Origin of the sequence: Zobellella denitrificans, assembly GCF_002407485.1 — a bacterium.
In the GTDB taxonomy this organism is placed as follows: domain Bacteria; phylum Pseudomonadota; class Gammaproteobacteria; order Enterobacterales; family Aeromonadaceae; genus Oceanimonas; species Oceanimonas denitrificans.
The window spans coordinates 2,436,841-2,663,733 of the sequence record NZ_CP012621.1 but is presented as its reverse complement, the minus strand read 5'-3'; the positions used below and the strand labels follow the sequence as shown (position 1 = coordinate 2,663,733).

At 62.4% G+C, this 226,893-nt stretch carries 219 protein-coding genes, 8 tRNA genes, 1 other RNA gene, 1 pseudogene and 1 riboswitch (1 of these 230 only partly in view); of the genes and pseudogenes, 116 read left to right on the top strand and 113 right to left on the bottom strand.

Features of this window, described 5'->3' with window-relative positions; all coding sequences use genetic code 11:
* Positions 1–155: 155 nt before the first annotated feature.
* The 5 genes from AN401_RS12635 (at position 156) to AN401_RS12615 (ending at position 3,549) form a co-directional block, all read left to right on the top strand.
* Positions 156–932: an NERD domain-containing protein gene (locus AN401_RS12635; protein WP_096779562.1), complete on the top strand. Its 777-nt coding sequence runs from the start codon at positions 156–158 to the stop codon at positions 930–932.
* A gap of 53 nt (positions 933–985) precedes the next feature.
* On the top strand, positions 986–1,327 hold the full coding sequence (locus tag AN401_RS12630; protein ID WP_096779561.1) for a hypothetical protein: 342 nt from the start codon (positions 986–988) through the stop codon (positions 1,325–1,327).
* A gap of 34 nt (positions 1,328–1,361) precedes the next feature.
* A complete protein-coding gene (locus tag AN401_RS12625; protein ID WP_094039961.1) occupies positions 1,362–2,396 on the top strand; it encodes an IS630 family transposase in 1,035 nt (344 codons plus the stop codon).
* Between the two features lie 49 nt (positions 2,397–2,445).
* Positions 2,446–3,030, top strand: coding sequence for a nuclease-related domain-containing protein (locus AN401_RS12620; RefSeq protein WP_096779560.1), 585 nt, complete (start codon positions 2,446–2,448; stop codon positions 3,028–3,030).
* 270 nt (positions 3,031–3,300) lie between these two features.
* Positions 3,301–3,549: a hypothetical protein gene (locus AN401_RS12615; RefSeq protein ID WP_096779559.1), complete on the top strand. Its 249-nt coding sequence runs from the start codon at positions 3,301–3,303 to the stop codon at positions 3,547–3,549.
* Positions 3,550–3,617: 68 nt separating this feature from the next.
* Here AN401_RS12615 and AN401_RS12610 read toward each other — a convergent pair whose 3' ends face one another.
* Complete coding sequence (locus AN401_RS12610) at positions 3,618–4,187, bottom strand: hypothetical protein (RefSeq protein ID WP_232513306.1); 570 nt, start codon at positions 4,185–4,187, stop codon at positions 3,618–3,620.
* 136 nt (positions 4,188–4,323) lie between these two features.
* Here AN401_RS12610 and AN401_RS12605 point away from each other — a divergent pair, with 136 nt between their 5' ends.
* Entirely contained in the window at positions 4,324–4,665 is a 342-nt protein-coding gene (locus AN401_RS12605) for a DUF4144 family protein (protein WP_094040453.1), read from the top strand.
* Between the two features lie 19 nt (positions 4,666–4,684).
* Entirely contained in the window at positions 4,685–5,080 is a 396-nt protein-coding gene (locus AN401_RS12600) for a septal ring lytic transglycosylase RlpA family protein (RefSeq protein WP_232513305.1), read from the top strand.
* Here the strand turns inward: AN401_RS12600 and AN401_RS12595 are convergent.
* Genes AN401_RS12595 through cobT form a run of 3 tightly spaced genes read right to left on the bottom strand, consistent with a single transcriptional unit; the run spans position 5,028 to position 7,424 of the window.
* Complete coding sequence (locus AN401_RS12595; RefSeq protein ID WP_232513304.1) at positions 5,028–5,603, bottom strand: histidine phosphatase family protein; 576 nt, start codon at positions 5,601–5,603, stop codon at positions 5,028–5,030. The two genes, AN401_RS12600 and AN401_RS12595, sit on opposite strands and share 53 nt — an antisense overlap.
* Positions 5,603–6,382 (bottom strand): adenosylcobinamide-GDP ribazoletransferase, encoded by a 780-nt coding sequence (cobS, locus tag AN401_RS12590; protein ID WP_094041452.1) that lies wholly within the window; start codon positions 6,380–6,382, stop codon positions 5,603–5,605. The genes AN401_RS12595 and cobS overlap by 1 nt, the downstream gene beginning before the upstream one ends.
* Positions 6,369–7,424, bottom strand: coding sequence for a nicotinate-nucleotide--dimethylbenzimidazole phosphoribosyltransferase (cobT, locus tag AN401_RS12585; protein WP_096779556.1), 1,056 nt, complete (start codon positions 7,422–7,424; stop codon positions 6,369–6,371). Before cobT ends, cobS begins: the two co-directional genes overlap by 14 nt.
* A 101-nt stretch (positions 7,425–7,525) precedes the next feature.
* On the opposite strand from cobT, the gene AN401_RS12580 reads away from it, so the two are divergent.
* Positions 7,526–8,554, top strand: a complete 1,029-nt coding sequence (locus tag AN401_RS12580) for a metal-dependent hydrolase (protein ID WP_096779555.1) — start codon at positions 7,526–7,528, stop codon at positions 8,552–8,554.
* Positions 8,555–8,615: 61 nt separating this feature from the next.
* On the opposite strand, the gene AN401_RS12575 is transcribed toward AN401_RS12580, so the two are convergent.
* From AN401_RS12575 to AN401_RS12560, 4 genes are all read right to left on the bottom strand, one after another.
* Positions 8,616–11,741 carry a transglycosylase domain-containing protein gene (locus AN401_RS12575; protein WP_096779554.1) on the bottom strand — a complete coding sequence of 1,042 codons (3,126 nt, stop codon included), beginning with the start codon at positions 11,739–11,741 and terminating at the stop codon, positions 8,616–8,618.
* Between the two features lie 200 nt (positions 11,742–11,941).
* A complete protein-coding gene (locus AN401_RS12570) occupies positions 11,942–13,720 on the bottom strand; it encodes an ABC transporter ATP-binding protein (protein ID WP_096779553.1) in 1,779 nt (592 codons plus the stop codon).
* On the bottom strand, positions 13,710–15,443 hold the full coding sequence (locus AN401_RS12565; RefSeq protein ID WP_096779552.1) for an ABC transporter transmembrane domain-containing protein: 1,734 nt from the start codon (positions 15,441–15,443) through the stop codon (positions 13,710–13,712). The genes AN401_RS12570 and AN401_RS12565 overlap by 11 nt, the downstream gene beginning before the upstream one ends.
* 38 nt (positions 15,444–15,481) lie before the next feature.
* Positions 15,482–16,240: a sulfite exporter TauE/SafE family protein gene (locus AN401_RS12560; RefSeq protein ID WP_096779551.1), complete on the bottom strand. Its 759-nt coding sequence runs from the start codon at positions 16,238–16,240 to the stop codon at positions 15,482–15,484.
* Between the two features lie 499 nt (positions 16,241–16,739).
* On the opposite strand from AN401_RS12560, the gene AN401_RS12555 reads away from it, so the two are divergent.
* Positions 16,740–17,306 (top strand): peptide-methionine (S)-S-oxide reductase, encoded by a 567-nt coding sequence (locus AN401_RS12555; protein WP_232513303.1) that lies wholly within the window; start codon positions 16,740–16,742, stop codon positions 17,304–17,306.
* Here AN401_RS12555 and mobB read toward each other — a convergent pair.
* Positions 17,257–17,802 (bottom strand): molybdopterin-guanine dinucleotide biosynthesis protein B, encoded by a 546-nt coding sequence (mobB, locus tag AN401_RS12550; RefSeq protein ID WP_096779550.1) that lies wholly within the window; start codon positions 17,800–17,802, stop codon positions 17,257–17,259. The two genes, AN401_RS12555 and mobB, sit on opposite strands and share 50 nt — an antisense overlap.
* A 154-nt stretch (positions 17,803–17,956) precedes the next feature.
* On the opposite strand from mobB, the gene tamA reads away from it, so the two are divergent.
* The 3 genes from tamA to AN401_RS12535 all read left to right on the top strand — a co-directional run bounded on the left by tamA (position 17,957) and on the right by AN401_RS12535 (position 25,537).
* Entirely contained in the window at positions 17,957–19,672 is a 1,716-nt protein-coding gene (gene tamA, locus AN401_RS12545; RefSeq protein WP_094040937.1) for an autotransporter assembly complex protein TamA, read from the top strand.
* On the top strand, positions 19,669–23,364 hold the full coding sequence (gene tamB, locus AN401_RS12540) for an autotransporter assembly complex protein TamB (protein WP_232513302.1): 3,696 nt from the start codon (positions 19,669–19,671) through the stop codon (positions 23,362–23,364). Before tamA ends, tamB begins: the two co-directional genes overlap by 4 nt.
* Before the next feature lie 358 nt (positions 23,365–23,722).
* A complete protein-coding gene (locus AN401_RS12535) occupies positions 23,723–25,537 on the top strand; it encodes a PglL family O-oligosaccharyltransferase (protein ID WP_096779549.1) in 1,815 nt (604 codons plus the stop codon).
* A gap of 211 nt (positions 25,538–25,748) precedes the next feature.
* Here the strand turns inward: AN401_RS12535 and AN401_RS12530 are convergent, their stop codons facing one another.
* A complete protein-coding gene (locus tag AN401_RS12530) occupies positions 25,749–27,734 on the bottom strand; it encodes a HAMP domain-containing methyl-accepting chemotaxis protein (RefSeq protein WP_096779548.1) in 1,986 nt (661 codons plus the stop codon).
* Positions 27,735–28,086: 352 nt separating this feature from the next.
* Here AN401_RS12530 and AN401_RS12525 point away from each other — a divergent pair, with 352 nt between their 5' ends.
* From AN401_RS12525 to AN401_RS12505, 5 genes are all read left to right on the top strand, one after another.
* Positions 28,087–29,028 (top strand): aminoimidazole riboside kinase, encoded by a 942-nt coding sequence (locus tag AN401_RS12525; RefSeq protein WP_198401735.1) that lies wholly within the window; start codon positions 28,087–28,089, stop codon positions 29,026–29,028.
* Between the two features lie 33 nt (positions 29,029–29,061).
* The gene (locus tag AN401_RS12520) at positions 29,062–30,165 is read left to right on the top strand and encodes a carbohydrate porin (RefSeq protein ID WP_157772266.1); all 1,104 of its coding nucleotides are present in this window, start codon (positions 29,062–29,064) and stop codon (positions 30,163–30,165) included.
* 57 nt (positions 30,166–30,222) lie between these two features.
* Positions 30,223–31,587, top strand: coding sequence for a sucrose-specific PTS transporter subunit IIBC (locus AN401_RS12515; protein WP_096779546.1), 1,365 nt, complete (start codon positions 30,223–30,225; stop codon positions 31,585–31,587).
* Between the two features lie 183 nt (positions 31,588–31,770).
* Positions 31,771–33,180 (top strand): glycoside hydrolase family 32 protein, encoded by a 1,410-nt coding sequence (locus AN401_RS12510; RefSeq protein ID WP_096779545.1) that lies wholly within the window; start codon positions 31,771–31,773, stop codon positions 33,178–33,180.
* Between the two features lie 28 nt (positions 33,181–33,208).
* On the top strand, positions 33,209–34,225 hold the full coding sequence (locus AN401_RS12505) for a substrate-binding domain-containing protein (protein WP_094040777.1): 1,017 nt from the start codon (positions 33,209–33,211) through the stop codon (positions 34,223–34,225).
* Here the strand turns inward: AN401_RS12505 and AN401_RS12500 are convergent.
* The 4 genes from AN401_RS12500 to AN401_RS12485 all read right to left on the bottom strand — a co-directional run bounded on the left by AN401_RS12500 (position 34,210) and on the right by AN401_RS12485 (position 36,837).
* The gene (locus tag AN401_RS12500; RefSeq protein ID WP_094040776.1) at positions 34,210–34,620 is read right to left on the bottom strand and encodes a hypothetical protein; all 411 of its coding nucleotides are present in this window, start codon (positions 34,618–34,620) and stop codon (positions 34,210–34,212) included. The two genes, AN401_RS12505 and AN401_RS12500, sit on opposite strands and share 16 nt — an antisense overlap.
* A gap of 165 nt (positions 34,621–34,785) precedes the next feature.
* A complete protein-coding gene (locus AN401_RS12495; RefSeq protein WP_094040775.1) occupies positions 34,786–34,998 on the bottom strand; it encodes a hypothetical protein in 213 nt (70 codons plus the stop codon).
* Between the two features lie 315 nt (positions 34,999–35,313).
* A tRNA-Pro gene (locus AN401_RS12490) sits at positions 35,314–35,390 on the bottom strand.
* A gap of 100 nt (positions 35,391–35,490) precedes the next feature.
* Positions 35,491–36,837, bottom strand: a complete 1,347-nt coding sequence (locus tag AN401_RS12485) for a dihydroorotase (protein WP_096779544.1) — start codon at positions 36,835–36,837, stop codon at positions 35,491–35,493.
* Positions 36,838–36,935: 98 nt separating this feature from the next.
* Between AN401_RS12485 and hinT the strand changes: the two genes are divergently transcribed.
* The 6 genes from hinT to alr all read left to right on the top strand — a co-directional run bounded on the left by hinT (position 36,936) and on the right by alr (position 43,013).
* Complete coding sequence (gene hinT, locus AN401_RS12480; protein WP_094040773.1) at positions 36,936–37,286, top strand: purine nucleoside phosphoramidase; 351 nt, start codon at positions 36,936–36,938, stop codon at positions 37,284–37,286.
* A 10-nt stretch (positions 37,287–37,296) separates the two neighbouring features.
* Positions 37,297–37,911, top strand: a complete 615-nt coding sequence (locus tag AN401_RS12475; RefSeq protein ID WP_094040772.1) for a penicillin-binding protein activator LpoB — start codon at positions 37,297–37,299, stop codon at positions 37,909–37,911.
* Complete coding sequence (locus tag AN401_RS12470; RefSeq protein ID WP_096779543.1) at positions 37,901–38,719, top strand: phosphotransferase; 819 nt, start codon at positions 37,901–37,903, stop codon at positions 38,717–38,719. The genes AN401_RS12475 and AN401_RS12470 overlap by 11 nt, the downstream gene beginning before the upstream one ends.
* A 2-nt stretch (positions 38,720–38,721) precedes the next feature.
* Positions 38,722–39,732, top strand: coding sequence for a beta-N-acetylhexosaminidase (nagZ, locus tag AN401_RS12465; protein ID WP_096779542.1), 1,011 nt, complete (start codon positions 38,722–38,724; stop codon positions 39,730–39,732).
* A gap of 152 nt (positions 39,733–39,884) precedes the next feature.
* Positions 39,885–41,177, top strand: a complete 1,293-nt coding sequence (locus AN401_RS12460) for an NAD(P)/FAD-dependent oxidoreductase (RefSeq protein ID WP_094040375.1) — start codon at positions 39,885–39,887, stop codon at positions 41,175–41,177.
* A gap of 603 nt (positions 41,178–41,780) precedes the next feature.
* Positions 41,781–43,013 carry an alanine racemase gene (alr, locus tag AN401_RS12455; protein WP_096779541.1) on the top strand — a complete coding sequence of 411 codons (1,233 nt, stop codon included), beginning with the start codon at positions 41,781–41,783 and terminating at the stop codon, positions 43,011–43,013.
* A gap of 253 nt (positions 43,014–43,266) precedes the next feature.
* On the opposite strand, the gene AN401_RS12450 is transcribed toward alr, so the two are convergent.
* From AN401_RS12450 to AN401_RS12420, 11 genes are all read right to left on the bottom strand, one after another.
* Positions 43,267–44,655, bottom strand: coding sequence for a DEAD/DEAH box helicase (locus AN401_RS12450; RefSeq protein WP_096779540.1), 1,389 nt, complete (start codon positions 44,653–44,655; stop codon positions 43,267–43,269).
* A 159-nt stretch (positions 44,656–44,814) separates the two neighbouring features.
* The gene (locus AN401_RS12445; RefSeq protein ID WP_096779539.1) at positions 44,815–45,126 is read right to left on the bottom strand and encodes a DUF6172 family protein; all 312 of its coding nucleotides are present in this window, start codon (positions 45,124–45,126) and stop codon (positions 44,815–44,817) included.
* Positions 45,127–45,454: 328 nt separating this feature from the next.
* Complete coding sequence (locus AN401_RS20395; RefSeq protein ID WP_096779538.1) at positions 45,455–45,898, bottom strand: DUF6884 domain-containing protein; 444 nt, start codon at positions 45,896–45,898, stop codon at positions 45,455–45,457.
* Complete coding sequence (locus tag AN401_RS12435) at positions 45,885–46,448, bottom strand: GIY-YIG nuclease family protein (protein WP_096779537.1); 564 nt, start codon at positions 46,446–46,448, stop codon at positions 45,885–45,887. Before AN401_RS12435 ends, AN401_RS20395 begins: the two co-directional genes overlap by 14 nt.
* Before the next feature lie 76 nt (positions 46,449–46,524).
* On the bottom strand, positions 46,525–47,565 hold the full coding sequence (locus AN401_RS19825; protein ID WP_157772262.1) for a hypothetical protein: 1,041 nt from the start codon (positions 47,563–47,565) through the stop codon (positions 46,525–46,527).
* Between the two features lie 84 nt (positions 47,566–47,649).
* Entirely contained in the window at positions 47,650–48,249 is a 600-nt protein-coding gene (locus AN401_RS19820; protein ID WP_157772260.1) for a hypothetical protein, read from the bottom strand.
* A gap of 1,024 nt (positions 48,250–49,273) precedes the next feature.
* Complete coding sequence (locus AN401_RS19815) at positions 49,274–50,710, bottom strand: hypothetical protein (protein ID WP_157772258.1); 1,437 nt, start codon at positions 50,708–50,710, stop codon at positions 49,274–49,276.
* Between the two features lie 145 nt (positions 50,711–50,855).
* On the bottom strand, positions 50,856–51,296 hold the full coding sequence (locus tag AN401_RS19810) for a hypothetical protein (RefSeq protein WP_157772256.1): 441 nt from the start codon (positions 51,294–51,296) through the stop codon (positions 50,856–50,858).
* Positions 51,297–51,950: 654 nt separating this feature from the next.
* A complete protein-coding gene (locus AN401_RS12430) occupies positions 51,951–53,411 on the bottom strand; it encodes an FAD-dependent oxidoreductase (RefSeq protein WP_096779536.1) in 1,461 nt (486 codons plus the stop codon).
* A 58-nt stretch (positions 53,412–53,469) separates the two neighbouring features.
* On the bottom strand, positions 53,470–56,910 hold the full coding sequence (mfd, locus tag AN401_RS12425; protein ID WP_096779535.1) for a transcription-repair coupling factor: 3,441 nt from the start codon (positions 56,908–56,910) through the stop codon (positions 53,470–53,472).
* Positions 56,907–57,503 (bottom strand): PilZ domain-containing protein, encoded by a 597-nt coding sequence (locus AN401_RS12420; protein ID WP_232513300.1) that lies wholly within the window; start codon positions 57,501–57,503, stop codon positions 56,907–56,909. Before AN401_RS12420 ends, mfd begins: the two co-directional genes overlap by 4 nt.
* A gap of 68 nt (positions 57,504–57,571) precedes the next feature.
* Between AN401_RS12420 and AN401_RS12415 the strand changes: the two genes are divergently transcribed.
* Genes AN401_RS12415 through lolE form a run of 3 tightly spaced genes read left to right on the top strand, consistent with a single transcriptional unit; the run spans position 57,572 to position 60,700 of the window.
* Positions 57,572–58,783 carry a lipoprotein-releasing ABC transporter permease subunit gene (locus AN401_RS12415; protein WP_094040362.1) on the top strand — a complete coding sequence of 404 codons (1,212 nt, stop codon included), beginning with the start codon at positions 57,572–57,574 and terminating at the stop codon, positions 58,781–58,783.
* Positions 58,776–59,459: a lipoprotein-releasing ABC transporter ATP-binding protein LolD gene (gene lolD / locus AN401_RS12410; protein WP_096779534.1), complete on the top strand. Its 684-nt coding sequence runs from the start codon at positions 58,776–58,778 to the stop codon at positions 59,457–59,459. The genes AN401_RS12415 and lolD overlap by 8 nt, the downstream gene beginning before the upstream one ends.
* The gene (gene lolE / locus AN401_RS12405) at positions 59,459–60,700 is read left to right on the top strand and encodes a lipoprotein-releasing ABC transporter permease subunit LolE (protein ID WP_096779533.1); all 1,242 of its coding nucleotides are present in this window, start codon (positions 59,459–59,461) and stop codon (positions 60,698–60,700) included. Before lolD ends, lolE begins: the two co-directional genes overlap by 1 nt.
* A 176-nt stretch (positions 60,701–60,876) precedes the next feature.
* On the opposite strand, the gene AN401_RS12400 is transcribed toward lolE, so the two are convergent.
* Together AN401_RS12400 and AN401_RS12395 are read right to left on the bottom strand one after the other, a co-directional pair.
* Positions 60,877–61,431 (bottom strand): DUF2062 domain-containing protein, encoded by a 555-nt coding sequence (locus tag AN401_RS12400; RefSeq protein ID WP_232513299.1) that lies wholly within the window; start codon positions 61,429–61,431, stop codon positions 60,877–60,879.
* Positions 61,380–61,892 carry a DUF2062 domain-containing protein gene (locus AN401_RS12395; protein WP_198401734.1) on the bottom strand — a complete coding sequence of 171 codons (513 nt, stop codon included), beginning with the start codon at positions 61,890–61,892 and terminating at the stop codon, positions 61,380–61,382. The genes AN401_RS12400 and AN401_RS12395 overlap by 52 nt, the downstream gene beginning before the upstream one ends.
* Positions 61,893–61,919: 27 nt before the next feature.
* Between AN401_RS12395 and AN401_RS12390 the strand changes: the two genes are divergently transcribed.
* From AN401_RS12390 to AN401_RS12360, 7 genes are all read left to right on the top strand, one after another.
* Positions 61,920–64,112 (top strand): DNA internalization-related competence protein ComEC/Rec2, encoded by a 2,193-nt coding sequence (locus tag AN401_RS12390; protein ID WP_096779532.1) that lies wholly within the window; start codon positions 61,920–61,922, stop codon positions 64,110–64,112.
* A gap of 27 nt (positions 64,113–64,139) precedes the next feature.
* The gene (msbA, locus tag AN401_RS12385) at positions 64,140–65,891 is read left to right on the top strand and encodes a lipid A ABC transporter ATP-binding protein/permease MsbA (protein WP_096779531.1); all 1,752 of its coding nucleotides are present in this window, start codon (positions 64,140–64,142) and stop codon (positions 65,889–65,891) included.
* On the top strand, positions 65,891–66,850 hold the full coding sequence (gene lpxK / locus AN401_RS12380; RefSeq protein ID WP_096779530.1) for a tetraacyldisaccharide 4'-kinase: 960 nt from the start codon (positions 65,891–65,893) through the stop codon (positions 66,848–66,850). The genes msbA and lpxK overlap by 1 nt, the downstream gene beginning before the upstream one ends.
* Positions 66,840–67,028 carry a Trm112 family protein gene (locus tag AN401_RS12375; RefSeq protein ID WP_094040296.1) on the top strand — a complete coding sequence of 63 codons (189 nt, stop codon included), beginning with the start codon at positions 66,840–66,842 and terminating at the stop codon, positions 67,026–67,028. The genes lpxK and AN401_RS12375 overlap by 11 nt, the downstream gene beginning before the upstream one ends.
* The gene (kdsB, locus tag AN401_RS12370) at positions 67,025–67,774 is read left to right on the top strand and encodes a 3-deoxy-manno-octulosonate cytidylyltransferase (RefSeq protein WP_096779529.1); all 750 of its coding nucleotides are present in this window, start codon (positions 67,025–67,027) and stop codon (positions 67,772–67,774) included. The genes AN401_RS12375 and kdsB overlap by 4 nt, the downstream gene beginning before the upstream one ends.
* Before the next feature lie 113 nt (positions 67,775–67,887).
* Positions 67,888–68,907: a class 1 fructose-bisphosphatase gene (gene fbp, locus AN401_RS12365; protein ID WP_094040294.1), complete on the top strand. Its 1,020-nt coding sequence runs from the start codon at positions 67,888–67,890 to the stop codon at positions 68,905–68,907.
* A gap of 158 nt (positions 68,908–69,065) precedes the next feature.
* Complete coding sequence (locus AN401_RS12360) at positions 69,066–69,602, top strand: Hsp20/alpha crystallin family protein (protein WP_094040293.1); 537 nt, start codon at positions 69,066–69,068, stop codon at positions 69,600–69,602.
* A gap of 62 nt (positions 69,603–69,664) precedes the next feature.
* Here AN401_RS12360 and AN401_RS12355 read toward each other — a convergent pair whose 3' ends face one another.
* Positions 69,665–70,951 carry a citrate synthase gene (locus tag AN401_RS12355; RefSeq protein WP_096779528.1) on the bottom strand — a complete coding sequence of 429 codons (1,287 nt, stop codon included), beginning with the start codon at positions 70,949–70,951 and terminating at the stop codon, positions 69,665–69,667.
* A 408-nt stretch (positions 70,952–71,359) separates the two neighbouring features.
* Here AN401_RS12355 and sdhC point away from each other — a divergent pair, with 408 nt between their 5' ends.
* The 8 genes from sdhC (at position 71,360) to sucD (ending at position 80,837) form a co-directional block, all read left to right on the top strand.
* Complete coding sequence (gene sdhC, locus AN401_RS12350; RefSeq protein WP_232513298.1) at positions 71,360–71,749, top strand: succinate dehydrogenase cytochrome b556 subunit; 390 nt, start codon at positions 71,360–71,362, stop codon at positions 71,747–71,749.
* Entirely contained in the window at positions 71,743–72,087 is a 345-nt protein-coding gene (gene sdhD, locus AN401_RS12345) for a succinate dehydrogenase, hydrophobic membrane anchor protein (RefSeq protein ID WP_094040290.1), read from the top strand. The genes sdhC and sdhD overlap by 7 nt, the downstream gene beginning before the upstream one ends.
* 1 nt (position 72,088) lies before the next feature.
* Positions 72,089–73,855 carry a succinate dehydrogenase flavoprotein subunit gene (gene sdhA / locus AN401_RS12340; RefSeq protein WP_094040289.1) on the top strand — a complete coding sequence of 589 codons (1,767 nt, stop codon included), beginning with the start codon at positions 72,089–72,091 and terminating at the stop codon, positions 73,853–73,855.
* A 14-nt stretch (positions 73,856–73,869) separates the two neighbouring features.
* Positions 73,870–74,586, top strand: a complete 717-nt coding sequence (locus tag AN401_RS12335; protein WP_094040288.1) for a succinate dehydrogenase iron-sulfur subunit — start codon at positions 73,870–73,872, stop codon at positions 74,584–74,586.
* Positions 74,587–74,681: 95 nt separating this feature from the next.
* A complete protein-coding gene (gene sucA / locus AN401_RS12330; RefSeq protein WP_094040287.1) occupies positions 74,682–77,495 on the top strand; it encodes a 2-oxoglutarate dehydrogenase E1 component in 2,814 nt (937 codons plus the stop codon).
* Positions 77,496–77,513: 18 nt separating this feature from the next.
* Positions 77,514–78,713: a 2-oxoglutarate dehydrogenase complex dihydrolipoyllysine-residue succinyltransferase gene (gene odhB / locus AN401_RS12325; protein ID WP_094040286.1), complete on the top strand. Its 1,200-nt coding sequence runs from the start codon at positions 77,514–77,516 to the stop codon at positions 78,711–78,713.
* A gap of 80 nt (positions 78,714–78,793) precedes the next feature.
* On the top strand, positions 78,794–79,960 hold the full coding sequence (sucC, locus tag AN401_RS12320; protein ID WP_094040285.1) for an ADP-forming succinate--CoA ligase subunit beta: 1,167 nt from the start codon (positions 78,794–78,796) through the stop codon (positions 79,958–79,960).
* Positions 79,961–79,964: 4 nt separating this feature from the next.
* The gene (gene sucD / locus AN401_RS12315) at positions 79,965–80,837 is read left to right on the top strand and encodes a succinate--CoA ligase subunit alpha (protein ID WP_096779527.1); all 873 of its coding nucleotides are present in this window, start codon (positions 79,965–79,967) and stop codon (positions 80,835–80,837) included.
* A gap of 311 nt (positions 80,838–81,148) precedes the next feature.
* On the opposite strand, the gene AN401_RS12310 is transcribed toward sucD, so the two are convergent.
* Entirely contained in the window at positions 81,149–81,619 is a 471-nt protein-coding gene (locus tag AN401_RS12310) for an aminoacyl-tRNA deacylase (protein ID WP_232513297.1), read from the bottom strand.
* Between the two features lie 231 nt (positions 81,620–81,850).
* Here AN401_RS12310 and AN401_RS12305 point away from each other — a divergent pair, with 231 nt between their 5' ends.
* Positions 81,851–83,515: a methyl-accepting chemotaxis protein gene (locus AN401_RS12305; RefSeq protein ID WP_096779526.1), complete on the top strand. Its 1,665-nt coding sequence runs from the start codon at positions 81,851–81,853 to the stop codon at positions 83,513–83,515.
* Between the two features lie 15 nt (positions 83,516–83,530).
* Here the strand turns inward: AN401_RS12305 and xseA are convergent, their stop codons facing one another.
* Positions 83,531–84,877: an exodeoxyribonuclease VII large subunit gene (gene xseA, locus AN401_RS12300; RefSeq protein ID WP_096779525.1), complete on the bottom strand. Its 1,347-nt coding sequence runs from the start codon at positions 84,875–84,877 to the stop codon at positions 83,531–83,533.
* A 157-nt stretch (positions 84,878–85,034) separates the two neighbouring features.
* On the opposite strand from xseA, the gene guaB reads away from it, so the two are divergent.
* The 3 genes from guaB (at position 85,035) to AN401_RS12285 (ending at position 89,673) form a co-directional block, all read left to right on the top strand.
* The gene (guaB, locus tag AN401_RS12295; protein ID WP_096779524.1) at positions 85,035–86,498 is read left to right on the top strand and encodes an IMP dehydrogenase; all 1,464 of its coding nucleotides are present in this window, start codon (positions 85,035–85,037) and stop codon (positions 86,496–86,498) included.
* Positions 86,499–86,588: 90 nt separating this feature from the next.
* Positions 86,589–88,166 carry a glutamine-hydrolyzing GMP synthase gene (gene guaA, locus AN401_RS12290; protein WP_096779523.1) on the top strand — a complete coding sequence of 526 codons (1,578 nt, stop codon included), beginning with the start codon at positions 86,589–86,591 and terminating at the stop codon, positions 88,164–88,166.
* Between the two features lie 307 nt (positions 88,167–88,473).
* Positions 88,474–89,673, top strand: coding sequence for a tyrosine-type recombinase/integrase (locus tag AN401_RS12285; RefSeq protein WP_096779522.1), 1,200 nt, complete (start codon positions 88,474–88,476; stop codon positions 89,671–89,673).
* A 214-nt stretch (positions 89,674–89,887) separates the two neighbouring features.
* Here the strand turns inward: AN401_RS12285 and AN401_RS12280 are convergent, their stop codons facing one another.
* The 3 genes from AN401_RS12280 to AN401_RS12270 form a co-directional block, all read right to left on the bottom strand.
* Complete coding sequence (locus AN401_RS12280; protein ID WP_096779521.1) at positions 89,888–90,955, bottom strand: UvrD-helicase domain-containing protein; 1,068 nt, start codon at positions 90,953–90,955, stop codon at positions 89,888–89,890.
* Entirely contained in the window at positions 90,948–92,552 is a 1,605-nt protein-coding gene (locus AN401_RS12275; protein WP_096779520.1) for an ATP-dependent nuclease, read from the bottom strand. The genes AN401_RS12280 and AN401_RS12275 overlap by 8 nt, the downstream gene beginning before the upstream one ends.
* A gap of 181 nt (positions 92,553–92,733) precedes the next feature.
* On the bottom strand, positions 92,734–93,732 hold the full coding sequence (locus tag AN401_RS12270; RefSeq protein ID WP_198401732.1) for a hypothetical protein: 999 nt from the start codon (positions 93,730–93,732) through the stop codon (positions 92,734–92,736).
* 32 nt (positions 93,733–93,764) lie between these two features.
* Here AN401_RS12270 and AN401_RS12265 point away from each other — a divergent pair, with 32 nt between their 5' ends.
* The 23 genes from AN401_RS12265 (at position 93,765) to AN401_RS12155 (ending at position 117,778) form a co-directional block, all read left to right on the top strand.
* Complete coding sequence (locus AN401_RS12265; RefSeq protein WP_456300616.1) at positions 93,765–94,031, top strand: helix-turn-helix transcriptional regulator; 267 nt, start codon at positions 93,765–93,767, stop codon at positions 94,029–94,031.
* Between the two features lie 4 nt (positions 94,032–94,035).
* Entirely contained in the window at positions 94,036–94,887 is an 852-nt protein-coding gene (locus AN401_RS12260) for a helicase RepA family protein (RefSeq protein ID WP_096779518.1), read from the top strand.
* Positions 94,874–95,629, top strand: coding sequence for an ABC transporter ATPase (locus AN401_RS12255; RefSeq protein WP_096779517.1), 756 nt, complete (start codon positions 94,874–94,876; stop codon positions 95,627–95,629). Before AN401_RS12260 ends, AN401_RS12255 begins: the two co-directional genes overlap by 14 nt.
* An 867-nt stretch (positions 95,630–96,496) precedes the next feature.
* Positions 96,497–96,871, top strand: coding sequence for a conjugal transfer transcriptional regulator TraJ (traJ, locus tag AN401_RS12250; protein ID WP_096779516.1), 375 nt, complete (start codon positions 96,497–96,499; stop codon positions 96,869–96,871).
* Entirely contained in the window at positions 96,868–98,646 is a 1,779-nt protein-coding gene (gene traI, locus AN401_RS12245) for a TraI/MobA(P) family conjugative relaxase (protein WP_096779515.1), read from the top strand. Before traJ ends, traI begins: the two co-directional genes overlap by 4 nt.
* 65 nt (positions 98,647–98,711) lie before the next feature.
* Positions 98,712–98,966 carry a FitA-like ribbon-helix-helix domain-containing protein gene (locus AN401_RS12240; RefSeq protein WP_096779514.1) on the top strand — a complete coding sequence of 85 codons (255 nt, stop codon included), beginning with the start codon at positions 98,712–98,714 and terminating at the stop codon, positions 98,964–98,966.
* Positions 98,963–99,382, top strand: a complete 420-nt coding sequence (locus tag AN401_RS12235; RefSeq protein WP_096779513.1) for a type II toxin-antitoxin system VapC family toxin — start codon at positions 98,963–98,965, stop codon at positions 99,380–99,382. The genes AN401_RS12240 and AN401_RS12235 overlap by 4 nt, the downstream gene beginning before the upstream one ends.
* A gap of 224 nt (positions 99,383–99,606) precedes the next feature.
* Entirely contained in the window at positions 99,607–100,377 is a 771-nt protein-coding gene (gene trbJ / locus AN401_RS12230; RefSeq protein WP_096779512.1) for a P-type conjugative transfer protein TrbJ, read from the top strand.
* Positions 100,378–100,388: 11 nt separating this feature from the next.
* Positions 100,389–100,619, top strand: a complete 231-nt coding sequence (gene trbK, locus AN401_RS12225) for an entry exclusion lipoprotein TrbK (protein WP_096779511.1) — start codon at positions 100,389–100,391, stop codon at positions 100,617–100,619.
* A gap of 14 nt (positions 100,620–100,633) precedes the next feature.
* Positions 100,634–102,034, top strand: a complete 1,401-nt coding sequence (gene trbL / locus AN401_RS12220) for a P-type conjugative transfer protein TrbL (RefSeq protein ID WP_096780364.1) — start codon at positions 100,634–100,636, stop codon at positions 102,032–102,034.
* Positions 102,035–102,036: 2 nt separating this feature from the next.
* Positions 102,037–102,291 (top strand): hypothetical protein, encoded by a 255-nt coding sequence (locus tag AN401_RS12215; protein WP_096779510.1) that lies wholly within the window; start codon positions 102,037–102,039, stop codon positions 102,289–102,291.
* Positions 102,292–102,356: 65 nt separating this feature from the next.
* Positions 102,357–102,584: a type I toxin-antitoxin system ptaRNA1 family toxin gene (locus tag AN401_RS12210; protein ID WP_096779509.1), complete on the top strand. Its 228-nt coding sequence runs from the start codon at positions 102,357–102,359 to the stop codon at positions 102,582–102,584.
* A gap of 179 nt (positions 102,585–102,763) precedes the next feature.
* Positions 102,764–103,333, top strand: coding sequence for a recombinase family protein (locus tag AN401_RS12205; protein WP_096779508.1), 570 nt, complete (start codon positions 102,764–102,766; stop codon positions 103,331–103,333).
* Positions 103,334–103,342: 9 nt separating this feature from the next.
* On the top strand, positions 103,343–105,505 hold the full coding sequence (locus tag AN401_RS12200; RefSeq protein ID WP_198401731.1) for a DEAD/DEAH box helicase: 2,163 nt from the start codon (positions 103,343–103,345) through the stop codon (positions 105,503–105,505).
* Positions 105,505–106,173: a DUF2290 domain-containing protein gene (locus AN401_RS12195; RefSeq protein WP_096779507.1), complete on the top strand. Its 669-nt coding sequence runs from the start codon at positions 105,505–105,507 to the stop codon at positions 106,171–106,173. Before AN401_RS12200 ends, AN401_RS12195 begins: the two co-directional genes overlap by 1 nt.
* A gap of 71 nt (positions 106,174–106,244) precedes the next feature.
* Positions 106,245–109,571 carry a VPA1262 family protein gene (locus AN401_RS12190; RefSeq protein WP_096780362.1) on the top strand — a complete coding sequence of 1,109 codons (3,327 nt, stop codon included), beginning with the start codon at positions 106,245–106,247 and terminating at the stop codon, positions 109,569–109,571.
* 400 nt (positions 109,572–109,971) lie between these two features.
* The gene (locus tag AN401_RS12185; RefSeq protein WP_096779506.1) at positions 109,972–110,970 is read left to right on the top strand and encodes a type IV toxin-antitoxin system AbiEi family antitoxin; all 999 of its coding nucleotides are present in this window, start codon (positions 109,972–109,974) and stop codon (positions 110,968–110,970) included.
* On the top strand, positions 110,924–111,757 hold the full coding sequence (locus tag AN401_RS12180) for a nucleotidyl transferase AbiEii/AbiGii toxin family protein (protein WP_096779505.1): 834 nt from the start codon (positions 110,924–110,926) through the stop codon (positions 111,755–111,757). Before AN401_RS12185 ends, AN401_RS12180 begins: the two co-directional genes overlap by 47 nt.
* A 394-nt stretch (positions 111,758–112,151) precedes the next feature.
* On the top strand, positions 112,152–115,970 hold the full coding sequence (locus AN401_RS12175; RefSeq protein WP_096779504.1) for an SIR2 family protein: 3,819 nt from the start codon (positions 112,152–112,154) through the stop codon (positions 115,968–115,970).
* A gap of 334 nt (positions 115,971–116,304) precedes the next feature.
* Complete coding sequence (locus AN401_RS12170; protein WP_096779514.1) at positions 116,305–116,559, top strand: FitA-like ribbon-helix-helix domain-containing protein; 255 nt, start codon at positions 116,305–116,307, stop codon at positions 116,557–116,559.
* Positions 116,556–116,975, top strand: a complete 420-nt coding sequence (locus tag AN401_RS12165) for a type II toxin-antitoxin system VapC family toxin (protein WP_096779503.1) — start codon at positions 116,556–116,558, stop codon at positions 116,973–116,975. Before AN401_RS12170 ends, AN401_RS12165 begins: the two co-directional genes overlap by 4 nt.
* A 124-nt stretch (positions 116,976–117,099) precedes the next feature.
* Positions 117,100–117,390, top strand: coding sequence for a nucleotidyltransferase domain-containing protein (locus tag AN401_RS12160; protein WP_096779502.1), 291 nt, complete (start codon positions 117,100–117,102; stop codon positions 117,388–117,390).
* Complete coding sequence (locus tag AN401_RS12155) at positions 117,380–117,778, top strand: HI0074 family nucleotidyltransferase substrate-binding subunit (RefSeq protein WP_096779501.1); 399 nt, start codon at positions 117,380–117,382, stop codon at positions 117,776–117,778. The genes AN401_RS12160 and AN401_RS12155 overlap by 11 nt, the downstream gene beginning before the upstream one ends.
* A gap of 130 nt (positions 117,779–117,908) precedes the next feature.
* Here AN401_RS12155 and AN401_RS12150 read toward each other — a convergent pair whose 3' ends face one another.
* A complete protein-coding gene (locus tag AN401_RS12150; protein ID WP_096779500.1) occupies positions 117,909–120,257 on the bottom strand; it encodes a fatty acid cis/trans isomerase in 2,349 nt (782 codons plus the stop codon).
* A 71-nt stretch (positions 120,258–120,328) separates the two neighbouring features.
* On the opposite strand from AN401_RS12150, the gene AN401_RS12145 reads away from it, so the two are divergent.
* Entirely contained in the window at positions 120,329–120,592 is a 264-nt protein-coding gene (locus tag AN401_RS12145) for a DUF1496 domain-containing protein (RefSeq protein ID WP_094038676.1), read from the top strand.
* On the opposite strand, the gene yfaE is transcribed toward AN401_RS12145, so the two are convergent.
* The 5 genes from yfaE to ubiG all read right to left on the bottom strand — a co-directional run bounded on the left by yfaE (position 120,589) and on the right by ubiG (position 126,108).
* Positions 120,589–120,861 carry a class I ribonucleotide reductase maintenance protein YfaE gene (gene yfaE / locus AN401_RS12140; protein WP_094038675.1) on the bottom strand — a complete coding sequence of 91 codons (273 nt, stop codon included), beginning with the start codon at positions 120,859–120,861 and terminating at the stop codon, positions 120,589–120,591. The genes AN401_RS12145 and yfaE overlap by 4 nt on opposite strands.
* Positions 120,858–121,991, bottom strand: a complete 1,134-nt coding sequence (gene nrdB / locus AN401_RS12135; protein ID WP_094038674.1) for a class Ia ribonucleoside-diphosphate reductase subunit beta — start codon at positions 121,989–121,991, stop codon at positions 120,858–120,860. The genes yfaE and nrdB overlap by 4 nt, the downstream gene beginning before the upstream one ends.
* A 120-nt stretch (positions 121,992–122,111) precedes the next feature.
* A complete protein-coding gene (nrdA, locus tag AN401_RS12130; protein WP_094038673.1) occupies positions 122,112–124,388 on the bottom strand; it encodes a class 1a ribonucleoside-diphosphate reductase subunit alpha in 2,277 nt (758 codons plus the stop codon).
* A 340-nt stretch (positions 124,389–124,728) separates the two neighbouring features.
* Complete coding sequence (locus tag AN401_RS12125) at positions 124,729–125,406, bottom strand: HAD-IA family hydrolase (RefSeq protein ID WP_094038672.1); 678 nt, start codon at positions 125,404–125,406, stop codon at positions 124,729–124,731.
* 3 nt (positions 125,407–125,409) lie between these two features.
* Positions 125,410–126,108 carry a bifunctional 2-polyprenyl-6-hydroxyphenol methylase/3-demethylubiquinol 3-O-methyltransferase UbiG gene (gene ubiG / locus AN401_RS12120; protein WP_094038671.1) on the bottom strand — a complete coding sequence of 233 codons (699 nt, stop codon included), beginning with the start codon at positions 126,106–126,108 and terminating at the stop codon, positions 125,410–125,412.
* Between the two features lie 153 nt (positions 126,109–126,261).
* Between ubiG and gyrA the strand changes: the two genes are divergently transcribed.
* The 4 genes from gyrA to aroA all read left to right on the top strand — a co-directional run bounded on the left by gyrA (position 126,262) and on the right by aroA (position 132,911).
* Complete coding sequence (gene gyrA / locus AN401_RS12115) at positions 126,262–128,910, top strand: DNA topoisomerase (ATP-hydrolyzing) subunit A (protein ID WP_096779499.1); 2,649 nt, start codon at positions 126,262–126,264, stop codon at positions 128,908–128,910.
* A gap of 182 nt (positions 128,911–129,092) precedes the next feature.
* Positions 129,093–130,181 carry a 3-phosphoserine/phosphohydroxythreonine transaminase gene (gene serC / locus AN401_RS12110; RefSeq protein ID WP_094038669.1) on the top strand — a complete coding sequence of 363 codons (1,089 nt, stop codon included), beginning with the start codon at positions 129,093–129,095 and terminating at the stop codon, positions 130,179–130,181.
* Between the two features lie 234 nt (positions 130,182–130,415).
* Positions 130,416–131,516, top strand: a complete 1,101-nt coding sequence (gene hisC, locus AN401_RS12105; protein ID WP_198401729.1) for a histidinol-phosphate transaminase — start codon at positions 130,416–130,418, stop codon at positions 131,514–131,516.
* Positions 131,517–131,624: 108 nt separating this feature from the next.
* Positions 131,625–132,911 (top strand): 3-phosphoshikimate 1-carboxyvinyltransferase, encoded by a 1,287-nt coding sequence (gene aroA, locus AN401_RS12100; protein WP_094038668.1) that lies wholly within the window; start codon positions 131,625–131,627, stop codon positions 132,909–132,911.
* A 104-nt stretch (positions 132,912–133,015) separates the two neighbouring features.
* Here aroA and AN401_RS12095 read toward each other — a convergent pair whose 3' ends face one another.
* A complete protein-coding gene (locus tag AN401_RS12095; protein WP_094038667.1) occupies positions 133,016–133,411 on the bottom strand; it encodes a MerR family transcriptional regulator in 396 nt (131 codons plus the stop codon).
* 140 nt (positions 133,412–133,551) lie between these two features.
* Here AN401_RS12095 and AN401_RS12090 point away from each other — a divergent pair, with 140 nt between their 5' ends.
* Complete coding sequence (locus AN401_RS12090) at positions 133,552–134,046, top strand: hypothetical protein (protein ID WP_094038666.1); 495 nt, start codon at positions 133,552–133,554, stop codon at positions 134,044–134,046.
* Here AN401_RS12090 and AN401_RS12085 read toward each other — a convergent pair.
* From AN401_RS12085 to AN401_RS12065, 5 genes are all read right to left on the bottom strand, one after another.
* On the bottom strand, positions 134,027–135,841 hold the full coding sequence (locus tag AN401_RS12085) for an EAL domain-containing protein (RefSeq protein WP_096779498.1): 1,815 nt from the start codon (positions 135,839–135,841) through the stop codon (positions 134,027–134,029). The genes AN401_RS12090 and AN401_RS12085 overlap by 20 nt on opposite strands.
* A gap of 110 nt (positions 135,842–135,951) precedes the next feature.
* A tRNA-Asn gene (locus tag AN401_RS12080) sits at positions 135,952–136,027 on the bottom strand.
* Positions 136,028–136,044: 17 nt separating this feature from the next.
* A tRNA-Asn gene (locus tag AN401_RS12075) sits at positions 136,045–136,120 on the bottom strand.
* Positions 136,121–136,136: 16 nt separating this feature from the next.
* Positions 136,137–136,212 (bottom strand) — tRNA-Asn (locus AN401_RS12070).
* Positions 136,213–136,228: 16 nt separating this feature from the next.
* A tRNA-Asn gene (locus AN401_RS12065) sits at positions 136,229–136,304 on the bottom strand.
* A 794-nt stretch (positions 136,305–137,098) separates the two neighbouring features.
* On the opposite strand from AN401_RS12065, the gene phbB reads away from it, so the two are divergent.
* The 5 genes from phbB to glnS all read left to right on the top strand — a co-directional run bounded on the left by phbB (position 137,099) and on the right by glnS (position 143,187).
* Positions 137,099–137,845 carry an acetoacetyl-CoA reductase gene (gene phbB / locus AN401_RS12060; protein ID WP_094038664.1) on the top strand — a complete coding sequence of 249 codons (747 nt, stop codon included), beginning with the start codon at positions 137,099–137,101 and terminating at the stop codon, positions 137,843–137,845.
* Positions 137,846–137,883: 38 nt separating this feature from the next.
* Positions 137,884–139,092, top strand: a complete 1,209-nt coding sequence (locus tag AN401_RS12055) for an acetyl-CoA C-acetyltransferase (RefSeq protein WP_094038663.1) — start codon at positions 137,884–137,886, stop codon at positions 139,090–139,092.
* Between the two features lie 53 nt (positions 139,093–139,145).
* On the top strand, positions 139,146–139,481 hold the full coding sequence (locus AN401_RS12050) for a phasin family protein (RefSeq protein WP_094038662.1): 336 nt from the start codon (positions 139,146–139,148) through the stop codon (positions 139,479–139,481).
* 127 nt (positions 139,482–139,608) lie between these two features.
* Positions 139,609–141,393: a class I poly(R)-hydroxyalkanoic acid synthase gene (gene phaC, locus AN401_RS12045; protein ID WP_096779497.1), complete on the top strand. Its 1,785-nt coding sequence runs from the start codon at positions 139,609–139,611 to the stop codon at positions 141,391–141,393.
* 132 nt (positions 141,394–141,525) lie between these two features.
* Positions 141,526–143,187 (top strand): glutamine--tRNA ligase, encoded by a 1,662-nt coding sequence (glnS, locus tag AN401_RS12040; RefSeq protein ID WP_096779496.1) that lies wholly within the window; start codon positions 141,526–141,528, stop codon positions 143,185–143,187.
* Between the two features lie 96 nt (positions 143,188–143,283).
* Here the strand turns inward: glnS and fur are convergent, their stop codons facing one another.
* The gene (gene fur / locus AN401_RS12035; protein WP_094038680.1) at positions 143,284–143,715 is read right to left on the bottom strand and encodes a ferric iron uptake transcriptional regulator; all 432 of its coding nucleotides are present in this window, start codon (positions 143,713–143,715) and stop codon (positions 143,284–143,286) included.
* A gap of 174 nt (positions 143,716–143,889) precedes the next feature.
* Here fur and AN401_RS12030 point away from each other — a divergent pair, with 174 nt between their 5' ends.
* From AN401_RS12030 to AN401_RS11985, 10 genes are all read left to right on the top strand, one after another.
* Positions 143,890–144,360, top strand: a complete 471-nt coding sequence (locus tag AN401_RS12030; RefSeq protein ID WP_096779495.1) for a DUF4442 domain-containing protein — start codon at positions 143,890–143,892, stop codon at positions 144,358–144,360.
* A 130-nt stretch (positions 144,361–144,490) separates the two neighbouring features.
* On the top strand, positions 144,491–144,733 hold the full coding sequence (locus AN401_RS12025; RefSeq protein WP_094038658.1) for an LPP leucine zipper domain-containing protein: 243 nt from the start codon (positions 144,491–144,493) through the stop codon (positions 144,731–144,733).
* A gap of 325 nt (positions 144,734–145,058) precedes the next feature.
* Positions 145,059–146,087 (top strand): GGDEF domain-containing protein, encoded by a 1,029-nt coding sequence (locus AN401_RS12020; protein WP_096779494.1) that lies wholly within the window; start codon positions 145,059–145,061, stop codon positions 146,085–146,087.
* A gap of 89 nt (positions 146,088–146,176) precedes the next feature.
* Positions 146,177–146,395 carry a Flp family type IVb pilin gene (locus AN401_RS12015; protein WP_096779493.1) on the top strand — a complete coding sequence of 73 codons (219 nt, stop codon included), beginning with the start codon at positions 146,177–146,179 and terminating at the stop codon, positions 146,393–146,395.
* Positions 146,396–146,420: 25 nt separating this feature from the next.
* The gene (locus AN401_RS12010; protein ID WP_096779492.1) at positions 146,421–146,834 is read left to right on the top strand and encodes a prepilin peptidase; all 414 of its coding nucleotides are present in this window, start codon (positions 146,421–146,423) and stop codon (positions 146,832–146,834) included.
* Positions 146,810–147,280 carry a TadE family protein gene (locus tag AN401_RS12005; protein WP_096779491.1) on the top strand — a complete coding sequence of 157 codons (471 nt, stop codon included), beginning with the start codon at positions 146,810–146,812 and terminating at the stop codon, positions 147,278–147,280. Before AN401_RS12010 ends, AN401_RS12005 begins: the two co-directional genes overlap by 25 nt.
* 43 nt (positions 147,281–147,323) lie before the next feature.
* Complete coding sequence (gene cpaB / locus AN401_RS12000) at positions 147,324–148,169, top strand: Flp pilus assembly protein CpaB (protein ID WP_096779490.1); 846 nt, start codon at positions 147,324–147,326, stop codon at positions 148,167–148,169.
* Positions 148,170–148,180: 11 nt separating this feature from the next.
* On the top strand, positions 148,181–149,338 hold the full coding sequence (locus AN401_RS11995) for a type II and III secretion system protein family protein (protein ID WP_096779489.1): 1,158 nt from the start codon (positions 148,181–148,183) through the stop codon (positions 149,336–149,338).
* Entirely contained in the window at positions 149,335–150,426 is a 1,092-nt protein-coding gene (locus AN401_RS11990; protein ID WP_096779488.1) for an AAA family ATPase, read from the top strand. The genes AN401_RS11995 and AN401_RS11990 overlap by 4 nt, the downstream gene beginning before the upstream one ends.
* Entirely contained in the window at positions 150,423–150,677 is a 255-nt protein-coding gene (locus AN401_RS11985) for a hypothetical protein (RefSeq protein ID WP_157772252.1), read from the top strand. The genes AN401_RS11990 and AN401_RS11985 overlap by 4 nt, the downstream gene beginning before the upstream one ends.
* Before the next feature lie 144 nt (positions 150,678–150,821).
* Here the strand turns inward: AN401_RS11985 and AN401_RS11980 are convergent, their stop codons facing one another.
* From AN401_RS11980 to AN401_RS11745, 49 genes are all read right to left on the bottom strand, one after another.
* Complete coding sequence (locus AN401_RS11980) at positions 150,822–151,493, bottom strand: DUF4376 domain-containing protein (protein ID WP_096779395.1); 672 nt, start codon at positions 151,491–151,493, stop codon at positions 150,822–150,824.
* A gap of 10 nt (positions 151,494–151,503) precedes the next feature.
* On the bottom strand, positions 151,504–152,379 hold the full coding sequence (locus tag AN401_RS11975) for a hypothetical protein (RefSeq protein ID WP_096779396.1): 876 nt from the start codon (positions 152,377–152,379) through the stop codon (positions 151,504–151,506).
* A 2-nt stretch (positions 152,380–152,381) separates the two neighbouring features.
* Positions 152,382–152,963 carry a YmfQ family protein gene (locus tag AN401_RS11970; RefSeq protein ID WP_096779397.1) on the bottom strand — a complete coding sequence of 194 codons (582 nt, stop codon included), beginning with the start codon at positions 152,961–152,963 and terminating at the stop codon, positions 152,382–152,384.
* Complete coding sequence (locus AN401_RS11965; RefSeq protein WP_096779398.1) at positions 152,954–154,036, bottom strand: baseplate J/gp47 family protein; 1,083 nt, start codon at positions 154,034–154,036, stop codon at positions 152,954–152,956. Before AN401_RS11965 ends, AN401_RS11970 begins: the two co-directional genes overlap by 10 nt.
* The gene (locus AN401_RS11960) at positions 154,037–154,471 is read right to left on the bottom strand and encodes a phage GP46 family protein (RefSeq protein ID WP_096779399.1); all 435 of its coding nucleotides are present in this window, start codon (positions 154,469–154,471) and stop codon (positions 154,037–154,039) included.
* A complete protein-coding gene (locus AN401_RS11955; RefSeq protein WP_096779400.1) occupies positions 154,468–155,022 on the bottom strand; it encodes a phage baseplate assembly protein V in 555 nt (184 codons plus the stop codon). Before AN401_RS11955 ends, AN401_RS11960 begins: the two co-directional genes overlap by 4 nt.
* Positions 155,019–156,092 (bottom strand): phage baseplate assembly protein, encoded by a 1,074-nt coding sequence (locus tag AN401_RS11950; protein WP_198401720.1) that lies wholly within the window; start codon positions 156,090–156,092, stop codon positions 155,019–155,021. Before AN401_RS11950 ends, AN401_RS11955 begins: the two co-directional genes overlap by 4 nt.
* On the bottom strand, positions 156,079–157,320 hold the full coding sequence (locus AN401_RS20325; RefSeq protein WP_096779401.1) for a DNA circularization protein: 1,242 nt from the start codon (positions 157,318–157,320) through the stop codon (positions 156,079–156,081). Before AN401_RS20325 ends, AN401_RS11950 begins: the two co-directional genes overlap by 14 nt.
* Complete coding sequence (locus tag AN401_RS11940; protein WP_096779402.1) at positions 157,317–159,050, bottom strand: tape measure protein; 1,734 nt, start codon at positions 159,048–159,050, stop codon at positions 157,317–157,319. The genes AN401_RS20325 and AN401_RS11940 overlap by 4 nt, the downstream gene beginning before the upstream one ends.
* A 102-nt stretch (positions 159,051–159,152) precedes the next feature.
* On the bottom strand, positions 159,153–159,518 hold the full coding sequence (locus AN401_RS11935) for a phage tail assembly protein (protein ID WP_096779403.1): 366 nt from the start codon (positions 159,516–159,518) through the stop codon (positions 159,153–159,155).
* Positions 159,519–159,866, bottom strand: coding sequence for a phage tail tube protein (locus tag AN401_RS11930; protein ID WP_096779404.1), 348 nt, complete (start codon positions 159,864–159,866; stop codon positions 159,519–159,521). It lies immediately after the preceding gene.
* 9 nt (positions 159,867–159,875) lie between these two features.
* Positions 159,876–161,351, bottom strand: coding sequence for a phage tail sheath subtilisin-like domain-containing protein (locus AN401_RS11925; RefSeq protein WP_096779486.1), 1,476 nt, complete (start codon positions 161,349–161,351; stop codon positions 159,876–159,878).
* Positions 161,351–161,545, bottom strand: a complete 195-nt coding sequence (locus tag AN401_RS11920; protein ID WP_096779405.1) for a DUF2635 domain-containing protein — start codon at positions 161,543–161,545, stop codon at positions 161,351–161,353. The genes AN401_RS11925 and AN401_RS11920 overlap by 1 nt, the downstream gene beginning before the upstream one ends.
* A complete protein-coding gene (locus AN401_RS11915; protein WP_096779485.1) occupies positions 161,538–162,065 on the bottom strand; it encodes a DUF1834 family protein in 528 nt (175 codons plus the stop codon). The genes AN401_RS11920 and AN401_RS11915 overlap by 8 nt, the downstream gene beginning before the upstream one ends.
* Complete coding sequence (locus AN401_RS11910) at positions 162,065–162,487, bottom strand: gp436 family protein (protein WP_096779484.1); 423 nt, start codon at positions 162,485–162,487, stop codon at positions 162,065–162,067. Before AN401_RS11910 ends, AN401_RS11915 begins: the two co-directional genes overlap by 1 nt.
* Positions 162,484–162,894: an HI1506-related protein gene (locus AN401_RS11905; RefSeq protein WP_096779483.1), complete on the bottom strand. Its 411-nt coding sequence runs from the start codon at positions 162,892–162,894 to the stop codon at positions 162,484–162,486. The genes AN401_RS11910 and AN401_RS11905 overlap by 4 nt, the downstream gene beginning before the upstream one ends.
* Before the next feature lie 64 nt (positions 162,895–162,958).
* A complete protein-coding gene (locus AN401_RS11900; RefSeq protein WP_096779482.1) occupies positions 162,959–163,852 on the bottom strand; it encodes a Mu-like prophage major head subunit gpT family protein in 894 nt (297 codons plus the stop codon).
* Positions 163,853–163,875: 23 nt separating this feature from the next.
* Positions 163,876–164,247 (bottom strand): hypothetical protein, encoded by a 372-nt coding sequence (locus tag AN401_RS11895; protein ID WP_096779481.1) that lies wholly within the window; start codon positions 164,245–164,247, stop codon positions 163,876–163,878.
* A complete protein-coding gene (locus AN401_RS11890) occupies positions 164,244–165,341 on the bottom strand; it encodes a phage protease (protein ID WP_096779480.1) in 1,098 nt (365 codons plus the stop codon). The genes AN401_RS11895 and AN401_RS11890 overlap by 4 nt, the downstream gene beginning before the upstream one ends.
* 97 nt (positions 165,342–165,438) lie before the next feature.
* Positions 165,439–165,804: a hypothetical protein gene (locus tag AN401_RS11885; protein ID WP_096779409.1), complete on the bottom strand. Its 366-nt coding sequence runs from the start codon at positions 165,802–165,804 to the stop codon at positions 165,439–165,441.
* 31 nt (positions 165,805–165,835) lie between these two features.
* Positions 165,836–166,852, bottom strand: coding sequence for a hypothetical protein (locus AN401_RS11880; RefSeq protein ID WP_157772250.1), 1,017 nt, complete (start codon positions 166,850–166,852; stop codon positions 165,836–165,838).
* Between the two features lie 155 nt (positions 166,853–167,007).
* Complete coding sequence (locus AN401_RS11875; RefSeq protein ID WP_096779478.1) at positions 167,008–167,475, bottom strand: phage virion morphogenesis protein; 468 nt, start codon at positions 167,473–167,475, stop codon at positions 167,008–167,010.
* A 146-nt stretch (positions 167,476–167,621) separates the two neighbouring features.
* Complete coding sequence (locus AN401_RS11870; RefSeq protein ID WP_096779477.1) at positions 167,622–168,929, bottom strand: phage minor head protein; 1,308 nt, start codon at positions 168,927–168,929, stop codon at positions 167,622–167,624.
* Positions 168,916–170,490 carry a DUF935 domain-containing protein gene (locus AN401_RS11865; RefSeq protein WP_096779476.1) on the bottom strand — a complete coding sequence of 525 codons (1,575 nt, stop codon included), beginning with the start codon at positions 170,488–170,490 and terminating at the stop codon, positions 168,916–168,918. Before AN401_RS11865 ends, AN401_RS11870 begins: the two co-directional genes overlap by 14 nt.
* Positions 170,490–171,914, bottom strand: a complete 1,425-nt coding sequence (locus tag AN401_RS11860; protein ID WP_096779475.1) for a phage terminase large subunit family protein — start codon at positions 171,912–171,914, stop codon at positions 170,490–170,492. Before AN401_RS11860 ends, AN401_RS11865 begins: the two co-directional genes overlap by 1 nt.
* On the bottom strand, positions 171,914–172,486 hold the full coding sequence (locus tag AN401_RS11855; protein ID WP_096779474.1) for a DUF3486 family protein: 573 nt from the start codon (positions 172,484–172,486) through the stop codon (positions 171,914–171,916). Before AN401_RS11855 ends, AN401_RS11860 begins: the two co-directional genes overlap by 1 nt.
* Before the next feature lie 3 nt (positions 172,487–172,489).
* Entirely contained in the window at positions 172,490–172,783 is a 294-nt protein-coding gene (locus AN401_RS11850) for a VpaChn25_0724 family phage protein (protein ID WP_096779473.1), read from the bottom strand.
* Positions 172,783–173,106 (bottom strand): DUF2730 family protein, encoded by a 324-nt coding sequence (locus tag AN401_RS11845; RefSeq protein ID WP_096779411.1) that lies wholly within the window; start codon positions 173,104–173,106, stop codon positions 172,783–172,785. Before AN401_RS11845 ends, AN401_RS11850 begins: the two co-directional genes overlap by 1 nt.
* Positions 173,084–173,326, bottom strand: coding sequence for a TraR/DksA C4-type zinc finger protein (locus AN401_RS11840; RefSeq protein WP_096779472.1), 243 nt, complete (start codon positions 173,324–173,326; stop codon positions 173,084–173,086). Before AN401_RS11840 ends, AN401_RS11845 begins: the two co-directional genes overlap by 23 nt.
* Complete coding sequence (locus AN401_RS11835) at positions 173,323–173,958, bottom strand: hypothetical protein (protein ID WP_096779471.1); 636 nt, start codon at positions 173,956–173,958, stop codon at positions 173,323–173,325. The genes AN401_RS11840 and AN401_RS11835 overlap by 4 nt, the downstream gene beginning before the upstream one ends.
* Position 173,959: 1 nt before the next feature.
* Positions 173,960–174,526 carry a glycoside hydrolase family 108 protein gene (locus AN401_RS11830; RefSeq protein ID WP_096779414.1) on the bottom strand — a complete coding sequence of 189 codons (567 nt, stop codon included), beginning with the start codon at positions 174,524–174,526 and terminating at the stop codon, positions 173,960–173,962.
* Between the two features lie 61 nt (positions 174,527–174,587).
* On the bottom strand, positions 174,588–175,025 hold the full coding sequence (locus AN401_RS11825) for a Mor transcription activator family protein (protein WP_096779470.1): 438 nt from the start codon (positions 175,023–175,025) through the stop codon (positions 174,588–174,590).
* A 93-nt stretch (positions 175,026–175,118) separates the two neighbouring features.
* Entirely contained in the window at positions 175,119–175,667 is a 549-nt protein-coding gene (locus AN401_RS11820; protein WP_096779469.1) for a gp16 family protein, read from the bottom strand.
* Positions 175,660–176,349, bottom strand: coding sequence for a DUF2786 domain-containing protein (locus AN401_RS11815; protein WP_157772242.1), 690 nt, complete (start codon positions 176,347–176,349; stop codon positions 175,660–175,662). The genes AN401_RS11820 and AN401_RS11815 overlap by 8 nt, the downstream gene beginning before the upstream one ends.
* Positions 176,342–176,815 carry a hypothetical protein gene (locus AN401_RS11810; protein ID WP_096779417.1) on the bottom strand — a complete coding sequence of 158 codons (474 nt, stop codon included), beginning with the start codon at positions 176,813–176,815 and terminating at the stop codon, positions 176,342–176,344. Before AN401_RS11810 ends, AN401_RS11815 begins: the two co-directional genes overlap by 8 nt.
* The gene (locus AN401_RS19805) at positions 176,802–176,972 is read right to left on the bottom strand and encodes a hypothetical protein (protein ID WP_157772244.1); all 171 of its coding nucleotides are present in this window, start codon (positions 176,970–176,972) and stop codon (positions 176,802–176,804) included. Before AN401_RS19805 ends, AN401_RS11810 begins: the two co-directional genes overlap by 14 nt.
* Positions 176,969–177,181 (bottom strand): hypothetical protein, encoded by a 213-nt coding sequence (locus tag AN401_RS11805; protein WP_096779418.1) that lies wholly within the window; start codon positions 177,179–177,181, stop codon positions 176,969–176,971. The genes AN401_RS19805 and AN401_RS11805 overlap by 4 nt, the downstream gene beginning before the upstream one ends.
* 51 nt (positions 177,182–177,232) lie before the next feature.
* Positions 177,233–177,297: hammerhead ribozyme type II (locus AN401_RS11800), an RNA gene on the bottom strand.
* The gene (locus tag AN401_RS11795) at positions 177,296–177,538 is read right to left on the bottom strand and encodes a hypothetical protein (RefSeq protein ID WP_096779419.1); all 243 of its coding nucleotides are present in this window, start codon (positions 177,536–177,538) and stop codon (positions 177,296–177,298) included. The genes AN401_RS11800 and AN401_RS11795 overlap by 2 nt, the downstream gene beginning before the upstream one ends.
* Positions 177,539–177,566: 28 nt before the next feature.
* Complete coding sequence (locus AN401_RS11790) at positions 177,567–177,770, bottom strand: ANR family transcriptional regulator (RefSeq protein WP_096779420.1); 204 nt, start codon at positions 177,768–177,770, stop codon at positions 177,567–177,569.
* Entirely contained in the window at positions 177,771–177,956 is a 186-nt protein-coding gene (locus AN401_RS11785; RefSeq protein ID WP_096779421.1) for a hypothetical protein, read from the bottom strand.
* A gap of 124 nt (positions 177,957–178,080) precedes the next feature.
* Complete coding sequence (locus tag AN401_RS11780; protein WP_096779422.1) at positions 178,081–178,701, bottom strand: DUF3164 family protein; 621 nt, start codon at positions 178,699–178,701, stop codon at positions 178,081–178,083.
* Positions 178,688–178,888, bottom strand: coding sequence for a hypothetical protein (locus AN401_RS11775; RefSeq protein ID WP_096779423.1), 201 nt, complete (start codon positions 178,886–178,888; stop codon positions 178,688–178,690). Before AN401_RS11775 ends, AN401_RS11780 begins: the two co-directional genes overlap by 14 nt.
* Positions 178,885–179,133 carry a hypothetical protein gene (locus AN401_RS11770; RefSeq protein ID WP_157772246.1) on the bottom strand — a complete coding sequence of 83 codons (249 nt, stop codon included), beginning with the start codon at positions 179,131–179,133 and terminating at the stop codon, positions 178,885–178,887. The genes AN401_RS11775 and AN401_RS11770 overlap by 4 nt, the downstream gene beginning before the upstream one ends.
* 2 nt (positions 179,134–179,135) lie before the next feature.
* Positions 179,136–179,648, bottom strand: coding sequence for a hypothetical protein (locus AN401_RS11765; RefSeq protein ID WP_096779425.1), 513 nt, complete (start codon positions 179,646–179,648; stop codon positions 179,136–179,138).
* Positions 179,645–180,169: a hypothetical protein gene (locus AN401_RS11760; protein WP_096779426.1), complete on the bottom strand. Its 525-nt coding sequence runs from the start codon at positions 180,167–180,169 to the stop codon at positions 179,645–179,647. The genes AN401_RS11765 and AN401_RS11760 overlap by 4 nt, the downstream gene beginning before the upstream one ends.
* A 14-nt stretch (positions 180,170–180,183) precedes the next feature.
* The gene (locus AN401_RS11755) at positions 180,184–180,888 is read right to left on the bottom strand and encodes an AAA family ATPase (protein WP_096779427.1); all 705 of its coding nucleotides are present in this window, start codon (positions 180,886–180,888) and stop codon (positions 180,184–180,186) included.
* Between the two features lie 69 nt (positions 180,889–180,957).
* Positions 180,958–183,177, bottom strand: a complete 2,220-nt coding sequence (locus AN401_RS11750; protein WP_096779428.1) for a DNA-binding protein — start codon at positions 183,175–183,177, stop codon at positions 180,958–180,960.
* Entirely contained in the window at positions 183,170–183,397 is a 228-nt protein-coding gene (locus AN401_RS11745) for a helix-turn-helix domain-containing protein (RefSeq protein ID WP_096779429.1), read from the bottom strand. The genes AN401_RS11750 and AN401_RS11745 overlap by 8 nt, the downstream gene beginning before the upstream one ends.
* Before the next feature lie 55 nt (positions 183,398–183,452).
* Here AN401_RS11745 and AN401_RS20365 point away from each other — a divergent pair.
* The 8 genes and pseudogenes from AN401_RS20365 to AN401_RS11710 all read left to right on the top strand — a co-directional run.
* Positions 183,453–183,803: pseudogene (locus AN401_RS20365) on the top strand (helix-turn-helix domain-containing protein); the annotation flags it as partial.
* A 12-nt stretch (positions 183,804–183,815) separates the two neighbouring features.
* Positions 183,816–184,340, top strand: a complete 525-nt coding sequence (locus tag AN401_RS11740) for a S24 family peptidase (protein ID WP_232513456.1) — start codon at positions 183,816–183,818, stop codon at positions 184,338–184,340.
* A 308-nt stretch (positions 184,341–184,648) separates the two neighbouring features.
* Positions 184,649–185,698 (top strand): CpaF family protein, encoded by a 1,050-nt coding sequence (locus AN401_RS11735; protein ID WP_269769021.1) that lies wholly within the window; start codon positions 184,649–184,651, stop codon positions 185,696–185,698.
* Positions 185,695–186,546, top strand: coding sequence for a type II secretion system F family protein (locus AN401_RS11730; RefSeq protein WP_096779467.1), 852 nt, complete (start codon positions 185,695–185,697; stop codon positions 186,544–186,546). The genes AN401_RS11735 and AN401_RS11730 overlap by 4 nt, the downstream gene beginning before the upstream one ends.
* A 9-nt stretch (positions 186,547–186,555) precedes the next feature.
* Positions 186,556–187,452 carry a type II secretion system F family protein gene (locus AN401_RS11725; RefSeq protein ID WP_096779466.1) on the top strand — a complete coding sequence of 299 codons (897 nt, stop codon included), beginning with the start codon at positions 186,556–186,558 and terminating at the stop codon, positions 187,450–187,452.
* 4 nt (positions 187,453–187,456) lie between these two features.
* Entirely contained in the window at positions 187,457–188,128 is a 672-nt protein-coding gene (locus AN401_RS11720; protein WP_096779465.1) for a tetratricopeptide repeat protein, read from the top strand.
* Between the two features lie 14 nt (positions 188,129–188,142).
* Positions 188,143–188,370 (top strand): DUF3613 domain-containing protein, encoded by a 228-nt coding sequence (locus AN401_RS11715; protein ID WP_157772248.1) that lies wholly within the window; start codon positions 188,143–188,145, stop codon positions 188,368–188,370.
* A 5-nt stretch (positions 188,371–188,375) separates the two neighbouring features.
* Positions 188,376–190,094 carry a pilus assembly protein TadG-related protein gene (locus AN401_RS11710; protein WP_096779463.1) on the top strand — a complete coding sequence of 573 codons (1,719 nt, stop codon included), beginning with the start codon at positions 188,376–188,378 and terminating at the stop codon, positions 190,092–190,094.
* 43 nt (positions 190,095–190,137) lie between these two features.
* Here the strand turns inward: AN401_RS11710 and AN401_RS11705 are convergent, their stop codons facing one another.
* From AN401_RS11705 to AN401_RS11685, 5 genes are all read right to left on the bottom strand, one after another.
* Entirely contained in the window at positions 190,138–191,037 is a 900-nt protein-coding gene (locus AN401_RS11705) for a L,D-transpeptidase family protein (protein ID WP_232513296.1), read from the bottom strand.
* Positions 191,038–191,152: 115 nt separating this feature from the next.
* Positions 191,153–191,680, bottom strand: a complete 528-nt coding sequence (gene fldA, locus AN401_RS11700; RefSeq protein WP_096779461.1) for a flavodoxin FldA — start codon at positions 191,678–191,680, stop codon at positions 191,153–191,155.
* A 44-nt stretch (positions 191,681–191,724) separates the two neighbouring features.
* Complete coding sequence (gene ybfE / locus AN401_RS11695) at positions 191,725–192,009, bottom strand: LexA regulated protein (protein ID WP_094038655.1); 285 nt, start codon at positions 192,007–192,009, stop codon at positions 191,725–191,727.
* Between the two features lie 3 nt (positions 192,010–192,012).
* Entirely contained in the window at positions 192,013–192,234 is a 222-nt protein-coding gene (locus AN401_RS11690) for a DUF2788 domain-containing protein (protein ID WP_094038679.1), read from the bottom strand.
* 56 nt (positions 192,235–192,290) lie between these two features.
* Positions 192,291–193,058, bottom strand: a complete 768-nt coding sequence (locus AN401_RS11685) for an alpha/beta fold hydrolase (protein WP_096779460.1) — start codon at positions 193,056–193,058, stop codon at positions 192,291–192,293.
* A 131-nt stretch (positions 193,059–193,189) separates the two neighbouring features.
* On the opposite strand from AN401_RS11685, the gene AN401_RS11680 reads away from it, so the two are divergent.
* The 4 genes from AN401_RS11680 (at position 193,190) to AN401_RS11665 (ending at position 197,735) form a co-directional block, all read left to right on the top strand.
* Complete coding sequence (locus tag AN401_RS11680) at positions 193,190–193,681, top strand: replication initiation negative regulator SeqA (protein WP_096779459.1); 492 nt, start codon at positions 193,190–193,192, stop codon at positions 193,679–193,681.
* Between the two features lie 22 nt (positions 193,682–193,703).
* A complete protein-coding gene (pgm, locus tag AN401_RS11675) occupies positions 193,704–195,347 on the top strand; it encodes a phosphoglucomutase (alpha-D-glucose-1,6-bisphosphate-dependent) (protein WP_096779458.1) in 1,644 nt (547 codons plus the stop codon).
* A 274-nt stretch (positions 195,348–195,621) separates the two neighbouring features.
* Positions 195,622–196,647, top strand: a complete 1,026-nt coding sequence (gene astE, locus AN401_RS11670) for a succinylglutamate desuccinylase (RefSeq protein ID WP_232513295.1) — start codon at positions 195,622–195,624, stop codon at positions 196,645–196,647.
* Between the two features lie 212 nt (positions 196,648–196,859).
* Entirely contained in the window at positions 196,860–197,735 is an 876-nt protein-coding gene (locus tag AN401_RS11665) for a hypothetical protein (RefSeq protein WP_096779457.1), read from the top strand.
* A 65-nt stretch (positions 197,736–197,800) separates the two neighbouring features.
* Here the strand turns inward: AN401_RS11665 and AN401_RS11660 are convergent, their stop codons facing one another.
* Together AN401_RS11660 and AN401_RS11655 are read right to left on the bottom strand one after the other, a co-directional pair.
* Complete coding sequence (locus AN401_RS11660) at positions 197,801–198,583, bottom strand: nucleoside-binding protein (RefSeq protein WP_096779456.1); 783 nt, start codon at positions 198,581–198,583, stop codon at positions 197,801–197,803.
* Positions 198,584–198,746: 163 nt separating this feature from the next.
* On the bottom strand, positions 198,747–199,298 hold the full coding sequence (locus tag AN401_RS11655; RefSeq protein WP_096779455.1) for an HPP family protein: 552 nt from the start codon (positions 199,296–199,298) through the stop codon (positions 198,747–198,749).
* Positions 199,299–199,437: 139 nt separating this feature from the next.
* On the opposite strand from AN401_RS11655, the gene AN401_RS11650 reads away from it, so the two are divergent.
* Together AN401_RS11650 and AN401_RS11645 are read left to right on the top strand one after the other, a co-directional pair.
* The gene (locus AN401_RS11650) at positions 199,438–199,644 is read left to right on the top strand and encodes a hypothetical protein (RefSeq protein ID WP_096779454.1); all 207 of its coding nucleotides are present in this window, start codon (positions 199,438–199,440) and stop codon (positions 199,642–199,644) included.
* Positions 199,645–199,695: 51 nt separating this feature from the next.
* Positions 199,696–199,786, top strand: a tRNA-Ser gene (locus AN401_RS11645).
* Positions 199,787–199,839: 53 nt separating this feature from the next.
* Here AN401_RS11645 and AN401_RS11640 read toward each other — a convergent pair.
* The 5 genes from AN401_RS11640 to AN401_RS11620 form a co-directional block, all read right to left on the bottom strand.
* The gene (locus AN401_RS11640; RefSeq protein WP_096779453.1) at positions 199,840–202,422 is read right to left on the bottom strand and encodes a TRAP transporter permease; all 2,583 of its coding nucleotides are present in this window, start codon (positions 202,420–202,422) and stop codon (positions 199,840–199,842) included.
* A gap of 129 nt (positions 202,423–202,551) precedes the next feature.
* Positions 202,552–203,529 carry a TAXI family TRAP transporter solute-binding subunit gene (locus AN401_RS11635; RefSeq protein WP_096779452.1) on the bottom strand — a complete coding sequence of 326 codons (978 nt, stop codon included), beginning with the start codon at positions 203,527–203,529 and terminating at the stop codon, positions 202,552–202,554.
* Positions 203,530–203,724: 195 nt separating this feature from the next.
* On the bottom strand, positions 203,725–204,861 hold the full coding sequence (locus AN401_RS11630) for a MalY/PatB family protein (RefSeq protein ID WP_094038645.1): 1,137 nt from the start codon (positions 204,859–204,861) through the stop codon (positions 203,725–203,727).
* Positions 204,862–204,922: 61 nt separating this feature from the next.
* Positions 204,923–205,822 (bottom strand): LysR family transcriptional regulator, encoded by a 900-nt coding sequence (locus AN401_RS11625; protein WP_094038644.1) that lies wholly within the window; start codon positions 205,820–205,822, stop codon positions 204,923–204,925.
* Between the two features lie 98 nt (positions 205,823–205,920).
* Positions 205,921–206,688, bottom strand: coding sequence for a YciK family oxidoreductase (locus AN401_RS11620; RefSeq protein WP_094038643.1), 768 nt, complete (start codon positions 206,686–206,688; stop codon positions 205,921–205,923).
* Positions 206,689–206,839: 151 nt separating this feature from the next.
* Between AN401_RS11620 and sohB the strand changes: the two genes are divergently transcribed.
* Entirely contained in the window at positions 206,840–207,859 is a 1,020-nt protein-coding gene (sohB, locus tag AN401_RS11615) for a protease SohB (RefSeq protein WP_176441997.1), read from the top strand.
* A 60-nt stretch (positions 207,860–207,919) separates the two neighbouring features.
* On the opposite strand, the gene astB is transcribed toward sohB, so the two are convergent.
* Complete coding sequence (gene astB, locus AN401_RS11610) at positions 207,920–209,254, bottom strand: N-succinylarginine dihydrolase (RefSeq protein ID WP_096779451.1); 1,335 nt, start codon at positions 209,252–209,254, stop codon at positions 207,920–207,922.
* A gap of 334 nt (positions 209,255–209,588) precedes the next feature.
* Here astB and topA point away from each other — a divergent pair, with 334 nt between their 5' ends.
* Positions 209,589–212,213, top strand: a complete 2,625-nt coding sequence (gene topA / locus AN401_RS11605) for a type I DNA topoisomerase (RefSeq protein ID WP_096779450.1) — start codon at positions 209,589–209,591, stop codon at positions 212,211–212,213.
* A gap of 221 nt (positions 212,214–212,434) precedes the next feature.
* Entirely contained in the window at positions 212,435–212,599 is a 165-nt protein-coding gene (locus AN401_RS20020) for a hypothetical protein (RefSeq protein WP_176441995.1), read from the top strand.
* A 12-nt stretch (positions 212,600–212,611) separates the two neighbouring features.
* Here the strand turns inward: AN401_RS20020 and AN401_RS11600 are convergent, their stop codons facing one another.
* The 3 genes from AN401_RS11600 to ggt all read right to left on the bottom strand — a co-directional run bounded on the left by AN401_RS11600 (position 212,612) and on the right by ggt (position 216,549).
* Positions 212,612–212,947, bottom strand: a complete 336-nt coding sequence (locus tag AN401_RS11600) for an MGMT family protein (RefSeq protein WP_094038639.1) — start codon at positions 212,945–212,947, stop codon at positions 212,612–212,614.
* Positions 212,948–212,949: 2 nt separating this feature from the next.
* Complete coding sequence (locus AN401_RS11595) at positions 212,950–214,503, bottom strand: methyl-accepting chemotaxis protein (protein WP_096779449.1); 1,554 nt, start codon at positions 214,501–214,503, stop codon at positions 212,950–212,952.
* A gap of 324 nt (positions 214,504–214,827) precedes the next feature.
* Positions 214,828–216,549 carry a gamma-glutamyltransferase gene (gene ggt / locus AN401_RS11590; RefSeq protein ID WP_096779448.1) on the bottom strand — a complete coding sequence of 574 codons (1,722 nt, stop codon included), beginning with the start codon at positions 216,547–216,549 and terminating at the stop codon, positions 214,828–214,830.
* Between the two features lie 211 nt (positions 216,550–216,760).
* Here ggt and AN401_RS11585 point away from each other — a divergent pair.
* Together AN401_RS11585 and AN401_RS11580 are read left to right on the top strand one after the other, a co-directional pair.
* Positions 216,761–216,836: transfer RNA gene (locus tag AN401_RS11585), tRNA-Gly, on the top strand.
* Between the two features lie 11 nt (positions 216,837–216,847).
* A tRNA-Cys gene (locus AN401_RS11580) sits at positions 216,848–216,921 on the top strand.
* Between the two features lie 37 nt (positions 216,922–216,958).
* Here the strand turns inward: AN401_RS11580 and AN401_RS11575 are convergent.
* Positions 216,959–217,762, bottom strand: a complete 804-nt coding sequence (locus AN401_RS11575) for a DUF1853 family protein (protein ID WP_096779447.1) — start codon at positions 217,760–217,762, stop codon at positions 216,959–216,961.
* A 51-nt stretch (positions 217,763–217,813) separates the two neighbouring features.
* Here AN401_RS11575 and AN401_RS11570 point away from each other — a divergent pair, with 51 nt between their 5' ends.
* From AN401_RS11570 to AN401_RS11560, 3 genes are all read left to right on the top strand, one after another.
* The gene (locus AN401_RS11570; RefSeq protein ID WP_094038635.1) at positions 217,814–218,572 is read left to right on the top strand and encodes a Nif3-like dinuclear metal center hexameric protein; all 759 of its coding nucleotides are present in this window, start codon (positions 217,814–217,816) and stop codon (positions 218,570–218,572) included.
* 226 nt (positions 218,573–218,798) lie between these two features.
* The gene (locus tag AN401_RS11565) at positions 218,799–220,175 is read left to right on the top strand and encodes a sigma-54-dependent transcriptional regulator (protein ID WP_094038634.1); all 1,377 of its coding nucleotides are present in this window, start codon (positions 218,799–218,801) and stop codon (positions 220,173–220,175) included.
* On the top strand, positions 220,172–220,543 hold the full coding sequence (locus tag AN401_RS11560) for an Hpt domain-containing protein (protein ID WP_094038633.1): 372 nt from the start codon (positions 220,172–220,174) through the stop codon (positions 220,541–220,543). Before AN401_RS11565 ends, AN401_RS11560 begins: the two co-directional genes overlap by 4 nt.
* Positions 220,544–220,736: 193 nt before the next feature.
* Here the strand turns inward: AN401_RS11560 and AN401_RS11555 are convergent, their stop codons facing one another.
* On the bottom strand, positions 220,737–221,390 hold the full coding sequence (locus AN401_RS11555) for a response regulator (RefSeq protein WP_094038632.1): 654 nt from the start codon (positions 221,388–221,390) through the stop codon (positions 220,737–220,739).
* 173 nt (positions 221,391–221,563) lie between these two features.
* Positions 221,564–221,704, top strand: a riboswitch (molybdenum cofactor riboswitch).
* On the opposite strand from AN401_RS11555, the gene moaA reads away from it, so the two are divergent.
* From moaA to napG, 5 genes are all read left to right on the top strand, one after another.
* The gene (gene moaA, locus AN401_RS11550; RefSeq protein WP_094038631.1) at positions 221,692–222,672 is read left to right on the top strand and encodes a GTP 3',8-cyclase MoaA; all 981 of its coding nucleotides are present in this window, start codon (positions 221,692–221,694) and stop codon (positions 222,670–222,672) included. It overlaps the preceding riboswitch by 13 nt.
* Before the next feature lie 224 nt (positions 222,673–222,896).
* Positions 222,897–223,397, top strand: a complete 501-nt coding sequence (gene napF, locus AN401_RS11545; RefSeq protein WP_094038630.1) for a ferredoxin-type protein NapF — start codon at positions 222,897–222,899, stop codon at positions 223,395–223,397.
* Positions 223,394–223,666 (top strand): chaperone NapD, encoded by a 273-nt coding sequence (locus AN401_RS11540; protein ID WP_096779446.1) that lies wholly within the window; start codon positions 223,394–223,396, stop codon positions 223,664–223,666. Before napF ends, AN401_RS11540 begins: the two co-directional genes overlap by 4 nt.
* Positions 223,663–226,152: a nitrate reductase catalytic subunit NapA gene (napA, locus tag AN401_RS11535; RefSeq protein ID WP_096779445.1), complete on the top strand. Its 2,490-nt coding sequence runs from the start codon at positions 223,663–223,665 to the stop codon at positions 226,150–226,152. The genes AN401_RS11540 and napA overlap by 4 nt, the downstream gene beginning before the upstream one ends.
* 16 nt (positions 226,153–226,168) lie before the next feature.
* On the top strand, positions 226,169–226,893 hold the 5' portion of the coding sequence (napG, locus tag AN401_RS11530) for a ferredoxin-type protein NapG (RefSeq protein ID WP_198401728.1). The gene runs 19 nt beyond the window's last position; only the first 725 of its 744 coding nucleotides appear in the window; the start codon lies at positions 226,169–226,171; its stop codon lies beyond the right edge, outside the window.

Here is a 226,893-nt window from a genome sequence, read left to right as displayed (position 1 = left end):
GGGAGTGGGGAGTGAGGAGTGAGGGGAACCTTGGGGCGCGGGCGGCCCGCCCGCTTTTCGCGCAGCGATGAGAACCGTCAGCCGTTCCTGTGCTGTAAACAAGGCTATCCTCTGACAGTGGGCCACTGATAACAATGACGGCAAACGGGGTTGAAATGGATATCTACAGGATGTTTGGCCAGGTTTTTGGCGCCGTGTGGTTTTTGATCCCGATGCTCATCGTGCTGGTGATTGTCAGGACCCCCTGGTTCAAGGGGGTCTTCGGAGAGTGGCAGGTCAACTTGCTGTTCCGGCTTTTCCTGCCCAAGGACAGATACCACTTGCTCAAGGATGTGACCCTGCCCACCGAGGACGGCACTACCCAGATAGATCAGATCCTGGTCTCCCGCTATGGGGTTTTTGTGATCGAAACCAAGAACATGAAAGGATGGATTTTCGGCTCCGCCGGGCAAAGGCAATGGACCCATAAGCTCTACAAAAAATCCTTCAAGTTCCAGAATCCGCTTCATCAAAACTACAAGCACCTGAAAACCCTGGAGTCGGCATTGGAGCTGAAGCCGGACGCCTTGTTCTCGGTGATCATCTTTATCGGAGACAGCCACTTTAAAACTCCAATGCCGGAGAACGTGACCTATGCCAGGGGCGGCATCCGTTTTATCCAGTCGAAAAACGAAGTGCTGCTCAGTGAAAAACAGGTGCGGGACATTGTTTGCTTTATCGAACAGAGGCGCTTGCAACCAGGCTTTGATACCACCCGCCGGCATGTGGTCCATATCAAGGAGTTGGAGGAGCGCAGGGCTGGGGAGAAGATTTGTCCCCAATGTGGCTCCGGCATGGAGCTGAGAGAAGGCAGAAAGGGCAAATACGCGGGCCGCCGGTTTTGGGGCTGTTCCTCCTATCCCCGCTGCCGGGCGGTGGAAAAGATAGACTGAATTATCGCCTAAACTTGGGGCTGCGTGATGTTTCCACGGAGGGAGTACGGCAGATGGAATTACTTTCACCGATCTACCTGGTTGGCTTGTTCCTGGCGTGCGCTTTTGTGCCTTTGCTGTTGCTGGTTGCGTTTATCCAGTACATCAAGAAAAAACAGGCCAGCCACAGTGTGACCCCGCTAACGTCCGATCTGCTGCGTCCCCCCGGTTTTTCACTGCAGCAACGGCTCGACGATATCCAGTGGGATCTGATGGAATGTTTGTCGATTATCCCATTGCTCATGACAGCCGGCCCCATGCTATTGCTGCTGCAGACACTGGCGAAAGGCCGCTATCCCAGCCTGGTGGAGGGCCTGCTTATGGCCGGCATACTGCTGCTATTTGTGGGTTATTAACCCGGCGGCAGTTTAGATCTGATATACTGTGCGAATGAAAACAGATGCACGCAAGCTCACCACCGAGCAACAAGAGCTGCTGAGGCAGCAGGCCATCCGACTTCGACTGGAAAATAAGACCTTCCGCGAGATCGGCCGATTACTGAATGTTCATCCGGATACCGTGGGCCGTTGGTTCAAGCGCTACGAGGCCGGCGGCAAAGCGGCTCTCGCCGTCCAGAAACGGGGTCCAAAAAACAAGCCCGGCCGCCTGAACGCCGTGCAACAGCAGAAGGTGATCGAGGCTATCCGCGACCATATGCCCGATCAGTACAAGCTGGGGTTTGCCCTGTGGACCCGGCGCTCCATTGCTGAACTGATCAAGCAATTTTGGGGCATCCACATTCCGGTTCGCACCATGGGGGACTACCTCAAGCGCTGGGGATTTACACCCCAGAAGCCCTTGAAAAAGGCATGGGAGCAGAGCCCGGCTCGTGTCGAAGCCTGGCTGAACGAGGAGTATCCACGTATCAAGGCCCGTGCCAAGACTGAAAAGGCCCAGATCTTCTGGGGCGACGAAACCGGCATCAAGAACACGGTCCAACATGGGCGCAGCTATGCCCCGGTTGGCAAGACGCCGGTACAAGCCCTGCCGGCCAAGCGGGTTTCCCTGAACATGGTGTCGGCCATCACCAACCAAGGTACGGTCCGCTTCATGCTGTATGAATCCACCATGACGGCAGACGTGTTGATCAAGTTCATGCGCGGGCTGATTGCCTCCACCCCGGGAAAAGTATTTCTGATCCTGGATAACCTGCGGGTTCATCATGCCAAAAAGGTCAAACGCTGGCTGGAAAAAGGGACGGTAAAGCGTTTTCTGGAGGTCTTTTTCCTGCCCGCCTACTCACCGGAACTGAATCCGGATGAGTATCTCAATGGTGACCTGAAAGGCATGGTGCACAGTGGGCCGGCGATTCGCAGTGTGGAAGAGCTCAAGAAGCGAACCCGCTCCTCTATGCGGAAGTTGCAGCGCAGGTCGGAGCGGGTGAAAAGTTACTTCCGATCGGAGCACATCGCTTATGCGGCATAATCGATGTATTTTGCCGCCGGGTTAATACTATGTTCGCAAGGCGGTCAGGCTGGTCAAAACACGAACTGCGCTCAGGCTGGGGCATGCCTGCGAACGTGCCGTGGGCCAGGAACTGGAGCAGCTTATCCGCCCCCTCGACCGGCCTTATCGGGTATTCCATGACATTCCTTTCGAGGGCTTCAATGTCGACCATCTGGTGGTCAACCCCAACGGCGTTTTTGTGGTTGAAACCAAGGGGCGCTCCAAGCCGCTCAACAAGGGTAACAAGCAATTCAAGGTTCGGATTGAAGGCGACGCCCTCCATTTTCCCCATCGTATCGAGCGGGAGCCGTTGCAGCAGACCCGACGCAACGTCCAGGCCGTGCGCAAGTGGCTGTGCGAAGCCACCGGCTTCGAGGTGCCGGTGGCGGGCGTGCTGGTACTGCCCGGCTGGTTTCTGGAGCGTAAACAGCGCATGGCTGACCCTTATGTGATGAACGCCACCGAACTGGCCAGGCAATTACCTACCCTGCATGCAGGCGTGCTGGAACTCGGCCAGGTACAGGCCATCGCCCATCAGGTGGCTCAAAGGGTGCGGGATGTGGACCGGGAGCGGGCGGACCGGGTCGTCTCCCGCCCGGTAGGAAGCCATTGAATAAAAGCAACTTCTGTCTTCCGCCGGGAGGGCTGCACACGGCATGCTTGTTTTCCGCAGAGGGCGGCCCGTCTGCATGGTGGTCTACCCCCTGTTTCCCGCTGCGCGGGAAGGCAGGCGGGCCGCCTGCGCTCCGGCGGGAAGGTGTAAATCCGCGCAAGGCGGTGTCTGCCGGCCAGTCAAGGCGGCGTGCGTGCGGTGCGGGGTGGATTCGGTCTGCTGGATACTGCACTACCCTTAATAGGCGATAAGTCACTGGAGGAAGTACGTATGCGTTCCTTGATTTCCACCCTGCTGGCCGGGGTATTGCTGCTGGCGAGCGGGGCCGCCCTGGCCCATGGCTGTCCGGGCGTGATGCGGGCGATCGATGCCAAGCTGGAGGAAATGCCCAGGTTGTCGGCGGAAGATGCGGCCAGGGTGGCCGAGCTCAGGGCCGAGGGCGAGGCCCGGCATAATGCGGGGGATCACGACGAGTCGATGCGCCTGTTGTCCGAGGCCAAGCAGATACTGGGTATCTAACGAGCAAAAGGGTAAAAAGCCCCGCGCGCCGGTGCTCGCGGGGCTTTTTTACGTTTTGTTCTGCCGGTTCAGGGAGTATGGCGCGGCATGGGGGCCATGATATGGACGTAGGGGGTGTCGCGCCACATCACCCAGGGGCCGCCGTTGTCGTGCTGGTGGGGCAGGGCATCGAGCATGGCGGCATCGGGTACCAGTATCATCAGGTGGGGGACCGCCTCGGTGATCCATTCGTTGTCGTCGGCGGGGCCGGCGGCGTAAGGGTCGGTGTTGCTTTCGGGGGTACCGCCCTGCAACATGTAGCCAAAACCCATCTTGTCTATTTTGGGCGGGGTCTTGGTCATCCAGGCGTGCAGCCAACCCATCCAGACGTCGTCCAGGCACATGGGGTCATTGCCCGGGCTGGCGGGCATGTCCGGCAGGCAAACCCAGCCGTTGCTGCCGGCCCTGAGTTCGGGCATGGGGTCGGCCATGTTGTCCGGCCAGTCGAGGATGGTGGCCGCGGCACTGACCGAGGGCGGGGCCGCGCTCATGGCGCTGGCGATTTTTTCTTCCGGGGTGGCACTCAGGGCCGGGCCGCACAGCACGAGCAGCAGCAGGCCCAGGCCTGTTCGGGAAAGAGTGGGAAAAGGGTTCATCATGGACTCCTTGGGGAGGTTGCTGTGGGGCCGGCCAAAATGGCCGGCGCTAAGGGTAGGCAACATCTTAGGTATAGTGGCCGGCAAGGGCCCTGGCAACCGCCGGTGGCGGGCCGGCAAACAGCGAGCGTGGTTGAAAATGACGGATCTTGAGCAATCCTCTCCCATCGCCTGGCCGGCGATCATCGAGTTTGCGGACGGCCACGGCTATGCCTGGGTGGAAAACGCGGACGACTGCGAGGCCCACCATCCCCACGCGGGGGACGGGCTGATCGACGGCGAGGGGCGGCTGCATCTTTTGTCGCAGCGGGACGACGGTAGTCTGTACTGGCAACGGCAACTGCGGTTAATATCCGTCCCTGCCCTGAACGAGAGCCTGCGCGCCCATGCCGCCCGGCTCGGTATCTGCTGTATCCCCAAGCTGAGGGTAACGACCCCCGCCGAGGCGGTGGCACTGGTGGCCTGGCTGGATCAGCAATAACGAACAACGAGGTAGAGTGGTGAAAGCAAGTTATCTGCGCTGGCTGTGGTGGCTGCCGGTGCTGTTGCTGGTGCAGGCCTGCAGCAGCGACCCCGAGCCGGTGCCCGAACCATTGGCGCCCAGCTATCAAATCGAAGGCAAGGCCTCCTTTTACGGCCAGCCCCACCATGGCCGTAAAACCGCCAACGGCGAGCGTTTCGACAAAAACGCCCTCACCGCCGCCCACAAGACGCTGCCCTTCGGCAGCCTGGTGCGGGTGACCAACCTCAACAACCAGCGTTCGGTGGTGGTGCGCATCAACGACCGGGGCCCCTATGCCCGGGGGCGGGTGATCGACCTGTCGGAGCAGGCGGCGCGCGAGCTCAACATGCTGCGGGCCGGGGTGGCGCCGGTGCGGCTGGAGCTGCTGGAATAAGGCTGAGGGCGTTGTAGGCCACGGGCCGGGGCCAGTCCCGCGCCTGTTGCGGCACGCCATGGCCGCCGGCCAGCAGGCGGGCGACGCCAATCCAGCCCGCGTGGCCCACCGCCAGCACCGGCCCGGCGGGCAGTTGTGCCAGCCAGGTTTCCACCCGGGCAAACAGGGCCGTCAGGCTCTCGCCGCCGCCGGGGGCATGGGCGGCGAAGTCCGCGCACCAGGCATCCATCTCGGCCAGTTCAATCTCCCGCCAGGGACGGCCGTCCCAGCGGCCGAAGTCCGCCTCCACCAGTCCCGGCTCCACCCGGCAATGCCAGCCCCGTCGCTCCAGTATCCTGCCCACCTCCCGCGCGCGGCGCAGGGGGCTGACCCGTATCTCCCGGGGTAGCCGGTGGCGCCGGGCAAAGCGCTGGATCCGCCCCGCCAGGCGGCGCAGCTTGCGCCTGTCCACGGCCAGATCGGTGCGCCCCAGGCAGAGGCCGGTCGCATCCAGGGGCTGGGGGTGGCGCCAGATATAGAGCATCACCAGGCCCAGGCGGCCAGGCCGGCATGGATGGCCAGCTCGCTCAGTTGCTGGGTGGCGCCCAGGCCGTCGCCGGTGTAGCCGCCCAGGCGCCGTTTCAGCAGCCGGCGCATGTGCTCGGTTACCGCCAGGGCGAGCAGCAGGGGCAGCAGCCAGTGCCAGGGCGTCAACTGCGGCAGCCACTGCCACGCCAGCAGCAGGGGCAGCGCCACCCACAGGGCGCCGAGCAGGCCCTGGGCCGGGGTGAGCTGCTGGGCCATGGGCTTGGCCTTGGCGTGCTCAAGGTCGCCGCCGTAGGGCAGCAGGGCGATAAGGCTGATGCACAGCAGCCGCGAACCGGCATGGCCCACCACCAGGGCGGCCAGGGCCAGGGGCAGCGGCATGGTCGCCAGCAGGGCGATTTTCAGCAGCAGCGCCAGCACCAGCCCCAGGGTGCCGTAGGTGCCCAGGCGGGAATCCTTCATAATCTCCAGCGCCCGCTCCCGGGTGTGGCTGCCGCCCAGGCCGTCGCAGGTATCGGCCAGGCCGTCTTCGTGGAAGGCGCCGGTCAGCCAGACGCCGAAGGCGGTGCTGGCCACCGCCGCTACCAGGGGGCCGAACAGCAGGCTGGCCGGCCAGAGCACGGCGGCGCACAGCAGCCCCACCAGCAGGCCCACGGCGGGAAAATAACGGCTGCTCTGGTGCAGCCAGTGGGGCTGGTAATCTTGCAGGGCCGGCACCGGCAGCCGGGTGAGGAACTGGGTGGCCACCAGCAGCAGGCGCAGTTCATGGTGCAGCATGGTTGTCTCCGCTCACGCCGGCCTCGCTGAAGCTGGCCATCTCGTTCACAAAGGCGCAGGCCGACTGCAGCAGCGGATAGGCCAGGGCGGCGCCGCTGCCTTCGCCCAGGCGCAGATCCAGGTCGAGCAGGGGGGCGGCGTCCAGCAGCCGCAGCAGGTGGCGGTGGCCGGGCTCGGCGGAGCGGTGGGCGAACACCGCGTACTGGCGTACCCCGGGGGCCAGGCGCTCGGCCACCAGCAGCGCCACGCCGGCGATAAAGCCGTCCAGCAGCAGGATGCGGCGCTGGCTGGCGGCCTGGATCAGGGCGCCGGCCATCATGGCGATTTCCAGTCCGCCGAGGGCGGCCAGGGCGTCCAGGGGCGCGCTGGCGTCGGCGTGGCGCGCCAGCACCCGCTGCAGTATCTGTGTCTTGCGGGCCAGTCCGGCCTCGTCCAGGCCGGTGCCGCGCCCGGTGCATTGCGCCAGGGGTAAGTCGCCCAGCCGGGCCAGCAGCAGGCTGGCGGCGGAGGTATTGCCGATGCCCATCTCCCCCGGGAGCAGCAGGTTGCCGGGCATGTCCGCCACCAGCGCCATGCCAAAGCGCAGCGCCCGGCGGCATTCGTCCGTGCTCATGGCGGGTTCGGCCAGGGCATCCCGGCTGCCGTGGCGGATTTTGCCGTCGATAAGAGCAGGGTGGGGCTCGAAGTGCGCATTGACGCCCGCGTCCACCACCTTGAGGGCAATGCCGTGCTGGCGGGCGAACACATTGATGGCGGCGCCGCCCCGCAGGAAGTTGTGCACCATCTGGGCGGTCACCTCGCCGGGATAGGCCGACACCCCGTGCCGGGCCAGGCCGTGATCGGCGGCAAACACCCGGATCTGGGGCGCCGTTATCACCGGGCTCAGGCTCTGCTGGATAAGCCCCAGCCGCAGGGCCAGGGCTTCCAGCCGGCCCAGGGCGCCGAGGGGCTTGGTCTTGTGATCGATTTTGTGCTGCAGCGCCCGTTGCAGTTCGGGGTTGGCGACGGCGGGAATGGCGGGCAGGATAAGGGTATCGGGCATGGGCGATGGGTTTGGGTTCTCATGGCACAGGCCCCGTATGCTACCAGAAAGCGGCGACAATCGGGTCGCCCCTTTCAATAACCGGATATAAAGGGAGAACGATGGATTCTGTTTCGCAACTGGCCCTGGGGGCCGCCGTCGGCGTGGCGGTAATGGGCCGCCGGGTGGGGGTAGGCAAGGCCGCCCTGGCGGGCGCCGCGTTCGGCACCCTGCCGGATTTGGATGTGTTCATCGACTACGGCGATCCGGTGAGCAACATGACCGAGCACAGGGGCAACAGCCATTCGCTGCTCTATCTCAGCCTGCTCTCGCCCCTGTTCGCCTGGCTGCTCTGCCGCCTGCCGGGGCAGCGGGTGCACTGGCGGGCCTGGACCCTGACCCTGTGGCTGGTGCTGGTGACCCATGTGCTGCTGGACACCATGACGGTATACGGCACCCAACTGCTGCGGCCCCTTACCGATTATCCTTTCGGCGTGGGCAGCATCTTTATCATCGACCCTTTTTATACCTTGCCGTTGCTGCTGGGACTGGCGGTGGCCCTGGTGCGGCGCGGTACCCGGGGCCTGGGCGCCAACCGGCTGGGGCTCTGGCTCAGCAGCCTCTATTTGGGCTGGAGCCTGGTGGCCCAGTGGCAGGTCGGCCTGGCGGTGGACCGGGCGCTGGCGGCGCAGGGGGTGGAGGTGGAGCGGCGGCTGGTCATTCCCACCGCCTTCAATACCCTGCTGTGGCGGGCCCTGGTGATCACCCCCGAAGGCTACCTGGAGGGGTTCTACTCCCTGCTGGACAAAGGGGCCGCGCCCGAGTTCACCGCCTACGAGCGGGGCATGGAACTTTACCCCGCGCTGGCCGGCAACCCCCATGTGGCGCGCATCGCCCGCTTCAGCAAGGGGTTTTTCAAGATGAGCGAACGGAACGGCCAGGTGTTTGTCACCGATCTGCGCATGGGCCAGGAGCCGCGCTACAGCTTCAACTTCGTGGTGGCGCAGCGTCATGCGGAAGGGCTGGCCCTGGTCCGGCCGGAGCAGTTCAGCGAGCGGCTGGAACTGTCCCGGGCCCTGGACTGGCTGTGGCGCCGGGCCCTGGGCGAGCCCCTGCCGCCGCCGGGGCAGTGGGCCAGTCAGGTGAGGTAAAGAGCGTGAGGCGTGAGGATGTACACTCCTCACTCCTCACTCCTCACCCCTCACTCCTCACTCACCCCTCACTCTTTATCATTCCCGCCTCCTTCGGCTCGGGGCTGGCGGCCAGCTGCTGCTGGCACTGGCTCCGGGCACCCGGCTGCAGGTAGGGGCGCAGTATCGGCTCCATGCCTTTCAGCACCTGTACCGGCAGGGCGGAGGTAAAGCGGAACTTGTCCGACTCCCGGCCCGGCACATAGGCGGTGAGGGTACCGAAGTGGTTGTCCCCCAGGAAGAACACAAAGGTGGCGGTGCGGTTGCGGGCCAGGGAGCTCAGCACCTGGCCGCCGCGGCCCACGGTTTCGATGCGGTTGTCGCCGGTGCCGGTCTTGCCGCCCAGCACCAGGGGAGTGCCGTCTTCAAGCCGGAAGCTGCCCTGCAGCCGGCGGGCGGTACCGCCGTCCACCACCTGGGAGAGCGCATTGCGCAGGGCCGCCGCCACTTCCTTGTCCATCACCCGCTGGCCCTGGCCGTGCAGGCGCCCCAGGCGGGCTTCGTAGGGGGTATGGGCGGCAAAGTGCAACTGGTCGATGCGCACCGTGGGCAGGCGTACGCCGTCGTTGAGGATGATGCCGATCAGCTCCGCCAGGGCGGCGGGTTTGTCGCCCGAGCTGCCGATGGCGGTGGCCAGCGACGGCACCAGGTGGTCGAAGGGAAAGCCCAGCCGCTGCCAGCGCAGATGGATGTCGGAAAAGGCCTCCACCTCCAGCATGATGCGCAGCCGGCTGTCGCGGGCGCTGCGGTGGCGGGTTTTGAACAGCCAGCCGTACACCTCCTGGCGCTCGTCCTTGCTGGCCTCGGCCGCGTTGGCGAAGGTCGCTTCGGGCGACTCCTGCAGATAGCTGAGCAGCCACAGCTCCAGCGGGTGCACCCGGGCGATATAGCCCTGATCCGGCAGGCTGTAGGCGCCGGGCCCGTAGCGGGTGTAGAGCTCGTCGAGGCGTTTTTCGGTCAGCCGCTCCTGGGGCAGCCGGGTCTGCAGGAAGGCGGCGAATTCCTCGGGGCTGGCCTCGGGCATCAGGTAGCGGTGCACCGCCGCCAGGCGCACCGCGGTCGGCCGCAGGCCGTCGAAAAAGGTGTCCAGCCGCTCTTCGGTGGTCTTGCCCTGGTACTTGCGCCAGAAGCGCAGCAGAAACACCTGGCCTTCCCGGTCGGCAAAGCGGCTCAGGTATTCCTGGCGGCGCGGATCCTTGTCGTCTTCAAGCAGTTGGGCGCGGTTCTCGCTCTGGTAGATGCTGTAGCGCACGATATCGCGCATCAGCCGTACAAAGGGCAGGTTGATCGACTCCCGCAGGGCCTCGATCAGGGTGGGGTTGCGGCCGTTGTCCTCCCGGCGGAAGTTGCCGAAGGTGTGCATGCCGCCGCCGGTAAAGAAGCGCTCGCCGGTACTGGCGGAGTAGCGGCGTTCCAGGGCGGCGTTGAGCATGGGGGGCAGGCTGCGATCGGGGGTGCGGATCAGGTAGTCGATGGCCCAGCGGCTGAGCAGATCCTGCCGGTCGGGGCTGAGCTGGCGCAGGCTCTCGACCGACTTGCTGCCGTAACGCTGGTGCAGCTCGGCGATGATCTCCAGGTAGGTGGTCAGCACCCGGAGTTTGGCGGTGGAGCCCAGCTCCAGCTTGCTGCCCTCGTTGATGTCGAAGGGCTGGTTGGTGTTGTCGGTTTGCACCCGCACGTCGAAGCTGTCGGCGCCGCGCTCGAACAGGGTGAAGCTGTAGCGCACGTCGGCGGTTTTTTCCGGCGACAGCAGGCGCTCGCCGAACAGGCCGATTTCCCGGGCGAATTCCGGATCCGCCAGCCGGTGCAGGTAGTCGCTCACCTTCTGCTGCAGCTCGGCGTTGAGGGTGGTGCTGGCGGAGAGATCCAGCCGGTCAAGCTCGTAGAGGGAAAGCCCCAGCAGGCTGGCCAGCCGTCCCCGGGTCACCTGCAGGGTCTTGTTGTTGTCGATAAAGACGGTGGCCGGATCTTCCCGGAAGTTGCGGAAGTTGAGCTTCTGGGCCAGGGCGGCGTCGCGCAGGGCCGGGTTGATAAGACCCGCCTGGGCCTGGATGCGCAGGTAGCTGTCGGTCAGGGTGTTGAGGTCGTCCCTGCCCCGGAACAGGTAATAGGAAGGCCGGCGCTGGGCGATCATCAGCGCCATCACCTGGCGCAGGGCCTGGCCCTGCTCGGCCAGGGGCGAGTCCTTGTTCTGGGTGGGATCCAGCAACTGGTTGACCCGTGCCAGTTCGGTGCCGAACCAGATCCACAGGCCGTCGCCCAGGCCGTGCACCTCGCCATGGCCGGGGGCGGCGGCCAGGGGCACCGAGTTGATGTAGTCCAGGGCCACCGCCTTGCGGGCTTCGAGGGTTTCGGGGCCCTGCTGGTAGGCGCGCACGCTGGCGGAGATCATCTGGCGCAGCTTTTCGCCGGCGGAGTGGGTCAGGCCGCCCGGAGAGTGGCGGTATTTTTCGATTTGGGTGGCCAGGGTGCTGCCGCCGGCCGAGTCGTCCTGTATCTCCAGTGCCCGGCCCAGCTGGGACATGGCCGCCTTGGCGAAGCGGGGCCAGTCCACCGCCGGGTTGGCCAGGGGCTGTTCGTTATTGAGCAGCTCCCGGTTTTCGATAAACAGCAGGCTGCTTACCACCAGCGGCGGTATCTGCTCGAAGCGCTCGTAGTGGCGCTGGGGATAGCGGTAGTCGTGGATGGACTCGGCCCGGCAGTCGTTGATAAAGAGTCCGGCCTGGGTCTTTTCCTGATAGGGGGTGAAAAAGCCGCGCTGGGTATATTCCAGCAGGGCCGGGGAAAACTGGGCCTGCTGCTCGATCACGAAGCGGTTTTGTTGCAGCCGGGCGAGCAGCTCCGGCAGCCGGGTGTAGCCCATGCGCTGATCGAAGGGGCCATGGCTGGGGTAGCGCACCGCCTGGGTGGCGCCGGGCTCGAGGGAATAGGTCAGGGTCTGGGCATAGCGGGAGATTTCCCGGGCCTGCAGCCAGGAAGTGCGCATCTCGTAGGCCACCAGCACCCCCGAGGCCGCCAGCAACAGCAGCACAAAAAACCACAGCACCCACCGCCAGCGTCGGGGGCCGGGTTTGGTTACCGGCACCGCGGCCGGCTCCTGTTCGGGTAATGGAACGGGAGGGTGTTCTGCATGCTGTATCGCGCCCATAAAGGTCCCCTAAGCGCCACTATCGGTATCAGGGCTTCTTATATAAAAAGCGTAGCTTGGCGGGGCTGCTTGGGGGCCGTGGGCGTAAAAATATTTGCAACCGCCCCGACCGCCCGGAACGCCTTTCCGGGCGGACTCTCCGCCTCGTCCGACGCCGGAGACAGCTTATCCCCGGGCGACAGTACTTGTCCACCGGGGCATCAGGCTTCCTGCTCCGCCAGCGCCACCTGCCGGGCCTGTTGCTGCAGCCGGTACATGGCCCGGTAGCGGCCCTGGGGCAGGGCCATCAGCTCGGCGTGGCTGCCGCTTTCCACCAGCTCGCCGTGGGCCATCACCAGGATGCGGTCGGCCTGGCTGACCGTGGACAACCGGTGTGCCACCACCACCATGGTCACCTTGCCGTGCAGGGCCTTCAGCGCCCGCTGCACCACCTGCTCGGTTTCGCTGTCCACGTTGGCGGTGGCCTCGTCCAGCAGCAGTATCCGGGGCGAGGCGGCCAGCGCCCGGGCGATCACCAGCTGCTGGCGCTGGCCGGTGGAAAGCCGTGTGCCGCGCTCCCCCAGGCGGGTGTCCAGGCCCTGCTCCAGGCCGCTTATCAGCTCCTGCAGGTGGGCCTGGCGGGCGGCCTCTTCCACCTGCCGGCGGGACAGGCCCCGGCCCATGTCGATGTTGTCGTAGAGGCTGCCGGCCAGGATAAAGGGCTCCTGGGGGATCAGGCCGATGCCCCGGCGCAGGGCGTCCCGGCTGTAGTCGGCCAGGGGGCGGCCGTCGAGGCGGATCTCGCCGCCGCCGGGGGGGTAGAAACTGAGCAGCAGGTTGAGCAGGGTGCTCTTGCCGCTGCCGGTGTGGCCCACCACCCCGATAAAGGCGCCGGCGGGAATGTCCAGGCTGAGTTGCCGGAACACCGGCTTGTCGGGCCGGTAGGCGAAGTCGACCCGCTCGAAGCGGACCGCGCCTTCGGGAATGTGGTCGGCCGCCCGGCCATAGTGCTGCACCGGCTGGTGCATCAGCTGGTAGACGCGATCCCCGGCCACCATGGCCTGCTGGTAGAGGTTGAAGCGCTGGGTGATCTCGGCCAGGGGTTCGGTGAAGCGGCCCATAAAGTTGAGAAAGGCGTACAGCACCCCCACCTCGGCCACGCCGTTGACCACCTGCCAGCCGAACACCTGCAGGATGCCGAGCAGGGCCAGCACGCTGAGCAGGTCGATGGCCGGGCGCAGCAGGGCGGCGCCGATCTTGATGGTGCGCATGCGGGCGGCGTAGTAGCGCTGGTTGAGCTGCTCGAAGCGCTCGGCGGCGGCCTGCTGGCGGCCGCAGGCCTGCAGCACCGCCATGCCGGCGATGGACTCGCTGATGTCGCTGTTGATCTCCGAGCGCAGCTGCCGGCTGTCGGCCACCGCCGCGCCGCTCAATTTCTGGTACAGGTAGATGACCCCCATCACCGCCGGGATCAGCAGCAGCGCCACCAGCATCAGCTGCACGTTGAGCAGCGCCATGGCGATGATGATGCCCACCAGCAGCACCAGGTTGGTCAGCACCACCGACAAAAACTGCACATAGAGATCCTTGATCGCCTCGGTGTCGTTGGTGACCCGGCTCACCAACCGGCCGGTCATGGCCCGGTCGAAGAAGGCCATGGGCAACTGCTGCACATGGGCGAACACCTTCTGGCGGATGTCCAGCACCGCCGCCAGCGCCATCTCGGTGAAGCGCAGGGTCTGCTGGTACCTGAGCCAGGCGGCGGCCACCTGGGCCAGCACATAGGTCGCCGCCAGCCCCGCCACCGGCCACAGCGGCAACCGGCCCGCCAGCAGGTAGTCGTCGATAAACACCTTGGCCAGCAGGGGGCCGGCCACGTCGGCGGCGGTGGCCAGCAGCAACAGCAGCAGGGCCTTCACCAGCAGGCGCTTGTCCCGGTAGACGTAATCCAGCAGCAGGCCGAAGGTGCCCTTGCCCTGGGGGAGATGATCAGGCTTCATCCAGCACTGCCTCCAGCTGTTGATAGGCCCACATCCGGCTGTACCAGCCGTCTTGTGCGATCAGTTGGCCGTGGCGGCCGGCTTGCTGCCGCCGGCCGTGGTTGAGCACCAGTATCTGGTCGGCGTGCTCCAGCGCCGACAGCCGGTGGCTGACGATGATGCAGCCCTGGTCCCGGCGGCCGCGCAACTGGTGCAGTATCTGCTGCTCGGTGTGCACGTCCACCGCCGACAGGGCGTCGTCCAGCACCAGTATCGGCGCCCGGCTGAGCAGGGCGCGGGCGATGGCCAGGCGCTGGCGCTGGCCGCCGGACAGGGTCATGCCGCGCTCGCCCACCTGGGTGTCGTAGCCCCGGGGCAGGGCGGCGATGTCGTCATGCACGCAGGCCTGGCGGGCGGCGTCCATCACCTCGTCCTGGCTCGCCTCGGGGCGGCCCAGGCGGATGTTGTCGGCGATGCTGGCGCTGAACAGGAAGGCGTCCTGGGGCACATAGGCGAACAGGCCGCGCAGGGCGTCGAGGCGGCAGTCGGCGATGGGGTGTCCGCCGATGCTGATCTGCCCCGGCTCGGTTTCCCAGTAGCGCATCAGCAGTTGCAGCAGGGTGCTCTTGCCGGCCCCGGTGGGGCCGGCCAGGCCCAGCACCCGGCCCGGGGCCAGCTCGAAGCTCAGTCCGCTCAGGGCCGCCTGGCGCTGTTCAGGATAGTGGAAGCCGAGCTCCCGCACCCGGATATGAGCGTCCTCCGGGCGGTGCTGGCCCCGGTCGGAGACGCTGTCGGGCACCGCCAGCAGCGCCTCGACCCGGGTCAGGGCGGCGCTGCCGCGCTCGACGATGTTGAGCAGCCAGCCGAAGGCGAACATGGGCCAGATCAGCTGGGCCAGATAAAGGGTGAAGCTGGTGAGCTGGCCCACGCTCAACTGCTCATGCCAGATAAGCCAGGCACCAAAGCCCAAGGTCAGCAGCAGGGCGGCGGACATGGACAGGAACACCACCGGCTCGTACAGGGCCTCGGCCCGGGCCACCTGGTAGTTGCGCTCGGCGGCCGCCTCGGCGATGGCGCCGAACTGGCGGCTTTCTATCTCTTCCCGGCCCATGGACTTGACCAGCCGCACCCCGGCGATGGCCTCCTGGGCCTTGTCGTTGAGCACCGAAAACTGCTCCAGCGCCGCCTTGAAGTGGTGGTGGATGCGGTTGGATATGCGGTAGAAGGCCAGCCCCATCAGCGGGAAAGGCAGCAGCGCCACCAGCGACAGCCGCCAGTCGATCACCCCGAAGATGATCACCAGCACCAGCAGCAGGGTGAGCAGGCCGTCGAAGCCGGACAGCACCCCTTCGCCGGCGGCCACCTCGATGGCGTCGATGTCGTTGGTGGCCCGGGCCATCAGATCGCCGGTGTTGTGCCGGCTGTAGAAGGCCTGGCCCTGGCGGGTGAGCAGTTCGAAGAAGCGGCGGCGCAGCAGGTTGCCGAGGCGATAGGAGGTGCCGAACAGGATCCAGCGCCAGCCCAGGCGCAGGCCGTAGATGGCGATCCCCAGCAGCAGGATGAGCACCAGCAGCCGGCCCTCGGCCTCGCCGGTGGGGGAGGCGATCAGGCTGTCCACCGCCTGGCCGATCAGGTAGGGGATGCTCATGTTCATCACCGCCACCGTGGCCAGCATCAGCAGCGCCAGGCTGTAGGTGCGCCAGTGGGCCTTGAAGAACCAGGCCAGTTGCCTGAACAGTTTCATGGTTGTTTCCCGCTCTTTATCCCGCTATCAGGAGCCGCTCAATACCACAGATCGAAGCCCAGTTTGCCGATAATGGCGACTATCATCACCAGGGTCAGCCATTTTATCCACTTTACCCCGTTGGCGCCGATGCTGAGCCGGGCGCCGAACCAGGCGCCGAGCATGCTGCCCACGGCCAGCACCAGGCCGTAGCCCCAGGCCACCTTGCCGCCGATCACGAAGATAAGCAGGGCGGGCACCATATAGACCAGCACGATCAGCACCTTGAGCCGGTTCACCTGCACCAGGTCGATGCGCAGCACCCGGTACAGCAGGGTGATAAACAGGATGCCCACCGCCACCTGGATAAAGCCGCCGTACAGGCCGATCACCGCCAGCGCCAGATAGACTTTGGGGCCGAGGTGGCCCTCGTCCAGGGGCCGGGTCGGCAGGTGGGCGGGGGCGGGCAGCAGCATCAGCACGGCGCAGCCCGCCATCACCAGGATCAGTATCCACTGGAACAGCCGCTCGTCCAGCCATACCGCCACCCAGGCCCCGAGCAGGGCGCCGGCCACCGCAGGCAGGCACAGCCGCAGGCCCAGGCGCAGATCCCGAAAGCCGGCCCTGTGGTACTGGCCCAGGGCGGTGAGGTTCTGCAGCACTATGCCCACCCGGTTGCTGCCGTTGGCGGTGGCGCCGTCCAGCCCCATGAACATCAGCAGCGGCAGCGTCAGCATGGAGCCGCCCGCCGACATCACGTTGATAAAGCCGGACAGTACGCCGGCGGCCAGCAACAGCAGGGCTTCGGTCGGGGTCATCGGATCCTCGTCGGGGGGCCATCCGTACCGGCGCCTGGCCCGCCTCGGGTGGGTGAAAATCAGTGGGACTCATTATGCCCCAAAGCGGCATATAGTTTAAAAAATCAAGCTGCCAGCATGTGCCACCCCTGCCACTCTCGCCGGCAGGAAAACACCGCCGTTTGCAAAGGTGCGCCTTGCTGGCGGGGCGCAGGCGGCCCGCCTGCCTTCGCGCGCAGCGCGAATCCTCGGGTTGGCCTACCACACCACAGGTTTAAAGAGGCTCAACGCAGAGCAGGCTGCGGGTTGGGCTGTGCCTTCTTCGCCCACCTCGGTGCCACCCTCATGCGGGCGGGCCGCCCGCGCCCCAAGAATCGCCACGGCCTAAGTTTTAAACTATATGGCGTTCTGGATTGGTACCGGAAAGGGCGGAAATGACAAGAGGGGCAAAAAATGCTTCCATCCGCTTTTTATCGATTAGCATAATTCCGCAGATTGGGGATTGAGATTGGGTAAGCGCGTGTCTGGAAAGATCCTGTTGATAGGGCTGCTGTTGCTGGCGCCCGGGGCCTGGGCGACCCAGGCGGTGTTCGCCGGTGGCAGTTTCTGGGTGATGGAGGCGCTGTTCGCCGGCCGGCCCGGGGTCGAGCGCATCGAAGCCGGCTGGATGCAGAGCGGCAGCCAGCACCAGCGCCGCCAGGTGGTGCGGGTGCACTACGACGACAACCTTGTCGGCTACGGCGAGCTGCTGACCCTCTACTGGGCGGCGGTCGACCTTTTCGACGACGAGGGCCAGTTCTGCGACAGGGGCCGCGAGTACAGCCCGGCGCTCTATGTACAGAGTTCGCTGCAGCAGAAATGGGCCCAGCAGAGCCGGGCCAAACTGGAGCTGGAAACGGGGCGGGAGCTCGGCGTGCGCATACTGCCGGTGGGCGCCTTCGCGCTGGCGCTGCCCCGGCACCAGGGGTACGCCGAGCGCAATCCCCTGCTCTATGGCGCCTACCGGCGGGCCTGCGGCTACCCGGCGGGGGAGCGGCTCAATCCCGAGGCGCTTGCAGGCGTCCTGCCGCCAGCCATTGCCCGATAAGGTCGGCGATGGCGGGCGGGTCGTTCAGATCCAGCAGCGGCACCGGGGCCTCCAGGCCGGGGTCGTCGGTGGCCACCGCCAGGATGTGGGGGTCGTGCCGGCACAGCAGCGGCTTGCCGTGGGCGGGCCTGTGCACCTCCAGCTTGGGAATGGGCGCCTCGCGGAATCCCTCCACCAGCACCAGGTCGAGCCGATCCAGGCTCAGCCGTGAAAGGGATTCATTTAGATCGGGCTCCTGTACCTTGGGGTTCTCATAGGTCAGAATACTACGATGAGGTCCGGCCAGCAGGCATTGGCTGGCGCCGGCGTGGCGCAGCTCGTAGCTGTCCTTGCCGGGGGTATCCTGCTCCACGTCGTGATGGGTGTGCTTGATAACACCGATGCGCAACCGGCGTTGGCGCAGCAGGGCGACCAGTTGGCGCAGCAGCGTGGTTTTGCCGCTGCCGCTGAAACCGGCCAGGCCCAGCAGGGCATAAGGGCTGTCGAGTCGGGACATAAGGGGCTTCGCAATGGAACTGACAAGGGCTTAAGTGTGCCATGGCCGCGGGCCCGGACCGAACGACAAGATCAATAAAAATCGACGTTGTGCCGTAAGTCGACGACTTGCGGCAGAAACTGTCAGATACAACACAGAGTGAACGGGTTGCGCTATGAGCAAAGCTGTGTGGGGAATACTGATCCTGATGCTGCTCGGCCAGCAGGCCCGGGCGGAGGAGATCAGTTTCCGCCTGTCGGGCCTGAGCGGCGAGCTGGCGGACAACACCCGGGTTTACCTGAACCAGTTGCCGGCCATCCAGGCCGAGCAGTTGCCCCGTTTCCGCAAGGACATAGTGACGGCGGTGGAAGACAGCCTGCAGGCGCTGGGGTATTACAGTCCGCAGATAGAGGTGGAGGCGGACCCGCGCAATCCGGCCCGGGTCAATGTGCGGGTGGAGGCGGGGGAGCCGGTGCGCATCCGCCGGCTGGAGGTGCTGCTGCAGGGTGACGCGGCCTCGGATCCCCTGTTCGAGGAGCGGGTCGGCAACCTGGGGCTGAACGAGGGCGACATCCTCAACCACGAAACCTATGAAAGCGCCAAGACCGGCCTGCTCAGCCTGGCGCTGACCCGCGGCTATTTCGATGCCCGCTACCGGCGCAGCCAGGTGCTGGTGCATCCCTGGGAAAACGCCGCCGACGTGATACTGTCGTTCGACTCCGGGCCCCGCTTCAAATTCGGCGAACTCAGGGTGGATACCGATCGCCCGGTGGAGCGGCTGCTCAGTCCCCTGGTCAATGTCCGGCCGGGCGATCCCTACCTCGCCAGCCGGGTGGCCGAACTCAGCCGCTCGCTCTCTTCCACCCGCTATTTCCGCCAGGTGGAAGTGCTGCCCCTGGTGGCCGAGGCGGACGAGGACAACCATATTCCGCTGTCGGTGGTGCTGCGCGCCAGGGCCGACAACGAGGTGGAGCTGGGCGTGGGTTTTTCCACCGACGAGGGCCCGCGCACCTCGGTCAGCTGGGACAAGCCCTGGATCAACAGCCTGGGCCACAGCGTCAACACCAGCCTCAAGCTGTCGGCGCCCAAGCAGGACATCAGCTTCGTCTACAAGATCCCCCGCGGCCATCCGCTCGACAACTACTACACCCTGCAAAGCGGCTACCAGCGCCTGGATCAGCGCGACACCCAGAGCGACCGCCTGGTGGCCTCGGTGCATCGCTGGGACAAAAACGCCTACGACTGGACCCGGGACGTCTTTATCCGCTCGGAATACGAGTCCTACACCCAGGGCGAGCAGAAGGACGACAGCTTCCTGCTGATCCCCGGGGTGTCCTACAGCCGGACCCGGGCGCGCGGTGGCCTGGACCCCTACTGGGGCGATTCCCAGCGCATCACCCTGGAGCTGTCCGAGCCCTGGTGGGGCTCCGATACCCGCTTTATCCGGGCCTGGGGCCGCAGCAAGTGGCTGCGCTCCCTGTCCGACAACCAGCGCGTCATCGCCCGGGCCGAGCAGGGCGCGGTCTGGGTGGACGAGGTCGAGGACCTGCCGCCGTCGCTGCGCTTCTTCACCGGTGGCGACCTCACGGTGCGGGGCTTCGGCTACGAGAGCATCAGCCCCCGCGACGAAAACGGCGATCGCACCGGCGCCAAGTACACCACGGCCCTGAGCCTGGAATACGACTACAAGGTGGCGGAAAAGTGGCGGCTGGCCACCTTCGTCGACACCGGTACCGCCACCAACGACTATAACGATGCCTGGAAGGTGGGCACCGGCGTGGGCGTGCGCTGGCTGACCCCGGTAGGCTCGGTGCGCCTCGACCTGGCCTTTGGCGTGTCGGAGGACGACACCCCCTGGCGGCTGCACTTTACCCTGGGGCCTGAATTATGATCTGGTTGAAACGAAGCCTGTTCGGCGCCATCGCCGCCATCGCCCTGCTGTTGATGCTGCTGGTCAGCCTGCTGTTCACCCATACCGGCAACCAGTGGCTGTGGGCGCTGGCCAAGCGCCAGGTGCCGGGGCTCGACGGCACCCTGGTGGCCGGCCAGCTGGGCACCGGCTGGCAGTTTTCCGAGCTGAGCTACCAGCAGGACTCCCTGGCCTTCTCGGCCCGGGCCGTCACCCTCGACTGGCAGCTCGGCAAGCTGCTCGATGGCCGCTTCTGGCTGCAACGGCTGGACGCGGCCGACATACTGGTGCGCATCACCGCCCTGCCCGAGGGGAGCGACGAGGAGGAGGCATCGGAGCCGCTGCTGGATCTGACGCCGCCGCTGCGCATCGATCTGGACGAGATCCGCGCCGATCGGGTGCGCATCGAGCTGCCCGGCCAGACCGTCGCCTGGGACAGCCTGCTGGTGGCGGCCCAGTGGGACGACGACGGCATGGTGATCACCGGCCCGGAAATGGCGGGGCTGACCCTGACCCTGCTGCCGGGCGAGGATGAAGTGGCGCCGGCACCGGTCGAGACCGACGCCGCCACCGCCGACCGATCGCCGCTGGCGCTGCCGGAAATCGTGCTGCCCTTTCCCCTCAAGCTCGAGCGGTTCAGCCTGACCGACAGCCGCCTGGTGCAGGGGGAGGAAGTACAGGCCCTGCACCGCCTGCAACTGGCGCTGGAAGGCGAGGGCAGCCGGCTCGATATCCACGGCCTGGAGCTGTCCCACGAGCTGGCGGATCTGCAGGCCGCCGGCCAGATCACCCTGAGCGGGGACTATCCCCTTGAACTCGGCCTTGCGGCCACCCTGCACGAACCCCTGCTGGAAGGGCAACTGGCGGGCCAGCGGCTGGAGCTCGAGCTGCGCCAGAGCCTGGCCGAGCTGTCCGCCGAGCTCAGCCTGGAAGGGGTGATCGCCGCCCGGGCCCGGCTGCAGGCCAAGCCCCTGGACCCGGCGCTGCCCTTCGAGCTTGCCCTGGACTGGCAGCGGCTGGGTTGGCCCCTGGCTGAGCCGGAATGGCGCCTGGAGCAGGGCCGGCTGACCCTGGATGGCCGCCTGGAGGATTACCGGCTGCGGCTGGCCGCCGAGGCGCAGGGCCCCGAGCTGCCGCCCATCGGTATCGAACTGGCGGGCGAGGGCAATCTGCAGGGCCTGGCGCTGGCGCCCCTGGCGCTGCGCCTGCCACAAGGCGGGGTAAGGGTGGAGGGACGACTCGGCTGGGAAGAGGGCATCGACTGGCAGGGCCGGCTGGTGCTTGAGGAGGTGGATCCGGGCAGTTTCGTGGCGGATCTGAACGGCCGCCTCAACGGCGAACTCGACACCCGCTTCACCCTGCGCGGGGAGCAATGGCAGCTGGACGCCAGCCCCGATATCCACGGCCAGCTGCGGGATTATCCGCTGTCGCTCGAGGGCCAACTCAGCCTCAACCAGGATCTGCAGGGTACCCTCGACCAACTGGTGCTGGCCAACGGCAACAACCGGCTGACGGTCAACGGCACCATCACCGAACGCTGGCAGCTCGACGCCGAGCTGCAGGCCCCGGCGCTGGCGGTGTATGCCCCCGGCCTGTTCGGTGACCTGGCCGGCGGTATCCGGGTGCGCGGCGAGCTGGCCGCCCCCGAGGTCCGGGCCAGCCTGCGGGGCGGCCGCGCCGGGTTCAACGAAACCCTGGCACAAGATCTGTCACTGGAGGTGGAGGCCCGGCTGGGGGAGGACATCGGCGGGGATCTGCGACTGACGGTGGCCAAGGTCAAGGCCGGCGAGCTTGAGTTCCAGGACCTGCGGCTCACCGCGGCGGGCAACGAGGCGGCCCATCGGCTGGAATTCGGCGTGGCCGGCGAGCCGCTCGCCGCCGAGCTGTCGCTCACCGGCAGCCTGGGTCCGCAGGGCTGGCAGGGCAGCCTGGCCCGGGCCTGGCTGGATACTCCGCTGGAACGCTGGGCCCTGCAGCAGGCGGTGGCGCTGTCCTGGCGCGAGCAGCGGCTGCGGGCCAGCGCCCACTGCTGGCGCTCCAACGGGGCCAGCCTCTGTTTCGATCCCCTGGTGGCCGGGGCCGACCAGGGCCAGGCCGGGGTCGATATCCGCGACTTCAACCTGGCAAGGCTGGCTCCCTTCCTGCCCGAGGATTTCGCCTGGGAGGCCATGCTCGGCGGCCGGGCGGATCTGCGCTGGCAGGGAAACGAGCCCCGCCTTAATGCCGACATCGCCACCACCCCCGGCACCTTCGTCAGCGGCGACACCCGGCTCGACTACCAGCGCCTGCAACTGCGGGCCGAGATGGCCGGCAACCGGCTGCAGTCGTCCCTGCTGTTTGACTCCGCGGCGCTGGGCAACCTCTCCCTCGACGCCAATGTGGCGGATCCGGGCGGGCGCCGGGCGCTGTCCGGCAATCTCGCCATCCGCGAACTCAAGCTCGACTGGCTGGCGCCGCTGCTGCCGGAGGTGGCCCGGCTGCAGGGCACCCTGGCCGGCCAGGCCCGGTTGGACGGCACCCTGGACGCCCCCCTGCTGTTCGGCGACATCAGCCTGAGCGGCGGCGAGGTGGACACCTATTCGGACATGGTGCAGGTGCGGGACTTCAGTACCCGCCTGAGCGTGAACGGCAACGCCGCCACGATCGATGGCCGGCTGCGGGTGGGCAATGGCCCCCTCAATATCAGCGGCGAGCTGAGCTGGCAGCAACTGCCGGTAAGCGGCGAAATCCGCCTGCAGGGTAGCGAGCTGGAAGCCGGCTACCCGGGCATGGGCCGGGTAAGGGTCAGCCCGGATCTGCAGATCAGCCTGGGCGAGCAGGCCAGGGTGCGCGGCAACATCGTCATTCCCTGGGCGCGGATCGAGGTGAAGGAGCTGCCGGAGAGCGCCGTGTCCAAGTCGGCCGACGTGGTCATAGTGCAGCCTTCCGGCATCATTCCCGACACGACCCCCAGCCTGCCCCTGGACATCCGCATCCAGGTGCGGCTGGCGGAAGACGTGCGGCTGTCGGCCTTCGGCCTCAATACCCGGCTGACGGGCCAGCTGCGCATCACCCAGCCGCCCGGGCGGCCCATGCGCGGCAACGGCGAAATCCGGCTGGTGGACGGCAACTTCCGCGCCTACGGCCAGAACCTGCTGATCCGCGAGGGCAGCATACTGTTCAGCGGGCCCCTGGATCAGCCCAACCTGTCGGTCGAGGCCATCCGCAACCCGGCCACCATGGCCGACAGCAGCATCATAGTGGGGGTCAGGGTGACGGGCAGCGCCACCCAACCCGACATCGCGGTGTTCTCCGAGCCGGAGATGCCCCAGGTGGAGCAGCTGTCCTGGCTGCTGCGCGGGCGGGGCATGGAAGGCAGCGAGAGCGACGGCAACATGCTGGTACAGTCCATGCTGCTCGGCGCCGGGGTGGGCCAGATCGGCGGCATCGTCACCGGTATCGGCGAGGCGCTCGGCTTTCAGGACGTGTCGGTGGATACCGCCGGCGCCGGCGACAGTACCGAGGTCAATATCAGCGCCTATGTGTTGCCGGGCCTGCAGATCGGCTACGGGGTAGGGGTGTTCTCCGCCATCGGCGAGCTGCGGCTGCGCTACGAGCTGCTGCCCAGGCTCTACCTGCAGGCCACCAGCGGCCTGAGCCAGGCCATCGACCTGTTCTACAAGTTCGAGTTTTAGAGCACCATGTAGTTTAAAAATCAGGCAGTCAGACTCTGCGTAGCTGCCGGTTTGTGCCGCTGTAGCCGTCACTGTAGGTGCCGCTTTAGCCGGCACAAGCCGGCGCCCAATGTTCACGCCCCACGCCGTTGGCCGGTTTGCGCCACGTAAACGGGCGCCTACAGGAGTGCGGGCGGGCCGCCCGCGCCCCAAGTGTCGCGGCCGGGTGTGAAACGAGAGGCGCCTCGGCCGGCGGGAGCGGGAAGTCGGAAGCGACGGAAATCTTCCGGCTTTCAGCTTCTGGCTTTCAGCTTCCGGCTTCCAACTGGTAAAGTAGGGGCTTGTTGATGGCTTCCGGCCCGTGAGTTTCCGCCCTATTATGATGTCTCAGCCCCTGCTGCAACAGGAACGCCTGGCCAAGATCATGCTGGCCTGCGCGGCCTGCTACGCCCTGTTCGGCATGCACCTCTACCTGCCCCATCTGTTCGGCATTGGTTTGCAGCTGCCCTTCAACGTGGCGGGCTGGTTCTTCATCGGGCTGATGACGGCCGTGGGCCTCTGGCACTGGCACCGTCGCCGCCTGCTCACCAGCCGTTTCTGGCTGGGGCTGGTGGCGGCCAGCGGCCTGCTGTGGCTGCCCTTCTTCTACCTGCACAACAACTCGGTGGCCGGCCACGCCCTGCCGCGCATGCTGGGGCTGACCGGCGGCCTGCTGTTCTACCTGGCCCTGCAGCAGTGTCGCTTCAACGCCCGCGGCCGGCGCTACCTGCTGTATTGCCTGCTGCTGGCGGTGAGCGTGGAGATCCTGCTGGGCATGGTGCAGTTCTTCCTGCTGGAGCCGGGCAACTGGTTCGGCTACAACACCGAGGTGCGCTCCCCCTATGGCATTTTCCAGCACCGCAACGTCATGGCCAGCTTCGTGGTCACCGGCATGGTGCTGGCGGTGTATCTGTGGCTGAACGAGGCCAAGTCGCCCTGGCGGCCCTTTTTGCTGAAGTCGGCCTGGTTTGCCGCCGTGCTGGGGGCGGGGGCGGTGCTGGTGGTGCTGCTGCAGTCCCGGGCCGGCCAGCTCGGCCTGCTGCTGGGGCTGGGACTGATGCTGCCGCTGGTATGGCAGACCCTGATCAAGACCCGCTCCAAGCGGCTGCTGGCCAGCCTGACCCTGATCCCGCTCGGCATACTGGCGGGGGTGTTCGGGCTGGAGGCCTTCGAGATGAGCAAGCGCAGCCTGAATATCTACACCCAGGCCGACGGCCGTTTCGACATCTATGCCCATGGCCTGCGTATGTGGCTGGACAAGCCCTGGTTCGGCCATGGCTACGGCGGCTTCGAGTCCGCCTTTTACCAGACCTACGCCCAGTGGCGGGAGCAGAACGGGGCCGATGCCCTGTTCACCGAGATGGGCCATCCCCACAACGAATTCCTGTTCTGGGCCATCGAAGGCGGCCTGGTGCCGCTGCTGGGGCTGGTGCTGATCACCGTTTTGGTGCTGCGGCTGCTGCACCGGGTGCCCTTCGCCCAGGCCCTGGCCTGGGTGGGCATACTGACGCCCATTTTCATCCACAGCCAGACCGAGTTTCCCTTCTACCACTCGCTGCCGCACTGGGTTATGGTGCTGGTGCTGATCTTCGTGATCGATGCGGAGTACGGCCAGCGCCGGCTGCTGGCGGCGCCCCCGGCCTGGAGCCGCTGGCCGGTGCGGGCCTGGAGCCTGGGCCTGATGCTGTTTATGGCCACCGGGCTGTACGCGGGCCAGCAGTTGACCCGCTACGCCCAGCACGAGGGGCGCGGCGAAGCGGAGCTGAAGGCGGTGGTCAATCCGCTGATCTGGTACGACAGGGTCGCCTTCTACCGCCATCACTGGCAACTGAAGAAGGCCTTGCTGGTCCGGGATGGCGAGCAACTGCTGGACTATGCCGGCTGGGCCCGCCGTTTCCTCACCCACACGCCCCGGGCGGGCATCTACTACAACGCCTACCTGGCGCTGACGGCGGCCCGGGCGTCGGAGCAGGCCGAGCAGCTGCTGGCCGAGGCCCGGCGCCTTTATCCCAACGTGCAGCTGTTGCGTCCTTCCAGCATCAAGCGGGCGCTGGAGCGGCTGGAGCAGGTGACACCCCAGATGTCTCCGGCCGAGCTGAACGACTTTATTCCCCTCTACGACAACCTGCGGCCGGCCATCGGCGGAGCCTACTAAAGCTGGAAGCTTGCTGGGGCGCGGGCGGCCCGCCCGCATAAAAGCGGCACCGAGGTGGGCGAAGGCACAGCCCAACCCGCGATGCCTGTCCTGCCGTGAGCCTTTTTAACCCCGTGGCGTGCCATGCCAACCCGAGGGTTCGCGCTGCGCGCGAAGGCAGGCGGGCCGCCTGCGCTCCTGAAAAGCTTCCCGCTTCCAGCTTCCTCCCCCGTCAGGCCAGCTTGAAGCGGGCGATCTGCTCCTGCAGCTCGCCGCCGAGGCGGGCCAGGCTGACGCTGGTGGCGGCGGTTTCCTCGGTGGCGGCGGCGGACTGCTCGGCCACGTCGCGGATATTGGACACGCTGCGGTTGATTTCCTCCGCCACCGAGGTCTGCTCTTCGGCGGCGGTGGCGATCTGCTGGCTCATCTGCTGGATGCTCGACACCGAGCCGTTGATCTCGTCCAGGGAACTGCCGGCCTGGCGGGCCGCCGCCACCGTGCTGTCGGCCAGCTGGCGGCTGGCGTCCATGGTGGTCACGGCGCCCTGGGCCCCTTGTTGCAGGGCACCGATCAGCCCCTCTATTTCCACGGTGGATTCCTGGGTGCGCCTGGCCAGGGCCCGCACCTCGTCCGCCACCACCGCGAAGCCCCGGCCGGCGTCGCCGGCCCGGGCCGCCTCGATGGCCGCGTTGAGCGCCAGCAGGTTGGTCTGCTCGGCGATGCCCTTGATCACGTCCAGCACCGTGCTGATGTTGCCGCTGTCGTGCTTCAGCCGCTCTATGGCTCCGGCCGATTCCTCGATTGACCGGGCCAGGCTTTCGATGCGGCCTATTGCCTGCTGCACCACCTGGGCTCCCTGCCGGGCCTGGCCGTCCGCTTCCTGGGCGGAGCCGGCGGCGGCCTCGGCGCTGCGGGCCACTTCCAGCACGGTGGCGGTCATCTGGTTCATGGCGGTGGCCACCTGCTCGGTGTCCATCTTCTGCTGGGTGACGCCGGCGCTGGTCTGCTCGGTGACGGCGGACATCTCCTCGGTGGCGGTGGCCAGTTGCTCGATGCCGGAAGTCAGCCGGGTGAGCAGGTCGCGCAGGTTCTCGGTCATGTGCTGCATGGCCTGCATCAGCTGGCCCAGTTCGTCCCGGCGATCGCTTCGGATATTGCGGGACAGATCGCCGGCGGCGATGGTGCGGGACAGCGCCACCACCTGGTGCAGCGGCGCCACTATGCTCTGGGTGATCAGCAGGGCGATCAGGATGCCGGCGGCAAAGGCAATGCCGGTGGACACCAGCATGATCAGCCGGGCTTCATCGCCGTTTTGCTGCAGTATGCCGACCTGCAGTTCCGCCGCTTTCGAGGCCGAAGCCATCATCTGGCGCGCATGCTCCGTCATCCCGTCTTCGGTGTCGAGCAACTGGCTATAGCCCTGCTGCAACCGCTCGAAGCTCTGCCGGTAGCGGCCCAGCTCGGCCAGGGCGGCGTCGACCAGGGCGGCGGCGGCATCGGCGCCGAGGCGTTCGCTCAGGTTACGGCTCTGGTAGTTGTTCTTGAGCACATTGGCCTTGGTCGCCAGATCCTGCAGTTGCTTGAACGCCTCGTCGGCATAGAGCGGGTTGCGGTTGCTGACGTAGTTCTTTTCCGCCTGGCGCACCATGAGTACCGCCTTGCTCAGCACATTGGCCTGGCCGGCCACATCCAGCATCCGCAGGCCGTTGGTCTCGCCGATGCTCCTGAGCTGGCGGATGGCTTCGCTGCTCAGCCTGAACTCCAGTTCCTCGAACCGCTCTATGGCCTGGCGGGCGCTGCTCTCCAGCTGCTGCTGGGCGTCGATCGCGCTCTGCTGGTGCTGGCGCAGGCTGGCCAGGCTGTCCCGATAATTGCCGAGGTACTGTTGCAGGCTGCCGATCTGGGCCGCTATCTCGGGATAGCGCAGTATCTTGCGGGTTTCCTCGCTCAGCTCGGCCGCTTGCTGGGTCAGGGCAAGTGCCTGCCCGATATATTGTTCGTCATGGCGCAGCAGGTAGTTCTTTTCATTCATCCGGGCGTCGACCACCAGGGTCTCGATTTCATCGACTTTCACCAGGCGTTCGATCAGGTGCTGGATAGTCTGCATCCGCCCGTAACTGAGCCAGGCGCTGAGCAGGGAGATCAGCAGTACCACCCCGAACCCGAAGATCAGCTTTTTACGTACGCTCATATCGACGATAAAACGTAAAGCATTCATGAAGATATCCTCAAACAGCGGGGGTGGTGGCAAGAGGGTGGCCCAAGGTCCGGCCGCGGCCGTGTCGCGAAACAGCAAAGATGGGGGCTTTATTCATCGGGCTTCCTTTCAGGGTGTTTTTTGCGTGAGATACGCCGGCAACGCCTGCACGTCACTCGAGTCGGTACTGACCCAGCAACCATATCGGCCTGTCCGGGCAAAAGCTTAGTTTTTTGTCTCTTAAAGCTTCATCTGGCACTTTTTGCCCCCGCTTTTTTTAGCTGGATCACAAAGCTGAAACGTTTTAGCTGGAAGTCGTTGTTTGGCTAAATCGGTTTAGCTATGGTGCATCCATCAAGCACGAGCGGAGAAAATGATGTCTGTGATTTATTGCCTGGGTGATGGTGTGATGGACTTGCTGCCGGCCGAAGGCGGCCAGTTGCTGCCCTGTGTGGGTGGAGCACCGGCCAACGTGGCCGTGGGCATCCGCCGGCTGGGCGGGGCCTCCGCCTTCGTCGGCCGTCTGGGCCAGGATCCCTTCGGCGACATGATCATCGACACCCTGGCACGGGAGGGCGTCGTCACCTCCTGGGTTCGGCAGGATGCGCGGCTGCCCACCAGCTCCACCCTGGTGGCGCTGGATGCCCGCGGCGAGCGCAGCTTCTTCTTCCTGGCCCAGCAGTCGGCGGACCAACTGCTGGCGCCGGCCGACCTGCCCGAGTTCAAGGCCGGCGACTGGCTGCACCTCTGCTCCCTGGCCCTGACCGCCGAGCCGGCGCGGGGCACCACCCTGATGGCGGTGCGCCGCATCCGCCAGGCCGGCGGCTTCGTCAGCTTCGATGCCAATATCCGCCTGAGCCGCTGGCCGGATGAGGCCAGCCTCAAGGCCTCGCTGGAACGCATTATTCCGGAAGTGGACCTGCTCAAGCTGTCCGGCGAAGAAGCCGAACTGCTCACCGGCCACGCCGATCCCAACCTGGCCATGACGGCCCTGGAAAACGAATACCGGTTGCCTTTTGTGCTTATTTCCCTGGGCGCAGAAGGTGTACTGGCCTCCCTCAAGGGGGAGCGACTGTGGCAGCCCGCCTTCGCGGTGGAAGCTGTCGACACCACGGGGGCGGGAGATGCCTTTATGGCCGGCCTGCTGGCGGGCCTGGCCACCTACCCCCAAGCCGATAAGGCGCAATTTGCCACCGTACTGACCCAGGCCCAGGCCTGTGGCGCCCAGTGTTGCCTACGACTGGGTGCCATGGCGGCCCTGCCGGATACGGCGGCGATGGAAGCCTTTATCGCCCACAACCTCACTCTCGTTTAATTGCAGGAGAAGAAAATGACAAGGAAAGCATTATTGTTGGGTTTACTGGTGGCAGGGACCGCGGCCACCGCCAATGCCGAAGTGACCTGGGAAGGCAACAAAGGCCGCCTGAGCCTGGGTGGCGATGTGGAATTCGACATCAACGTCGCCAACAAGCAGGAAGACAGCAACCTCTACCGCAACGACGGCCGTGACGACCGCTGGGATCAGACCGGCCGGCTGCTGCTCGACATCTCCGGGGAGCGGGTCGCCGACTCCGGTGCCTATGCCAAGTTCAAGGCCCAGCCCACCCTGGGCAGCAGCGGCGGTGTGGGCTCGGACGACGCCTGGTTTGCCTTCGGCCGCAGCGACGTGGGCGAGATGAAGATCGGCCGCTTCGAGGCGCTGGACTTGTTCCCCCTGGGCCAGGACGTGTTCGTGGAGCACTCCGGCGACACCTCCTCCGGCCTCTACACCGACGGCTCCGCCTACCTGTACATGGCCAAGGAAGCCCGCGGCCGCGCCGGCGACGCCGGTCACGTCATGGTCAGCCGCCAGCTGGGCGACGTTTACCTGGAGCTGGCCACCCTGTTCGGCGATCGCAGCGACCTGTTCAACGTGGTCGACGGCGCCCGCCGTTACCACGGCCATGAACTGACCAAGGAGAAGGACTCCATCGTGGTGCGGCCGGCGCTGCGCTGGCAGGCCGGCGACTTCAGCTGGGCGCTGGGCGCCGAGCACAACCTGGTGGAAGACGCCATCATCGACGCCGAAGGCCGCAAGGTGGCCCGCCGCACCGGTTACGGCACCACCTTCGGTTGGCAGTCCGGCCTGATCAAGGCCAACCTCAACGCCGCCTATCTGGATGCCCTGAACGAAGAGAACCTGACCCTGGGCGCCAACGTGCTGTTCGACAAGTTCGGCCTGGGCTATATCTACGGCCGCAACAAGATAGACGAGGCCGCCGCCGGCTACGAGTACCTCGAAGGCACCCAGAAGAGCAACACCGTCTATACCTCCTACCGGTTCGACAACGTGCTGGATCTGGACAACTTCGGCATCCTGCTCGGCGCCTACTGGTCCGACTTTGATGTGGAAGAGTCCACCGTCGCCACCGACCGCTACGGAGCCCGGGTGCGCTTTAAGTACGTGTTCTAATCTTTATGGGGACGGCGATCGTCCCCATCCTTGTTTTTGTAATGGGAACTTGCTGTTATGAATATTGAAGCCATTGCCAAAGGACTGCTGCCATTGCTGGGCGGCAAGGAAAACCTCGTCAGTGCCGCCCATTGCGCCACCCGGCTGCGGCTGGTGCTGAGCGACGACAGCCTGGTCGACAAGGGCGCCATCCAGGAGCTGGAGGGGGTGAAGGGCTGCTTCGCCAACGCCGGCCAGCTGCAGGTGATCTTTGGCACTGGCCTGGTCAACAAGGTGTACGCGGAGTTCACCAAGGTCGCCGGCCTGGGTGAAACCAGCAAGGCGGAGCTGGTGGACGCGGCCGCCGCCAAGCTCAATCCGGCCCAGCGCCTGGCCCGGACCCTGTCCAATATTTTCGTGCCCATCATCCCGGCCATCGTCTCCGCCGGTTTGCTGATGGGCCTGCTCGGCATGGTGCGCTCCTACGGCTGGGTGTCCCCCGAGAGCGCCCTGTTCATCATGCTCGACATGTTCAGCTCGGCCGCCTTTATCATACTGCCGGTGCTGATCGGCTTTACCGCCGCCCGCGAGTTCGGCGGCAACCCCTACCTGGGTGCCACCCTGGGCGGCATCCTCACCCATCCGGCCCTGACCAACGCCTGGACCGTGGCCGACGGCTTCAAGACCATGGAATTCATGGGGTTGGAAGTGGGCATGGTCGGCTACCAGGGCACCGTGTTTCCCATGCTGCTGGCGGTGTGGGTGATGAGCCAGGTGGAAAAACGCCTGCGCAAGGTGGTGCCCAACGCCCTGGATCTGATCGTCACCCCCTTCCTCACCCTGCTGATCGCCGGCTTCGTGGCCCTGCTGTTTGTGGGGCCCCTCGGCCGCGGCCTGGGTGACGGCATCTCGCTCGTGCTCAGCACCCTCTATGATCACGCCGGCTGGCTGGCGGGCCTGGTGTTCGGCGGCACCTATTCGGCCATCGTGATCACCGGCATCCACCACAGCTTCCACGCCATCGAAACCGGGCTGCTGACCAACCCGGCCATCGCCGTCAACTTCCTGCTGCCGATCTGGGCCATGTCCAACGTGGCTCAGGGCGGCGCCTGCCTGGCGGTGTATTTCAAGACCAAGGACGCCAAGCTCAAGGCCATCACGGTGCCGGCCGGTGCCTCCTGCCTGCTGGGCATCACCGAAGCGGCCATCTTCGGGGTCAACCTGCGCTACGGCAAGCCCTTCCTGGCCGGCCTGTTCGGCGGCGCCCTGGGCGGCGCCTACGTGGTGGCCTCCAAGGTGGGCATGACCGCTGTGGGCCTGACCGGCCTGCCGGGCCTGGCCATAGTGCAGCCCGCCTCGCTGCTGAACTACGGCATCGGCATGGTCATCGCCTTCGGCGCGGCCTTCACCGCCTCCACCCTGCTGAAGTACAAGCTGGACTGAGAAAATCGGGTGGCCGACAAGGTTTCGTGCCGGCTCTTCCCGTAGTCCGCAGGCGCCCGTTTACGTGGCGCAAGGCGATAAACGGCGGGGCCTGCGGGCCCGCCGTTGCGTTTCCCGGCAGCTAAAGCGCCGGCTACAGGAGCGAGGAGCGGGCTGGTCATCAAGTTGAGAGGAGATATGGCAATGACCGAACAGCAGTGGCTGAACAGGCTGAGCGAGGCCTTGCTCGGGGGGCTGAACCGGGCCGAGGGGGATCCCCATCGGCCCGGTTGGCATATCGCCGCCCCGGTGGGCCTGCTCAACGATCCCAACGGCTTTATCCAGTTCGACGGCCGCTACCGGCTGTTCTACCAGTGGAACCCGCTGGCCTGCGCCCACGGCGCCAAGGCCTGGGGCCAGCTGGTGTCGGACGACCTGGTGCACTGGCAACACCTGGGCCTGGCCCTGGCCCCCACCGAGGACTACGAGCGCAACGGCTGCTACTCCGGCTCGGCGGTGGACAACAACGGCGAGCTGACCCTGATCTACACCGGCAACGTCAAATACGACCGGGAACGGCGCACCGCCTTCCAGTGCCTGGCGGTGGAGCGGGAATTCGGTGAGTTCGAAAAGCTGGGCCCGGTGCTGGATCTGCCCGAGGGCTATAGTGGCCATGTGCGGGACCCCAAGGTATGGTGGCACGACGGGCGCTGGTGGATGGTGCTGGCGGCCCAGAGCGAAGACGGCCAGGGCAAGGTGCTGCTCTACCAGAGCCCAGATCTGCACCACTGGCAGCAAACCGGGGTGCTGGCCGGCAGCGGTGAGGGGAATATCGGCGAGTTCGGCTATATGTGGGAATGCCCGGATCTGTTCGAACTCGGCGGACGCCAGGTGTTGATTTGCTGCCCCCAGGGCCTGCCGGCCGAGGCCGAGCGCTACCAGAACCTGTACCAGTGCGGCTGGCTGGCCGGCGAGCTGGACTGGCACAGCGGCCGCCTGGCCCACGGTGATTTCCACGAGCTGGATCTGGGCTTCGAATTCTATGCCCCGCAGACCACCCTGGATGAACAGGGCCGGCGCCTGCTGATCGGCTGGCTCGGCCTGCCCGACGACAACGAGCCGGCCCAGCCGACCCGGGAATACGGCTGGATGAACCAGCTCAGTTGCCCGCGGGTGTTGAGTTGGCGCCAGGGCCACCTGTACCAGAATCCGGTGCCCGAGCTGGCCGCCCTGCGCGGCGAAGCGCTCCGCTGGCAGGGGCTGGCGGTGCAGGCGCCCCGGCTGCAGGGCGGCCGGGCCGAGCTGGAACTCGACGTCAGCGGCGAGGTGCGGCTCTACCTGGGCCAGGCGGCGGTGCTCACGCTGAACGCCGACGGCCTGGAGCTCCGGCGGCTGAACTGGCGCAGCGGCGAATGGGAAAGCCGGCGCTGGCGCGGACAGGTGTCGGATCTGCGGCTGCTGCTCGACAGCTCCAGCATCGAACTCTTTATCAACGGCGGGGAGGCGACGATGTCGGCCCGTTATTTCCCGGGGGCCAATCCCGAGATCCGCTGGGGCGGGGCGGGAGAAATCCGCTTTTGTTACTGGCCTCTGGGCTCGGCTTGGGTAGAATGACCGCAACAGCCGACATAACGATAAGCCCGTGGATAAAAAGAAACTGACCATCGCCCGGCTGGCGGAGCTGGCCGGCGTGTCCAAGGCCACCGCCAGCCTGGTGATGAACGGCAAGGCCGGCCAGTACCGCATTGCCGACGAAACCCGCGAACGGGTGATGGCGGTGGCCAGGCGCTACCAGTACCAGCCCAACCTCCATGCCCGCGCCCTGGGCTCCCGCCGCAGCCATACCCTGGGGCTGGTGATCCCCGATCTCACCAACTTCGGCTTTGCCAGCATCGCCAAGTCGCTGGAATCCCGTTGCCGGCAGGCCGGGCTGCAACTGCTGATCGCCTGTTCCGACGACGATCCCGAACTGGAGCAACAGGTGGTGGCGGGGCTGGTCCAGCGCCAGGTGGACGCCCTGATCGTGGCCTCCAGCGCCAGCGACGACGCCGTCTATCGCCAGTTGACCGAGCGGCTGCCGGTGATCCAGCTCGACCGCCATATCGGCCAGTCGACCCTGCCGCTGGTGATCTCCGACGCCTGCCGGGCCACGGCGGAGCTGGTGCAGTCCATGGCCCTGGGGCAGGAGGCGGTGTATTTCCTGGGCGGACAGCTGGCACTGTCGCCCAGCCGCCACCGCCTGGCGGGCTACGAGCTGGGTCTGCAGCGGGCCGGGATCGAAGCCAGGCCGGAGTGGATCTGGATGGCGGACTATCGCCCGGTGTCGGGGTATTGCATGATGGAGCAGTTGCACCGGGAGCTGGGCCGGCTGCCCGGGGCCCTGTTTACCGCTTCCTTTACCCTGCTCGAGGGGGTGCTGCGCTACCTCAACGAGCACCATCTGCTGGCCGAGCCCATCCGGCTCGGCACCTTCGACGATCACGAGCTGCTCGACTGCCTGCCGATAGCGGTGGATGCGGTGGCCCAGGACTGTGAGGCCCTGGCGGGGGCGGCCTTCGAACTGTGCAGCCTGCTGCTGCAGGGGGAAACCCCGGTCCAGGCCGCCCACGTGGTGCCGACCAGGGTTCACTGGCGCAGCCGCGCTCAGCGCGAGGCGTAATCGCCGCTACGGGACAGGGAGGCGACCAGCAGCCGGGCTTCGTCGACGGAGTGGAGCTGCTCGACCAGCACCTCGTCCTGCTGCCAGTCGACGCGGGTGCCGGTGGCGGCGTAGAGCTGCGCGTTCAGGCTGTCGGGGGTGATCCGCTCCTGCAGCTCGGCCTTGCCGCCCGGCAGGTAGATGGTGCCGTTGGAGAAATCGACCGCGAAGGCCACCACCCCGGGCACGATAAAGAACAGCAGGCCGATGCCGTTGGCGATGGCCACGACCGGATCGATGCGACCGCTGATCTGGCCCTTGCGTTCGGGATAGAAGATGGTGCCGCAGGCGGCCAGCTGGGTGGTGAGCACCCCGGCCAGGGCCAGCGCCAGCGACTTTTGTTTGAGCCCCGTCATACAGTTACCTCATGTGGTTAAACGCCGCCCCAGTTTATACGATAACGGTATTATCTGAATCCGTTTTTGAGGGGCTGTGACAGTGGCTGGCGCCGGTGCGGCCGGCCTGGAGGGGGAGGGCGGAAGGCGCTAACGTAAGGCATAAGGCCTTACGTTAGCGGATATTCAGGCCTTGAACAGCCGGTGGAAGGCCTCGGCGTGATCCTGGCTGGCCTGTTGCTTGTCGTCGAAGGCCCGGGTGACCTCATCCAGGGAGCAGGCTTCCTCCCTGAATTCCTGCACCTTGCGATCGTAATGGTCGCACGCCTCCTTCAGTTTCGCCCTTTTGTCCTGCAGTTCATCCCAGGCGTCTTTGGTCGCTTCGCTGTACTTGGCCATAGGGTACCTCCTGTGTGGTTGAGCCCCTAAAGTGTAGTACGGGGTGCCGGGGTTGGGGGCATTGCAAGGAACCCTTTGGGGCGCGGGCGCTCCGGGTGGGTGGGCTATTGCAAGGGGCCTTGGGGCGCGGGCGGCTCGCCCGCATGGGGTGTTGCGCCTGTGGTTTGGCGGTGGTGCCGGGCCCGGGGGTTCCCGCTTCGCGGGAATGCAGGCGGGCCGCCTGCGCTCCGGGTTGGGATGGTCCATTGAAAGTGGCCAGACAGAGAAGGCCGGAAAGCAAAAAGCCCACCTTGCGGTGGGCTTTTCAGGATGATTTGGTCGGCGTGAGAGGATTTGAACCTCCGACCCCTGACACCCCATGACAGTGCGCTACCAGGCTGCGCTACACGCCGAAATCGTCGTTGTGTCGACGGGGACGGATTCTAGGGAAGTGGCCGGGGGCTGTCAACACCCGTTCCGGCCACCGTGGTGCGTTTGCCTGCTATTTGCGCACTAGCGGGTAAATTGCATCCGCTGGCCGAAGGCCTGCTCGCTGACCTGGCCGTTCTGGTAGGCGATGTGGCCGTTGACCAGGGTGGTGTCGACCCGGCTCTTCAGGGTGGTGCCCTCGAGCGGCGACCAGCCGCAGTGGTAGAGCAGGTTGTCCTTGCTTACCGCCGTGCGGTCGTTGAGGTCGAACAGCACCAGATCGGCGAAATAGCCTTCGCGGATATAGCCTCTGTCCTTGATCTGATAGCGCTCGGCCACCGCGTGGGAGGTCTTGCGCACTATGGTCTCCAGGCTGAAGATGCCCTTGTGGTAGAACTCCATCAGCATCGGCAGGGCGTGCTGGCACAGGGGCAGGCCCGAGGGCGCGCCGAAGTAGGAGTTTTGCTTGTCGACCCAGGTGTGGGGCGCGTGGTCGGTGGCGATGATGTCGATGATGTCCTGGTTGACCGCGTCGATCAGTGCCTGCTGGTCGGCGGCGGTCTTGATCGCCGGGTTGCACTTGATCTGGGCGCCCAGGCGCTCGTAGTCGGCCTCGTTGTAGAACAGATGGTGCACGCACACTTCGGCGGTGATGTTCTTGTCCTTCAGCTCGGCCAGGGAGTGGCTGGCGGTGAAGTGGCTCATCTCCCGGGCGGTGGTGAGGTGCAGCACGTGCAGCTTGGACTGGTAGCGCTTGGCCAGGCTCACCGCCAGGGAAGAGGACAGGTAGCAGGCCTCGGCGCTGCGGATATGGCCGTGCTCGCTGAAGGGCACGGCGTCGCCGTACTTGGCGCGGGCCAGCTCTTCGTTGCGCTTGATGGTGGGCGAGTCTTCGCAGTGGGTGGCGATCAGTACCGGGCTGTCGCGGAAGATGCCGGCCAGGGCCGCTTCGCTGTCGACCAGCATATTGCCGGTGGAGGCACCCATGAACACCTTGACGCCGCAGGTCTGGTTGGGCTGCAGACGCTGGATTTGCTCCAGGTTGTCGTTGGTGCCGCCCAGGTAGAAGCTGTAGTTGCCGGCGGCCCGGCCCTCGGCCAGCTTGAACTTGGCCTCCAGCGCCTCCAGGGTGGTGGTTTGCGGGTTGACGTTGGGCATGTCCATAAAGCTGGTGGTGCCCCCGGCCACGGCAGCGCGGGATTCTGACGCTATGTTGCCCTTGTCGGGCATGCCGGGCTCGCGAAAGTGTACCTGATCGTCGATCATGCCCGGCAGCAGGTGCTTGCCGGCGGCGTCCAGCACCCGGACTCCGGCGGGAGCGGAAAGGCCGAAGCCAATCTGCTCGATGCGCTCGCCCGCGATCAGCACGTCCTGCACCTGGACACGGCCTTCGTTGACCAGGGTTGCGTTTTTAATCAATAGTTTATTCATTGTGACTTCATTCCTTTGGCAGCTAACAAGGCTATAATAGCGAATCTTGCCCGGGGCCGACAGGCGAAGCCCGGCGATTTACCTCAAGGAGACAGGCAATGGCAGAAGAGACCATTTTCAGCAAAATCATCCGCAAGGAAATTCCCGCCGAGATCCTGTACCAGGACGAACTGGTCACCGCCTTTCGCGATATCCATCCCAAGGCGCCGACCCATGTGCTGATCGTGCCCAACGTGCTGATCCCCACCGTCAACGAGGTGGAGCCCGAGCACGAGCTGGCCCTGGGCCGGCTGTTCACCGTGGCGCGCAAGCTGGCGGCCGATGCCGGCCTGGCCGAGGATGGCTATCGCCTGATCGTGAACTGCAACCGCCACGGCGGCCAGGAGGTTTACCACATTCACATGCACCTGCTGGGTGGCCGCCCCCTGGGCCCCATGCTGGCACGGTGAGGAGAGGCCGATGAAGTTGTTCCGTTCCGGCCTGGTGCTGGCGGCCGCCGTGCTTGGCGGCTGTACCCTGCCCAACCCCTATTCCTCCCAGCCGGCGCCGGTCACCCCGGCCACGCCGGGCACCCAGCCGGCCGCGCCCGTGGTGCAGCCGCCCCTGCGGCCGACTCCGCCGCCGGTGATAGAGCTGCCCGAGCCGCCGGTGGTCACTCCCTTGCCCGAGGCGCGCAGCGCCAACCTGGATCAACTGGCCGACGGCCTGGCCGCCCGGCTGCGCAACAGCGGCGTGCTCGGCGAGGTGAACGGCGTGGTGCTGCTGGACGAGATCCGCAACCTGGCCGGCAGCCCGGTGGACACCCGCGGCCTGACCGAGCGGCTGCGGGCCAACCTGGCCGGCAGCCTGCGCTTTGCCGACAGCGCCCGGGTCAGCAGCCTGCGTCAGCAACTGGCCTATCAGGATGGCCGGGCCGACATGGCCGCCCTGGTGCGCCTGGGCCGGCAAAGCGGCGCCGACTATGTGCTGTCCGGCAACCTGAACCGCAGCGGCACGGGCTTCAGCCTGCAGGGCCAACTGATGGAAATCGCCAGCGGCGAGGTGCTCTGGTCCGACAGCGTCAGTGGACGCTGAGCCACTGCTGGCCAGCCTGCCCGCCGACTGGCAGGGGCGGCTGACGCCCCTGGCGGGCGGGTTTACCAACCGCTGCTGGCGGCTGGACACCCCCGCTGGCGCCTACTGGCTGCGCCAGGGCTGTGCCGATCCGGCCGCCCTGGGCATAGACCGGCGGTTGGAGTTGTTCGCCCACCGCACGGCCGCCGCGGCCGGGCTGGCGCTGCCGGTGCGTTTCGCCCGGCCCGAACAGGGCCTGCTGATCCTGGACTGGCGGGACGAGCCGGACTGGCGGCAGCGCCCGCCGGACATGACCCGGCTGATGGCGCGGGTGGCGGCCCTGCACCGGCTGCCGGCGGCCCTGCCGGTGCTGGATTTGCGCGCGCGGCTGGGTCATTATCTACGGTTGTTGTCGCCGCTGCCGGCCGACATCGCCCGGGTGCTGCCCCTGTTCGAGCGCGCCGAGCTGAATCCGCCCTTTTCCCCGGTGTTCTGCCACCACGATCTCAACGCCGCCAACCTGCTGGGCGAACGCCCCTGGCTGCTGGACTGGGAATACGCCGCCCGGGGCGACGCCGCCTTTGAGCTGGCGGTGATCGCCGACAGCTTCGGGCTGGATAGACCGGGGCGGGCGGCCATGCTGGCCGCCTACCGGGCCGGGGGCGGCGAACTGAGCGAGGCCCGGCTGGCCGCCCGCCGGCCCTGGGTGTGGCTGCTCACGGCGCTGTGGGCAGCGGTGCAATACCGCCAGTGCGGCCAGGCCGGATACCTGGAACAACAGCAACAGGCAGTGCAGCGGCTCTGCCAATATCAACGTGAACGGGAGTGATGATGGGCCCTTTTATCCTCGACCTGAACGGCCACGAACTGGAGGCGGAAGAGCGCGAGCTGATTGAGCACCCCGCCGTGGGCGGGATCATCTTTTTCAGCCGGAATTATCATGACCGGGCCCAGCTGGGCGCCCTGGTCAAGGCCATCCGCAAGATCAAGCCGGGGCTGCTGCTCACCGTGGATCACGAAGGGGGGCGGGTACAGCGCTTTCGCGAGGGCTTTTTTCCGCTGCCGGCACCGGGCAAGCTCGCCGGGCTGGACCACCCCGAGCTGCCCTCCCTGCTGGAGGACGCCGGCTGGCTGATGGCCGCCGAGCTGCTGGCCCATGACATCGATCTCAGCTTTGCGCCCGTGCTCGATCTGGAGCGGGGCAGCGAGGTGATAGGGGATCGCAGTTTCGGCGCCGAACCCGAACAGGTGATAGCGAGGGCCGGCGCCTACATCGGCGGCATGAAGGCGGCGGGCATGGCGGCGGTGGCCAAGCACTTTCCCGGCCACGGCAGCGTGCGCGCCGACTCCCACAAGGAAAGCCCGGTGGACGAACGGGCGCTGGCCGAGATAGAAGCGGCCGATTTGGTGCCCTTCAGGGCCCTGATAAGCCAGGGCCTGGTGCAGGGCATGATGCCGGCCCACGTTATCTACCGCGCGGTGGACCCGGAGCCGGCGGGGTTTTCGTCGTTCTGGATCAAGGAGATGCTGCGCCGCCGGCTCGGCTTTACCGGCCTGGTGTTCAGCGACGATCTGACCATGGAAGGGGCGGCGGTGGCCGGCGGCTACGCCGAGCGGGCGCGGCGGGCACTGGCGGCGGGCTGCGATCTGCTGCTGGCCTGCAACCACCGGGCGGGGGCGGTGAGCATTATCGACAGCCTGCCCCACGATCTGGCGCGGGACCTGTCGCCCCTGCGCAAGCGGGACAACGCCGGCGCCGCCCACCTTTACGGCAGCCGGCGCTGGCGCGAGGCGAGCGAGCGGCTGCTGCGCATCTCCCGGGAGCAGGGCTGGACCGGCTGAGCCGATGTTGATTTGATGTGAAAATAAAGTTGTGCTCTCAAACACAGCTTTTAGAATGGCTCCACTCGGCGCGAGTGGAGCCAAGCAAGAATCTGCCGCTATGGGCCGGCCATAGCCGCAGGTTTTTACTTTACACATTGAAGAGGTCAAACATGACAAGGATTATCGTGGTCGGCGGCGGCGCCGGCGGCCTGGAGCTGGTGACCAAGCTGGGACGACAACTGGGGCGCAAGGGCAAGGCGGAGGTGATACTGGTGGATCGCAACCGGACCCACCTGTGGAAACCCCTGCTGCACGAAGTGGCCACCGGCGCCATGGACCCGGGCATCGACGGCCTGAGCTACCGCTCCCAGGCCCACAACCACGGCTTCAGCTTCCATCTGGGCACCCTCACCAATATCGACCGGGAAGCCAAAACCATCACCCTGGCGCCCCTGCGCGACGACCATGGTAATCCCATGGTGGGCGAGCGCTATCTCAAATACGACATCCTGGTGCTGGCCATCGGCTCCGTGTCCAACGACTTCGGCACCCAGGGCGTGCGCGAGCACTGCATCTTCCTCGACAGCCCGCAGCAGGCCGAGCGTTTCCACGACGAGCTGATGAACCGCTTTTTGCAGTACGCCGAGAGCGAGACCGTGGACGAAAAGGTCGACATCGCCATCGTCGGCGGCGGCGCCACCGGGGTGGAGCTGTCGGCCGAGCTGTACAACGCGGTGGAGCACCTGGCGGCCTACGGCTTTAAAAAGCTCAACCGCAACTGCCTGCGGCTGACCCTGGTGGAGGCGGGGCCGCGCATACTGCCGGCCCTGCCCGAGCGCATTTCCGCCATGGCGCACAAGGAGCTGCGCGAGCTGGGCGTGGACGTGCGCGTCAACACCATGATAGTGGAGGCCACCAACGAGGGGCTGAAAACCAAGGACGGCGAACTGATCCCCGCCAAGCTGATGGTGTGGGCGGCGGGCATCAAGGCGCCGGACTTTATGAAGGACATTGCCGGGCTGGAGACCAACCGCATCAACCAGCTGGCGGTGACCAGCACCCTGCAGACCACCCGCGACGAGAACATTTTCGTGATCGGTGACTGCGCCTTCTGCCTGCAGGACAACGGCAAGCCGGTACCGCCCCGGGCTCAGTCGGCCCACCAGATGGCCAGCCAGGCCTATGACAACATCATGGCCAAGCTCAGCAACAAGCCGCTCAGGCCCTATGTGTACAAGGACCACGGCTCGCTGGTAAACCTGAGCCGCTACTCTACCGTGGGATCCCTGATGGGCAACCTGATGCGCGGCTCCATGATGGTGGAAGGGCGCATCGCCCGCACCGTGTACATTTCCCTCTATCGCATGCACCAGGTGGCGCTGCACGGCTACACCCGCACCGGCCTGATGATGCTGGTGGGCCGCATCAACCGCTACCTGCGCCCGCGGCTCAAGCTGCACTGATTTTTTAAGCCGGAAGCCAGAAGCCGGAAGCTTGAGGCTGGAAGCCGGAAGGAGCCCCTCCTTCCGGCCTGTTCCCTTCTCCGTCATATAGCCGTTGCTGAGGATGCTGCTTGGTGTTGCTGTAGGTGCCGCCTGTAGGTGCCGCTGTAGGTGCCGCTTTAGCTGGCACAAGCCGGCACAATCCGGCACAAACCGGCTTGCACCACCTGAACGGTTGCCTGTGCTGTGCTTCCCGCTTCCCGCCATCCTGCATAAAAATATTTTGGTGATGATTTGCACACAGCTCCGATGGGTGCCGTTCCGGTGCCGAATATCGGCGTTATCCGCGACAATGGCGGCATCGTGACGGCATCATGAATAGCTTCACATGAAGACTGATCGCGGCTGCTGCATAATTAATATCACTGCTGGCATAACGAAAAGAATTAAGATCTGATTTTGTCTTTTATCTTGGTTTTTAATGTCAAATAAAAGTTAAATTGCACTATTAAGTTTTGATTCTTTCCTTGTATAGTGACCGGGCCATCTGCGGGCCGGAAGGGGTTTCCGGCCGGTGAACTTCACCAATGGAGCAGATGCCCGCCAACTCAAGGAGAGCATTCGATGAAAATGACCCCCACCGTACTGGCCGTGGCCCTCGCCGCCTGTTTGTCCACCCAGGTCCAGGCCGCGCCCATACTGCCGGTGACCGGTCTTGATACCAGCAGCCCGGTTTATCAGACCACCAACGCCTGGATTGAAATCGACCAGGCCGCCTTCGAACACAATATCCGTACCCTGCAAACCCTGCTGGACGGCAAGTCGCAGATTTGCGCCATCATGAAGGCCGACGCCTACGGCCACGGCATTGCCAACCTGATGCCCTCGGTGATCGCCGCCGGCATTCCCTGCATCGGCATCACCAGCAACGAGGAAGCACGGGTAGTGCGGGAAAGCGGTTATGAAGGCCGCATCATGCGGGTACGCAGCGCCACCCAGGCGGAAGTGCGCGACGGCCTGCAATACGACATGGAAGAGCTGTTCGGCGATATCGAGGCCGCCCGCCTGGCCGCCGAAGTGGCCAAGGCCGAGGGCAAGACCTTGCGTTACCACCTGGGCCTGAACGCCGGCGGCATGAGCCGCAACGGCCTGGAAGTGGCCACCGACGACGGCAAGAAAGAGGCCCGCGAGCTGCTGGCGCTGCCCAATCTCGAGCTGGTGGGCATTATGACCCACTTCGCCCACGAGGAAGTGGACGAGGTGAAGAAGGGACTGGCGCTGTTCCAGCAGCAGGCCCAGTGGCTGATTGAAGACGGCAAACTGGACAGGGCCAGGCTCACCCTGCACGCCGCCAACTCCTTCTCCACCCTGGAAGTACCGGAAAGCTGGCTGGACATGGTGCGCCCGGGCGGCATCATCTACGGCGACACCATCCCCAGCTACACCGAGTACCAGAAGGTGATGTCGTTCAAGACCCGGGTGGCCTCGGTGAACAACTACCCGGCGGGCAGCCAGGTGGGCTACGACGGCACCTACACCCTGGAACGGGACTCGCTGCTGGCCAACCTGCCCATGGGCTATTCCGACGGCTACCGCCGGGTATTCACCAACAACGCCCATGTGGTGGTGAACGGCCAGCGCGCCCCCGTGGTGGGCAAGGTGTCGATGAACACCACCATGATCGACGTGACCGACATTCCGGGTGTGAAGCCGGGTGACGAGGTGGTGCTGTTCGGCAAACAGGGCGAGGTGGAAGTGACCCAGGGCGAGCTGGAAGACGCCAACGACGCCCTGCTGGCGGATCTATACACCGTATGGGGCAACTCCAACCCCAAGATCCTCAAACGCGCGCAATAAAGCGGGAAGCTTGATGCTGGAAGCCGGAAGAAAAACCGCTTCCGGTTTTTTAGTTTGTCGCTTTTCCCGCCTTGCCGCCGTAGGCGCCGCTTTAGCCGGCGCAAGACAACGGACGAAGCGGCCCTTGCCGGCATGGCACCTCTTTGCAACCCTCCCGCGAACAGCCGCTACCACAGCACCAGCCTGGCACGGGAGAGGGGGAGCCGCTTGGATTTACATCAGCCTCGGCGGCTGTTGCCGGAGACGGCGCCGATTAACGGGCGTATTTCTCGGCGCGTTTGCCGCGCAGTACTTTTTTCTTTGGGCCGGTGCTTTTCGGGGTGCTCGGCTTTTTCAGGCGCACGGGCTTGGGCGCGGCCTGGTTGCCGGTGGCATCGGCCGGCTTGGCGCGGCGCGGCTTGCCCTTGGCATTGCCCGAGCCTTCCAGCTCAATCACCGTTTCGCTGGCCCGGTTTGAACGCCCGGACAACACCTTGCGCGAGATGCTTTTGAGCAGGGTGCCGCGGTTGCTCACTTCAAAGCCCGGCTTGACGATGCGTTTGATCTCGCCGCCAATCAGCTTTTGAATGCGCTCCAGGGTTTGCTCTTCTTCCCGGCTGACAAAGGAAATGGCGGTGCCGGCGGCCCCGGCGCGGCCGGTGCGGCCGATGCGGTGCACGTAATCCTCGGGCAGATAGGGCAGGTTGAAGTTCACCACATAGTCCAGGCCCTGGATATCCAGGCCACGGGCGGCCACTTCGGTGGCGATAAGCACCTGCAGCTTGGCGGACTTGAAATCGGCGATGGCGCGGCGCCTGGAGCCCTGGCTTTTGTCGCCATGGCACACGGCGGCCTCGATTTTGCGCTGCTTCAGGCCGGCCAGCAGCCGGTCGGCCTGCTCCTTGGTGCTGGTAAACACCAGCACCTGGAACCAGTTTTTCTCTTCCAGCAGCTGTTCAAACAGTTCTATTTTGCGGCTTTCTTCCACCGGATAGACCGCATGGCGGACGGTATCGGCCGTGCTGTTGACCCGGGTGACCCGGATTTGCTGATGATTGTGCAGGATCTTGTGGGACAGCTCGTTGACCGCCGGGGAGCTGGTGGCGGAAAACAGCAGGGTCTGGCGCTTGGGCGCGGTCAGCTGCATCAGTTTCAGCACATCGGTGATAAAGCCCATGTCCAGCATGCGGTCGGCTTCATCCAGCACCACAAATTCCACGTCGCTCAATGCCACGTTGCCCAGGGTGATGTGCTCCATCAGGCGGCCGGGGGTGCTGATCACCATGTCCACGCCCGCTTTCAGCTTGTTGGCCTGGCCACCCATCTTTACGCCGCCGTAAAGCGCGGTGACGCTCAGCGGCAGATGCCGCGCGTAGCCGCCGATGGCATCGGCCAGCTGCTCGGCCAGCTCGCGGGTGGGGGTGAGGATCAAGGCGCGCGGGCGGCGCTCGACCCTGGCTTTGGGGTTGTCCAGCATGCGCTGCAGTACGGGAACGGCAAAGGCGGCGGTTTTGCCGGTGCCGGTTTGGGCGGTGACCTGCAAATCCTTGCCGCGCCGAGCGGGCACTATGGCCTGGGCCTGTACGGGGGTCATAGCACTGTAGCCACATTCTACAAGAGCGCGCTGTAGATCCGGGGCCAGATCCAGAGATGAAAATTGCATAAGAGTTCCTCTGTAGAGTCGCTACAGTCAAAAAAACGAGGGCAGAATATACAGGATTTTGCGGGTGGAAGAGAGGATTGTTTGTGGTTTTGGCTAAATCTTGGCCGGTGGGCCGGGGCGCTGCCGGACCTGGCGGCAGGTCCGGCAGCGGGCAAGGGCTTAGCCTTGCTCGGCCTCGTCGGCGGCGACGCGCGGCTGATGGTTGCAGGCCCGGGCGAGGATCTCCACATAGAAGGAGGGTAATTCCTGCGCCACGGCGGCATCGATATGGGCGTTGATTTCAGAGGTGAAAATCTTTTCCGCCGCGGCTTCGGTGGCACCGAAGCGGCAATCGAAGGTCCAGTAATCCATGCCCGCCGGCAGTGCCTTGCGGCGCTCCCGGTTCAGGTATTTTCTGATGTCGTGCTTGATGGCGTCCACCAGACGAGCCGGCTTCAGCCTGGGGTGGGTCAGGGCGATGGTCTTTTTCATTCAAAATCCTAGGGGTGTGTACAAGAGTCAAGCCGAGTCGGCTTTTAAAGGCGGATTCTACATGGATGGGCAGAAGATAACTGCCCATTTCTGCGATTTTTTGTCCGTAAGGGGAGGCCAGCGGGGTCAGATGGGGATGTTGACAGGACTAAGCCAGGAGATGCCAATGGGATGCTAAAATGTAAGGCACACGCCAATTCTGAGCGCTCATCTGTTGCTTTTTTGAAGCCTAATGTATCCCTCACGACACATCCCCGGACTCTCGATAAGAACCGATGCGTTTTCAGGCTCTCGGTGGAGGGCATTGTTCGGTCCGTCCCCGCTCTCTCTACGCAGCTGAACCGGGTGTGTTCTGTTCTAGCCAATTCAATTGCTCACCGATCCGAAGCCCCTCCATGGGAATAGACACCAATACACCACGACTGAGTAGGTATCCTGACAAGAATTCGCGATACCGCTTACCAGCTAGGAACACTACTCGGGAGAGATTTGGAATAGTCTCATCAATTTGCTGAGAAGCCTGTTCGGCCCACTCGTGGCGCTCAGCGGCAGGCATCGTGTTGAGAGTCCGCTCGTATGGTTCGATTATCCGTTCCGGCGATACAAGACCGTATTTGGCCGAAAGCACAAACCACGGGAAACCTGAACTTTCGGCATACCGTCGTGCTTTAAAAAACCAAGGCGAGGTGTAAAGATCGCGGGCAGCGCTTGGCTTCTCGCGCTTGCGGCTAACGCAAGACACAAGGACAATGGTGGTGCTATTTGAGCACATGATACTTCTCCAAGGAATCCAAGAATCGGCGTTTATAAGCACTTCGGGTGGACTTCAAATACCGGATATACTGAATCAACTCAGGTCGTCTATTCCCTTGAATGTTGAGCGGGTAGTGGTACTCTCCGCAGAGTTCATGGTCCTCCATAGACTTCGCCTCATCTCGTGTTTCAGCCAATTGCCAGCCTACTGCGAGCTTGTCAAAATACTTGTTTATTTCCTCCTCTTCTCTGAAGTAATCAAAATTGTTCAGGGCGAGCAACGAAAAACGAAAGGTTGATAGAAAGCCCGACTGCAAGTGTTTGAGCGTCAAGCTCTGAGCAGCATGCCACTCTATACGCTGAGAGAGGTTTTTTGCCATTCCGTGATACAGGCATACTTTTCCATCTGAAGCACGCCGGAGGTGAAGTTGGTCCAAGTTGCACAACTCGGCAACACCGAGGGCTTTGATTTCTTGTTGTGGGAAGTACCACCAATAAACTCCTGATGATGAAGGGATACTATCCCAGTCCAACTCCCGAAGTTCAGAAACAGCCTTTGGTTCAGTCATCGTGCCTCCTTCCATCTGAACGTTCGACTTCAGCCGTCGGATGCTATCGCAACGTGTTTGAAGCCGATTGTTAGGGCTATATTGCATTACCCGTAAAAAAATAAAATATCAATGCCGCAGCCAACGACGCCGCCACTGCTCCCACCCATGAAAGAATAGAAGGTCCAAATCGTTGGATAAACGTTGGCTCTTCATCAGTTAGGTAAATGACAGTATTTGGAATAAATCTGCTATGCAACCAATATAAACCGCCGAGCAGAAACAGTACAACAAGTACAAAACTTGCTCTCTGCCATAATTCACCTATGGCGGGAATTAATACTAGCATAGCGAGAAATATAAACTGATTCAGAGTTAAGCCGAACTTCTTGTAATTGGTAACAAGGACCTTCTCATGGGTTTTGAGTATTCTCGAAATGGCTTCGGCCTTTCCTACCACCCATGATTCATTAACCCCTTGAACACGAATCTCATTTTTCCCAAACGAGCTCAACTCCAATGAAACGACTTTGTTTATTCCATAGGTATCTGGCTCTTGAATCATTAGTTTCAAGGATTTCAACTCTCGAAGCCCATCGTAATCGCTGGAGAAATCATCCCAATACTTAGTGACTTCGCTATCACGTGCACTGTACGTCACCACTGGCCAACCAATAACAAAATCGCGCTTGATCCTTTCAATGATCGCCTTGAGATCCTCCGCATAAAGACGAATAGCGCCAATGACTATGTGAGACGTATATAGTTGCTCCGGATTATGCGCAGAATTTTGAACTCTCTGATTTGGAGGAGGCACATCGTGCGAATAGGCTTCAAATGTCCCAGCTGTTCCAATTTCAGATTTCCATTCTCCTCTCAAGTTACCTTGTTCAGTTAGTATTGCTATTACATCGATTGGACCTGCATCTACTCCCTCAGGGACGTGTATTACTTCTCCATGCAAACGCAACTGTTCCTCAAAGGATCCGCTCAGACGATAAACAGTCAGTCCAAAGGCGCTATCCATAAATCGCAAAACACCACTAACCTCTCCGTCTGAAGCATTAAGTTCCATAAACAGGTTACCGGTATTGGTTCCATATACGCGGCCTGCCCAGAGTTTTACGATATTTGCCATGCGCTCCCCTTATCGCCCTAACGTCGAAAATCAGTCGCCGCGTTGGCGGTTTGATTGTTGTGTTAAAAGGGTAATCAGAAAATACTATAGTTTAATGAGTAAATAACTCAGTTGTTTAAACAATGTTGTTAGCCAGTAAGCTATAGTCGAAACGATTGATTTTAGCCATGTGTAGGCTGACACAATCCATTCTGATATACTAGGCCAATAGTTTTCCCAGAAAATATCGCTAAATATAAAAACGGCAAACAAAATCATGTAAAGCGCCATTTTTGTAAAGCTGTAAATCTCTTCAAGGTATACTCTCTGGGTTTTTTGAAGGTTGCGTATTTCAAAGAGTTTTTCGTCATAATCTTTGTTTCTGAAATTTCTGTCACTTACATGTTCTCTCTCTAGTGTTTCATTGTAAATGTCTTTCTCTATTTCATGTAAAGGTTTCATATTTAATAGCTTTCTAATTAAATCAAATAGCCAGTGCGCAAATTGAGCGAATGTAACCCCCAAAAATAAACCAAAAATCCATGCAGGTATAAATAAAAAATATTTCCATGGTGACTCAATTTTATACATATAAAGATCATGGATTATAGATATGGTTAATATTGGGATTATATAAATGGCCGAAGCGGTACACATAAATTCAACTGCCTTTTGAATTCGAGAGAAGCTGTCCAAGTATTTCATATTAGCACCTAGTAAGCTTGAGATCGGTATAGTATTGAATTTTGGCCCAATTGTGGATCGGTTTCCATTCTGATTGGTCTACATGAAATTAGCTAGAAAAAATGAATGGCGGGGTAGGCATTTTCTAAGCATTGACTAAATCGACGTGGATGCATTCGGAGCTACCGAATTACCACTCTAAAAGTAGAGGAAAAAAGAGACCTTATCCCATAACCTTCTCTGTTCCTTCTAATTATAATCTGTCAGGAACTTGCTTTACGGCAAGTCACCTTTCTTTTGTTTTAGTATAATGTTCCGTACACACTGGAAATAGTTTCTAGGTTCCGGGCTGATGTCGTAACGGTTGATTCCCCAGCAGTCAGCTTCACTGTCACTAATCCAAACGATCTCATTGCGTGGAATCTTCTCAATAAATGCCATAACAGCACCATACGCCGTTCCATGTTCAAATGCGTGGTTAGCGATACGCTCGTTGCACAGTTGTTCAATTTTTCTTGTGTTTAAGTTTAAGCAGCCGTGAAACCAAGAAATGCATCTGTAACTGCTACATGTTCACGGCCTGCAATGAATACGATTGCTACACATGCAGACACGCACCGGCCTTCAGGCGCCACGTATGTGTTCACATAGTGTCGATCCAACACTCGGGATAGATCAAAGGCAGCTTCGACACTCCAGCCGGGGCTATCCAGAATCAAGGAGTAATATCCAAATGAGTGCCTTGACTCCGGTGTTAGCACTGCTTCAAATCGCTCTGCATCCCCGGGAATGATCTCTCCCCTAGCCTTTATAGCTGGTTCGTCGCGTATCATTATAACCTCAAACGTCATCGCGGTTGCGTTCTGCGAGCCAAGAACTGTGCCGACACTGACGATCAATGCTACTAGGGATTTCCGTATATTATGCACGATAAGCTTTGGTCTACATTAAGGTATAATGAGCCACACAAGGGACCGGAACTGAATAGCAGCAGAGATCCATTATGCTTTCATGAGTGTAGTAATGTGTAGTAATTAGGATGTTTTTACTGCAACAGGATGTAAACTATGATTGATAGAAGTGCAATTATTGCTGTAAGCATGTATTTTTGATTTTTTGTTCTGGTTACATTGTTAATCTCCTGATTGAGGGGTTCGTTACTCTTATTTCTAGTGGGGGTAGTGAGTTTATCGCTATTTTCATCGATTTCCGGTAAGTATTTCTCTAGGGTTATTTTATCTATTAAGTTTAATTTCTCCCATTCCAATGAATAATTCATGAAGGTCTTCCATATATCGTTATTTACTGTGTAACTATAAAGGAAATTTAGATTTTCATTATGGCTGTAGGTGTTCTTCTCTGGTTTTTTTAGGGAGTTGTATTTAGCTAGTTTATAGATTCTGAGTTCTAAAGTCTGATTTGTTAAATCATCTTTACTGAGTGAGTTGAGTTTTTTCTTTATCCAATCTCTATCAAAAGAAGAAAGGTTAGAGAAATGATTTGATTTCTTCCTGGTATCTTCTATTGCTTCATAAAAGACAAGCTTTAATTTCGATTTTGTGAATGACAATTCATCCAGTAGTTCATCTAGTAACACTGTCTTTCTATCATCTTCTTTTTGTAATATTGCGTAGAAGTCATCATATGATAAAGTGAAGTTGTGTGAGGTTGCGGCCAAGCGTAAAGTGATTTCGTTGTGATTTTTAAAAACATACCTTCTTAATTTTTCTATTACCAGGTCCTCTCTTTCGAGAATCCTTTCTAATTGTTTGTCGCTTAGGTGTTTTATTAATTCCTCTGGTGAGTTTAAGGTTTCACTATTGCACTCTGGAAGATTATCTAGAAAAATAAATGAGATTTTTTCTGGTAAATATAAGGCGGATTTCCATAAGGCATCTAAGTCAAGGGTAAGATTCTTGTTTTTATGGCTAAACTGGTAATGAATTGAAAAGTTTGGAGATAGTATGTAGTCAATTAATATGTCATGTAGCTCATCTTCTTTTATATAACCCATTTTTATATACTTATTCAGTGCGGTGTCTATAAGGTTGGCTAGAGCTCGGCCCTCTCCTTTTGTATTTCTGATTATCGACAATCTTAGATCTTGCTGATAGTTGAAGAAGTATTGAGGTATTAAATCGTTTTTGTTGGGCTCCATGATGGAATTTTTAACTAGTGATTCTTTGTCAAAGTTTATCTTGCTTGAAATCATTGTTTTATCTGGCTCATTATGGAAGTGTATTTTTTTAAATCGTATCGCTATTAAATATCTAATGTAAGGGTTTTTGTCATCCAGTATTTTGTTGATTAATTTTAGTTCTAGATGAGGGGGTAGATTGATCTCGTTCAATGATTTTATTATCTTTACTTTTGTCTCTAAAGATAAATCGACCCATGCGAAAATAAGTTGCTCTACCCCAAGGCATGAGGGTGTTGTGAAGTCAGAAAAGTATGAAGGTAATTTTTGGTTGAATATCTTCATGGGGTGAACCTTTTAATTATGATGTTTTAATTATATGGCTGTAAATTAAGGTGGATAAAAATGCAATTGGTCACCTGAGTTATAATTAATTTTTAATTAACTTTTAATGGGTTGTTGAGGGAAATCTCTTGATGTAGGCTGAGCTTTATTTTGGTGTCATCGGATTTTGCGTTTTGAAATTCTCCTCACCCTTTTGTAAAATTTTAGTATAAGACTCTAAATGCCTTCTGATCGTGACCGTAGCAGGGATTGTCGGGTCTTCAAAGTAATAGAGAACCGCAGCAGTCTCTATGGAGTTGAGCGAGATGATTTGCCCAGCTTTTGGAGAAGATTCCTTTAACACGACGTTTCGATGTTGACGGAAAAATTCTACAGCCGGGTCGCCCTTTATACTTTCAAACCACTCTTTCCAAGAAGTATGTCGCTTGTAGTTATTTTGGAGATGATGTAATGTGGCCCGAGCGAAGATGATAGATGCTTCAATAAATGCCTCAAATTCGGCGCGTTGTTTTGGAGTGCATTGCTCTGCAAGAGACAAAAAGAATTCAGCTCGAGCGAGAGCAGTACGTGTATACGTAGCATTCATAGACAAATAAAATCCACACTAAAGCGAGATGAAGTGCCGGCATGTCGGCGGCTCATTTGCAAATCACAGTCATGGTTCTGGTCATATGTTGCGTTGATGTGGCTACCCCGTAATACGGGTTGTATAGAACGCTTGCTCTACCTTCGGGCTGCTCCTGTGCTCCTGCAATGTCGTAGCCTCTTGGGCACACTGAATTGGCTTTTTCGATGCATGAAGACATTGTCCCACCTGAGCAATCAACATAGTACGCCTGCCGGGGGCCGCCGGTATTTATAGGGGTCGCCGTTGCACACCCATTAATCAATGCCACACCCAAAAGTGCTGGAACTAAGAAGATGAATCTATCCATAACTACACCTGCAACTTCAGAGTTGAATCAATAATTTTAGTTGACCACTACATTTGGCACTTGGCCAAAAATAAATTCACAAGTTGATGTGGAATGTCGGTTTTAAGCCTGTCGGGCACACTTCAACGACTACGCTACCGCCCTTCTCTTGCAGGCGAGCGACCTCTCCTTGTCGCGGTGGTCAGGCCAGCGGCTTGACTACGGCTGAATTAATGTGATGCTTTGAATTATAGGAGGTGGAGCTTGCAGATAGGAAGGTTTGGCAGACGGAGTAGGGGGATGCCGGGCATAGGCCCGGCATGGACTCAGCCCAGCTTGTGGGCCAGCTCCCGGGGGTAGCCGCGCTGGCGGGCCAGGTGCACGGCGGTGGCTTCCACTTTGGCCGGATCCTGGTCGGCGGTGATGGCCAGGGTGGGGGAGAGCGCCGGGGGCCGGCTTGCCGCGGACTGGCCCAGCCAGCCCAGCTCCGCCAGCTTGCCGACGATGCGGTCGGCGGCGGTGAGCGCCGAGGAGGCTTTGACGATTTCCACCCGGGCGTAATGGCTGCCCTCGAAGGAGACGTCCGCCGCCCGCAGCTTGGGGTCAGAGCCCGGGATCTGCTGGGCGCCGAACAGCGGCTGGCCGGCGGGCTCGGCCCCGGCAAAGGCGGGCAGCAGCCGGGCCAGGTGGGCGATGGCGCCGCGGGTGCGGGCGTCCACGTCCTCGGCCTGCCAGCCCTGGTCGATCTGCCGGCGATAGTGCTCGGGCAGGCGGGGCTGGGCGCTGTCGGCGCCGCTGGCCACCAGGCCGTCCTTGAACAGGGTGATGGCGTCGGTCATGCCGTGCAGCTGGAACAGGCCGCCGGGGTAGGGGGTAAGCTGGGCCATGCCGTCCGGGGTGCCGCGCTCGCCGTGGAAGATCACCTCGGGCCACTGGCCCGGCACCGGCCAGCGGGCCAGGTAGGCGGCCTTGTATTCCACCAGCCGCTGGCGGCGGTAGCCGGCCATGTCGTCCACCAGGCCGGTGCGAAAGCCGCAGGCGTTGACCAAAAAGTCCACCTCGTCCTGCCGCTCGCCGGCCGGCCCCTGGCTGTTAATGCGCCAGCCGCCCTCGACGGGGGCCAGCTCGGTGGCTTTGGTGTTCAGCCGCAGCTCGCAGTGGGGCGAGGCGGTCAGCGCCAGGGTGGCGGTGGCGGCCATGCGGAACAGGCTCCAGCCGTATTCCTGCACCAGCACCAGGGGGAACTTGAGCCGGTCCGGATCCAGCCGTTGGGCCAGGGGCACCAGCCAGTCGTCCGGGCGCTGGGCCCGCTCAGGCAGGGGGCGGTGGGCCAACGCCTCGAATTGTTCCCGGTTGTAGCAGCGGTAGTAGTCTTCGGGCTCGCCCAGCACCCGGTTGGCCGGGTCTTGTGCCACCAGCCGGCGGTATTCCTCCGCCAGCAGGGCCAGGCGCGGCAGCAGGGCGTTCGGGTCGCCCGCGTCGGTCACCGGCACCGCCACTACTGTGGGGCGGCGGTTGATGCAGTGGGGGTAGGCGCGCACCGAGGCGATGGACTGGCGCAGCAGCGCCAGGCACTGGTCGTCACTGATTTCCCGGTAGAGGTTGCCGCCCGCGTGCAGGTGGCAGATGGGCGGGCCCTTTACCAGGCCGTCGCTCGCCTCCAGCAGCAGGCTGTCAATGCCCAGGTCGGCCAGGCGCAGCGCCACCGTGGCGCCGGCCACGCCGCCGCCCAAAATGCCGACCCGCAGCGGGCCGTGGGCGGTGGCGTTACAGCAGGGTGATGTCATTTGGTCTCTGTCATTCATCGCAGGCCGGCGCCGCCCCTCCCGGGCGGCGCGGGCGGGGTCAAATCCGGTGAGCCTCCAGCTCCTTCAGCATGTCGCCCACCAGGGCCAGCCGGGCCTTGGCGTCCTGGCTTGGAATGGCAAAGCGCAGCCTGGTCGGGCCTTCCATCTTGTAGATGCGCGGCTGGCTTTGCAGCAGGCCCACCAGGTAGCCGGGGTCGACTTTCGCATCCTGGCCAAAGGCGAGGGTGCCGCCCTGGGGGCCGGCGTCGATTTTCTCTATGCCGAGCCGGCTGGCCCTGAGCTTGAGCCCGGCCAGGGCCACCAGGTTCTTGCCCGGCTCCGGCAGCAGGCCGAAGCGGTCAATCAGCTCCACCTGCAGCTCGCGCAGGGCGGCGTCGTCCTCGGCGGCGGCGATGCGCTTGTACATGGACAGGCGCATGTTCACGTCCGGAATGTAGTCGTCCGGCAGCAGGGCGGGCAGGCGCAGCTCTATTTCGGTCTGGGCGCGCAGCAGCTGATCCAGGGCCGGCTCCTTGCCGGACTGCAGCGCCTTCACCGCCTGCTCCAGCATCTCCATATAAAGGCTGAAGCCGATGGCGGTGATCTGGCCGCTCTGCTCCTCGCCCAGCAGCTCGCCGGCGCCGCGGATCTCCAGGTCGTGGGTGGCCAGGGCAAAGCCCGCGCCCAAATCCTCCAGCGCGGCAATGGCCTCCAGCCGCTTCTTGGCGTCGGTGGTCATCCGCTTGGGATGGGGGGTGAGCAAATAGGCGTAGGCCTGGTGGTGGGAGCGGCCCACCCGGCCGCGCAACTGGTGCAACTGGGCCAGGCCCAGCTTGTCGGCGCGGTCCATGATGATGGTGTTGGCGCTCGGCACGTCGATGCCGGTTTCGATGATGGTGGAGCACAGCAGCAGGTTGAAGCGCTGGTGGTAAAAGTCGGACATCACCCGCTCCAGCTCGCGCTCGCGCATCTGGCCGTGGGCGATGCCGATGCGCGCCTCGGGCACCAGGGCGCGCAGGGCGTCGGCGCTGTTCTCTATGGTCTGCACCTCGTTGTGCAGGTAGTACACCTGGCCGCCGCGCTTAAGCTCCCGCAGCACGGCCTCGCGCACCAGGGCCGGATCGTGCTCGCGCACAAAGGTCTTCACCGCCAGCCGCTTGGCGGGCGGGGTGGCGATGATGGACAGATCGCGCATGCCGCCCATGGCCATGTTGAGGGTGCGGGGAATGGGGGTGGCGGTCAGGGTAAGGATGTCCACGTCGGCGCGCAGCGCCTTGATCTGATCCTTCTGCCGCACCCCGAAGCGGTGCTCCTCGTCCACGATAAGCAGGCCCAGATCCTTGAACTTCACCTCCTGGCTCAGCAGCTTGTGGGTGCCGATCACAATGTCGATGCTGCCGTCGGCCAGGCCGGTGAGCGCCTTGTCCTGCTCCTTGCCGGTCTTGAAGCGGCTGATCATCTCCACCCGCACCGGCCAGTTGGCGAAGCGGTCGCGGAAGTTGTCGTAGTGTTGCTGGGCCAGCAGGGTGGTGGGCACCAGCACCGCCACCTGCTTGCCGCCGTGCACCGCCACAAAGGCGGCGCGCATGGCCACCTCGGTCTTGCCAAAGCCCACGTCGCCGCACACCAGCCGGTCCATCGCCTTGGGCTGGGTCATGTCGGTCAGCACGGCGTTGATGGCCCTGAGCTGGTCGTCGGTTTCCTCGAAGGGGAAGGCGTCGCAGAACTGGCGGTAGGCGCTCTTGTCGTGGGTCACGGCCTGGCCCGGCTTGGCGGCCCGGCGGGCGTACACGTCGAGCAGCTCGGCGGCCACGTCGCGCACCTTTTCCGCCGCCTTGCGCTTGGCCTTGGCCCAGGCGTCGTTGCCCAGCTTGTTGAGGCTGGGATCGTCGGCGCCGCTGTAGCGGCCCACCAGGTGCAGGGCGGTCACCGGCACATAGAGCTTGTCGCCGCCGGCGTATTCCAGGGTGAGGTATTCGGACTTGAGCCCGCCCGCCTCCAGGGTCTGCAGCCCCGTGTAGCGGCCCACGCCGTGATCCAGGTGCACCACCGGCTGGCCGATGGACAGCTCCGCCAGGTTGCGGATAAGCGTATCCGGGCTCAGGGCCGTGGACTTTTCCCGCCGCCGGCGCTGGATCACCCGGCCGCCGAGCAGGTCGCCCTCGCACACCAGGGCGAAGTCATCATTCAGCACAAAACCCTGGGACAGGGGGCTTACCAGCAGGCCGAGGCGCTCGTCGCCGGCCGCAAAGCGGCCCAGGCTCTCTACCGGCCAGGGCTTGAGCGGGCTGCCCGCCAGCAACTCCAGCAGGGCCTCGCGCCGGCCAGCGCTTTCCACCGAGAACAGCACGCGGCCGGGGAATTGTTCGCAAAAGCCCAGCAGCCGGGCCAGGGGCTCGGTTTTCTGGTGCTCCACCTCCAGCGGCGGCAGGGGTGCCACCGGGGCGTTGGTCCGGTCGCCCTTTTCCAGCACCGGGGTCTGGCTCAGTTGCAGCCGGGGCCAGTGGTTGAGCCGGTGCAGCAGTTCGTCGGGCCTGAGGTAGAGCTCCTCGGGGGCGAGCAGCGGGCGCAGCGGGTCGTGGCGGCGGTCTTCGTAGCGCCCCGCCACCTCCTGCCAGAAGGTCTCGGCGGCCTCGAGCAGCTCGCCCAGGCCCAGCACCAGCAAGGGGTCGGGCAGGGAGTCGAACAGGGTCTGGGTCTGCTCGAAAAACAGCGGAAAGTAATATTCGATACCGGGCGGAAACTGGCCCTGGCTTACCCTGTGGTAGAGCGCCTCGGGTTCGTTGCGCAGGGCAAAGCGCTCCCGGTACTGGCCGCGAAAGCGCTCGATGGCGGCGGCGTCGGTGGGAAATTCCCGCGCCGGCAGCAACCGGATCTGCTCCACCTTGTCTTTGGAGCGTTGGGTGTCCGGATCGAAGGGGCGCAGGGTGTCGATTTCGTCGTCGAAAAAGTCGATGCGGTAGGGCTCTTCCGCCCCCATGGGAAAGAGATCCAGCAGGGCGCCGCGGGCGGCGAACTCGCCGTGCTCCAGCACCTGGTCCACCGCCCGGTAGCCGGCCTGCTCCAGCCGCCGGCGCAGGGCGTGCAGGTTGAGCCGGTCGCCGGTTTTCAGCAGCAGGCTGTTCTGCTCCAGCCAGGCCCGGGGCGGGGTGCGCAGCATCAGGGTGGTCACCGGCACGATCAGCAGGCCCCGCTTTAGGGCCGGCAGGCCGTACAGGGTTTCCAGCCGCTGGGAGAGGATGTCCTGGTGCGGCGAAAAACTGTCGTAGGGCAGGGTTTCCCAGTCCGGGAACAGGTGCACCGGCAGGGCCGGGTCGTCGGCCAGCAGGTGGCTCACTTCCTGCTCCAGGCGCAGGGCGGTGGGGGTGTCGGGCACCACCAGCAGCACCAGTTGGGCCTGCTGGCGCACCTGCCCGGCGATGGCGAGCGACAGGCTGCTGCCGATAAGCCCGCCCAGGCTGGCCCTGGGGCGGGGAGTGGGGCTGGGGATCTGTATCATGAGGCGGAGTGGTCGTCTTGTTGGGCGCGGCGCTCGGCGCGGGCCTTGAGTTGTTTGGCCTGCAGTTGCAGGCTGGCGCGGATCAGGGCGTCCCTGTCCTGCTCGCGGATGGCGATAAAGTCGCAGCGGTAGTGGCCGGGCTCGGCCTCGGCGCAGAGGGCGCCGTAGGCGTATACCGCCACCGACTGCTCCGGCAGAAACAGTTTGACCCTTACCCGGGCCCCGTCGGCCAGGGGCTGACGCGAGACGAAGCGAAAGCCGCCGCCGCCCAGGCTGGTGGTCTGGTAGCGCTGGTCCGGGCTGTCCTGGCCGGCGAGCACATAGCTCAGCACCAGGTCGATTTTGCGCGACTGCTGGTTGATCACCTCCACCAGCTCGGCGGCGTGCTCGTCCAGGTTGCGCAGCAGCCGGGCGTTGTTGGTGTCGATGCGGGTGACTTCGCTGACCAGCTTGAAGGGCGCGGGAATTTCAGCCTCCAGGGCGTCCTCGCCGGGCACGCTTTCGCCCTCGGCCAGGGGGATCAGATTGACCTGGGCCTGGTAGTCGACGCTGAAATAGGGGTCTGTCATGGTTTGCTGCTCTTGTTGCGCCATTCACGAACCTTTATTATTCCGCAACTCGCGGGTGACGTAAAACCCTTTGAAAAACGGATGATTAGACCATGTTTCAACCCCTGACGCTGATGTTGGGCCTGCGTTATGCCGGCGCCCGGGGGCGGCGCAGCTTCGCCTCCTTTGTTTCCGGCTTCTCCACCATCGGCATTCTGCTGGGGGTGGCCGCCCTGATCCTGGTGTCGGCGGTGATGAACGGTTTCGAGCAGCAACTCAAGGATCGCCTGCTCGGCGTCATCCCCCATGCGCTGGTCACCGGCGACCAGCGCCGCCTGGCCGAGCCTTCGCAGTACGCCGCCCTGTTCGACGGAGCCGCCGTGGTGGCGGCCAGCGCCCCCTTTATCAGCGCCGAGGCCATGGTGCAGGGGCCGGGCCACCTCACCGGGGTGGAGCTGTACGGCCTGGATCTTGCCAACGATCAGGACCGCCTGCTGCAGGGGCTGGACCCCCGCACCCGGGAATATTTCGAATACCTGCCCTACGGCCTGGTGATGGGCGTGGGCGTGGCCCGCAGCCTGGGGGTGGTGCCCGGCGACCAGGTGCGGGTGACCGTGACCGAAGGCAGCCGCTTTACCCCCCTCGGCCGGGTGCCGAGCCAGCGCATCTTCACCCTGGTGGGCACCTTCAGCACCGGCCAGGACGTGGACAACCAGGTGGTGCTGGCCCGGCTGGAGGACGCCGCCCGCCTGCTGCGCTACGGCGACGGCGAGGCCTCGGGCCTGCGCCTGTGGCTGACCGACCCCTTCGAGCTGGAGCGGCTGCCGGCGCTGCCGGCCGGGCTCAAATACGAGAGCTGGCAGCAGAGCCGGGGCGAGCTGTTCCAGGCGGTGGCCATGGAAAAGCGGCTGATGAGCCTGATGCTGGCGCTGATCATCCTGGTGGCGGCCTTCAACATCCTCTCCGCCATGGTGATGGTGGTGACCGACAAGGAGGCCGAAATCGCCATGCTGCAAACCCTGGGACTGAACCGGGAGCGGGTGATGGCGGTGTTCATGATCCAGGGCGGCTTCAGCGGCGTGCTGGGCAGCCTGCTCGGCTTTGCGCTGGGGCTTTTGCTCTGCCTCAACCTGGACGGGGTGCTGAACACCTTCGGCATCAACTTTTATTCCGCCGCCGGCGGCAGCCAGCTGCCGGTGCTGCTGCTGCCCGGCCAGCTGATCCTTATTCTTGTTTCCACCCTGTTGTTGTGCGTGCTGGCCAGCCTGTATCCGGCCTGGCGCGCGTCGCGCGTTCATCCTGCCGAGGCACTGCGTTATGAGTAACCCCCTGTTAGTGGTCGAATCCTTAAGCAAAACCCACCAGGACGGGGACCAGCCGGTGCATATCCTGAACGGCGTGAGCCTGACGCTCGAGGCCGGCCAGAGCCTGGCGGTGGTGGGCAGCTCGGGCTCGGGCAAGAGCACCCTGCTGCACCTGCTCGGCAGCCTGGATGCGCCGAGCAGCGGCCGGGTGCTGGTGGAAGGGCAGGATCTGCACCGGTTGCCGGCCCGGGCCCAGGCCCGCTTTCGCAACCAGAAGCTGGGTTTCGTGTACCAGTTCCACCACCTGCTGGGGGAGTTCAGCGCCCTGGAAAACGCCGCCATGCCGCTGCTGATCGCCGGCCGGCCGGTGGCCGAGGCGAAGGCGCGGGCCGAGGCCCTGCTGGGCCGGGTGGGCCTGGGCCACCGGCTGGAGCACAGGCCGTCGGCCCTGTCCGGCGGCGAGCGCCAGCGGGTGGCGATCGCCCGCGCCCTGGTCAACAATCCCCGCCTGGTGCTGGCGGACGAACCCACCGGCAACCTGGACGCCCACAGCGCCGCCGAGGTGTTCGCGCTCTTGGCCGAGCTGCAGAGCGAGCTGGGCACCGGCCTGGTGGTGGTGACCCACGATCTGGCCCTGGCCGCCCGGCTCGACCGCCAGGCCCGGCTGGTGGACGGCCACCTGGAGGAGCAAGGCTGATGTTCCGCCCCTTGAGTGTCTACCTGGGCTGGCGCTTCAGCCGGGCCAAGCGGCGCAACCGCTTTATCTCCTTTATTTCGGTGGCGTCCATCCTCGGCATCGCCATCGGTGTCGGCGCCCTGATCCTGGGGCTGTCGGCCATGAACGGTTTCCAGCGCGAGCTGGAAAACCGCATCCTGTCGGTGCTGCCCCACGGCCAGCTCTACGCCGCCGAGGATCCGTTGCCCCACTGGGGCGAGCTGGTCGCGCAGCTGGAGGCGGCGCCCGGCATCCTGGCGGCGGCGCCCTTCGTGCCGCTCGAGGGCCTGCTCAGCAAGGGCGCCAAGCTCAAGGCGGTGCAGTTGCAGGGGGTGCTGCCGGCGCTGGAAGGACGCATCTCGCGGCTGGAGCCCTATCTCGGCGGCGCCAGCCTGGCGCGGCTCGAGCCGGGCGAGCGGGGCATCATCCTGGGCAAGGCCATCGCCGAGCAACTGGAGCTGGCGGTGGGCGACAGCGTCTCGCTGCTGCTGCCCGCGCCCGGCGCCCAGGGCTTCGGCTCGCCCCGCCGCCACAGCTTCACCCTGGTGGGCATCCTCAGCCTGGGCGGCCAGCTCGACACCGTGCTCGGCTACACCCACCTGGCGGACGCCCAGGCCCTGCGCGAACTGGACGACGAGGTGATGGGCTTCCACCTGCGGGTGGACCAGGTGCTGGCCGCCGACCAGCTCACCCTGAACGCGGCCATGCCGCTGCCGGCGCCCTTCTACGTGAGCAGCTGGATGAACAGCCAGGGCAATATCTACCGGGACATCCAGCTGGTGCGCACCCTGATGATAGTGGTGCTGCTGCTGGTGATGGCGGTGGCCAGCTTCAATATCGTGTCCACCCTGGTGATGGCGGTCAACGAGAAGAAGGGCGACATCGCCATCCTCAAGACCATGGGCGCCGGCCCCTGGCAGATCCGCGGCGCCTTCGTGGTGCAGGGCATGCTCAACGGCGTGGCCGGGGTGGTGGTGGGCGGCCTGCTCGGCGCCCTGCTGGCGACCCGGCTGTCGGACATGGTGGCCGGCTATGAGCGCCTCACCGGGCACCGGCTGCTCAACCCCGAGGTGTACTTTATCGACTTTATCCCCACCGAGTTCCACTGGGCGGATCTGTGGCTGGTCACCGGCTCGGCCCTGGGGCTTATCTTCGTCGCCACCCTCTACCCCGCCTGGCGCGCCGGCCGGCTGCTGCCGAGGCAACTGCTGGGAGAAGCTTAATTTGGAGCGCAGGCGGCCCGCCTGCCTTCGCGCGTAGCGCGAACCCGTGGGGTGGGAGTAGTAGTTGGAGGGAAGCCCTCGGGCAAGAAGTGGTATGGCGGGTTGGGCCATGCTCTCCACGTCAGCGTGCGGCTTTTATGCGGGCGGGCCGCCCGCGCTCCATGTTGGGCAAGCCCTCACGGTTTCCTATTCACCTTCCGCAGCCACCAGGAGAACAGCACCTTGGCGCGCCAGCCCAGTTGCACCAGCAGCCAGCCGAGCAGGGCCGAGCCCAGGCCCAGCAGCAGGCAGCCGGTGAGCAGGGGCAGGGCGGCGGCGAGGGCTTCTTCTTCCAGCGGGCCGTCGAAGTCCAGCTCAGGGGTGCCCAGCAGGTGGGCGCCCAGGCGGTAGCCCAGGTAGAACATGGGGGCCAGGGTCACCGGGTTGTTGACCCAGACCATGGCGATGGCCAGCGGCATATAGCCCTTGAGCATCAGGGCCAGGGCGATGGCCACCAGGGTGTGCATGGGCAGGGGCAGCCAGGCGGCGAACAGGCCGGCGGCCACCGCCACGGCGGCGGAATGGCGGTTGCAGAACCAGTAGTCGGGCTCGAGCAGGCGCTCGCCGAACAGCCGCAGGGTCCGGTGCTGGCGCAGGGTGGCCTGGTCCGGCATCTTGCGGCGCAGCCACTGGCGCAGCATCAGCGGCTCCGCCGCCTGAGCTTCCAGCGTCGGGACACGGACCAGCGCCACATGGCGTGGATCACCATGTAGCCGGTGGCCGAACTGACCAGCCCCAGCACCAGGCAGCCCAGCAGGAAGGGAGGGGCTGCCGTGGTCATGGCGCTGCTGAGCCAGCTCAGGCTCATCTCGAAGTGCTGGTAGTGGTGGGGCTTGTTCAGCAGGAAGGAGCCCAGTCGGTAGGCGAAATAGAACATGGGCGGCATGGTCAGCGGGTTGGTAAGCCAGACCAGTACCACCGACAGCGGCAGGTTGACCCTGAAGCTCATGGCCAGCACCGCCGCCACCACCATCTGGAAGGGGATGGGCAGCCAGGCGCAGAACAGGCCCACCGCGAAGGCGCCCGCCGCCGAGTGGCGGTTCAGGTGCCAGAGGTTGTTGTCGTGCAGCCGGTGCCCGAGCATGCTCAGGTACTTGTGATTCTTGATGGTGCCCGGATCGGGCATCAGGCGTTTTAACGTCTTTTTTGGCATCTGCTCCGGGTCCGCAATACTTATCGGATGGACAAGCGGCTGTTCTTCTTCTGTGCCGGCGTGTCGAGCCTCCTGCTCTGGCCCTGGTTGCCGGCGTGGGACTGGTGGCTGCCGCTGGCCCTGCTGGGCGTATCGTGCTGGCGCAGCCGGCCGGCAACGGCCTGCTTCCTGTTCGGTATGATCTGGTCTCTGTGCTACAGCCACTGGCAACTGGGCTGGCTGCAGCATCCCGGCCTGTTCCAGCGCAGCCAGATAATGGCGGGTACGGTGGAGGCCGTTCAGCGCCGGGACAAGGGCGCGAGTCGGCTGATTGTCAGTCTGAAAAGTATTGATGGTCAAGTATTTTCCCCCCAACCCCGGGTGCTGCTGTCTTGGTACGGGGAGGGGCCGGCGCCGGCGGAGGGGGATTTCATCCGCTCGGTAAGCCGGCTGCAGCCGCCCCACGGGCTGCACAATCCGGGCGGCTTCGACAGCGCCCGCTGGTTGCTGGGGCAGGGCATCACCGCCCGGGGCTACCTGACCGGCAGCCTCCATCACCAGCCGGCACCGCCTTCCCGCCGGACGCGGTTGCTGGAGGCATTCCGGGATCTCAGCGCGGAACTGCCGAGCCAGCGCTGGCTGCTGGCCCTGAGTTTCGGCGATCGCAGCCAGTTGCAGGCGCAGGACTGGGAAACCCTGCGCGCCCTGGGCGTCAGCCACCTGTTCGCCATCTCCGGGCTGCATATCGGGCTGGTGGCGGGGCTGGGCCTGCTGCTCGGCCGGCTGGGGGGCGGTCGCCTGCCGGGTGCCTTGCTGGCGGCCGGCCTGGCCCTGGGCTACGCCTGGCTGGCCGGCTTTTCGCTGCCGACCCAGCGGGCGCTGCTGATGTTGCTGCTGTGGCTGGCGCTGACCGGCTGGGGCCGCTTCTGGAGCGGGCGGCGCATCCTGCTGGTGACCATGGCGCTGCTGCTGGCCGGCATGCCCTGGCTGGCGCTCAACCAGGGCTTCTGGCTGTCGGTACTGGCGGTGGCGGCCCTGCTGGCGAGCGCCGGCTGGCTGGGCGGGCGCAGCCTGTGGCGGCTGCAACTGGGGTTGACCCTGTTGCTGCTGCCGCTGGTCATGGTGCTGTTCGGCGGCCTGAGCTGGCTGTCGCTGCCGGTCAACCTGCTGCTGATCCCGCTGTTTTCCCTGTTGTTCATTCCGCTGTTGTTGCTGGCCTGCCTGGCGCTGGTGCCCTTACCGGGGTTGGCGCGGCCGGTGCTGGCGTTGCTGGATGGCCTGTTCGCGCCCCTGATGGCGTCGCTGCACTGGCTGGAGCAGGTGCTCTCGCCCTGGCTGGTATTGTCGGCCTTTGGCCAGGGCGCCCTGCTGCTGGTCCTGCTGGTGCTGCCGGCGGCGCTGTTGCCCGGGGGGCGCGGGGTGGCGGGCCTGGCGCTGTACCTGCTGCTGTTGCTGCCCTGGTCCCGGCCGGCCTGGGAGGTGCGGGTGCTGGACGTGGGCCAGGGCCTGTCGGTGCTGGTGACCCAGGGGCGGGAGGCGCTGTTGTACGACACCGGCAACCGTTTCCCCACCGGCTTCAATATGGCCGATGCGGTGATCCTGCCATTGTTGGGACACCTGGGGGTCGACCGCCTGGAATACCTGGTGGTGAGCCACGACGACAGCGATCACAGCGGCAACCGGGACTACCTGGCGTCCGTGCTGCCGGTCACCCACCGCCGCGGCGCCTGGCCCGACGGCCAGCATTGCCGGGCCGGGCAGAGCGAACAATGGGGCCGGCTGCGCCTTCGGGTGCTGTGGCCGCTGGCGCCGAGCGGCCACAGCAACAACGACTCCTGTGTGCTGCATATCGGCGACGGCCGGCTGTCGCTGCTGCTCACCGGCGACATCGAGGCGCCGGCCGAGCGGGCCCTGCTCGCCACCGGCCAGGCGCTGGGTGCCCAGTTGCTGTTGAGCCCGCACCACGGCAGCCGCAGCTCTTCCACCGAGGCCTTCAACCGGGCGGTGGCGCCGGACTGGGTGGTGCATACCGCCGGCTTTTACAACCGCTGGGGCTTTCCCTCGCCGGAGGTGGTGGCCCGCTTCGAGCGCCAGGGGGTGGCGCAGCTCACCACCGGCGAGCACGGCATGGTGCACCTGGCGGCGGACGGCCACCACTGGCGGCTGCTGAACCCCAGGCGCTCCGGTGCCTGGTATCATCGGCTCAATGCTTGGTTGCAGGAGGCGAAGCCGTTAGAATAGCGCCTTGTTTTTCAAGGCAGAGACCTTATGTCCCAAGATGCACACTCCTCCTCCTGGCCGGTGCTCAAGCGCCTGCTCGGCTATGTGAAGGAGCGCAAGCTCGGTCTGGTGGCCGCCATCATCGGCATGGCCGGCTACGCCGCCGTCGACACCACCTTCGTCTATTCCATCAAGCCGCTGATCGACGAGGGCCTGACCGGCCAGGATCCGAACGTGCTGAAATGGATGCCGCTGTTCGTGATCGGCATCGTCTTCCTGCGCGGGGTCTGTACCTTCCTGTCCGGCTACTGCATGGCCTGGGTCGGCAACCATGTGGTGATGACCCTGCAGCAGCAGGTGTTCAACAAGCTGATGGCCATGCCGGTGGCCTTTTTCGACCGGCACAACACCGGCAACCTGTTGTCCAAGGTGACCTACGACGCCTCCCAGGTGTCGTCCGCCGCCAGCTCCACCCTGGTGACCCTGGTGCGGGAAGGGGCCACCGTCATCGGCCTGCTGGGGCTGATGTTCTACCATTCCTGGCAGCTGTCGCTGATCTTCTTCCTGGTCGGGCCCGTGGTGGGGGTGATGATAGCGGTGATCAGCCGCCGTTTCCGCCGCATCAGCCGGGGCATGCAGGACGCCATGGGCAACATCACCAGCAGCACCGAGCAGATGCTCAAGGGCCACAAGGAAGTGCTGATGTTCAACGGCCAGCAGGTGGAGTCGGGGCGCTTTTTCGGCGTCAGCAACAAGGTGCGCCAGCAGAACATGAAGATGGTGGCGGCGGATTCTATCGGCACCCCATTGGTGCAGGTGATCGCCTCCACCGCCCTGGCTATACTGCTCTACGTGGCCACCTTCGAGGATATTCAGCAACAGCTGACGCCGGGCACCTTCACCGTGATCGTCACCTCCATGATGATGCTGATGCGCCCGCTCAAGAGCCTGACCCAGGTGAACGCCTCCTACCAGCGCGGCATCGCCGCCTGCCAGAGCCTGTTCGAGCTGCTCGACAGCGACGGCGAGCAGGACGAGGGCGACAGGCCGCTGGCCAGGGCCCGGGGCCGGATCGAGTTCGATCATGTCACCTTCCGCTACCCCACCAAGGACACCCCGGCGTTGAAGGACGTCAGCTTCAGCCTGGAGCCGGGCAAGACCATCGCCCTGGTGGGCCGTTCCGGCTCGGGCAAGAGCACCATCGCCAGCCTGCTGACCCGGTTCTACGACGTGGACCAGGGCGAGATCCGCCTGGACGGGGTCGATATCCGCGAGTACCGGCTGAGCGATCTGCGCCGCCAGTTCGCCCTGGTGTCCCAGCACGTGCACCTGTTCAACGACACCATCGCCAACAACATCGCCTATGCGGCCCAGGGCGAGTACAGCCGCGAGCAGATCATCGCCGCGGCCAAAATGGCCTACGCCGATGAATTCATCCAGAAACTGGATCAGGGCTACGACACCGTGATCGGCGAAAACGGCGCCAGCCTCTCCGGTGGCCAGCGCCAGCGCATCGCCATCGCCCGGGCCATGCTGCGCAACGCGCCGCTGCTGATCCTGGACGAGGCCACCTCGGCGCTGGATACCGAGTCTGAGCGCCATATCCAGGCGGCGCTGGAGGCATTGCGCAAGGACAGGACGGCCCTGGTGATCGCCCACCGCCTGTCCACCATCGAAAATGCCGACGAGATCCTGGTGATCGACGAGGGCCGGGTGGTGGAGCGGGGCACCCACGCCGAGTTGCTGGCACGCCAGGGCGCCTACGCCCAACTGCGCAGCATCCAGTACGGCGAGGCCTGATGCGGGCCTGGTACAAGGCGCCCACCTGGCTGTGGCTGCTGGCGCCGCTGAGCGCCCTGTTCGCCCTGGTGAGCGGCCTGCGCCGCTGGCTGTTCCGGCGCGGTTTCAAGGCCGTGTACCGGGCGCCGGTGCCGGTGATAGTAGTGGGCAACCTCACCGTGGGCGGCAACGGCAAGACGCCGCTGGTGGTCTGGCTGGTGGAGTGGCTGCGCGGCCAGGGCTACCGGCCCGGGGTGATCAGCCGGGGCTACGGCGGCAAGGCCGAGCGCTATCCCCTGGTGCTGGATAAGACCACTTCCGCCGCCGAGGCCGGCGACGAGCCGGTGCTTGTCCACCGGCGCACCGGCTGCCCGGTGGTGGTGGGGCCCAACCGGGGCGAGGCGGCCGCCCGGCTGGTGGCGCTGGGGGTGGACATCATCGTCAGCGACGACGGCCTGCAGCATTACGCCCTGGCCCGGGACATCGAGCTGGTGGTGGTGGACGGCAAGCGCCGTTTCGGCAACGGCCACCTGCTGCCCATGGGGCCCCTGCGCGAGGGACTGTGGCGGCTTGGCCGGGTGAGTGCCGTGATCAACAACGGCGGCCCGGCCCGGGCCGGGGAATTCCTGATGCAGCTGGCGCCGGGGCCGCTCCGGCCCCTGGCCGGGGCGCGGCCGCCCGCGCCCGGCGAGCGGGTCCATGCCCTGGCGGGCATCGGCCATCCGCCGCGCTTTTTCGCGACCCTGGAGCAACTGGGCTTTGTCCTTGACCGGCGCCAGGCCCTGGCCGACCATAAGAAGGTGACCCCGGAGCAGCTGGCGGCGCTGGCGTCGGCGCCGTTGCTGGTGACCGAGAAGGACGCGGTCAAGTGGCCAGGCGGACACGACAACGCCTGGTACCTTCCCGTCGATGCCCGGCTGCCCCCCGAATTTGAACAGATGCTGTTAACCCGACTGAAGGAGCAAGACCATGGCGATTGACGCCAAACTGGTGGAAATCATTGCCTGCCCGGTATGCAAGGGCAAGCTGCAGCTGGACCGGCAGCACAACGAGCTGATCTGCCGTTTCGACCGGCTGGCCTATCCGATCACCGAGAACATTCCGGTGCTGCTGGAAAACCGGGCCCGTAAACTCGACCTGGACGAACTGCCCGGATGAGCTTTATCGTCGTGATCCCCGCCCGCTTCAGCTCCACCCGGCTGCCGGGCAAACCCCTGGCCGATATCCACGGCAAGCCGATGATCCGCTGGGTGGTGGAGCAGGCGCAAAAGAGCGCCGCCGCCCGGGTGGTGGTGGCCACCGATGACGAGCGCATCCGCGCCGCCCTGGCGGATGCCGGGGTGGAGGTGTGCATGACCGGAAGCCACCACGAGTCCGGTACCGAGCGCCTGGCCGAGGTGGTGGAACTGTTGGGGCTGGCCCCGGACGAGATCCTGGTCAACGTGCAGGGGGACGAGCCGCTGCTGCCGCCCGAGCTGGTGGATCAGGTGGCCGGCCTGCTGGCGGGCAGCGACGCCCCCATGGCGACCCTGGCCACGCCTGTCGAGACGGTGGAACAGTGGCTGGATCCCAACGTGGTCAAGGTGGTGCAGAGCCAGGCGGGCAGGGCGCTCTATTTCAGCCGCGCGCCCATCCCCTGGGACCGGGACGGCATGGCGGCCGAGGCACCCGAGCTTGCCGGCTGCCTGCGCCATATCGGCATCTATGCCTACCGGGCCGGCTTTATCCGCCGTTATCTCGAGCTGACCGCCAGCCCCCTGGAGCAGCGGGAAAAACTCGAGCAGCTCAGGGTGCTGTGGCACGGCGAGGCCATCGCCCTGGCCGAAGCCCGGGTGGTGCCGCCGGCGGGGGTGGATACCCAGGCGGATCTGGACGAGGTCCGCCGCCGGCTGCGGGAGCGCTGACGCGATTAAGCCGCCCTCGCCCGAGAAAATTCACTGCAAGAAAAAAGATAACGGGGTACATTGCCCCGCAATAACGGCGTACCGCCGCCACAAGGAAACCTCTGAGGAAAGTTATGATTACCCTGGGTGAATACATCGTCAAGAAACAAGCTGAATACCCCAGCGCCACCGGCGAACTGTCGTCGCTGCTGTCTTCCATCCGCCGTGCCGCCAAGGTGGTCAACCGGGAGATCAACCGGGCCGGCCTGGCCGTTGACATCATCGGCGGCAGCAGCGGCAGCGAGAACGTGCAGGGCGAGGTGCAGCAGAAGCTGGATGTATACGCCAACGATATGTTCAAGGCGGCGCTGGAAGCCCGGGGCGAGGTGTGCGGTATCGCCTCCGAAGAGGAAGATCATTTCGTGGCCTTCGACAGCGAAAGCCATTCCAACGCCAAGTACGTGGTGCTGATGGACCCGCTCGACGGTTCTTCGAACATCGACGTAAACGTTTCCGTGGGCACCATCTTCTCCATCTACCGCCGCATCAGCAAGCCGGGCGAGCCGGTGACCATGGAGGACTTCCTGCAGCCGGGCATCAACCAGATCGCCGCCGGCTACGTGGTGTACGGCTCCTCCACCATGCTGGTGTACACCACCGGCCACGGCGTGCACGGCTTTACCTATGATCCCACCCTCGGCTCCTTCTGCCTGTCCCACGAGAATATCCGCATTCCCGAGGAAGGTACCATCTACTCCATCAACGAGGGCAACTACATCAAGTTCCCCGACGGGGTGAAGAAGTACCTCAAGTATTGCCAGGAGAAGGACGACGCCAGCAAGCGGCCCTATACCTCCCGCTACATCGGCTCCCTGGTGTCCGACTTCCACCGCAACATGCTCAAGGGCGGCATCTATATCTATCCGTCCGGCACCAGCGCCCCCAACGGCAAGCTGCGCCTGCTGTACGAGTGCAATCCCCTGGCCTTCCTGGCCGAGCAGGCGGGCGGCAAGGCGTCCGACGGTTTCCGCCGGATCATGGAGATCAAACCCACCTCCCTGCACCAGCGCACGCCCTACTTCGTCGGCTCCACCCGCATGGTGGAAAAGGCCGAGGAGTTCATGACCCAGTACTCGTCGCCCGCGGCCGAATAAGGGCCGAGCGGGCGCCACGGCGCCATCCCGTATGAAATCGAGGCCGGGCTTGATCCTGATCAAGCCCGGCCTTGTTGTCTGCCTTGAAAGCCGACGGCGAGGGATAATACTTGATCCTTGGAGTGGTCGAAAACAATCAATCCGAGGAGGTGAGTCTCATGGCTCTGAAAGATCTGTCCCCGTCCAGGCTGGCGCCCTGGAACTGGTTCCGCCACGAGCAGGACGAGGCCATGCCCATGGTGGACAAGGAGGACGTTCATCCCATGCTCCGGCTGCAGCAGGACATGGACCGGCTGTTCGAACGCAGCCTGCGCCGTTTTGGCGCCCCGGCACTGGACGACTGGCCCAGCTTCAGCCAGCTCAAGCCCAGCCTGGACATCAGCGAGCGGGAAGGCAACTACCTGATCAGCATGGAGGTCCCCGGGGTCAAGAAGGAAGACATCAGCCTGACCCTGGAAGGGAACCGATTGACCATCCGGGGCGAGAAGAAATACGAACATGAAGAAAAAACCGACAAGCTGCACCGGGTGGAGCGCAGCTACGGCCATTTCCAGCGGCTGCTCACCCTGCCGGACGATGCCAGGGCAGACGACATCAAGGCCGAGTTCAAGGACGGGGTGCTGAAGGTCAGCGTGCCTCGCCAGCAGCAGAGCGAAAGCAAGGCCAAGCAGATCGATATCGGCCCCTCGGCCTAGGGGAAGCCTCATAACAAAAAAGGCCGGCGTGACGCCGGCCTTTTGCTTGCCCGAAGAGGGGCTTATTTTTCGACCAGGGACTTGAAGTCGCGCTGGGCGGCGCCGGTGTACAGCTGGCGCGGACGGCCGATCTTCTGCTTGGGATCGGAGATCATCTCGTTCCAGTGGGACATCCAGCCCACGGTACGGGCCAGGGCGAAGATCACGGTAAACATGGAGGTCGGGATACCGATGGCCTTCAGGATGATGCCGGAGTAGAAGTCCACGTTCGGGTACAGCTTGCGCTCGACGAAGTAGGGGTCGGACAGCGCGATGCGCTCCAGCTCCATGGCCACGTCCAGCAGCGGATCCTGGATCTTGAGATCGTCCAGCACCTCGTGGCAGGTTTCGCGCATGACCTTGGCGCGCGGATCGAAGTTCTTGTACACCCGGTGGCCGAAGCCCATCAGGCGGAAGGGATCGTCCTTGTCCTTGGCCTTTTCGATGTATTCGGGGATGCGATCGACGGAGCCGATCTCTTCCAGCATCATCAGGCAGGCCTCGTTGGCGCCACCGTGGGCCGGTCCCCACAGGGAGGCGATGCCGGCGGCGATACAGGCGAAGGGATTGGCACCGCTGGAGCCCGCCAGGCGCACCGTGGAGGTGGAGGCGTTCTGCTCGTGATCCGCATGCAGGGTGAAGATGCGGTCCATGGCGCGCTCGACGATGGGGTTGACCTTGTAGTCCTCGCAGGGCACGGCGAACATCATCTGCAGGAAGTTGCCCGCATAGCTCAGGTCGTTGCGCGGATACACGAACGGCTGGCCGATGGAATACTTGTAGGCCATGGCGGCGATGGTCGGCATCTTGGCGATCAGGCGATGGGCCGCGATCTCACGATGCCGGGGATCGTTGATGTCCATGGGATCGTGGTAGAAGGCGGACAGGCCGGCGATAACGCCGCACACGATGGCCATGGGGTGGGCATCGCGGCGGTAGCCCTTGAAGAAGGACGACAGCTGCTCGTGCACCATGGTGTGGCGCATGATGTTGCGGTGGAATTCTTCGTACTGCTTGGCGGTAGGGGCCTCGCCGTAGAGCAGCATATAGCAGACTTCGAGGTAGGTGGCGTCTTGTGCCAGCTGGTCAATGGGGTAGCCGCGGTGCAGCAGTATCCCTTTGTCACCGTCGATGTAGGTGATTTCGGACCGGCAGGAAGCGGTGGCCATAAAACCGGGGTCGAAGGTGAAGTAACCGTGTGAACCCAGGGAACTGATATCGATCACATCGTAACCAGCAGTGCCTGACGCGATCGGAAGCTCGATGGGTTCCTTGCCGGGCAGATGCAGTGTGGCCTTTTGGTCAGCCATAGCACGTCTCCTTTGCTTTTATAATAGATCCACGGGTAAGAATATTTACGCAGATTAAACGATTTTTTAATCGCTTTCACCTCCCGTGGTGCGGCCATATTGAAGACAGAAGCGGGGGCGAATGTCAATTTTCGTCGGCGCGCCGCACAGCCCGTTAACCCCGTTGTGCGATCGAGTTTACATATTTGGCAATTGTTTCAGACGCTTCGTTGTAATTGCTCCCCCCCCTCCTTATACTGGCCGCCGAGGGTATAGAATGCAGTTGTGGCCATGCCGCAGATGCTGTCCAGGGGGTCCCGAGCGGTAGTTGGGCTAGGGTTGCCGCCATGCATTTTTTGTCATGACCTCATTTTCCTATACCCGGGCAACACCTGTTAAATACAATAACTAACGTGCTCAATGGAGCTAGTGGGCAAGACCGTGACTAAAAAACAGAGACCTGTAAACCTCGACCTACGGACTATTCGCCAACCTGTCACCGCTATCGCATCCATCCTCCACCGGGTTTCCGGTGTCATCACGCTGTTTGCACTCGCCATCCTGCTGTGGCTGCTCAGTTACTCGCTCTCTTCCGAGGCCGGGTTCCGCGCAGTCGTGGATATTCTCGACGGTTTCTTCGTCGGGTTCATCCTCTGGGGTGTGCTGACTGCACTGGCCTACCATATCGTGGGCGGCATCCGCCACCTGATTATGGACCTGGGCTACTGTGAGGAGCTGGAGTCGGGTGCGCTGAGCGCCAAAGTGGCGTTCGGTGTGACAATCGTATTGTCACTGCTGGCGGGAGTACTGGTATGGTAACCAATTCTGCAACCTTCGGCCGCAGCGGCGTGCATGACTTCATGCTGATCCGCGCCACGGCCATCATTCTGACCTTATACACCATCTATCTGGTGGGCTTTATCGCCTTCAACGACATCACCTATGAGGTCTGGACCGGCTTTTTCGCCAAGACCTTCACCAAGGTGTTCACCCTGCTGGCCCTGTTCAGCGTGCTGATGCACGGCTGGATCGGTGCCTGGCAAGTGCTGTCCGACTATGTCAAGCCGGCGCTGTGGCGCGGCCTGGCCCAGTTCGGGGTGGTGGTGTTGCTGCTGGTGTATCTGCTGACCGGTATCGTTGTTCTGTGGGGTGTATAAGGTGACTATTGCAATTCGCGAATTCGACGCCGTGGTAATCGGCGCCGGCGGCGCCGGCATGCGCGCCGCCTTACAAATAGCGGAATCCGGCAAGAGCTGCGCGCTCCTGTCCAAGGTATTCCCGACCCGTTCCCATACCGTGTCCGCCCAGGGCGGCATCACGGTGGCGCTGGGCAATGCCCACGACGACAACTGGGAATGGCACATGTACGACACCGTCAAGGGCTCCGACTACATCGGTGACCAGGACGCCATCGAGTTCATGTGCCAGACCGGCCCCGAGGCCATCCTCGAGCTGGAAAAAATGGGTCTGCCCTTCTCCCGTTTCGATAACGGCAAGGTGTACCAGCGCCCCTTCGGCGGCCAGTCCAAGGCCTTCGGCGGCGAACAGGCGGCCCGTACCGCGGCAGCGTCCGACCGCACCGGTCACGCCCTGCTGCACACCCTCTACCAGCAGAACGTCAAGCACCAGACCACCGTGTTCTCCGAGTGGTACGCCCTGGATCTGGTGAAGAACCAGGACGGCGACGTGGTGGGTTGTACCGCCATCGATATCGAAACCGGTGAGGTAGTCTACTTCAAGGCCAAGGCCACCATCCTGGCCACCGGTGGCGCCGGTCGTATCTTCCAGTCCACCACCAACGCCCACATCAACACCGGCGACGGTGTCGGCATGGCGCTGCGCGCCGGCGTGCCGGTGCAGGACATGGAAATGTGGCAGTTCCACCCCACCGGCATCGCCGGCGCCGGCGTGCTGGTGACCGAAGGTTGCCGGGGCGAGGGCGGTTACCTGCTGAACAAGGACGGCGAGCGCTTTATGGAGCGTTATGCCCCCAACGCCAAGGACCTGGCCGGTCGTGACGTGGTGGCCCGCTCCATGATGATCGAGATCCGCGAAGGCCGCGGTTGCGACGGCCCCTGGGGTCCGCACATCAAGCTGAAGCTGGATCACCTGGGCAAGGAAGTGCTGGAAAGCCGCCTGCCCGGCATCTGCGAACTGTCCCGTACCTTCGCCCACGTGGATCCGGTGAAAGAGCCGATCCCCGTAATCCCCACCTGTCACTACATGATGGGCGGTATCCCCACCAACGTGCACGGCCAGGCCCTGAAACAGGACGCCAACGGCAACGACGTGCCGGTGAAGGGCCTGTTCGCCGTGGGCGAGATCGCCTGCGTGTCGGTGCACGGTGCCAACCGCCTGGGCGGCAACTCCCTGCTCGACCTGGTGGTGTTCGGTCGTGCCGTGGGTCGTCACCTGACCGAGGCCCTGAACGAGCTGGGTGAGGTGCGTGGTGCGTCCGAGTCCGACCTCGAGGCCTCCCTGGCCCGTTACCACCGCTGGGAAAACACCCGCAGCGGCGAGGATCCGGTACAGATCAAGAAAGACCTGCAGCGCTGCATGCAGAACAACTTCTCCGTATTCCGGGAAGGCGATGCCATGGCAGAAGGCCTGGCCGAGCTCAAGGTGATCCGCGAGCGTCTGAAGTCCGCCCGTCTGGACGACACCAGCCGCGACTTCAACACTCAGCGCATCGAGTGCCTGGAGCTGGACAACCTGATGGAAACCGCCTACGCCACCGCCGTGGCCGCGAACTTCCGTACCGAAAGCCGTGGTGCTCACTCCCGCTTCGACTATCCGGAGCGTGACGATGAGAACTGGCTGTGTCATTCGCTGTACAGCCCGGAAACCGAGTCCATGACCAAACGCTCCGTGAATATGTCACCGAAGACCCGTGACGCATTCCCGCCGAAGGCGCGGACTTACTAAGGGGAGGGGATAACATGCAAATCACGATTTCTGTCTACCGCTACAATCCGGAAACCGACTCCGCTCCGCACATGAAGGACTATCGGCTGGAGGTCCCCCAGGGCTCCGACATGATGGTGCTGGATGCCCTGCTGCTGCTGAAAGAGCAGGATCCGTCCCTGGCCTTCCGTCGCTCCTGCCGTGAAGGCGTGTGCGGCTCCGACGGCCTGAACATGAACGGCAAGAACGGCCTGGCCTGTATCACCCCGCTGTCCGATCTGCTGGCCAAGGGCGACAAGGTGGTGATCCGCCCGCTGCCCGGCCTGCCGGTGGTGCGCGATCTGGTGGTCGACATGAGCCAGTTCTACACCCAGTGGGAGAAGGTCAAGCCCTTCCTCATCGCCGAAGACAAGCAGCCGCCCGCCCGCGAGCGCCTGCAGTCGCCGGAAGAACGTGCCAAGCTGGACGGACTGTACGAGTGCATCCTGTGCGCCTGCTGCTCCACCTCTTGCCCGTCCTTCTGGTGGAACCCGGACAAGTTCATCGGCCCGGCCGGTTTGCTGGCTGCCTATCGCTGGCTGGCCGACAGCCGCGACACCGCCACCGATGATCGCCTGTCCAACCTGGATGACGCTTTCAGCGTGTTCCGCTGCCACGGCATCATGAACTGCGTGAACGTGTGTCCCAAAGGCCTGAACCCCACCAAGGCCATCGGTCATATCAAGTCCATGCTGTTGAAACGGGCCGTGTAATAGTCCCGAACTGATAATCCGCCGCCCGCGAGGGCGGCTTTGACTCGACGACCAGAACGACAGTAGCCCTGTCGAGAAGTTACAAAGGGATAAAGATGCACAATGGCGTAATGCAAGCCTGGCTGGAATCTTCTCACCTGGCCGGTGCCAATGCGACCTATGTAGAAGACCTGTACGAGGCCTATCTTGCCGATCCTGAAGCCGTTCCCGACCAATGGAGGTCCGTGTTCGACGGCCTGCCTGCGCAAGACGGCAACGTTCCGGACCAACCCCACTCGCAAGTAAGAGATTATTTTCGCCGCCTCGCCAAAGACACCTCCCGTTATGCCACCCCGGTCAGTGACCCCCATACTGACGCCAAGCAAGTCAAAGTTCTGCAGCTGATCAACGCCTACCGTTTCCGGGGCCATCAGAACGCGAACCTGGACCCGCTCGGGCTGTGGAAGCGTGATGTGGTGGCGGAGCTGGATCCGGCCTACCACAACCTGACCGGCGCCGACCTGGACGCCACCTTCAACGTGGGCTCCTATGCCATCGGCAAGGAAACCATGAAGCTGAAGGACCTGGTGGCCGCCCTGAAGAAGACCTACTGCGGCTCCGTGGGTGCGGAATACATGCACATCACCAGCACCGAGGAGAAGCGCTGGATCCAGAGCCGTCTGGAGCCGGTTGTCGGTGCCCCCCAATACAGCAAGGAAGACAAGCTGCGCTTCCTCGACAGCCTGACCGCCGCCGAGGGCCTGGAAAAGTACCTGGGTGCCAAGTTCCCCGGCGCCAAGCGCTTCTCCCTGGAAGGTGGCGATGCGCTGATCCCCATGACCAAGGAGCTTATTCGCCGCTTCGGCGAGAAGGGCGGCCGGGAAGTGGTGATCGGCATGGCCCACCGGGGCCGCCTGAACATGCTGGTCAACGTGCTGGGCAAGCGCCCGCAGGACCTGTTCGATGCCTTCGCCGGCAAGTACGACACCCAGAGTTCCGGTGACGTCAAATACCACATGGGCTTCAGCTCCGACTTTGAAACCCCGGGCGGCGTGGTGCACCTGGCACTGGCGTTCAACCCCTCCCACCTGGAAATCGTCAACCCGGTGGTCATCGGCTCGGTGCGCGCACGCATGGACCGGCTGGAGAACCCGGACGGCCGTCAGGTGCTGCCGATCACCATCCACGGCGACTCGGCCTTCGCCGGCCAGGGCGTGGTGGCGGAAACCTTCAACATGTCCCTGACCCGCGGCTACGGCGTGGGCGGCACGGTGCGCATCGTGGTCAACAACCAGGTGGGCTTTACCACTTCCAACCCGCGCGACACCCGCTCCACCGAGTACTGCACCGACATCGCCAAGATGGTGCAGGCGCCGATCTTCCACGTCAATGCCGACGATCCGGAAGCCGTGGTGCAGGTAACCCAGCTGGCCCTGGACTTCCGCAACGAGTTCGGCCGCGACGTGGTGATCGACCTGGTGTGCTACCGCCGCCACGGCCACAACGAGGCGGACGAGCCGAGCGCGACCCAGCCGCTGATGTACCAGAAGATCAAGAAGCATCCGACTCCGCGCAAGATCTATGCAGACCGGCTGATCGAAGAGAACACCGTCTCTACCGAAGACGCCACCGCCATGATCAACGAGTACCGGGATGCCCTGGATCACGGCGAGTGCGTGGTCAAGGAATGGCGGCCGATGGAGAAGCATTCCGTCGACTGGTCACCCTACCTGGGCCACGAGTGGGACATGCCCTACGACTCCACCTATCCGCTGGACAAGCTGAAGGAACTGGGCGACCGGGTGACCAGCTACCCCGAGACCCACACCCTGCAGCGCCAGGTGGCCAAGATCTACGAAGACCGCAAGCTGATGGCCAAGGGCGAGAAGCTGGCGGACTGGGGCTTTGCCGAAGTGCTGGCCTACGCCACCCTGGTGGACAGCGGCTACGAAGTGCGCCTCACCGGCCAGGATTCCGGCCGTGGCACCTTCTTCCACCGCCATGCGGTACTGCACAACCAGAACGACGCCAGCACCTACACCCCGCTGTGCCACCTGTCCGACAGCCAGGGCCAGTTCCAGGTATACGACTCGGTGCTGAGCGAAGAGGCGGTGATGGCGTTCGAGTACGGCTATGCCACCGCCGAGCCGGAAGGCCTGACCGTCTGGGAAGCCCAGTTCGGTGACTTCGCCAACGGCGCCCAGGTGGTGATCGACCAGTTCCTGAGCTCCGGCGAGCAGAAATGGGGCCGGATGTGCGGCCTGACCCTGCTGCTGCCCCACGGCTACGAAGGCCAGGGCCCCGAGCACTCCAGCGCCCGCCTGGAGCGCTACCTGCAGCTGTGCGCCGAGCACAACATGCAGGTGTGCGTGCCCACCACCCCGGCCCAGGTGTTCCACATGCTGCGCCGCCAGGTGCTGCGCCCCATGCGCCGGCCGCTGGTGGTGATGACGCCCAAGTCGCTGCTGCGCCACCCGCTGGCGGTGTCCGAGCTGGACACCCTGGCGAGCGGCACCTTCCTGAATGCCATCGGGGAGATCGACGAGCTGGATCCCAAAGGCGTCAAGCGCGTTGTCCTGTGCTCCGGCAAGGTCTATTACGATCTGCTGGATGCCCGGCGCAAGAATGAACAAACGGATGTGGCCATTATCCGGATCGAGCAATTGTATCCGTTCCCTCAGGAAGAGGTTGCCGCGATTCTTGCCGACTACCAGCACGTGAAAGACTTCGTCTGGTGTCAGGAAGAGCCGCAAAACCAGGGGGCCTGGTATTGCAGCCAGCACCACTTCTGGGCTGCCATCCCGGCAGGTGCCAACCTGCGTTATGCCGGTCGCGCCGCCTCGGCATCTCCGGCCGTGGGTTACACCTCTGTTCACTTACAACAACAAAAAGCGTTGGTCGAAGACGCACTGACGTTGACTGAAGCATAACGCACAAAGGACATATTGATGACCATCGAAATCAAGGTTCCCGACCTACCAGAATCTGTCGCCGATGCCACCATTGCTACCTGGCACAAGCAGCCGGGTGACCGGGTTGAGCGCGACGAAGTGATCGTCGACATCGAAACCGACAAGGTGGTGCTGGAAGTACCGGCTCCCGAAGCGGGCGTACTGGAAGCCATCCTCGAAGACGCCGGCGCCACCGTGCTGGGTCAGCAGGTGATCGGCAAGCTCAAGCAGGGCGCCGTGGCCGGTGAAGAGACCAAGGACAAGCCGGCTGCCGCCAATGGCGAAGCCAAGGAAGAGGCCAAGGCCGACGCCGATGATGCCTTGAGCCCGGCGGTTCGCCGCCTGGTGGCCGAGCACAACATCGACGTGGCCAAGCTGGCTGGTTCCGGCAAGGGCGGTCGCATCACCAAGGAAGACGTGGAAGCCTTTATCAAGGGCGGCAACAAGCCGGCCGCGCCGGCCGCCGAGGTCAAGGCCCCGGTCATCCCCCTGGGCGAGCGCACCGAGAAGCGCGTGCCCATGACCCGTCTGCGCAAGCGCGTGGCCGAGCGCCTGCTGGAAGCCAAGAACACCACCGCCATGCTGACCACCTTCAACGAGGTCAACATGGGCCCCATCATGAGCCTGCGCAAGCAGTATCAGGAGGTGTTCGAGAAGCGCCACGGCATCCGTCTGGGCTTTATGTCCTTCTATGTGAAGGCGGTGGTGGAGTCGCTCAAGCGTTATCCGGAAGTGAACGCTTCCATCGACGGTGACGACATCGTCTACCACAACTACTTCGACGTCAGCATCGCCGTGTCCACCCCCCGTGGCCTGGTGACCCCGGTACTGCGCGACTGCGATCGCCTGAGCCTGGCCGACATCGAGAAGAGCATCAAGGATCTGGCCATCAAGGGCCGTGACGGCAAGCTGACCGTGGACGACATGACCGGCGGCAACTTCACCATCACCAACGGTGGCGTGTTCGGCTCCCTGATGTCCACCCCCATCATCAACCCGCCGCAGAGCGCCATCCTGGGCATGCACAAGATCCAGGAACGCCCCATGGCGGTGAACGGCAAGGTGGAAATCCAGCCGATGATGTACCTGGCACTGTCTTACGACCACCGCCTGATCGACGGCCGCGAGTCCGTGGGTTACCTGGTGTCCGTGAAGGAGCTGCTGGAAGATCCGACCCGTCTGCTGCTGGACGTGTAACGCGATAATAACAAGAGGTCGGGTTGCGGCCCGACCCGTTTTTATGCCCTGAACCCAAACACAACAACGGAAAACGCAACATGAATTTGCATGAATATCAGGCAAAACAGCTGTTTGCCGAATACGGTCTGCCCGTATCTGAAGGCTACGCATGTGACAACCCGCAAGAAGCGGTAGAGGCTGCCAGCAAGATCGGCGGCGACATGTGGGTAGTGAAGTGCCAGGTCCACGCCGGTGGCCGCGGCAAGGCGGGCGGCGTCAAGCTGGCCAAGACCAAGGAAGAAATCCGTGAGTTCGCCGAAAACTGGCTGGGCAAGAACCTGGTGACCTACCAGACCGACGCCAAGGGCCAGCCGGTAGCCAAGATCCTGGTCGAGTCCTGCACCGACATCGACAAGGAACTGTACCTGGGCGCCGTGGTCGACCGTGGCACCCGTCGCGTGGTGTTCATGGCCTCCACCGAAGGTGGCGTGGAAATCGAGAAGGTCGCCGAAGAGACCCCCGAACTGATCCACAAGGCCGCCATCGATCCGCTGGTGGGCCCGCAGCCCTACCAGGGCCGTGAACTGGCGTTCAAACTGGGCCTGAAAGGCGACCAGATCAAGCAGTTCACCAAGATCTTCATGGGCCTGGGCCAGATGTTCCTGGACTATGATTTCGCCCTGCTCGAGATCAACCCCCTGGTGATCACCACCGCCGGCAACCTGCACTGCCTGGACGGCAAGATCAACATCGACTCCAACGCCCTGTTCCGCCAGCCCAAGCTGCGCGAGATGCACGATCCGTCCCAGGACGACGCCCGTGAAGCCCATGCCGCCAAGTGGGAGCTGAACTACGTGGCCCTGGACGGCAACATCGGCTGCATGGTCAACGGTGCCGGCCTGGCCATGGGCACCATGGACATCGTCAACCTGCACGGCGGCTCTCCCGCCAACTTCCTGGACGTGGGCGGCGGCGCCACCAAGGAACGGGTGACCGAGGCATTCAAGATCATTCTCTCCGACAGCAACGTGAAAGCGGTACTGGTGAACATCTTCGGTGGCATCGTCCGTTGCGACATGATCGCCGAGGGCATCATCGGCGCGGTGAAGGAAGTGGGCGTCAAGGTCCCGGTGGTGGTACGCCTGGAAGGCAACAATGCCGAAGCCGGTGCCCAGAAGCTGGCCGAGTCCGGCCTCAACATCATCGCTGCCACCAGCCTGACCGATGCCGCGGTCCAGGTCGTTAACGCCGCACAGGGGAAATAAGAGAATGAGCATTCTGATCAACAAAGACACCAAGGTTATCTGTCAGGGCTTTACCGGTGGCCAGGGGACTTTCCACTCCGAGCAGGCCATCGCCTACGGCACCCAGATGGTCGGCGGCGTGTCCCCGGGCAAGGGCGGCACCACCCACCTGGGCCTGCCGGTGTTCAACACCGTGCGTGAAGCGGTCGAAGCCACCGGCGCCACCGCCACCGTGATCTATGTACCGGCGGCCTTCTGCAAGGACGCCATCCTGGAAGCCATCGACGCCGGCATCAAGCTGATCGTGACCATCACCGAGGGCATCCCCACCCTCGACATGCTGGACGTGAAAGTGAAGCTGGACGAAGCCGGCGTGCGCATGATCGGCCCCAACTGCCCGGGTGTGATCACCCCGGACGAGTGCAAGATCGGCATCATGCCCGGCCACATCCACAAGAAGGGCAAGGTGGGCATCGTGTCCCGCTCCGGCACCCTGACCTACGAAGCGGTCAAGCAGACCACCGACGAAGGCTTCGGCCAGTCCAGCTGCGTGGGCATCGGTGGCGACCCCATTCCGGGCTCCAACTTTATCGACATCCTGAAGCTGTTCCAGGAGGATCCGGAGACCGAGGCCATCGTGATGATCGGTGAAATCGGCGGTACCGCCGAGGAAGAAGCCGCCGCCTTCATCAAGGCCAACGTGACCAAGCCGGTGGTGTCCTACATCGCCGGTGTGACCGCTCCTCCCGGCAAGCGCATGGGCCACGCCGGCGCCATCATCTCCGGTGGCAAGGGCACCGCGGACGAGAAGTTCGCCGCCCTGCAGGACGCCGGAGTGAAAACCGTGCGCTCCCTGGCCGACATCGGCAAGGCACTGCGCGAAGTGACCGGCTGGTAAGACAAAGCTGGAAGCTTGAGCACCATATAGTTTAAACATCAGGCAGCCAGGTTCTGCGTAGTTGCCGGTTTGTGCCGCTGTGGCCGTCGCTGTAGGTGCCGCTTTAGCCGGCACAAACCGGCGCCCAATGTCCACGGCCCATGCCGTTGGCAGGCTTGCGCCACGTGAACGGGCGCCTACAGATGAAATATCGCACTGCTCATATTTTAAACTGAACGGTGCTCTAGAAGCCAACCGCATAAAAAAGGAGCCTGTAACGGCTCCTTTTTTCTTCCAGCTTTCGGCTTCAAGCGTCCAGCTTCCAGCTTCAGTCACATGCGTTCCGTTCTGCTCCAGGGATCCGGTTTCATGCTGAACTGGCCGTGTTGCCAGTGCCGTGCCAGGCGACGGAAGTCGTCCCCCGCTACGTGGATCAGATCCCGGTGGTCGCCGCTTTCCAGGTAGACATCCGCCATGCCGAGCAGGGCGTCGTCCACCAGGGTGTCGATGGCGTAGGGATCGCCCAGGGCGGGGATGGCGCCGGGATCGCAGTCGTTGAACCACTGCTCCAGGGTGCGCTCCGGGGCCAGCTGCACTTCACCATGAACCAGATAGTTCAGGCGCTGCAAGTCCACCTTGTCGGCGGCGGGGATCACCGCCATGATCGACTTGCCGTCGTCCCGCTCCAGGATCACCGCCTTGGCCATCTGGGCGAGGGGAACATGACCGGCGATGGCACTCTGTGCCGCCCCTTCGGAATAGGCGTGATGCACCATGTCGTAGGGGATCTGATGTCGGTCCAAGTACTCTTTCAATCTGAGTGACATACCCATAACTACCTCCTGAAGGCCATACCGTAGCCGGCCGCCTTCCTCTGCTGCATAACCAGTATAGACCCTCGGATAAAACTTGACTTTGTAATGCTTCATTTGAGGCTTTGATCCAGATCAAGCACGAGTGGGATTACCATTTTTTAACCGGCCAATTACCTTAGAATGACTTTCTTTTACGGACCCGAACGAGAGTCTCAAGGAATGCGTAACCTCTCATTGAACTGGAAGATTTTCCTGCCGCTGCTGGTGATTTTCGTGCTGGTATTCGTGCTGTGCTTTGCCGTGTCCACCCAGTTGCAGCGGGCCCTGGCCCTGCAGCTGGCCGAGGAAAAGATTGAAACCACCGCCAACCTCTATATGGATCAGCTCAATGTGCTGATGGTCAACGGCGCCATCCACCAGCGTCAGCTGGTGCAGACCAAGGTGCAGGAAGAGCTGGGTATCCAGCAGGCGAGGGTGATACGGGCACCGGCCGTGACCCAGCTGTTCGGGCCGGGCGCGCCGGATCAGGGCGTGGAGGACGAGCTGGACCGGCGGGCCATAGAGCAGGGCGAAACCGTGCTCGAACTGCACCTGGACGACAATATTCCCAACCTCACCCTGATCAAGCCCTACAAGGCCTACCAGGAGTACCGCGGCACCGCCTGCCTGCAGTGCCACCAGGTGCCGGAGGGCACCGTCATGGGGGCGGTGCGTATCAGTTACGATCTGAGCGACACCTTTGCCCGGATCCACGACAACAACCTGCGCCTGGGGGGCGTGCTGCTGCTGGTGTTCGGTGCCGCCTTCCTCCTGTTGTGGCGGGTGCAGAACCATTACCTCAAGCGGCCCATCCTCAATATCAGCGGGCGGTTGCAGCAACTGGCCAGGGAGCGGGATCTGGCGACCCGGCTGGTGCCCCTGGGCAAGGACGAGCTGGGCGGCCTGGTCGGGGCCATCAATGGCCTGCTTGGCAGTTTCCAGAAGAGCCTGCAAGAGGTACGCCAGGTGACCGGCCGCATCTACCAGGCGGCGGATCAGATCCAGCAGGGCGCCCAGAGTACCGACAGCTCGGTCAAGGCCCAGGACGGGGAAACGGCGCTGATCGCCACCGCCGTCAACGAGATGGAAGCCTCGGCCCGGGAGGTGAGGGAGAATGCCCGCCTGACTGCCGAGACCTCCGAGCAGAGCCATGCCTTCGCCCTGACCGCCAATGATCAGGCCCAGGTGGCCATCTCCGGTATCCAGGCCCTGCGCGGCGAGATCGGCCGTATCGATGAGGTGATCCGTACCCTGGACGGGCGCTGCGATCAGGTCGACAAGGTGCTGGACATGATCAAGGGGATTGCCGAGCAAACCAACCTGCTGGCGCTCAACGCGGCCATTGAAGCGGCCCGGGCGGGAGAGTCGGGCCGGGGCTTCGCGGTGGTGGCGGACGAGGTGCGCACCCTGTCGCTGCGTACCCAGCAGTCGGCGGAGGAGATCACCGGCATGATCCGCCTGCTGCAGAGCGAGGCCAAGGATGCGGTTTCCGCCATCGAGAAGGCGGAAGGGCAGACGGTGGACAGCGTGGAACGTACCCAGGCGGCGATGGACTCGCTGCAGGCCATCATCGGGCAGGTGGCTCGCATCAACGAGCTCAACGCCCAGGTGGCGGCCTCGGCGGACGAACAGAGCGCGGTCTGCTCCGAGGTGAGCCGCAATATCACCCGGGTGCGGGATTCGTCCGGCGATACCCTGGTGCAGGCTCATTCCGCCGCCACCGCCAGCTTGCAGCTGGTGGCCGAGTGCAGGGTGCTGGAGCAGATGATCGCCCACTACCGGCTGCAGGGGCGGGACGAGGGCGATGACGAGGCCTTGCCGGCAGGGGAGCCGGTGGCGGGTTAAGGGAAAAGGGGACGCTCAGGCGTCCCCTTTGACTTCCAGCACCCGGCTCAGCACCTCGCCCCGGGCCAGGCGGGTGCGCAGCTCGTCCCCGGGTGCGAGCCGGGACGCGTCGGTGACCAGCTGATCGTTGCAGAGGGTGATGCTGTAGCCCCGGGACAGGGTGGCCAGCGGACTCATGGCGTCGAGCCGGGAGGCGGCCAGCGCCAGCCGGTGCCGGTTTTGCTCCAGCCGGCGGTCCAGCAGGCCGGCGAGCCGCCGCTCCAGGTGGTGCAGCCGTTCCCGCCCGTCTTGCAGGCGGCGGGCCGGATGCTGGTACTGCAGCCTCAGGCGCAGGGCTTCCAGGCGTTGCCCGGCCTGCTCCAGCCGGCGCTGCCAGGCCCGCGACAGGCGTAACTGCAGCTGGTCCAGGCCCTGGGCCTGTTGCTGCAGGCGGCGTTCGGGATGCTGGCGGCCGAGGCGCTGCTCCAGTTGCCGCAGGCGCAGGCCCTGGCCCTGCAGGTAGCGGCGCTGGGCCGAGGCCAGCCGCTGGCCCCACTGGTGCCATTGCAGGATTTGCGCCTCGCCGTCCCGGCTGACCAGTTCGGCGGCGGCGGAGGGGGTGGGGGCACGCAAGTCGGCCACCAGATCGCTCAGGGAGATGTCCACCTCGTGGCCGATGGCGCTGACCACCGGCAGGGCGGAAGCGGCGATGGCCCGTACCAGCCGTTCGTCGTTGAAGCACCAGAGATCTTCCAGCGAGCCGCCGCCCCGGGCCAGGATCAGCAGATCCGTTTCCGCCCGGCGGTTGGCGGCGGCCAGGGCCGACAGCAACTGGGGCACCGCCGCCTCGCCCTGCACCTGGCTGGGGTAGAGGACCACCCGCAGGTGGGGTGCGCGCCGGGCCAGCACGGTGAGGATGTCGTGTAGGGCCGCGCCGGTGGGCGAGCTGATGATGCCGATGCGGGCCGGATGGGCGGGCAGGGGGCGCTTGCGCCCGGCGTCGAACAGGCCCTCGGCACTGAGCCGCTGCTTGAGCGCCTCGAACTGCTGCTTGAGCAGGCCCTCGCCGGCGGGTGCCATGGTCTGGGCCACCAACTGGTAGTCGCCCCTGGGCTCGTACAGGGTGACTTTGCCGAAGATCAGTACCTGATCGCCGTCTTTGGGCCGGAAGGTGACGCTGCGGTTGTTGCCGCGGAACATGGCGCAACGCAGCTGGGACTGGTTGTCCTTGAGCGAGAAGTACCAGTGGCCGGATCCCGGCGTGGCCAGGTTGGAGATTTCCCCGGTCAGCCAGACCGCGCCCATTTCGCCTTCCAGCAGCAAACGGGCCTGGCGGTTGAGGCGGCTGACCGTGTAGATGTCCGTTAACTTTTCCTGATACAAAATGGCCCCTGAGTAGTATTTTTATATAAAAATAAACGGCTTTGCCCGATATTTTGCGCTTAATTTGCCAAAATAACAAAAATCGCTTTACCGGAGGGGGGCGGATGCCTACAATTTGTCGGCAATATTTTTCCCCCAACCTATGGTGAATATTGCGATGCTTAGGATTGCCCAAGACGCCCTGACCTTTGACGATGTACTGCTGGTCCCAGCCCATTCCACCGTGCTGCCCAACACGGCCGATCTCCGCACCCGCCTGACCCGGGAAATCAATCTTAACATTCCTATCGTTTCCGCCGCCATGGACACGGTGACCGAGGCCGATCTGGCCATCGCCCTGGCCCAGGAAGGGGGCATCGGCTTTATTCACAAGAACATGTCTATCGAACAGCAGGCGGCGCAGGTGCGCAAGGTCAAGAAGTTCGAGAGCGGCGTGGTGTCCGATCCGGTCACCGTCCGTCCGGACATGACCATCGCCGACGTGCGGGAACTGACCCGCCAGAACGGATTTGCCGGTTACCCGGTAGTGACGGCCGAGGGGGAACTGGTCGGCATCATCACCGGGCGGGATGTCCGTTTCGTACAGGACATGAGCAAGAAGGTGCACGAGGTCATGACCGGCAAGGAGCGGCTGGTGACGGTGCAGGTGGGTGCTGCCCGGGAGCAGGTCGAGGCCCTGATGCAGGAGCATCGCATCGAGAAAGTACTGGTGGTGGCCGCCAATGGCCAGCTGACCGGCATGATCAGCGCCAAGGACTTCCAGAAGGCCGAGAGCAAGCCCAACGCCTGCAAGGACGACCAGGGCCGGCTGCGGGTGGGTGCGGCCGTGGGTGCCGCGCCGGGCAACGAAGAACGCATCGCCGCCCTGGTGGCCGCCGGCCTGGACGTGCTGCTGATCGACTCTTCCCACGGCCACTCCGAAGGGGTGCTGGAACGTATTCGTGAAACCCGCAAGGCCTATCCGAACCTGCCGATCATCGGCGGCAACGTGGCCACCGCCGCCGGCGCGCTCGCCCTGGCCGAGGCCGGCGCCAGCGCGGTCAAGGTCGGCATAGGCCCCGGCTCCATCTGTACTACCCGTATCGTGACCGGTTGCGGCGTACCCCAGATCACCGCCGTGGCCAACGCGGTCGAGGCCCTGAAGGGCACCGGCATTCCGGTGATCGCCGACGGTGGCATCCGTTTCTCCGGCGATATCGCCAAGGCCCTGGCCGCCGGCGCCCACTGTGTGATGATGGGCTCCATGTTCGCCGGCACCGAGGAATCCCCCGGTGAAATCGAGCTGTTCCAGGGCCGTTCCTTCAAGTCCTACCGGGGCATGGGTTCGCTCGGCGCCATGACCAAGGGCTCCAGCGACCGCTACTTCCAGACCGACAACGCCGCCGACAAGCTGGTGCCGGAAGGCATCGAAGGCCGGGTGCCCTACAAGGGCAAGCTCAAGGAAATCATCCACCAGCAGATGGGCGGCCTGCGCAGCGCCATGGGCCTGACCGGCAGCGCCACCATCGACGACCTGCGCACCAAGGCGGAATTTGTTAAGATATCCGGCGCCGGCATCCAGGAATCCCATGTCCACGATGTGACCATTACCAAGGAAGCCCCCAACTACCGGCTGGGCTGAACCCGAAAGCAACAAACGGGGGAGCAATCCCCCGTTTTTCTATTGCCGTCTGGCCCCCCACAGGCGGCCCTTGAAACTAGTAGGAAGACGATGACCAAGAATATTCATGATAACCGGATCCTGATTCTGGACTTCGGCTCCCAATACACCCAGCTCATCGCCCGCCGGGTGCGGGAGCTCGGGGTGTACTGCGAGCTGTGGGCCTGGGACGTGACCGAAGCTCAGATCCGCGACTTCAATCCGAACGGTATCATCTTGTCCGGGGGGCCCGAGTCCGTCACCGAGGCCGGCAGCCCGCGGGCGCCGGAGTATGTGTTCAACGCCGGGGTGCCGGTGTTCGGCATTTGCTACGGCATGCAGACCATGGCCGAACAGCTGGGCGGCGCCGTGGCCGGCTCCAGCGAGCGGGAGTTCGGCTATGCCCAGGTGCAGCGGGTGGCCGAGTGCGCCCTGTTCGCCAACATCGAAGACGCCATTGACGACCAGGGCAACGCCCTGCTCGACGTGTGGATGAGCCACGGCGACAAGGTGGTGGCCCTGCCCGAAGGCTTCACCAAGGTGGCCCAGACTGGCAACTGCCCCTTCGCCGCCATGGCCGACGAGCAGCGCCGTTTCTACGGCGTGCAGTTCCACCCCGAGGTGACCCACACCCGCCAGGGCGCGCGCATGCTGGAGCACTTCGTGCGCGGCATCTGCGGCTGCGAGGCGCTGTGGACCCCGGCCTCCATCATCGAGGACGCGGTGGCCCGCATCCGCGAGCAGGTGGGCGACGGCAAGGTGTTGCTGGGCCTGTCCGGCGGCGTGGACTCCTCCGTGACCGCCATGCTGCTGCACCGGGCCATAGGCCCGCGGCTGACCTGCGTGTTCGTGGACAACGGCCTGCTGCGCCTGAACGAGGCGGACCAGGTGCTGGAAATGTTCGGCGATCACTTCGGCCTCAATATCGTGCACGTCAACGCCGAGCAGCGCTTCCTGGCCGCCCTGGCCGGCGAAAACGATCCGGAAGCCAAGCGCAAGATCATCGGCCGGGTGTTTATCGAGGTGTTCGACGAGGAAGCGGGCAAGATCCAGGACGTGAAGTGGCTGGCCCAGGGCACCATCTATCCGGACGTGATCGAATCCGCCGGCTCCGCCACCGGCAAGGCGCACGTGATCAAGTCCCACCACAACGTGGGTGGCCTGCCGGAAGACATGGAGCTCAAGCTGGTCGAGCCGCTGAAGGAGCTGTTCAAGGACGAGGTGCGCAAGGTCGGCCTGGAACTGGGCCTGCCCTACGACATGCTCTACCGCCACCCCTTCCCGGGCCCGGGCCTGGGCGTGCGGGTGCTGGGCGAAGTGAAGAAGGAATACTGCGACCTGCTGCGCCGGGCCGACGCCATCTTCATCGAGGAGCTGCACAAGCATGACCTGTACAACAAGGTCAGCCAGGCCTTCACCGTCTTCCTGCCGGTGCGCTCGGTCGGCGTGATGGGCGACGCCCGCAAGTACGACTGGGTGGTGTCCCTGCGCGCGGTGGAAACCATCGATTTCATGACCGCCCACTGGGCGCACCTGCCCTACGACTTCCTGGGGCATGTGTCCAACCGGATCATCAACGAAATCGACGGCATCAGCCGCGTGGTGTACGACATCTCCGGCAAGCCGCCCGCCACCATCGAGTGGGAATGATCACGCGTTAGGTAACAGCTGGCACCAACCGGCATAAAATGACACTTAAGCCCATGTTTTAATGGGCTTTTTTGTCTCTGGTGTCTGCACTGTCTGGCAAGATTTGGCAGCCCCAAGCAGGTCTTGAGCGTGGTATTCAGGGTGGTATTATCAGCGGGTGATGCCATAAGCGAGAGCCGATACCATGCTGCGCTGCCTTGTGAACTCATGGTATCAAAAGTCAATAACTAGCTGTTTTTAAATAAATTAATGGCTATTTTGTGGGGTGTTTTCAGCATGGTATCAAAACCGACGAAGGACAAGACTCATGCTGACCGATACCAAGCTGCGTAACCTCAAGCCCAGGGAGAAGCTCTACAAGGTGAACGACCGGGATGGCCTCTATGTGGCCGTGACGCCGGCCGGCACCGTCTCGTTCCGTTACAACTATTCCATCCATGGTCGGCAGGAGACGATCACCTTCGGTCGTTATGGCGTGGGCGGCATTACCCTGGCGGAAGCCCGGGAGCGGCTGAATGAAGCCAAGCGCATGGTGGCCGATGGCAAGTCACCGGCCAAGGAGAAAGCCCGGAACAAGGCCCGGGTGAAAGACGCCGAAACCTTTGGTGCCTGGGCGGAAAAGTGGCTGCGGGGCTACCAGATGGCGGACTCTACCCGTGATATGCGCCGCTCGGTTTATGCCCGGGAACTGGAGAAGAAATTCGGTAATCAGAAGCTGACCGAGATCACCCATGAAGATTTGCGCATGCTGACCGATGCCATTGTGGAGCGAGGCGCCCCTGCGACGGCCGTTCATACCCGTGACATTGTGCTCCAGGTTTATCGCTGGGCCATCGAGCGAGGGCAGAAGGTAGAGAACCCGGCCGACCTGGTAAGGCCCACCAGCATTGCCAGGTTTGAGCCGCGAGACCGTACCCTGTCGCCGGAGGAAATCCGGCTCATGTATGAGTACATGGGGCGGATCGGTACATCGCCCTCCATCCGGGCGGCGGTCAAGCTGTTGCTGCTGACCATGGTGCGCAAAAGCGAGCTGACCAATGCCACCTGGAGCGAAATTAACTTCAGCGAGGCGCTGTGGACCATCCCCAAGGAGCGGATGAAGCGACGGAACCCCCACCTGGTGTTCCTATCCCGGCAGGCCCTGGATATTCTCATTGCCCTCAAGACCTTCTCGGGTGGCTCAGACTACGTTCTGCCGTCCCGTTACGACTCCGACTTGCCCATGAGCAGTGCCACCCTGAACAGGGTGATGGACCTGACCTATAAGCTGGCTCAGAAAGAAGGGCAGCCCCTGGCCAAGTTCGGCCCCCATGATCTGCGCCGCACCGCCAGTACCCTGTTGCACGAAGCGGGCTACAATACCGACTGGATCGAGAAATGCCTAGCCCACGAGCAGAAGGGGGTAAGGGCGGTGTACAACAAAGCCGAGTACCGCGAGCAGCGCACAGCCATGTTACAGGACTGGGCAGATATGATTGATGAGTGGACTGTCGGAAGTGCTTGCTAATCTTTTTTAGCTGAACGCATAGGTAACCTGTATACGCTAGTCAGACTCGATGTATCGAGTGTGTAGCTGTTTCTTTCAGCAGGTACTGTCATAACGCCAGATATTTTGCTTAGCGCACGTTGCGGACGCGGCCAACTGTAGCTTTCGGCCCAAAGCGGTCAGCGGCGACTGGCAGAATTGGCCATTAGCGGCACTGTAGTTGGCCTGGCCGGAGTCAGGGAGCCCAGTATTGCAGGTGAGACTTCCCTGGCAGGTCGAGCACGATTGCAAGGCTTTGCTTGGCGCGGGTGACTGCAACGTAAAACGCTGCAGCAGCTGTCGACTCCAAAGGTGTTCCGTTCTTGATGAAGTTTTCTATGTTTTTGGTAGGAGCAATCAGCACACGCTCAAAGGTGGCACCTTTAACCCCTTTGAAATTCTGGAATGGAAGATCCAGATGTTTGGCCGAGCTTATACTGTACCTTAAACATTGAGGGCTGAACTGGGCCATGTACTCATAGACATGCTCGGAACGCACCAGGTAAACACCGTCGTGCCCCGTCTCATCATTGTTTTCTGATGTGGTCCTCGGAAAGGCCCATCTCGCATCAAAAATGCTGTCCGAAAAGGCCGCAATTTCCTCCCTGCACCGATAAGTAATCGTTGCATAGGTGATGTTTAGGCAGCCTTCTGCCTCGCGCTCTAGAAACCATTCCAACGAAGCGGCGTAACCAAACTGCTTGTTCTTGCGCCCTCGAGGATTTGTGGAGAGAACGGCCTGACGCACATCACCAACCAACCGCACTTCAATATTGGAATGCAGTAGCAACTGTAAGATCTCCCAATCGTAGCTAGCAAGATCCTGAACCTCGTCGATTAGGATTTCGTCGTAGATGCATTCCAAGCGGTTTAGCAGCGCCGGTGTGGCCTCCATTAATTCAAAAGCCAGCCGGCCTAGCTCGCAGCTAAAGATTCTGTTGTCGGCAGTCATGAACCTGCTTTTGCCTCGCGCAAATCTGCCTGGACGCCCGTCAAAATCGAAGCCCCCGACTCGCTCACCAGGAAACTTGAAGCGCAGAAATGGCTTTGCAAAATGCCTGAGCAGAAACGTGTACCACCCCATGACCTCCACTCCAGTGGCATGGCCAGCCTGAGCAGTTAGCCTAGCCTTCACCTCCTGTTGGTTCGTTTGAGTGAACGTCAGTAGCGCAACCTTACGCTCTGAGGGCAATGCTTGGCAGTGATTCACTAGACTTTGGGTCTTACGACCGCCAGCCACCGCTAAAGTAAGGAAGTTAGACATGCTGGATGAACTCTGCAGCTGCGCTCATATACCCTGGCGGCGTCAAAGGCTTATCTGACTCGGCGATTCGTATCGCTCCTTCGGTCTTCTCGCGCGTCATCCAGGTATCCAAACAAGCCCTTGCAGCGATTCCTAGTACCTCTCTTAGATGCTCTTCTCCATTCGCTTTGACCAACTGAGGTTCAAGAGTTCGTCCATCAGCCACAGCGCCGATGAAAAGCTCCCGCTTTTTGCCGTCCAGCCACTGCTTAACGGTCTCTCTTAGCTCCTCGGGCTCGACTCCATCGTTGTCTCGCATGACCGCTACCGGCTTGTCGATAGCCTGGCATAGCTCCAAGCAACGCGCGAGAGCAAGCCCACGCATGCTGACGACATCAACCCCAGCCTCCATTGGACTATGTCCGAATCGATCTTTAAACACTCGCTCGAAGATTATTTCATCGGAAGGCCCTTCAACCAGCACCACCTTTCTTGCCAGAACCAACCGCAAGGTGTCGTATCCAGGCAGTCGCTGGAAATAACGGACAGTTTCTGGAGACAGGTCAGTAATTTTCGACACTTGGTTACGGTTCAGAAGATGTAAGGCATCCAGACCAAGTCGGTTCAACACGTAGGTACTGTGAGTCGAGATGAAGAGCTGCTGCTCATCCGAGGCCAGCGACTCAATACGGTCCAGCAAAATTCTCAGGCTGGTATGGGAGAGGTGATTTTCGGGCTCCTCGATCATCACAATCTTCACCTTAGCTGCATGCCGTTTCATAGCTAGAGAGATCTTTATCGCTGCCTGCTGGCCAAGCCCTGCCATTGCAAATGGCACACGATCTACGTGAGGAGTAATGGCGCTATCCCAGGATGTCCTGGATGTCTGATCCATAGCTAGAGCCATGGGCTCGGATTGCAGCGCAGCACCCAACTCCGCGATGCGAGCATTGATCGGTGCAAGCGCCCCCTCAGTCATCGATGCTTTGATCTTTCGGTAGTCCAGCGATATTGCCGCCTTCTCAGGGGGCTCTAGATGATCGCTCAGGATCTGCCGTAAATGGTAGTCCACACCGGTTGTGGACTTAACTGTGCGGGAATCAATTGTAGCAACAGACAGGACTCTCGGGCGCTTAATCAACTCACAGTCTGCAAACGAACGCCACTCGTACATATAGTACTCCACGGGCAATAGCTCGCTTGGGGCCTTCAACCATTCGTCCAACATGTCCTGGTATTCCTCATTCGGGAATATCCGTAGGAACACACCGGGACAGGCATTAGTAGGTACGTCGGTGTTAACCGCCCCACACAGCACCTGGAGTTCAGCATCATCACGCAGGTACAGCTCAATTAGAATTTCGGGGAAGGATGGTTTATCACCCGCATTTCGGGCGGCAACGAATTGATCAACCAACTCGGAGTTGAACCAGTGCGGGTTTAGCTCATCCAGCACGTTTCGGCCACCGATTCGCCCGTTAAGTGCCAGTGACACAGCCTCCATCAAGGTAGATTTGCCGGCGTCGTTATCACCTATCAGGATGTTCTTCTTCGGGTTTGGGTAGAGCGTGAAGTCCTTGTATATCCGATACCCACGAATACGGATTTTGGTGATCATAATCAACAGTCCTTTGATGATTTTATTGGAGCCTGACCAACCTAGGCTACAAGTTTTCGCCGTTCTCAGATAGGGGGAGTTAAGTACTCAAGCAACAGCTAAATATGCCCTGATTTCTTAGAGAACTCAAAGCCTCATCGTGATTTTAGCCGCTAAAATTCCTCTTCAGCCTCGGCGGACTTCATAATCGGAATTCCTTTCGAACTGTCGCCAACGCTTTAGACACAGCTTGGCGCGTCATAGGCTGTTGTTCGCTGTTTAGTATACGTTGCCCAATTTCAGACTGGTTGGATCCAGATTTCTGTAGTACCAGCATCTTTTTCTTGGTGTCCGACAACTTGGAATCTACCATCCAACGGGCAAGGTGACGCAACTCGGCTTTATCTGCTGGCTGCAAGGTTAGCCGCAGCATTAATTGGAAGAAATAGCTGTCGATCAGCTCATCGCCAGACATGGCGTGAGGTTTGGAACGATTGGCGCACTGATGAGTTAGCCTGGCGAGTTCGATATTAAATTGTGCCAGGGAACGTTTTGCTTGTCTGTATGCGGGGTTCCACTCGCCATTTACCAGCTTGGGGCGATGCTCGGTGCAGTACTGGTGGCTGAGTTCGAATTTCTTGTGGTCTTCGAGTTCGGCATCATTGATCTGCTCTTCCGCTACCGTCGTCATAAAGGCGGCGAACTCTGTCGGGTTGCCGCAGAACTCGCAAAAGCCATGTTTGCGTTGACCATTTAGGTTGACTCCCTTTTTGGAGACTGACTTCTTGGGGCGCTTGCACGCGCAGTCCCAAACCAAACCGACCAAGGATTCAAGAGTCGCAACAAAGCACTGGTCTCTCGTAGTCTGCCGATCTTCCGTCTTGATGAACTGGCGCAACAACTGACGTTGCATGCGAACCATGGCCTCAAGCCCCACCAGTCGAATGATGGCGCTGAGCCCCACTCCTGTGCCGGCACCAGGGACATAGCCTGTATAACTCACCGGAAGGGTCGCCATGTAGGCGGCCACAGCGGGATCGATCACTTCCTCTATTAGGCGCACTATGGGGTAGCGCCGTGAAGACACTGAGTATGGCTGCCAGCGTTCCTCAAACTGCCGGATGGCTGCTGAAACGGCCGGGTCACAGTTCTCCCAGACGACGATGTTTGGTTTATTTTTCATGTCAACCATTTTAGCCAACTAATAGCCTTAATCAAGTAGCATTGTTGGACATGATCAAGCCTTCACTGGTTGTTGGAGGTAAACACATGCAAACAATGGCACACAAGACACTCATCAATAGAAAAGCGCTCCTGGAGATGATCCCGCTTTCAGCACGGACAATCTACAACCTGGAGCAGCGAGGCGAATTTCCGCGCCGCATTGTGCTTACAAGCAGAAACGTCGCCTGGGATCTGTCGGAGGTCGAAGAATGGATTGAAGAGCGTAAATCTTCAGGAATCCAGGCTATGCGACCCGGCCAGACTATCGGAGGTTGACAGTATGGCCCTTGATCTTATGACGGCTTTTACTGAGCTGCCGCCGGCGATTGATTACGTTTTGCCGAATATGGTTGCGGGAACCGTGGGGGCTATTGTGTCGCCTGGCGGGGCGGGTAAGTCCATGCTGGCCTTGCAACTGGCGGCACAGATTGCCGGTGGTCCCGACCTGCTGGATATTGGCGAGTTTCCCTCCGGCGCCGTGGCTTACCTGCCAGCCGAAGATCCGACTGCGGCTATCCATCATCGGCTGCACGTCCTGGGAAGCTACCTCACGCCTCCACAGCAGCAGGCGGTGGCTGATGGACTGCTGGTTGAGCCATTGATTGGCAGGTGCCCCGACATTATGTCTTCGGCATGGTTTGATGGCCTCAGGCAGGTTGCAGAGGGTCGACGCCTGCTGATCTTGGATACACTGCGCCGTTTCCATATCGAGGAAGAGAATGCCAGCGGGCCCATGTCGCAGGTGATTGGCCGGATGGAGGCCATCGCCGCCGAAACGGGCTGCGCCATCGTATTTCTGCATCATTCCAGCAAGGGAGCGGCCATGATGGGCGCTGGCGACCAACAGCAAGCCAGCCGTGGCTCATCTGTGCTGGTCGATAACATCCGTTGGCAATCCTACCTCTCAGGCATGACGCCAGGGGAGGCCGAGGAATGGGGAGTGGATGACGGCCAGCGGGGTTACTTCGTCCGCTTTGGCGTAAGCAAAGCCAATTACGGCGCACCTTTTCCCGAACGTTGGTTGCGCCGACATGAAGGGGGCGTACTCAAGCCGGCCGTTCTGGAGCGGCAAAAGCGGCAGCAGTTTGTGAAGCCGAAAGCAGTGGCAGGGATTGGTGATGACAACTGGTAACAAGGTCGCTCCCACCAGCACGGCGTTACAGGCTCGTGTGATGATCTATCAACCCACTCAGCGTCCCCGAGAACGCAAGGGGCAATGGATGGACACCTGCTTTGGTCGCTGTCGAGTAACCGGCAGGCTCGGACAGCGCCATGCCGACCTTATGGAATCCATGCTGTATGTTGCCGAGCGGAAGCGGGATGTGTCGGATGGCGGAGTGGAGCTTCTGGTAGACCCTGCGAAGCTTCGCCGGACAATGTCCGATCATCAATACAGCCTTACCCAGATTGAGAAGCTGTTGGCTGAACTGCGGGCGGCGACCATCACTATAGAGACGCCGCAGTTTGATTTCCCAATTATCGGGGGCCTGATCGATCACGTAATACCATCACCGATGACTCGTCCCGACCCTCTGACCAGGGGAAAACGCAACCTGTGGCGTGTCCGGTTGGGAGTTGCCCTGGTCATGCTGCTGGAGCACGACTTATCCCTTCACTACCAGCCGGCGCCTATCACCAGGCTCAAGCATGGGATCAGTCAAGCGGTAGCTCGCCATGTGCTGACCCATAAGCATGATCCAGCTGGGGGCTGGCATATGGATACCCTGATCCGTGCCGTATGCGGTGATGATGTTGCTGGCCAGGCCGTGCGGGATGGGCGTAGACGACTGAAACATGATGCCGCTGGGCTTGCCGAGCTGGGGATAGAAATCACTGATGATAATAGGGTGAAGCGTGGCACAGCCGCCCGATAGCGTGGCGTACCCGCCCGAAGGCGTGGCACAACCGCCCGGAAGCGTGGTACAGCCGCCCGAATTTTTGCCGTTTTAGCAGGATCTTCAGGATATTTCAGGATATCCAGGCGGTATAACCGCCCGCTTGATGCGGGCGATTACACCTTTCTTGATAAAGCCCTTGTCGGGCTTTATCAATCGGCCTATGGCCGATGGTTGAACGCCAGGAGGGGAGGGTTGCCAGGTCCGAGTTGGCCTCCGGCTACAGTGCTGCCGGAGAAGACAAAGGAGCGCCGCAAAGGAATTGCTATGGCGTGGTTTATTGACACTTGAGGGGCGGGCCTCGGTTTTATTGACATTTGAGGGGCAGCCATCCGGCTTGATTGACACCTGGGGGCGCCGGTTACGGTTGTATTGCCACCTGGAGTCAGCATTTTGGTCTGGTTGACGGCTTGAGGCACGGCACTTTGGCGTTATTGACATTTGAGGGGCGGCCGGGCTGGTAGTGGGGAAAGCGGGTGGAAACCTGTGTATTCCAAGGTGTAAAGCGCAAGGTCAGCTGCCATGGGGCGAACACGATTAGAGCGCTGTTTTACCACTGTTGGCGCGCTGCATTATCGCTGCAAGCATCAGCTACTGCGCTGTTTAAGGCTGATTGTGTGCGATTCCACAGGATTACACGACGAGTGCACGGTAATAGCGATGCTTTGCACATGGCGTACGCGCAAGAATCAACGCCGAGGTGCGGGCAGGATGTGTGAAGTAGGCCCACCATGCAAGCATGGCGGAGCCTCTTCACTGGCCCTTATTCGCACCTGCGGTGCTCAACGTTCATCCTGCCCTGCGGGGCCGTCCAGCTCAGCTGGCAATCACGAAGAGGACGGTGACATGGAGACAAGCGAGAACAAGCCAACGAGAAAGGGCAGTAATCCGATCAAGGTCTATTGCCTGCCCGAGGAAAGGGCGGCCATCGAGACCAACGCCAGGAGGGCGGGTCATAGCGCCTCGACCTATCTGCGCTTGGTCGGCCAGGGCTACCAGGTTCGCGGTGTGACCGATGCCGAGCAGGTGCGCGAACTGGTCAGGGTGAATGGCGACCTGGGCCGCCTGGGTGGCCTGCTGAAACTCTGGCTGACGAATGACGCCAGGGTGGCCGGAGTCGGGGCCAATACCATCCTGGCGGTTCTGGGCCGCATCGAGGCGACGCAGGAGCAGATGAGCCTCCTCATGGAGTCCATACTTCGGCCGAAGGCCGAGTCATGATAGCCAAACACGTTGCCATGCGCTCACAGGGCAAATCCGACTTTGCCGGGTTGGTGAATTACATCACCGACAAACAGAGCAAGGAGCATCGGTTGGGGGCCGTTCGGCTGACCAATTGCGAGGCGCATTCGGTCCGGGACGCGATCAGCGAAGTGCTGGCGACCCAGTTTGCCAATACCAGGGCGAAGAGTGACAAAACCTATCACCTGATTGTCAGCTTCCGGGCTGGGGAGCAGGTTGAAGCCGAGACCCTGGCTGCCATCGAGGATCGTATTTGCGAGGGACTGGGCTTTGGCGAGCACCAGCGTATCAGTGCCGTTCACAACGACACCGACAACCTGCATATCCATATCGCCATCAACAAGATCCACCCGACGCGGAACACCATCCACGAGCCCTACTACCCACACCAGACGCTGGCCGAGCTGTGCGAAGCCATGGAGCGGGATTACGGGTTGCAGCGGGACAATCATATGCCGCGCCGGCGTGGTGCCGAGGCCCGGGCGGCCGACATGGAGCGCCACGCCGGCATTGAAAGCCTGATCGGCTGGATCAAGCGCGAGTGCCTGGACGAACTCAAGGCCGCGCAGTCCTGGGGTGAGCTGCACCGGGTGATGCGTTACAACGGCCTGGAACTCCGGGGGCGGGGCAATGGGTTGGTGGTGATGGCCGGCGATGACGTTATGGTCAAGGCGAGCACCCTGGGGCGGGATTTCTCCAAGCCGAAGCTGGAAGCCCGTTTTGGCCCGTTCGAGCCTGACCAGGCGCAACAGGCCAGGCCCCGCCGACAGTACCGCAAAGATCCGGTACGGCTGCGGGTGAACACCAGCGCGCTTTACGCCCGGTACAAGTCAGAGCAGGCGACAGCGGCGGCCAACAAAACGGCCGCCCTGGATAAAGCCCGGCGACAGAAAGACCGCCGGATTGAGCACGCCAAGATGAACGGCAGGGCGAGGCGGGCGGCCATCAAGCTTGCCGGCGGCGGCAAGCTGACCCAAAAGCTCCTGTATGCCCAGGCCAGCAGTGCCCTGAAAGCCGACATTGACGCCATCCATAAGCAGTACCGGGAAGAACGGCAGGCCATCCATGAGGCCCACGGAAAGCGCACTTGGGCCGATTGGCTCAAGCGGGAGGCCCTGCAGGGCGATGCCGAGGCCCTGGCCGCGCTGCGGGCCAGAGAGGCCGCTCAGGGCCTCAAGGGCAATACCCTCAAGGGAGAGGGGCGGGCAAAGCCCGGTCATGCGGCGGTGATCGACAACATCACCAAGAAGGGCACCATCATTTACCGGGCCGGCTCCAGTGCAGTGCGCGACGATGGTGACAGGCTCCAGGTATCCAGGGAATCCGACCAGACAGGTATCCAGAATGCGCTACGGCTGGCGATGGAGCGTTATGGCGACCGCATTACCGTGTATGGCTCGCCGGAGTTCAAGGCCCGAGTGATCCGGGCGGCCGTGGATGGGCAACTGCCTGTTAGGTTCGCGGATGCCGGTCTGGAACGCCGTCGCCAGGCCCTGGCCAACAGCCAGGGTACAACCGGGGTCCAGGAGCGGGCCAAACGGTCGGGAGTAACGCCAATCGGCCAGGAGTCGCCGCCGATGCGCCGTAACCGGCTGCAAACCCTGTCTCAACTCGATGCGCTGAGTCTTGGAAACAAGGCCGTCAGCACACCGACCCCGCCAGGGCCGAGCGAGCAGGAGCGCCGCAAGGCCAAGCTACGGGCGGAGCTGGACGCCAAGAAGGCGAGGCGGCAGAGCAAGGGGCGGGCGCGGTAAAATTTGTTCAATGCTTGCAGTGTGCTAAAATGCAGTCATGTAAAGCAAGTGCGGGGTTTGAAATCATGCCGTCTATCACTGTTAGAAATGTGCCGGATGAGGTGCATCGTGCCCTGAAGGTGCTGGCTGCTCAGCATGGGCGCAGCGCCGAAGCGGAAATCCGCGACATCCTGGAAAATGCCGTAAAGCCGAAAGGCCGGAAGAAACTGGGTTCTCTGCTGGCCGAAATCGGCCGTCGGGCCAAGTTGACCGATGAAGATCTTAAAACCATCGAGCAGGTGCGCGACAAGACCCCTGCCAAGCCGATGACGTTTGAATGATCGTACTGGATACCAATGTCGTTTCGGAGCCACTGCGTCAGGCCCCCGAAGCCCGGGTGATTGAATGGATTGACGCGCAGGCGCTCGAAACGCTTTACCTGTCGGCAATCACGGTGGCCGAACTGCGTTTCGGGATGGCATCGTTGCCTGCCGGCAAACGCCGTGACGGGTTGCAAGAGAGCCTGGAAAAGCAAATTCTGCCGCTGTTTGCCGGGCGGGTGCTGCCGTTCGATATGTCGGCATCGAAAGCCTACGCCGAGCTGATGGCGAAGGCACGGGCAGCCGGCCTGGCAATCGGCGCAGCCGACGGATATATCGCCGCGACGGCCGCCGCCAATGGCATGATCGTCGCCACGCGAGACGTCAGCCCGTTTGAAGCGGCGGGCGTAGACACTATTAACCCTTGGGAAGCCTAACCGTCCCCAAGGACAATGACACCGATGTTCAACAACAATGCGGCCGCGCGTTTTAACGGTGTCGCGCAGGTCGGACGCCGGGATAGTAAGTAACGAGCTATCTCTGTAGAGGTCCACATTCACCGCTGACGTTCAGCAGGGGTAGCGGTTTGCAGCCATATCCGGCGAGCCGCTACAGGTTGGTGGGTGCAACTTAGTTACGACAACACTAAGAGCACTCAATCATGCAAAAAGAACGTATTTTAGCGGCTAAAATGGCCGCGCTCGCCATCTCCCTGGCGTTGACCACGTCCGTGCCAGCACGGGCGGGCATTCCGGTTGTCGACGGCACCAACCTGTCGCAAAACATGATGTCAGCGATGGAGGCCGTTGCGCAGACGCTCAAGCAAATTGAGCAGTATCAAACCCAGCTCCAGCAGTACGAAAACCAACTGCAAAACACCATGGCTCCGGCCGCTTACATTTGGGATCAGGCCCAGACCACCATCAATGATCTGGTCCAGGCCACCAACACGCTCCAGCATTACCAGAACCAGCTTGGCAGCCTCGATGCCTACCTGGGCAAGTTCCAGGATGTGGCCTATTACCGCAGCTCGCCCTGTTTTAACGGCTCCGGTGGCTGCACATCGGCCGAAAAAGCCGCGATGGAAAAAAACCGCCGCCTGGCGTCCGAGTCCCAAAAAGCGGCCAACGACGCGCTGTTTCGCGGGCTTAACCAGCAGCAGCGCAACCTGCAATCCGACGCTCGTCAGCTTGAACGCCTGCAATTCGCCGCCCAGGGCGCAGACGGCCAGCTTGCCGCCATCGGCTACGCCAACCAACTCGCCAGCAACCAGGCCAACCAGCTCCTGCAGATCCGTAGCCTGCTGATTGCCCAGCAGAATGCAGAGGCAGCCCGGCTGGCGTCCGAAATGGATGCCTACGCCAGGGGCGAAGCACGGGAACAGCAGCTGCGCACCTGGACCTATCAACCCAGCTCAGCAGATCGCTACTAAGGGAGGCCGCCATGAAAAGAATCATTCCATTGGTGGCCCTGGTTGCCTTGTTCGGATGTGAGCAGGAAGTAGTACCGGAGGCGAGCGCGGCAACCTGTGCGCCGGCCGCATTTCAGCAGGCCATCCGCGAGCTGAGAAACGAGGCGAACCGGAAAGCCTTCACCCAGGCTTGCCGATCCTTCGAGAAAGCCCGGCAAATGCGGAGCTGGGAGTTTAAGCCCAGCTCCCCCGACCGGTATTGATGGGGGGCCACAGCATGAAACGAATAGCCTTTTGTGGCCTGGGAGTGTTGGCCGCCGTTGTCGTGTCGGAGCCTGTTCTGGCGCAGGAGCTGTCCAGCAGCAACATCATGGATGATGTGCTGGACCGTTTTCATGGTGCCGCCTCGACCTGGGGGCCCGCCATAGAAGCGGCCGCGAGCCGTCTCTTCTGGACCCTGGTGGTGATCTCGATGGTCTGGACCTTCGGCATGATGGCGTTGCGCAAGGCCGACATCGGCGAGTTCTTCGCGGAGCTGGTGCGATTCACCATCTTTACCGGGTTCTTCTGGTGGCTGCTGACGAACGCGAACCAAGGCATGAACATTGCCGGAACCATAGTCCAGTCATTGCAAACCCTGGGCGCGCAGGCCGGCGGCCTTTCCAACAGTAATCTCGGCCCGTCCAGCATCCTGGATCTTGGCTTTGAACTCTACGACCGGACGGTACAGGCCACGTCGGAGCTGAGCTGGCAACAGTTCGCCACTGCGCTGGTGATGGAGCTGATGGCCTTGGCGGTATTGCTGGTGCTGGCGATTATTTCCGTCAACCTGCTGTTGTTGCTGGCGGCCAGTTGGATAGTGCTGTACGCGGGCGTGTTCTTCCTGGGCTTTGGTGGTTCCCGTTGGACCTCGGACATGGCGATCAATTACTACAAGGCCATTCTCGGCATTGCGGCCCAGTTGATGGCCATGGTGCTGCTTGTCGCCATCGGTCGGGATTTCCTCGTTCATTATTACTCGCAGATCAGCGAGAACATGGCGTCCCAGGAGCTGGTGGTGATGCTGGTGGTGTCGGTGATCCTGCTGTTCCTGGTGAACAAGGTGCCGCCCATGATCTCCGGCCTGGTATCCGGCGGCAGCGTCGGTGCCATGGGCATTGGCTCTTTTGGGGCCGGTGCTGCAATGGGCGCAGCCATGACGGCGGCCGGCATGGCCATGGCAGGGGCCAAAATGGCCGGTGGCGCCATGCTGGGAGGGGTCGCAAATGCGGTAGGTGGCGCCTCGGCCCTTAAGGCGGCATTTGAAAAGGCGTCGGCTGCCGCCTCGGCATCCGGTGGCGAGATGCCAGGCTTCGGTGAAACTGGCCATGGCGGCGGTAACTGGGCGGGTGAAAGCTCAAACGGTGGCGATACGGGCACGGGAGACACCCCGTTCGCGCAAGCAGCAGGTTTTAGTGACAGTTCTACTGGCGGGATAAAGCGTGCAGCAAGCCTTGCTGCTGTGACAGCCGGGAATCTGGCTAAGGGGGCTGGTTCTATGGCTGCGGACAAGTTCAAGGATCGCGTGGCTGATACGGCCGGTGGCCGCTTGGCATCCTCGATCCGTTCCAGCTCGCCTTCATTTGAAGGTAACAGCTTGGGTGGCACAAACGACAGCAACAAGAAGCGGGAGGGCTGACGATGAAGCGCAGTTTTTTTGACGGGTTAGATGTTGTTGCTAGCCAAGACACGGCAGCCCATTTTGAGCCGGTAGGGGATCAGTCGGCAGAGCTGGATGCAGCCGCAGAGGTTGCCGCTTTCGTGGGCCGACCTGATCCTTTCCCTGATGTTGAAACTGGGAGAGAAGAAGCCCGAGTGATGGATAAATCCGCTGGAACGAGTACGGGCAGCACACCATTTGCTGAGGCTGCCGGCTTTCTCAGCTTAGGCCGATAAAAGTGCGCCGGCCGGCATCGCGGGCCGGCCGGTACTTCCTTAATCCACCAGATAGAGTGGGAATATTGGCAATACAACAATTTATAGACCCCTGCCAAGCTGTGTATCAAGCGGCTGCTGCTTTGGCGGCGCTGGAATATCTCGACCGGGAGTATGCCCAGCAACTCGGGTTGCTGGCTGAGGTAGTTGCCAATATGTTCATGGTGATGTTCTACCAGGCCGAAACCGTCCAGGCATCAAGGGGGAAGTTCCAAGAGACCATCGAGGCCGCGCGGCAGTCTTTGACACCCTGACAGTGCTGAATACCAAGAAGGGAAGAGCGGTAAGTTGGTCGCTCTTTTCTTTTTAGCGGCTAAAAGTGTTCATCAAATGATGGTTTTATGGACAATCTGAAGGGACTCGGTTTTTCATGGCTGATGAGGTTCAAAACCGTTAAGATATCCGTCAATTTTTCAATGTCCTGGTTCTGTCAATGAATCAACGCATAGGGTACGCTCGCGTTTCGACGGACGACCAGCACCTAGACCTGCAGCGCGACGCGCTCACGCAGGCCGAGTGCAACGTGATCTACGAAGAAGCGATCAGCGGTAAGAACGCGGTACGCCCAGAGCTTGAGCAATGCCTCAAGGCGCTACGATCCGGGGATACTCTTGTGGTATGGAGGTTGGATCGCCTTGGGCGCAGCCTGCCCGACCTAGTGAAGATCGTGGCCGAGTTGGAGCAGCGCGGCGTGCATTTTGAAAGCTTGACCGAGAAAGTCGAGACCGGCAGTGCGGCGGGGAAACTGCAATTCCACGTTTTCGCAGCCTTGGCAGAGTTCGAGCGCGCATTGATTCGGGAGCGGACGCAGGCCGGGCTTGCCGCCGCTCGCGCGCGTGGACGGGCCGGTGGCCGAAAGCCTAAGCTGGACGACCAGCAGATGCGGGAGATCAAGGCACTTTTGCGCGATCCTGACATGCGCGTTGCAGATGTAGCCCGCCGTTATGGCGTTTCCCGTACCACCCTTTACAAGTACGTTGGTATCGTTACGCCGCGTCAATGAGGATTGGATATGGTGAATGAAAGACTGAATATTACGCGTGGTGTAAATAAGAAGCCGGTTGCTACTGACGCCCTGGAGCAAAGTCTTGAAAGCTTGCGAGGCATACAGGGTGAGGTATTCACAGGCTATCCATTGATCGCCACGCCAGATGGCAAATATTCGATTGATGCTGCCTTGGTGAGCCCATCCAAGGGTATCGTGTTATTTGATTTGATCGAAGGGCCTGACGTTGGGGAATATGAAGAACGTCAGGATGATTTGGCAAACAAGATTGAAGCACGATTGAAGTTACACCGTGAACTGGTCAAGGGGCGCCAGTTGCTAGTGCCATTGTCGGTGATTTCATTTGCCCCAGGAATCAACAATGTCGCGGCTCTGGCGGTAGATAACTATCCTCTCGTCAATGAGCATGGTCTTGCCGCTGCTTTGAACGAACTGAATTGGACGGATGGAAGCGACGATCTCTACCGAATGACGTTGTCGGCTATCGAAAGCCTCAGCAGCATTAGGAAAAGTCGCTCCAAGCGTGAGGTTTACCGCGAAGATTCTCGGGGATCTAAACTCAAGCGTCTCGAGGATTCCATCGCGACGCTTGATCACCGCCAGAACAAAGCTGTCATTGAAACGGTGGATGGCGTTCAGCGTATTCGAGGACTGGCTGGTTCGGGAAAAACCATTGTGTTGGCTCTCAAGGCTGCTTATCTACACACGCAGTATCCTGATTGGCGCATCGCTGTAACTTTCCATACCCGCTCCCTCAAAGGGCAGTTCCGCCGTTTGATCAACAACTTTTGTATCGAGCAGAGTGGTGAAGAGCCAGATTGGACGAAGATTCGGGTCATCAATGCTTGGGGCGCTCCTGGCGGGGATGCGCGGGACGGTATCTATTATGAGTATTGCCGCGCTACAGGAACGGATTTTTTCGACTTCAGGAGCGCATCTAGCAGATTCGGAGGAAGTGAGCGAGCCTTCGACGGGGCTTGTCAGGCTGCGTTGGCAAATGCTTCGGATGCAGCGCACATCTACGACGTCATTCTTGCGGACGAAGCACAGGACTTTGCACCAAGTTTTCTAAGGCTTTGTTATTCCATGCTGAAGCCGCCAAAGCGATTGGTTTACGCCTACGACGAGCTTCAAAATCTCTCAGGAACTTCTCTTCCACCGCCGGAGGAAATTTTTGGAAACGACAAGACTGGGCGGCCACTCGTCACGTTTGGCGACGACCGCAGACGAGACGTGATCTTGCAGAAATGCTACCGAAACTCTCGCCCAGTGTTGGTGTCAGCTCACGGCCTTGGTTTTGGCATTTACCGAGACGCTCCGCAAGGTGCCCCGACAGGCTTGGTTCAGATGTTTGACTACCCAGCGCTATGGGAAGAGATCGGCTACAAGGTTAAGCATGGGCAGTTGGCGAAAGGCCAGCATACCGTCCTCGAGCGTACAACTGAAACTAGCCCAAAGTTTTTGGAAGAGCATTCGGATATTAGTGATCTCGTTCAGTTCATCAAGTTCGATGATGAAGAACAGCAGAACGCATGGCTAGTTCAACAGATACAGCACAATTTGACTGAGGATGAGCTTCGCCATGATGACATCATCGTTATTCACTCAGATCCTCGGACTGCCCGTGGTAGCACTGGCCCCATCCGTAAAAAACTTTTTGAGGCCGGAGTTCAGACCCATTTGGCTGGTGTCGATACGGATGCGGACGTATTCTTCCGAACTGATACTCCGTCAGTAACCTTCACTGGAATTTACCGTGCCAAGGGGAATGAGGCGGGCATGGTCTACGTCATCAACGCCCAGGATTGCAACGGTTCCGGTCCAGGTCTTGCCAGCCTGCGCAACCGTCTTTTCACAGCGATCACTCGAAGTAAAGCTTGGGTTCGCGTAATAGGTTATGGCCCTCAAATGCAGGAGTTGATCGACGAGTTTTCTGCTTTGACGAAACGTGACTTCGTTTTGGACTTCACCTATCCCGACGATGCCCTGTTGAGCAAGTTGCGCATTGTTCACCGTGATTTGTCTCCACAAGAGCGGCAGCGTCTTGAGCGAAGAAAGAGCCAGCTTGCCGATCTTTTGGGCGACCTGGAGAGTGGTGAGCTACATCCGGAAGACCTTGATGAAGTTACCCGGGAGAAGCTCAGAAGATTCCTTGGGGGCAATGAGTGATGGCACTAGCTCCGAAGAGTATTAAAGAAGATATTGATGGGTTGATTTCTGAATTGATAGGCAAAGGGGTTTGTGACGACTCAAATTTTTCTGCAATTCGATCATATGGCGGTGTGGTTGACGTTACTTATAGCGGTTCGGAGCATGTCTCCATTGCGTTGGGTGATATCGAATACGCTGAGGTTTACCATGAGCTGGCAGAGAAACGTTCATTCAATATGAAGCTGGTCGATGGCGCATTGCTTCAGATGATGTATCGCATCGAAGATGACGATCTGCTACAGCACAGGCTTGCCTTTTACCCGTCGCCAAGTCTGTTGCCATTTCAAGATGATCCGGATGCGTACATGCGTGATGAGCTGTTTATCGAGATTGTTCAACGCAGAATTGTTCCGTTCCCGTTGCGTTTTGATTTTGATGCGCGAGAAGGTGTTCACGTTGATATTGCCCATCCCAAAAGCCATCTTACGTTGGGCGATGTAAAGGGATGCCGTATTCCTGTCTCTGCACCATTGACGCCTCGGTGGTTTGTCGAATTTATTTTGCGAAATTTCTACCAGACAGAATCATATGATTTCGTCGGCGGCTTGCCTCGGCACAAAGTGAGATTTTCAGCGTCCATCACCGCAAATGAGACTGCTCTTATGCACATGGTCATTCCATACTAATGGAAGTGGGAAGGCACTCTGAGTGCATCAAAGCCGGCAGTGAGAACACGGGAAAAGGCCCGCAAGAATCGATGGCTCCTAAACTAGATGACCTGCTCACAGATGACCGACTGGCGAGGCTGTTCACGACGGATGGCCGCGACTGTGCGCTCCAATTGTGGGTTTTGCAGATCAAATGCGGTCAATCGACTGAAAATCGAGTGGTTTACGGTCGCCTTCTTCCTTACAGTCATTCCAGTAATAGCTGGTCCTTTAGCAATAACGACGATTTCCATGCCTTTGGGCAAGCAAAGGCGAAGGTTACTCGGCTTAATCTGTACGTCAAAAGCGACCGCTGCGCAGAGCTTATACGGCTATTGAGCGGTGGGCGGTCCATATCGGTGGCCAGCGAGGAGTTGGGGTTACGACTTCCGGATAAATTAAGAGTACAGTTCGGAGAGACTTCGCTCGGGACAGGCAATCAAATCTACCGTCCAGTTGCCTATCTGCTAAACCGTGATGCACACGATTGGCGATCGACCTCTAGCCCACATGGCGCAGCAGGGGCTTTTAGCGCTTCTATTGTCCAGGCCAACAAGAAGGCATTGTTTAATCTGGGTGAGGTCTACGAAACAGCCTTGACGGCAATGGTGATCAAACATCTCAATGCAGACACCGGGTTGGATTTCGGTGGGGCTGATATTACGAGATTTGGCGACCTCGAACTGTTGGTCTTTCCTACGCTTGATGATAGTGAGCAGAGCTTGCTGAGCGTGAGTTGGGTAGATTCTCCATGCGCCCTGGTTGCACGGTTAAATCCGGTACAGGTACCGCACTTCAGTGGTTTTCAATTTCGTCTGAGCATCGCAAATGACGGCCAAATCGTTTACTCGGGCTTGGCCACAGCTGTGCGCGATGAAGCGGGCGAGTTCGTGTGCGAGTTTGTACTAAGTGACCAACTTCGTGAGAGGACCGATAGCACTGAATTGGAAATTTTTGGATTCCATGGAGATCACTCCAGTGGAGGCTTGCTTTGCTGCCGCTGGCGGGTCGGATACGTCCGAGAATTAAATTTTCAAGGGCATCTAGTGAATCACGGAGGCAGTCAGGTCAAGTTCGATTGGCTAGAAAAGACGGTCCGACCGTCCGTATCGGCGCGGGCGAAGGCCGCCCTGACTATTAATCGCGGCGATCTGGGATTCGGCAATAGCATCGGGGGACGTAAGGTGGACCCGTGGGTGCCGGTCAACCGTGACCTCGTATCCCTTTTTGCGAGACTCCATCCTCCGAAGTCTGAGGGGCAGTTTTTATTGCGCTGGGGTAACGAAGATCCCGAGAGTCGATTGCAATTCATTGAATGGTTCAAGGCACTGCTGGCCAAGTACCAACAACACCAAATTGTCATCTTCGATCCTTACTTCGAAGATGCCGGTTTGGGTTTGGTTTTGCTCTGCGCGGCACAGAATGCGAACTACATCGTCTTCAGATCTTTACCCAAAAGACCATCCAAGGAAAAAGAAGCTGCTCCGAACGAATTTGAAGAGGCTATTTCGAGTGGGATTGATAACCTGCTGAAGAACTGCGAACACAACCGGCACCTATTAAGGCGCTTAAAGCTCCGCATCTATGGGTTGAAGGAAGGTCGGCTGCACGATCGTTATATCTTGATTATCGGGGCTGATAGTCTGCCAGTCGCAGGATTCAATCTGTCCAACTCATTTCAGAAAGCCGCTGAAAACTATCCATTGCTGATCACTCCGATCCCTGCGGACATTTTGTTCAAGGTTGAAAAATATATGTCTGAGCTAGTGGAGGAGGCCGAGAACACGAAGCCTAAAGACGAGATTGAAAATCCATCCATACGGGTTCTCTTCGATTCCATGGAATCACCAACGATGGGGAAGAACTACGAGCCACTAAACTTTCTTAATAATAACCATGCAGGCGACGTGCTGAGCGCGTGGGTCGGCGAGCAATCCTTACAAGGCTTGAGTGGTGATTCGTTGAAAGAGCGCATGAGGGTATTGGACCTACTCAAGGATGGGGCGCTCGCACTGTCAGAAACGACAGGCCTGCACAATTGTCTGCGCCAGAAAGCGGGTGACTTCACGGACTTTGTAGCTGCTTGGGAAGTAATCGGTGAGGTGCTCGCACATTCACACATAGAGGAATACCGTTTACGCGAACTCGAACCAGAACCAGAACGTGGTTTTCTGGAATTTCTGGCGAGGTTTCTTGAGGCGTCGTTCAGCCGTACTCACGACGAGTTTGGGAAGGAAGTGACGGTGATGGATGCCCGGTTTTTCCAGATGCCGGTCGAAAAGTTGCTGCACAGCTCTTATCATCCGCATCATTTGTTCCATGCGACAAAATACACAGTATTGACCTGGATGGAGTACTACACAATTAAGTTTTTGTGGTGGTATGCCCCAGATGCTCTGCTGTCGATCGCAGAGGCGCAGATTGCTAGCGTACCCATGGAGCCTCAGGGAACGAATACGGTGCGGCTATCCCTATTGAGTCAGATCTTCAGTGAGATTTCGCTGACGGTGCAATTCGGCGCCAACGCGGGGCAGCGGGACCGACTCGTTCAAAGCAGCAGCGGCCTGATGCAATGGATGGGGTTAAATGCGATTAAGACGCAGCTGGGAGAGCCGGGAGGCCTTGCTGCCGTGTTGCAGTTGATAGCAGCCTTTGGCTATCCAGAGCGGGTGCGCGCTCTGGGTTGGATGGTTCACCATGCGGCCATGGATTCGAATAAAGAGGAAATTTTTAAAGACTTGGTTGCGGCGCTGCATAAAGTGTTGCCAGGGACAATCACCGGGGAGGAGCTCCGGCACTTGGTCGACTCCATGCGAGGCCACATGGGACAATTAGCATGGGCTGAGCCGTGGTTGTTCCGAGATGTGGTCTTCCCGTTACTACAGAGTGAGCGCGTCTCTACTGAAGAGTCCTGTGACATATGGATGCGAGAGCTGGTTAGTATGTTGGAACCACGTTCAAACAACCAGTCTCGCTTGTTTGTTCGAGCTCGTGAAGGGCAGACGACTAACATTGCTTCGTTCCTTTTCGCTTACAGTAACCCTAAACAGCGGGAAGTTAGCCTGAAGATGATGGCTGATATCTTGAAGCGGCAACGGCGGATTTTACAACAGCCACTCGCTAGCACCTCGGGATGGACCACATGGAACGACGCACTCAGAGTGTCGCTGTGGATATTGGCTTTCGGCAGGTGGAGTGAATTCTATTTGCATGAACGTGGCGCGACCGATCAAAAATTGGAACAGCTATCACGGGATGCACGTGGGCTTACAATGATTAGGCCGATAGAGGAGTGGCAATCAGAGCGGGGAGGTAAGCAGGACGAACTCGTTGCGTTCCTAGATCAGGTGGAGGGGCTTTTGAACGCAGATGGTTAGCTGAAATAGGCTTCAAAATAAATTAGATTCAAAAGTCCAGAAAACATTTTATGGTATTTTAGATGGTATCATCTTTTGTTTTTGTCTTTTACTCTGTTTTATAAGGTTTTTTTGTAGCTATTTATAATAGAGTGGGAGTGAGGCCGGTTATCGGTGAATGACAAAAAGCCCCTGCAATGCAGGGGCTTTTTGTTATTGGGTGCATATAACCTATGATGCCGGCGCACCCGACATTTTCACACTCATGACACAGAAGTTCATTCTTTGAGCAGGGAGTTATCAAAACCTTTGGCGCTCGGACAGGTTCAGCTAAGAAGACACCAGCGGGGAGAACCAGTCACTTGCAGACGCAGGTGTTCATGTTTATAATTTGTTCATGATTCATGAACGGTGGTGGTGTGTGAACACTAACGCGACTCTGCTGATGCTGGCCCTGGATAGTCTGCCCTCGCACATCCAGGGCGAGTCTACCTTTGATCCAAAGCCGGATGGCCATCCTTACTCTGATGCCCAGGTCACCCTGACGGTACACGGCGAACGCTACCGGTTTAGCGCTGAAATAAAGCATATCCACCGTAAAGAGAGCCTCACAGCACTGCTGGGAGCTGCTCGTCCCGACACCCTGTTGGTGTGCAACAGACTGACTACTCATCTCGCCGATTTTTGCTCCAGCAACGCTATCAACTTCATTGATGAGGCCGGCAACGCCAGGGTGAGCTGTAACGGGCTGAATCTGTGGATTGAGGGGAGAAATAGCTCCGTAAGTCCTTCTGCAACTCAGCAGCAGGCAAAGCCGGGGCTGGGCTTTATGAAGCTGCTGTTTGCCTTATTGGCTCAAGAGGATGTGTTACGTCTACCGTTTCGAACCATTGCCGAGATGGCAAATATTTCGTTGGGCATGATCAGCAAGGGGTTTAAATACCTGGAGTCTGAAAAGCTTGTCAGTCTGGGCAGTACCCGGCGCATTCTGGATAAGGAAGCCCTTTATCACATCTGGATTGAACACTATCGCACCGTATTAAGACCAAAACTCGGTGGGATAAGACTGGTGGCTCCCGATGATTGGCGTGAAGTCCCCTTAACACCCAAGGATTGCTGGGGGGGAGAAGTGGCTGCCGATGAACTGACAGGCTATTTACAGTCTTATGAGTTACAGCTTTTTACCTTCGAGCCACTGCAGAAAAAGCTTGCTTTGCTCAAGGCAAAACCTGACCCTGCCGGCAGACTCTGGTTGGTTCCGGCATTCTGGGGGAAGGAGCTGGACATCAATATCAAAGCCAGGGCATTGCTGGCTGTTGCCGAGCTGCTTGCAAGCAGCGATAGCCGAAATAAAGAGGTTGCCGAACTCATCAATGAGCAATATCTACACCTTAAAACACTCCCTGAAACCTGGGTTTGAGCCTGTACTGACATTGATCACCCGCACAACCAGGCAAACCGGAGTACCATTTTTTGTTGCTGGAGCAACGGCGAGAGATCTCGTTCTGTATCATGTGTTTGGCCGGGATCCCGGTCGTCAGACCCGGGATATTGATACCGGTATTCTGGTGCCGGATTGGGACGCTTTCGCCAGAGTAAGGCAGGCTTTGCTGGATGCTGGTTTAACCGTAACCAATAGAGTCCATCGACTTAAAGATCCCGACAGTGGCTTGCCAATTGATATTATTCCATTTGGTGCCATAGCCGATGACGCAGGTGAAATACAGTGGCCACCAGAGCATGCTGTCACCATGTCGGTGGCTGGATTTCAGGAAGCGTACGATGCCGCCTTATCAGTAGAAGTAGGGCTGGGCGATACCATCAAAGTCGCGTCGCTGGCCGGGTTGACTCTGCTAAAGCTGATAGCCTGGCAGGAGCGGGGAAACGAAAGTAGCAAAGACGCGGCTGACTTTTTAACCATTCTGCTTGAGTACCAGCATGTTCAGGAGGATCGTCTGTGGGAGCCTTATGTCCCGGCAGAGCGCCTGGAGTATGATACCGAGAGACAAGGGGCTTTCCTGCTCGGGTACGATTTGAAAATGATCTTGTCTGAGCCAGCAACCAGCCCGGATACCGTCAGCCGGATTACCGCATTGGCGGCTGATATTGATGGACTGGTCGGGGCTCAGTTCAGAACTCAGAACCTCTGCGGTTACGAGAGGATAGAGCAGCTGCAACAGGACTTTTGGACGGGACTGGAGTTGTAAGAGCAGCCTCGAGTCAGCAAAAAATTAATAAAATTCTGTACGTGGTATTTTTCTTGGTATCGAAGGGATTGTGCTTATTAAAGTATTGATATTTAAAGGCTAAATCCCACTCTTGATAATAGAGTGGGAATAGACATCTGTTGCCAATATTGAAAAAAGACGCCCTTGTGGCGTCTTTTTTTTCTCAATAGATTGCGTTGCAAATTTTCTCGGGCTCTTGTGTCCCTTATCAAGGGGAGGCGGTTTATTTTCTAGGACCCGTATTGATACTATCTGTCAACCACACGACCACCCTGTCTTTCTCTACCTGATGTAGGTAAACACGCTTTCGAAAGGATGATTGTCTATGGTGTGCCTGATTGAAAATCCATGATGTTAAGAGGCGTTGCTGCATATGAGATTTTTTGCCGATGGTCCATCTATCCCGGATCTCCTCCTTGAGCGATGTGATGCTGGTCGAGTGGTATTTTTGTGTGGCGCAGGAGTCTCGATCCCGTCTGAAATGCCTGATTTTGTTGAGCTGACCCGATACGTTGTCGATTTCTTTGACCCTGCACCGAATTCCGAGATAGCTAAGGCTTTTAAACCATGGGTTGAAGCTAGTTCCGACATTCAGCCCGGCACTAAGACGCCGTTGGATCAAATTTTCAATCTGCTGCATCAGGAATATGGCAGAGAGGAAGTAAATGCGTTAGTCACTGAGCGACTGCAAGCGTCAAACGAAACTACAAAGCTCGGTGTTGCGCACGGGTTAATCAAACGGATCTCTGCACGTCAGCCCGGGGTACCTCAGGTCGTCACCACTAACTTTGATCGGCTATTTGAGCTGGGAGAGGGCGATCTTGTTACCCATGTTCCCCCGGCCTTCCCGGATCTTTCCTTGGGGGCATCGCTGGATGGTATCACCTATCTGCATGGGCGTTTGTCTGATATTGGTGCCGAGCAGCACGGCTATGTGTTGAGCAGTGCCGATTTTGGACGGGCATATCTATCGGAAGCCTGGGCCACCAACTTTATTCGCAGCCTACTCGAGCACTTTACTGTCGTGTTGGTGGGTTATCAGGCAGAAGATCCACCCGTTAAGTATCTGTTGCAGGGGCTGAATCATGACGGTCAGTTCGACCGCTCCAGACTCTATGCCTTTGATAAGGGGCGAGCGGAGGATATTGAGGTGAAATGGCGCGATAGAGGGGTGACTGCTATCGCCTATGAAGATTATTCTCATCTTTGGCAAACCTTGGCCGCATGGGCAGAGCGGGCCGACGATCCGCGTAAGTGGCGAGCGTCTGTTATCGCCATGAGCCAGCAGGACCCGAAAGAGCTGACTCCTCACGAGCGTGGCCAAGTGGCTCATGTTCTTCGCACAGTACAGGGTGCGAGATTGTTCTCGGAGGCTGAACCGAAACCTCATCCGGAATGGGTGTGTGTAATGGATGCAAATGTTCGGTCAACTAAGCCGGATCGAAGAGATGGCGATGATGAAGATAAAGAAGTCTTCGATCCCCGGGCTGCTTATGGACTCGATGATGATCTGATAGATATCTCTGACGATGACCGCAGACAGGGTGTCAGCAACGATAACCTTCTTGTCTGGCGCGATGAAGACGACAATCCGCATGATTTTCATCGGCTGGGCGGACGACAGGCCGAAGGTTCCGAGGCGACGCCGATAAGGCTTAGCCACCTCATCAACTGGGTCAGTAAGTCCATCGATAGCCCAGTGCTGGCATGGTGGTCCATTCGGCAGAACGGACTGCATCCGCGACTGCTGCAACAGCTCGAGTGGCAAATGGGACGTTCGAAGGCTCTCCACGAGCGCGCTCGTCATATCTGGCACCTGATCCTCGAACATCATAGAGACCCTCGCAATCGTCAGTGGAATGGCGACTGGTTCGACTTGAAGAAACGGATCAATGCAGAAGGGTGGACGGCCAGTGTTCTACGGGACTTCCGGAGGGTTACGACGCCGCGATTGGAGATCAAGCCACCGTTTGGCTTGAGGCAGTCCAGGCCGCCCTGTTTGCGTTGGAAGGAAATTCATCTCAGCGACCTCGGGCGGTGGGAAGTTGAGTTCCTTAAACGGCACGGTGAAGGCTTGGACGTCCCCGACGATCTATTGCCACGGGTAGTTGGCATCCTGGAGGAACAGCTTACCGTCGCCTCTGGACTATTGGGGGATATCGAGACTGTCTATTTCCAGACACCGACCTGCTATCCGAACCGTGAGGTCGATGGAAGAAAGCACATCACGGAAAGTGCGGAGGTCGTGACTTGGTTCGTCCAATTTTTTGACCGAATGGTTGCCAAGTGGCCAGAACTAGCGAAGGCACATGCAACGACCTGGTCTACGGCAGATCGGTTCTTCTTCCGTAAGCTCAAGCTGTATGCGTTCAGTAAAGCGGAAGCCTTTGAGGCCGACCATGTAGCCGAAGAAGTTTTGTCTTTGGATCAGGAGACATTCTGGGACATCGATGTGGTTCGAGAGCTTCTTTTCCTGCTGGTGGATCGGTGGGTAGAGTTCTCTCAGGAGAGCCGAAACCAACTTATCGACCGCATCTTGACGGGCCCCGATCAGTGTTCCCACTGGTCTGACGACGAGTTTCCTGGGCTGCGGGACGAGTTTGCCGCCAGATACATCCGATATCTCGAACTACAGGGTTGTGAACTGACGGCAGATCGCAGTGAACGGCTTGCCGAGTTGATCAGAAGCATTCCTGGATGGAGTGATGGCTGGGCGACCTCGACGGTGGTCGAATGGGGCTCTCACACGGGCTGGGTCGGTACGGATGAAAAACCAGATGCCATCTTGGAGCTTCCCGTCAATGAGGTGGTCTCCAGGGCAAAGGAAGACCTGAAGCGGGACTTTGACAGCTTCACCGAGAAGCGGCCCTTTACTGGTTTAGTGAAAGCCAATCCGCGAAAGGCGCTGTCTGCGTTGACGATTGCAGGAAAGGCTAACGACTACCCGGAGGCATTCTGGTCGGCCATGATCAATGAGCTTCCCGCAGACATATCGCCCAGGCTGAGACGAATATTCCTGAACCGAGTAGCGCGACTCCCACAGGCAGTTATCATCAAACTGCGCCATACCTTAGGCCGATGGCTCAAAGAGAACTTGGTCACGGTCCTTGAGTTTGATGATGGTCTCGGTTGGGCGCTCTACGATCACATCGCCGATGCCATCCTGAACGGTGGAGCAGATGCCGCGAAAAGCGGCCTTGGCGAAGTCCGCCGAGGTGGAAAAGTCATTCAACAGTCCCGGCGCACATTCGGCCATGCGATCAACGGCCTTGTTGGTATGTGTGCTGAGGCCCTTTTGCATGCGGTGCCAGGTGAAAAACAGGAGGCCGGGTCACTCATCCCAGATCACATCAAGTTACGCCTCGAGCGCCTCTTTGCGGCACCAGGTGAGGGCTCAGATCATGCTGTGTCAATAGCCTGCAGACAGCTGAACTGGCTTATGTTCGTCGATCCGTACTGGACTAAGGAACGCCTTATTCCAATGTTGGCTTTCGAGCATCCAGCTTCGGAACCAGCTTGGAACGGTTTTCTTCGTGGGGATGTGCCTTCGGCGCCCTTGGCCGAGTTCATCAAACCGCACCTACTCGGCCTCATTCCATGGCTCGAAAGATTTTCTTGGGAGGACGACTTTTCTGTGGTTGCTGCCCAATGGCTAGGTTTTATGAGGGTGTTTCACCGGAATGAGCCATGCGGTCTTTCACGAGGTGAAATGCGTTCGGCCTTACGAGCGATGTCTGACGATACTCGGAACCAGTTTATTTTCTGGTTGGGCCGGGTTGGACAGGAAAACGAAAACGGCTGGGTCAAATACGTCATTCCCTTAATCAACGAGGACTGGCCGAGAGAGCGCCGATACAGGACTTCTGCATCGATGAGGGCGTGGATCGGTCTGCTTGATGATACCGGCGATAGCTTCCCCGCTGTTTACGAAGTGGTGAAAAAATTCTTGGTGCCGGTGGAGACAAATGACCATCCTTTCGTCCGGTTCACCCGAGAGATCAATGATGAACAGCCGATTGCTGCCCTATTCCCTGAAACGACGCTGGATTTGATGAACAGAGCTACACCTCATGCCCTTACCCGTCCGCCGTATGAGTTACCGAAGGTACTAGCACTGATTGCGGAAACCGAGCCTGACTTGACATCAGACCCACGCTATTTACGCCTTATCGATCTTGTGGAACGCAACTAAATAACTGATCCTAATAGTGCTACATCGACCGGGTCCCGCACGCAGACACGCCGTAAACCCGTCCCTGGGGGCTCCGCCGCGCCATCCCTGGCGCGGAGGGTCTGCTTAGCGAAACCCAGTCGCTGCCGGTAGTGATCTACCATTCGGAACAGGTATTTAGAGCTCGATCTTCATGACCGGCAACGTCTTCTCGCTTCTGTGTACCTGAGCCGATTGGTTCAAGCGGGAGGCCCTACAGGGCGATGCCCAGGCACGGGCGGGCGCGGTAAAATTTGTTCAATGATTGCAGTGTGCTAAAATGCAGTCATGTAAAGCAAGTGCGGGGTTTGAAATCATGCCGTCTATCACTGTTAGAAATGTGCCGGATGAGGTGCATCGTGCCCTGAAGGTGCTGGCTGCCCAGCACGGGCGCAGCGCCGAAGCGGAAATCCGCGACATCCTGGAAAATGCCGTAAAGCCGAAAGGCCGGAAGAAACTGGGTTCTCTGCTGGCCGAGATTGGCCGACGGGCCAAGTTGACCGATGAAGATCTTAAAACCATCGAGCAGGTGCGCGACAAGACCCCTGCCAAGCCCATGACGTTCGAATGATCGTACTGGATACCAATGTCGTTTCGGAGCCACTGCGTCAGGCCCCCGAAGCCCAGGTGATTGACTGGATTGACGCGCAGGCGCTCGAAACGCTTTACCTGTCGGCTATCACGGTGGCCGAACTGCGTTTCGGGATGGCGTCGTTGCCTGCCGGCAAACGCCGTGACCGGTTGCAAGAGAGCCTGGAAAAGCAAATTCTGCCGCTGTTTGCCGGGCGGGTGCTGCCGTTCGATATGTCGGCATCGAAAGCCTATGGCGAACTGATGGCGAAGGCACGGACAGCCGGACTGGCAATCGGCGCAGCCGATGGTTATATCGCAGCGACGGCCGCCGCCAATGGCATGATCGTCGCCACGCGAGACGTCAGCCCGTTCGAAGCGGCGGGCGTAGACACCATTAACCCTTGGGAAGCCTAACCCTGGCCCTGTAAAGGACGTAGGAAGTGCTTGCCTGCCCCTGGGGTGTGCTAGTCTGAGCTGCCTGGGTGGGTGAAAGGTTGACGATGGCGCCTTGGTGACAAGGGGCTGGTGAGGGCGGACTGTGCCGTTTAAGCATTATCATTTTTTGGATGAACTGACGTCTCTACCCTATGTCGAGGCTATCTATCTGTTTGGCTCAAGAGCGCGGGGCGACCACAGGGAACGCTCCGATATTGATTTGGCCGTTGTTTGCCCAGAGGCGAGCGCGCAGGACTGGCTGAAGGTGTTGTCCATTATCGAGCAGGCCGATACCCTGCTGACCATCGATTGTGTCCGGCTGGATGCCGAGCCCGAGAACAGTCCGTTACGGGCGGCCATCGAGCGAGATAAAAAGGTACTGTATGAGCGTTGAACTGAACCTGGGGCTGTTGAGCAATGCCCTGGCTCGTTTGCAGGAATCTCTGGATTTTCCGGCCAGTCAGCCGCTGGTGGTGGACGCCAGTATTCAGCGTTTTGAGTTTTGTATCGAGTTGACCTGGAAAACGTTGAAAAAGGCCCTGACGGTGGAGGGGATTTCGGCCAACACACCGCGGGAATGCCTGCAACAGGCCTATGCCGCTCATTGGTTGGAAGATGAAGGAGAATGGCTCTCCATGCTCAAGGACCGGAATCTTACCTCGCACACCTACAAGGAAGAAGTGGCGTGGGATATCTATCAGCGACTGCCGGATCACCTGGCCGCCATGCAGGCGCTACATCGGCTGCTCAGCCAGCGTTTTGGCGGTAGCGCCGGCGAGTAGAGCTATTTAGCTTTGATGAGCGACTGGCTCTGTGTGTGGATGCCCGTTTGCGCAACCTTTACACCGTGGTTCAATGCCGGGGCACTGGACGCCTCACGCCTCCCGCCTCACGCTTCCCGCCTCACGGCCATCAAAGATTCAGATAGCGGTTCATATCCAGCAGGCCGGCTTCCAGGGGCGTGGTTTCCTGCTGGTAGCGGTGCATGTCGTGGAAATAGAACCAGAACTCGGGGTGGGTGCGGCGGATGCCGAAGTGGCGCGCCAGGGTATGGATGTCCTCGGCCCGGGCCATGGCCATCAGTGCCGCCACAAAGTCGTCCAGCTCTTCCAGTTTGACGTTGAAGATAAAGTTGGGGTAGCTGCCGACCACGCCGGGCAGTACCGTCAGGGTGTCGTTGCGGGGCCGCAGGCGCAGATCCTCCCCCAGGATAAAGGCCACGTTGGAGTGATCCCGGTTGTGCAGCAGGCTGTACACCAGGCGCCGCTCGCCGGCCTCGATGCGCAGCAGGCTGACTTCCGGCAGCCACTGGATGGCGGGCAGGGTGGCGGCGGTGATGCCGGTCAGGCGGCGCAGCAGGGCCTCGGCCTCCCGTTCGGCGGCGCTGTCCGCCTCGGCGCAGGCTTGCCGGTGGCAGCGGTTGAGCCGCTCCGGCGGGCCGGCGACCGGGGCCAGGGTGGTGAGCACCTGGCGGCCGAAGTCGGCCAGGGGGGCCTTGGTGTCCACCGCGATACGGCTGGGGGTGCTTTCGTCCACGTCCGCATAGGTGGTGAACAGCTTGATGCGGGCGCTGTTGTCATACCATTTGTGCAGCAGCGGGTTGCGTACCGGGGGCGGCAAAAAGCGCAGCAGGTTGGCCTCGGCGCCGTTGCGGATCAGATCGAAGTAGAGCCGGGTCTGGGCCTGGTGGGCCACGCTGCCGTAGACGTTGAAGTTGGCCACCAGGGCGTAGTAGGTGCGCTCCAGCAGCGGGTAGTCCATCACCCACAGGGTGGTGGGCAGGTCTCCCTGCCAGCCGCGCAGCACGCTGGCGCTGTCGTAGTGGCGGAAAATGGTGAGCAGGGCGTCCTGGTTGTGGCCGTCTCCGTCCCACAGGTGATCGAGTGACGGCCCCTGGGGATAGGTGCGGGCGTAGTCCTGCTGGCGGGCGGTCAGGTAGCGGTTGCGGGCGTCCCGGTGGGCTATCCAGTCCGGGCCCAGGCTCAGCAGATCCGAGGTCAGCCCGGGCAGGGCCAGCCAGGCCTTTACCCGGGCACGGTGGTTGGCATCGGTCACGAAGAGGTCGTGCTGCGGGTGCTGGAAGCTCACCCAGAACTGATCGCGGATCACGTCGGTGGCGATCGGCCCCCGGCACACCGGGCCGCGGATAAAGGTGCGCACGAAGTATTCGGCGTTGTCCAGCAGGTACTGGTAGCGGGCCCGGGCGGGGATGGCGGCGTAGGTGGTGAAGGGATTGGCAGCGGCCTCGGGGCCGTAGCCGGGCAGGGTGGTGACCGTCCAGTCCGGCGCGAAGAACAGTTGCTCCAGCCGGGCCATTTTGGCCTCGCTCAGGGGATAGGTGATATGGGTCTTGTGCACCCGGCTTTCCAGCCGGGGCCGCAGCCGGTAGAAGAAGTCACCCGCCACACCGTCGGTGGGGCGTACGGTCGGGATGATCGCGATGGGCTCCCCGGGCGGGGTGCGGGAGCGCACCAGCTCGAAGAACACCTGATCCTGGTCGCCCTCGAAATGCAGGTGGGCCAGAAACCAGTGCTCGTACAGGTAGCGGGCCACCAGCCGGTGGCGGTTGTCATCGCGGTTGAGCCAGTGCTCCCAGCGGCGGACTTCCCGCTCCAGGCCGGCGGACAGGGGCTGGGTTTGTTCGGGCACCCTTGCCCCCTGGGCCAGCCAGTCCACCAGCAACTGATACTCCTCGCCGCTCAGCCCGGTCACGGCAAAGGGCATGCCGGCCTGGGGATGCTTGGCGGCGAAGGCGTCGAACTCGTCGGCGTTCACGCACTGGTTGTTACGCTTGATGGAAATGTCCAGGCTGTCCGGCAGCCGTTCGTTGGCCGCCCAGGGGGCCTGATGGCCCAAGGCCAGCATCCGGGCCATCAGGGCGGGGGCCTCGGCCTGGCCGTCCAGCACGCTGAAGAAGCCGCGCTCCCGCCAGGCCGGTGTTCCTTCCGCATCCACATAAAGGCGGTTGGGCGGCGCGTCCTGGGTGCGGGTGCCGTCGTAGACCACCTGCTTGCTGGCGCCCCGCTGTACGCCCTCGTGGCTGGCGAGCTTGAGCTGGCAGGGGGCATCGTAGCAGGCGTGGCAGGCGATGCACTTGTGCTCGAAGATGGGCCTGATGTCCCGCTCGTAGTCCACCGGCCGGTCGCCGGGTGCCGGCAGCGACAGGGCCAGGGGCGGCGCCGAGGCCGGCTGGCGCAGCAGGAGGAAGAGGGTCGCGGCGAAGATCGGGACAAGCAACAGCAGCCAATGGGATTTTTTCATGTCGGGCCTTGTCGACGGGGTCTGGGACGGTGGTACCATGTGCCGGACCCGGGGTAAAGAGGAAGTTGACCATGATGATAAGAAAGCTGTGCTGGGGAGTGCTGCTGTTCAGTGCCGTGGCCGGGGCCAACCCCATCACGACCCGGCCGCCGGTGGAGCTGAATATTTCATCGGGGCTGGAGCCGGTGTGTTTCTACGCCGATCAGCGCTATTCGAAGGGATCCGTGATCACCGTGGGCGACCAGCTGTTTATCTGCGAGCGGGAAAAGTCCTTCGAGCAGAACGGCCGGCTGAGCTGGCACCCCTTTCCGCTGAAGGAAGAGGGCAGGCCCTAGGCCTGTTTTTTTATTTCCAGCAGGGGGATATCGAGGCTGACCGGCTCGGTCGGCCGGCAGCAGCAGGGCAGTATCTCCCCCTCGGCCAGGTAGGCGAGGGGGGCTTCATGGTAGGCCACCCGGCCGGCCAGCAGGGCGGTGCGACAGGAGCCGCAGTAGCCGCTGCGGCACTGGTATTCCACCGCGTGGCCGGTGCGCTCCAGCCCCTCGAGCAGGGTTTCCCCCGCCCGCAGTTCGAAGCTCAGTTCCCGGGTGCGGACTCGGCTCACAGCTCGAAGTCACCCAGATCGTCGTGGCTCACCTGGGAGTCAATCTGGCCTACCAGGTAGGAGCTCACCTCCACCTCCTGGGGCGCGACCTGGACGTTGTCGGACGACAGCCAGGCGTTGATCCAGGGGATAGGGTTCTGCTTGGCACCCTCAAAGGCGGGCGCCAGTCCCACCGCCTGCATGCGCAGGTTGGTGATGTATTCCACGTACTGGCACAGGATATCCTTGTTCAGGCCGATCATGGAGCCGTCCTTGAACAGGTATTCGGCCCATTCCTTCTCCTGGATGGCGGCGGCCTTGAACAGCTCGAAGCACTGCTGTTCGCAGTCGCGGGCCACCTGGGCCATCTCCGGATCGTCCTCGCCGGCGCGCAGGATATTGAGCATGTGCTGGGTGCCGGTCAGGTGCAGGGCCTCGTCCCGGGCGATCAGCTTGATGATCTTGGCGTTGCCTTCCATCAGCTCGCGCTCGGCAAAGGCGAAGGAGCAGGCGAAGCTCACGTAGAAGCGGATCGCCTCCAGGGCGTTGACGCACATCAGGCACAGGTAGAGCTTCTTCTTCAGCTCGTAGCGGTTGACGGTGACCTTGCGGCCCTTGATCTCGTGCTCGCCCTCACCGTAGAGGTGATAGAAGTTGGTGTACTCGATAAGCTCGTCGTAGTAGCCGGCGATGTCCCTGGCGCGCTTCTGGATATGTTCGTTCGCTACAATATCGTCGAACACCTTGGAGGGATCGTTGACGATATTGCGGATGATGTGGGTATAGGAGCGCGAGTGGATGGTCTCGGAGAAGGCCCAGGTCTCGATCCAGGTTTCCAGCTCGGGCAATGACACCAGTGGCAGCAGGGCCACGTTGGGGCTGCGGCCTTGGATGGAGTCGAGCAGGGTCTGGTACTTGAGGTTGCTGATAAAGATGTGCTTCTCGTGATCCGGCAGGGCCTGGTAGTCGATCCTGTCCTGGGACACGTCCACCTCTTCCGGACGCCAGAAGAAGGAGAGCTGCTTTTCGATCAGCTTCTCAAAAATTTCGTATTTCTGCTGGTCATAGCGGGCCACGTTCACCGGGTTGCCGAGGAACATGGGCTCTTTCATGTGATCGTTCTGAACTTGACTGAAAGTGGTGTAAGACATTTTTCTCGTTCCGCAAAGACAATGAGCGCAGTGCCGCTCAGCCCGCGTTGGCGGTAGTGAGCGACGCTGCGCACAGCGGCGAGGTGGCCCTCGCCGGGATTATTTGAGTGTGACGGTGCCTTAAATCTTGCAGGCACCGCCGGCGCAGCCGTCATCTTCCTGCATGTCGTTCTGGGCGTCTGCCGCACCGTCACGGGTGTTGTGGTAATACAGGGTCTTGAGCCCGAACTTGTAGGCGGTGAGCAGGTCTTTCAGCAACTGCTTCATCGGCACCCGGCCACCCTCGAAGCGGGCCGGATCGTAGTTGGTGTTGGCGGAAATGGCCTGATCCACGAACTTCTGCATCACCCCCACCAGCTGCAGGTAGCCGTCGTTGGAGGGCATCTGCCACAGCAGCTCGTACTGGCCCTTGAGGCGCTCGTACTCGGGCACCACCTGCTTGAGGATGCCGTCCTTGGAGGCCTTGACCGACACCAGGCCACGGGGCGGCTCTATGCCGTTGGTGGCGTTGGAGATCTGGCTCGAGGTCTCGGAGGGCATCAGCGCGGTCAGGGTGCTGTTGCGCAGGCCCACGGTTTTTATTTCCTCGCGCAGGCTTTCCCAGTCCAGGTGCAGCGGCTCGCTGCAGACGCCGTCCAGATCCTTCTTGTAGGTGTCGATGGGCAGTATGCCCTGGGCGTAGGTGGTTTCGTTGAAGGCCGGGCAGGCCCCGAACTCCCTGGCCAGTTGCACCGAGGCTTTCAGCAGGTAGTACTGGATGGCCTCGAAAGTCTTGTGGGTCAGGCCGATGGCGCTGCCGTCGGAATATCTGACGCCGTGCTTGGCCAGGTAGTAGGCGTAGTTGATCACGCCAATGCCCAGGGTCCGGCGGTTCATCGAGCCCTTGTGGGCGGCCAGCAGCGGGTAGTCCTGGTAGTCGAGCAGGGCGTCAAGGGCGCGTACCGCGAGCTCCGCCAGCTCTTCCAGGTCGTCCAGGCTGTCGATGGCGCCCAGGTTGAAGGCGGACAGGGTGCACAGGGCGATTTCGCCGTTCTCGTCGTTGATGTCCATCAGCGGCTTGGTGGGCAGGGCGATCTCCAGGCAGAGGTTGCTCTGGCGCACCGGGGCCACCGCCGGGTCGAAGGGGCTGTGGGTGTTGCAGTGATCTACGTTCTGGATATAGATGCGGCCGGTACCGGCGCGTTCCTGCATCATCAGCGAGAACAGCTCCAGCGCCTTGACGGTGCGCTTGCGGATGCTGTCGTCGGCTTCGTACTTGACGTACAGTTCCTCGAATTTCGCCTGATCCTCGAAGAAGGCGTCGTACAGGCCGGGCACGTCGGAGGGGCTGAACAGGGTGATGTCGCCGCCCTTGATCAGGCGCTGGTACATCAGCCGGTTGATCTGCACGCCGTAGTCCATGTGGCGGACCCGGTTCTCTTCCACGCCGCGGTTGTTCTTGAGCACCAGCAGGGATTCCACCTCCAGGTGCCACAGGGGGTAGAACAGGGTGGCGGCACCGCCGCGCACGCCGCCCTGGGAGCAGCATTTGACCGCGGTCTGGAAGTGCTTGTAGAAGGGGATGCAGCCGGTGTGGAAGGCCTCGCCGCCACGGATGGGGCTGCCGAGCGCCCGGATGCGGCCGGCGTTGATGCCGATGCCGGCGCGCTGGGACACATAACGCACGATGGCGCCGGAGGTGGCGTTGATGGAATCCAGGCTGTCGCCGCACTCGATCAGCACGCAGGAGCTGAACTGGCGGGTGGGAGTGCGCACGCCGGACATGATGGGCGTGGGCAGGGAGATCTTGAACTGGGACACCGCGTCATAGAAGCGGGTGATATAGTCCAGCCGGGTCGCCTTGGGGTACTTGGAGAACAGGCAGGCGGCCACCAGCATGTACAGGAACTGGGGGCTTTCGTAGATGGCGCCGGTGACCCGGTTCTGCACCAGGTACTTGCCTTCGAGCTGCTTGACCGCGGCGTAGGAGAAGTCCATGTCTCGCTCGTGGTGCAGGCGGGCGTTCAGGGTCTCGAATTCCTCGCGGCTGTAGTCGGCCAGGATGTGCTGGTCGTACTTGCCCATCTCGGTGAGCCTGACCACATGGTCGTAGAAGTGGGGCGGCTCGAACTGGCCGTAGGCCTTCTTGCGCAGGTGGAACATGGCCAGGCGGGCGGCCAGGTACTGGTAGTCCGGGCTCTGTTCGGAGATCAGATCGGCGGCGGCCTTGATGATGGTCTCGTGAATGTCTTCGGTGCGGATGCCGTCGTAGAACTGGATATGGGAGCGCAGCTCCACCTGGGAGACGGAGACATTGTCCAGGCCCTCGGCGGCCCAGGTGATGACCCTGTGGATCTTGTCCAGATCGATGGGCTCCTTGGCGCCGGAGCGTTTGGTGACCAGCAGATGTTTGTTCATAAGGCGGACCTTCTCCCAGTGGTGTTGTGTCTGCTCCGGCAAAACCCGTGCGGCCAGCCACCCTATATAGTGTGGTCGGCAACCGGAGGAAGCACAACATCTAGTTGTGATATTGAGGATGGGCACAATATAGTGGGTTACCCCCCGATTCTCAAGCCGGCGGCCACGCGCAAATCTTGTGGATAATCTGTGATCTTCGGGCTTGGGTTTGCACTCACTAACTTCTGCTCCGTTGGGAGTCTGGCGCTGGCCGGCGGCTGTCGTTTTTATGGTCGGGAAGAAACTTTTTTTGAAAAATTTGGCTTGCAAAAAAAGGCGTTTGGGGATCCCGCCGGAACTTTCAGCAGGTGGCGCCGAATGCGCCTTGCAGCCAGTGCTGCAGGGCCGGCACCGAGTCGAGCCGGTGGTCCGCCCGCCAGTCGTCCGGGTGTTCGCCGGCCGAGATATAGCCCCAGGCGGCGGCGATGGTCACCATGCCGGCGGCCCGGCCCGCTTCTATGTCGCGCCTGTGGTCGCCCACATAGACGCACTGGGCCGCCGCCACCGCCAGCCGTCCGGCGGCGTGGAGCAGGGGCGCCGGATGCGGTTTTTTCTGGGGCAGGGTGTCGGCGCTGACGGTGACGCCGCAGCCGGCGAACAGCGGCAGCCCGGCCAGCAGCGGCTCGGTCAGGGCGGCCGGCTTGTTGGTGACCACCCCCCAGGGAATGCGGCGTTGGTCGAGCCAGCCGAGCAGCTCCGCCACCCCGTCGTAGGGGCGGGTATGGCGGCAGAGGTTTTCGCCGTAAAAGGCCAGCATCCGCCGGCGCAACTGCTCCAGCCCGTGCTGCTCGATCAGCGCCGGGTGGATGCCGGCCTGGAGCAGGGCGTAGGCACCGTCCGAGGTGGTGCGGCTCAGCACCTCGGCGGAAAGCGGCGGCAGTCCCAGGGCGGTGATGACATGGTTGGCGGCCGCGCCCATGTCGCCCGCCGTGTCCAGCAGGGTACCGTCGAGATCGAACAACACCGCCTTAACCTGCATGGCTTACTCCGGCTTGATGGCGTGGACCATGTAGTTGACGTCCGCGTCCCGGCTCAGCTTGAAATCGCCGGTCAGGGGCCGGTAGACCACGCCGCTGATGTCCTTCACCACCAGGCCGGCCCGTTCGATATAAGTGCACAGCTCGGCGGGGGTGATGAACTTGCGATGATCGTGGGTGCCCTTCGGCACCATTTTCAGCAGGTGCTCGGCCACCCCTATCATCAGCAGCCAGGCCTTGGGGTTGCGGTTGATGGTGGAAAACACCAGGGTGGCGCCGGGTTTGGCCAGCTCGGCGCAGGCCTGCACCACCGAGGCGGGCTCGGGCACGTGCTCCAGCATTTCCATGCAGGTGACCAGGTCGAACTGTCCGGGCTGCTCTGCGGCCAGCTGCTCGGCGGTGCCCTGACGATAATTGACGCTCACCCCGGCTTCCAGGGCATGCAGGCGGGCCACCGCCAGCGGCTCGCGGCCCATGTCCACCCCGGTGACCTCGGCGCCTTCCCGGGCCATGCTCTCGCTCAGGATGCCGCCGCCGCAGCCGATGTCGATCACCTGCTTGCCGAACAGGCCGCCGGCCTTGTCGGCTATCCAGTCCAGGCGCAGGGGGTTGAGCCGGTGCAGGGGCTTGAAGTCGCCCTCCGGATCCCACCAGCGGGAGGCCATGGCCTCGAATTTGTCGATTTCCTGTTGATCTACGTTCATGGTCAAAGCCTTAAAGCCGGGCACACTGAGGAGGCCATTATAACCAAGCGGCCTGTCGCCGCCAGCTTCCCTGCTCCCGTCGGGCCGGAACTGTGCTAGAATGGCGCGTTTTTCAAAGCCATATAATCAATAAAATTGGGGACAAGGCTTGCTATGACCGATCTGGCCCGAGAAATCATGCCGATAAACATCGAGGAAGAGCTCAAGCGCTCCTACCTGGATTACGCCATGAGCGTGATCGTGGGACGGGCCCTTCCCGATGTGCGAGATGGTTTGAAGCCGGTGCATCGCCGTGTGCTGTTCGCCATGAACGAGCTCGGCAACGACTGGAACAAGCCCTACAAGAAATCAGCCCGCGTGGTGGGTGACGTAATAGGTAAATACCACCCCCACGGCGACAGCGCGGTATACGACACCATAGTGCGGATGGCGCAGGACTTTTCCATGCGCTACACCCTGGTCGACGGCCAGGGCAACTTCGGCTCGGTGGACGGCGATTCCGCCGCCGCCATGCGTTACACCGAAGTGCGCATGGACAAGATTGCCCACGAGCTGCTGGCGGATCTGGACAAGGAAACCGTCGACTGGGTGCCCAACTACGACGGCACCGAGATGATACCGGCGGTGATGCCGACCAAGGTGCCGAACCTGCTGGTCAACGGCTCTTCCGGCATCGCCGTGGGCATGGCCACCAATATCCCGCCCCACAACCTCAACGAGGTGGTGGACGGCTGCCTGGCGCTGATCGACGACGAGCACATCACGGTCGACCAGCTGATCGAGCTGATCCCGGGTCCGGATTTCCCCACCGGCGGCATCATCAACGGCAAGTCCGGCATTATCGACGCCTACCGCACTGGCCGTGGCAAGATCTATGTGCGCGCCCTGGCCGAGATCGAGACCGACGAGAAGAGCGGGCGCGAGACCATCATCGTCTCCGAGCTGCCCTACCAGGTGAACAAGGCGCGGCTGATTGAAAAAATCGCCGAGCTGGTCAAGGAAAAGCGCATCGAGGGCATCTCCGCCCTGCGTGACGAGTCCGACAAGGACGGCATGCGCATCGTGATCGAAATCCGCCGGGGCGAGGTGGGGGAGGTGATCCTCAACAACCTCTACGCCCAGACCCAGATGCAGACGGTGTTCGGCATCAACATGGTGGCGCTGGACAACAACCAGCCGCGCACCTTCAACCTGAAGGAAATGCTGGAGTGCTTTATCCAGCACCGGCGCGAAGTGGTCACCCGCCGTACCATCTTCGAACTGCGCAAGGCGCGGGATCGGGCCCACATCCTGGAAGGCCTGGCCATCGCCCTGGCCAACATCGATCCGGTGATCGAGCTTATCCGCCGCTCACCGACCCCGGCGGAGGCCAAGGCCGGGCTGCTGGCCCAGGGCTGGGCGCTCGGCAACGTGGCCGGCATGCTGGAGCGGGCCGGTGACGACGCCGCCCGCCCGGAATGGCTGGAGCCCGAATACGGCATCCGCGACGGTCACTATTACCTGACCGAGCAGCAGGCCCAGGCCATCCTGGATCTGCGCCTGCACCGCCTGACCGGCCTGGAACACGAGAAGATCCTGGAAGAATACAAGGCGCTGCTGGAGCAGATCGCCGAGCTGCTGCATATCCTCAACAGCACCGTCCGCCTGATGGAGGTGATCCGCGAAGAGCTGGAAGCGCTCAAGGAACAATTCGGCGATGCCCGCCGCACCGAGATCACCACCTCCAGCGCCGAGATCAATATCGAAGACCTGATCACCCAGGAAGACGTGGTGGTCACCCTGTCCCACCAGGGTTATGTGAAGTACCAGCCGTTGTCCGACTACGAGGCCCAGCGCCGGGGTGGGCGTGGCAAGTCGGCGACCAGCATCAAGGAAGAGGATTTCGTCGAGCGCCTGCTGGTGGCCAACACCCACGACACCATTTTGTGCTTCTCTACCGCCGGCAAGGTGTACTGGCTCAAGGTCTATCAGTTGCCCGAAGCCAGCCGCGCCGCCCGCGGCCGGCCCATCGTCAACCTGCTGCCGCTGGATCAGGGGGAGCGCATCACCGCCATACTGCCGGTCAAGGAATACGCCGACGACAAGTACGTGTTCTTCGCCACCGCCGACGGCACCGTCAAGAAGACCAGCCTGTCCGCCTTCAGCCGGCCGCTGGCCTCCGGCATCCGCGCCATCAACCTGAAGGACGGGGATGAGCTGATCGGAGTCGACATCACCGACGGCAGCAACGAGATCATGCTGTTCTCCGCCGCCGGCAAGGTGGTGCGTTTCGCCGAGGGCGGCGGTCGCGCCGAGTCCGAGGGGGCCGATGAGGGCGAGGAGCAGGCCGACGAGGCCGCCGCCGGTGGCTCCAAGGGCGTGCGTCCCATGGGACGCACCGCCTCCGGGGTACGCGGCATCCGCCTGGCCGAGGGGGATCGGGTGGTCTCCCTCATCGTGCCCCGCGGCGACGGTGCCATCCTTACCGCCACCGCCAATGGCTATGGCAAGCGTACCGGCCTCGACGAGTACCCCACCAAGAGCCGGGCTACCCAGGGCGTGGTCTCCATCAAGGTGAGCGAGCGCAACGGCGAGGTGGTGGGTGCCATCCAGGTGGATGAAAGCAATGAAATCATGCTGATCACCAACGGTGGCACCCTGGTGCGCACCCGGGTGTCCGAAGTCAGCTTGATCAGCCGCAACACCGCCGGTGTTCGCCTGATCCGCACCGGCGAGGACGAACAGGTGGTGGGCTTGCAGCGCATTGAGGAAACCGAGGACGACGAGCTGGCCGAAGGCCAGGACGGCGCGGCCGAGGAGTAAATGCACAGGGGGCCTTTGGCCCCCTTTTGTTCGGGTAAAAACCTGACCCGAAAATCATTTTGACTCGGTGGCTTGCCGCCGTGTAAAAGCTAGTAATAAAGCAGCGCAGGTCGGGGAGGGGATGCCCCCTTTCCGCCGGGCGCTGTCGCCACTTTGGTTCAAATGAGGGTAACCCAGGGAAAATGGAGAAGATGGTTTATAACTTCAGCGCAGGCCCGGCCATGCTGCCGGTAGAGGTAATGAAACAGGCCCAGGCCGAGTTCCGTGACTTTCACGGCCTGGGCGTGTCGGTGATGGAGCTGAGCCATCGTGGGGCCGACTATATGGCGGTGGCGGCCGAGGCCGAGCAGGACCTGCGGGATCTGATGCAGATCCCCGACAACTACAAGGTGCTGTTCCTGCAGGGCGGCGGCCGGGGCCAGTTTGCCGCCGTGCCGCTCAACCTGATGGGCATCAACGCCAAGGCCGACTACATCGTCACCGGCCAGTGGTCCAAATCCGCCGTGGCCGAAGCCGAGAAGGTGGGGGACGTGCGGGTACTGGAAGGGCTCAAGACCGCCGAAGACGGCCGCCAGGGCCTGGCCACCAGCTGGGCGCTGGACTCCACCGCCGCCTATGTGCACTACTGCCCGAATGAAACCATCGAAGGCATCGAGTACAACTTTATTCCCGATACCGGCGACGTGCCCCTGGTGGCGGACATGTCCTCCACCATCCTCTCCCGTCCCATCGACGTGACCAGGTTCGGCATCATCTATGCCGGCGCCCAGAAGAACATCGGCCCTTCCGGTCTGGCGGTGGTCATCGTGCGCGAGGACCTGCTTAGCCAGGCCTGCCCCCAGGTGCCGGGCATTCTGGACTACGCCGCCATGGCCAAGGCCGACTCCATGCTCAACACCCCGCCCACCTATGCCTGGTATCTGGCCGGCCTGGTGTTCAAGTGGCTGAAGGCGCAGGGCGGGCTGGAGGCCATGGGCGAGCGCAACAAGGCCAAGGCCGAGCTGCTGTACAACTACGTGGATGCCAGCGACTTCTACCGCAACGAGGTGCATCCCAGCGCTCGCTCCTGGATGAACATCCCCTTCCAGCTGAAGGACGACAGCCTGAACGACGCCTTCCTGAAGGGGGCCAAGGCCGAGGGTCTGCTGGCGCTCAAGGGGCACCGCATCGTGGGCGGCATGCGCGCCAGCCTGTACAACGCCATGCCCATCGAAGGGGTGCAGGCGCTGGTCGCCTATATGGACAAGTTTGCCAAGCAGCACGGAAGCTAAAGCTTGAAGCCATGATAAGTCACAAGTCTGTCTGATTTAACGTTAGATAAGAGGCAACAGGGCCACCTCCGCCGACACGCCGCAAGTACATCCATGTAGGCTCGCACATGCCATCCCTGGCATGTGACGGTCGGCGGAGGCCATCCCTGTTGCCTCTTTCAAGCCTCGATGCCGTCTGCTGGTGGTGCCAACAGGCGACACAGGGCAAATATAAAACGTTCAAAAGGAGTCACCGTGAGTATTGATTTTCTGGCCCTGGCCAACCCCGGGGTGGAGGGGCTGCACCCTTACCAGCCGGGCAAGCCGGTGGAAGAGCTGGAGCGCGAGCTCGGTATCAGCAACAGCGTGAAACTGGCCTCCAACGAAAACCCTCTGGGGCTGGGGCCCAAGGCCCGGGCCGCCATCGAACGCGCCCTGCCGGAGCTGGCCCGTTACCCGGACGCCAACGGTTTTGCGCTGAAGGCCAAGCTGGCAGACAAGCTCGGCGTCCACCGCGAGCAGCTGATCCTCGGCAACGGCTCCAACGAGCTGATTGACCTGGTGTTCCACACCTTCGTGTCGCCCGGGCAGCAGGTGGTGTATTCCCAGTACACCTTTATCGTCTACGCCCTGGCCACCCAGGCCCATGGTGCCGAGGCGGTGGTGGTGCCGGCCAGGGACTTCGGGCACGATCTCGAGGCCATGGCGGCGGCCATCACCCCGGCGACCCGGCTGGTGTGCATCACCAACCCCAACAACCCGACCGGCACCTTCGTCGGCGCGGCCGAGATCCAGGCCTTTATGGACAAGGTGCCGGCCCAGGTGCTGGTGGTGCTGGACGAGGCCTATACCGAGTATGTGGCGGAAGACGAGCGGATCCCGTCCATCGACTGGCTGGCCCGTTATCCCAACCTGATCGTGTCGCGCACCTTCTCCAAGGCCTATGGCCTGGCGGGGCTGCGGGTGGGCTACATGGTCTGCCATCCGGAGCTGGTGGCGGTGCTCAACCGGGTGCGCGAACCCTTCAATTGCAACAGCCTTGCCCTGGCGGCGGCGGAAGCGGCGCTGGACGACGAGGACTATCTCAACCAGGCGGTGGAACTGAACCGGCGGGAGATGGCGCGCTACGAGGCGTTCTTCCAGGAGCAGGGCCTGAAATACATTCCTTCCCGGGCCAACTTCATCACCCTGGATCTGCAGCGGGAAGCCGGGCCTGTGTATGAGGCGCTGCTGCGCGAAGGCGTCATCGTACGGCCCATCGCCGGCTACGGCCTGCCGACCTGCCTGCGCATCAGCATCGGTCTCGAGCACGAGAACCAGCGTTGCCTGGAAGCCCTGGCCAAGGTGCTGGGCTGAGGGAAGGCCGGTGCAAACCGGCCTTTTGTTTATCTTGCCCTGATGCACCAGCCCTGTTAACGTCTAGAAAGCTTCAGTTGTTGTTTACCCCGAATCTCCAGGAATCATATGGAAAGCCTCAAACTATCCCCTATCGCCCGGGTGGAGGGCACCGTCAACCTGCCCGGCTCCAAGTCCGTGTCCAACCGGGCCTTGCTGCTCGCGGCACTGGCCCAGGGCACCACCCGCCTGACCAACCTGCTCGACAGCGATGACATCCGTCACATGCTGGATGCCCTCAAGATCCTGGGGGTGCAGTACGAGCTGTCGGACGACAAGACCGAATGCGTGGTGCATGGTCTGGGCCGGGCGTTCAGCGTGAAGGAGCCGGTTTCCCTGTTCCTCGGTAATGCCGGCACCGCCATGCGCCCCCTGTGCGCCGCCCTGTGCCTGGGCACCGGCGAGTTCACCCTGACCGGCGAGCCGCGCATGTGGGAGCGGCCCATCGGCCACCTGGTGGATGCCCTGCGCGAAGCGGGCGCCGACATCAGCTACCTCAAGACTGACGGCTATCCGCCGGTGTTTATCAACGGCAAGGGCCTGTGGGGCGGCGATGTGCACATCGACGGCTCCGTTTCCAGCCAGTTCCTGACCGCCCTGCTGATGGCGGCCCCCATGGCCTCCGGCGATACCCGCATCCATATCAAGGGCGAGCTGGTGTCCAAGCCCTATATCGACATCACCCTGCACATCATGAAACAGTTCGGGGTGAGGGTGGAGCACGATAACTACCAGGTGTTCTATATCCAGGGCAACCAGGGCTATGTGTCGCCGGGGACCTTCCTGGTGGAAGGGGACGCCTCTTCCGCTTCCTACTTCCTGGCGGCGGGCGCCATCAAGGGCAAGGTTCGGGTGACCGGCATCGGCCGCCACAGCATCCAGGGCGATATCCGTTTCGCCGATGTGCTGGAGGCCATGGGGGCACGCATCACCTGGGGCGATGACTTTATCGAGGCCGAGCACGTGGCACCGCTCAAGGCGGTGGACATGGACATGAACCATATTCCCGACGCCGCCATGACCATCGCCACCACCGCCCTGTTTGCCGAGGGCACCACCCGTATCCGCAATATCTACAACTGGCGGGTGAAGGAAACCGACCGGCTGTTCGCCATGGCCACCGAGCTGCGCAAACTCGGGGTCGAGGTGGAGGAAGGGGAGGATTACCTGGTGGTGACGCCGGCCACCAAGCTGCAGGAAGCGGAGATCGCCACCTACAACGATCACCGCATCGCCATGTGCTTCTCGCTGGTGGCCCTGAGCGACACCCCCGTGGTGATCCTGGATCCCAAGTGCACCTCCAAGACCTTCCCGGACTATTTCGACAAGCTGGCCAGCATCAGCCAGGCCGAGTAAGCCGGTTTCTTGCCCCGCTGCGGCGGGGCTTTATCATTGCTTCCCGCTTCCCGCTTCCCGCTTCCCGCTTCCCGCTTCCCGCTTCCCGCTTCCCGCTTCCCGCTTTAGTGATGCTTCATCTTTTCCAGCGCTTCCCGTGCCTTGATGTCGGCGGCGTCCAGCTCCGCCAGCACCTTTTCGATGTCTTCCTGCTGTTGCTGCAGGCTGGCGCGCTTTTCTGCGATCATCGCTATCATGGAGTGCAGCTGGGGGCGTGAGCTGTGCTCGGCATCGTACAGCTCGAACAGCTCACGCATTTCCGCCAGGCTGAAGCCCAGGCGCCTGCCGCGCAGGGTAAGCGCCAGGCGGATCCTGTCTTTGTGGCTGTAGATGCGGGTGTTGCCCTTTCTCCTGGGATTGAGCAGGCCCAGCTCTTCGTAATGGCGCAGGGTGCGCGGGGTAATGTCGAATTCATCGGCCAACTCAGAAATGGTGTAGGTGACTTCCTTATTGGGCATCATCGATCACTCCTGCGCAATGTCGGTAAGGGCTGCGGACGAAGCCAGACCTTACACCCATACGCCCGGGCTGTGAAGTCCGGCTTTGACTCGCCCCCGAGATTGGGCCAAGATGAAGGCTTTGCCGCTATTTCGGAGAGGCTGTGTTTATCTTCAAGGTGCAAGACGGGCAGGGGGGGCGGGCCGAGATCCGCATCCAGGCGCTGGACTGGAGCGAGCAGGGCGAGGTGGTTTTTTCCTGCAACAGCGATGCCCTGGCCATACTGCTCCTGTCCGGCTGTCGCTCCGGCAAGGGGTTCTTTTCACTGCTGCCGGGTACCAAGCCGATGTACGTGGAGCAGTGGCTGGAGTACCTGCAGGAAGAAGGGAAGCTCGGGCAGGTCGAGGTGGAGATCAAAACTCCCCTGGATCCCGGTTACGGTGAGCTTTGCGGCCTGGACTCGGAGCAGATAAAGACCCTGCTCGAGCTGGTTTACCGGGTCGGCGGCTTCAACCGGTTGCAGATCATGCGCTACCTCAAGCATCGGCATAATCCGTCCACCATGTCGACCCGCTACAGCCCGGAGGAGATCACGCGCTACCGTCACCTGGGGGAGCTGATCAACTACCTGCTCCGGCTTAAATCGTCAGCCCCTTGAAGGTGGCGAGGTCGCCGGGTTTGGCGACCAGGTAGCCCTGGACGCCGTCGATGTACATGCTCTCCAGCACCCGTTTTTGCTCGGCGGTTTCCACCCCCTCGGCGATCACATGGCAACCCAGGCGCTGGGCCAGATCCACTATCATGCGCACGAACTGCTGGTTGGTGCTGTCCTCTTCCAGGTGTTTCACCAACTGGGCATCGAGCTTGATGTAATCGGGCTTGACCTCTTTCAGCAGGCGGAAGGAGCCGTAACCGTGGCCGAACTTGCTCACTGCCGAGCGGGCCCCGCAACGACGGATCATCTCCAGCAGCCGCTTGCCGGCTACCAGCTGGTGTTCCAGCACGTGCTCGTCCAGCTCGAACACCAGGCTGGAGGTGATGTTCATGTCGCGTAGCAAGACCCGCTCCAGCCAGATCAGGAAGGAGTTCTGCTGCAGGCTGGCGGGGGTCAGGTTGAGTGCCCAACGCTGGGCCGGTATGTCCTTTTGTATGATCTGGCGCAGGCTCATCTCGATGATCTTCTGCTCGAACTGCATCGACATATCCAGCCGCTGCACCATGGTGAATACCGTGGTGGTGGGATAATAGCCGCCGCTGCCGTTGGGAAAGTGAGAATAAATCTCGTTGTAGCCGGGCATGCCGGGCTTGCGGATCTGCACCGGCTGTACCAGCAACTGGATCCGGTCTTCTTCCAGCATGGCCTGCAAGCGCTGGCGCCACTGACTTTCACCCAGATCCTCGTCCTCCTGGTTTTGCAATACGATGCGCCAGCCGTTGGGCTCGCCGCCCTGGGCCAGGGCCAGGGCGTAGTCGGCACGGATCAGCACCTGCTCCGGCGACTGCCCCGGCAACAGCTGGGTAAAGCCCATGTAGGCGGCGCAATCCAGCTCGTGCAACCGCTGGTAATGGTTCAAATCCTGGTGCAGCTGGGTGCCCAGGCTGTCGGCCAGGTGCTCGCACTGCCCCTTGGCCAGCACGGCGATGTCGCTGCCATTGATGCGATAGGCCCGGGCACCCAGCACCGGCTGTATGGTCTTGCGGATCAGGCGGGCAATATCCTGCAGGTACTGATCACCGGCCTGGAAACCCAGGCGGCTATTGGTATCCTGCAGCGCGCTGGCCCTGACGATCATCAGGGTGGCGGTGGCGAGCTTGTTGTCATCGGTCAGCATCAGGGTCAGGTCGCGCCGGAAGGCATAGCGGTTGCCGAGCGCGGTCAGGCTGTCCTGGTGACTCTGCTGATGGGCTTCGCCGAGTTGCTGCTGCAGGCTCTCTATCTGCTCCCTGTAGCTCTGGTGCAGGCCGACGATACCCTGCTCCACCGGATCCCGACCGCCGAGCTGATTCAGCTCCGGGTCGAGCAGGAGGGCGCGCAGATGTTGCTCTTTTTCGAGGCTTTCCCGGGTCCAGCGCAGGTAAAGGCCGCCAAACACCAGCAAGGTGGTCAGGCCCAGGGGAAGGGAGAGCAGCAGCCATTGCTGGCTGGCGGGCCGGGTATCGAGACGGTAAAACACCGGGGTCTGAGCCACGACTCGGCGATGGTTGCCCGCGGCCTGGCCAAACCACCAGGCCTGGCTGTCGCTGGCGAGCGGTTGTCCTATCGACAGCTCGGCCAGGCCCGGCAACAGGCCGGGGGTATCCTCGGCCAGTAGCTGCACGAGGTGCTCATCGATTTGCCGCTCCTGGTGGGCGAGGGCGCGATAGCTGGCCCACCAGGGAAGCAGGAGGCTCAGAAGGATTAAGATGGCGCCTGCCAAGAGCAGCACCTGGCCGAAGGGGCGAGTTTCCCGCATAACCATTATCCTTGCAAAACGGGACAACAGGGTTAATAAAAGGGGGCATCGTTAGGAACTGATGGTCATCGGCTCATCATGGGCCAAGGGAGGGGAAATAACAAGGAAATTGGCTCCTCCTGCTGGACTCGAACCAGCGACATACGGATTAACAGTCCGCCGTTCTACCGACTGAACTAAGGAGGAACAAAAACTGATGAAACTGGCTCCTCCTGCTGGACTCGAACCAGCGACATACGGATTAACAGTCCGCCGTTCTACCGACTGAACTAAGGAGGAACAAAACTGGTTAAACTGGCTCCTCCTGCTGGACTCGAACCAGCGACATACGGATTAACAGTCCGCCGTTCTACCGACTGAACTAAGGAGGAACAAAACTGGTCTAACTGGCTCCCCCTGCTGGACTCGAACCAGCGACATACGGATTAACAGTCCGCCGTTCTACCGACTGAACTAAGGGGGAAACGCATTCTTGAATGCGAGGCGCATGTTAATGTCTGCCCCCAAGGCTGTCAACACTCAAAGCCGCGTTACCAACGAAATCAGGCTGTTTGCTCTAAGAATGTGCAATGGCCGTCGATTTATGCGGCAACCCTGTGGCGGGGAAGGGGCTGCGCAGGCGCGAAGGCCTGCGAGCGCGGCCTATCCTGCCGCCAATGGCAGGCGATGGACGTAGCCGGGGCGTGGATGATTACCTTGCTGCCTTGTGGTGCTTCGATGCCCCGATATGGTGTAAAAGTAAATACCGGTTGAAGAATAATGCACCAGAACAAGACAGGCGCAGAGTAATAACACTAGCGGTGTAAAGTGTCTGTTTCATTTTACGGTTCTGGTTTTATTTGAAAATGCACACCCGGATGTCGTTGATGATATTTCAGATATGAACCTGGGAGCTTGCGAGCGGGCTGCGAATGCGGCGAGAGGGTTTACATTGCTGGAGTAAAACGCCAAGGACACGTTATTTTTGGTTTTTTGAATTGCAGTCAGTGTGCTTCTTGGTTTTTTATTCTGTAATTTATCTATTGAATAGTATTGGCTTTTAAGTGAGGCTGTTTAATGAAAAAAACGACTAAAGTTAATTTATTTGTCATAAAAATAGGCTTATAGTGGTTTGGTCAAGACGCTCAAGCTTAAATAAAAAAGTTAAAGAGAGTACGAGGATTTTGGTATTGCTTCTGGCTTGAACAAGAGGAGCCTTACCTGTGATATCGGTGTATCGCCGAATTTGATATGGCTGTAAACAAAGGAGTGGATTTGATGACTGATAAAAAAGTTGCGCTGGTGACCGGAGCCGCCGGTGGAATAGGAACAGAAGTGTGCCGTTTGTTTTTGGAAAATGGATACAAGGTTGTGGCGACACACCGTCCAGGAAAAGAACAACAGGCCACCAACTGGTTGCAGGAAGAAAACCTGGCCGACAAGGACATCCAGTTGCTGGCACTGGATGTGAGCGATCACAACGGGGTCAGCGAAGTACTGGCCGAAACCCTGCGTAAGCTGGGACATATCGATGTCCTGGTCAACAACGCCGGCATCACCCGCGATGCCACCTTCAAGAAAATGACCTTCCAGCAGTGGCAGGAAGTGATGGACACCAACCTCAACAGCCTGTTCAGCGTTACCCAACCCATATTCAATCAAATGTGTGAGCAGGGCAGCGGTCGCATCATCAATATCTCTTCCGTCAATGGCCTCAAGGGGCAATACGGTCAGGTGAACTATTCCGCCGCCAAGGCGGGCATGATCGGTTTTACCAAGGCCCTGGCCGCGGAAGGTGCGCGCTTTGGTGTCTGCGTCAATGCCGTGGCGCCCGGTTATACCGCGACCCCCATGGTGACCGCCATTCGTGAAGACGTGCTGGATTCCATCAAGGCCACCATTCCCCTCAAGCGGTTGGCTACCACCGAAGAAGTGGCCGGAGCGGTATTGTACCTGGCCGGTGAATACGGCGGTTACATTACCGGTGAAACCCTGTCGGTCAACGGCGGTCTCTATATGAAGTAAGGCCCGCTGGCCTGTTATCAACGGAGTGAGCATTATTTATGTCTGAATCTGTATATATTGTTGCGGCCAAACGCACCCCCATCGGCAGTTTCTGCGGTGCCCTGAAAACCGTTCCTGCCGCAGAGCTGGCCGGCATTGCCATCAAAGGCGCACTGGCGCAGGCCGGCCTGTCGCCGGACAAGGTCAACGAAGTGATCGTCGGCAACGTGGTGAGTGCCGGCCAGGGCATGGGCGTGGGTCGCCAGGCGGCACTGGCCGCGGGCATTCCGGCCGGAGTGCCGGCTTACACCCTGAACATGGTGTGTGGCAGCGGCATGAAGACCCTGATGGACGCCTGTGCCCATATCAAGGCGGGCGATGCCGAAGTGGTGGTGGCCGCCGGCTGTGAAAACATGTCCCAGATCCCCTTCGTGGTGAAAGGCGATCTGCGGGGCGGCAACAAGATGGGCGACATGGCCCTGTCCGACCTGCTGATCAGCGACGGCCTGACCGATGTGTTCAACAAGTACCACATGGGCGTGACCGCCGAAAACGTGGTGGCCCAGGAAAAGATCAGCCGCGACGAGCAGGATGCCCTGGCCGTGGCCAGCCAGGCCAAGGCGGTGGCGGCGATTGAAGCCGGTCACTTCAAGGCCGAGATAGTGCCGGTGGAAGTGAAAAGCCGCAAGGAAACCCTCACCGTCGACACCGACGAGTATCCCAAGGCCGGCACCACCCTCGAGACCCTGGCCAAGCTGCGCCCGGCTTTCAAGCCTGATGGCTCGGTCACGGCGGGCAACGCCTCCGGCATCAACGACGGCGGCAGCGCCATTATCGTGGCCAGCAAGTCGGCCGTGGAGAAATACGGCCTGACTCCCTTGGCGGAAGTGGTCAGCTATGGCCAGGGCGGTATCGACCCCGAGATCATGGGGCTGGGCCCGGTGCCGGCTATCGACCAGGCGCTGTCCCGCGGCGGCCTCAAGCTCGAGCAGATGGAGCGCCTGGAGCTCAACGAAGCCTTCGCCGGCCAGGCGCTGGGCGTGGTCAGACAGCTTTCCGGCAAATACGACATCGCCGAGCAGGCGCTGCTGGAGAAGACCAACATGAACGGCGGCGCCATCGCCCTGGGTCATCCGCTGGGTGCTTCGGGCAACCGCATCCTGGTTACCCTGCTGTATGAGCTGCAGCGCAGCGGTTCCACCCTGGGGCTGGCGTCCCTGTGCGTGGGCGGTGGCATGGGCACCGCAGTAGTACTGAAACGGGTCTGAGGCAAGACGCCGCCCGAATAACAACGATTTACTTTCCCTTTAAGGAACTGGTTATGTACACCGATATTTTCAAAAGCTTTAACGATCAAACCGAAAAGGCCTTCGGCCCCCTGATGAAATACAACCAGCTGGTGGCCAAGAACTTCACCGATCTGACCAACCTCCAGCTTGAAGCCGCCCGCCAGTATGCCGATATCGGCCTGGCCCAGCTGCAGGCCAACAGCCAGGTCAAGGACGTGCAGAGCCTGGTCAGCTGTGGCGCCAAGCAACTGGAAACCATGACCCGCATCAGCCAGCAGATGATCGAAGACGGCAAGAAGCTGGCCGACCTGGCCCAGGAGTTCAAGGCCGGCCTCGATGCCCTGGCCGCAGACGCCCAGAAAAAATAACCGTCTGGGATGGCCTAGCCCGTCGGGGATATAGATACAGCCAGGGAAGGGGCTCTCAGGGCTCCTTCCCGTTGTCGTTGCCGTATTTCCCTGCTCTTGCGGGCGCTATCTCAATCAGGGAGGGACAATGCAGCAAGATATGTATAACGGTACCGATCCCATACGTCAGTTCTTTCAGTGGAATGAGACCATGTGGTCGGACATGCAACGTGCCAGCCTGGGAGACAACCCGGTGACCCAGGCGTTATCGGAAGTCAATGCCCAGGATCTGAAGACCTTTTATGACGCGGTCTCGACCAACCCGATGCGGCTGCTCGACCTGCAGATGCAGTGGTGGCAGGGCCAGCTGGCCATCTGCCAGAACAGCATGGTCAAGACGCTGGACAAGGATGCCGTCAGCCTGATCCAGGATCCGCCCGGCGAGCGGCGCTTTCAGCATAAATCCTGGCGGGAGGATCCCCACTTCGACTTTATGCGCCAGTCCTACCTGCATTTCGCCAAGTCCTTGGCCAATATGCTGGACGTGGTGGAAGGTCTGCCCGAGCCGGTGCGCCAGCGGCTGCACTTTTTCTTTCGCCAGACCATCAACGCCCTGTCGCCCACCAACTTTATCTGGAGCAACCCCGAACTGTTGCACCGGACCCTGGAGGAAAAGGGAGCCAACCTGGTCAAGGGCATCGAGTTGTTCCAGGAAGACCTGGCCGCCAGCGCCAACCTGCTCAAGATCCGCATGACCCGGCAGTCCGCCTTTACCCTGGGCCAGGATCTGGCCACCACCCCCGGCGAGGTGGTGTTCAGGAACGACATCTTCGAGCTAATCCAGTACCAGGCCAGCACCGAGACGGTGCACCAGACTCCGTTGCTGGTGGTGCCGCCCTTTATCAACAAGTTCTACATCCTGGATCTCAAGGAGCAGAACTCCCTGGTGCGCTGGCTCAGGGATCAGGGCCATACGGTCTTTATCATGTCCTGGCGCAATCCGGGCAAGGAGCAGGCCAGCATCGGCTTCCAGGATCTGATCCACTCCGGCACCATGGAAGCGATCCGGGTGATCGAGCAGATCACCGGCGAGAAGGAAGTGAACGCCATCGGCTACTGCATCGGTGGTACCCTGCTGGCTTCCACCATGGCCCTGTACGCGGCCCGGCGGATGAAGCCCAGGGTCAAGAGCGCGACCTTCCTGACCACCCTGCTGGACTTCACCCAGCCGGGAGAGGTGGGGGTCTTCATCAACGAGCCCGTGGTCGGCGCCATGGAGCAGATGAACGATGCCCAGGGTTTCTTCGATGGCCGGCAGATGGCGGTGACCTTCAGCCTGCTGCGGGAAAACAGCCTGTACTGGAACTATTACATCGACAACTACCTGAAAGGCGAAGAGCCGGCGGATTTCGATATCCTGTACTGGAACAGCGACAGCACCAACCTGAGCGCCACCTGCGCCAGTTTCCTGCTGCGGGAGCTGTACCTGAACAACCGGCTGAGCCGGGCCGGCGAGGTGAAGGTGGGCAACTTCGGCATCGACCTGTCCAAGGTGAAGACGCCCAGCTATTTCCTCTCCACCAAGGAAGATCATATCGCCCTGTGGGATGCGACTTTCATGGGGTCCAGACTGCTCGGCAGTGAGACCACCCTGGTGCTTGGCGAGTCAGGGCATGTGGCCGGTGTGGTCAACCCGCCGAACAAGAACAAGTACGGCTACTGGCTGAGCGATGCCCCTTTCGAGAGTGCAGAGCAATGGCTGGCGTCCGCCAGGCGGGAAGGCGGCTCCTGGTGGCCGCACTGGCAGCAGTGGGTGACGCCCTACCTGGGTGAGCAGCCGGTGCCGGCGCGGGCGGTGGGCAGTGCCGAGTGCCCGGGCCTGATGCCGGCGCCGGGCCGCTATGTGCAGCAGGCGCTGCCGATAGAAGACTGAGCCTCTCAAGCCGCCTGCGGGCGGCTTTATTGATGGTAAAGCCGGTTATTCCGGCTCTGGCTATTGAGCCCCGGGCGGAGATCATGGATCATGAGCGTTTGATTATGCTATCCCCACACTCGAGGTGCATGAATGAGTCAGGCGGACCATCGTCCCAGCAATTTTATTCGCCAAATCATCGATGAAGATTTGGCCAGCGGCAAACATCAGTCGGTACAGACCCGTTTCCCGCCAGAGCCGAATGGCTATTTGCACATCGGCCATGCCAAGTCCATTTGTCTCAACTTCGGGATCGCCCAGGACTACCAGGGACAGTGCAACCTGCGTTTCGACGACACCAACCCGGAGAAGGAAAGCGTCGAATACGTCGAGTCCATCAAGCGCGATGTGCACTGGCTCGGCTTCGAATGGAGTGGCGATGTCCGTTATTCCTCCGACTATTTCGACCGGCTGCACGGCTACGCGGTGGAGCTTATCGAGAAGGGCCTGGCCTATGTGGACGAGCTGGCGCCGGAGCAGATCCGCGAATACCGTGGCACCCTGACCACGCCGGGACGCAACAGTCCTTACCGGGACAGGCCGGTGGACGAAAACCTGGCCCTGTTCGCCCGCATGCGCAACGGCGAGTTCAAGGAAGGTGAAGCCTGTCTGCGCGCCAAGATAGACATGGCCTCGCCTTTTATGGTGATGCGCGATCCCGTCTTGTACCGGGTACGCTTTGCCCACCATCACCAGACCGGGGACAAGTGGTGCATCTATCCCATGTACGACTTTACCCATTGCATCTCCGATGCCATCGAAGGCATCACCCATTCGCTCTGTACCCTGGAGTTCCAGGACAACCGCCGCCTGTACGACTGGGTGCTCGACAACATCAGCATCGACTGCCATCCGCGCCAGTACGAGTTTTCCCGGCTCAACCTGGAATACACCGTGATGTCCAAGCGCAAGCTGAACCAGCTGGTGACCGACGGTCACGTGGAAGGCTGGGATGATCCGCGCATGCCCACCATCTCCGGTCTGCGCCGCCGCGGTTATACCCCGGCCTCCATCCGTGAATTCTGCCAGCGCATCGGTGTGACCAAACAGGACAACACCGTCGAGATGAGCATGCTGGAAGCCTGCATCCGCGACGATCTCAACGAGAACGCGCCGCGGGCCATGGCGGTGCTGCGTCCGCTACGGCTGGTGATCGAAAACCTAGCCGAGGATCACCTGGAAACCCTGAGTGCGCCCAATCACCCGAACAAGCCCGAGATGGGCAACCGGGAGCTGCCCTTCACGCGCGAGCTGTTCATCGACGAGGCGGATTTCCGGGAGGAGGCCAACAAGAAGTACAAGCGGCTGGTGCTGGGCAAGGAAGTGCGACTGCGCAACGCCTATGTGATCAAGGCCGAGCGGGTGGAGAAGGATGCCGATGGCCGCATCACCACCCTCTACTGCAGCTACGACCCCGATACCCTGGGCAAGGATCCGGCCGATGGCCGCAAGGTCAAGGGCGTGATCCACTGGGTCTCCGCCAGTCATGGCGTGCCCGCCGAGGTGCGGATCTACGATCGGCTGTTCAGCGTGCCCAACCCGGGAGCGGCGGAGTCCTTCGAGCAGGCGCTGAACCCGCATTCCCTGCTGGTGCTGAAGGACGCCGTGGTGGAACCCTCCCTGGCACGGGCCGAACCGGAAAAGGCACTCCAGTTCGAGCGGGAAGGCTACTTCTGCCGGGACAACAAGGCCGAGGGGCTGGTGTTCAACCTGACCGTCGCCCTGCGTGATTCCTGGGGCAAGGAAGAGGGCTGAGCCCGCAGGGGCCGTCACCGGCGGCCCCTTGTCATCCAATAAAAAGCCGCGACCCGGTCGCGGCTTTTTGGTGTCTGGCGGACGACCAGTGGGGCCTCAGTCGTCGTTGTGGTTGCACTGCTCGTTGGTGCAATGGCCGTATAAATACAGGCTGTGGTTGGTGAGCTTGATATTGTACTGACTGGCGATATCACGCTGGCGCTGCTCGATGATCTCGTCGTGGAACTCGATGACCTTGCCACAGTCCAGGCATACCAGATGGTCATGGTGCTCCTGGGTAGCCAGCTCGAACACCGACTTGCCGCCCTCGAAATGGTGACGGGTAACGATACCGGCATCGTCGAATTGGTTCAGAACCCGGTAGACGGTCGCCAGGCCGATTTCTTCCCCTTGGTCGATCAGCAGCTTATACAGATCTTCCGCACTGACATGCTGGGTTTCCGGTTGTTGCAGCAGCTCGAGTATCTTCACTCGCGGTAGCGTCACCTTGAGCCCTGCTTTTTTCAGTGCTTGATTGTTGTCAGCCATAAAAATAAAGGTTCGCATTTCGTTTGGGTATTGCTTTTATTGTGCTTCTTCCCGCCCCTGATGGCAACCTCAATCTGGCCTGCGGGCGAATGGCCAGGATCCCGGCGAGAGGGCTGACAAGGATGATGCGTCTTTGTTAGTATCGGCTTCAATGTTAACTGGTCTGATGAGTTTATGAGGCTGATATTTTCTCGCCCCTGGCTATTGCGCCGCCTGTTGAACGGCTGGCCCCCCTTCTGGGGGGCGGGGATCCGCATCGAGCGGCTCAGCACCGACTACAGCTACTGCCGGGTGGGGCTGGTGCTGCGCTGGTGGAACAAAAACGCCAACCGTACCCAGTATGGGGGTAGCCTGTTCTCGATGACGGATCCGGTCTATGCCATGATGCTGATGGCGGTGCTGGGGCAGGACTACCATGTATGGGACAGGGCGGCCAAGATCACTTTCCTCAAACCGGGTCGGGGGCGGGTCTACGCCGATGTCCATCTGAGTCGCGAACGAGTGGACGAGATCCTTCGTGCCACCGAGCAGGGTGAAAAATACTTCCCCCATTTCCGGATCAATATCCTGGACGAACGGGGAGAACTCATCGCCGAGGTGGAGCGGACCCTCTATGTGCGCAAAAAACGAGCAAACAAACGTTAAATCATGACGTTAAGCAAAAATTCCTAATGTCATGGTCTATAAAATAATTTGCGATAAGCAGGGAACTTCGTCCATACTTATGGCGCCTAATGTGGTCTTTTTGACTCCCAAAAAAAACAAGGAGCAGGTAATGCGTAATAAAATGATGTTAGTAGGTGGTGTTGTTAGTGCTCTGTTGCTGGCTGGCTGTAGCTCTACTACCGCTCTGGAAAGCAAGCTGGATAGCCTGGCCCAGGACGTACAGGCCGTACAACAAGGCCAGCAAATGAACTCTGCCAAGATCGACCGTCTGGCCGCCGACGTTGCCGAAGCTCGCGCTTCTGCCGACCGCGCCAACTCTCGTCTGGATCAGATGGGCCGTTACACCAAGTAACATTGGTTGCACGGAAAAAAGCCTGGCCACTGGTCAGGCTTTTTTGTTTCTGGCGCCGGGCCCGTCGTTCCAAAAGATAGGCTTGGCCATTTATCCGCTTGTTTTCCTGGTCGGTGGATAAATCTTCCCTCCCACACACAGCCAGGCAATGCTGGCGGTGTTTGTCGCATGATACCCATGGCAGTTTTCCCCGCGCATCGTTATTGTTATGTCTAGTATCGATCACAAATGAGTCTAAATAACGGTTCTGAATGGTCGGTGTAGCACCATTAGGATCGGTTAGTTAGGTGTGGTTTAAGCTCAGTGCCAAGAGGATCCTGGACAGATGGAGGTGCCGATGGAGTGGAGCCGGTCATTGCCCCTGTGGGGTGCCGGGATACTGTTTATGCTGCTGGTCTTGCCCTGGTGCCTGGTCTGGCATTACCGGCAGGCCTGGCGAGGCGCCCGGCAGCGACGGCGCTGGCAGGAGGAGCGGGCTTCCCTGGCCCTGGCCGGTGCCGGCCTGGGGGTGTGGGAGTGGCGGCCGGAAGCGCGGCAACTGTACTGGAGCCCGGCGGTGTTCGGTTTTTATGGGCTGGAGGCGAGGGCGGAGGTCACGCTGGAACAATGGCTGGCCTGTCTGGCGCCGGAGCAGGCGGCGGCATTGAACCGCTGGCTGGGGCAGTGCCGGCCGGACGCCTCCGGGACCGAGCTGACGCTGACACTGCCGCGGGGAGGACGGCTCCGGCTGACCGGAACCTGGCTCAATGAGCACCGCCAGTGGCGGCTGGTGGGGATGCAGCAGGATATTACCCATGCGGATACCGAACTCAGGCGCATGTCCCGCCAGGCATACCTGGACAGGCTGACCGGCCTGCCCAACCGCAACGCCCTGCTGGGCGAGCTGGAGCAGCGATGCCGTGAATCCCAGCCGGGCGTCCTGGTGTTCCTCGACCTGGACGGTTTCAAGGCGGTGAACGATCGGCATGGCCATGAGGTGGGTGATGCCCTGCTGCTGGCGGTGGCGGAGCGCCTCAGCCATACCCTGCGGTTATGCGATCGGATCTATCGCCTCGGGGGGGATGAGTTCGTGATCTGGCTGCAACTGGATACACCGGACGATATCCGGTCGGCGGAGCGGGTGGCCGGGCTCGTCATCCGCAGGCTCGGTACCCCTTTCCAGCTGGCACAGGTGCAGTGCCGCATCTCCTCCAGCCTGGGACTGGCGCGCTACCCGGCGGATGGCGACCAGCCCGGGGTCCTGCTGAACCTGGCGGATCAGGCCATGTACCAGGCCAAAAGGTCGGGCAAGGGCTGCTTTGTCTGGGCCGGGGAATCCGTGCGGGAGATCACGGCATCCCATCTCGGCACATAAAAATCACTTGGAGTTGACTTGAATCAAGGAAAAGTTAATCTAGACTCAAATTGAACAATAAATAGAGCACTCTTTCAGGGAGAAGAATTATGAGTGTTTTAATCCGGTTCTGGAGTTATCTCAAGTTTCAATCGCTTCGTTTTATCAAGGAGGATAAGGCGGCCAGCGGTATCGAATATGTCTTGATAGCGGTTATGGTGGCCGTGGCCATAGCAGCGGTTTCTCCTGATATACGCACCGAGGTCGGGCTCGTCATGCAGGATGTACTGTCGGCGATCAAAGGTGATGCGATAGCGAGTAGCGAGTGAACCCTAGCGAAACAGTGCCTTGACCATGTTTTTGGCGATTTTTCTGTTTCTCGTCTGGTTTGCTGTCGTTGATGTTCGAAAGGGGAAAGTCGCCAATTTACTTGTTTGTTATTTGTTATTGTTTGTTGTTGTTTTGGGTGCTTCCGGCGCGCTTCCTTTTTTTGATTTGATAGATAACCGTTATCGTTTCGTTTTATTGGTTGTTGCATTGCTTCTTGGCTTTTTGGGCAATGTGTTCGGCGCGGCCGATATTAAAATTATATTGATTTTGGCGCTGGTGATTCCCTTCGACCCCTTGTTGCATGCCCTGATGATCGCCTTTTCCACCCTGGCTATCTGGTGGCTGCTGTGGGACAGGCGACGCCGGGAATATCCATTTATCCCTTTTCTGACTCTGGGGTTTGGGTTATCGCTATGGATGCACGGGATCTTGCTCTAGCCAATACCGATATCAAAAGCAGCCGGGGGGCGGCGGGGATTGAAGCCATACTGATCCTCCCCGTCATCTTCATGCTGTTTTACGCCATCGCCACCTACGGCATGATTTTCTACACCCAGCACCTGCTCAACCATATTGCGGCGGAAGCCCTGCGGCGCGGGGTCTCCTACGTGAATGAACAATGCCTGGTGTCCGGTACCAGCGGTTGCGGCCAGGCCGAGCTGGCCGCACAGGTCCGCAGCAATACCGAAGCCCTGTTCCGGGATTTTCTGTCCAATCCCGAGCGGATTTTCGGCAGGGAGAGGGCGGCGGCCCTGACCGTGGACATCGACGAGGCCGAGTGCTGCCGGCTGACCCTGAGCTACAACTATCGCGATTATCCCTTTATTCCCCCCTTGCTGCCGGTGCCGGAGGTGATCCAGACCCATGCCAGACTGACCTTCTGAAAACAGCCTGCGGCGAGGCCGCACCCTGCAACAAGGAGTCGTTATGAAAGGAAAAGGTCTGTATCTGCTCGCCTTTGCCCTGCTCGGACTGGCACTGCTGCTCGGCGCCTACAGCCTGCGTCAGGGGCAAGTACCGCCAGAGCCGGAAAAGGTGGCCGCTTTGCCTCCCCCGCCCGAGCAGCACAGGGTATGGGTTTTCCGCGAGCCGGTGGAGGCGGGGGCCGTGCTGACGGCCGCCATGCTGGAGCAGCAGGGCCGCCCCGGGCCGGCGCCGGGGATGCCGGTCGAGCCCAGGGGGCTGCTGGGGCGGGTCCTGCTGGAGCCGGTGATGGCCGGGGTGGACCTGGATGAGAGCCTGCTGGTGGCGCCTCGCCCCTTGCTCGACGCCCTGCCGGCGGGCTACCGGGCCCTGGCGCTGAAGGTGGACGAGGTAACGGCGGTGGGGGGCCATCTCAACACCGGCGATCGGGTGGATGTTATCTATTACCTCAAGGCCAACCGGGAGAGCGGCCAGGAGTCCACCGCCCGCCGCCTGCTGGCCGATGTGGCCGTGCTGGCCTACGGGGCCGAGCTGATCGGCCAGGCCCAGGACAAACCCGAGCAACGCCAGGAAAGGGCCCGTTCCGTGGTGCTGGCGGTGCCGGAGCAACAGGTGGCCGCCTTGCTGCTGGCGGAAAGTACCGGCAGCCTGCGGCTGGCGGTGCTGGGCCGGCGGGAGGAGGTGCAGCCGAGCAAGGCGGCGGTGCCGGTCAGCCTGAAGGCGCTGGCCGGCGTAGAGCGGACCCCGTCGCCGGCCGCGCCGGCTCCCCGGCTGGCGAAACAGGCGCCGGGGCAGCGGGTCGAGGTGTTTTACGGGGAACAGAAAGCCGTGGTGACAACGGCGCGCTAGGGAGTCGGGCGATGAAATCGATAAGGGGATGGTTGCTGGCAGCCCTGCTGGCGGGGCAGGCCCAGGCCGGGGAATGGTTGTTGCGGGAAGGGGAGCAGCACCCCCTGGTCACGGCAGAACCCGTGGTCAGGGCGGCCATGGGCGACCCCGAGGTGGCCGGGGTGCAGGTGCTGTCAAGCCGGGAACTGCTGATCACCGCCAAGTCGGCGGGGCGTACCCGGCTGCTGGTGTGGCACCGGGGGCAGCAGGAGCCTGAACGCCATTCGGTGGTGGTCACGGCTGCCGGGGTGGCGAGCGGCATGCTGCAGGTGCAGGCCGACATCAAGGTGGTGGAAGTCAGCCGCAGCGCCCTGCGCGCGATAGGTACCGGCCTGTTCAAGCAGTCGGTGAGAGGCAACACGGTGATCAACGCCGGCTCCGGCATATTGTCCGGCTTCAGTCCCGGTAGCGACCCCGGGCTGGGCGAGGGAGTGCTGAACATCTTCGCCGGCAATGCCGCCCGGGGGTTGTGGGGGGCCATCACCGCCCTCAACCAGAGCGGTTATGCCTATACCCTGGCCGAACCGAGCCTGGTCACCCTGTCGGGGCAGACCGCCACTTTCCTGGCCGGGGGGGAGTTTCCCTTCCCCAGCACCAACCGGGACGGGGATGTCCGCATCGAGTTCAAGGAGTTCGGGGTGCGCCTGAACCTGACCCCGACCGTGATGGAGGATGAGCGCATCCTGCTCAAGGTGGCGCCGGAGGTCAGCGAGCTGGATTTCATCAATGGCGTATCGACCTCGGGCACCATGGTGCCGTCGCTGCGTATCCGCCGCACCGACACCACGGTACAGCTCGGTCATGGCGAGAGTTTCGTGATCAGCGGTCTGGTCAGCAGCAATACCCAGCGCAACGCCGAACGGCTGCCCTTGCTCGGCGATGTGCCGGTGCTGGGCGCCTTTTTCCGCTCGACCCGCTTCGACAGCAGTGACAAGGAGCTGCTGATGATAGTCACCCCCTACCTGGTCCGCCCCCTGGCCGCCGACGCCCGCCTGCCGGATCTGCCCGGCGAGCTGTACCGCCATTACCGTCCTTCCTTTTTCGAGATGCTGTTCCTGGATATGGATCCCGCCGAGGCGGCGGCCGGCCTTCCCCCGGGCATGGGGTTTGTACGGGGAGGTATTCGATGATGATCCTGGCCTATTGTCCCGAGCCGGCCGAAAGGGCCGGGCTGGCGGCGGCCCTGCCGGCGGGGGCCGAACTGTACTGGTGCTCCTCGGAGCAGGAGCTGGACGGCAGCCGGGAATGGCGACAGGCCCGGGTGCTGCTGCTGGTCGCCACCGCCTGGCCCGATGCGGCCCTCGAGCGACTGCTGACCGCTTTCCTGCCCAGGCCTGTGGTGTTGCTCGATATGACGGAAGAGGGACACTGGCGCTTGCTGCATCGCCATCGTCATCTTTACCGGGCCGATCGGCAGAGCCTGGGGTCGGTGATGAGCTGGCTGCTGCTGCCGGATCCGGTCAGCAGCGGCAAGGGGCTGGCGATACTGACCGAACGCAACGACTACGACGGCGCCATGCTGACCATAGCGGCGGCCTGGGCGCTTTCCGGTGAGGGGAAAAAACGGGTGCTGGTACTGGACTTCGCCCTGCCTCACTGCGATATCGCCGCCTACCTGGATATGGAGCCGCGCTTTTGCCTGAGCGAACTGGCCCGGCAGCGCCACCTGGTGGACGAGGCCTGGCTGGCGCCTGGTCCCGGAAAGGCGGGCGGTCTCGATCTCATCTGCCTGCCGAGCTACGGCGAGCTGGCCGCCATCAGCGTGCCGGCGCTCCACGATACCCTGGAGCGGCTGGCCCGGCATTACGATCACCTGGTGTTCAACCTCACCGGCCAGGGCAGATCCAGCCTGGTGACGCTGGTGGCCGGTCATTGCAGCCATCTCTGGCTGCTGGCGGACCAGAAGAACATCAGCATCAAGAGCGCTGCCTGCCTGGCCGATTACCTGCTGGAGCAGGGCGCGCGGCCGGCCGGCCTGGGACTGATGCTGGCGCCCTATTATCCCGGCCAGGTGCCCGATGCCGCCGCCGTGGCCGCCCGCCTGCCCATACCGCTGCTGGCCTGCCTGCCCGATACCCATGCGGCGGTGACGTCCATCAACTCGGGGCTGCTGCCGGACAGCGAGGCCCTGTCTCCGCTGCTGCAGGCGATGGCCGGCCAGCTGGGCCGGCATTCGCCGCCCTGGTGGCAGCGCTGGATGAAGAGGAGTGCCCTATGACGGAGAAGGGATTGCATCTTGCCGGCCGCCGGCTGGAGCTGGGGGGCGATGAAGGCCTGGTGGCGCTCAAGGCCCGGCTGCACCATTTTATCGTGGAGCGGCTGGAGGAAGACGGCCTGATGTTCGAAATGGAGCGGAGCGAACTCTCCCCCCTGGTGCACAAGTATGTCCAGGCCTATCTGCTGGAACACGACAACGGCCTGGACGGGCTGGTGTCGCCCGCCGCGATTTTTGAAAAAATGCGTCGCTGAAAGTGAAAGAATATCGGCGGGGTTTGGGTGTCGCGGGGAATGATAAATTTATCAAAATAAGCGTTACGGATGCTTGATTACACCAAAGCTGTTTAAGGCCGGTTTTGTGCCGGGCGCCTTAAACAGCTTTTGTTGTTTTGATGTTTACCAGCCGACGGGGTAGGCCTTGACCGCCTCGATATCGGCCAGGGCGTCGACCTCGGCTTTCATCTGCCGCTGGCGGGCGTGGATCAGCCCGCCCTGGTGCACGATGACGGCGTAGAGTTCGCGCAGTTGCGCCAGGGTCATGGGCTGATCGAGGTTGTCGGCGTCGGTCCAGTAGCCCAGTGGCATGGTATCGGCCAGCAGCACGGCCTCGATGCGCCGCCGGCTGATGGGATCGGCGTCCCACTGGGCGCCGAGGTGCTCGACCGTGGCGTGCTCCTGTTGGTCACGCCACTGGTTGATTTCGGTGTGTTTGGCCGCCCGGTGGCGGTGGATGGCCTCGGGATCGAGCTGCCAGCCGCTGTCGATCCAGATATCGTCCTCGCCCGGCTTCAACTCGGTGTCAGTGTCCGGTAGAGGCCCCAACTCGGTCACCTCCCGGCTTTCCCCTGTCAGCTTGCTGTAGACAGTCTTGCCTCTGTGGTCTTCGATGTAATCGGTGCCGCTGCCGTCGGGCAGGGCCAGCACCGCCTGGTCGGGCTGGGGCGGCAGCGGCTGGGCGGTGATGGCGTTGCGCGGGATATGCCAGACACCGCCCCGAAAAAGCGCAGCGTGGGGGCCGCTGATGATCTCGCGGGTGGAGGGGTCGTAAGTCCAATACTGGGTGGTCATGTTGCAGTCCTTAGATTTCGATGATCATGGCGCGGGCGATGGAGCGGGGGCGTACTCTCCCCCACATGTCCGGGCTAGCGCTGTTTGACGTCGTGGGGCTACCGACGTAGTAGATAGTTCTGACGCTGCCGTCGGGACTGTCGACGTGGCATTGGGACAGATTTCCGATCCCTTGCGCTGCTGGAGCTACTCCGTTATCTCCAGTGATGTGCGTCCCCTCCTGATAACTGTTTATTGCGCGACTCGGGTCTACCCCGCGCCCGTTATCCCACACCCGCAAAAATTCGCCACGGATGTCGCCGGTATTGATGTTTGCACCGGTGACCAAGTGCGGGTACTGACGGGCCAACCGCCAATAGACAGCGGTCGGCAGATCCTGGCCCATTTCCATCACCGCCCGCTCTGGCGCGGTTTCCGCCAGCCACCAGGACGGGCGACCAGGCACGTTGCCATAGGGTATCCACCACCACGGCGCACTGTCCAACAACCAGCCGTCGTGCCGATTAGCGGGGTCGTTCGGGTCTTTGCCGACGCAGGTCATATCCGGGCCGGCATACATCTCCCAAATGCGCAACTCACCGTCGACCAGGGTGGTGCAGGTTTCACCGGTGCTGTAGGTGCGGGTGGCACTGTAAGGCGCGAACTGGCCGGTGGCGCCGGCGATGGCCTGAATGGCGGTCGCCAACTGGTTCAGCTTGGTCTTGTCCGGCGCTACGCCGGCGGCGGTGAGCACCGACAGCAGCTCGGCCTGGATGATGTTGAACCACTCCGGGCCCGGGTAGGTTGGCGGCACGCCGGGGGCGCCGGCGGTAAACCAGCCGGGGCTGCCGGCGGCGGCCAGGGGTGGCATGGTGGCCACGGCCGAATTGTTATCCACCTGAAACATGCTTACTCCTCGTAAACGTAAATGAATTCCTTGTGGGCCGGCTTATAGCGGTCCAGCAGGCAGGGCAGTTCGCCTGCCTCGTACACCTGCAACGGCACCAGGCAGTGGTCCAGGCAGGTTGCCGGGCGCGATTCACTGGGGCCGATGTTCACGTACACCCGGTGGCGGTCTGCATCCGGGTACAGCGGATGCAGACAGTCGCGCAGGCAATGATGGGCCAGGTTCGCGCTCAGGCTAATGTCGTAGCCGTAACCCGCCGCCAGCGCCCGGTAATAGTTGGCATTGAGCGAGCCGGTCATGGTCAACTTGGCGGCCACCGCCGCCTGGCGGTCCCGCACCAGTTCGGTGCCCAAATCACACTCGGGCAGGCCGGCAAAGGCTTCCCACTCCTCCAGCAGCATAAAGGCCCGCTCGGGCACCAGTTCCGCCACCAGCCGGGCGGCATCAGCATCGACCCGGGCCAACCCCTCGTTCAGGCCCAGCAGCAGCAACCCCAGGGTGCCCTCTTCATCCCTGGACCAGGCCGCTCCCGGCGGCAACAACGCCAGGGCGGCACGCTGGTAGTCAACCGCCGTCATAGCCATGTGATAGTCCCCAGGGTGATGATCTCATCATGGGCGGCCAGCACATCGCCGGTCGGCCAAGTCAACGTGTGGTTGCGCTCGCCCCGAGCGTTGGCGATGGCGCCTCTGATCTGGGTCAGATAAAGCTGTCCGCCGGGCTCTGTATCCAGCACCAGCGCCTGCAGTGCCGCCGTCACCTCGGCACGCACCTCGGGGGTATCCGGCGTCAGGCCGATTTGCGGATTCATCGGTAACGCCTTGGGCGCAAACAACACAAGTTCGGCCTCAGCCGGCTTGCCCTGCCACTGGTTGGTCACCGGGTTCTGGTGGCCGTCAATGTGCGCCCCCACCCGGTCCAGATCGGCCTGGGTGGGCAGAATGTCGGCCTGGCCGTCGAGCACGCAGGTCAGGCCCACGGTGCCGCCGCCCTGATACAGGGGATAACACCAGGCGCGGGTAATGCCGGGCACTTCCCGCGCCCAACGTTCATAGTCATGTTTGGCACCACCATGGGGCGGGTATTGCACACGAAACAGCAGCCGTTCCACCAATTCCCCCAGGGGTTCAATATCGGTGCCGCCGGTCAGGCCGGCGGCATCCACGGTCAGGGTGCTGCGCACCCCGGGCACTGGCGACACCAGTTGCAACACCACGCCGGCCGGGGTATTGCCGGCCACGCCCGGTTCCACCGCCAGCAGCGGTACCGTTACCGGCTGTCCCGGCGACAGCAGGGTGGCCTCGGCAACCACAAACTGCCCCCCATCGGGCCGTTGTAGCGGCGTGCCTTCGGCCAGTTCGCCACCCTGGTCGGCCAGGGCCACTGCACTCCCTTCGGACACCTGCGCCTCTTTGCGCCACAGGCCCCAGAACCGGCAATGCTCAAGCAGGAACTCTTCATCCGAGAGGTGCGGCACCACCTGCCGCGCCACCCAGGCCAGGTGCTCATGCAGGGCCTTGGTATTACCCGCCTGAGCGGCGGCAATGGCATAGAGCACCTTTTCCTGGATACGAGCGTAGGAGCGCGGCAACCGGCTCTCGATATCAGCCTGGGTACGGGTCAGCAACTCGCTCAGCTTGGGGGCGGCATAGGCCATTTACAGGCTCCTTAAACGGGTGGTAAAGCTAAATGGCAGCGGGCTGCCATCGGGCAGGGTCAGACGGATGGTCAATCGCAAAACGCCCTCTACGGGGTTGCTGGCGACTACATCCACCGCCCGCACCAGTCCATCCTCCCGCAACCAGGCCAGTGCCTCGGCCGCATACTGCTCGGCTCTTTGCCGCACCTCGCGCATTTGCTTCTCCCGCCCCAACAGCCACAGGCGGGAGCCAATAGGGCGGGCCCGGTAGCTATCGGCCCACCAGCCGCGCCGCTCTTCTCCCTCGGCCAAGGGATCGGACAACAGCGCCCGGCGGTCGGTAAACAGGCTGATCACCACCGCCGTGGCCAGGCTGTCGTCGGTCAGCAAGTCGGCGCCCTGTTGTACTATGGCGCCACTGCCGTCCTGCCAGACCAGGGCAATATCCGTCATTGGGGGCCTCCCGAACTGCCATCACCAGGCTGCACCTGGTCATGGGTATGGTTTTTGCCACTCACGCCGTCCGACACATGATCGGCGGCGGCGCTAACGCCCAGTATCTCCACATCACCACCGAAGCGGGTTTGTGGCGTGTCAAAGAACACCTCCTGCTCGGCCTGCACCTCAAACCGGCGGCAGCTCAGTATCGCCACGCCCTCTTTGGTCAACCGCAGCATGTGCCCCTCATGGTGATACAGCACCGAGTCGCCCGCCTCCAGGCCGGTGGGCCTGTGGCCCTTGTGCTCCACCGCCAGCGCCACCAGGTGCTGCCGCTTGCCGCCCACCGCTACCACCACTGCCTCAGCGCCGGCCAGCGGCACCGAGCTGTGGCCATAATTCTGGAACCGCTCCACCCCGTCGGCGCCTTCGCCCGCCAGCAAAGAAAGCTGCAGGTTCTGCCGGGCAAAGGCGTCGTCCACCAGCCGCACCACGGCCCGGCTCACCATCAGCCGCAGCCGGCGCTGGAGCGGCCCCAACACCCTGTTCAACACCCGTTCACTCATAACCACAATTCCTCCTCGCGCTGGGCCACCCGTTCCGGCTGAGCCAGTACATCGAAGCCGGCGCGGGGCATCAGGGTCAAATCAGCCACCGTGCCCTCCTCATCATCCAGCCCCAACTCCACCGCCGTCACCAGCAAGGTGCTGTCCGGGTGACCGGCCTCCGGCGCCTGCACCCGCACCTGCACATTGGGCAGCCACAGACCCTGGCCGTGGCGCCAGCCCTGCACCCGGGCCCGCACCGGCTGGCCGTGGGCCATGGCCCGGCGCTGCTCAAAACGCACCCGCGCCTGACCTCCGCCACCGTCCAGATTGTCGTCCGCCAGCAGCACGGTCGGGCGGTAGCGGTCAATGGCCGGGTCGGTCAGGTCCACCCGCACCGCCGTGGTCTGCTCGGCATCCAGCTCCTCGCCCCACTCGCCGCCCCCAGCGGCGCTGTCACCAAGCAGACGCCACAGGCTGAAGCGGTCTTTCCAGCTATCCTTGGCTTCGATGCGCAACAGGTTGTCCCCCAACACCAGGGCCGTTTCCAGCACCTCGCTCCCCGCCTGGGTAAACAGCAACTCGCCAGTCGGCGTACTGGTCACCAGCACGCCCCGGTGCCTGGCCGCCCGGGCCAGGTTCTCATATACGGTTTCGCCCGGCTCCAATTGCCACTGGGCGAAGGCCTTGGCCGCCGCCGGATCCGACACCTCCCAGCGCACCGCCACGCCAAATGGCCGGCACAGATCGGCGGCAATGGCCGCCAGCGGCCGGCTCCGCCACTGGCCGCTGGCATGGATGGCGGCGCAGTCCACCAGATCGCCGGTCTTGTCGCGGCCGCTCAGGCGAATGGTACGGGCCTTGGCCTCGGTCAGGCGCTCAATCTCATCCACATAGCCGGTGATGACCGTCTCGCCGCCAATGGTCAACCGCATGGGGCGCCCGGCCCCCAGTTGGCCCGCCTGATCACCGGGGCGCAACGACACCCCCAGCGAAAACTGGCCGGCCATGGCCTCCAGCGAGCGGCTCAGCCGCACCGACTCCCAGCCACTGAAAATGCGCCCGCCCAAAAACAGCTCAACGGCCTCCACGGATCACCTCCAACACCACCCCGCTCGGCAAAAACGACGGATGACGCACCCCGTTACGGCGCACCAACTGCTGCCACAAGCGGGCGTCCCCCCCCTCCCGGTAGGCCAGCACCAGGGCCGGCATGGTCTGGGGCAACGTCAGGCTGGCCGCGCCCGGCAAGCGAGTACCCCGTTGCTGCAGGTCGGTTACCAACGCCAAGCGCAAGGCGCGCAGGCTCCGCCAACTGCGGATCCATCCCGCATCCGCACTGTCCATCGCCGCCGACTCCAGGGTGGCGGCCAACTCCCGCTCCAGCCGCTCCACATCCTGCCGGGCCTCCAGCACCAGAACCGCCTCAGACTCGGCCCGCCCCGGTCGCAATGCCTCCACCAAGGCATTGCTGGCCGCCTCGGCCTGGCCCGCCAGTGCCGCCTGGCGCACCAGCCGGTGCAGGGCCTGTCGGTTGTGCTCGGCCCGGGGCCGCACATGGTGCCCCCCACCGCCGCCCAGGCGCGCAAACAGGCTACGATATACCCCAAACAAATCAGCCGGTCGGGCCAGTGCCTTCAGCCCGTCCAACTGTCCCAGCAAGCCACCGGCCAAGTCGGCCGGTGCACGCACCAGGGCCAACACCGAATTTTTCAACCGGCCGCCCTGACGCAGCAGTTCCCCCACCCCGGCCACACCACCCAGGCTGCGGATGCCCTGGCTCAGACTATCCAGCACCTGAGTCACGTCATCCATGGCCAGCCCTTCCAGCGCGACGTCGCCCTCCACGTCAAAATCATCGGCAAAGTCGGCGGCCATGGCCTCATGGCTGGCCGCGCCCGCCTCGGCCACCACCTGGTTGCCATCGGTTTCCACCTTCGGTGCCGGCTGTGCCTCGGCCGGCAGCACGGTAATGGAAAAGGTCGCACTGCCCCCGGCGCGGCTAGACTGACGCAGCCGAAACTGATCCACCTGCACCTGCAACATGCCCCAATACGGGTGCTCCAGCTCGCCGGGCCCGGCGGCTTCCAATGCCTCCAGCAGGGCATCGCGCTGTTCCAGGTAATCCGGCCCCAGCACCACCGCCTCAAAGCTCCACTGGCGCATGGCCCGACCCAGATCTTCCGTCCTGCCGTCATCCTTGTGCGGATACTGGTGGCGCACCACCCGGCGCCCCCCTTCCAGGTCATCGCTCTGCAGCCAGAACGGCACCCCCCGAAAACGGCCCTGTCCCGCCCCCACTTTTTCATGCCAGCTCATCCGCGCCCCCGCAAATAGGTCATGCCCGTGTCCACGTTCACCTCCATCCCGCCACTGCCCTGGGCCCGCACCGGTCGCACCCGCATGCCCGGATCCGCCTCAATCTTCACCGTGACTTCACCTTCCTGTTTCTCCAGCGCCGCTCCGGCCCTGGCGCCCAGCCAGTCACCCACCAGGCCGCCCAGCACCGAGCCCACGGCGGTGCCGATGCCCGGCGCAATCACGGTGCCAATGGCCGCTCCCAAGGCACTGCCGCCCATGCCGCCCAGAATGCCGCCTTTGTCGGTTTTGCTGGCGTCGGAGGCCAGCACCGATCCCGTGGCCACCAACCCCACGGCCGCCCCGGGCAGGCCGCCAAAACGGCCAAGCCGGCCCAGCCAGCGCGCGCCCCTGGCCCCGGTGGTCATGCCATTGGTCACCGCCGGCACGGGCGGTCGAACGCCGCCCCGCCCCTTGCGTCCCCGTTTGCCGCCTCGGCCTTTCCGGCCAGTGCCACCGCCACCGCCCATGGCCACCGGCCAATTGGTCACCACTACCGGAATGGCGCTCGTTACCGCCCCCGTCGCCAGGGTCGCCGCCGGCCCCACGGCCGCCCCCTCTCCCGAGCGACGGCCCCGGGCCCAGCCCCAGGCCGAGCGGCCCGCCTGCACCGCACCCACCCCCTTGCTCACCCCCCAGGTAGCCATGCGCAGCGCCTTATTGCCCAGGTATACCGCCGCCAGGATCTTGGCCAAATTGGCATAGCCGCCGGCCATGTCGGCCACCGCACCCACGCCACTGCCCACCTGTTGCAGCACCTGCCACAGGCCCTGGCCCGCGTCCTTGGCGGCACGCAGACCCACCACCAGCTCTTCCGACACCGTTTTGGCCATCTCGTCCAGGTTGCCCGACTCCCGCAGCTCGGTCATGGCGGCCAACACCCCCGCCAGCTCGACCTTGAGCGCATCAAAGGCGCCGCCGTCCATCACCTGCTTCTGCAGCAGGGTCCACTGGTCCCCCAGGTTGGAAGTCAGGCCGTCCCAGGTCTCCATCTGCCGGGCGGCCGCCCCCGCCGACTGCTTGCCCATCTCGTCCAACAGGGCGCGGATGGCTCGCCGGCCCAGCCGGCCCTGAGTTGCCATCTCCTGCAGTTTGGCGGCGGTCAATCCCGTTGCCTGAGACAGCAGATCCCACACCGGCACCCCACGTTCAATCAGCTGATTGGCTTCCTCCGTTTGCAGCTTCTGTTTGGTCCAGGCCTGACCAATCGCCAGCACGATGCCTTCCAGCTCCTGCTGGCCGCCGGCCAGTTTGGCGGTCTGGTCGACAATGGCCTGCATGGAGCCATCCATCGGATCCAGGCCCATGGCTCTCATCTTCACGAAGGATTTCGTCACCTGCTCCACCGAGTAGGGGGTATCGGAGACGAAGTCGGTGATCCAGTCCATGGCCCGGGCGCCGTTCTCCGCGCCGCCGGTCAGCTCATTGAGCATGATCTGGTAGCGTTCGAAGGTCGCGGCCGTGGCCACAAAGGTGCGGTTAAAACCATAGGCCAGGCCCACCCCCGCCAGCGCCGCCCGGTTGCCGATCCGGTCGATGCCGTCCGACGCCCGGGTGGCCGAAGCTCCCAGGCTGCCCAGGGAGCGGCGGGAACTGCTGGCCATCTGCTGGATGGACTGACTATAGGCCTGGGCCCGGCGGGAGATATTGCCCGCCAGATCCACATAAATGCTGGCTTTCAGTTGGGTCATGACTTAAACACCCGTTGATAGCGCACAAGGCGGGAAAGCGTCTGGCGAAAGGCCCACTCGGGCCCGCCGCCACATTGCACCCCCAAGATCAGGGCGGCCTGCTCAATGGTCTCCCGGTGCGCCATCAGCTCGCCCCCGGTCGGCGATCTCCCGGGCAAGCAACGCATCGCGGGCCACCACCTGGGCGTTCAGCAATTCCAGGTCATCCGGGTGCAGACTCTTCAACTGACCCAACGACAACCCCTGCAGTTTGCCCACCCGTTTCACCTGGCGGCGCAACAACTCGGTACCCATACGCGCCGGGCTCGACACCAGCACCGGGCCGTTCGGCCCCAGCATCAGCTTCTCGCTGGCCTCCTCGGCCTCGATAATGTCGCCGGCGGTCAGCTCGCGCAGCTCCACCCGGTACTGCATTTCCGCATCAGCGTCCTTGCCGAACGGCAGGCCGTGCTTCAGTTCAAACTCCATTTACGCCTCCTTGCATTCCACCGCCGCCATTTTCATGTCCACTTCACCCTTGTCGGTCAGGGTGGGCGGCTCCGTGGTCCAGGCATTGGCCAGCATAAACACCTGGCCGGTGTCGGCCTCGAACTCCACGGTCGCATCCACCAGGTCGCGCAGCTCCAGCAGGTTCAGCTCCTGGCCATAGGCCAGCTTGCACTCCAGGGTGGCCTCCACCGGTTCTTCCTGATAGCCCAGCACCCGGGCGCCCTTGACCACGTTGCGGTTCACCCCGCCGGGGTTGAGGGTGCTGCCCTCCAGGGTTGGCCACTCACGGCCATTGGCCCGAATAAAGGCCCTGCCTTGATATTTCATGTCGGCTCCTTACAGCACGTATTGCACGGAATGGGCATATACCCGGAACTGGTTCACCAGGTTCTCGTGGCTGAGCACATCCAGGCGGTTGCGGTCATTGGCGTTGCGCTCCACCACCAGGGTGGATTTGAACGCCTCGAAGTCCTCCACCAGCCCCCGGGTTTCCAGCTCGGTAAACAACGCCAGCAGCTCGGTGCGGATGATTTTGGGGGTCACGATGGCCTGCCCCGGCCCCACCCGAATGCCGTCGTCCGCCAGCTTGTGGCGCGGAAACTTCTGGGTGATGCGGGTGCGCACCGCATAGCGGATATAGCTGAGGGTGGCGATGGTGTTCACATCCAGGTAGCTGGGGTCCGGGTCGCCGTAGGCATTCTCCCGATACAAGGTGATCAGTCGCTCCAGCCGAACCTGGCCGCCCGCATCCACGGTAAAGGTACTGATGCCGTCATACAGCAGCAGGTTGCGCTCGGGCAGATCCCAGCGGTCGGCGATGGCCGGCGGCAACAGGCCGATCAACGGCAGCGTCTGCAGCGGCCGCGCCGGGTCAATCCCCAGATGGTAGGCCGCCACCCCCGCCAGCACACTGGCCCATACCCAGGGGGCTTGGGGCGCCAGACCGGTACCGATGCAGCTGAACAAATGATCGTTACGGCTCAGGCCAAAGGTGCTGGCCTCGCCATGGGTACCGCGCACCGCCATAAAGGCCACGCCGTCAATCTGGCGCAGCGGCCCCCAGCGGCTCAGCAGCTCGTCGCGCAGGGCATCGAGTGAGGCGGTATCGGTGAACGGGTTCACCAGGTAATGCCACCATTCGTCGCCTAGGGCGGCCAGCGCCGGCGCCAAATCGGGGCTGCCGGCGCCACCGGCCATGGCCACCAGGGTCACCGCTACCCCCACCGGGGTGCGCTCGTCGGAGTAATAGTTCAGGCGCAGGTCAATGTCGTTGCCGGTCAGTCCCTTCCAGCGGGCGGTCAGCACCACCTCGCTGGTCTGTGCGCCGTCCACCGCCGCCGTGACCGGCAGCTCGGCCATGGCATTGATGGCCGCCGCCACCCTGGTGGCCAACACCTGGGCGGTATCCCCCACCGCCACGGCCACGGGCACCCGATGACCGGTCATCAGCAGGGCCAGTTGGCCCGCTTCCGCCGCCGTACCGGCCAGCTGAATGCGACCGGTGGCCGCCGCGCCGGTGGCGGGCTCGTCCACCGCCAGCGCCCATACCTCGCCATAACTGTTGGCCTGGCGCAGCGCCTGGCACTGGGCCGCCAGCATGCTGCCCCGGCCAAAAGCGGCCGCGCCCTGGTCGGTGCGGGTAATGCGCACCGGCACGCCGGCGGCCACCTCGCTGCCCGCCAGGCGCTGGCCCAGCACCAGGGTCTTTTGCATCAGGGTCGGGGTGCCGGTCACCGCCCCCGAGTTATCGAATTCCACATAGGCCAGCGGCACCCGCAGGTTGCCCGGGATCTCGTTAAATGACACCGCCATCAGTCGGTCTCCTTGCCGGTTCGCGCCCGGGGCGCCTTAGGTTTAACGTCAGTTTCAATCACATCGCCGTCACGCAGCCGCTTCAGCCAGTAGCTGCTGCGCGGCTTGCGTTCTCCTTCTGCCGCCAGCGGCGCCAGGGTCAGCGGGTCACGCACAAACCGGCCCGGGGCCGGCTTCACAAATACCTCAGCCATCATTGCTCTCCAGGGTGATATGGGCCTGCTGGTCCACGGTGGCGGCATCGCCCCGGGGCCAGGTCTGGTAATGGGTCTGGAACTCGTCAAGGGTGGTCAAATCAACCACCGAGGGCAGCGTCATGGTGGCCTGCCAGTACAGGCCGTATACCGCCACCCCGGCGCCGCTCTGGGTGTCGGACCAGAGGTTCTTGATGTCGCGCAGGGTGAAGCCGCAGCCGGCCACCCGCTGGCCATTGAAGCGGGCCACCAGCCGCTCCAGCAGTTGATAAATGCCCAGCTCCCGCTGGCCATTCAGCACCCGGGCGGTCACGAACATGGCCCACTGGGCATCCAGTTCGTCGGGGCGGCGGCCGGGCCGTCCCCCCAGAAACGCCAGGTACACCGACGGCGGGGTCTGTACCAGGCGGCGCACGGCGTCGTCGTCCCAATGGCCGGGGTGCGACTCCACCCGCTTCACCGTGGCGCCCAGGGTGTCGCGCACGGCAGCCAGCAGCTGCTGCTCGGCGTCGGCAATCATCAGATGAACCCCTTCGACCGCTGACGACCGAACACGCTGCCGGCCGACACCAGTTGGGCGCCATTGTCGCCCGCCGGCTGGGTGCCCTGCTCGGTCAGCCCCAGGCTGACCACACCCCGGGCCACCTGCTCCAGCCAGCGCACCGCGTCTTCATAGTCTTGCCGGGCCTGGTCGGTGGCTCGGCCCTGTTCCAGGTAATAGCGTGCCAGCACACAGCAGATACGGGTCAGCACCACCGGCACCGCCGCCAGCGGCAGCCGGTAGCGGGAGGCCAGGTAACCGTCGATGGTAGCCTGGGCATCGCTCAGGGCTTCGGCCAGCACCGCCTCGTTCAACTGGCCGCTGAAGTCGCGGCTGGTGAGGGTGGCCAGCTCGTCGGCGCCGTAACGAGCCTGCATCTCGGCCAGGTCGGCGTAACTCACTCGGCCTCCCCGGCCTTATGGGCCTGCCAGGCCGCGTCCCGCTCCGCCGCCGTCACCTTGTGCCCGGTCAGCCGGGCCAGGGCATCGAGCTGGGGCAGGCCATTCACGGTAAAGTGCGCCGGGTCGGCTGGATCCAGCGCCGCCAGGGCCTGGGCCAGGGTCAGGCGCTCACCCAGTGGGTCAGGCTCCACACCCCCGCCCGCGTCTGAATCGCCAGTTGCTTCTTCGAGGCCGGCCACCAGCAAATAGGGGTCGTTGGCCACCTGCTGCCACTGGGCCGGCGACAGCGCCGAACGCGCCACCACTTGTTCACCCGGGCGCCATGCACGGCCGCCACGGCGATAACCAGCCGGCGCCACACTGCGCACCACCACCGCCTGATCCTGTTCCAAATCCTTGTTATCCATGACATGAATCCACCTGTTATGCCTTCACCGGGGCCGCCAGGCGGCCCCACCTTATGCCGCCGGCTTAGTCGAGCCAGGGCACCACCATCACCTTCACCGCCTGATAGTTGGGGTTGGAGGCACCGTTGGCCTTGGTTTGCGTTTCAATCAGCGCCTTGGCCGCGGCCCGGTTGGACGGACCGACCACCAGCACACTGGGGTTGATGCCGAGCGGCCGGCCCTTATCCGACTTGTGCGCCATCATGCCCGCCACGGCGCCGTCGAAGTTGGCTTCGTCCAGGGCCGCCTTGGAGGCGAACGCCTGCTGCCAGAAGCCAAAGCCCACGTTTACCCGGGCGTCCACGCCATAGAGGTACTCGTCGGCCATGAACACATGGTCCGAGGTGCCGGCATCGGTCTTGGCCAGCAGCCGGTAGTCGCGGCGACGCTGGAAGATCAACGGCTTGAGCGGTCGGCGGGTGTCGAGCAAGAACCAGGGCTTGCCGGCCCCCTCTTGCAGGTTGGCCACGCTCTGCTCCTGGCCCTCCGGTCCCACCGGGTGATCGGTGTCGAAGAAGAACTGGCCGTCGTAGCACTTTTGAGCAAAGCCGTTGGCCAGCAACGCGAACACCATCTCGTCGGGATGGGTGGCGGCGGCATAGCCCATGTCGGCGAACTTGGGCATCAGCACGCCATAGGTGTCGTCTTCGATGTAATCGGCCGGAATGCCTTCGGTGGCCTCGAACTTCTTGTTCTTGATGCTGTAGTCGTGGGCCTTCATGCGGTTGATCTGGCGGTCGCCAATCCACTCGCGCAGGCGGGAAAACTCGCCCAGCCAGGCATAGTTCTCCTGGGCCGTGGTGCTGGGCACCAGGGTGGCAATCTCTTCCCACAGCGGGCGGTAACTTTCACGGCCCTGGTTAAAGTGCAGTTTTACCGCTGTATAAATCGCCGTTAAGGCATTGGCACTGATATCCATGAAACACTCCTGATAAACGGAACTTAAACGCCCAGTTCAACCCAGACGCCGTCGGCGTCCACCTGAACCAGCTTGCCGGCGGTGGCCCGGGTGCCGGTGTCATCCGATACCGACACCGTATTGGCATCGGCGAAATACACGGTGGCGCCCACATTGGCCACGGTAATGTCGCCGGCGTTGGCGAACTTGAACTCGCCCACCTCCACCTCGGCGGTCAGTTCCCCATCCAGTCCGGCGCCGTTGTCGGCGGGCAGGGTCACCATGCCCACGCAGCTGGCGGTGCCCAGCACATTGGTGAGGTAGCCGGCGGCCAGCACCACCGGCTCGCCGCTGAGTAGGGCGATGCCGGCCTTGACCGGATACGCCCGCTTGTTGCCTGTACGTTTGGCGATCATTGCGCTGCTCCTTTGGCGTTGATAAAGGCCTCTTCACTCAGGCCGGTGGCCTTGAGCACCGCCAGCTCTTCCTCGGTCAGCCGGGCCGGCCTGGTCTCGGGCTCTTTCTTGCCCTGGCTGCCACTGAGGGCCGCCAGAGGCTGGCGTTGGCTGAGCATGGCGCTAAGCGCGGCCACCCCCTGCTGACGGGCGAACTGGCCCAGGTAGTCTTCTTCACAGGCCAGCACCCGGCCTTCGGCCCGTGCCTGGCTGATCAACTGCTCGGCCTTGTCGGTGTCGCTGGCGGCCTTGAGCACCGCCAGTTCACCGGCCAGGGCGTCGTAGGTGGCCTTGGGCACATAGCGGCTGAGATCCACGCCCTTGTCCTGGGCAGAGAGCGCGGCCACTCTGCCCTCCAGTTCGGTGCTCTTTTGGGTCAGGGCGTCGAGGGCGGTCAACGCCGCCAGGCCCTGCTCCTCGGTGGGGGCGGTGTCGGCCGGCAGCTCGATACCGAGCTTGCCCAGCAGTTGGCACAGCAAATCGTTCATGGGGTTTTCCTCCGCAGGGGGTAATAAACGGGCGGCCAGGCTGGCCAGGGAAGCCATGCCCACCACGCCCGGATCATTGGTGATGGCGGCCATGCGCAGCTCCAGCGGCCGGCCGGTGTCGTCGTAGGGAAACACCGCCGACAGAAAGCGGTATTCGTGCCGCTCGATAAAGCCCTGAGCCCGCTCGGTCCAGCGTGGCTTGATGAACAGCCCCTGGTCCTCGCGCCACTGTATTTCGGCGCCGTTGAACCAGCCGGCCGCCGGGGCCGGCTTGCCGTTTTTGGCGGCATGCAGGGTCTGGTGCTCGTAGTCGATCAGCAGGTCCTGGCCCAGTGCCTGGGCGCGGGCAATCAGCCCGGCGGCGATGTCGCCGTCGAGCTGCCAATGGCCGCCGGGCACATCAAAGGGCCGGCCATCACGGGCCTTGAAACGCCCGGCCGGCAGCAACTGGTGCCAGCCGTCGTGGCTGTCGGCCAGCTCGGCGGTGAGAATGGCCAGGCGCTCGTGCTGACCGGCGGTCAGCACGGCCAAAGGCGCAGGGGGTGAGAAAGCGGATACGATGTTCATGCCGCCAGTATCGGCGGCGAGGGGAGTCAGGCGGGTTTATTAGGGCGCAAAGAAAAAGCCACCCTGGGGTGGCCTGTATAAAAAGCGAGTTCGCCGGTTACAACCACAGGTCGTCGTCTTCGTCGTCCTCGTCTTCTACTTCCGGAACGGGCTCTCCGTTCAACACCGGATCGTCAACCCGCACATACCATTTGTCCAGCAGGATAAACTCATCCAGGCAACGCCATGAATCGCTTACGCCAAAGGCATCGCAGATACGGCCACCTACTACCTTGTCTTTCTCAAAGGCACTGATGCGACCGAGCAGGATCTTATCTCTGTCCACCCGACCAACATACAGCGTCACTCCAACCCTGATATTGGACTGCGCCTGTGCCGCCGGCATAAACAGCAACTGCTCATATTCCTTGGCCTGAGCAATGCCCGCCCACAGCATGAAAATCAGTGTCAGTATTCTTGTCATCGGTGCATTCCTTGTTCTGGTTGAAAACAAACTACTGCTCTTCTATCTCGGCCAGCTCGGCCCGAATAACCAATGCTGACTTAATGTCACCTTTGAGCTGCCTGGCATTAATACGCAAGCGCACGGGCTGACGACGCCACTCCCCCTCCTGCAGTGCATCCAGGTAACGTCGTTCCAGGGTATTGTCCTGTACCTTGGCGATAAAAACGTCGCCGGAATCAAGACTTTTCACCTTCACCTTGAACTCCTCCGGATTCGACGAGTCCACGTTCAGAATGCGATAGTCACCATCCAGCCGGACCTCTTCCGACTTGTTCCGGGCGTTTTTAACCAGCTCCCCGGCCTCTTCACCGGTGACGTGGATTCCCTGAATGGTCACGTCCTGGGCCACGGCACTGCGCTTGACCAGCTCGGTGCGAGCGTCTTCGGCAATATCGGCTATAGACTGCAGCCGAGCATTGTTTTGGAACACGTCAGCCATGATCTGCATACGCTGGGTCTCCTGCTCTGAAGAAAACTTCAGATGCTCAATCAGCGCCTGCTGCTCCTCGCTTTTGGCCTCTTCCTGCCGAATTTTCACACGATGGTCCAGGTAATGTTTGTAGCTTGAGGTTCCTCCCCAAACGACGGCCACCCCCAGCACCATTGTCAGCAACATTTTGGGATCCATTTTGCCCACCAATTCCGAACTGAACTTCTCAAGGACCTGTTGCAGATCAATCTTAAAAATCGAGCTTCCCTGCTCTACACGAATAGCAATCTCAAGGCCTTCGCGTTCGTCATTTGACAATACCGACGCCTTGGGCGAATTATACTTTGCAATCGCATAGCTACGGTAAATGTTTGCCTGCAGGGCCAGAAACGCCCTCATCAATGGCGGTGTAATGGTGGAGTCGAACCCTTCCCCCCGCAGGTGCAAAGTGATGACCGGCCAGCCCTCAAAAACGATGTCTTGCGCCTGCAAATCAAGCCCTTCTGCCGTTAATTGCTCCAGCAGCTCAAAGGCCTGCTCTTCACTCTTAATAACCAGGGTACTTCCATTGGGCATAAACAGGGATCCGACCGAGGAACGAAGGCAGAATCGTACCCAGATAAACCCGACAGGTAAACCCAAACACATCTCGGCAAAGCTCCATACCCCGTTTAAAAACGCCGTGGCGCGTTTAAACCGGTTCGACCCAGGTCAGCGTACCGGTTACCCCCTCAACGAGCGTCCAGCGCGTTTGAGAGCGCCTTTTTGATAATGCGGGCAATGGCCCGCTCACCCTCGTTGCCAATGCCCAGGAAGGGCCGTGCCGGCACGGCCGCCGGGCCGGGGGCCATGCCCGCCTTGCCGCCGAACTGATGAATGGTGGCGTAGATCATGGCCGAGCCCGCCACGGCGTGGTTGTCGCCATACTCGGTGCTGAGCGAGCCCGCCAACAATCCCTTCATCTGCAGCAGGGGGCCGTCGTAGCCCTGGCGCTGCCGTCGCCGGCGGTGCGCCTGGCTCAATGCCGTCCAGGGCCGGCCGGTTTCCGGATCCGCCTCGTCGGCAAAGGCGTCCTCGGCCCGATCGGCCAGCACCCCGGCAATGGGCCGCATCAGATCCCGGCCCTGGCGCTGCAGCGCCTGCAGTTGGGCAAAGGCGCGGAACACCGCCTCGAACTCGTAACGTGTATCGACCCGCATGGGCCCTCCTTCTACACTGACTGTTCGCTATAATGACAGGGCGACGGGCGACCGCTGGAAATCAGACGGCGAGCCAGCGACCATAACCACCTTGCCGTGGGGACGTGATGGAGGACAGCCGGCCTCCCGCCCGCCGCTCTCTTCCCTCACCGCACCCGCTCAAAGCGCTTCTTGTCCAGGAACATTCTGGCATCACTCACCTTGAAGGCGTTCACCAGCACGTCCAGCCGTTCGGCCTGTTTCTTCAGCCGCCGTCCGGGGGTGACCGGCATCATCACAAAGGCCCCTTCCCCGGCGTATTTCACCAGCACCAGGTTGTCGTGCTTGTGGTCCCAGAACACCGCATCGGGGGCGCCGACCATGGCCGGCAGCCGGGCCAGTTCAGCCGGGCTCAGGGCAATGCCGCCCGCCTCGTGCTTGCCGCTGGCGGCGTGCAGCAGCTGCTTTTCCCCCATGGCCAGAATGCGGGCGGGCTCACCGCCCCGGGCCGCCACCGCCTGCACATCGCGCTCGCTCAAAAAGCCCAGCACCGCCACCCCGTGGCCGGGCCGGGCCTGCTTTACGACCCGCTGCAGCCAGTGGCCAAAGGCCTGGCGGCGGGCGGGGCTGTTGTTTAACTGCTGTATCAGCTGCTGCCGGAGGTCCCTGTCTTTTGTTTCTTCCAGCTTGCGGGCCACCGCCGGGTCGGTGCCAAAGGCCAGGCCGCCGGGGCTGTGGGACCAGCCCGGATCCGGGGTCATGCTGTGGTCGCCGTCGCGCCAGGTAACCACCTCGGTGAAATACTCCTCGCCGGTGCGCTTATCCACGCCCGTCTTGACCCTGTGGGTGGTGAGCTTGCCGGCGCTCGACTCCACCTTGAGCCCCCGCTCCTTCACCTGTTCGGCGCTCAGGGCCCGCACCCGGCAGCGGCACCCCCAGCCGTTGGGCGGATACAGGCTTTGCCAGATGGGGTCGTCGGCGCGGAACACCCGGCCATGCAGGGCCGCGTGGGACGGCCGGGTGCGGCTGTCGCGCACCGCCACATATTGCCAGTAGGGCCGGTCGTCGCTGTTGGCCAGTTGGCTGGCCTGGCGCCCGGCCTGATAGGCGGCGGTCAGGTTGGCCCGGTAAATGGTGCCCAGACGGTGCGGGCTGCCCAACTGCACCGCCTCGGCATTGCCGTCGCCATCCACCACCAGTTGCCGGCCCCACCAGCCCAGCTTTTTCAGCCGGGGGGTGAGGCTTTGCACAAACTCCCGCTCGGTCAGCCCCTGGGCCAGGGCGGTATCCAGCTCGCCACGGATGGTGGTGAGCACGTCCATGCGCACCGCCTTGGCCACGGTAAAGGCCCGGGCATGGGCCTCGGCCGCCGTCTCCTGCCAGTTCCAGCTTACCTGATAGCCCTTGGCCCGAAAGTAATCCACCGCCAGTCTGGGCTCCAGGCGGGCTGCATAACCCAGGTCAATGTCCGCCATTCAGCCGCCCCCAGGTGTCCGCCACAAACAGCGCCCGGCTCAGCAGCTCGGTGAGCGCCTCGTCGTTCAGGGTGGGATAGCGCCCGGCCAGTTCGGCCAGGGCCGCCTCGGGCCCCTGCTCCTGAATGGCCGCCACCAACGGCTCCAGCAGGGGCGCGGTCACCGCCTCCCATTGTGCCGGGGTAACGGCCCGCTCCAGGGCGTCCAGCGCCGGCTCGGGATCGGGCTCACCACGGGCGCTGAGCGCCGCTAGCGGCCGGGGCCCGGGCCCTGCCGTGAGCGCCGCCGTGGGCGCGGTCGCCATGGCCAGCACCGGCTCCTTGTCGTCGGCCTTGGGGATCTGCAGCTTGTCGTGGGCCCAGGCCAGCGGAATGCGCATGCCCATCTGCACCAGCCTGGGCAGGCTCTGGGCGTACTGCTCCAGGTCTTCCGGTTCGGCAATGTCGAACTCCAGCCGGGGGATGCGGCGCGGACTGCGGTAGCTCTTGCCGTTCAGGGCATAGAGCGGATAGACGATATCGCGGGTCAGGGTATTGGCCAGCTGCTTCAGGTCGGCGTCGCGCAGCTCCTGGCGTACCTCGTTGTGCACATTGCCCAGGGCGTTGGTGCTGGATTTGCCGTCCGCCTGGCTGGTGAGGGTGCCACCCAGGATCGCCTTGCTCTGGGTGCGTTCACACCAGTCCATCATCGCCATAAAGGGATCGCTGCCGCCCTCGGCCGCTTTCTGGAACTCGATGTCCATGCCCTTGGGAATAATGCCGCCGGCGTTATGGCCGATGCCCATCACCGCCCGCAGCAGGGTGAGTTTTTCCCGCTCGGTGGCGCCCTCGGGGTATTTGCCCAGGCGCAGCGGCAGGCCGTAAATTTCCAGAAACTCGGCCAGATCGCGCACGCTGTAGTTCTTGAACAAAAACGGCCAGGCCAGTACCCGCACCAGGCCACGCCGGGCCAGGTAACCGCTCTTGGCCCGCGCCTGGTGCTGCACCCAGCCAAAGGGGCGCAACGCCTCCCCCTCATAGCTGCCGTCGCGCAGGCGCAGCTCGTTGCGCCGTTCCGGGTGGGTCTGAAACCAGCTGGGGTCGCGCCAGTCGGCGCCATCGATATAATGTTCGCCCTCGGCGTAGTCCCAGCGCAGCTCCAGGCAGGCAAAGCCCTTGAGAATGGCGTCGGAGGCGTCGAAGATGGCGTCATCCAGCCAGGTGGCGGAGCGCAGCAGGGCTTCTATTTGCTCGGCGTCGTGCTGCTCTTGTGCGCTGGCCCCAGGCGGCGGCTTGATCCGCCACTCCACCCCCTGCAGCGCCAGCCGGCGTTTGCCCAGCTCACTCTGAATGTGGCCGTCTTTTTCTTCCATGTCTTCCGCCAACTCGCACTGGCGGATCAGGTCGCCCTGCTCGGCGGCACGCATCACCTCGGCCAGCCGAGGCGGAGTGAGGCCGCTGGAAGGGTGGCCGCCATAATGACGATGCAGCGCGGCGAGCTTGGCGTTGGACTCGGTTTGCTGCTCGTCCAGCTCGATATCGAACGGCTCGCCGTTGATATCCAGGATACGGGATTTAGCCATTACCAGGCTCCTCTTTCAAAACTGGGCAGGTCGGAGTCGTCGTCCTCGTCGGCGGTGCCGTGCCTGGAGGGCAGCGGTGTGTAGTCGATCTTGGTTCCGGGACTGCCAGCGGCATGTATGGCCAATCCAAGTGCCCAAAAGCGGTCGGCGTGACCGTCTGGCGAACGCTCGGCGGTAAACCTTACATTACCGGCCGCCGTGACCTGCTTCGTGACTTGCCGCAGGTCGGCACGAATGGCCGGATCGTGGGGAATGCGGATACGGCGGTCCTCCATCGCGGAGCGGATGGGGTAGGCCAGTTGCTCCTTAATCGGGCCCGTAAAATTGACGCCCTCTACCCGATAGCTGCCAAACCGGTCCTGGGCGTCATCCGCCCAGCCGGTACCAAGGCCAGTGGCATCGATACAGATGCGGTGACAGCGCTCGAACCAGGGCCACAGGATGGCTTCCTGCTCCGATTTGCGCATGTTTTGCAGGCACTCGACGTGCCGCGTGTACAGCACGTCACCCAGTTTCTCCAGTATCCACAGCACGGTAAGGTCTTTTTTACGGCCTATATCCACACCGGCAAACAGTGTGCCCCCTTCCTGCTGCTGCCAGTTGGCATCGGCGGGGTACTCGGCGGAAGCGATCAGGTCGTACTCCAGGAACGCCACATCGTCATCGGCCGGATTGCACATGTACTCCTGTTGGAACGACTCCTCGTCTGCACAGCCAGCGCGGACAAAATCAAAATACGCAGCCTCGTCCATCACCTGCCGTTCGTCATCGGCCGGCAGCATCTGTTGCAGCTTGAAAAGAAAGCCCTGCTCCAGGGCATCCTGCAGGGTTACCCGGTGCAAGCTGATGTTTTTGGGGTTGCCGTGCTCGCGCACTTCACGCACCAGCTCATTGAAAAAATTATGGCTGCCCCGGTGAGTAGAGATCACTTCCATGCTCCCGCCCCAGGTGATCCCCGGATAGGCGATGGACCAGAGTTTGCGCGGGTCGGGGTGCAGGGCGAACTCGTCGAGCACCCGGCCACCCCGTTTTCCCGCTTGGGCGTCAGGATTGGAACTCATGGAGTGAATACGCCGGCCACTGGCAAACTCCAGTACATAGGCGGATATTCTGCTGCTCTCATCTATCACGATTTGGCCCAGGTCTTTGGCGGCCATACTCATGATGCCCGCCCACATCTTGCAGTCCTCAATAAACAGCCGGGCCTGCAAATCGTCGCGGCTGCTGACCCACTGATCGCGTAGTGCGCCCTGGGCGGCGGTACGCTCGTCACAGGCATACGCGGTTGACCAGGACAACCCTATCTGGCGCGATTTTTCCATTAGCTTCAGACGACTGTCGTCCTTAATCCACGCCGACTGATACGGCAGAAAAATGCCATCAGGATTAACCGGTATACATTTGGCGTTGCCTTTGCGCTTCATCAAACTATCCCCAACGCTTCACGAATCGCCGCCTTGGTCTCTTCGGTTACGCCCCCCTGGTTGGGCATGGCTTCCAGCTTGGCGCGTTGTTCATCCAGCAGCTGTTGACGGATCTCCTTCTCCCGCCGGTGACTGCTCATGGCCGCCGCTTCCAGGCGCTGGGCGGCGAGCATGGCGTCTTTCACCATGCCGATGTCCACCTCTTCATTCGGGCTTTCGGCCTGGCGCATCATGGCCTTGAACAGCTGGGTGCGGCCGATTTCCAGGATCATGCGGCTGAGGTCGCCGGTAGGTTTGTCGCCCAGTTGCGAGACCAGGGCATTGGACACCTCCCGCAGTTCGCGCAGGTCCTTGCCAATGGATTCAATGCGGGTGGCGTAGCGGTTGAGCCCGGATCGGCTGAGCTGCATGTCTTCCGGCAGGTTGTGCTGTTCGATCAGGTCGTTGATGCCGTCGAGAATGTCCTGCTGGGTGAGCCGGCCGTCGCGCAACATGGCGTCCAGCTCCCGGCGAATGGGCTCGGGCAGCAGGTCCACCTTGGAACGCCGGCCCCGGGTGGGTTTGTCGGTCATGGCTCAGTCCCCCGCCCGGGGGCGCTTGATGCCGGGCACCCGAGCGCGGCCGGTGGCCACGTCTTCGCCCCGGCCGGTGAGGCTGGCCACGCGGGTGCCCATCACCTGCTCCAGGGTGATCAGGCCCTGCTCGGCCAGCCAGGCCAGTTGGGTACGGGTTTGATCGCGGCTGATGGGCACCGCACAGCGATTCACGCCGTCGCACAATATCGATTCGTTCAGGGCCTGACCTGCTTCCCACAACAGGCGCAGGATCACCAGCCGTTGATGCTCGGTCATCAGTTCAGCCATCGCCATTAGCTTTTCTCCTTTAATTCATTTTCCAGCAGCAAATCACTCAGCCGCTCCAGCCGGCTCAGCACCGGGCGGATTTCCTTGAGATCGCCGCGCAACTCGCTGACCTCCAGCCGCAGTGCCGCCAGTTCGTTGTGACCGGGCAAGTCCGATACCTTGGCTTCCAGATGGGCCAGTCGTTGCTGAACCGCCGTCATCTCACCATTCAGTGCCTGGGTTTCTTCCCGCTTGGCATAGGTTTTACCCAGCAGGCTCAACCCCACGGTGCCGACCAGGCTCAAGGCGGCCAGCACCGGGGGCCAGTTATTGGCGATAACGTCCCACACGAGTAGCCTCCTGCTTTTCTCGGATGTGCTGGCAGTCGACGCAGCGCACGGCATTGACCCGCGCCACCCGTTCGGGCGGGATGGCGATTCCACAGGCCAGGCAGTAGCGGCCGTGGGCATCCTGATCCGGGCGCTCCTGTGGCCGGTTACGGTGATTGGCCAACAGCCGTTCCCGCTCCTCGGCCTCCAACTGGCTGGCCCGGTCGAATATATCGCTCACCGGCTGACCCCCTTGGCGATAGCGCCCAGCACACCGGGCAGTTTCTGGCCGCTGCTTTTGGGATAGGGGGCGAAGCCGTCGAGGGTGCGCAAGCCGATATAGGCCCAGCAGGGGGCGGCCAGCAGACTCGCCACGGCGATCTCGGCTCCCTCCTCGGCCAGGCCGCCCAGGCGCGCCGCCTCCGCCGCCAGGCAATAGAGCGCGGTCAACCAGAACGAGCGCCGGGCCAGCAGCGGCCGGGTTTCGCGCACCAGCTCGTCGCTGGCCTGGTCACCGCCACGGATGGTGGCCTGGGTTTGCTCATGCTCGGCCTGCCGGTCCTGCAGCCGGGCCAGTTCCCGATCCACCTCCAGCCGCAGCGCCTCGCTCTCGGCCTGGGCATGGATGCGGGCCAGCTCTACCTGGTGCTCCGCCGGCAGCCCCTGGATGACGTTGGCCAGCGCCTTGGTTCGGTCGCCCGGGCTGATGCCCGCAACGTTGCCCACCTGTTCGGTGAGGGTGGCGATAGTGTCGGCGGTAGCCTGGGCCTTGCCGCCCAGCAGTTGGCCCACCGAGCGCAGCAGACCGGGGCCGTGTTCAGTGGCCAGCCGGGCAATGCCGGTGGCCGTGGCGATCAGGGATAGCGGTTCCATATCAGGCGGCCCTCCGCTCATGCTGGCCAACTACCTGCCAGCAGGCATCGGTCAACTCTCTTAAACGGTTGTGCCAGCCCTCGATAAACACACCCTGAGCGGGCTTGGTACGCAGAATGCGGGCATAGAGCCGGGCGCGGCGCAGATTGAGCCGGGCGATCAGCCACTCGGGGTCGGCGCCGGTAACGGCGGCGCGGGTTTTCGGGCCCACCAGGCCGTCGGGTTTAACCCCGGCCACTTCCTGCAGCAGCTTGATGGCCACCAGGTAGCCGTGCTGCACGGCGGCATCGAGTACCGCAAGCGACACGCCGTCTTGCCATTCATGGCAATGAGCCGACTTCCAATAGTCCCGGTGATAGAGAAACACCGCCCGCTCGCGGCTGAGGTTTTTAATGTCTTCATGCGGGTAGGCGCGTTTGGATATGCCGTGTTTCGTTTCGCCGCCCGGATCATTCGGGTGGATGATGTAACCGCCGTCGGGCCTGAAGCTGCCCTCGGCGGCAAGAATAAAGGTCACGCCGTGGCGAAACGCCTCGCCGTAGGCCGGATTGAATGCGAATACAGACATGACAGAGGCCACTTGGTGAACAGGTGGCCTCAGGGTAACGGGGGGAAAGACTCAGGCGGGTTTATTGCGCGTTAAAGGGGCCGAACAGGTCAGGTTGCTGCCGGGCCCGGTGCAGGGCGCGCTGCTGCCGCAAGATGGCGTAAAGATGGGGCTGACTGAGCCGGAATTTGCTGGACAACTCGTCCATGTTGCGGCCGTTGAATTCGGCCCAGATCATATCATCGCGCAGGGCGTCTTTCAGCTTGTCGCCGGTGGGCAGGTAGTAGACCCGCCCCCCCAGAAAGTGCGCCACCGCCCCGGCCTGCTTGCCGGCCATGCGCCGGGCCTGATCGGAGGCCAGCCCCTGGCGCTCCAGCTCGGCGGCCATCACGTCAATCAGCTCCGCCAGGCTCTTGGGCCATTTGCTGCCCAGCTCATCCTCCGGCAGTTGATCCATGCGGTCCAGCAGTTGCCCCAGTTGCTGGTGCTCGTCATTAAACAGCTTGCGTTGGTGCTCCATGGCACCTCCCCGTTCAGTCTCAAACATAACCTGATTATTTATCCAGCGGATCCCGAGTGCAACCCCCAAAAAAACCCGCCGAAGCGGGTTTTATCAGTTTGTGCGGCGCTGGCCTCCGCGCCTAAACGCCCAGTCAACACGGGTATAACTGGCGATATGGCCCCGTTCATTGAGCGGGGGCGGGTCACCCCGGTCGGCGATGGCCTGCACCATCTCCCGCTTGTGCCAGTTCTTCAGCGCCTCCAGCACCCGCCAGGCAAGATCGGGGGTCAACCAGCTGACATTGCCGACCCCCACCCCGTGGTTGATGACCACCGTAGTGCGCTGGCACCAGCGGTTAAGGGCGGTTTCGCTGTTGTCGCGCAGGAAGCCATCCTGGCCCATCTGTATCCACAGGCCACGTATTTTGTCGGCCTCGGCGGTGCGGGCATAGCCCGAACGGGGGCTGTATTTGCGTTTGGGCTTAAGGCGCTTGAACCCGGCCTTTTCACAGGCGGCCAGCACCTGCTCCAGCTCCTTGTCGTTCATGGCGCTGCAGCTGGCCTTGCCGGTGGCGCCCTCCAGCAGGGCACGGTAGGCGATCTCGTCCAATTTCAGCTCACGCTTGGCCACATGGATCAGCTGTATCAGGCGGTTACGCATCGGTCACCCCCAGCTTGCCGGTCTCGCGCCCGGTCATGCCGGGGTTGAGCTGTACCTGGCGGCCAGCCACAAAACCCTCACCCCGGGCATTGTCGCCCCCGCGCACGCTGCCGGCACTGCGGCCGGTGGTGGTGCCATTGGGCTTGATCACCTGCTCCTGGTAGCGCCGCATCAACACCTGCTCCCGCTCGCTCGGCACCAACTTGTCTACCGCCTGCCGCACCCCATAGCACCACCCTTCGCAGAACTGATCTGCCCGGGCGGTTTTGTTGGCCGGCTTCATCCGCTTGCTTAACCCGGCGATGTAGTCCTTGCGGGCCCGGGCCAGCTGGCGGCGCAGCACGTCGTGGCAATAACCGGCAATCTCCGCCCGCTCCGCCAGGCCGTAGAACCGTACCTGTCTGGTTGCGCTGAACAGCTCCCGGGTTATCACCGCTTCCACCCCGAACGCCTCCCGGATCAGGCTCACCAACATCAGCGACCAGCGCGGCGGCTTGTCCGAGTTGGTGGCCATGCGCACCAGGCTCTCGCCCAGGTCGGCCAGTTCCAGGGCATCGGCATCGATCTTGTGCTCGGCCATCAGCTTCTGCGCCTTGGCCAGGGCGTTGGCCGCCTCATGGGGGTTGCCCGACTGAGCCAGGGCCATCAGCTTTTTCAGCTTTTCCATCACACGCTTATTCACCGGCCACCTCCGCCATGTTTCGATACCCAATCCTCACCAGTTCCAGTCCCTCTACCCGCTTGAACTGGGCAATCATGCGCGTGGCCGAGCCCCAGGTGTCGGTCGGCATTTCCACTGCCGCATCCAGGTTGGGGAACAACCGCTTCACCTGGCGCTTGCCAAACCCCTTGGTCAGCCGCTCCTGTTCCTTACGGCTGTAAAGGGCCGAGCGCTTCACGCTCCAGAACAGCGGCACCAGCGCCACTTCCGGGTCACTGCAGGGGTGCTTCTCCGGCTCCCTGACCGCCAACAGCCAGGCACCTTTAATGGTACCGTTCAGGTAAACCCGGATAACCAGCTTGCGCTTATGATCCAGCCGGGCCTGACAGCTGATTCGGTGGCCCTGGTAAACAAACTCCACGCTGCCGCTGAAGCTGTCCCACAGCTCGGCCCGTACCGCTTCCCACTGCGCCTTAGTGATCGCCATCGTCGGCCTCCTGCGTTGCATCCAGTTCGATTAGCCCATGAGCATCCGGCAAAGGCTCTTGCCAGCGCGGGCAATGGGTGTTCAGCCATACGCGGGCTTGTTCGTCACTCATGCGCTGCTGTTTCAGATAGCCAAGCAGTTGCTGCTGGTGGTTCATGACGCCACCCCCATCTGATGCAGTTCGGCCACCAGGTCGAGCTTGAGGCGCAGGGCCTCGGTGGCCAGCTCCGGCCGGCCCGCCCCGTTAGCGGCGGGGCAAAAGTCGTCCAGCTTTTTGATGACCGATTGCTTGGCGTCCGGCGCCATGGCAATGGCCGCCTCCCCGAAGATCCGGGTGAGGTGCGTGTCTAAATTGTGTGTTTGCATGTGTTGTCTCCGCCTTGTTTGCGATAAACAGTGAACGGATGACAACCGGGGCCCTGGCTGCTCATCAGTGCCCGGCCACCACGCCGGACAGACGCCCCCACAGGGGCGTTTCGCTTAACCCACCTCGCCCTCTATCTTCCAGCGGCTGCGGCGGTTATCGGTAGCGCTGTGGGGGTATTCCTCCAGCAGCGTCACTGACCAGCGGCGGAACAGCTTGCCCGCCAGCGCTTCTACCGCTTGGGCCTGGCTGTGGGTGCAGCTGGCCTGCTGGCCGCACACCCGGTCGGTGCGAAAGCTGCCGCCGCTCTCCCTTACCGTGACCTCCAGCGCTTCCAGCCCGGCAGTGGTTTTTTCCATCGTCTCTTCCATCTTGCCCTCCCTTTCATCAGGCCACATGCTGGCGGTTGATGCCCCGCTCCACCCAGCGGCGGGCGTGGCGGCAAAAGTCGGCGCGCAGCTTGCACCACAGCAGGTTCTCCAGCTGGCAAGCCCATTGGTAGGCCTGCTCCCAGGCCTCGGCGGCCTGGTAGTAACACTGCTCCCTCTCCAGTTGCGCGGCCTGTTCGGCCAGCTTGCGATACGTGCTCATTCAGTCTTCCTCCGTGCCCAGGGGAGCCGGGGCCAGCCCGGCTATCCATTTAAGGGCGTCGAGCACGCCCTCCTCATAGGTGGCATCCGGGTAGTCGGTGCCGTTCAGGTCAATCCGCGTTTCGGCCTGGGTCAACTGGTCGGCAATGTCGCCCTCGGTCACCCTGGCCTGGAACAGCTCGTTCACCCCAGCCTCCCGCTGCACAGCAGCCACAGCCATACCAGGACTTCAAGACCGCATACCACCAGCAGACCCAGCGCCAAAAAGGCGGCAAAGTCCAAATGCTTCAGCGCTTGCTTCATATCGCACCTCACAACTTGGCCGGGTCCAGGGCGATCTGCAGGTAGCGGCCGTCGCCCTGGCGTTCGTACATGCGCACATAGGTGCTGGTGCCGTTCACCTGAATGGCGTCGGCAATGGCGTCCATGGCCTCTTTCCATTCCGGGTCGGCAATGTCCAGCTGCCGCAGGCTGAGCACTTGGTTTACATCGATGCGGCCCTGCTTGTTGACCCGGAAGGCGTGTTCAATCAGCGCCTTCAGCTCGCTGCGGGCACCGTCGCTCCAGCGGGCAATGCACTGGTCGATCAGCGCCTTGGCGGCCTGTATCCGTTCATCAAAAACCCGGTGCTCGCCCACCGCCCGCACCAGCTTGTAGCGACCGTCGAAGCTGGTCAGCGTCACGTTGCCCTTGGCGCCGCCGTACTCCACGCCGTATTCCTCGGCGGACAGGTCCACAAAGTCGGCAATCTCAGCCATGGCACCCAGCTTGAAGGCGGCCAACGCCTCCCGGTGCGCCTTGGCCTTGGTGATGATGCCCAGCACCAGGTCGTCGCGCAGTTTGTCGATGGGGGCGATCCGCTCCTCCGGCACCAGGTGGCCCATGGCGTTCTGGCGAAAACCGGCGGGAATGGTGGTATCAGTGTGTTGCATTGCTGTGCTCCTGCTGCTTTTCGTTGATATCGTTCAAGATGATGGCCATCAGCTCAGGGAGGTTTTTGGCCAGTCCCTGGGCCAATGCCCAGGCAAGGGTTTTCTGGTTTCCACCAGCCACCTGACAGGTGCCAGACAAGGCACCGTTGGCTTCGTTAATTTCTACGGTCAAAGTCACCTTGCTCATGCCGCCTCTCCTTCTGCCCAGGTCACAACACACCCACCCAGGCGAGCGGCCCATACCCGGCGGCGCAGGCCGTTTACGGTTTGGGTGATTTCCACCGCAGCTCCGGCCAGATCCGGGCAGGGCTGGTCGATTTCAATATAGGGCCGGCGCGGGGCGGCCTTTACCGCCCGGGCCATGACCCCGCGTTCCGCCAGCCAGCGCACGGCGCGGCGGGCCTGATTGTGCATTGCCACTGTTTGAGCCATGTTCAAGTCCTCTTGTATTTGCGTTGCCATAACAGGTCGTTTAAACGCTGGGCCACCTGGCGCAGCTCCCGGCGCAGCAGCTCCACGTGGCGGGCGTCGTCCCCCGCCGCCATGCGCTCGCAGTAGGCCAGTTGCTGCTCCAGCAGGTAGCGCCCTTCCTCCGCCGGCTGTACGTCAATCCGCTGGGTGGTGGCGGTGCTGGCAAGCCGGGAGTGCGGGCAGCCGGCCCGGCAGGCCCGATACAGCCGCACCCGCTGGGGGTTGCTGGCGGTAAAGGGCCGCTTCTGGTTCTCTTCGCATTCGTGCACCGGCAGCCGTCCCAGCACCGGGCATTGCACGCAGCGATCCAGGTACGCGCCCTCCACCTTGGTGCGCAGGGTGTCCAGGTTGCCGCCATAGGTGCCCTTGAGGGCCTGGTTCACCATGGCGGCGCTGACACCCAGCTCCTCCGCCACCTTGCGCTGGGATGACTGGCTCACCCGCTCCCTGAGTGCGTCCAACCATTGTTCGCTCATAATTCCTCCCGATAGGGGTACAGCTGCTGCCGCGACGGCACATAGACCCCGCCCGGCTTCACCTGCGGCGGCTCGGTCCCCGAGTCCAGATTCAGCCGGTACAGCACCCGCCCCTCTTCGCGGTTCACCACCCGCAGCAGCCGGCTGCGCTCCAGGGCCCGCAGGTAGCGGCGGGTGGTGATCTCCGAGGCGCGGGCGGTGGCGGCCACCTCGGCCACGGTGAACATCCGCAGGATGCGCACGCTGTTCCAGATCCGCTGGTGCACTAGGGGCTGCTTGCGCGGTTGCTTGCGCTTGAACAGCGGCAGGGGGCTGGCATCCAGCAGGCGGTAGCGGTGGCTGAGCGCACCACGCCCCTGCCACACCCGCTCCAGCCGGCCCGCCTTGTTGAGCAAGGCGAGGAAGATGCGGGCGTTTTCGCTGTTCATACCCACCGCCTGGGCCACCTGTTCGGCGCTAAAGTCGTGTTCCCGGGCATGGCACAGGCAGAGGAACTGCCAGGCCAGTCGACGTTTTCCCATGCTCACATCACGCCTCACCGGTTGTTCTTGAACGGCTGGCTACCCCAGTGCGCCAGGGTGACGCAGTCCAGTTCGTTGGCCTTGGCCAGACGCTCGATCTTGTCCAGGCCGATGGCAATGGTGCGCATTTCGCCCTTGGCCTGGCGGCGCAGTTCGTCCAGCAGGTCCACGTCTATGCCGATGCCGTCATCGAGCATGGCGTCGGCGGCGATTTGCACGTCTTCCAGGTCGGCGGGCTTGAACTCCACCCACTCGCTGATGCGGTTGAAGAACTGGCGACGGGTGCTGATGCGCCGGGCGATCTGATCCATGCCAATCAGCACCACCGGCACCTCGGTGCAGTCGTACAGGTCGCGCACGGTTTCCAGCAGCTTGACGTCATCCATCAGGTAGTCGGCCTCGTCGATAAACAGCGGCCGCTCGTACATGCTCATGTGCTCCAGGATGTAGTCCACCATGCGGGCGGTGCGGGCCATGGGCTGGGCGCCCAGTTCCCCCATCACCCGGCCCAGCAGGCTGCTGGGGGTGTCGGCCGACAGGGCCCGTACATAGATGCCGTTCACCTGGTTGAACAGGTAGGTCACGGCGGTGGTCTTGCCGTAGCCGGTTTCCCCGTGGATAAGCCCTATACCGGGCACCCCCAGGGAGCGGTTGCACAGGTTGTCAAACGCGTCTTGCGCGGCCACCACGTTTTTCACTGGCGCTACTACGTTTTTCATCACATACTCCTTTCTTCTTGGTTTTGGTTGACCCGTCCGGGTCGGCTATTGGCGGGGCGTTAGCGGCTCTCACCCCAGCTTGCGCCCCGCCATCATTTCTTCTATCCGCTTGGCCCCCAGCACGTTGCGCCGCTTGTAGTCCTCCAGCCAGGCGGTTTCCTTGGCCGTCAGTTCACGCTCCAGCGACTGCTGGGCCAGTTGCCGGGCCTTGTCGTGCTCGTTGCGGATCAGCAGCCCCTGCTGTTGCTGTACTTCTTCCTGGCGCTGTTCAATCGCCTCGCGCTTAAGCGCCAGGTGGGCCAGTTCGGCCTCGGAATAGCGGTTTTCCTCCGGGTTTTTCAGCCGGCTGGCCACGTCGCCCAGGGCGCGGATGGCATCAACGCCATGCTCCCGGCTGCCGGTGGGCAGTTCGGCCAATTTTTTGGCCTGCTCGGTAAAGTGATCCACCACGTCCTGATGCAGATGCTCCACGCCAAAGGTCTTGGCCAGGTTCTGCATCTCTCGGCGAAAGCCGCGCAGGACCTTGGCGTCTTCCTTCTTCTTGGTGCGGTACTGCTCGGGATTGATGTCCCGGCCCAGCAGGTTGGTGTCCACCACCTCCACCCGTTCTTCCCAGCTGCCCTTGCGGTACACGAAGGCGCGTCCCACGTCGGCCGGATCCTGAAACACCTGCACCCGCTGGCCTTTCCAGTTGTGCTCCAGCAGTTCGGGTGCGGTGTAGCGCAGCCCGCCCAACTTGATAAAGCCCTTGAGCACGGTGGCCTCGCCCACGAAGTTCAGCAGTACGTCCAGCGCGTCGGCGTCTTCTATCACCCTGGGTTGGTAGCGACTTTCGCGGTACACCTCGTCCGGGCAGCGGCCGTTCATGCCGTCACCCTCGTGGGGCTGGCGGTGGTAATAGGCGTCCACCCAATCGTCCAGCAGTTGCTGCAGCTCGGCCTGGGTCATGCGCAGATCGAACCCGTCCTTTTCATGCTCGGGCTTTCGCTTTTCTTCCAGCCGCTTGGCGAACTCCTTGCGCGCCTCTATCACCTCCCGATCCGCCACGTTGTGGCCGATATAGCCCGGCAGCAGCTCGATAAGCCCGTGGCTGAGGGTGTGGAAGAACCGCTCGATAAAGGGCTTTTCCCAGCCGCTGTAGGCATTGGCCCGGCTGATCTCCAGCCCCAGCAGGCTGCAGATGGCGGTGGTGCGCTTGGATACATAGTCGGAACCGTTGTCGGTACGCACCAGGCCGCCTTCGTTCACCGAGCCCCAACTGAGCAGGGTCTTGCGCAACAGCAGGCAGATGCCTTCCGAACTGGAGGTGGGCGAGACCAAGAGCCGCACCCGGCGGGTGTAGGCGTCGATCACCGCGATGATGCTGTGCCGGCCTTCCTTGAGCATTGCGTCCACCGGGGTGGAGTCAAACTCCCACACGTCGTTGGGGGCACTCACCCAGGGGTACATCCGTTCCACCGCGGTGCGGTATTTGTCGTTGTACTTCTTGGGGTTGGTGGCAAAGGTGAAGGCCGCCTCGTGCTCCTTGAGCCAGCCGGTCAGCCAGCGCCGCAGGCTGGAGGCACTGGGCACCTCCCAGGCCAGGCCGTTCTTGGCCACGTAAATGTCCAGCAGCCGGTGCAACTGATTCCACTTGTTGGCCAGGTGCGGCTTGGCGGTAACCAACGCCTTGAGGAAGTCGGCCATGTCCGGGTTTTCGGCCACCTTGTGCTGGCGTTCGTTGCGATAGCGCCCGGCCAGCGCGGCCATGCCCTCGGTTTCCAGGGTTTTGCTCCAGCGGCGCAGGCTGGCGAACGACACCGACTGCACCAGGGCGTAAACCTCGGCAGGCAAGCTCAGCTCGCGCCGGTTGTAGGCATCCACAAAAGCCTGCTCGCCTTTCACCCGTTGCCGCACTTCGGCATAGGGGGCGCAAAAGCGCTCCAGCGCCTGCACTATGGTGGCCCGGGCTTCCGCTCGCTCCCGCTTGTGCGGGGCCATGGTCACCAGTTGGCGGATGCCATTGGCCATCGCCCGCCGATCCGGCTGGCCGGTGGCCAGCCTGGCCATGGCGCGTCCGGCCGCAACGGCGGGGGCATTACTCTTGGCAATGGCTTCCGCTTCCCGCTTGGCCAGGGCCTGGCGGGTTTCCAGCGGCAGGCTGGAAAGGTGGTATTCCAGGCCCTTGGTGCCGGCCCGCTTTTGACTTTGCCACCCGTCTTTTTCTGCTCGGCTGCGAACTCGCCTGTCGGTTGACGGCATGCCGTCAATACCGGCTAGCTCTTGCGCTGAGAACCATTCCTTACTCATGCTCGCCTCCCATCAGATCGCAGCCGATGGTCTCGGACAGCTCCTGAATAATGGCCTTGGCATGTGGCCGCTTGGGATGCCGTCCGGTATCCGGTGCGAACATTTGGATGCAGTGCAGAACGGTGCGGGGGTGGTAGCCATGCGCCAAGGCCCATGACCGGCAGGTCATCCCCTGGGCTCTAAGAGCCGCATGGATATGGTTGGCATTGTCTATCTTCATGACGTATCACCGTGTTAGTATTTTGGGTTAACTGTCGCACTGGGCATCTAGCTAAATGCGACACATATACAGCATTGATCAGACACATATGTTGCGTCAACACCTTTTTGTCGCGTCCGATTCACTGGTTGCGGCATATTTGAAGCAACAAAAATTAACCCCTTATATATCAGTGGCTTATATGGAAACGGACGAAAACCAGCAGAATCAGACAGAAGGTCCGATTCTCCCTGAAGGGATCGGACGCTTTAACGAGCGACTGAAAGAGTTAATCGGACAGGAAAGCATGAGAGCTTTTGGTCGCAAGGTTGGGATCAGTGACACAACCATCCGCAAATATCTGACCGGTGAGACTGAACCCACCCTCAGCCGATTGGCCGCAATTGCTGTAGCTTGCGACATATCTGTCGAATGGCTGGTGACAGGTGAAGGCACCAAGGAACCCTGGCCGGAAGATATGTACTGGGGCGGGCCGGCGACGGCTGCCCAGGAAAGCCCCTGCGTCTGTAAGGACGAATTCGATGAAGAATATGCCCTGATCGAGGGCTACCATGTAGCCGTCAGCACCGGGCATGGTGCCTTTGGCGAGGGAGCCGAGGTTACCCGTCGCCTGGCCTTTCGCAAACGCTGGCTCAACTATCGCGGCTTTCGCCCCGAACAGCTCAAGGTGGTGTTCGCCCGGGGCGACTCCATGGAACCCACCATCAAGGACAACGACAGCCTGCTGGTGAACCTGGCCAGCACCAACCCCATCGACGGCAAGATCTTCGTGGTGCGCCTGGGCGACCAGCTTTATGCCAAGCGCATCCAGAAGCGCTGGGACGGCGGCATAGAGCTGATTTCGGACAACAAGGAATACCACACCCAGGCCATCCCCGCCTCCGAACTGGAGCACCTGCAGGTCATCGGCCAGGTAGTGTGGATAGGTAAAGACATCAGCTGATAGCCCCGGCTGTTTATCCACAGCGCACAAACGAAAAAGGGGCGTATCAAACGCCCCTTAAACACTCAACCCCGCCGACTTTATCAAACCGCCCGTACCGGGCCGCCGTCCGCCGCTTTTATCAATCTTGGCGCCACGCCGCCCGAGCGCGTTCCGTTTTTATCAATTCGAGCGGCAAACGGCCTCGCGCCGCCGCCGACCACGCCATGCCCCGCAAACCCTTGCCAGCCCTGGCTTCGTCCCACCTGATCCCGTTTCCTCCTGCCTGCTCCCGGTTTATCAATCTCTGTGGTGGGTTACAGCTGGAAATGGGACACCTGGTGCGCGATCTGCTGGACGAGATCGTCGGCTTCGGTCCGCTGCAGCCGCTGCTGGATGATCCGACGGTGGACGACATCCTGATCAACGGGGCGCGCCTCATCTTCGTGGAAAAGAGCGGCCGGCTGGAGCAGGTGGCCCTGCGCTTCCTGAACGACCAGCATGTGCTGCGGGTGATCCGGCGCATGCTGGCCCCGCTCGGGCGGCGCATCGACGAGGCCAATCCCATGGTGGACGCCCGCCTGGCCGACGGCAGCCGGATCAATGCCATTATCCCCCCCCTGGCCATCGACGGTCCCTGCCTGTCCGTCCGCAAATTCAAGCAGGACGCCCTCAGGGCGGAAGACCTGATCGGCAACGGTGCCATCAGCCCGGCGATGGTGGCCTTTCTGTCCCGGGCGGTGGCGGCGCGCTGCAATATCCTTATCAGCGGAGCGACCGGCTCCGGCAAGACCACCCTGCTCAATGTGCTGAGCCAGTTCATCGGAACGCGCGAGCGGGTGGTGACCATCGAGGATGCGGCCGAGCTGCAGTTGCGCAATGGCCATGTGGTGCGCCTGGAAACCCGCCCCCCCAACAGCGAGGGCAAGGGCGAGGTAACGCCGCGGGAGCTGGTGAAAAATGCCCTGCGCATGCGCCCCGATCGCATCGTGCTGGGGGAGAGCCGGGGCGGGGAGGTGCTGGACATGTTGCAGGCCATGAATACCGGCCACCAGGGCTCCATGAGCACGGTGCACGCCAACTCGGCCCGGGATGCCCTGGTACGCCTGGAGATGATGGTGACCCTGTCCGGTTTCAGCGCCACCGAGCTGCTGATCAAGCAGATCATCGCCACCGCTCTCGACCTGATCGTGCATGTGGCCCGCTTGCCCGACGGGCAGCGGCGGGTCACCCAGGTGCTGGAGGTGGAAGGCATTGCCGACGGGGTCGTCCGTACCCGTGAACTCTATGCCTTTCATCCCGAGCGGAAAGACTTCGGCGCCGTGGATCAGCCCTCCCGGAGCCTGGCCGGCAAGCTGGAAGAGGGAGTGCCGACATGATGCTGTCCGCCATCTTGTTGCTGCTGGCTTCGGCCGGCCTGTTGCTGGTACAGGCCCGCCGTCAGGATGACCGTCAGCCGGCAGGGGGCGAGGCCGCGCCCGTGCGGCCCGCATGGGGAGAGCGCCTGGCGGAGAGCTGGTGGCGACTCGGCCTGGCCACCAGCCGGCTGGGGGTGCTGGTGGAACTGCTGCTGATGCTGGCGTCGGCAGGGCTGGGACGCTTGCTGTTGTCCTGGGGCGGCCTCCTGCTGGGGGCCACTGCCTGGCTCTGTGTCCGCATTCTGGCCGGTCAGTTGCGGCGCAGCGCGCGCAAGCGGGAGCTGCTGCGGCAGTTGCCCGGCTTTATCAGCCAGGTGAGCCGGCGTATTGCAGTGGGCTGTACCCTGGAGCAGTCGGTCCAGTCGAGCATCGGGATGACCGAGGCACCGCTCAGGACGGTGCTGTCCCGGGCCCAGCACCGGGTTCTCCTGGGGGAGGAGTTGTCCGACTCCTTTCATAAGGAGGCCCGCCTGAACGGGGTGCCGGAGTTCGGCCTGCTGGCCAGCATGTTTTCGGTCCATCACCAGTTCGGGGGCAGCGTCCGGGAGGCCCTGGGCGGGCTGGTCAGCCTGCTGGAACAGCGGGAGCGCAGCCAGCGGGAGCTCAGGGCCATGACCGGGGAAACCCGGGTCACCGCCTGGATCATGGGCTGCATGCCGTTGCTGATGGTGGCTTACCTGCTGGCGGTCAATCCCGATTATATCCTGGGCCTGTGGCTGGAAGAGGGCGGGCGGCGCCTGCTCTATTTCGGCGCCGCCATGGAGCTGGCCGGTGCCCTGGCCCTGTGGCGCATGCTGCGCTCGGTATAGGAGGACGCCATGACACCCGGCAGCCTGGCCCTGATCATCCTTCTGCTGGCGGCGGCGATGCTGCTGCTCTGGTATCGGCGCCGGTGGCGGCTGCGCCGGCAGGTGCTGGACCGACTGGACAGGGAGCTCAGCCATCCCTACCACCGGCGGGTATGGCACAAGGGGCAGTCCCTGTGGCAGCAGGCCAAGCAACCGGGCCAGGGATTCAGCAAGCTGGCCCGGCTGATGCGCCAGGCCGGCATCGCCGGCAATCACCGGCAACTGGTGTTTTTATCGCAGGCCGCTGCCGCCTGCCTGCTGCTGACCCTGGCCTGCATGGCCTGGATCTTTACCCGGGAGCAGATGAGCCCGGTCCGGGGAGCGCTGCTGAGCCTGCTGGCGGCGCTGTTCAGCGGTTACGGCGTGCTGCTCTGGCTGCGGGCCAGGGTGCGCCGCCGCCGCGCCAGCCTGGATGAAGAGCTGCTGCTGGTGCTGCAGGTGATGCGCATCCTGTGGGATGTGGGGATGTCGATGGAGAGCCTGCTGCGGGTGATGAAGCGGGAGCTGGCCAGGATGGCGCCGGAGAGCTGCAGGGAGATGGAGCTGCTGCTGGCGCGTATCGACGCCGGCGAAGACCGGGAGGCTGCCTTTACCGATCTGGCCGCCGTCATTCCCTCCGACGGCTGGCAGGATCTGCTGCGGCTGCTGGCCCAGGTGTCCGCCAGCGGCGGCGGCATGAGTGAGGCCCTGCAGCGGCTGGGCGAGCTGCTGCAGGACCGGCGGCGTACCCAACTGCAGGAAAAGGTCAGCAAGCTGTCGGGCCGGATGTCCGCGGTGATGATAGTGTTCCTGTTTCCGGCCCTGCTGATCGTGCTGGCGGGGCCGGGGTTCCTGGCCCTGGGACAGGCCCTGATGAACATGAGGTGACGGAATGAAAGCATCCTGGCTGGTGATGATATTGTGCGGCTTGCTGTCCGGTTGCGGCAGTGGCCTGCCGGGGCGGAGTGCGGGCCAGAGCGGCGGCGACTGCCCCTTTTCCCGGAACGTGACCCAGGTACAGTTGTCCCTGATCGACCAGCAGATGGCGGAGGGCAAGTACTATTCGGCCCTGGCCAGCCTGGATGGCCTGGGCGACGACTCGGTGCGGGCCCGCCTGCTGCGCGCCGACCTGCTGCGCCTGCTCGGCCATGCCCAGGAGGCCGAGCGGCTCTACCTGCCATTGCAGCAGGGGTGCCTGGAAGGCCCGGCCCAGCATGGACTGGCGCTGCTCTACGCCGAACGCAACGATCTGGCCCGATCCGTGCGTCATTTCCGGCTGGCGGTGGCGGCATCGCCGACGGATACCGGCATCCGCAACGACTTTGGCTTTGTGCTGCTGTCCCTGGGGCACTACCAGCAGGCGCGCCTGCAGTTGATGACGGCACTGGAGCTGGCGCCGGAGCATCAGGTGGCGGCACGCAACCTCTGGTTTCTGCTGCTCAAAGAAGGCGAGCAGGTCGCGGCCGATAGCCTGGCCCATCGCTTCGGCTGGGGCGAGCAGGACCGGCGCCGTTTTGCCGTCGCCGCCGCCCATTTTCAACCGCTGCATCGGGGGACGCTGTGATGAGGATGTTATGGATGACGTTGGCAATCATCATGGCCGGCGGTGCCTCGGCCCGCTCGTCCCAGGATGAGATCGGCAAGCAGACCCGGCAGTGGCTGGAGCTGCAGCGCAGCCAGGCCCAGGCCAGCCAGCGGGAGGAGCGGCCCCTGCCCGAGGCGTCGGCACGGATCAAGCGGCGTGTCCTCGACAGTTTCAGTCATCCGATCCCGGAGCGTTACATCAAGCGGGATTTCAGGGAGTAGCCGGCATGGGTCAGCGCGGTGCCGTCGCCTTCAGCTTTGTCCTGGTGTTTGTCAGCCTGCTGCTGTTTTCCGCCCTGGCCATCGATGCCGGGCGGCTCTACGCCGAGCAGCGCCGGCTGCAGAAGCAGGTCGATCTGGCGGCGCTCAGCCTGGGCCGCCACGGCTGCTATATCGACGGCCGGCAACATGCGGACGAGCTGGAGGCCATGGTGCGGGCCAACCTGGCCGCCAATGGTTTTGCCGCCGACGAGGTCAATATGCGGCTGCAGTTCGGGCAGAGTTACATCGCCGACAGCCACTGGCATATCGACACCGGCAACGCGGGCAGTGCCGGCCGGATTGAGCTGAGCCGCCGGGTGCCGGCCAGCCTGCTGGCCGGCGGCCTGCTCGGGCAGGAGATCACCCTGGGAGCCAGCGCCGGTATTCACAAGCAGATGACGGTGGGTCATTCCCTCGGCTCGGGGCTGGCTTCCCTCGACGAGGGACTGCTCAACGCCCTGCTGGGCGGCCTGCTCGGTGCCGAGCTGGACCTCGACCTGGTGCACTACCAGGGGCTCGCCCGCTCCCGGGTCCATCTCGGTCGTTTGCTGCAACTGCTGGGGGAAGAAAACGCCATCGAACTCGGCCTGGGCTCGACCCGCGAACTGCTGGACACGGCGGTGCCCCTGGGCACCCTGCTGCAGCTGATGGTGGCGGCGGTGGATCAGGAGCAGACCGCGGGCCTGGATCTCGGGCTGCTCGCCGGCAGCCTGCGTGCGGCGGCCGAGGTGGAGAATGCCATGGTCAGCCTGGCAGAGCTGCTGTTTCTGCAAACGCCGGGCGATAACGATCAGGAGCGACGGCTGGAACAGGCGGCCCTGCAGACCCAACTCAATGCCCTGGAGCTGATCAAGGGCGCCATCATGGTGGCCAATCGGGACAATGCGGTGGATCTGGGTCTGGGAGCGGGGGACTTTCCTCTGATAAGCCATTTGGCGGGGCTGTCGATCCGGGCCAGGGTGATCGAGCCTCCCCGTTATCGGCTGGGGTTGCTGCCCGGTGAGGCGGGCGAGCTGTATATGAAAACGGCCCAACTAAATCTGACGTTGACCGCCGATGTTCTATCGGCCCCGCTGGATCTCAATATTCTGGGACTGGCAGGAGTCAGGGTCGATCCTTTCCGTCTTCATCTCGGGGTGGATGCCGGCAGCGCCCGCAGCAACCTGCTGCGGGCCTCGGGCTGCTCGCTGCAGGAGCCGACCACGGTGGACTTTGAGGTTACCCCCGGACTGGCGGCGCTGGGAATTCATACTCCACATCCTTTAAGGCTCAGCGCCATGCTGCTGGGGCTGAGGATCCCGCTTGCCGATGTCAACCTGGGACCGATTGACGCCGAGGCTGCACCGGAGGCACCGCTGCAGGTCAGCTTTTCACCCTCGATGCTGCCTTCCGACGAGGAGAGTGTATCGTCACCTCTTGGCGACAGCCTGAGCCATTTACTGTGGGATGCCCTGGGGCAACTCGACGACTCCACCATGCAGGTCACCGCATTGGGTGTGCTTCCGGTGGGTGGCGTGACCGCGGCCCTGTTATCGGAACTGATCACCCCGATAGTAGCGCCCTTGCTGGAAAGCCTCATCGAGATGTCGCTCGAGCCCCTGCTGGATACCCTGGGACTCTCCCTGGGCAATGCCTATCTCAGGGTAGACAGCCTGGATGTCATGGGTGGGGGGCTGATCGAGTAGGGCTGAATGAACAAGGGTGCCAGCGGCACCCTTGTTTGTTGACTCAGTACTGTTGGCCCACCAGTTGTGGCACGCCCTGCTGGCGCTGGATCACTTCCTCGATCAGGCTGCGGTCCGCGCCCTGCTCCAGCAGCGGCATCAGGGCACTCAGGTCCAGCGGACGGTTGTCGGCCAGCCCTTCGGGGGTCAGCGGTTCGTGGGCTTCGACAAAGGTCTGGCCGTACTGATCGGTACTGACCTTGAGCGCCTGGTTCACGACCTGTACCCGGGTGCCGTTGCCCACCTGGGCGAACAGCCATTCCACGTGCTCGGGGTACATGCGGATACAGCCGGCACTGGAGCGCAGGCCCACGTCCAGGGGATCGTTGGTGCCGTGGATCAGGTATTCGCCGCTGCCGTAGGCCAGGCGCATGGCGTAGTCACCCAGGGGGTTGTCCGGCCCCGGCGGCACCACCGCCGGCAGGGAGATGCCCTTGGCGGCGTATTCCCGGCGGGTGTTGGCGGTGGGCGTCCAGGTCGGATTCTTGCGCATCTCGGAGATGCGGGTGATCATCTCCGGGGTGGCCCGGCCGACCCGGCCGATGCCGATGGGAAACACATAGACTTCGTCACCCTGCTCCGGATAATAGTACAGCCGCAGCTCCGCCAGGTTGATGACGATGCCCTGGGTTTCGGCCCTGGGCAGCAGCAACTGGTGCGGGATGATGACCCGCTGGCCCGGCTGCAGCAGCAGCAGATCCTGATCCGGGTTGGCCGCCATCATCAGGATGGGACTGACGCCGTAGTAACGGGCCAGGGCCGCCAGGTTGTCACCCTCCTGGGCGGTGTGGATCAGTATCTGGCCCACCGGCTGCCCCTTGTCTTCCGGCAGGGGGAGGGGATTGATGTTGGCCTGGGCCAGCGCCGCCGGCAGCAGCAGGACCAACAGTAAGGATCTTAACATTTTCATGCTCTGTTTCTCTTGTCTCGATTCTGGTTCGGGTTGTTCGGCGTTATCGTCAGGCATACAAAAAAGGGACGCGCGGTCCGCATCCCTAAATTAGACCCGAACAATAAGCTTAAGATTCCAGCTCTTTCAGGCACATCTCTTCATAGATCTGCTTGCACCAGGCCTTGACCCTGTCCTGGGTCAGCTCGGGTTGCCGGTCTTCGTCTATCCCCAGGCCGATAAAGTGGCCGTCGTCCACCAGGGCGCGGGATGCCTCGAAGTCGTAGCCCTCGGTCGGCCAGTGACCGATGATGATGGCGCCCTTGGGCTCGATGATATCACGCAGGGTACCCATGGCGTCGAGAAAGTACTCGGCGTAGTCTTCCTGATCACCGCAGCCGAAAATGGCCACCAGCTTGTCGTTGAAGTCGATTTGCTCCAGCTCCGGGAAGAAGTCGTCCCAGTCGGCCTGGGATTCGCCGTAGTACCAGGTGGGAATGCCGAGGATCAGCAGGTCGAAGCCGGCGATGTCCTCCTTGGTGCTCTTGGCGATATCGTGCACCTCGATCAGATGCTTGCCCAGCTCTTTCTGGATCATCTTGGCCACGGCTTCGGTATTGCCGGTGTCACTTCCAAAAAACAGACCTACGCTTGCCATAATAATGCTGTACCTTAGAAAATGTGATTGTCAGGCCGCCCGGCCTAATCGAAATCCTGTTGCTCCAGCTGTTGCAACAGTAACGCCTGAATCAGTTCTGCCCGGCTGAGCTGGCGCTCGGCGGCAAGCAGGTTCAATTTGCTCAACAAGGCCTGATCCACCTTCAGCTCGATGCGCCTGAGGCCGCGTTCGCGATCCCGCCTGAGCTGATTGCGCTTGTTGAGCTTGAGCTGGGCTTGCCGGGGCAGGGGATTGGTCTTCGGCCTGCCGGGCCGACGCTCGTCGGCAAACAAGTCCAGCGTGGTTCTGTCCGCATCTTGCTTGGCCATGGGTTAACCGAGACCGCCTCCTTCCCAGGCGACTTCGATGATCCCCTTGGCGACAAAGCCGGCACAGCCCAGAAACAATACCAGCCACACGATGAAGCGGCCAAACCTGGGCACCTTGCCCCGCTTGAGCACATCCTGGATAGCCAGCCCGATCAGCAGGAAAATGGCCACGAAAAACAGCTTGAGACCCAGGCTTTCCAGCAGCTCGATTTGCTCCAATGACATCATGTTGCCCGACCGTTGAAATTGAGCGCAACTATACCATAAAGGATTTGAGCCTGTTAACCGGCCTCGGTCAGGAAATCCAGGACTAAGCGGTTGAAGGCCTGGGGTTTCTCCGCGTGCAGCCAGTGCCCCGCGCCCTGGATGACGCGGGCGCGGGCCTGCGGGAACTGTTGCAGCACCCGGGGCTGGTGTTCGGGCAGCAGGTAGTCGGACTCGGCTCCCTTGATAAACAGGGTGGGGCCCTGGTAGGGCAGGGGCAGGCCGGGCCAGCCCATGATGGCCTGGTAATGGGCGAACAGCACCGGCACGTTGAACCGCCAGGGTTGCTCGCTCTCGGGCACGAAGGATTTCAGCAGGAACTGGCGCACCCCGGCCGACTCGACGTAACGGCCGAGCACCTCGTCCGCCTCCTTTCTGCTCCGGCAACCGGCCTCGGTCACCGCCAGCAGCCCCCGGAACACGGCGTCGTGGCGGGCCTGGTGGTAGGCGACGGGGGCGATGTCGGCCACCGCCAGGGCGCGGATCCGTTCGGGGGCCAGGCCGGCGGTCATCATGGCGATCTTGCCGCCCATGGAATGCCCTACCAGGGCCGGTCGCTCCAGCTCGAGCCGGTCGGCCAGGGCCAGGATGTCGCCGGCCATCTCTTCATAATCCATCCGCTCGCTGCGGGGGGAGAGCCCATGGTTGCGGACATCGACGGCGATGATCTCGAAGTGTTCGCTCAAGGAGCGGCTGAGGCCATTGAGGTTATCCAGGTTGCCGAACAGGCCATGGATCAGCACGACCGGGCGGCCCTGCCCCTGGCGGCGAAAATTGAGTTGCATGCGAGTTTCCCGAACTGGACCAAGGGCGTTATTGTTGCCTGCGGCGGCCAGCGGCGCAACCCGCTTGGGCCTGGTGTCGCCTCCATGTATAATCGGGCTCCTCATTGGGAGTGGACATGCCAGAAAAGATGATGAAAACCATAGAGGTAGATGAAGACCTTTACCGTTATATCGCCAGCAACACCCGCCATATCGGCGAGAGCGCCTCGGACATACTGCGCCGGCTGCTGAAGCTTGAGCCGGCCGCCGTGGCGGCGCCGGTGGCGGCATCGAGCCCCGCGCCGGGCCAGGGCATCGCCCAGATGCTGGGCAGCAACCAACTGGCGGCGGAAGAGTCGGCCATCGATCGTTTTATGCGCATACTGTCGGTGCTCTACCGGGAAAATCCCGCCTCTTTCGCCCAGGCGACCGACATCAAGGGCCGCAAGCGCATCTACTTCGCCGACTCCGAGGCGGCCCTGCTGGCCGCCGGCAACACCACCAAGCCCAAGGCCATCGAAGGCAGCCCCTACTGGGTGATCACCAATACCAATACCGGCCGCAAGCGCAATATAGTGGCGCAACTGATGGCGGCCATGGGCTATCCCCATGGGCTTATCGAGCGGGTGTGCCAAAGCATTTAACTGACTTGGAAGGATTGAACCCATGACCATGCACCCCAGGGCCGGTACCCCGGCCGACGCCGCCGATCTCGTCAATATTCCGCGGCTGATGAGTGCCTATTTCCAACTGCGGCCGGATCCGGCCCGGACGGAGCAGCAGGTGGTCTTCGGCACCTCCGGGCACCGGGGCTGCGCCCTGGACGGCAGTTTCAACGAGCTGCACATCAGGGCCATCTGCCAGGCGGTGGCGGAGTACCGGACCGGCCGGGGGCTGGACGGCCCGCTGTTCCTGGCCATGGATACCCACGCCCTGTCGGAAGCGGCCTGGGGCACGGCCCTGGAAGTGCTGGTGGCCAACGGGCTGGAGGTGAGGGTGCAGCAGGGGCGGGGCTATACGCCGACGCCCGTGGTGTCCCATGCCATTCTCAACCATAACCGCGGGCGGACGCAGGCCCTGGCGGACGGCATCGTCATCACTCCTTCCCACAATCCGCCCCGGGACGGCGGCATCAAGTACAACGGGCCGGACGGTGGCCCGGCCGCGGCCGACGCCACCCGCTGGATCCAGGACAGGGCCAACGCGCTGATCGCCGCCGGCGGTGCCGGTATCGCCTCGGTGCCCTTTGCCGAGGCGCTCGGACGCGCCGTGCAGCTCGATTATGTCGAGGCTTATGTGGCGGAGCTGGGCGAGGTGGTCGACATGGCCGCCATCCGCGAGGCCGGCATCCGCATCGGCATCGATCCCCTGGGGGGAGCCGGCCTGGCCTACTGGCCGCGCATCGCCGAGCGCTACGGCCTGGATATTACCGTGGTCAACCCGCGCCAGGATCCGACCTTCTCCTTTATGACCCTGGACCACGACGGCCAGATCCGCATGGACTGCTCCAGCCCCTACTGCATGGCCAACCTGCTGGCGCTGAAGGAGGAGTTCGACATCGCCTGCGGCAACGATCCCGACTACGATCGCCACGGCATCGTGGACCGGGACGGGCTGATGGATCCCAACCACTACCTGGCGGTGTGCATCCATTATCTCTTTACCCACAGGCCCCGCTGGCCGGCCACCCTGGCGGTGGGCAAGACCCTGGTGTCCTCGTCGCTCATCGATCGGGTGGCGACCCACCTGGGACGGTCGCTGATGGAAGTGCCGGTCGGCTTCAAGTGGTACGTGCAGAGCCTGGTCGATGGCCGGCTTGGCTTTGTCGGGGAGGAAAGCGCCGGCGCTTCCTTCCTGCGCCTGGACGGCGAGGTCTGGAGCACCGACAAGGACGGCTTCATTCCCTCCCTGCTGGCGGCGGAAATCCTGGCGGTGACCGGCCAGACGCCGCATCAATATTACGAACGGCTGGTGGCCGAGCTGGGGCGTCCCGTCTACCGTCGGCTGGATGCACCCGCCAGCCTGGCCCAGAAGCAGGTGCTGGCCGGGCTCAAGCGGGACGACGTCGAGGTCGAGACCCTGGCGGGGGATCCCATCGTCGCCATCCTGACCCGGGCGCCGGGCAACGGCGCCGAGATCGGCGGCCTCAAGGTGGTCACCGAACAGGGCTGGTTTGCCGCCCGTCCCAGCGGCACCGAGCAGGTATACAAGATCTACGCCGAAAGCTTCAGGGATCAGGCCCACCTCGAGCGGCTGATCGCCGAAGCCCGGCAGCTGGTGAGTGACACCTTCGCCAGGGCCGGGGTGTAACGGGGCGAGTCTCGTCCGCGGCGTGGTGCCGGGGGGCGCGCTCTTGCCGGCGCCCCTGCCGACATTTTTCGCCGGTTTTTCGCTGGGGCAGGAATGCATAACAAAGCGCCCCTGCCCGCCATCCCCGCATAATCGTTCAGGCCGGCCGCCTGGATCCTCATCCTGGCCCTGTTCGGTGCGCCGGGGACTATTTCCCATCGCTAGACTTTACTGCTGAAATCATGTTTTATCGCCATGTGATATTTTGTTTTTAATGATGTTACTGGAGGTAAATGTGAACGGAAGCCGTCTCGGTGATTTTTTGAGCCTCAGCAGGGAGCATCCCTGGGAGCTTGCCCCCTTCAGCGAAACCTTGCCCGATGGCGGCGAAATCCAGGTGTGGGACACCGGCGTCCTCTGTATCGAGCCGGCCTCGCCAGCGGACAAGGACATAGTGCTTTCCTGCGGCATCCACGGCAATGAAACCGCCCCCATCGAGCTGTGCGAACGGCTGTTGCGGGCGATAGTGGCCGGTCGCTTGCCCTGCCGCCAGCGGCTGCTGCTGATCTTTGGCAATCCGGCGGCGATGAACCTGGGGGTGCGGGAGCTGGAAGAAAACCTCAACCGGCTGTTTTCCGGGGCCCATGCCCGGGGCGGCCGGCACAGCCGGGAGCGGGAGCGGGCGGCCAGGCTGGAAGGCCATGTGGCGCGCTTCTTCGAGGCGCGCCAGGGCGTAGAGCGGCTGCACTACGATCTGCACACGGCCATCCGCCCTTCCGCCTTTGAGAAATTCGCCATCTATCCCTTTCCCCACGGCGCGCCCTACAGCCGCCAGCAGCTGTCCTTCCTGGCGGGGGCTGGCGTCGACACCATACTGCTGGCCCATGGCCCGACCACCACCTTCAGCTATTTCAGCGCCCACCGTTTCGGGGCCCATGCCTTCACCGTCGAGCTGGGCAAGGTGATGCCCTTCGGCCAGAACGACGCCCGCCGTTTCGCCGCCATGGAGCGTAGCCTGGAAACATTGATCAGCGATCCTGGCTGGCAGGCCGCCGCGGTCGCGCTCGACCAGATCCGGGTATTCCGGGTATGCCAGGAAATAATCAAGCAGAGCGACGACTTCCGTTTCCACTTCGCCGACGAGGTGGCCAATTTTACCGCCTTTCCCGCCGGTACCCTGCTGGCGGAAGACGGCGGGCAACGCTGGTTTGTGCAGGAGCCGGAAGAGGCGGTGATCTTTCCCAACGCCAGGGTCGCGAACGGGCACCGGGCGGCCCTGATGGTGGTGGCCACGGAACTGCCCCCCGCACAGTTGTCCTGAATATCAGAGTGCCCGCCTCACGGGGACCACGGTGGCAATACCACCGTGGTCTTTTTTGTTTTAATTTTTGTGAACAAAATGTAGATCTTTAGTGTGGGTTTGTGTAATCATTTTTGTGCTTTAACAATAAGCAATAAAGGCACATTAACTAACGTTTTTGTATTCATAAAAATCAGGAAGTCACACTTCAAGAATGTGAGGGAATCACGGATATGAAACGCATCGGCAAGCGTATTTTTACCCTTTCGGCATTGGCCCTGGCGGTATCCGCCGCCCCCCAGCTCAGCGCCGCCACCTGGTCCGACACCTATATCGGATACAGATACGGCACCCAGTTCCAGGAGCCCAGCAACCCCGACAAGGTCAAGAAGCATGTGCTGCAGCTGACCCACGCCAGCGGCTACGCCTACGGCCAGAACTTCTTTAACCTGGATCTGCTGCAGTCCAACAACATGGATCCGGCCAGCGGTGATGCCAAGGGCGAGGGCAAAGGAGCGACCGAAGCCTACCTGACCTATCGTCACCAGTTGCACCTGGGCAAGGTGTTCGACACCGATCTGGGCTTCGGCCCGGTCAAGGAAGTGGCGTTGACCGCCGGTTTCGATCTGAACACCAAAAACACCGCCTTCGCCCCGCGCAAGCGCATGCTGGTGGCGGGACCCACCCTGAAGTTCGACGTGCCCAAGGGCTTTGTGGATCTGAGCCTGCTCTATGCCTATGAGCAGAACCATTGCGGCCTGTCCGGTTGTGGTGCCCCCGGCAACCACAACGACATCAGCTTCGATCCCTACTATGTGGTCAGCCTGGCCTGGGGTCTGCCGTTCCAGGCCGGTCCGGTGCCGATGAAGTTCCAGGGCTTTGCCAACTACAACACCGAGAAGGGGGAAGACTATTTCAACAACGGCACCAAGCCGGAAATACTGTCGCGCACCTCGTTGATGGTGGATGTGGGGCAACTGGCCTTCAACAAGAGCAACACCCTCTGGGCCGGTGTCGGTTATGAATACTGGCGCAACAAGTTCGGCAACCACGGCAAGGATGGGGTGAACACCACGGCGCCGACCTTCCAGCTGGAATGGCACTTCTAAGCCGCCTGTCTACTGTCACTCCTGTGTATAAGCAGAAGAGCGCCGCGGCGCTCTTCTTTTTTATTTCAGAAGCGCCAGACTGCCAGTCCCTGCACTGCGCTTTCGCTGATATCGCTGCCGAACTTGTTGTGCCAGTACTGGTACTCTATGCCCACGAACAGCCGCTGGGGATCATTGAACAGGGTCTTGCCCAGATCGTAGCGCAGCTGGGGCTGGGCTAGGATATGGGCCTTGACCTTGTCGCCGAATTCATTGGTACGGCTGCCGATGTATTCGGCGTGGCCTTCCAGGCTGAAGTCGTGGTTGCCCAGGGCGAAGGGAAAGGCCCAGGCGGTGTCCAGCATCCAGCTGTCGCCTTCCTTGGGCGCCCCGCCGTTGGCGACCCCCAGGTTGTCGTCGATATAGGCGGTGATCAGGGTGTTGAAGAAGGCGGCGCCGGGCACGTCCAGGGCCAGCTGGATGCCGGGCAGGTATTTGCGGATCTTGCTGTCGCCGCCCGCGTTGACCCCCAGCACCAGGCCGACGTCCTTGATCGGGCCCAGGCTGAGGTCGGCTCCGCTTATCTTGCCGAGGCTGAAGTTGAAATAGGCTTCCCCGTACCAGTCCCGCTGCCGCTGGCCGTCGTCCCAGTCGGAGTAGTCGATAAAGAAGAAGTTGTCGCCGTATTTCCAGCCGCTGGCATGTTGCAGGGTATAGATATTGGTGGTCGACTTTTGCTCGGGATCGGACCCGAAAGGATTCTGCTTAAGGCTGCCCAACTGGTAGTGAAGCTCGGTCGTGCTCCAGTCGGCACCGAATGCGGGGGCGGCGGCCACGGCCACCAGCAGCGCTAAGGCGGTTTTTTTCATCATGACTCCCTGTCACATTTGTATCCACAATGTGGGCTGTATTGAGTTTAAAAACACGCCTGATTTGTACAAATCAGGCGGTGTGGCAATGTTACTCAAGTGTTGCCAGGGGAGTTGTGAGAGGCGTCACAATTCTTAATATATCTTTATGTGGAGATTCTTTTTATGGAAGTTTCTTGCCGCCTGTTCCCTGCCCATGGGAGGCCGATGCGGCAGTGCCGGCGGAGGAAGGCGGCGCCGCCTTGGGGGCAAAGGGGTAGCGGCGGTGGGTAAAGGCCCGGTGATAGAGGCTGGCGAAGGCCACCATGAACAGGGTGCCGGCCAGGGTGGGCAGGATAAAGTCCATGGGGGGAAGGTGGGCACCGGAGAGATAGATCAGTATCGGATTGGCGCCGGCCGGCGGATGCAGGGTATCGGTCAGCACCATCAGGGTAATGCCGAGGCCGAAGCAGGTGGCCAGCCCCAGTATGGGATCCGGCAGCAGTTCGAGCCCGATCACCGCCAGGCTGGTGGTCAGCAGATGCCCGAGGATCACATGCCTGGGCCGGGACAGGGGAGCCGAAGGCAGCAATAACAGCAAGACCAGGGTAGCGCCCAGCGGTGCGCTCAGCACCATGAAGTGCGCCCAGCTTTTCAGGTAGCTCAGGCAGAGGACGGCGACGAAGGCGGCCAGGCCGGCCAGGGTGGCATCGCGCAGCCGGTGTTTAAAATGCATGGGGACCTCGGTGGCAATGGAGGAGAATGCTTGTTCACGGAACCAGGCAGAGCGTGAAATTGTATTTAAAATATATAAAAAATCAAAGGGCGGACTGTCGGCCTGGCCCTGATGACTGAAGTGATAGCCGGAGGTTGAGATGAGCGAACATGAATCCCTGCGCAAGGCACTGGCCTGGCTGTTGCAGCAACCGAAACTGGATCAGAGGGCGATTGCCGAGGCGAGCCGCCACTTCGATCTGTCGCCCCTGGATGAAGAATTTTTGAGCCAGTACTTTCTCGGTGGCGAGGAGAGGAGGGCATCCCTGTCAAAAAATGGCCGGAGTGGTGATTTAGGAAGCAATTGAATTTCCACCTATTTACAGCTCCGGTCGGCACACGTATGATGCGCGCTGTCCGGAGGGGTGGCAGAGTGGTTGAATGCACCGGTCTTGAAAACCGGCGTGGGTTAATAGCCCACCGTGGGTTCAAATCCCACCTCCTCCGCCAGATTGAAAACGCCGCTGAAGCATGGCTTCAGCGGCGTTTTTGCTTGTCGGGAGCTATCCGGCCAGACGTTCGCGGGCCTGCCGCCGGCGTTGCCGCCAGGCGACCAGGCCGGCCAGGGCCAGGGCGGGGAGGAACATCCACTCCTTGGAGGGCCGGTCCGCCGGGCGCTGCAGCGCCACGATTTCCAGATCGAAGTCCACCCCCAGCCGCTCGGCCTGGCTGCCGAAGTCCACCCGCTCGATGACGGCCTTGTCTCCCTCCACCCGCACCGCGCTGATACCGGTGCTGGCCAGCCGCTCCTCGGCGCCGCTGCGACTGGCATCGAAACGCAGCTTGACCACCTTGTTCACTTCCTCGCCGAACAGGTTGGTGCCGCCCAATTGGATAATGATGGACTCGGTAGGGCCCAGATCCGCCACCACCTGCCGCCACTCGGCGCCGTCGTATTCCGCCATGGGCGGATAGAGCCGGTCCCAGAAGAAACCGGGACGGAACAGGGTGAAGGCCACCAGCAGCAGCGCCAGGGTTTCCCACCAGCGGCTCCTGACCAGCCAGAAGCCCTGGGTGGCGGCGGCAAACAGCAGCATGGCGGCCAGCGCGCTCAGTATGGTCAGCAGCAGCCCCCACCAGCTGTCTATCCCCAACAGCAGCAACTGGGTATTGAAGATGAACATAAAGGGCAGTATGGCGGTGCGGATGTCGTAGGCGAAGCCCTGCAAGCCCGTCTTGATGGGATCCGACTTGGCGATGGCCGCGGCGGCGAAGGCGGCCAGGCCCACCGGCGGGGTGTCGTCTGCCAGAATGCCGAAGTAGAACACGAACAGGTGCACGGCAATCAGGGGCACGACAAGGCCGTGCTGGGCGCCCAGGTTGACGATGACCGGCGCCATCAGGGTGGACACCACTATGTAGTTGGCGGTGGTGGGCAGCCCCATGCCGAGCAGCAGGCTGATCACGGCGGTGAACAGCAGCATCAGCAGCAGGTTGCCGCCGGAGATAAACTCCACGAATTCGGTCATCACCAGGCCGATGCCGGTCAGGGTGACGGTACCGACGACGATGCCGGCGGCGGCGGTGGCCACGCCGATGCCGATCATGTTGCGCGCCCCGGTGACCATGCCCTGGAACAGATCGTCGAGCCCTTCCCGGCTCAGGGCGCCCCAGGCGGCCTGATGGCGGAAAAACGCCTTGAGCGGCTTGTGGGTCACCACGATGAACATCATGAACAGGGTGGCCCAGAAGGCGGACAGCCCCGGCGAAAGCCGCTCCACCGTCAGGCACCACACCAGCACCACTATCGGCAGCAGGTAATAGATACCGGCCTGGAAGGTGGGACCCGGCTCGGGCATGTGAATGTCCGGATTGTTCGGATCGTCGATGGCCAGCTCCGGCAGCCGGGCGGCCAGCGCCACCAGGGCCACATAGGCGACCAGGGCGATGCCGCTCAGCACCCAGCTGGCGGTGGCGCCGAACAGGGTCTTGGTCCAGCCGATGCCGTAGTAGACGATGGCCGACAGCAGCATAAAGGCGATGACCACGGTAAAAAAGCCGGCCAGCCGCTGCAGGATCGTCGCCTTGCGCCGCTGTTGCAGCGGCTTCATACCGGCCTTGACCGCCTCCAGATGGACGATGTAGATGAGGGCGGCGTAGGAGATCAGCGCCGGCAGTATGGCGGCCTTGATCACCTCTATGTAGGAAATGCCCACGTATTCCACCATCAGGAAGGCGGCGGCCCCCATGATGGGCGGCGTGAGCTGGCCGTTGGTGGAGGCCGCCACCTCCACCGCGCCGGCCTTGCTGGCGGGAAAGCCGACCCGCTTCATCAGCGGAATGGTGAAGGTGCCGGTGGTGACCACGTTGGCGATGGAGGAGCCGGACACCAGGCCGGACAGGCCGGAGGACACCACCGCCGCCTTGGCGGGGCCGCCGCGCATGTGGCCGAGCAGGGAGAAGGCGACCTTGATGAAGTAGTTGCCGGCGCCGGCCCGTTCCAGCAGGGAGCCGAACAGCACGAACATGAACACGAAGGAGGTCGAGACCCCGAGCGCCACCCCGAATACCCCTTCCGTGGTCAGCCACTGGTGGGTGACGATGCGGTTGAGGCTGGCCCCCCGGTGGGCGATGACGTCCGGCATATGGGGGCCGGCGAAGGTATAGAACAGGAAGACTGCCGCCACCACCATCAGCGGCGGGCCCAGGGCCCGGCGGGTAGCCTCCAGCAGCAGCAGCATGCCGACGCAGCCGACCACCAGATCCTGGGTGGTGGGCAGTCCGGGGCGGGTGGACAGCTCCCGGTAGAACAGGAACAGGTAGGCGGCGGCAAAGGCGCCGGCCAGGGCCAGCAGCCAGTCCTGCACGGGAATGCGATCCCGCGGCGAGCGCTTGAGCGCCGGATAGGCGGTATAGGCCAGGAAGACGGCAAAGGCCAGGTGGATGGCCCGGGCTTCGGTGTCGTTGAGAATGGCGATGTTCAGCATAAAGGGCAGCGGCGACACGTACCACAGCTGGAACAGGGCCCAGGCGAAGGGGACCAGCAGCAGCACCCAGTGGCCGAACCCGGAAGGATGCCGGGCTCCGGTATCGGCGGCCAGCATGTCTTCGAGTTCTTGCCGGGTCTTATCTTGAGGTTGGGACATCAACGGCTCCTCCGATAGCCGCCAGACGGCCCCGGGCGGCAAAAGGGCGGCCCGGCTGGTGGCCGCCCCTGGGGCATCATGGCGTAACGGCAGGGCGGGGGCCCTGCCAGTTAGTTGAGCAGGGGGCTGTTACTCCACCAGGCCCGCTTCCTTGAAGTACTTGCGAGCGCCATCGTGCAGGGGGGCGGTCAGGCCGTCCTGCACCATCTGTTCCTTCTGCAGGTTGGCAAAGGCCGGGTGCAGCCGCACGAACTGATCGAAGTTTTCGAACACCGCCTTGGTCAGCTCGTAGATGACGTTTTCCGGCACCTTGGCGCTGGTCACCAGGTTGGCGCCCACCCCGAAGGTCTGCACGTCCTCGTCGGCGCCGGCGTACTCGCCGCCGGGAATGGTGATGTAGCGGTAGTAGGCGTTATCGGCCACCAGCTTGTCGACCACCTCGCCGGTCACGCTGACCAGGTTGGCTTCGCAGGCGGTGGTAGCCTCCTTGATGGAGCCGTTGGGGTGGCCCACCACGAACACGAAGGCGTCGATGCGGTTGTCGCACAGGGCCTGGCCGTGCTCGGCCGGGCGCAGCTCGGACACCAGGCTGAAGTCGCCGTGGCTCCAGCCATAGGCCTTGAGCAGGATTTCCATGGTGTCGCGCTGGCCGGAGCCGGGGTTGCCGATATTGACCCGCTTGCCCTTGAGATCTTCAAAGGTTTTGATATTGGCATCCTTGCGCGCCACTATGGTCAGGGCCTCGCCGTGCAGGGCGAAGACGGCACGCAGGTCGTCGAACTTGCCCTGATCGGCGAAGGGCGCCTCGCCGTGGTAGGCCTGATACTCCAGATCCGACTGGGCGATGCCTACTTCCAGTTCGCCGGAACGCAGGGAGTTGAGGTTGTAGGCGGAGCCGCCGGTGCTTTCCACCGAGCAGCGCACCCCGTGCTCGGCCCGGCCCTGGTTGACCAGCCGGCAGATGGCGCCGCCGGTGGGATAATAAACGCCGGTCACGCCGCCGGTGCCGATGGTGATGAAGGTTTGCTCGGCTGCCATGGCCGCCGGCGCACTCAGGCTCAGTCCCAAAATGGCAGCGGCGCTGCCCATGGTTTTCTTGATCGACATAGTTCCTTTTCCTTGTCTTGGCTGTAAAGGGTCGGCCAATCGCGTTTGACCTGTAAGCCATTCAAAGATAGCAAAAAAATGTTGGTGTGTGGGACTTGTCCGAAGAAGGAGGGCACAAAAATGGATTCAAGTGGATAAAAGCCGGAGAGAGGCCGGGCCGCAGGACGCGGCCCGGACGGGACAGCAAGCGGGGGATCAGCGACTCTCGATGGCGGCAATCATGCGGTGCAGGGCTTCGTCCAGCATGGCGTGGGGACAGCCGAAGTTGAGGCGCACGAAGTTGCTGCCGCCGAACTGGCCACCGGGGGAGAGGCCGACGCCGGCCTGTTCGAAGAAGCCGATGGGATCCTCGAGCCCGAGCGCGCCGATGTCGATCCAGGCCAGGTAGGTGGCCTCGGGAGCCAGCACCTTGACGCCGGGCACCCGGTTGAGTCGCTCCACCAGCAGATCCCGGTTTTGGCGCAGGTAGGCCAACTGGGCCTGCAGCCAGTCGTCGCCGTCCCGGTAGGCGGCCTCGGCGGCGACGAAACCGAGCAGGTTGACGTCGGCCATGATGCCGCGGGCGGCCCGGACGAAGCGGGTGCGCAACTCGGCGTTGGGCACGATGGCGAAGGAGCAGCACAGGCCGGCGATGTTGAAGGTCTTGCTGGGTGCCATCAGTATGATGCTGCGATGGGCGGCATCCTCGTCCAGGGCGGCGTAGGGAATATGGGGCTTGCCCTCGTCGAGCAGCAGATCGCAGTGGATTTCGTCGGAACAGACCAGCAGGTTGTGGCGTTTGGCGATGTCGTTGATGGCCAGCAACTCGTCCCGGCTGTAGATGGTGCCGCCCGGGTTGTGGGGGTTGCAGAACAGCAGCAGGTCGCTGTGTTCGGCCTGTTGTTCGAGCTCATCCAGGTCCAGCAGCCAGCGGCCGTTCTTTTCCACCATGCCGACGTGGGCGGCCTTGCGGCCATGGAAGCCGGGAGCATGCAGGAAGGGGTAATAGATGGGCTTGGGGGTCAGGATGGCGTCGCCCGGCGCGCTGAAGGTCTGGCAGGCCAGGTTCAGGGCCGGCACCACGCCCGGCATGTACACCAGCCAGTCGGCCTCGATCTGCCAGTTGTAGCGTTCCCGCATGCGATGAATGATCAGTTCGGTCAGGGCCGGGCTGGGCCGGCTGTAACCGAAGATGCCGTGTTCCACCCGCTCGCTCAGCGCTTCTATCACCGCGGGCGGCGCCTTGAACTCGGTGTCCGCCACCCACATCGGCAGTATGTCGGTGCCTTCGTACTTGAGCCACTTGAGGGCGCGGGTGGGGCGGCGGTCTATCCACTGATCAAAATCAAACATGGGGCTTCCTTATCAGATGCGGGGTCATCAGCATAAGGAAGCCGGCCCGGGCTGGCAAGGCTCAGCTCGCCGAGGTGGTCTCCTCGCGGATGCCGTAATGCTGCCGGGTCAGGGTCAGCAGCAGGCTGGCGGCCGGCCCGGGCGGCGTGGCCCGCGGCAGGATCAGGTGGGTGAAGCGTTTGCGCAGGGCCAGGTCGACCATGGGCAACTGTTGCAGTTGGCCGCTGTCGACCAGGGGGCTGACCACCTCCTGCGGCAGCCAGGCGTAACCGATACCCCGGCGCAGCAACGACAGGGCGTCGTGCAGGTGGTTGATGATCCAGCGCAGCTCTGCCCGATCCCAGCCTTCCTCCTGCTCGCTGCCGTCGGCCAGCACCAGCTCCAGCTCGTGTTCCAGCTCATGGGCGCTGATCGCCGGAAAGCGGGTCAGGGGGTGGTCGGGGGCACAGACCGGCACATAGACGGTGGCGGCCAGGGGCAGGCAGGTCACGCCGGGAAAGGTACGGCAGGCAAACAGGAGGTCTGCGGCCTGTTTGGCCACCACGGCGCGGCAGCCGGCGGGTTGCGCCTCCACCAGGTGGATACGGCAGCCGCGCGAGCGGGGGGCGAACTCGGCCAGGGCCTGGTACAGCGGCCGGCGGGGCAGGGAGGCCTCCACCACGATGCGCAGTATCGGCTCCCAGCCACTGGCCAGCACGTCGGCCAGTTGCTCCAGGTTCTCCATGTCGTGGGTCAGCTTGCGGGAGCGACGCAGAAAGACCTCGCCCTCGGGGGTGAGAAAGGCCTTGCGGCCCCTTACTTCCAGCAGCGACAGCCCCAGGCTCTGCTGCAGCTTGGCCACCGCATGGTTGAGGGACGACTGGCTCTTGTTGAGCTTTTCCGCGGCCTGGGCGTAGCCGCCGCAGTCGACCACCGCCTGAAATATCCGCCACTGCTCCACCGTGCTCTTGGGACGATACATGGCTGTGTTACTTCCCTGTAGTCAAGGGGCCGTGCTGTGCGGCCCTTCTATGATGAACGACAAGATCAGTTGTAGTCGATGGAGCCCCGGCTGTCAGCCTATTGGCCGGCCTGGGGGCGGATCCGGTCCGGCTGGGCGTCGAGCGACTGGCCGGTGACCCCCTGGCTGTCGTCACCCATCAGGTACAGATAGAGCGGCATGATGTCCTGCGGGGTGCGCAGGCTGGCCGGGTCTTCGCCGGGATAGGCCCGTGCCCGCATGCCGGTGCGGGTGGCGCCCGGGTTGATGCAGTTGACCCTGACCCTGGTGTTTTCCAGCTCGTCGGCCAGCACCTGCATCATGCCCTCGGTGGCGAACTTGGAGATGGCGTAGCTGCCCCAGTAGGCCCGGCCCTGCTTGCCCACGCCGGAGCTGGTATAGACGACGGAGGCCGGGGCGCTGTCCTTCAGCAGCGGCAGCAGTGCCTGGGTCATCAGGAACTGGGACTTCACATTGACCTGCATCACCTTGTCCCACTCGTCCTCGCCGATCATCTCGAAGGGACCCAGCACCCCCAGCTGGCCCGCGTTGAACAGCACGCCGTCGAGCCGGCCGAACTGCTGGCGGATGGTCTCGGCCATGTCGAGGTAGTGCTGGCGGGTGGCGCCCTGCAGATCCAGGGGAATGATGGCCGGCTCCGGACTGCCCTGGGCCAGCAGTTCGTCGTACACCGCTTCCAGTTTCTTCACGGTCTTGCCGAGCAGGATCACGGTGGCGCCGTGGGCGCCGTAGCTGAGCGCCGCCTGGCGGCCGATGCCGTCACCGGCACCGGTCACCAGTATCACCTTGCCGGCGAGCAATTCGGGGGAGGCGTGATAGTCGAGCATCTGTCTCTTTCTCTAAGCGGAGTTCAAAGTGGCCAGATCAAACCAGACTCTGGCCCGGGATGCCAGCCTTTGGGAGTAAAAAAGCCCATTGGTGTTCCCCGCGCCGGCTCTTACAATGGGTGCCGAACTACGCCTTTGAGGAGGATCCATGCTGGAATTTATGTACGAATACGGTTTGTTCGCCGCCAAGAGCCTGACCTGGGTGCTGGCAATCGGCCTGCTGGTGGCCCTGGTGGCGGGGCTGGCGGTCCGCCAGAAGCAGGCCGGTGAGCAACTGGAGGTGGAGGATCTCGGCGAGGGACTGCGTCGGCAACAGCGGCGGCTGCAGTTGGCCACGGCCGGCGGCGACGCCGAGCGCAAGCAGCTCAAGCAGGCGTTCAGGCAACAGGCCAAGGACGAAAAAAAGACCGGCGACGACCGCCCCCGGCTCTATGTGCTGGACTTCAAGGGCAGCATGGATGCCCGTGAAGTGGACGGGCTCAGCCGGGAGATCACCGCCCTGCTGCAACTGGCCCGGTCCGGCGACGAGGTGCTGCTCCGGCTCGAGTCCGGCGGCGGCCTGGTGCACGGCTACGGCCTGGGGGCGGCCGAGCTGGCCCGGCTCAAGGCGCGCGGCATCGGGCTGACGGTGGCGGTGGACAAGGTGGCGGCCAGCGGCGGCTACATGATGGCCTGCGTGGCCGAGCGCATCATCGCCGCCCCCTTCGCTATCGTCGGCTCCATCGGGGTGGTGGCCCAGTTGCCCAACTTCAACAAGTACCTGAAGAAGAAGGACATCGATATCGAGTTGCACACCGCGGGCGAATACAAGCGCACCCTGACCCTGTTCGGGGAAAACGACGAGCACGGCCGGGCCAAGTTCCGGGAAGAGCTGGAAGTGATCCATGGCCGGTTCAAGGAATTCATCGCCCGCAACCGTCCGACCCTGGACGTGGCGCGGGTGGCCACCGGAGAGCACTGGTTGGCCAGCGACGGCCATGAACTGGGCCTGGTGGACGAGCTGTTGACCAGCAGCGACTACCTGCTGGCCCAAAGCGAGGACAAGCGCATCATCCGCCTGCACTACAAGCCCAGGCAGAGCCTGAAGGACAAGCTGGGCAAGGCGGCGGAGGCGGGAGTGAGCCGGGCGCTGATGAAGCTTTACGAAGCGGGCCAGCGGCCCTTTGGCTGACGAAAAATTAAAGAGGGCCGGTATCACACCGGCCCTCTCAATTTCTCGATCCCCGTTACTTCAGCGCTGGAAGGGGTAAACGGCGCCCAGCTTCAGTATTTGCGTCAGTTCGTCCAGGGCGGCGCGGGACTCCTGCAACAGGGCCGGGTCGCGCAGGTCGCTCAGGCTCAGGGTATCGCGGTAGTGCTTGTCCACCCACTGGTTGAGGCGGGCGAACAGGGCCTCGTTCATCAGGCAGGCCTGGTTGGTGGCGGCATGCTCCGCTTGTGTCATGGCCACCCGCAGCCGCAGGCAGGCGGGGCCGCCGCCGTTGCGCATGCTTTGCTTCACGTCCATGAAGTGCACTTCCCGGATCGGCGTACCCAGGGTTACCAGCTTGTCCAGGTAGGCCTTGACGCTCGGGGTCTCGGCACATTCGGTGGGGGCGATGATCGCCATCTGGCCGGGCTTGAGGGTCACTATCTGGGTATTGAACAGGTAGCTCTTCACCGCGTCCGCCACCGGTACCTCATCGGTGGGCACCTCGATAAAGTGCAGCTCGGTGCCGGGCAGCTTGCGGCGGATCTCTTCCAGGGCGGCGGTGTTGAGGAAAGCCTCCTGGTGATAGAACAGTACGTTCTGGTTGCCCACGGCGATGACGTCGTTGTGGAACACGCCCTGATCGATCACCGCCGGGTTCTGCTGGATAAAGATGGCGGTGTCCTCGCCCAGGCCGTGCAGCCGGGCCACGGCCCGGGACGCTTCCAGGGTCTGCCGGGCCGGGTAGCGGCGCGGGGCGGGGGCGCTCAGGTCGAAGGCGCTGCGGCCGTACACGAACAGTTCCACCCCGGCGTGGCCGTAGTCGGCGCACAGGCGGGTGTGGTTGGCGGCGCCCTCGTCACCGAAGTAGTCGTTGGCGGGCAGGGCCTGGTGGTGGCTGAAGTGGCGCTCGTCGGCGAACACCTGGCCGAGGATGCGGCCGGTCACCTCGTGCTCGATGGAGCGGTGGAACTTGTTGGTCAGGTTGGCCGGGGTGAAGTGGATACGGCCGTCGGCGGTATCGGCGCTGGGCGAGACGGTAGCGGCGTTGGCGGTCCACATGCTGGAGGCGGAGCAGCAGGCGGCCAGCAGCACCGGGTCTTCCCGGAACGCCTTTTCCAGCACCTGGGCATCGCTGCCGGTAAAGCCCAGCCGGCGCAGGGTATGGATGTCGGGGCGCTCCTGGGGCGCCAGCACGCCCTGCACCAGGCCCAGTTCGGTCAGCGCCTTCATCTTGCGCAGGCCCTGCTTGGCCGCTTCTTTCGGGCTGGACACATCCTGGGCGTTGCTCTGGGAGGCAACGTTGCCGTAAGACAGGCCGGCATAGTTGTGGGTGGGGCCGACCAGGCCGTCAAAGTTGGCTTCAAACTGTACCATTATATTGTCCTTTTAAATGGTGAAAAGGGCCAAGAAAATCCTGTTGTTGGCCATTATATGTGGATTTATTTGGAAGATGTAACCCCTTTTTAACAACAGATTTCACCTAAGTAATAACAATGCATAAAAAGCGGACGAACAGGCAGGAGAGTAAAAAAAGCGGTTGATTCCGACGGGCATGAGGGTGTTAATAAATAAATATAAATTCATTGAACTTTTTTCCGGCCCAGGCCGGGCAAGTTTGCTTTTTACGGCTTTTTCACTTATACAGCCGTCATTACCTTGCCGCCGGAACCCCCGCGGGGGCCAGACTTTAAGGATCTAAACGCGCTTTATGAGCAAATCGCTGGTTATCGTCGAATCGCCCGCCAAGGCAAAGACCATCAACAAGTACCTGGGGAAGGACTTCATCGTCAAATCCAGCGTCGGCCACGTGCGCGACCTGCCGACCGCCGGCTCCTCTTCCGCGAAAAAGACCGGTGGCCGCAAGACCGACACCAAGCAGTTGAGCGCCGATGAAAAGGAAAGGCTCAAGAAGGAAAAGGAGCATCAGGCGCTGATCGCCCGCATGGGGGTGGATCCCGAGCACGGCTGGAAGGCGGACTACCAGGTGCTGCCGGGCAAGGAAAAGGTGGTGGCCGAATTGCAGAGCCTGGCGGAAAAGGCCGACACCGTTTACCTGGCAACGGACTTGGATCGCGAGGGGGAGGCCATCGCCTGGCACCTGAAGGAGCTGATCGGCGGTGACGACAGCCGTTTCAAGCGGGTGGTGTTCAACGAAATCACCAAAAGCGCCATCCAGGAGGCCTTCAGCCACCCGTCCGATCTCAACTTGAACCGGGTCAACGCCCAGCAGGCCCGCCGCTTCCTGGATCGGGTGGTGGGCTACATGGTGTCGCCGCTGCTGTGGAAGAAGGTGGCCCGGGGCCTGTCCGCTGGCCGGGTGCAGTCGGTGGCGGTGCGGCTCATCGTGGAGAAGGAACGCGAAATCAAGGCCTTCGTACCGGAAGAATACTGGGATATCCAGGCGGCTCTGAGCAGTGCCCGACAGCTGGCGTTGACCATGATGGTGGCCAAGTACCGGGGGCAGGAGTTCCGCCCGACCAACGAGGCCCAGACCATGGCGGCGGTGGATACCCTCAAGGCCAGCCGGTTCGAGGTGGTGGCCCGGGAAGACAAGCCGACCCAGAGCAAGCCGCCGGCGCCTTTTATCACCTCCACCCTGCAGCAGGCGGCCAGTACCCGGCTCGGCTTCGGGGTCAAGCGCACCATGATGCTGGCCCAGCGGCTGTACGAGGCAGGCTACATCACCTATATGCGAACCGACTCCACCAACCTGAGCCAGGAGGCGGTGAACGGCGTACGCGACTTTATCCAGGACAGCTACGGCAAGGACTATCTGCCCGAGAGTCCCAACGTCTACGGTGCCAAGGCCAACGCCCAGGAGGCTCACGAGGCCATTCGTCCTTCGGACGTGGCCCTGAAGGCGGAGCAGCTCGACGGCATGGAGGCGGACGCCAAGCGGCTTTACGATCTCATCTGGCGCCAGTTTGTGGCCTGCCAGATGGTCCCGGCCCAGTACGACAGCAGCACCATCACGGTGCAGGCCGGCGACTACGAACTCAAGGCCCGCGGGCGCATCCTGCGCTTCGCCGGCTGGACCAAGGTGCTGACGCCCCAGAGCCGCAAGGGCGAGGATACCGAACTGCCGGCGGTGCAGGCGGGGGAGGTGCTCAACCTCGACGGGCTCGAGCCCAAGCAGCACTTCACCAAGCCCCCGGCCCGCTTCACCGAGGCGGCCCTGGTGCGGGAGCTGGAAAAACGCGGCATCGGCCGTCCCTCCACCTATGCCTCCATTATCTCCACCATTCAGGACCGGGGCTACGTCAAGGTGGAAAGCCGGCGCTTCTATGCGGAGAAGATGGGCGAAATCGTCGCCGATCGGCTGCAGGAAAGTTTCGCCGAACTGATGAACTACGATTTTACCGCCCAGATGGAAAGCAAGCTGGATGAAATCGCCGGCGGCAGCCTGAACTGGACCCAGGTACTGGACGCCTTCTATGCCGAATTCAGCGACGAGCTGGAAAAGGCCGAGCGGCCGGTGGAAGAGGGCGGCATGCGGGCCAACCAGATGGTGCTGACCGATATCGACTGTCCGGCCTGCGGTCGCAAGATGGGCATCCGCACCGCCACCACCGGGGTTTTCCTCGGCTGCTCCGGCTATGCCCTGCCGCCCAAGGAGCGCTGCAAGCAGACCATCAACCTGATCCCGGGTGACGATTTCGTGCTGGCCAACGACGACGAAGCCGAAACCGATGCCCTGCGCGCCAAGCACCGCTGCCCCAAGTGCGGCACCGCCATGGACGCCTACCTTATCGATGACAAGCGCAAGCTGCACGTGTGTGGCCAGAACCCGGACTGCGACGGCTACGAGCTGGAGCAAGGCCAGTTCAAGCTCAAGGGCTACGAAGGCCCGGTGATCGACTGCGATCGCTGCGGTGCCGAGATGCAGCTCAAGAACGGCCGTTTCGGCAAGTACATGGCCTGCACCAACGAGGCCTGCGGCAATACCCGCAAGATCCTGAAAAGCGGCGAAGTGGCGCCGCCGAAGGAAGATCCCGTGCACCTGCCGGAGCTGCCCTGCAGCCAGTCCGATGCCTACTTCGTGCTGCGTGACGGCGCCGCCGGCCTGTTCCTGGCCGCCAGCAACTTCCCCAGATCCCGGGAGACCCGGGCGCCCCTGGTGGAGGAGCTTATTCGCTTCAAGGATCGGCTGCCGCCCAAGTTTCTGTACCTGACCGAGGCGCCCACCGAGGATCCGGACGGCAACAAGGCCGTGGTGCGGTTCAGCCGCAAGAACAAGGAACAATACGTGATGACCGAGGTCAATAAAAAGGCCACCGGCTGGAGCGCTCATTATACTGATGGTAAGTGGCGGCAAAGCCAGAAAGGCAAATAACGACGGCCGTCGGCGGGCCGGGCATGATGCCCGGCGATACCATCTGCTGTAACGGCACCGTCGGGCGACCCTGGTATTGGATCGATAACAGCTGCAACCGCAGCCGTTCGCGCGGGAGCCACCAGAGGGTGGTGATAACAAGCAGTGACGGAGCAAGTACAGAGCCAATGACACAGGGACGTTAAACGCCCACAGGCTGGGCCTGTTTAGGGGGAGTGGATATGGATATTCATGACATCAGGCCGGGGATGATCTGTCATACCCCGGATGGCTCGGGTTACGTGCTGGAGGTGGACGTCAACAACCAGCTGGTGCTGCTGCAGCGGGAAGACGAAACCATCCCCTTCCAGGTGCATGTCAGCGAGTTGCTGGAAGAAACCGACTAGGCTCAACACCTTTCACTGTTCCATCAGCATCAGTATGGCGGCCAGATCCGGCCGCCACTGGTGCTCCTTCATCGACACCCTGTCTCCTTTCAGCAAGACCCCTTCCTGCAGCAGCCGTTGCCGCTGCTCGCACCAGCCGTCGCTGCCCCTGGGCAGGCTGATGCGGCCCGAGGCCGCCACCACCCGGTGCCAGGGCAGGCCGCTGGTGTCCTGGGTCCTGAGCACGCGGCCGACCAGCCGGGCCCGGCCCGGCAGACCGGCCAGATCCGCCAGCTGGCCGTAGCTGACCACCCGCCCTGGCGGCACCAGGGCGAGCAGGGTGAGTATGGCCTGCTGGCGAGGGTCCATGGTCAGGAGAAGGTGCGGGTCATGTCGTTCAGCCCCTGGGAACGCTCCAGCAACTGGCGGCCGGAGGCTTCCACCTGGGCAATCTTGTCCAGGTTGGCGGAGGAGGCTTGCGAGATCTGGTGTACATTGCGGCTGATCTCCTCGGCCACCTGCTGTTGCTGGCCGGCGGCGGCGGAAATCTGCACCGTGACTCCCACTATGTTGTCGATTTCGTCGACCACCCGGCTCAGGCTGGCGCTGCCGGCTTCGGCCGCGTTCACGCATTCCTGGCTGTGCTCCATGTTGGCATCCATCATGGAGCGCCATTTGGCCAGGGTCTGCTGGATCTGGCCGATGCTGCTCTGGATCTGCTCGGTGGCGCCATGGGTGCGGGTGGACAGGGCCCGCACTTCTTCCGCTACCACGGCAAAGCCCCGGCCGTGCTCGCCGGCCCGGGCCGCTTCGATGGCGGCGTTGAGCGCCAGCAGGTTGGTCTGATCGGCAATGCCCTGGATCTCGCTCATCAGGGTGCCGATGCGATCCGACTCCTGGGTCAGGGCGAAGGTGGCTTCGGCGGCGTGTTCGGCTTCCCGGGCCAGCTCGACGATCTTCTGCTTGGTCTGCTCCAGCTGGCGCTGGGTCAGGTGGCACTGGTGCTGGGCTTCTTCCGCGTTTTCCGCTGCTTTTTGAGTGTTCTGGGTGATCTCGGTGGCGGTGGCCGACATCTCGTCGATGGCGGCGGCGATCTGGTGGGTATCGCTGTCCTGGCGGCTAAGATCGTCCCGGGCGCCGGTCATGGCCTGCATCAGGGAGCCGGCCAGGGACTTGAGCGAACCGGTGGCGTCATCGACCCGGCCCAGTATGGTGCGGGTACGGGCCTGCCACATCTTCAGATGATAGTCGGCGATGGCATGGGGGGCGTCACCCGAGTAGACCAGCCGGGAGATGCTGTCATAGTCCCGGCCCAGGTTGTGAAAGAAATGCCGGGTGCCGAACAGTTGCCGGTGATGGCAGAGCAGCAGCCAGGCGACCGGCAACAGGGTCCACAACAACAGGCCGGCGCCGCCCTGGCTGAAGGCGCCGGTCAGCAACGCCAGGAAGCCCGCCGCCGACAGCCAGGGCATGGCCTGCTTCAGCCGCGGACGCGGAAGGCTCTTTTGCTGTTCCTGCTTCAGCAACTGGCGATAGGCCTGGCTGGCCCGGTCGCGAACCCGGTCATCGAGCTTGGTGCGTACCGACTGGTAGCCGACGATCTTGCCCTGCTGGTAGATGGGAGTGACGTAGGCGTCCACCCAGTAGTAGCGGCCGTCCTTGCAGCGGTTCTTGACCGCGCCCCGCCAGGCCTGGCCGGCCTTGATATGCTCCCACAAATCCTGGAAGGCCGCCCTGGGCATGTCCGGGTGGCGGACGATGTTGTGATTCTGGCCGACCAGCTCCTCGGGGTGGTAACCGGCTACCCGGCAAAAGATATCGTTGGCATAGGTAATGACACCGCGCAGATCGGTGGTGGAAACCAGTTGTTCCTGGTCGCTGTAGGTGACTTCCTCATCGATAATGTGCTGGTTTCTGCTGTTCATCTGGTTATTGGTTTCTGTTATTTATCTGGTGTACTTGTTATCGGCACCCGCCCGGCAAACTTGAGCGGGGCCAGGCCCGGGGCACTACTATACGTGACCAAACGCGGAATTCACCCCGGGTCCTCCGCTTATGTGACCGATATTTAAATAACTGATCCTAATAGTGCTACATCGACCGGGCCCCGCACGCAGACACGCCGTGAACCCATCCTTGGGGGGGCCGCCGCGCCATTCCTGGCGCGGAGGGGCTGCTTAACGGAACCCTGTCGCTGCCAGTAGTGATCTACCATCTGGAACAGTTATTTAACATTGGTTGCAAGGTACTCAGTCCGCCGCCAGGGCCTGGCCCTCCCGCCTGGGATCGGCGCCGGCGGTGATGCGCCCCGGCTGCAGCAGTATGCCGTGCAGGCCGGAGTTGAGTTCGGTCAGCCGGGTGCCGAAGCCGAGCCGTTCCAGCTCCGGCTGCAGCGCCTGGTTGCGCCCACCCGGCTCCAGCTCCAGTACCGAACCCCGGTGCAGGATGTGGGGCTGGTGCAGCGCTTCCCGGATATCCATGCCCCAGTCCAGCACATTGATCAGGGCATGCAGCACGTAACCGATAATGCTGCTGCCGCCGGGGGAGCCGATCACCAGCAGCGGTTTCTCCCGGTAAAACACCAGGGTGGGGGCCATGGAGGAGCGGGGGCGCTTGCCCGGTTCCAGCCGATTGGCCACCGGCACCCCGTCCAGCTCCGGGCGGAAGGAAAAGTCGGTCAGTTCGTTGTTGAGCAAAAAGCCCTGCACCATGAGCCGGGAGCCGAAGCCGTGCTCTATGGTGGAGGTCATCGCCAGGGCGTTGCCCTCCTTGTCGACGATGCTGATATGGGTGGTGGCGGCGAATTCGGGGGAACTGTCCGGGGCCAGGTGGCCGAGCCGGGCCAGGGGGACGCCGGGCGAGACCTGTTCCAGGGCCTGGGAGCGCTCGCCAATCAGGGCGGCGCGTCCGGCCAGGTAGTCGGGGGCGAGCAGTCCCTCGGTCGGCACCGGCACGAAATCGGCGTCGGCCACATAGAGGTTGCGGTCGGCGAAGGCCAGGCGCGAGGCATCGGCTATCCAGCGCCAGCCTTGGGGAGAGTTGGGGCCTAGCGAGGCCAACTCCAGGTGGGAAAGGATTCCCAGTATCTGCCCCAGGGCCAGGGTGCCGGAGCTGGGCGGGCCCATGCCGCAGACCTGGTATTGCCGGTAGGGGGCGCAGAGGGCCGGACGCTCCTTCACCCGGTAGCCGGCGAGATCCTCCAGGCTGAGGTGGCCCGGTGGATTGGCCTGGCGAACCTTGTCCACCATGGCGGCGGCGATTTTTCCCTGGTAGAAGGCCGAGGGGCCTTCGAGGCTGAGCCGGGTCAGCAGGGCCGCCAGCAGGGGGTTGGTCTTGGTGCTGCCGGCTTGCAGCGGGCGGCCGGTGTCGTCGAAAAAATAGGCGCGGGCGTCGGGATCCCGTGTCAGCTGCGCCTTGTCCTCCGCCACCAGCCGGGCCAGGCGCGGCGACACGGTGAAGCCGTTGAGGGCCAGGGTGATGGCCGGGGCGAACAGCTCCCGCCAGGGCAGGCGGCCAAAACGCTGGTGGGCCTGCCACATCAGCATCACGGTGCCGGGCGTGCCCACCGAGCGGCCGCCGACCACCGCATCGAGAAAGTCGAGCGGCTGGCCCTGTCCGTCCAGGAAGAGATCGGCCGGGGCGGCGAAGGGGGCGGTTTCCCGTCCGTCCAGGGTGATCAGGCGGCCCGGCTCCTGCTGCCAGTATACCAGGAAGGCGCCGCCACCCAGTCCCGAGGACTGGGGCTCGACCAGGGCCAGCACCATCTGGGCGGCCACCATGGCGTCCACCGCGGTGCCACCCCGGCGCAGCATGTCCCGGGCGGCCTGGCTGGCATAGGGATTGGCGGTGACCACCATGGCCTTGTCGGCCCGGACCAGGGGGGTGGTGCGCCAGCCGGTGGCGGTTTCCGGGGGCGGGGTGTCGGCGAAGGCGAGCGGCACGAGCAGCAACAGGATAAGCAGCAGGGGCATGGGCGGACTCCGTGAACGGGGATGCCAGCAAGCTTAGCCGCCTTTGGCGTGCGTCGCCAAAGGCGGGGGCTGACAAAAAAACACCCAACTCGCTGAAAATTAAAGCAAATGAGTTGGTCGAGAGAAAAATGGCTTGTATTGTCCGTCCGCCTGCCTATAATGCGCATCCATCGGCCGCAGCGCGGCCCCATGCACAAGTTAGAAGTTTTAAGCGGGAATAGCTCAGTTGGTAGAGCACAACCTTGCCAAGGTTGGGGTCGCGAGTTCGAGTCTCGTTTCCCGCTCCAAATTCTGCAATGGCGCGTTAGCAAAGCGGTTATGCAGCGGATTGCAAATCCGTTTAGAGCGGTTCGACTCCGCTACGCGCCTCCATATTTACGCCCTTGACTCCCCCGGTTTTCCTGAATCACTACCCCTGGCTGTCCAGCCACTCCCTGTCTACCCTGATATACCAGTCTCCGTTACCGCTCCGGTAGTTCTGCCTGCTGGCCAGTCGTTCACAATGTCGGCCTCCGGTCAGCCAGCCCAGTTTCTGCTGGGGCTCGAATGACGGATCCGGCAGCTCCGTTCCCCACTGCCCCCGCTCGCCCTGTTCGCACAGGAACAGCCGGCAACTGCGCGGGTAGTACAGTCGTCCCTTGAGGATCAGGCGGTGGTTGTTCGGCATCAGCCCCAGCCGGTGCAGGCGCTCGCCGACTTGCGGGTGCTGGCTGAGCCGCAACTGGTGATGGAGCATATGCTCCAGTTTGTGTCGCAGCCTGTCGCGGGGATTGACCCCCCGGGCATCGCCGCAGGCGGTGCCGGGATTGGTGATCAGGTAGAATTTGACCGCCACCTCCCAGTGCTCGATGCGCTGCAACTGCTTGTCCCATACGATAAAATCAAAAGCCCCCAGGGTGGTGCCGGCCACCACCTGCTGCCAGTCGTAGGCCAGCAGCTGGAAGCGGTCGTGATCCAGCAGGAAGAAGCGCCAGAGCGCCTCGAAATACTGGCCCAGGCGCCGGTAGGGACGGCAGTGGGCATGCAGTATTCCGGGGGCGGCGTCCAGCGCGAGCAGCCGTGACTGGTACTGACCCAGCAGCGTCCGATACCAGTCGTTGCCGGGGGCCAGGGGAGTGGCGGCCAGCAGGTTGGGACTGGCCAGGGCCCAGGCCAGATCCCGCACCACGGGGTCGCGCAGGCGGGCCAGCAAGCGGGGAAGGGAATCGCCCATAAGGGGTACCTTTTGTTTTACAATGAGCCAAACTCACGCCATGGAGCCAGCATGAACAACCTGGAACTCGAACGGCTGCTGGATCGGCAGCTCAATGCACAAGCTATCAAGGATTATTGCCCGAACGGCCTGCAAGTGGAAGGCAAAAGCGAGGTGCGTCGTGTGGTGACCGGAGTGACCGCCAGCCAGGCGCTGGTGGACCGGGCGGTGGCGATGGGCGCGGATGCACTGCTGGTGCATCACGGCTATTTCTGGAAGGGTGAAAACGAACAGATCAGGGGCATGAAGCGGCGGCGGCTCAAGGCGCTGCTCGGCCATGACATCAACCTCTATGCCTACCACCTTCCCCTCGACATCGCGCCCGGTCTTGGCAACAACGCCCAGCTGGCGGCCCTGCTGGGTATCCGGCAAACCGGCCCGCTGGAGCCGGATAATGCCCTCTCGGTATCGATGCGAGGCGAACTGGACGCACCGCTCAGCGGGGATCAACTGGCCGAACGGCTGCGACAGCGGCTGGGCCGCCCTGTGCTGCATGTGGGCGAGGCGGGGCCGGCGCTTATCCGTAGGGTCGGCTACTGTACCGGCGGCGGACAGGGTTTTATCGAGCTGGCGGCGGAGCAGGGCATGGACGCCTTTATCAGCGGCGAGGTATCGGAGCAGACGGTGCACGTGGCGCGGGAACTGGGGCTGCACTTCTTCGCGGCCGGTCATCATGCCACCGAGCGTTACGGCATCAAGGCGTTGGGGGAGTGGCTGGCGGCGGAGCACGGGCTCGAGGTCAGTTTTGTGGACATCGACAACCCTGCCTGAGCCCATAAAAAAAAAGACCAGGGTACATGAATACCCTGGTTTCGCAGCAGCCACACAGGCATAAACTGTCGTCGTTCCTAACAACAAAATGAGCAGTGGGTGAGGTGACAAATGAGTCACACTGGATGTTGAGTTCATGTTAACATGAAGTTAATTTGCTGCAAGTATTTTTTCGGGTTCGGCATAAAAAAGACCAACCGGACGGTATCGAGGTGAGAGAACAAAGATGGTAGATGAAAGACTGAATGTCTTGTTGGTAGAGGATACGCCCTCGCTGGCGGCGCTGTACCAGGCCTATTTGCAGGATGAGCCCCTGTCGCTGACGGTCGTCACCACTGGCCGGCAGGCACTGGAACATATCCGGCAGCAGCCACCGGACATTCTGTTGCTCGATCTGATCCTGCCGGACATGCCCGGCATGGAAATCCTGCAGTGGCTGCACCGGGAGCACCCGGAAGTCACCACCATAGTGATGACCGCCCATGGCTCGGTCGATGTGGCGGTGGATGCCATGCGCCTGGGTGCTCACGATTTTATCAACAAGCCGGTGGAAGCGGAGCGGCTCAAGGTGACGCTGCACAACACCATGAAGTTCCGTCACCTCAACCAGTTGGTGGACCGGTTCCGGCACGAGATGGAGCAGAAGCGCTTCCAGGGTTTTATCGGTGAAAGCCTGCCCATGCAGAAGGTATACCGGCTGATCGAGAACGCCGCCCCCAGCAGCGCCACCGTCTTTATCACCGGCGAAAGCGGCACCGGCAAGGAAGTTTGCGCCGAGGCCATCCACCAGCTGAGCGGCCGGGCCGAAGGCCCCTTCATTGCCCTCAACTGTGCCGCCATCCCCAAGGATCTGATGGAGAGCGAGTTGTTCGGTCACATCAAGGGCGCCTTCACCGGCGCCCTGCAGGACAGGGACGGCGCCGTGATCCGGGCCGACGGCGGCACCCTCTTCATGGACGAGATCTGCGAGATGGATCTGGAACTGCAGAGCAAGCTGCTGCGCTTTCTGCAGACCGGGCTTATCCAGCCGGTGGGCAGCTCCCGCCAGATCAAGGTGGACGTGCGTATCGTCTGCGCCACCAACCGGGATCCCCTGGTTGAGGTGGAGCAAGGGCGCTTCCGGGAGGATCTTTATTACCGCCTGCACGTGATCCCGGTGCACCTGCCGCCATTGCGGGAGCGGGGGGCGGACGTGATCAGCATCGCCACCGCCCTGGTGCGCCAGGCCTCGCGGGAAGAGGGCAAGTCCTTCGTGGGCCTGTCCGAGGAAACCAAGGACAGACTGCAGGGCTACCACTGGCCGGGCAACGTGCGCCAGTTGCAGAACGTCATCCGCAACGCCGTGGTGCTGCATCAGGGGGAATGGATAGAGCTGGACATGCTGCCAGCCCCCCTCGACAAGCCGCTGCACCAGGAGCTTCCCACCCACCGGAACTCCGACCCGGCTGCGGCCCCGGTCATTCCCCTGGCCACCCTGGAACGACAGGCCATCGAGCGCGCCATCCGTCACTGCCAGGGCAATGTGTCCCGGGCCGCGGCCTTGCTGGAGGTCAGTCCCTCGACCATCTACCGCAAGCTGCAAAGCTGGGGGAAAGGCGAATGAGCGACTGGTTGCGGCTACAGGCCAGGTTGCCGTTGCTCGACGAGCATCAGCTAGGACGGCTGGAGCGGGAGCTGGGTGCGGAGACCCTGCTCCGGCTGCTGGCGCTGTTCGTGGAGGATGCCCGGGAGCAGGGGCGGGCGCTGGAGCAGGCCTTCGAGGCCCGGGACCATGGCGCCATGGCCCGCCATTGCCACAGCCTGAAGTCGGCCTGTGGCAGTTATGGGGCCCTGCGTTGCCAGTTTCTGGGCGAGAAGCTGGAGCTGTCCTGCCGGGAGCGGAATGAAGCCCGGGTGGCCGAGCAGATGGGGGCCTGGCGACAGGCGCTGGAAGCGACCCTGGATGAACTGGCAGCCCGGCTCGGTGATTGACAGGCAAAAAAAATGGTCAACCCAAAGGGTTGACCGAACTTCAGCGGGAGCTGAAGAGAGCACGGGATAAAAACGACTGATAATATATATGAAATTATCGTGCCAACTTTTAAGATCCCCGTCCCATCAGGCTTTCCGATTCAATTGAGTGTTTTTCAGGCGATGCATAATGCAAATAATTGCAATGTGAAGCTTATTGCTTTTGCAATTTGCTACTGTTGGGTTCCCTGCCATTCAGGTAGATAAGCGCCGCCTCCAGCCGCGACTGCACATCCAGCTTGCGCATCAGCGCCTTCATGTGCACCTTGACCGTGCCCTCGGCGATATTGAGGCTGTCGGCGATCTGCTTGTTGCTGAAGCCTTCCGCCAGCAGGGCCAGGATCTGCCGCTCCCGGTAGGTCAGGTTGGCCAGTTGCTCCGCCGCCCCCTGGCGGGTGTTCTCCAGCAGTTTCTCGCTGACCGGCCGCTCGCCCAGCAGGGCCTGTTGCAGGGCCGGGATCAGCGACTCGGGCTCGATGTCCTTCAGCAGATAGCCGTCGGCGCCGAGATCGAGCAGGCGGCGGGCGTCTTCCTGGCTGTCGGATACGGTCAGGATCACCACCTTGCCCTGGTAGCCCTGTTGCCTCAGCGCCAGCAGCACTTCCGATCCCTGCTCCTCGCCCAGGTTCAGGTCGAGCAGGATCAGATCAGGATTGATTTGGGCGGCCAGGCGCCGGGCCTCGGCCCCGTTGTCGGCCTCGGCCACCACCTCGAAGGGGCCGGCGGCGGTGATCCAGGTCTTGATCCCCTTGCGCATCAGCGGATGGTCATCGACCAGTAACAGGGTGGCGGTGTGAGCTTGAGTCATGGGTCAGTTACTTCTATGAATGGGAGTATCGGTATGGTAATCGATCACCAGCATATGCAAAGCCCGGTGAGAGGGCAATAATAGTGGTATTTCATAAGTCATTTTACCTCGATCACAGATTTTTCTTGATCTGAAGCTATGTTTTTCCCTATGGTGATAGGTGAGAATAGAGTGACGTTGACAAACTCCGAGTCGGGTGGACCTAAGTTGGCCAAGGCCAATAGGGTTGCCAGACCGTTCAGCCACCGGCTGTAAGGGTAGGGAGAGAAATGTCCCTGCCTCCCGTATTGGAAAGGTGTTTATGTTTGAATTACAGGATGCGTTCGCACGCAAGTTCCATTATTTGCGGCTGTCGGTCACCGACGTCTGCAACTTCAGGTGTCAGTACTGCCTGCCCGACGGCTATAAGCCCGATGGCCGCAAGTCCTTCCTGACCCTCGACGAAATCCGCCGCCTGACCCGGGCCTTCGCCGCCATGGGCACCAACAAGGTGCGCATCACCGGGGGCGAGCCTTCCCTGCGCAAGGATTTCACCGCCATCATCGAGACCGTGGCCGCCACGCCGGGGATCCGCAAGGTGGCCACCACCACCAACGGCTACCGTATGGCACGCCAGGTGGCCGACTGGCGCCGTGCCGGCCTGTCCGCCATCAATGTCAGCGTCGACAGCCTGGACTCGCGCATGTTCCACCAGATCACCGGCGAGAATCGCTTCCAGGAGGTAATGGCCGGCATCGATGCCGCCTTTGCCGCCGGCTTCGAGCAGGTCAAGGTCAATACGGTGCTGATGCGCGGCCTGAATGACGGCGAGCTGGGGCGTTTCCTGGCCTGGATCAAGGACAATCCCATCCAGTTGCGCTTTATCGAGCTGATGCAGACCGGCGAGATGGACGAGTTGTTCAGCCGCCACCATGTACGCGGCGCCCTGATCAAGGAGCAGTTGCTGCATGCCGGCTGGCAGCAGAAGGTGCGGGCCCACAACGACGGCCCGGCCGAGGTGTTCTGGCACCCGGACTATGTGGGCGAAATCGGCCTCATCATGCCCTACGCCAAGGACTTCTGTGCCAGCTGCAACCGGCTGCGGGTGTCTTCGGTCGGCAAGCTGCACCTGTGTCTGTTCGGTGAACAGGGGGTGGAGCTTAGGGATCTGCTGGCCGAGGACGGCCACCAGGCGGCGCTGCAACTGCGTCTGCGCCAGGCCCTGGCCGACAAGAAGGCCACCCATTTCCTGCATCAGGGGCAGACCGGCATGACCCCTCATCTGGCCTCCATCGGCGGCTGAGACGCCTCTTTTTTGTTCCCGGCTTTACGCGTCCGGAGTGATCCGGGGCGTAAAGCCCCGTGCCCGCTTGATCTGGATCAACGTACCCTCCTTTGTACCCACTAGGTGGTATTCCTCCCCCCGTGCCCCGACCAATACCATGTAACCATTAAGGGATAATCTTGGGATCATCCCCGTTTTTAACGTCTATGCTACACAAAAAACCAATGGCAGAGCAGGGAACCATGACATCCGAACCGGACTTATCGCGCCGACGCTGGCTCAAGGGCGGCCTGGCCCCGACCAGGCCGGAAAACACCTTGCCCTGGGCGAAGGACTGGCCGAGCTTTACCGACGGCTGCACCCGATGCGGCGACTGCCAGCGGGCCTGCCCGGAGCGGATCATCATCGCGGGCGACGGCGGCTTTCCGGTGCTGGACTTCGGCCGGGGCGAATGCACCTTCTGCGGCCGCTGCGCCGATGCTTGCCCCGAGCCGCTCTTCGCTCCCCGTCAGGAAGCGCCCTGGCACCAGTTGGCCGAGTTCGGCCCCGCCTGCCTGGCCATTGGGGGAGTGCACTGCCGCAGCTGCGAAGACAGCTGCGAGCCACAGGCCATCCGTTTCCGGCCGCAATTGGGCGCCGTCGCCCGTCCGGAGCTGGATGCCGAGCGTTGCACCGGCTGTGGCGCCTGTGTCGCCGGCTGCCCGGCGGGCGCCATCAAGATCTTGAGTCAGGAGCAAGCATGAGCAAAGCGAATGAATGGCACGTCGCCAGCCTGGTGGTTTATTGCCGGCCCGAATTGATGGGACCGGCACAGGAAGCCATCAGCGCCATGGACGGGGTGGAAGTGCCGGTGTCGGGAGAGCAGGGAAAACTGGTGGTGGCGATCGAAGGCCCCACCCAGAAATCGGTGGTCAGCCGTATCGATCAGATAGCGCTGTTGGAGGGCATCTTGTCCACCACCCTTATTTATCATGAATTTGCTGAACTGGAAGCAGGTGAGGAGCAACAATGAAGCTGAGTCGTCGCGCCTTTATGAAGGCCAATGCGGTCGCCGCCGCCGCCGCCGCCGCCGGGCTGGCCGTGCCGGCCGGTGCCACCAATCTGATCACCAGCCGGGATCAAACCGCCATCAAGTGGGACAAGGCCCCCTGCCGCTTCTGCGGTACCGGCTGCTCGGTGCTGGTGGGCTCCCAGGATGGCCGTGTGGTGGCCACCCAGGGGGATCCGGATGCGCCGGTCAACAAGGGCCTGAACTGCATCAAGGGTTATTTCCTGTCGAAAATCATGTATGGCAAGGACCGGCTGACCACGCCGCTGCTGCGTATGAAGAACGGCAAGTACGACAAGAACGGGGATTTTACGCCGATCAGCTGGGATCAGGCGTTCGACATCATGGCCGAGAAGTGGAAGGCCACCCTCAAGGAGAAGGGGCCCGACGGCATCGGCATGTTCGGCTCCGGCCAGTGGACCATCATGGAAGGCTACGCCGCCGCCAAGCTGTACAAGGCCGGTTTCCGCTCCAACAACCTGGATCCCAACGCTCGCCACTGCATGGCCTCGGCCGTGGTCGGTTTCATGCGCACCTTCGGCATGGACGAGCCCATGGGGTGCTATGACGACATCGAAGCCACCGACGCCTTCGTGCTGTGGGGCTCCAACATGGCGGAGATGCACCCCATTCTCTGGTCTCGGCTGACCGACCGCCGCCTGAGTGCACCCCATGTGCAGGTGCATGTACTGTCCACCTTCGAGCACCGCAGCTTCGAACTGGCGGACAACGGCATGGTGTTCCATCCCCAGACCGATCTGGCCATCCTCAACTACATCGCTCACTACATCATCGAAAACGGCTATGTAAACCAGGACTTTATCGAGAAGCACGTCAATTTCGTCAAGGGCGAAACCGACATCGGCTATGGCCTGCGGCCGACCCACCCGCTGCAACAGGCGGCGGCGAACCCGGACTCCGGCGCCTCCACCCCCATCAGCTTCGAGGAATTCGCCAGCTTTGTGGCCGACTACGACGTGGAGACCGTTTCCAAGATCTCCGGCGTGCCCGCCGACAAGCTGGAAGCGCTGGCCCAGGCCTATGCCGACCCCTACATCAAGGTGGTGTCCTTCTGGACCATGGGTTTCAACCAGCATACCCGGGGTACCTGGGCCAACAACATGGTCTACAACATCCACCTGCTGACCGGCAAGATCTCCGAGCCGGGCAACAGCCCCTTCTCGCTCACCGGCCAGCCCTCGGCCTGCGGCACCGCCCGGGAAGTGGGCACCTTCGCCCACCGGCTGCCGGCGGACATGGTGGTGACCAACGCCGAGCACCGCGCCTACTCCGAGAAGATCTGGAAGCTGCCCGACGGCACCATCAACCCCCAGGTGGGCTACCACGCCGTGTTGCAGAACCGCATGCTCAAGGACGGCAAGCTCAACGCCTACTGGGTGATGTGTAACAACAACATGCAGGCCGCCCCCAACATGAACGAGGAGGGGCTGCCCGGCTACCGCAACCCGGCCAACTTCATCGTGGTGTCCGACCCTTACCCCACGGTCACCGCCCAGGCGGCGGATCTGGTGCTGCCCACCGCCATGTGGGTGGAGAAGGAGGGCGGCTACGGCAATGCCGAGCGCCGCACCCAGGTGTGGTACCAGCAGGTGAAGTCTCCCGAGGGAGCCAAATCGGATCTGTGGCAGCTGATGGAGTTCTCCAAGCGCTTCACCATGGAAGAGGTCTGGCCCGAGGAACTGCTGGCCAAGGCGCCCGAATACCGGGGCAAGACCCTGTATGAGGTGCTCTACCGCAATGGCCAGGTGGACCAGTATCCGGCCGAGGACTGCAAGAACGAGCTTAACGACGAGCGGGATCACTTCGGCTTCTACGTGCAGAAGGGCCTGTTCGAGGAGTATGCCAAGTTCGGCCGGGGCAAGGCCCACGATCTGGCGCCTTATGATGTCTACCACCAGGCCCGGGGCCTGCGCTGGCCGGTGGTGGATGGCCAGGAAACCCTGTGGCGTTACCGGGAAGGCTACGACCCTTACGTGGAGAAGGGGACAGGGGTGCAGTTCTACGGCCACAAGGACAACAAGGCGGTGATCTTCGCCCTGCCGTACGAGCCGGCGGCCGAGGTGCCGGACGCGGAATACAACCTCTGGCTGTCCACCGGGCGGGTGCTGGAACACTGGCACTCCGGCTCCATGACCCGGCGGGTGCCCGAGCTGCACCGTTCCTATCCCGACGCCCAGGTATTCATGCATCCGGATGACGCCCGGGAGCGGGGCCTGCGCCGGGGCGACGAGGTGGTGATCGCCTCCCGCCGGGGCGAGATGAAGAGCCGGGTGGAAACCCGCGGCCGCAACCGCCCGCCCAAGGGGCTGGTGTTCGTGCCCTGGTTCGACGAGAACCAGCTGATCAACCGCCTGACCCTGGACGCCACCTGCCCGCTCTCGAAAGAGACCGACTTCAAGAAGTGCGCGGTCAAGGTGATGAAGGCGTAAGGGCTCAAGGGGGGAGATGGCGATGAGCGGGGCTTCACGGCGGCAGTTTCTGCTGCAACTGGCGGGTGGCGGTTGTGCCATGGGGCTGGTCGGGCTGGGGCTGGGGGCTTACAGCCGCCAGGCCGCCAGCCTGCCGGCCCAGGCGCTGCGACCGCCGGGCGCCGGTGCCGAGCCGGATTTTCTCGGCGCCTGCGTACGCTGCGGCCTGTGCGTGGAGGCCTGCCCCTACGATACCCTCAAGCTGGCCCGGCTGCTGACCCCGGTGACCACGGGTACGCCCTACTTCGAGGCCAGGGCCGTGCCCTGCGAGATGTGCGACGATATTCCCTGCGTGGCGGCCTGCCCCACCGGGGCGCTGGATCCGGCGCTGACCGACATCGACGAGGCGCGCATGGGCCTGGCGGTGCTGATCGATCACGAGACCTGCCTCAACTGGCAGGGGCTGCGCTGTGACGTCTGCTACCGGGTCTGCCCGCTGATCGACCAGGCCATTACCCTGGAACCCAGCCACAACAGCAGGACCGGGCACCACGCCCTGTTCATCCCGACCGTGCACTCGGATGCCTGCACCGGCTGCGGCAAGTGCGAACATGCCTGCGTGCTGGAAGAGGCGGCGATCAAGGTGCTGCCCAGGGAAGTCGCCAAGGGCGAGCTGGGCGCCCACTACCGCTGGGGCTGGGTCGAGAAGGAGAAGGCCGGCGGGTCCCTTATCGGGGACCAGCTGACCCTGCCGACTCGCCG

Coding starts and splice junctions, on each gene's coding strand:
- AN401_RS12635 (WP_096779562.1), top strand. CDS start 156: ATGGATATCTACAGGATGTTTGGCCAGGTTTTTGGCGCCGTGTGGTTT.
- AN401_RS12630 (WP_096779561.1), top strand. CDS start 986: ATGGAATTACTTTCACCGATCTACCTGGTTGGCTTGTTCCTGGCGTGC.
- AN401_RS12625 (WP_094039961.1), top strand. CDS start 1,362: ATGAAAACAGATGCACGCAAGCTCACCACCGAGCAACAAGAGCTGCTG.
- AN401_RS12615 (WP_096779559.1), top strand. CDS start 3,301: ATGCGTTCCTTGATTTCCACCCTGCTGGCCGGGGTATTGCTGCTGGCG.
- AN401_RS12610 (WP_232513306.1), bottom strand. CDS start 4,187: ATGATGAACCCTTTTCCCACTCTTTCCCGAACAGGCCTGGGCCTGCTG.
- AN401_RS12605 (WP_094040453.1), top strand. CDS start 4,324: ATGACGGATCTTGAGCAATCCTCTCCCATCGCCTGGCCGGCGATCATC.
- AN401_RS12595 (WP_232513304.1), bottom strand. CDS start 5,603: ATGCTCTATATCTGGCGCCACCCCCAGCCCCTGGATGCGACCGGCCTC.
- cobS (WP_094041452.1), bottom strand. CDS start 6,382: ATGCTGCACCATGAACTGCGCCTGCTGCTGGTGGCCACCCAGTTCCTC.
- cobT (WP_096779556.1), bottom strand. CDS start 7,424: ATGCCCGATACCCTTATCCTGCCCGCCATTCCCGCCGTCGCCAACCCC.
- AN401_RS12580 (WP_096779555.1), top strand. CDS start 7,526: ATGGATTCTGTTTCGCAACTGGCCCTGGGGGCCGCCGTCGGCGTGGCG.
- AN401_RS12575 (WP_096779554.1), bottom strand. CDS start 11,741: ATGGGCGCGATACAGCATGCAGAACACCCTCCCGTTCCATTACCCGAA.
- AN401_RS12570 (WP_096779553.1), bottom strand. CDS start 13,720: ATGAAGCCTGATCATCTCCCCCAGGGCAAGGGCACCTTCGGCCTGCTG.
- AN401_RS12565 (WP_096779552.1), bottom strand. CDS start 15,443: ATGAAACTGTTCAGGCAACTGGCCTGGTTCTTCAAGGCCCACTGGCGC.
- AN401_RS12560 (WP_096779551.1), bottom strand. CDS start 16,240: ATGACCCCGACCGAAGCCCTGCTGTTGCTGGCCGCCGGCGTACTGTCC.
- mobB (WP_096779550.1), bottom strand. CDS start 17,802: ATGTCCCGACTCGACAGCCCTTATGCCCTGCTGGGCCTGGCCGGTTTC.
- tamA (WP_094040937.1), top strand. CDS start 17,957: ATGAGCAAAGCTGTGTGGGGAATACTGATCCTGATGCTGCTCGGCCAG.
- tamB (WP_232513302.1), top strand. CDS start 19,669: ATGATCTGGTTGAAACGAAGCCTGTTCGGCGCCATCGCCGCCATCGCC.
- AN401_RS12535 (WP_096779549.1), top strand. CDS start 23,723: ATGATGTCTCAGCCCCTGCTGCAACAGGAACGCCTGGCCAAGATCATG.
- AN401_RS12530 (WP_096779548.1), bottom strand. CDS start 27,734: ATGAATGCTTTACGTTTTATCGTCGATATGAGCGTACGTAAAAAGCTG.
- AN401_RS12525 (WP_198401735.1), top strand. CDS start 28,087: ATGATGTCTGTGATTTATTGCCTGGGTGATGGTGTGATGGACTTGCTG.
- AN401_RS12515 (WP_096779546.1), top strand. CDS start 30,223: ATGAATATTGAAGCCATTGCCAAAGGACTGCTGCCATTGCTGGGCGGC.
- AN401_RS12510 (WP_096779545.1), top strand. CDS start 31,771: ATGACCGAACAGCAGTGGCTGAACAGGCTGAGCGAGGCCTTGCTCGGG.
- AN401_RS12500 (WP_094040776.1), bottom strand. CDS start 34,620: ATGACGGGGCTCAAACAAAAGTCGCTGGCGCTGGCCCTGGCCGGGGTG.
- AN401_RS12495 (WP_094040775.1), bottom strand. CDS start 34,998: ATGGCCAAGTACAGCGAAGCGACCAAAGACGCCTGGGATGAACTGCAG.
- AN401_RS12485 (WP_096779544.1), bottom strand. CDS start 36,837: ATGAATAAACTATTGATTAAAAACGCAACCCTGGTCAACGAAGGCCGT.
- hinT (WP_094040773.1), top strand. CDS start 36,936: ATGGCAGAAGAGACCATTTTCAGCAAAATCATCCGCAAGGAAATTCCC.
- AN401_RS12475 (WP_094040772.1), top strand. CDS start 37,297: ATGAAGTTGTTCCGTTCCGGCCTGGTGCTGGCGGCCGCCGTGCTTGGC.
- nagZ (WP_096779542.1), top strand. CDS start 38,722: ATGGGCCCTTTTATCCTCGACCTGAACGGCCACGAACTGGAGGCGGAA.
- AN401_RS12460 (WP_094040375.1), top strand. CDS start 39,885: ATGACAAGGATTATCGTGGTCGGCGGCGGCGCCGGCGGCCTGGAGCTG.
- alr (WP_096779541.1), top strand. CDS start 41,781: ATGAAAATGACCCCCACCGTACTGGCCGTGGCCCTCGCCGCCTGTTTG.
- AN401_RS12450 (WP_096779540.1), bottom strand. CDS start 44,655: ATGCAATTTTCATCTCTGGATCTGGCCCCGGATCTACAGCGCGCTCTT.
- AN401_RS12445 (WP_096779539.1), bottom strand. CDS start 45,126: ATGAAAAAGACCATCGCCCTGACCCACCCCAGGCTGAAGCCGGCTCGT.
- AN401_RS20395 (WP_096779538.1), bottom strand. CDS start 45,898: ATGTGCTCAAATAGCACCACCATTGTCCTTGTGTCTTGCGTTAGCCGC.
- AN401_RS12435 (WP_096779537.1), bottom strand. CDS start 46,448: ATGACTGAACCAAAGGCTGTTTCTGAACTTCGGGAGTTGGACTGGGAT.
- AN401_RS19825 (WP_157772262.1), bottom strand. CDS start 47,565: ATGGCAAATATCGTAAAACTCTGGGCAGGCCGCGTATATGGAACCAAT.
- AN401_RS19820 (WP_157772260.1), bottom strand. CDS start 48,249: ATGAAATACTTGGACAGCTTCTCTCGAATTCAAAAGGCAGTTGAATTT.
- AN401_RS19815 (WP_157772258.1), bottom strand. CDS start 50,710: ATGAAGATATTCAACCAAAAATTACCTTCATACTTTTCTGACTTCACA.
- AN401_RS19810 (WP_157772256.1), bottom strand. CDS start 51,296: ATGAATGCTACGTATACACGTACTGCTCTCGCTCGAGCTGAATTCTTT.
- AN401_RS12430 (WP_096779536.1), bottom strand. CDS start 53,411: ATGACATCACCCTGCTGTAACGCCACCGCCCACGGCCCGCTGCGGGTC.
- mfd (WP_096779535.1), bottom strand. CDS start 56,910: ATGATACAGATCCCCAGCCCCACTCCCCGCCCCAGGGCCAGCCTGGGC.
- AN401_RS12420 (WP_232513300.1), bottom strand. CDS start 57,503: ATGGCGCAACAAGAGCAGCAAACCATGACAGACCCCTATTTCAGCGTC.
- AN401_RS12415 (WP_094040362.1), top strand. CDS start 57,572: ATGTTTCAACCCCTGACGCTGATGTTGGGCCTGCGTTATGCCGGCGCC.
- lolD (WP_096779534.1), top strand. CDS start 58,776: ATGAGTAACCCCCTGTTAGTGGTCGAATCCTTAAGCAAAACCCACCAG.
- lolE (WP_096779533.1), top strand. CDS start 59,459: ATGTTCCGCCCCTTGAGTGTCTACCTGGGCTGGCGCTTCAGCCGGGCC.
- AN401_RS12395 (WP_198401734.1), bottom strand. CDS start 61,892: ATGCCAAAAAAGACGTTAAAACGCCTGATGCCCGATCCGGGCACCATC.
- AN401_RS12390 (WP_096779532.1), top strand. CDS start 61,920: ATGGACAAGCGGCTGTTCTTCTTCTGTGCCGGCGTGTCGAGCCTCCTG.
- msbA (WP_096779531.1), top strand. CDS start 64,140: ATGTCCCAAGATGCACACTCCTCCTCCTGGCCGGTGCTCAAGCGCCTG.
- lpxK (WP_096779530.1), top strand. CDS start 65,891: ATGCGGGCCTGGTACAAGGCGCCCACCTGGCTGTGGCTGCTGGCGCCG.
- AN401_RS12375 (WP_094040296.1), top strand. CDS start 66,840: ATGGCGATTGACGCCAAACTGGTGGAAATCATTGCCTGCCCGGTATGC.
- kdsB (WP_096779529.1), top strand. CDS start 67,025: ATGAGCTTTATCGTCGTGATCCCCGCCCGCTTCAGCTCCACCCGGCTG.
- fbp (WP_094040294.1), top strand. CDS start 67,888: ATGATTACCCTGGGTGAATACATCGTCAAGAAACAAGCTGAATACCCC.
- AN401_RS12360 (WP_094040293.1), top strand. CDS start 69,066: ATGGCTCTGAAAGATCTGTCCCCGTCCAGGCTGGCGCCCTGGAACTGG.
- AN401_RS12355 (WP_096779528.1), bottom strand. CDS start 70,951: ATGGCTGACCAAAAGGCCACACTGCATCTGCCCGGCAAGGAACCCATC.
- sdhD (WP_094040290.1), top strand. CDS start 71,743: ATGGTAACCAATTCTGCAACCTTCGGCCGCAGCGGCGTGCATGACTTC.
- AN401_RS12335 (WP_094040288.1), top strand. CDS start 73,870: ATGCAAATCACGATTTCTGTCTACCGCTACAATCCGGAAACCGACTCC.
- sucA (WP_094040287.1), top strand. CDS start 74,682: ATGCACAATGGCGTAATGCAAGCCTGGCTGGAATCTTCTCACCTGGCC.
- odhB (WP_094040286.1), top strand. CDS start 77,514: ATGACCATCGAAATCAAGGTTCCCGACCTACCAGAATCTGTCGCCGAT.
- sucC (WP_094040285.1), top strand. CDS start 78,794: ATGAATTTGCATGAATATCAGGCAAAACAGCTGTTTGCCGAATACGGT.
- sucD (WP_096779527.1), top strand. CDS start 79,965: ATGAGCATTCTGATCAACAAAGACACCAAGGTTATCTGTCAGGGCTTT.
- AN401_RS12305 (WP_096779526.1), top strand. CDS start 81,851: ATGCGTAACCTCTCATTGAACTGGAAGATTTTCCTGCCGCTGCTGGTG.
- guaB (WP_096779524.1), top strand. CDS start 85,035: ATGCTTAGGATTGCCCAAGACGCCCTGACCTTTGACGATGTACTGCTG.
- guaA (WP_096779523.1), top strand. CDS start 86,589: ATGACCAAGAATATTCATGATAACCGGATCCTGATTCTGGACTTCGGC.
- AN401_RS12285 (WP_096779522.1), top strand. CDS start 88,474: ATGCTGACCGATACCAAGCTGCGTAACCTCAAGCCCAGGGAGAAGCTC.
- AN401_RS12280 (WP_096779521.1), bottom strand. CDS start 90,955: ATGTCTAACTTCCTTACTTTAGCGGTGGCTGGCGGTCGTAAGACCCAA.
- AN401_RS12275 (WP_096779520.1), bottom strand. CDS start 92,552: ATGATCACCAAAATCCGTATTCGTGGGTATCGGATATACAAGGACTTC.
- AN401_RS12265 (WP_456300616.1), top strand. CDS start 93,765: ATGATCAAGCCTTCACTGGTTGTTGGAGGTAAACACATGCAAACAATG.
- AN401_RS12260 (WP_096779518.1), top strand. CDS start 94,036: ATGGCCCTTGATCTTATGACGGCTTTTACTGAGCTGCCGCCGGCGATT.
- AN401_RS12255 (WP_096779517.1), top strand. CDS start 94,874: ATGACAACTGGTAACAAGGTCGCTCCCACCAGCACGGCGTTACAGGCT.
- traJ (WP_096779516.1), top strand. CDS start 96,497: ATGGAGACAAGCGAGAACAAGCCAACGAGAAAGGGCAGTAATCCGATC.
- traI (WP_096779515.1), top strand. CDS start 96,868: ATGATAGCCAAACACGTTGCCATGCGCTCACAGGGCAAATCCGACTTT.
- AN401_RS12240 (WP_096779514.1), top strand. CDS start 98,712: ATGCCGTCTATCACTGTTAGAAATGTGCCGGATGAGGTGCATCGTGCC.
- AN401_RS12235 (WP_096779513.1), top strand. CDS start 98,963: ATGATCGTACTGGATACCAATGTCGTTTCGGAGCCACTGCGTCAGGCC.
- trbJ (WP_096779512.1), top strand. CDS start 99,607: ATGCAAAAAGAACGTATTTTAGCGGCTAAAATGGCCGCGCTCGCCATC.
- trbK (WP_096779511.1), top strand. CDS start 100,389: ATGAAAAGAATCATTCCATTGGTGGCCCTGGTTGCCTTGTTCGGATGT.
- trbL (WP_096780364.1), top strand. CDS start 100,634: ATGAAACGAATAGCCTTTTGTGGCCTGGGAGTGTTGGCCGCCGTTGTC.
- AN401_RS12215 (WP_096779510.1), top strand. CDS start 102,037: ATGAAGCGCAGTTTTTTTGACGGGTTAGATGTTGTTGCTAGCCAAGAC.
- AN401_RS12205 (WP_096779508.1), top strand. CDS start 102,764: ATGAATCAACGCATAGGGTACGCTCGCGTTTCGACGGACGACCAGCAC.
- AN401_RS12200 (WP_198401731.1), top strand. CDS start 103,343: ATGGTGAATGAAAGACTGAATATTACGCGTGGTGTAAATAAGAAGCCG.
- AN401_RS12195 (WP_096779507.1), top strand. CDS start 105,505: ATGGCACTAGCTCCGAAGAGTATTAAAGAAGATATTGATGGGTTGATT.
- AN401_RS12190 (WP_096780362.1), top strand. CDS start 106,245: ATGGCTCCTAAACTAGATGACCTGCTCACAGATGACCGACTGGCGAGG.
- AN401_RS12180 (WP_096779505.1), top strand. CDS start 110,924: ATGAGCAATATCTACACCTTAAAACACTCCCTGAAACCTGGGTTTGAG.
- AN401_RS12175 (WP_096779504.1), top strand. CDS start 112,152: ATGAGATTTTTTGCCGATGGTCCATCTATCCCGGATCTCCTCCTTGAG.
- AN401_RS12170 (WP_096779514.1), top strand. CDS start 116,305: ATGCCGTCTATCACTGTTAGAAATGTGCCGGATGAGGTGCATCGTGCC.
- AN401_RS12165 (WP_096779503.1), top strand. CDS start 116,556: ATGATCGTACTGGATACCAATGTCGTTTCGGAGCCACTGCGTCAGGCC.
- AN401_RS12155 (WP_096779501.1), top strand. CDS start 117,380: ATGAGCGTTGAACTGAACCTGGGGCTGTTGAGCAATGCCCTGGCTCGT.
- AN401_RS12150 (WP_096779500.1), bottom strand. CDS start 120,257: ATGAAAAAATCCCATTGGCTGCTGTTGCTTGTCCCGATCTTCGCCGCG.
- AN401_RS12145 (WP_094038676.1), top strand. CDS start 120,329: ATGATGATAAGAAAGCTGTGCTGGGGAGTGCTGCTGTTCAGTGCCGTG.
- nrdB (WP_094038674.1), bottom strand. CDS start 121,991: ATGTCTTACACCACTTTCAGTCAAGTTCAGAACGATCACATGAAAGAG.
- nrdA (WP_094038673.1), bottom strand. CDS start 124,388: ATGAACAAACATCTGCTGGTCACCAAACGCTCCGGCGCCAAGGAGCCC.
- AN401_RS12125 (WP_094038672.1), bottom strand. CDS start 125,406: ATGCAGGTTAAGGCGGTGTTGTTCGATCTCGACGGTACCCTGCTGGAC.
- ubiG (WP_094038671.1), bottom strand. CDS start 126,108: ATGAACGTAGATCAACAGGAAATCGACAAATTCGAGGCCATGGCCTCC.
- gyrA (WP_096779499.1), top strand. CDS start 126,262: ATGACCGATCTGGCCCGAGAAATCATGCCGATAAACATCGAGGAAGAG.
- serC (WP_094038669.1), top strand. CDS start 129,093: ATGGAGAAGATGGTTTATAACTTCAGCGCAGGCCCGGCCATGCTGCCG.
- aroA (WP_094038668.1), top strand. CDS start 131,625: ATGGAAAGCCTCAAACTATCCCCTATCGCCCGGGTGGAGGGCACCGTC.
- AN401_RS12095 (WP_094038667.1), bottom strand. CDS start 133,411: ATGATGCCCAATAAGGAAGTCACCTACACCATTTCTGAGTTGGCCGAT.
- AN401_RS12085 (WP_096779498.1), bottom strand. CDS start 135,841: ATGCGGGAAACTCGCCCCTTCGGCCAGGTGCTGCTCTTGGCAGGCGCC.
- phbB (WP_094038664.1), top strand. CDS start 137,099: ATGACTGATAAAAAAGTTGCGCTGGTGACCGGAGCCGCCGGTGGAATA.
- AN401_RS12055 (WP_094038663.1), top strand. CDS start 137,884: ATGTCTGAATCTGTATATATTGTTGCGGCCAAACGCACCCCCATCGGC.
- AN401_RS12050 (WP_094038662.1), top strand. CDS start 139,146: ATGTACACCGATATTTTCAAAAGCTTTAACGATCAAACCGAAAAGGCC.
- phaC (WP_096779497.1), top strand. CDS start 139,609: ATGCAGCAAGATATGTATAACGGTACCGATCCCATACGTCAGTTCTTT.
- glnS (WP_096779496.1), top strand. CDS start 141,526: ATGAGTCAGGCGGACCATCGTCCCAGCAATTTTATTCGCCAAATCATC.
- fur (WP_094038680.1), bottom strand. CDS start 143,715: ATGGCTGACAACAATCAAGCACTGAAAAAAGCAGGGCTCAAGGTGACG.
- AN401_RS12030 (WP_096779495.1), top strand. CDS start 143,890: ATGAGGCTGATATTTTCTCGCCCCTGGCTATTGCGCCGCCTGTTGAAC.
- AN401_RS12025 (WP_094038658.1), top strand. CDS start 144,491: ATGCGTAATAAAATGATGTTAGTAGGTGGTGTTGTTAGTGCTCTGTTG.
- AN401_RS12020 (WP_096779494.1), top strand. CDS start 145,059: ATGGAGGTGCCGATGGAGTGGAGCCGGTCATTGCCCCTGTGGGGTGCC.
- AN401_RS12015 (WP_096779493.1), top strand. CDS start 146,177: ATGAGTGTTTTAATCCGGTTCTGGAGTTATCTCAAGTTTCAATCGCTT.
- AN401_RS12010 (WP_096779492.1), top strand. CDS start 146,421: ATGTTTTTGGCGATTTTTCTGTTTCTCGTCTGGTTTGCTGTCGTTGAT.
- AN401_RS12005 (WP_096779491.1), top strand. CDS start 146,810: ATGGATGCACGGGATCTTGCTCTAGCCAATACCGATATCAAAAGCAGC.
- cpaB (WP_096779490.1), top strand. CDS start 147,324: ATGAAAGGAAAAGGTCTGTATCTGCTCGCCTTTGCCCTGCTCGGACTG.
- AN401_RS11995 (WP_096779489.1), top strand. CDS start 148,181: ATGAAATCGATAAGGGGATGGTTGCTGGCAGCCCTGCTGGCGGGGCAG.
- AN401_RS11990 (WP_096779488.1), top strand. CDS start 149,335: ATGATGATCCTGGCCTATTGTCCCGAGCCGGCCGAAAGGGCCGGGCTG.
- AN401_RS11985 (WP_157772252.1), top strand. CDS start 150,423: ATGACGGAGAAGGGATTGCATCTTGCCGGCCGCCGGCTGGAGCTGGGG.
- AN401_RS11980 (WP_096779395.1), bottom strand. CDS start 151,493: ATGACCACCCAGTATTGGACTTACGACCCCTCCACCCGCGAGATCATC.
- AN401_RS11975 (WP_096779396.1), bottom strand. CDS start 152,379: ATGTTTCAGGTGGATAACAATTCGGCCGTGGCCACCATGCCACCCCTG.
- AN401_RS11970 (WP_096779397.1), bottom strand. CDS start 152,963: ATGGCTATGACGGCGGTTGACTACCAGCGTGCCGCCCTGGCGTTGTTG.
- AN401_RS11965 (WP_096779398.1), bottom strand. CDS start 154,036: ATGGCCTATGCCGCCCCCAAGCTGAGCGAGTTGCTGACCCGTACCCAG.
- AN401_RS11960 (WP_096779399.1), bottom strand. CDS start 154,471: ATGACGGATATTGCCCTGGTCTGGCAGGACGGCAGTGGCGCCATAGTA.
- AN401_RS11955 (WP_096779400.1), bottom strand. CDS start 155,022: ATGAGTGAACGGGTGTTGAACAGGGTGTTGGGGCCGCTCCAGCGCCGG.
- AN401_RS20325 (WP_096779401.1), bottom strand. CDS start 157,320: ATGAGCTGGCATGAAAAAGTGGGGGCGGGACAGGGCCGTTTTCGGGGG.
- AN401_RS11940 (WP_096779402.1), bottom strand. CDS start 159,050: ATGACCCAACTGAAAGCCAGCATTTATGTGGATCTGGCGGGCAATATC.
- AN401_RS11935 (WP_096779403.1), bottom strand. CDS start 159,518: ATGGAGTTTGAACTGAAGCACGGCCTGCCGTTCGGCAAGGACGCTGAT.
- AN401_RS11930 (WP_096779404.1), bottom strand. CDS start 159,866: ATGAAATATCAAGGCAGGGCCTTTATTCGGGCCAATGGCCGTGAGTGG.
- AN401_RS11925 (WP_096779486.1), bottom strand. CDS start 161,351: ATGGCGGTGTCATTTAACGAGATCCCGGGCAACCTGCGGGTGCCGCTG.
- AN401_RS11920 (WP_096779405.1), bottom strand. CDS start 161,545: ATGGCTGAGGTATTTGTGAAGCCGGCCCCGGGCCGGTTTGTGCGTGAC.
- AN401_RS11915 (WP_096779485.1), bottom strand. CDS start 162,065: ATGATTGCCGACGCCGAGCAGCAGCTGCTGGCTGCCGTGCGCGACACC.
- AN401_RS11905 (WP_096779483.1), bottom strand. CDS start 162,894: ATGGATAACAAGGATTTGGAACAGGATCAGGCGGTGGTGGTGCGCAGT.
- AN401_RS11900 (WP_096779482.1), bottom strand. CDS start 163,852: ATGGATATCAGTGCCAATGCCTTAACGGCGATTTATACAGCGGTAAAA.
- AN401_RS11895 (WP_096779481.1), bottom strand. CDS start 164,247: ATGATCGCCAAACGTACAGGCAACAAGCGGGCGTATCCGGTCAAGGCC.
- AN401_RS11890 (WP_096779480.1), bottom strand. CDS start 165,341: ATGAACATCGTATCCGCTTTCTCACCCCCTGCGCCTTTGGCCGTGCTG.
- AN401_RS11885 (WP_096779409.1), bottom strand. CDS start 165,804: ATGACAAGAATACTGACACTGATTTTCATGCTGTGGGCGGGCATTGCT.
- AN401_RS11880 (WP_157772250.1), bottom strand. CDS start 166,852: ATGCCCAATGGAAGTACCCTGGTTATTAAGAGTGAAGAGCAGGCCTTT.
- AN401_RS11875 (WP_096779478.1), bottom strand. CDS start 167,475: ATGCGGGTCGATACACGTTACGAGTTCGAGGCGGTGTTCCGCGCCTTT.
- AN401_RS11870 (WP_096779477.1), bottom strand. CDS start 168,929: ATGGCGGACATTGACCTGGGTTATGCAGCCCGCCTGGAGCCCAGACTG.
- AN401_RS11865 (WP_096779476.1), bottom strand. CDS start 170,490: ATGGCTAAATCCCGTATCCTGGATATCAACGGCGAGCCGTTCGATATC.
- AN401_RS11860 (WP_096779475.1), bottom strand. CDS start 171,914: ATGAAGCGCAAAGGCAACGCCAAATGTATACCGGTTAATCCTGATGGC.
- AN401_RS11855 (WP_096779474.1), bottom strand. CDS start 172,486: ATGACCGACAAACCCACCCGGGGCCGGCGTTCCAAGGTGGACCTGCTG.
- AN401_RS11850 (WP_096779473.1), bottom strand. CDS start 172,783: ATGGCGATGGCTGAACTGATGACCGAGCATCAACGGCTGGTGATCCTG.
- AN401_RS11835 (WP_096779471.1), bottom strand. CDS start 173,958: ATGGAACCGCTATCCCTGATCGCCACGGCCACCGGCATTGCCCGGCTG.
- AN401_RS11830 (WP_096779414.1), bottom strand. CDS start 174,526: ATGTCTGTATTCGCATTCAATCCGGCCTACGGCGAGGCGTTTCGCCAC.
- AN401_RS11825 (WP_096779470.1), bottom strand. CDS start 175,025: ATGGAGCACCAACGCAAGCTGTTTAATGACGAGCACCAGCAACTGGGG.
- AN401_RS11820 (WP_096779469.1), bottom strand. CDS start 175,667: ATGCGTAACCGCCTGATACAGCTGATCCATGTGGCCAAGCGTGAGCTG.
- AN401_RS11810 (WP_096779417.1), bottom strand. CDS start 176,815: ATGGCGATCACTAAGGCGCAGTGGGAAGCGGTACGGGCCGAGCTGTGG.
- AN401_RS19805 (WP_157772244.1), bottom strand. CDS start 176,972: ATGAACCACCAGCAGCAACTGCTTGGCTATCTGAAACAGCAGCGCATG.
- AN401_RS11805 (WP_096779418.1), bottom strand. CDS start 177,181: ATGCAAACACACAATTTAGACACGCACCTCACCCGGATCTTCGGGGAG.
- AN401_RS11795 (WP_096779419.1), bottom strand. CDS start 177,538: ATGGAAAAAACCACTGCCGGGCTGGAAGCGCTGGAGGTCACGGTAAGG.
- AN401_RS11790 (WP_096779420.1), bottom strand. CDS start 177,770: ATGAGCACGTATCGCAAGCTGGCCGAACAGGCCGCGCAACTGGAGAGG.
- AN401_RS11780 (WP_096779422.1), bottom strand. CDS start 178,701: ATGCAACACACTGATACCACCATTCCCGCCGGTTTTCGCCAGAACGCC.
- AN401_RS11775 (WP_096779423.1), bottom strand. CDS start 178,888: ATGAGCAAGGTGACTTTGACCGTAGAAATTAACGAAGCCAACGGTGCC.
- AN401_RS11770 (WP_157772246.1), bottom strand. CDS start 179,133: ATGGCTCAAACAGTGGCAATGCACAATCAGGCCCGCCGCGCCGTGCGC.
- AN401_RS11765 (WP_096779425.1), bottom strand. CDS start 179,648: ATGAGCGAACAATGGTTGGACGCACTCAGGGAGCGGGTGAGCCAGTCA.
- AN401_RS11760 (WP_096779426.1), bottom strand. CDS start 180,169: ATGGGAAAACGTCGACTGGCCTGGCAGTTCCTCTGCCTGTGCCATGCC.
- AN401_RS11755 (WP_096779427.1), bottom strand. CDS start 180,888: ATGAAAAACGTAGTAGCGCCAGTGAAAAACGTGGTGGCCGCGCAAGAC.
- AN401_RS11750 (WP_096779428.1), bottom strand. CDS start 183,177: ATGAGTAAGGAATGGTTCTCAGCGCAAGAGCTAGCCGGTATTGACGGC.
- AN401_RS11745 (WP_096779429.1), bottom strand. CDS start 183,397: ATGAAGATAGACAATGCCAACCATATCCATGCGGCTCTTAGAGCCCAG.
- AN401_RS11735 (WP_269769021.1), top strand. CDS start 184,649: ATGGGACACCTGGTGCGCGATCTGCTGGACGAGATCGTCGGCTTCGGT.
- AN401_RS11730 (WP_096779467.1), top strand. CDS start 185,695: ATGATGCTGTCCGCCATCTTGTTGCTGCTGGCTTCGGCCGGCCTGTTG.
- AN401_RS11725 (WP_096779466.1), top strand. CDS start 186,556: ATGACACCCGGCAGCCTGGCCCTGATCATCCTTCTGCTGGCGGCGGCG.
- AN401_RS11720 (WP_096779465.1), top strand. CDS start 187,457: ATGAAAGCATCCTGGCTGGTGATGATATTGTGCGGCTTGCTGTCCGGT.
- AN401_RS11715 (WP_157772248.1), top strand. CDS start 188,143: ATGACGTTGGCAATCATCATGGCCGGCGGTGCCTCGGCCCGCTCGTCC.
- AN401_RS11710 (WP_096779463.1), top strand. CDS start 188,376: ATGGGTCAGCGCGGTGCCGTCGCCTTCAGCTTTGTCCTGGTGTTTGTC.
- AN401_RS11705 (WP_232513296.1), bottom strand. CDS start 191,037: ATGTTAAGATCCTTACTGTTGGTCCTGCTGCTGCCGGCGGCGCTGGCC.
- fldA (WP_096779461.1), bottom strand. CDS start 191,680: ATGGCAAGCGTAGGTCTGTTTTTTGGAAGTGACACCGGCAATACCGAA.
- ybfE (WP_094038655.1), bottom strand. CDS start 192,009: ATGGCCAAGCAAGATGCGGACAGAACCACGCTGGACTTGTTTGCCGAC.
- AN401_RS11690 (WP_094038679.1), bottom strand. CDS start 192,234: ATGTCATTGGAGCAAATCGAGCTGCTGGAAAGCCTGGGTCTCAAGCTG.
- AN401_RS11685 (WP_096779460.1), bottom strand. CDS start 193,058: ATGCAACTCAATTTTCGCCGCCAGGGGCAGGGCCGCCCGGTCGTGCTG.
- AN401_RS11680 (WP_096779459.1), top strand. CDS start 193,190: ATGAAAACCATAGAGGTAGATGAAGACCTTTACCGTTATATCGCCAGC.
- pgm (WP_096779458.1), top strand. CDS start 193,704: ATGACCATGCACCCCAGGGCCGGTACCCCGGCCGACGCCGCCGATCTC.
- AN401_RS11665 (WP_096779457.1), top strand. CDS start 196,860: ATGAAACGCATCGGCAAGCGTATTTTTACCCTTTCGGCATTGGCCCTG.
- AN401_RS11660 (WP_096779456.1), bottom strand. CDS start 198,583: ATGAAAAAAACCGCCTTAGCGCTGCTGGTGGCCGTGGCCGCCGCCCCC.
- AN401_RS11655 (WP_096779455.1), bottom strand. CDS start 199,298: ATGCATTTTAAACACCGGCTGCGCGATGCCACCCTGGCCGGCCTGGCC.
- AN401_RS11650 (WP_096779454.1), top strand. CDS start 199,438: ATGAGCGAACATGAATCCCTGCGCAAGGCACTGGCCTGGCTGTTGCAG.
- AN401_RS11640 (WP_096779453.1), bottom strand. CDS start 202,422: ATGTCCCAACCTCAAGATAAGACCCGGCAAGAACTCGAAGACATGCTG.
- AN401_RS11635 (WP_096779452.1), bottom strand. CDS start 203,529: ATGTCGATCAAGAAAACCATGGGCAGCGCCGCTGCCATTTTGGGACTG.
- AN401_RS11630 (WP_094038645.1), bottom strand. CDS start 204,861: ATGTTTGATTTTGATCAGTGGATAGACCGCCGCCCCACCCGCGCCCTC.
- AN401_RS11625 (WP_094038644.1), bottom strand. CDS start 205,822: ATGTATCGTCCCAAGAGCACGGTGGAGCAGTGGCGGATATTTCAGGCG.
- AN401_RS11620 (WP_094038643.1), bottom strand. CDS start 206,688: ATGCTCGACTATCACGCCTCCCCCGAATTGCTCGCCGGCAAGGTGATA.
- astB (WP_096779451.1), bottom strand. CDS start 209,254: ATGGTACAGTTTGAAGCCAACTTTGACGGCCTGGTCGGCCCCACCCAC.
- topA (WP_096779450.1), top strand. CDS start 209,589: ATGAGCAAATCGCTGGTTATCGTCGAATCGCCCGCCAAGGCAAAGACC.
- AN401_RS20020 (WP_176441995.1), top strand. CDS start 212,435: ATGGATATTCATGACATCAGGCCGGGGATGATCTGTCATACCCCGGAT.
- AN401_RS11600 (WP_094038639.1), bottom strand. CDS start 212,947: ATGGACCCTCGCCAGCAGGCCATACTCACCCTGCTCGCCCTGGTGCCG.
- AN401_RS11595 (WP_096779449.1), bottom strand. CDS start 214,503: ATGAACAGCAGAAACCAGCACATTATCGATGAGGAAGTCACCTACAGC.
- ggt (WP_096779448.1), bottom strand. CDS start 216,549: ATGCCCCTGCTGCTTATCCTGTTGCTGCTCGTGCCGCTCGCCTTCGCC.
- AN401_RS11575 (WP_096779447.1), bottom strand. CDS start 217,762: ATGGGCGATTCCCTTCCCCGCTTGCTGGCCCGCCTGCGCGACCCCGTG.
- AN401_RS11570 (WP_094038635.1), top strand. CDS start 217,814: ATGAACAACCTGGAACTCGAACGGCTGCTGGATCGGCAGCTCAATGCA.
- AN401_RS11565 (WP_094038634.1), top strand. CDS start 218,799: ATGGTAGATGAAAGACTGAATGTCTTGTTGGTAGAGGATACGCCCTCG.
- AN401_RS11560 (WP_094038633.1), top strand. CDS start 220,172: ATGAGCGACTGGTTGCGGCTACAGGCCAGGTTGCCGTTGCTCGACGAG.
- AN401_RS11555 (WP_094038632.1), bottom strand. CDS start 221,390: ATGACTCAAGCTCACACCGCCACCCTGTTACTGGTCGATGACCATCCG.
- moaA (WP_094038631.1), top strand. CDS start 221,692: ATGTTTGAATTACAGGATGCGTTCGCACGCAAGTTCCATTATTTGCGG.
- napF (WP_094038630.1), top strand. CDS start 222,897: ATGACATCCGAACCGGACTTATCGCGCCGACGCTGGCTCAAGGGCGGC.
- AN401_RS11540 (WP_096779446.1), top strand. CDS start 223,394: ATGAGCAAAGCGAATGAATGGCACGTCGCCAGCCTGGTGGTTTATTGC.
- napA (WP_096779445.1), top strand. CDS start 223,663: ATGAAGCTGAGTCGTCGCGCCTTTATGAAGGCCAATGCGGTCGCCGCC.